Annotated in this window: 204 protein-coding genes, 1 tRNA gene, 12 pseudogenes and 2 riboswitches (2 of these 219 running past the window's edge); of the genes and pseudogenes, 92 read left to right on the forward strand and 125 right to left on the reverse strand. The window is 70.4% G+C overall.

Features of this window, described 5'->3' with window-relative positions; all coding sequences use genetic code 11:
- The 4 genes in view from OHA17_RS01910 to OHA17_RS01925 are tightly spaced (at most 10 nt apart) and all read right to left on the reverse strand, a layout consistent with a single transcriptional unit that may run on beyond the window.
- Positions 1–1392: the 5' portion of an ABC transporter substrate-binding protein gene (locus OHA17_RS01910; RefSeq protein ID WP_406503421.1), read on the reverse strand. It extends 165 nt beyond the left edge of the window; 1392 of the gene's 1557 nt are visible here — the first part of the coding sequence; its start codon is at positions 1390–1392; the stop codon falls past the left edge of the window.
- A 10-nt stretch (positions 1393–1402) separates the two neighbouring features.
- Positions 1403–2431: an ABC transporter ATP-binding protein gene (locus OHA17_RS01915; RefSeq protein WP_406503423.1), complete on the reverse strand. Its 1029-nt coding sequence runs from the start codon at positions 2429–2431 to the stop codon at positions 1403–1405.
- Entirely contained in the window at positions 2428–4368 is a 1941-nt protein-coding gene (locus OHA17_RS01920; protein ID WP_406503425.1) for a dipeptide/oligopeptide/nickel ABC transporter permease/ATP-binding protein, read from the reverse strand. Before OHA17_RS01920 ends, OHA17_RS01915 begins: the two co-directional genes overlap by 4 nt.
- Entirely contained in the window at positions 4365–5312 is a 948-nt protein-coding gene (locus tag OHA17_RS01925) for an ABC transporter permease (protein ID WP_406503427.1), read from the reverse strand. Before OHA17_RS01925 ends, OHA17_RS01920 begins: the two co-directional genes overlap by 4 nt.
- Positions 5313–6143: 831 nt before the next feature.
- On the opposite strand from OHA17_RS01925, the gene OHA17_RS01930 reads away from it, so the two are divergent.
- Complete coding sequence (locus OHA17_RS01930; protein WP_406503429.1) at positions 6144–6764, forward strand: antibiotic biosynthesis monooxygenase; 621 nt, start codon at positions 6144–6146, stop codon at positions 6762–6764.
- A 280-nt stretch (positions 6765–7044) separates the two neighbouring features.
- On the opposite strand, the gene OHA17_RS01935 is transcribed toward OHA17_RS01930, so the two are convergent.
- The gene (locus OHA17_RS01935; RefSeq protein ID WP_406503431.1) at positions 7045–7824 is read right to left on the reverse strand and encodes an SGNH/GDSL hydrolase family protein; all 780 of its coding nucleotides are present in this window, start codon (positions 7822–7824) and stop codon (positions 7045–7047) included.
- A 230-nt stretch (positions 7825–8054) separates the two neighbouring features.
- Here OHA17_RS01935 and OHA17_RS01940 point away from each other — a divergent pair, with 230 nt between their 5' ends.
- From OHA17_RS01940 to OHA17_RS01960, 5 genes are all read left to right on the forward strand, one after another.
- Entirely contained in the window at positions 8055–8696 is a 642-nt protein-coding gene (locus OHA17_RS01940; RefSeq protein WP_406503433.1) for a M23 family metallopeptidase, read from the forward strand.
- A gap of 153 nt (positions 8697–8849) precedes the next feature.
- Positions 8850–9059, forward strand: a complete 210-nt coding sequence (locus OHA17_RS01945) for a hypothetical protein (protein WP_053727965.1) — start codon at positions 8850–8852, stop codon at positions 9057–9059.
- A gap of 203 nt (positions 9060–9262) precedes the next feature.
- The gene (locus OHA17_RS01950; RefSeq protein WP_406503435.1) at positions 9263–10732 is read left to right on the forward strand and encodes an aldehyde dehydrogenase family protein; all 1470 of its coding nucleotides are present in this window, start codon (positions 9263–9265) and stop codon (positions 10730–10732) included.
- A gap of 65 nt (positions 10733–10797) precedes the next feature.
- Entirely contained in the window at positions 10798–12369 is a 1572-nt protein-coding gene (locus tag OHA17_RS01955; protein ID WP_406503437.1) for an APC family permease, read from the forward strand.
- A 66-nt stretch (positions 12370–12435) separates the two neighbouring features.
- Positions 12436–13986: a GMC family oxidoreductase gene (locus OHA17_RS01960; RefSeq protein WP_406503439.1), complete on the forward strand. Its 1551-nt coding sequence runs from the start codon at positions 12436–12438 to the stop codon at positions 13984–13986.
- Between the two features lie 63 nt (positions 13987–14049).
- Here the strand turns inward: OHA17_RS01960 and OHA17_RS01965 are convergent, their stop codons facing one another.
- The gene (locus OHA17_RS01965; protein WP_406503441.1) at positions 14050–15027 is read right to left on the reverse strand and encodes an Lrp/AsnC family transcriptional regulator; all 978 of its coding nucleotides are present in this window, start codon (positions 15025–15027) and stop codon (positions 14050–14052) included.
- A 115-nt stretch (positions 15028–15142) separates the two neighbouring features.
- Between OHA17_RS01965 and OHA17_RS01970 the strand changes: the two genes are divergently transcribed.
- Positions 15143–16579, forward strand: a complete 1437-nt coding sequence (locus OHA17_RS01970) for an FAD-dependent monooxygenase (RefSeq protein WP_406503443.1) — start codon at positions 15143–15145, stop codon at positions 16577–16579.
- 434 nt (positions 16580–17013) lie between these two features.
- Here the strand turns inward: OHA17_RS01970 and OHA17_RS01975 are convergent, their stop codons facing one another.
- A complete protein-coding gene (locus OHA17_RS01975) occupies positions 17014–17433 on the reverse strand; it encodes an RICIN domain-containing protein (protein ID WP_406503445.1) in 420 nt (139 codons plus the stop codon).
- 331 nt (positions 17434–17764) lie between these two features.
- On the opposite strand from OHA17_RS01975, the gene OHA17_RS01980 reads away from it, so the two are divergent.
- On the forward strand, positions 17765–18841 hold the full coding sequence (locus OHA17_RS01980) for a winged helix-turn-helix domain-containing protein (RefSeq protein ID WP_406503446.1): 1077 nt from the start codon (positions 17765–17767) through the stop codon (positions 18839–18841).
- A gap of 52 nt (positions 18842–18893) precedes the next feature.
- Complete coding sequence (locus tag OHA17_RS01985; RefSeq protein ID WP_406503448.1) at positions 18894–19403, forward strand: GNAT family N-acetyltransferase; 510 nt, start codon at positions 18894–18896, stop codon at positions 19401–19403.
- A gap of 221 nt (positions 19404–19624) precedes the next feature.
- Here OHA17_RS01985 and OHA17_RS01990 read toward each other — a convergent pair whose 3' ends face one another.
- Positions 19625–20068 (reverse strand): nuclear transport factor 2 family protein, encoded by a 444-nt coding sequence (locus OHA17_RS01990; RefSeq protein ID WP_406503450.1) that lies wholly within the window; start codon positions 20066–20068, stop codon positions 19625–19627.
- Between the two features lie 498 nt (positions 20069–20566).
- On the opposite strand from OHA17_RS01990, the gene OHA17_RS01995 reads away from it, so the two are divergent.
- From OHA17_RS01995 to OHA17_RS02005, 3 genes are all read left to right on the forward strand, one after another.
- The gene (locus tag OHA17_RS01995) at positions 20567–21304 is read left to right on the forward strand and encodes a dienelactone hydrolase family protein (protein ID WP_406503452.1); all 738 of its coding nucleotides are present in this window, start codon (positions 20567–20569) and stop codon (positions 21302–21304) included.
- A gap of 255 nt (positions 21305–21559) precedes the next feature.
- Complete coding sequence (locus OHA17_RS02000; protein WP_406503454.1) at positions 21560–22030, forward strand: hypothetical protein; 471 nt, start codon at positions 21560–21562, stop codon at positions 22028–22030.
- Positions 21937–22629, forward strand: a complete 693-nt coding sequence (locus OHA17_RS02005) for a tyrosine-type recombinase/integrase (protein ID WP_406503455.1) — start codon at positions 21937–21939, stop codon at positions 22627–22629. The genes OHA17_RS02000 and OHA17_RS02005 overlap by 94 nt, the downstream gene beginning before the upstream one ends.
- A gap of 177 nt (positions 22630–22806) precedes the next feature.
- Here OHA17_RS02005 and OHA17_RS02010 read toward each other — a convergent pair whose 3' ends face one another.
- Both OHA17_RS02010 and OHA17_RS02015 read right to left on the reverse strand, forming a co-directional pair.
- A complete protein-coding gene (locus OHA17_RS02010; RefSeq protein ID WP_406503276.1) occupies positions 22807–24084 on the reverse strand; it encodes an IS701 family transposase in 1278 nt (425 codons plus the stop codon).
- A 52-nt stretch (positions 24085–24136) separates the two neighbouring features.
- A complete protein-coding gene (locus OHA17_RS02015; RefSeq protein WP_406503457.1) occupies positions 24137–24784 on the reverse strand; it encodes a hypothetical protein in 648 nt (215 codons plus the stop codon).
- 269 nt (positions 24785–25053) lie between these two features.
- Between OHA17_RS02015 and OHA17_RS02020 the strand changes: the two genes are divergently transcribed.
- From OHA17_RS02020 to OHA17_RS02030, 3 genes are read left to right on the forward strand one after another with little or no spacing between them, the layout of a single operon-like run.
- Positions 25054–27225, forward strand: coding sequence for an MMPL family transporter (locus tag OHA17_RS02020; protein WP_406503459.1), 2172 nt, complete (start codon positions 25054–25056; stop codon positions 27223–27225).
- Positions 27226–27230: 5 nt separating this feature from the next.
- The gene (locus tag OHA17_RS02025) at positions 27231–28472 is read left to right on the forward strand and encodes a sensor histidine kinase (protein WP_406503461.1); all 1242 of its coding nucleotides are present in this window, start codon (positions 27231–27233) and stop codon (positions 28470–28472) included.
- Positions 28469–29110, forward strand: a complete 642-nt coding sequence (locus tag OHA17_RS02030; protein ID WP_406503463.1) for a response regulator — start codon at positions 28469–28471, stop codon at positions 29108–29110. Before OHA17_RS02025 ends, OHA17_RS02030 begins: the two co-directional genes overlap by 4 nt.
- A 73-nt stretch (positions 29111–29183) precedes the next feature.
- On the opposite strand, the gene OHA17_RS02035 is transcribed toward OHA17_RS02030, so the two are convergent.
- Positions 29184–29552, reverse strand: a complete 369-nt coding sequence (locus OHA17_RS02035; protein WP_406503465.1) for a VOC family protein — start codon at positions 29550–29552, stop codon at positions 29184–29186.
- A gap of 689 nt (positions 29553–30241) precedes the next feature.
- Between OHA17_RS02035 and OHA17_RS02040 the strand changes: the two genes are divergently transcribed.
- Complete coding sequence (locus OHA17_RS02040; protein WP_398880989.1) at positions 30242–30424, forward strand: hypothetical protein; 183 nt, start codon at positions 30242–30244, stop codon at positions 30422–30424.
- Between the two features lie 599 nt (positions 30425–31023).
- Here OHA17_RS02040 and OHA17_RS02045 read toward each other — a convergent pair.
- Both OHA17_RS02045 and OHA17_RS02050 read right to left on the reverse strand, forming a co-directional pair.
- On the reverse strand, positions 31024–31305 hold the full coding sequence (locus OHA17_RS02045) for a hypothetical protein (RefSeq protein WP_398880987.1): 282 nt from the start codon (positions 31303–31305) through the stop codon (positions 31024–31026).
- Between the two features lie 311 nt (positions 31306–31616).
- Complete coding sequence (locus OHA17_RS02050; RefSeq protein ID WP_406503468.1) at positions 31617–32048, reverse strand: hypothetical protein; 432 nt, start codon at positions 32046–32048, stop codon at positions 31617–31619.
- Positions 32049–32524: 476 nt separating this feature from the next.
- Between OHA17_RS02050 and OHA17_RS02055 the strand changes: the two genes are divergently transcribed.
- Both OHA17_RS02055 and OHA17_RS02060 read left to right on the forward strand, forming a co-directional pair.
- Positions 32525–33301: a M15 family metallopeptidase gene (locus OHA17_RS02055; RefSeq protein ID WP_406503469.1), complete on the forward strand. Its 777-nt coding sequence runs from the start codon at positions 32525–32527 to the stop codon at positions 33299–33301.
- Positions 33302–33479: 178 nt separating this feature from the next.
- Complete coding sequence (locus OHA17_RS02060; protein ID WP_398880981.1) at positions 33480–35126, forward strand: APC family permease; 1647 nt, start codon at positions 33480–33482, stop codon at positions 35124–35126.
- Between the two features lie 103 nt (positions 35127–35229).
- On the opposite strand, the gene OHA17_RS02065 is transcribed toward OHA17_RS02060, so the two are convergent.
- Positions 35230–36312: a class I SAM-dependent methyltransferase gene (locus OHA17_RS02065; RefSeq protein WP_406503472.1), complete on the reverse strand. Its 1083-nt coding sequence runs from the start codon at positions 36310–36312 to the stop codon at positions 35230–35232.
- A 588-nt stretch (positions 36313–36900) separates the two neighbouring features.
- Positions 36901–37227: a hypothetical protein gene (locus OHA17_RS02070; protein ID WP_406503474.1), complete on the reverse strand. Its 327-nt coding sequence runs from the start codon at positions 37225–37227 to the stop codon at positions 36901–36903.
- A gap of 466 nt (positions 37228–37693) precedes the next feature.
- Between OHA17_RS02070 and OHA17_RS02075 the strand changes: the two genes are divergently transcribed.
- Positions 37694–40552, forward strand: coding sequence for a BTAD domain-containing putative transcriptional regulator (locus OHA17_RS02075; protein WP_406503476.1), 2859 nt, complete (start codon positions 37694–37696; stop codon positions 40550–40552).
- 230 nt (positions 40553–40782) lie between these two features.
- Here OHA17_RS02075 and OHA17_RS02080 read toward each other — a convergent pair whose 3' ends face one another.
- The 11 genes and pseudogenes from OHA17_RS02080 to OHA17_RS02130 all read right to left on the reverse strand — a co-directional run bounded on the left by OHA17_RS02080 (position 40783) and on the right by OHA17_RS02130 (position 47905).
- Entirely contained in the window at positions 40783–41205 is a 423-nt protein-coding gene (locus OHA17_RS02080; RefSeq protein ID WP_406503477.1) for a hypothetical protein, read from the reverse strand.
- Positions 41206–41378: 173 nt separating this feature from the next.
- Positions 41379–41642 carry an acyltransferase domain-containing protein gene (locus OHA17_RS02085; protein WP_406510614.1) on the reverse strand — a complete coding sequence of 88 codons (264 nt, stop codon included), beginning with the start codon at positions 41640–41642 and terminating at the stop codon, positions 41379–41381.
- A gap of 18 nt (positions 41643–41660) precedes the next feature.
- A pseudogene (locus OHA17_RS02090) lies at positions 41661–42037 on the reverse strand (beta-ketoacyl synthase N-terminal-like domain-containing protein); the annotation flags it as partial.
- A gap of 93 nt (positions 42038–42130) precedes the next feature.
- Positions 42131–42400, reverse strand: a complete 270-nt coding sequence (locus tag OHA17_RS02095) for an acyl carrier protein (protein WP_406503478.1) — start codon at positions 42398–42400, stop codon at positions 42131–42133.
- A 137-nt stretch (positions 42401–42537) separates the two neighbouring features.
- Positions 42538–43104 (reverse strand): annotated as a pseudogene (locus OHA17_RS02100) (4'-phosphopantetheinyl transferase); the annotation flags it as partial.
- Positions 43105–43165: 61 nt separating this feature from the next.
- A pseudogene (locus OHA17_RS02105) lies at positions 43166–43260 on the reverse strand.
- Positions 43261–43458: 198 nt separating this feature from the next.
- A complete protein-coding gene (locus tag OHA17_RS02110; protein ID WP_053727985.1) occupies positions 43459–43800 on the reverse strand; it encodes a hypothetical protein in 342 nt (113 codons plus the stop codon).
- A gap of 273 nt (positions 43801–44073) precedes the next feature.
- Positions 44074–44147, reverse strand: a tRNA-Met gene (locus tag OHA17_RS02115).
- Between the two features lie 153 nt (positions 44148–44300).
- The gene (locus tag OHA17_RS02120; protein ID WP_406503480.1) at positions 44301–45812 is read right to left on the reverse strand and encodes a DUF2207 family protein; all 1512 of its coding nucleotides are present in this window, start codon (positions 45810–45812) and stop codon (positions 44301–44303) included.
- Entirely contained in the window at positions 45809–46405 is a 597-nt protein-coding gene (locus tag OHA17_RS02125) for a LemA family protein (RefSeq protein ID WP_406503482.1), read from the reverse strand. Before OHA17_RS02125 ends, OHA17_RS02120 begins: the two co-directional genes overlap by 4 nt.
- Before the next feature lie 111 nt (positions 46406–46516).
- Positions 46517–47905 carry a M1 family metallopeptidase gene (locus OHA17_RS02130; RefSeq protein ID WP_406503484.1) on the reverse strand — a complete coding sequence of 463 codons (1389 nt, stop codon included), beginning with the start codon at positions 47903–47905 and terminating at the stop codon, positions 46517–46519.
- Between the two features lie 122 nt (positions 47906–48027).
- Between OHA17_RS02130 and OHA17_RS02135 the strand changes: the two genes are divergently transcribed.
- The gene (locus OHA17_RS02135; protein WP_406503486.1) at positions 48028–48552 is read left to right on the forward strand and encodes a hypothetical protein; all 525 of its coding nucleotides are present in this window, start codon (positions 48028–48030) and stop codon (positions 48550–48552) included.
- A gap of 329 nt (positions 48553–48881) precedes the next feature.
- Positions 48882–49385 carry a GNAT family N-acetyltransferase gene (locus OHA17_RS02140; protein ID WP_406503488.1) on the forward strand — a complete coding sequence of 168 codons (504 nt, stop codon included), beginning with the start codon at positions 48882–48884 and terminating at the stop codon, positions 49383–49385.
- A gap of 73 nt (positions 49386–49458) precedes the next feature.
- On the opposite strand, the gene OHA17_RS02145 is transcribed toward OHA17_RS02140, so the two are convergent.
- Positions 49459–49863 carry a hypothetical protein gene (locus tag OHA17_RS02145; protein WP_406503490.1) on the reverse strand — a complete coding sequence of 135 codons (405 nt, stop codon included), beginning with the start codon at positions 49861–49863 and terminating at the stop codon, positions 49459–49461.
- Positions 49835–50065, reverse strand: coding sequence for a helix-turn-helix transcriptional regulator (locus tag OHA17_RS02150; RefSeq protein ID WP_406503492.1), 231 nt, complete (start codon positions 50063–50065; stop codon positions 49835–49837). Before OHA17_RS02150 ends, OHA17_RS02145 begins: the two co-directional genes overlap by 29 nt.
- 446 nt (positions 50066–50511) lie before the next feature.
- Here OHA17_RS02150 and OHA17_RS02155 point away from each other — a divergent pair, with 446 nt between their 5' ends.
- From OHA17_RS02155 to OHA17_RS02195, 9 genes are all read left to right on the forward strand, one after another.
- On the forward strand, positions 50512–50958 hold the full coding sequence (locus OHA17_RS02155; RefSeq protein ID WP_406503494.1) for a hypothetical protein: 447 nt from the start codon (positions 50512–50514) through the stop codon (positions 50956–50958).
- 27 nt (positions 50959–50985) lie between these two features.
- A complete protein-coding gene (locus tag OHA17_RS02160) occupies positions 50986–53013 on the forward strand; it encodes an Hsp70 family protein (protein WP_406503495.1) in 2028 nt (675 codons plus the stop codon).
- Positions 52994–54496 (forward strand): hypothetical protein, encoded by a 1503-nt coding sequence (locus OHA17_RS02165; RefSeq protein WP_406503497.1) that lies wholly within the window; start codon positions 52994–52996, stop codon positions 54494–54496. Before OHA17_RS02160 ends, OHA17_RS02165 begins: the two co-directional genes overlap by 20 nt.
- On the forward strand, positions 54493–56073 hold the full coding sequence (locus tag OHA17_RS02170) for a hypothetical protein (RefSeq protein ID WP_406503498.1): 1581 nt from the start codon (positions 54493–54495) through the stop codon (positions 56071–56073). Before OHA17_RS02165 ends, OHA17_RS02170 begins: the two co-directional genes overlap by 4 nt.
- Before the next feature lie 40 nt (positions 56074–56113).
- Entirely contained in the window at positions 56114–56359 is a 246-nt protein-coding gene (locus OHA17_RS02175) for a hypothetical protein (protein ID WP_406503500.1), read from the forward strand.
- On the forward strand, positions 56356–58242 hold the full coding sequence (locus tag OHA17_RS02180) for a hypothetical protein (protein WP_406503502.1): 1887 nt from the start codon (positions 56356–56358) through the stop codon (positions 58240–58242). Before OHA17_RS02175 ends, OHA17_RS02180 begins: the two co-directional genes overlap by 4 nt.
- The gene (locus OHA17_RS02185; RefSeq protein ID WP_406503504.1) at positions 58239–60020 is read left to right on the forward strand and encodes a TIR domain-containing protein; all 1782 of its coding nucleotides are present in this window, start codon (positions 58239–58241) and stop codon (positions 60018–60020) included. The genes OHA17_RS02180 and OHA17_RS02185 overlap by 4 nt, the downstream gene beginning before the upstream one ends.
- Entirely contained in the window at positions 60017–63676 is a 3660-nt protein-coding gene (locus OHA17_RS02190) for a hypothetical protein (RefSeq protein WP_406503506.1), read from the forward strand. The genes OHA17_RS02185 and OHA17_RS02190 overlap by 4 nt, the downstream gene beginning before the upstream one ends.
- A gap of 162 nt (positions 63677–63838) precedes the next feature.
- Positions 63839–64222, forward strand: a complete 384-nt coding sequence (locus OHA17_RS02195; protein WP_406503508.1) for a VOC family protein — start codon at positions 63839–63841, stop codon at positions 64220–64222.
- A 125-nt stretch (positions 64223–64347) separates the two neighbouring features.
- On the opposite strand, the pseudogene OHA17_RS02200 reads toward OHA17_RS02195, so the two are convergent.
- Positions 64348–64641: pseudogene (locus OHA17_RS02200) on the reverse strand (hypothetical protein); the annotation flags it as partial.
- Between the two features lie 420 nt (positions 64642–65061).
- On the opposite strand from OHA17_RS02200, the gene OHA17_RS02205 reads away from it, so the two are divergent.
- On the forward strand, positions 65062–65454 hold the full coding sequence (locus OHA17_RS02205; protein ID WP_406503510.1) for a hypothetical protein: 393 nt from the start codon (positions 65062–65064) through the stop codon (positions 65452–65454).
- Between the two features lie 239 nt (positions 65455–65693).
- On the opposite strand, the gene OHA17_RS02210 is transcribed toward OHA17_RS02205, so the two are convergent.
- Together OHA17_RS02210 and OHA17_RS02215 are read right to left on the reverse strand one after the other, a co-directional pair.
- The gene (locus OHA17_RS02210) at positions 65694–65909 is read right to left on the reverse strand and encodes a superinfection immunity protein (protein ID WP_406503512.1); all 216 of its coding nucleotides are present in this window, start codon (positions 65907–65909) and stop codon (positions 65694–65696) included.
- 362 nt (positions 65910–66271) lie between these two features.
- Positions 66272–67381, reverse strand: coding sequence for an aminotransferase class V-fold PLP-dependent enzyme (locus tag OHA17_RS02215; protein WP_406503514.1), 1110 nt, complete (start codon positions 67379–67381; stop codon positions 66272–66274).
- A 375-nt stretch (positions 67382–67756) separates the two neighbouring features.
- On the opposite strand from OHA17_RS02215, the gene OHA17_RS02220 reads away from it, so the two are divergent.
- Positions 67757–68224, forward strand: coding sequence for a hypothetical protein (locus tag OHA17_RS02220; RefSeq protein WP_406503516.1), 468 nt, complete (start codon positions 67757–67759; stop codon positions 68222–68224).
- 93 nt (positions 68225–68317) lie between these two features.
- On the opposite strand, the gene OHA17_RS02225 is transcribed toward OHA17_RS02220, so the two are convergent.
- From OHA17_RS02225 to OHA17_RS02235, 3 genes are read right to left on the reverse strand one after another with little or no spacing between them, the layout of a single operon-like run.
- Positions 68318–69700, reverse strand: coding sequence for an MFS transporter (locus tag OHA17_RS02225; RefSeq protein WP_406503518.1), 1383 nt, complete (start codon positions 69698–69700; stop codon positions 68318–68320).
- Positions 69697–71706: a PEP/pyruvate-binding domain-containing protein gene (locus tag OHA17_RS02230; RefSeq protein WP_406503520.1), complete on the reverse strand. Its 2010-nt coding sequence runs from the start codon at positions 71704–71706 to the stop codon at positions 69697–69699. Before OHA17_RS02230 ends, OHA17_RS02225 begins: the two co-directional genes overlap by 4 nt.
- Entirely contained in the window at positions 71703–73076 is a 1374-nt protein-coding gene (locus OHA17_RS02235) for an acetyl-CoA carboxylase biotin carboxylase subunit family protein (protein WP_406503522.1), read from the reverse strand. Before OHA17_RS02235 ends, OHA17_RS02230 begins: the two co-directional genes overlap by 4 nt.
- A 389-nt stretch (positions 73077–73465) precedes the next feature.
- Here OHA17_RS02235 and OHA17_RS02240 point away from each other — a divergent pair, with 389 nt between their 5' ends.
- Positions 73466–74761, forward strand: a complete 1296-nt coding sequence (locus OHA17_RS02240) for a PAS domain S-box protein (RefSeq protein ID WP_406503524.1) — start codon at positions 73466–73468, stop codon at positions 74759–74761.
- Between the two features lie 67 nt (positions 74762–74828).
- Here OHA17_RS02240 and OHA17_RS02245 read toward each other — a convergent pair whose 3' ends face one another.
- Entirely contained in the window at positions 74829–76055 is a 1227-nt protein-coding gene (locus OHA17_RS02245; RefSeq protein ID WP_406503526.1) for an FAD-dependent monooxygenase, read from the reverse strand.
- Between the two features lie 227 nt (positions 76056–76282).
- Here OHA17_RS02245 and OHA17_RS02250 point away from each other — a divergent pair, with 227 nt between their 5' ends.
- Positions 76283–77128 carry a hypothetical protein gene (locus OHA17_RS02250; protein ID WP_406503528.1) on the forward strand — a complete coding sequence of 282 codons (846 nt, stop codon included), beginning with the start codon at positions 76283–76285 and terminating at the stop codon, positions 77126–77128.
- Between the two features lie 46 nt (positions 77129–77174).
- On the opposite strand, the gene OHA17_RS02255 is transcribed toward OHA17_RS02250, so the two are convergent.
- Complete coding sequence (locus tag OHA17_RS02255; RefSeq protein ID WP_406503530.1) at positions 77175–78161, reverse strand: phospholipase D-like domain-containing protein; 987 nt, start codon at positions 78159–78161, stop codon at positions 77175–77177.
- Positions 78162–78455: 294 nt separating this feature from the next.
- A complete protein-coding gene (locus tag OHA17_RS02260) occupies positions 78456–78965 on the reverse strand; it encodes a DinB family protein (protein ID WP_406503532.1) in 510 nt (169 codons plus the stop codon).
- 160 nt (positions 78966–79125) lie between these two features.
- On the opposite strand from OHA17_RS02260, the gene OHA17_RS02265 reads away from it, so the two are divergent.
- The 4 genes from OHA17_RS02265 (at position 79126) to OHA17_RS02280 (ending at position 81844) form a co-directional block, all read left to right on the forward strand.
- Positions 79126–79812 carry a DUF1524 domain-containing protein gene (locus OHA17_RS02265; RefSeq protein ID WP_406503534.1) on the forward strand — a complete coding sequence of 229 codons (687 nt, stop codon included), beginning with the start codon at positions 79126–79128 and terminating at the stop codon, positions 79810–79812.
- Entirely contained in the window at positions 79812–80090 is a 279-nt protein-coding gene (locus OHA17_RS02270; RefSeq protein ID WP_406503536.1) for a hypothetical protein, read from the forward strand. Before OHA17_RS02265 ends, OHA17_RS02270 begins: the two co-directional genes overlap by 1 nt.
- Positions 80091–80306: 216 nt before the next feature.
- On the forward strand, positions 80307–80729 hold the full coding sequence (locus tag OHA17_RS02275; RefSeq protein WP_398880909.1) for an acyl-CoA thioesterase: 423 nt from the start codon (positions 80307–80309) through the stop codon (positions 80727–80729).
- Between the two features lie 410 nt (positions 80730–81139).
- Complete coding sequence (locus OHA17_RS02280; protein WP_406503538.1) at positions 81140–81844, forward strand: DUF2470 domain-containing protein; 705 nt, start codon at positions 81140–81142, stop codon at positions 81842–81844.
- A 331-nt stretch (positions 81845–82175) separates the two neighbouring features.
- On the opposite strand, the gene OHA17_RS02285 is transcribed toward OHA17_RS02280, so the two are convergent.
- A complete protein-coding gene (locus OHA17_RS02285; RefSeq protein ID WP_406503540.1) occupies positions 82176–82586 on the reverse strand; it encodes a hypothetical protein in 411 nt (136 codons plus the stop codon).
- A gap of 665 nt (positions 82587–83251) precedes the next feature.
- Here OHA17_RS02285 and OHA17_RS02290 point away from each other — a divergent pair.
- The gene (locus OHA17_RS02290; protein ID WP_406503541.1) at positions 83252–83641 is read left to right on the forward strand and encodes a hypothetical protein; all 390 of its coding nucleotides are present in this window, start codon (positions 83252–83254) and stop codon (positions 83639–83641) included.
- Between the two features lie 285 nt (positions 83642–83926).
- On the opposite strand, the gene OHA17_RS02295 is transcribed toward OHA17_RS02290, so the two are convergent.
- The 5 genes from OHA17_RS02295 to OHA17_RS02315 form a co-directional block, all read right to left on the reverse strand.
- A complete protein-coding gene (locus tag OHA17_RS02295; protein WP_406503543.1) occupies positions 83927–85087 on the reverse strand; it encodes a hypothetical protein in 1161 nt (386 codons plus the stop codon).
- 21 nt (positions 85088–85108) lie between these two features.
- Complete coding sequence (locus OHA17_RS02300) at positions 85109–86293, reverse strand: gluconolaconase (RefSeq protein ID WP_406510615.1); 1185 nt, start codon at positions 86291–86293, stop codon at positions 85109–85111.
- Between the two features lie 311 nt (positions 86294–86604).
- Positions 86605–87585 (reverse strand): alpha/beta fold hydrolase, encoded by a 981-nt coding sequence (locus OHA17_RS02305; protein ID WP_406503545.1) that lies wholly within the window; start codon positions 87583–87585, stop codon positions 86605–86607.
- Between the two features lie 339 nt (positions 87586–87924).
- Positions 87925–90819, reverse strand: coding sequence for a type 2 lanthipeptide synthetase LanM family protein (locus tag OHA17_RS02310; protein WP_406503547.1), 2895 nt, complete (start codon positions 90817–90819; stop codon positions 87925–87927).
- A 61-nt stretch (positions 90820–90880) separates the two neighbouring features.
- Positions 90881–91081: a DUF6229 family protein gene (locus tag OHA17_RS02315; RefSeq protein ID WP_053728018.1), complete on the reverse strand. Its 201-nt coding sequence runs from the start codon at positions 91079–91081 to the stop codon at positions 90881–90883.
- A 341-nt stretch (positions 91082–91422) separates the two neighbouring features.
- Here OHA17_RS02315 and OHA17_RS02320 point away from each other — a divergent pair, with 341 nt between their 5' ends.
- Complete coding sequence (locus OHA17_RS02320; RefSeq protein WP_406503549.1) at positions 91423–92754, forward strand: phosphatase PAP2 family protein; 1332 nt, start codon at positions 91423–91425, stop codon at positions 92752–92754.
- Between the two features lie 261 nt (positions 92755–93015).
- On the forward strand, positions 93016–93780 hold the full coding sequence (locus OHA17_RS02325) for a polysaccharide deacetylase family protein (protein WP_406503551.1): 765 nt from the start codon (positions 93016–93018) through the stop codon (positions 93778–93780).
- Positions 93781–93808: 28 nt separating this feature from the next.
- Here OHA17_RS02325 and OHA17_RS02330 read toward each other — a convergent pair whose 3' ends face one another.
- The 7 genes and pseudogenes from OHA17_RS02330 to OHA17_RS02360 form a co-directional block, all read right to left on the reverse strand.
- Positions 93809–94987 (reverse strand): DSD1 family PLP-dependent enzyme, encoded by a 1179-nt coding sequence (locus tag OHA17_RS02330; protein ID WP_406503553.1) that lies wholly within the window; start codon positions 94985–94987, stop codon positions 93809–93811.
- Complete coding sequence (locus tag OHA17_RS02335) at positions 94984–95136, reverse strand: hypothetical protein (protein ID WP_406503555.1); 153 nt, start codon at positions 95134–95136, stop codon at positions 94984–94986. The genes OHA17_RS02330 and OHA17_RS02335 overlap by 4 nt, the downstream gene beginning before the upstream one ends.
- An 11-nt stretch (positions 95137–95147) precedes the next feature.
- Positions 95148–95300, reverse strand: a pseudogene (locus OHA17_RS02340) (helix-turn-helix domain-containing protein); the annotation flags it as partial.
- A 96-nt stretch (positions 95301–95396) separates the two neighbouring features.
- On the reverse strand, positions 95397–95834 hold the full coding sequence (locus OHA17_RS02345; protein ID WP_053728031.1) for a VOC family protein: 438 nt from the start codon (positions 95832–95834) through the stop codon (positions 95397–95399).
- A gap of 86 nt (positions 95835–95920) precedes the next feature.
- Positions 95921–96907: a methylmalonyl Co-A mutase-associated GTPase MeaB gene (gene meaB / locus OHA17_RS02350; protein ID WP_406503557.1), complete on the reverse strand. Its 987-nt coding sequence runs from the start codon at positions 96905–96907 to the stop codon at positions 95921–95923.
- Between the two features lie 5 nt (positions 96908–96912).
- The gene (gene scpA, locus OHA17_RS02355; RefSeq protein ID WP_406503559.1) at positions 96913–99087 is read right to left on the reverse strand and encodes a methylmalonyl-CoA mutase; all 2175 of its coding nucleotides are present in this window, start codon (positions 99085–99087) and stop codon (positions 96913–96915) included.
- Positions 99087–100901 (reverse strand): methylmalonyl-CoA mutase family protein, encoded by a 1815-nt coding sequence (locus OHA17_RS02360; RefSeq protein WP_406503561.1) that lies wholly within the window; start codon positions 100899–100901, stop codon positions 99087–99089. The genes scpA and OHA17_RS02360 overlap by 1 nt, the downstream gene beginning before the upstream one ends.
- A gap of 308 nt (positions 100902–101209) precedes the next feature.
- Between OHA17_RS02360 and OHA17_RS02365 the strand changes: the two genes are divergently transcribed.
- Complete coding sequence (locus tag OHA17_RS02365) at positions 101210–101746, forward strand: hypothetical protein (RefSeq protein WP_406503563.1); 537 nt, start codon at positions 101210–101212, stop codon at positions 101744–101746.
- A 54-nt stretch (positions 101747–101800) separates the two neighbouring features.
- Here the strand turns inward: OHA17_RS02365 and OHA17_RS02370 are convergent, their stop codons facing one another.
- The 7 genes and pseudogenes from OHA17_RS02370 to OHA17_RS02400 form a co-directional block, all read right to left on the reverse strand.
- Entirely contained in the window at positions 101801–103411 is a 1611-nt protein-coding gene (locus tag OHA17_RS02370) for a class I adenylate-forming enzyme family protein (protein ID WP_406510616.1), read from the reverse strand.
- A gap of 189 nt (positions 103412–103600) precedes the next feature.
- On the reverse strand, positions 103601–104035 hold the full coding sequence (locus tag OHA17_RS02375) for a VOC family protein (protein ID WP_406503565.1): 435 nt from the start codon (positions 104033–104035) through the stop codon (positions 103601–103603).
- A 107-nt stretch (positions 104036–104142) separates the two neighbouring features.
- Positions 104143–104474 (reverse strand): annotated as a pseudogene (locus tag OHA17_RS02380) (response regulator); the annotation flags it as partial.
- An 18-nt stretch (positions 104475–104492) separates the two neighbouring features.
- Positions 104493–104753 (reverse strand): annotated as a pseudogene (locus OHA17_RS02385) (VanZ family protein); the annotation flags it as partial.
- A 75-nt stretch (positions 104754–104828) separates the two neighbouring features.
- A complete protein-coding gene (locus tag OHA17_RS02390; RefSeq protein ID WP_406503567.1) occupies positions 104829–105992 on the reverse strand; it encodes an oxygenase MpaB family protein in 1164 nt (387 codons plus the stop codon).
- 105 nt (positions 105993–106097) lie between these two features.
- Positions 106098–107153, reverse strand: coding sequence for a polyprenyl synthetase family protein (locus OHA17_RS02395; RefSeq protein WP_406503569.1), 1056 nt, complete (start codon positions 107151–107153; stop codon positions 106098–106100).
- A complete protein-coding gene (locus OHA17_RS02400; protein WP_406503571.1) occupies positions 107143–107418 on the reverse strand; it encodes a polyprenyl synthetase in 276 nt (91 codons plus the stop codon). The genes OHA17_RS02395 and OHA17_RS02400 overlap by 11 nt, the downstream gene beginning before the upstream one ends.
- Positions 107419–107663: 245 nt before the next feature.
- Here OHA17_RS02400 and OHA17_RS02405 point away from each other — a divergent pair, with 245 nt between their 5' ends.
- On the forward strand, positions 107664–108434 hold the full coding sequence (locus OHA17_RS02405; RefSeq protein WP_406503573.1) for a maleylpyruvate isomerase N-terminal domain-containing protein: 771 nt from the start codon (positions 107664–107666) through the stop codon (positions 108432–108434).
- An 84-nt stretch (positions 108435–108518) separates the two neighbouring features.
- Here the strand turns inward: OHA17_RS02405 and OHA17_RS02410 are convergent, their stop codons facing one another.
- The 4 genes from OHA17_RS02410 to OHA17_RS02425 all read right to left on the reverse strand — a co-directional run bounded on the left by OHA17_RS02410 (position 108519) and on the right by OHA17_RS02425 (position 113221).
- Complete coding sequence (locus OHA17_RS02410) at positions 108519–109718, reverse strand: low temperature requirement protein A (RefSeq protein WP_406503574.1); 1200 nt, start codon at positions 109716–109718, stop codon at positions 108519–108521.
- A 120-nt stretch (positions 109719–109838) separates the two neighbouring features.
- Positions 109839–110501, reverse strand: a complete 663-nt coding sequence (locus OHA17_RS02415; protein WP_406503576.1) for an SGNH/GDSL hydrolase family protein — start codon at positions 110499–110501, stop codon at positions 109839–109841.
- Positions 110502–110569: 68 nt separating this feature from the next.
- Complete coding sequence (locus tag OHA17_RS02420; RefSeq protein ID WP_406503577.1) at positions 110570–112090, reverse strand: FAD-dependent monooxygenase; 1521 nt, start codon at positions 112088–112090, stop codon at positions 110570–110572.
- A gap of 243 nt (positions 112091–112333) precedes the next feature.
- Positions 112334–113221 (reverse strand): endonuclease/exonuclease/phosphatase family protein, encoded by an 888-nt coding sequence (locus OHA17_RS02425; protein ID WP_406503578.1) that lies wholly within the window; start codon positions 113219–113221, stop codon positions 112334–112336.
- Between OHA17_RS02425 and OHA17_RS02430 the strand changes: the two genes are divergently transcribed.
- Positions 113214–114734 (forward strand): ArnT family glycosyltransferase, encoded by a 1521-nt coding sequence (locus tag OHA17_RS02430; RefSeq protein WP_406503579.1) that lies wholly within the window; start codon positions 113214–113216, stop codon positions 114732–114734. The genes OHA17_RS02425 and OHA17_RS02430 overlap by 8 nt on opposite strands.
- A gap of 287 nt (positions 114735–115021) precedes the next feature.
- Positions 115022–115753 (forward strand): hypothetical protein, encoded by a 732-nt coding sequence (locus OHA17_RS02435; protein ID WP_406503581.1) that lies wholly within the window; start codon positions 115022–115024, stop codon positions 115751–115753.
- Between the two features lie 130 nt (positions 115754–115883).
- Here the strand turns inward: OHA17_RS02435 and OHA17_RS02440 are convergent, their stop codons facing one another.
- Entirely contained in the window at positions 115884–116621 is a 738-nt protein-coding gene (locus OHA17_RS02440; protein ID WP_406503583.1) for an SDR family oxidoreductase, read from the reverse strand.
- A 147-nt stretch (positions 116622–116768) separates the two neighbouring features.
- On the opposite strand from OHA17_RS02440, the gene OHA17_RS02445 reads away from it, so the two are divergent.
- Positions 116769–117341, forward strand: a complete 573-nt coding sequence (locus OHA17_RS02445) for a TetR/AcrR family transcriptional regulator (protein WP_406503585.1) — start codon at positions 116769–116771, stop codon at positions 117339–117341.
- Between the two features lie 323 nt (positions 117342–117664).
- Here OHA17_RS02445 and OHA17_RS02450 read toward each other — a convergent pair whose 3' ends face one another.
- From OHA17_RS02450 to OHA17_RS02465, 4 genes are all read right to left on the reverse strand, one after another.
- Positions 117665–117931 (reverse strand): TM2 domain-containing protein, encoded by a 267-nt coding sequence (locus OHA17_RS02450; RefSeq protein WP_398873845.1) that lies wholly within the window; start codon positions 117929–117931, stop codon positions 117665–117667.
- 248 nt (positions 117932–118179) lie between these two features.
- The gene (locus OHA17_RS02455) at positions 118180–118596 is read right to left on the reverse strand and encodes a DUF2752 domain-containing protein (protein WP_406503588.1); all 417 of its coding nucleotides are present in this window, start codon (positions 118594–118596) and stop codon (positions 118180–118182) included.
- A complete protein-coding gene (locus OHA17_RS02460; protein WP_406503590.1) occupies positions 118589–118996 on the reverse strand; it encodes a TM2 domain-containing protein in 408 nt (135 codons plus the stop codon). Before OHA17_RS02460 ends, OHA17_RS02455 begins: the two co-directional genes overlap by 8 nt.
- Positions 118997–119242: 246 nt before the next feature.
- Complete coding sequence (locus OHA17_RS02465; RefSeq protein ID WP_406503591.1) at positions 119243–120193, reverse strand: phosphodiester glycosidase family protein; 951 nt, start codon at positions 120191–120193, stop codon at positions 119243–119245.
- A gap of 695 nt (positions 120194–120888) precedes the next feature.
- Between OHA17_RS02465 and OHA17_RS02470 the strand changes: the two genes are divergently transcribed.
- The gene (locus OHA17_RS02470; RefSeq protein WP_406510617.1) at positions 120889–121659 is read left to right on the forward strand and encodes a GNAT family N-acetyltransferase; all 771 of its coding nucleotides are present in this window, start codon (positions 120889–120891) and stop codon (positions 121657–121659) included.
- 89 nt (positions 121660–121748) lie between these two features.
- Here OHA17_RS02470 and OHA17_RS02475 read toward each other — a convergent pair whose 3' ends face one another.
- Entirely contained in the window at positions 121749–123422 is a 1674-nt protein-coding gene (locus OHA17_RS02475) for an MFS transporter (RefSeq protein WP_406510618.1), read from the reverse strand.
- 77 nt (positions 123423–123499) lie between these two features.
- The gene (locus OHA17_RS02480; RefSeq protein WP_406503593.1) at positions 123500–123943 is read right to left on the reverse strand and encodes a MarR family winged helix-turn-helix transcriptional regulator; all 444 of its coding nucleotides are present in this window, start codon (positions 123941–123943) and stop codon (positions 123500–123502) included.
- Positions 123944–124214: 271 nt separating this feature from the next.
- Here OHA17_RS02480 and OHA17_RS02485 point away from each other — a divergent pair, with 271 nt between their 5' ends.
- Together OHA17_RS02485 and OHA17_RS02490 are read left to right on the forward strand one after the other, a co-directional pair.
- On the forward strand, positions 124215–125855 hold the full coding sequence (locus OHA17_RS02485; protein ID WP_406503595.1) for a hypothetical protein: 1641 nt from the start codon (positions 124215–124217) through the stop codon (positions 125853–125855).
- Between the two features lie 568 nt (positions 125856–126423).
- Positions 126424–127134 (forward strand): transglycosylase SLT domain-containing protein, encoded by a 711-nt coding sequence (locus tag OHA17_RS02490; RefSeq protein ID WP_053728044.1) that lies wholly within the window; start codon positions 126424–126426, stop codon positions 127132–127134.
- Between the two features lie 125 nt (positions 127135–127259).
- Here OHA17_RS02490 and OHA17_RS02495 read toward each other — a convergent pair whose 3' ends face one another.
- Positions 127260–128198 carry a GDSL-type esterase/lipase family protein gene (locus OHA17_RS02495; RefSeq protein WP_406503597.1) on the reverse strand — a complete coding sequence of 313 codons (939 nt, stop codon included), beginning with the start codon at positions 128196–128198 and terminating at the stop codon, positions 127260–127262.
- A 99-nt stretch (positions 128199–128297) separates the two neighbouring features.
- On the opposite strand from OHA17_RS02495, the pseudogene OHA17_RS02500 reads away from it, so the two are divergent.
- Positions 128298–128612 (forward strand): annotated as a pseudogene (locus tag OHA17_RS02500) (hypothetical protein); the annotation flags it as partial.
- Positions 128613–128945: 333 nt separating this feature from the next.
- Here the strand turns inward: OHA17_RS02500 and OHA17_RS02505 are convergent.
- Both OHA17_RS02505 and OHA17_RS02510 read right to left on the reverse strand, forming a co-directional pair.
- Positions 128946–129182 (reverse strand): DUF5133 domain-containing protein, encoded by a 237-nt coding sequence (locus OHA17_RS02505; RefSeq protein ID WP_406503599.1) that lies wholly within the window; start codon positions 129180–129182, stop codon positions 128946–128948.
- A 257-nt stretch (positions 129183–129439) separates the two neighbouring features.
- Positions 129440–130075: a MerR family transcriptional regulator gene (locus OHA17_RS02510; protein WP_406503601.1), complete on the reverse strand. Its 636-nt coding sequence runs from the start codon at positions 130073–130075 to the stop codon at positions 129440–129442.
- 79 nt (positions 130076–130154) lie between these two features.
- On the opposite strand from OHA17_RS02510, the gene OHA17_RS02515 reads away from it, so the two are divergent.
- Positions 130155–130652 carry a DUF4188 domain-containing protein gene (locus OHA17_RS02515; protein WP_406503603.1) on the forward strand — a complete coding sequence of 166 codons (498 nt, stop codon included), beginning with the start codon at positions 130155–130157 and terminating at the stop codon, positions 130650–130652.
- On the opposite strand, the gene OHA17_RS02520 is transcribed toward OHA17_RS02515, so the two are convergent.
- On the reverse strand, positions 130649–131092 hold the full coding sequence (locus OHA17_RS02520; RefSeq protein WP_406503605.1) for a hypothetical protein: 444 nt from the start codon (positions 131090–131092) through the stop codon (positions 130649–130651). The two genes, OHA17_RS02515 and OHA17_RS02520, sit on opposite strands and share 4 nt — an antisense overlap.
- Before the next feature lie 63 nt (positions 131093–131155).
- Positions 131156–132178 (reverse strand): sterol carrier protein domain-containing protein, encoded by a 1023-nt coding sequence (locus OHA17_RS02525; protein ID WP_406503606.1) that lies wholly within the window; start codon positions 132176–132178, stop codon positions 131156–131158.
- 45 nt (positions 132179–132223) lie between these two features.
- Between OHA17_RS02525 and OHA17_RS02530 the strand changes: the two genes are divergently transcribed.
- The 3 genes from OHA17_RS02530 (at position 132224) to OHA17_RS02540 (ending at position 138675) form a co-directional block, all read left to right on the forward strand.
- Positions 132224–133273 carry a response regulator transcription factor gene (locus OHA17_RS02530; protein ID WP_406503608.1) on the forward strand — a complete coding sequence of 350 codons (1050 nt, stop codon included), beginning with the start codon at positions 132224–132226 and terminating at the stop codon, positions 133271–133273.
- A 187-nt stretch (positions 133274–133460) separates the two neighbouring features.
- Positions 133461–135626, forward strand: a complete 2166-nt coding sequence (locus tag OHA17_RS02535; protein WP_406503610.1) for a M4 family metallopeptidase — start codon at positions 133461–133463, stop codon at positions 135624–135626.
- A gap of 217 nt (positions 135627–135843) precedes the next feature.
- On the forward strand, positions 135844–138675 hold the full coding sequence (locus OHA17_RS02540) for an AAA family ATPase (protein ID WP_406503612.1): 2832 nt from the start codon (positions 135844–135846) through the stop codon (positions 138673–138675).
- A gap of 54 nt (positions 138676–138729) precedes the next feature.
- On the opposite strand, the gene OHA17_RS02545 is transcribed toward OHA17_RS02540, so the two are convergent.
- A complete protein-coding gene (locus tag OHA17_RS02545; protein WP_406503614.1) occupies positions 138730–139920 on the reverse strand; it encodes an enoyl-[acyl-carrier-protein] reductase FabV in 1191 nt (396 codons plus the stop codon).
- A gap of 358 nt (positions 139921–140278) precedes the next feature.
- Here OHA17_RS02545 and OHA17_RS02550 point away from each other — a divergent pair, with 358 nt between their 5' ends.
- Positions 140279–141361 carry a DUF5954 family protein gene (locus OHA17_RS02550; protein ID WP_406503616.1) on the forward strand — a complete coding sequence of 361 codons (1083 nt, stop codon included), beginning with the start codon at positions 140279–140281 and terminating at the stop codon, positions 141359–141361.
- A gap of 77 nt (positions 141362–141438) precedes the next feature.
- Here OHA17_RS02550 and OHA17_RS02555 read toward each other — a convergent pair whose 3' ends face one another.
- Complete coding sequence (locus OHA17_RS02555) at positions 141439–142404, reverse strand: LLM class F420-dependent oxidoreductase (protein WP_406503618.1); 966 nt, start codon at positions 142402–142404, stop codon at positions 141439–141441.
- 148 nt (positions 142405–142552) lie between these two features.
- On the opposite strand from OHA17_RS02555, the gene OHA17_RS02560 reads away from it, so the two are divergent.
- The gene (locus OHA17_RS02560; RefSeq protein WP_398873806.1) at positions 142553–142762 is read left to right on the forward strand and encodes a hypothetical protein; all 210 of its coding nucleotides are present in this window, start codon (positions 142553–142555) and stop codon (positions 142760–142762) included.
- 135 nt (positions 142763–142897) lie between these two features.
- Here the strand turns inward: OHA17_RS02560 and OHA17_RS02565 are convergent, their stop codons facing one another.
- Positions 142898–143224: a plasmid stabilization protein gene (locus OHA17_RS02565; protein WP_406503620.1), complete on the reverse strand. Its 327-nt coding sequence runs from the start codon at positions 143222–143224 to the stop codon at positions 142898–142900.
- 194 nt (positions 143225–143418) lie between these two features.
- Positions 143419–143562, forward strand: a riboswitch (cobalamin riboswitch).
- A gap of 40 nt (positions 143563–143602) precedes the next feature.
- On the opposite strand from OHA17_RS02565, the gene OHA17_RS02570 reads away from it, so the two are divergent.
- Genes OHA17_RS02570 through OHA17_RS02580 form a run of 3 tightly spaced genes read left to right on the forward strand, consistent with a single transcriptional unit; the run spans position 143603 to position 145446 of the window.
- A complete protein-coding gene (locus OHA17_RS02570) occupies positions 143603–143818 on the forward strand; it encodes a CbtB domain-containing protein (RefSeq protein ID WP_406503622.1) in 216 nt (71 codons plus the stop codon).
- Positions 143819–143845: 27 nt separating this feature from the next.
- Entirely contained in the window at positions 143846–144712 is an 867-nt protein-coding gene (locus OHA17_RS02575) for a CbtA family protein (protein ID WP_406503624.1), read from the forward strand.
- Positions 144709–145446: a (2Fe-2S)-binding protein gene (locus OHA17_RS02580; RefSeq protein ID WP_406503626.1), complete on the forward strand. Its 738-nt coding sequence runs from the start codon at positions 144709–144711 to the stop codon at positions 145444–145446. The genes OHA17_RS02575 and OHA17_RS02580 overlap by 4 nt, the downstream gene beginning before the upstream one ends.
- Before the next feature lie 111 nt (positions 145447–145557).
- On the opposite strand, the gene OHA17_RS02585 is transcribed toward OHA17_RS02580, so the two are convergent.
- The 6 genes and pseudogenes from OHA17_RS02585 to OHA17_RS02610 all read right to left on the reverse strand — a co-directional run.
- On the reverse strand, positions 145558–146340 hold the full coding sequence (locus OHA17_RS02585) for an enoyl-CoA hydratase (RefSeq protein ID WP_406503628.1): 783 nt from the start codon (positions 146338–146340) through the stop codon (positions 145558–145560).
- Complete coding sequence (gene mmsB, locus OHA17_RS02590; protein ID WP_406503630.1) at positions 146337–147257, reverse strand: 3-hydroxyisobutyrate dehydrogenase; 921 nt, start codon at positions 147255–147257, stop codon at positions 146337–146339. The genes OHA17_RS02585 and mmsB overlap by 4 nt, the downstream gene beginning before the upstream one ends.
- Entirely contained in the window at positions 147254–148321 is a 1068-nt protein-coding gene (locus OHA17_RS02595; RefSeq protein ID WP_406503632.1) for an enoyl-CoA hydratase/isomerase family protein, read from the reverse strand. Before OHA17_RS02595 ends, mmsB begins: the two co-directional genes overlap by 4 nt.
- Complete coding sequence (locus OHA17_RS02600) at positions 148318–149466, reverse strand: acyl-CoA dehydrogenase family protein (RefSeq protein WP_406503634.1); 1149 nt, start codon at positions 149464–149466, stop codon at positions 148318–148320. Before OHA17_RS02600 ends, OHA17_RS02595 begins: the two co-directional genes overlap by 4 nt.
- Before the next feature lie 4 nt (positions 149467–149470).
- Positions 149471–150970: a CoA-acylating methylmalonate-semialdehyde dehydrogenase gene (locus OHA17_RS02605; protein WP_406503635.1), complete on the reverse strand. Its 1500-nt coding sequence runs from the start codon at positions 150968–150970 to the stop codon at positions 149471–149473.
- A gap of 223 nt (positions 150971–151193) precedes the next feature.
- Positions 151194–151380, reverse strand: a riboswitch (cobalamin riboswitch).
- A 29-nt stretch (positions 151381–151409) separates the two neighbouring features.
- A pseudogene (locus OHA17_RS02610) lies at positions 151410–151625 on the reverse strand (citrate/2-methylcitrate synthase); the annotation flags it as partial.
- A gap of 76 nt (positions 151626–151701) precedes the next feature.
- On the opposite strand from OHA17_RS02610, the pseudogene OHA17_RS02615 reads away from it, so the two are divergent.
- Positions 151702–152213: pseudogene (locus OHA17_RS02615) on the forward strand (short-chain fatty acyl-CoA regulator family protein); the annotation flags it as partial.
- Between the two features lie 7 nt (positions 152214–152220).
- Here the strand turns inward: OHA17_RS02615 and OHA17_RS02620 are convergent.
- A complete protein-coding gene (locus tag OHA17_RS02620) occupies positions 152221–153639 on the reverse strand; it encodes a short-chain fatty acyl-CoA regulator family protein (RefSeq protein WP_406503637.1) in 1419 nt (472 codons plus the stop codon).
- 361 nt (positions 153640–154000) lie between these two features.
- On the opposite strand from OHA17_RS02620, the gene aceA reads away from it, so the two are divergent.
- The 5 genes and pseudogenes from aceA to OHA17_RS02645 all read left to right on the forward strand — a co-directional run bounded on the left by aceA (position 154001) and on the right by OHA17_RS02645 (position 159667).
- Complete coding sequence (aceA, locus tag OHA17_RS02625; RefSeq protein ID WP_406503639.1) at positions 154001–155290, forward strand: isocitrate lyase; 1290 nt, start codon at positions 154001–154003, stop codon at positions 155288–155290.
- A gap of 134 nt (positions 155291–155424) precedes the next feature.
- Positions 155425–157017, forward strand: a complete 1593-nt coding sequence (aceB, locus tag OHA17_RS02630) for a malate synthase A (RefSeq protein ID WP_406503641.1) — start codon at positions 155425–155427, stop codon at positions 157015–157017.
- Positions 157014–157883: a 3-hydroxybutyryl-CoA dehydrogenase gene (locus OHA17_RS02635; RefSeq protein ID WP_406503643.1), complete on the forward strand. Its 870-nt coding sequence runs from the start codon at positions 157014–157016 to the stop codon at positions 157881–157883. The genes aceB and OHA17_RS02635 overlap by 4 nt, the downstream gene beginning before the upstream one ends.
- Before the next feature lie 428 nt (positions 157884–158311).
- Positions 158312–158944: pseudogene (locus tag OHA17_RS02640) on the forward strand (family 1 glycosylhydrolase); the annotation flags it as partial.
- 87 nt (positions 158945–159031) lie between these two features.
- The gene (locus OHA17_RS02645) at positions 159032–159667 is read left to right on the forward strand and encodes an MFS transporter (RefSeq protein WP_406503645.1); all 636 of its coding nucleotides are present in this window, start codon (positions 159032–159034) and stop codon (positions 159665–159667) included.
- On the opposite strand, the gene OHA17_RS02650 is transcribed toward OHA17_RS02645, so the two are convergent.
- From OHA17_RS02650 to OHA17_RS02690, 9 genes are all read right to left on the reverse strand, one after another.
- Positions 159631–160821 carry an MFS transporter gene (locus OHA17_RS02650; RefSeq protein WP_406503647.1) on the reverse strand — a complete coding sequence of 397 codons (1191 nt, stop codon included), beginning with the start codon at positions 160819–160821 and terminating at the stop codon, positions 159631–159633. The two genes, OHA17_RS02645 and OHA17_RS02650, sit on opposite strands and share 37 nt — an antisense overlap.
- Positions 160822–160907: 86 nt before the next feature.
- Positions 160908–162467 (reverse strand): glycine betaine/L-proline transporter ProP, encoded by a 1560-nt coding sequence (gene proP, locus OHA17_RS02655; RefSeq protein ID WP_406503649.1) that lies wholly within the window; start codon positions 162465–162467, stop codon positions 160908–160910.
- Positions 162468–162648: 181 nt separating this feature from the next.
- Positions 162649–163200: a DUF4142 domain-containing protein gene (locus OHA17_RS02660; protein ID WP_406503651.1), complete on the reverse strand. Its 552-nt coding sequence runs from the start codon at positions 163198–163200 to the stop codon at positions 162649–162651.
- A gap of 340 nt (positions 163201–163540) precedes the next feature.
- Entirely contained in the window at positions 163541–163894 is a 354-nt protein-coding gene (locus OHA17_RS02665) for a PRC-barrel domain-containing protein (RefSeq protein WP_406503653.1), read from the reverse strand.
- Positions 163895–164108: 214 nt separating this feature from the next.
- The gene (locus OHA17_RS02670; protein WP_398873766.1) at positions 164109–165017 is read right to left on the reverse strand and encodes a SigB/SigF/SigG family RNA polymerase sigma factor; all 909 of its coding nucleotides are present in this window, start codon (positions 165015–165017) and stop codon (positions 164109–164111) included.
- Between the two features lie 130 nt (positions 165018–165147).
- Positions 165148–165558 carry an ATP-binding protein gene (locus OHA17_RS02675; protein ID WP_398873764.1) on the reverse strand — a complete coding sequence of 137 codons (411 nt, stop codon included), beginning with the start codon at positions 165556–165558 and terminating at the stop codon, positions 165148–165150.
- A gap of 129 nt (positions 165559–165687) precedes the next feature.
- On the reverse strand, positions 165688–167538 hold the full coding sequence (locus OHA17_RS02680; protein WP_406503655.1) for a transketolase: 1851 nt from the start codon (positions 167536–167538) through the stop codon (positions 165688–165690).
- A 293-nt stretch (positions 167539–167831) separates the two neighbouring features.
- Positions 167832–168236, reverse strand: coding sequence for a hypothetical protein (locus tag OHA17_RS02685; RefSeq protein ID WP_406503657.1), 405 nt, complete (start codon positions 168234–168236; stop codon positions 167832–167834).
- Positions 168237–168687: 451 nt separating this feature from the next.
- The gene (locus OHA17_RS02690; protein WP_406503659.1) at positions 168688–169098 is read right to left on the reverse strand and encodes an HTH domain-containing protein; all 411 of its coding nucleotides are present in this window, start codon (positions 169096–169098) and stop codon (positions 168688–168690) included.
- Here OHA17_RS02690 and OHA17_RS02695 point away from each other — a divergent pair.
- From OHA17_RS02695 to OHA17_RS02715, 5 genes and pseudogenes are all read left to right on the forward strand, one after another.
- Positions 169097–169978, forward strand: a complete 882-nt coding sequence (locus OHA17_RS02695) for an NAD(P)H-binding protein (RefSeq protein ID WP_406503661.1) — start codon at positions 169097–169099, stop codon at positions 169976–169978. The two genes, OHA17_RS02690 and OHA17_RS02695, sit on opposite strands and share 2 nt — an antisense overlap.
- Before the next feature lie 143 nt (positions 169979–170121).
- Positions 170122–170871: an SDR family oxidoreductase gene (locus OHA17_RS02700; RefSeq protein ID WP_406503663.1), complete on the forward strand. Its 750-nt coding sequence runs from the start codon at positions 170122–170124 to the stop codon at positions 170869–170871.
- A gap of 442 nt (positions 170872–171313) precedes the next feature.
- A protein-coding gene (locus OHA17_RS02705; protein ID WP_406503664.1) for an IS5 family transposase occupies positions 171314–172256 on the forward strand; the annotation gives its coding sequence in 2 pieces (ribosomal slippage) (positions 171314–171697 and positions 171699–172256; 942 coding nt in all).
- An 8-nt stretch (positions 172257–172264) separates the two neighbouring features.
- On the forward strand, positions 172265–172714 hold the full coding sequence (locus tag OHA17_RS02710) for a lamin tail domain-containing protein (protein ID WP_406503666.1): 450 nt from the start codon (positions 172265–172267) through the stop codon (positions 172712–172714).
- Between the two features lie 12 nt (positions 172715–172726).
- Positions 172727–173221: pseudogene (locus OHA17_RS02715) on the forward strand (LysR family substrate-binding domain-containing protein); the annotation flags it as partial.
- Positions 173222–173296: 75 nt separating this feature from the next.
- Here the strand turns inward: OHA17_RS02715 and OHA17_RS02720 are convergent.
- Entirely contained in the window at positions 173297–173515 is a 219-nt protein-coding gene (locus OHA17_RS02720; RefSeq protein WP_406503668.1) for an RICIN domain-containing protein, read from the reverse strand.
- A gap of 6 nt (positions 173516–173521) precedes the next feature.
- The gene (locus tag OHA17_RS02725) at positions 173522–173944 is read right to left on the reverse strand and encodes an RICIN domain-containing protein (RefSeq protein ID WP_406503670.1); all 423 of its coding nucleotides are present in this window, start codon (positions 173942–173944) and stop codon (positions 173522–173524) included.
- A gap of 228 nt (positions 173945–174172) precedes the next feature.
- Here OHA17_RS02725 and OHA17_RS02730 point away from each other — a divergent pair, with 228 nt between their 5' ends.
- On the forward strand, positions 174173–175000 hold the full coding sequence (locus OHA17_RS02730; protein ID WP_406503672.1) for a winged helix-turn-helix domain-containing protein: 828 nt from the start codon (positions 174173–174175) through the stop codon (positions 174998–175000).
- A gap of 92 nt (positions 175001–175092) precedes the next feature.
- Here OHA17_RS02730 and OHA17_RS02735 read toward each other — a convergent pair whose 3' ends face one another.
- Positions 175093–176076 (reverse strand): VOC family protein, encoded by a 984-nt coding sequence (locus tag OHA17_RS02735; protein WP_406503674.1) that lies wholly within the window; start codon positions 176074–176076, stop codon positions 175093–175095.
- On the reverse strand, positions 176076–176969 hold the full coding sequence (locus OHA17_RS02740) for a ketopantoate reductase family protein (RefSeq protein ID WP_406503676.1): 894 nt from the start codon (positions 176967–176969) through the stop codon (positions 176076–176078). Before OHA17_RS02740 ends, OHA17_RS02735 begins: the two co-directional genes overlap by 1 nt.
- Positions 176970–177191: 222 nt before the next feature.
- On the opposite strand from OHA17_RS02740, the gene OHA17_RS02745 reads away from it, so the two are divergent.
- On the forward strand, positions 177192–178091 hold the full coding sequence (locus OHA17_RS02745; protein ID WP_406503677.1) for a LysR family transcriptional regulator: 900 nt from the start codon (positions 177192–177194) through the stop codon (positions 178089–178091).
- A gap of 28 nt (positions 178092–178119) precedes the next feature.
- Here OHA17_RS02745 and OHA17_RS02750 read toward each other — a convergent pair whose 3' ends face one another.
- Positions 178120–178719, reverse strand: a complete 600-nt coding sequence (locus tag OHA17_RS02750) for a maleylpyruvate isomerase N-terminal domain-containing protein (protein ID WP_406503679.1) — start codon at positions 178717–178719, stop codon at positions 178120–178122.
- A gap of 333 nt (positions 178720–179052) precedes the next feature.
- Here OHA17_RS02750 and OHA17_RS02755 point away from each other — a divergent pair, with 333 nt between their 5' ends.
- Positions 179053–179568 carry a hypothetical protein gene (locus OHA17_RS02755; protein WP_406503681.1) on the forward strand — a complete coding sequence of 172 codons (516 nt, stop codon included), beginning with the start codon at positions 179053–179055 and terminating at the stop codon, positions 179566–179568.
- A 115-nt stretch (positions 179569–179683) separates the two neighbouring features.
- Here the strand turns inward: OHA17_RS02755 and OHA17_RS02760 are convergent, their stop codons facing one another.
- From OHA17_RS02760 to OHA17_RS02785, 6 genes are all read right to left on the reverse strand, one after another.
- Positions 179684–180232 (reverse strand): hypothetical protein, encoded by a 549-nt coding sequence (locus OHA17_RS02760; RefSeq protein ID WP_406503683.1) that lies wholly within the window; start codon positions 180230–180232, stop codon positions 179684–179686.
- Entirely contained in the window at positions 180233–181672 is a 1440-nt protein-coding gene (locus tag OHA17_RS02765; RefSeq protein ID WP_406503685.1) for an ATP-binding protein, read from the reverse strand.
- Positions 181669–182367, reverse strand: a complete 699-nt coding sequence (locus OHA17_RS02770) for a response regulator (protein ID WP_406503687.1) — start codon at positions 182365–182367, stop codon at positions 181669–181671. The genes OHA17_RS02765 and OHA17_RS02770 overlap by 4 nt, the downstream gene beginning before the upstream one ends.
- A gap of 141 nt (positions 182368–182508) precedes the next feature.
- Positions 182509–183744 (reverse strand): acyltransferase family protein, encoded by a 1236-nt coding sequence (locus OHA17_RS02775; protein ID WP_406503689.1) that lies wholly within the window; start codon positions 183742–183744, stop codon positions 182509–182511.
- A 9-nt stretch (positions 183745–183753) separates the two neighbouring features.
- On the reverse strand, positions 183754–184497 hold the full coding sequence (locus OHA17_RS02780) for an SGNH hydrolase domain-containing protein (RefSeq protein ID WP_406503691.1): 744 nt from the start codon (positions 184495–184497) through the stop codon (positions 183754–183756).
- A gap of 256 nt (positions 184498–184753) precedes the next feature.
- Entirely contained in the window at positions 184754–186022 is a 1269-nt protein-coding gene (locus tag OHA17_RS02785; protein ID WP_406503693.1) for an MFS transporter, read from the reverse strand.
- Between the two features lie 96 nt (positions 186023–186118).
- Between OHA17_RS02785 and OHA17_RS02790 the strand changes: the two genes are divergently transcribed.
- Entirely contained in the window at positions 186119–186496 is a 378-nt protein-coding gene (locus OHA17_RS02790; protein WP_406503695.1) for an ArsR/SmtB family transcription factor, read from the forward strand.
- 8 nt (positions 186497–186504) lie between these two features.
- Here OHA17_RS02790 and OHA17_RS02795 read toward each other — a convergent pair whose 3' ends face one another.
- Positions 186505–187587, reverse strand: a complete 1083-nt coding sequence (locus OHA17_RS02795) for a hypothetical protein (RefSeq protein ID WP_406503697.1) — start codon at positions 187585–187587, stop codon at positions 186505–186507.
- 195 nt (positions 187588–187782) lie between these two features.
- Here OHA17_RS02795 and OHA17_RS02800 point away from each other — a divergent pair, with 195 nt between their 5' ends.
- Positions 187783–188145 carry a hypothetical protein gene (locus tag OHA17_RS02800; protein WP_406503699.1) on the forward strand — a complete coding sequence of 121 codons (363 nt, stop codon included), beginning with the start codon at positions 187783–187785 and terminating at the stop codon, positions 188143–188145.
- Between the two features lie 136 nt (positions 188146–188281).
- Here the strand turns inward: OHA17_RS02800 and OHA17_RS02805 are convergent, their stop codons facing one another.
- From OHA17_RS02805 to OHA17_RS02860, 12 genes are all read right to left on the reverse strand, one after another.
- A complete protein-coding gene (locus OHA17_RS02805; RefSeq protein WP_406503701.1) occupies positions 188282–189310 on the reverse strand; it encodes a RimK family alpha-L-glutamate ligase in 1029 nt (342 codons plus the stop codon).
- Positions 189311–189331: 21 nt separating this feature from the next.
- Positions 189332–190531, reverse strand: a complete 1200-nt coding sequence (locus OHA17_RS02810) for an acetyl-CoA carboxylase biotin carboxylase subunit family protein (protein WP_406503703.1) — start codon at positions 190529–190531, stop codon at positions 189332–189334.
- 40 nt (positions 190532–190571) lie between these two features.
- On the reverse strand, positions 190572–191591 hold the full coding sequence (locus OHA17_RS02815) for a TauD/TfdA family dioxygenase (protein WP_406503705.1): 1020 nt from the start codon (positions 191589–191591) through the stop codon (positions 190572–190574).
- 68 nt (positions 191592–191659) lie between these two features.
- On the reverse strand, positions 191660–192742 hold the full coding sequence (locus tag OHA17_RS02820) for an aspartate kinase (RefSeq protein WP_406503707.1): 1083 nt from the start codon (positions 192740–192742) through the stop codon (positions 191660–191662).
- On the reverse strand, positions 192742–193779 hold the full coding sequence (locus OHA17_RS02825) for an aspartate-semialdehyde dehydrogenase (RefSeq protein ID WP_406503709.1): 1038 nt from the start codon (positions 193777–193779) through the stop codon (positions 192742–192744). The genes OHA17_RS02820 and OHA17_RS02825 overlap by 1 nt, the downstream gene beginning before the upstream one ends.
- Before the next feature lie 67 nt (positions 193780–193846).
- Positions 193847–194542, reverse strand: a complete 696-nt coding sequence (locus OHA17_RS02830; RefSeq protein ID WP_406503710.1) for an HAD family hydrolase — start codon at positions 194540–194542, stop codon at positions 193847–193849.
- Between the two features lie 32 nt (positions 194543–194574).
- On the reverse strand, positions 194575–195789 hold the full coding sequence (locus OHA17_RS02835; protein WP_406503712.1) for an MFS transporter: 1215 nt from the start codon (positions 195787–195789) through the stop codon (positions 194575–194577).
- 17 nt (positions 195790–195806) lie between these two features.
- Entirely contained in the window at positions 195807–197231 is a 1425-nt protein-coding gene (locus OHA17_RS02840; RefSeq protein WP_406503714.1) for a diaminobutyrate--2-oxoglutarate transaminase family protein, read from the reverse strand.
- Positions 197228–198472: an MFS transporter gene (locus OHA17_RS02845; RefSeq protein ID WP_406503716.1), complete on the reverse strand. Its 1245-nt coding sequence runs from the start codon at positions 198470–198472 to the stop codon at positions 197228–197230. Before OHA17_RS02845 ends, OHA17_RS02840 begins: the two co-directional genes overlap by 4 nt.
- Complete coding sequence (locus tag OHA17_RS02850; protein ID WP_406503718.1) at positions 198450–199700, reverse strand: ATP-grasp domain-containing protein; 1251 nt, start codon at positions 199698–199700, stop codon at positions 198450–198452. Before OHA17_RS02850 ends, OHA17_RS02845 begins: the two co-directional genes overlap by 23 nt.
- Positions 199693–200949: an ATP-grasp domain-containing protein gene (locus OHA17_RS02855; protein WP_406503720.1), complete on the reverse strand. Its 1257-nt coding sequence runs from the start codon at positions 200947–200949 to the stop codon at positions 199693–199695. The genes OHA17_RS02850 and OHA17_RS02855 overlap by 8 nt, the downstream gene beginning before the upstream one ends.
- 94 nt (positions 200950–201043) lie before the next feature.
- The gene (locus tag OHA17_RS02860; protein ID WP_406503722.1) at positions 201044–202183 is read right to left on the reverse strand and encodes a hypothetical protein; all 1140 of its coding nucleotides are present in this window, start codon (positions 202181–202183) and stop codon (positions 201044–201046) included.
- A 224-nt stretch (positions 202184–202407) separates the two neighbouring features.
- Between OHA17_RS02860 and OHA17_RS02865 the strand changes: the two genes are divergently transcribed.
- Positions 202408–202860: a cobalamin B12-binding domain-containing protein gene (locus OHA17_RS02865; protein ID WP_406503724.1), complete on the forward strand. Its 453-nt coding sequence runs from the start codon at positions 202408–202410 to the stop codon at positions 202858–202860.
- Between the two features lie 52 nt (positions 202861–202912).
- On the opposite strand, the gene OHA17_RS02870 is transcribed toward OHA17_RS02865, so the two are convergent.
- Positions 202913–203860, reverse strand: a complete 948-nt coding sequence (locus OHA17_RS02870; RefSeq protein WP_406503726.1) for a DMT family transporter — start codon at positions 203858–203860, stop codon at positions 202913–202915.
- Positions 203861–204157: 297 nt separating this feature from the next.
- Between OHA17_RS02870 and OHA17_RS02875 the strand changes: the two genes are divergently transcribed.
- Positions 204158–205213, forward strand: a complete 1056-nt coding sequence (locus OHA17_RS02875; protein WP_406503728.1) for a LuxR C-terminal-related transcriptional regulator — start codon at positions 204158–204160, stop codon at positions 205211–205213.
- Between the two features lie 20 nt (positions 205214–205233).
- A complete protein-coding gene (locus OHA17_RS02880; RefSeq protein WP_053730176.1) occupies positions 205234–205836 on the forward strand; it encodes a helix-turn-helix domain-containing protein in 603 nt (200 codons plus the stop codon).
- Between the two features lie 87 nt (positions 205837–205923).
- Here OHA17_RS02880 and OHA17_RS02885 read toward each other — a convergent pair whose 3' ends face one another.
- The 4 genes from OHA17_RS02885 to OHA17_RS02900 are packed head-to-tail and all read right to left on the reverse strand — an operon-like array spanning position 205924 to position 211207.
- On the reverse strand, positions 205924–206130 hold the full coding sequence (locus OHA17_RS02885) for a (2Fe-2S)-binding protein (protein WP_406503731.1): 207 nt from the start codon (positions 206128–206130) through the stop codon (positions 205924–205926).
- Positions 206114–207838 (reverse strand): AMP-binding protein, encoded by a 1725-nt coding sequence (locus OHA17_RS02890; RefSeq protein ID WP_406503733.1) that lies wholly within the window; start codon positions 207836–207838, stop codon positions 206114–206116. The genes OHA17_RS02885 and OHA17_RS02890 overlap by 17 nt, the downstream gene beginning before the upstream one ends.
- 45 nt (positions 207839–207883) lie before the next feature.
- Entirely contained in the window at positions 207884–209890 is a 2007-nt protein-coding gene (locus tag OHA17_RS02895) for an FAD/NAD(P)-binding protein (protein WP_406503734.1), read from the reverse strand.
- Positions 209891–209920: 30 nt separating this feature from the next.
- Positions 209921–211207, reverse strand: coding sequence for a methylaspartate mutase (locus OHA17_RS02900; protein WP_406503736.1), 1287 nt, complete (start codon positions 211205–211207; stop codon positions 209921–209923).
- 423 nt (positions 211208–211630) lie between these two features.
- Between OHA17_RS02900 and OHA17_RS02905 the strand changes: the two genes are divergently transcribed.
- From OHA17_RS02905 to OHA17_RS02930, 6 genes are all read left to right on the forward strand, one after another.
- On the forward strand, positions 211631–212653 hold the full coding sequence (locus OHA17_RS02905; RefSeq protein ID WP_406503738.1) for an MFS transporter: 1023 nt from the start codon (positions 211631–211633) through the stop codon (positions 212651–212653).
- 50 nt (positions 212654–212703) lie between these two features.
- Positions 212704–213903: a glycosyltransferase gene (locus tag OHA17_RS02910; protein WP_406503740.1), complete on the forward strand. Its 1200-nt coding sequence runs from the start codon at positions 212704–212706 to the stop codon at positions 213901–213903.
- Between the two features lie 48 nt (positions 213904–213951).
- Positions 213952–214905 (forward strand): hypothetical protein, encoded by a 954-nt coding sequence (locus OHA17_RS02915; protein ID WP_406503742.1) that lies wholly within the window; start codon positions 213952–213954, stop codon positions 214903–214905.
- A complete protein-coding gene (locus OHA17_RS02920; RefSeq protein WP_406503744.1) occupies positions 214898–215920 on the forward strand; it encodes a pyridoxal-phosphate dependent enzyme in 1023 nt (340 codons plus the stop codon). The genes OHA17_RS02915 and OHA17_RS02920 overlap by 8 nt, the downstream gene beginning before the upstream one ends.
- Before the next feature lie 11 nt (positions 215921–215931).
- Positions 215932–217197: an ATP-grasp domain-containing protein gene (locus OHA17_RS02925; protein ID WP_406503746.1), complete on the forward strand. Its 1266-nt coding sequence runs from the start codon at positions 215932–215934 to the stop codon at positions 217195–217197.
- 116 nt (positions 217198–217313) lie between these two features.
- The gene (locus tag OHA17_RS02930; RefSeq protein WP_406503748.1) at positions 217314–218345 is read left to right on the forward strand and encodes a TauD/TfdA family dioxygenase; all 1032 of its coding nucleotides are present in this window, start codon (positions 217314–217316) and stop codon (positions 218343–218345) included.
- Between the two features lie 83 nt (positions 218346–218428).
- Here OHA17_RS02930 and OHA17_RS02935 read toward each other — a convergent pair whose 3' ends face one another.
- Positions 218429–219742: an alpha/beta fold hydrolase gene (locus tag OHA17_RS02935; protein WP_406503750.1), complete on the reverse strand. Its 1314-nt coding sequence runs from the start codon at positions 219740–219742 to the stop codon at positions 218429–218431.
- A gap of 209 nt (positions 219743–219951) precedes the next feature.
- Here OHA17_RS02935 and thpR point away from each other — a divergent pair, with 209 nt between their 5' ends.
- Entirely contained in the window at positions 219952–220536 is a 585-nt protein-coding gene (thpR, locus tag OHA17_RS02940; RefSeq protein WP_406503752.1) for an RNA 2',3'-cyclic phosphodiesterase, read from the forward strand.
- 68 nt (positions 220537–220604) lie between these two features.
- Here thpR and OHA17_RS02945 read toward each other — a convergent pair whose 3' ends face one another.
- Positions 220605–221579 (reverse strand): serine hydrolase domain-containing protein, encoded by a 975-nt coding sequence (locus OHA17_RS02945; protein WP_406503754.1) that lies wholly within the window; start codon positions 221577–221579, stop codon positions 220605–220607.
- A 136-nt stretch (positions 221580–221715) separates the two neighbouring features.
- Here OHA17_RS02945 and OHA17_RS02950 point away from each other — a divergent pair, with 136 nt between their 5' ends.
- Together OHA17_RS02950 and OHA17_RS02955 are read left to right on the forward strand one after the other, a co-directional pair.
- Positions 221716–222342, forward strand: coding sequence for an ATP-binding protein (locus OHA17_RS02950; RefSeq protein WP_406503756.1), 627 nt, complete (start codon positions 221716–221718; stop codon positions 222340–222342).
- A 112-nt stretch (positions 222343–222454) separates the two neighbouring features.
- Positions 222455–222967: a GNAT family N-acetyltransferase gene (locus OHA17_RS02955; protein ID WP_406503758.1), complete on the forward strand. Its 513-nt coding sequence runs from the start codon at positions 222455–222457 to the stop codon at positions 222965–222967.
- A 30-nt stretch (positions 222968–222997) separates the two neighbouring features.
- Here OHA17_RS02955 and OHA17_RS02960 read toward each other — a convergent pair whose 3' ends face one another.
- Entirely contained in the window at positions 222998–223936 is a 939-nt protein-coding gene (locus OHA17_RS02960; RefSeq protein WP_398873965.1) for a helix-turn-helix domain-containing protein, read from the reverse strand.
- Positions 223937–224227: 291 nt separating this feature from the next.
- Between OHA17_RS02960 and OHA17_RS02965 the strand changes: the two genes are divergently transcribed.
- Complete coding sequence (locus tag OHA17_RS02965) at positions 224228–224995, forward strand: G1 family glutamic endopeptidase (RefSeq protein ID WP_406503759.1); 768 nt, start codon at positions 224228–224230, stop codon at positions 224993–224995.
- Positions 224996–225047: 52 nt separating this feature from the next.
- On the opposite strand, the gene xylA is transcribed toward OHA17_RS02965, so the two are convergent.
- Positions 225048–226217, reverse strand: a complete 1170-nt coding sequence (xylA, locus tag OHA17_RS02970; protein ID WP_406503761.1) for a xylose isomerase — start codon at positions 226215–226217, stop codon at positions 225048–225050.
- A gap of 188 nt (positions 226218–226405) precedes the next feature.
- On the opposite strand from xylA, the gene xylB reads away from it, so the two are divergent.
- The 4 genes from xylB to araD form a co-directional block, all read left to right on the forward strand.
- A complete protein-coding gene (gene xylB, locus OHA17_RS02975; RefSeq protein ID WP_406503763.1) occupies positions 226406–227887 on the forward strand; it encodes a xylulokinase in 1482 nt (493 codons plus the stop codon).
- 140 nt (positions 227888–228027) lie between these two features.
- Positions 228028–228693, forward strand: a complete 666-nt coding sequence (locus OHA17_RS02980) for a GntR family transcriptional regulator (protein WP_406503765.1) — start codon at positions 228028–228030, stop codon at positions 228691–228693.
- Entirely contained in the window at positions 228690–229601 is a 912-nt protein-coding gene (locus tag OHA17_RS02985; protein WP_406503767.1) for a dihydrodipicolinate synthase family protein, read from the forward strand. The genes OHA17_RS02980 and OHA17_RS02985 overlap by 4 nt, the downstream gene beginning before the upstream one ends.
- On the forward strand, positions 229598–230686 hold the 5' portion of the coding sequence (gene araD, locus OHA17_RS02990; protein ID WP_406503769.1) for an L-arabinonate dehydratase. It continues 633 nt past the right edge of the window; the window shows 1089 of its 1722 coding nt (coding positions 1–1089); the start codon lies at positions 229598–229600; the stop codon falls past the right edge of the window. Before OHA17_RS02985 ends, araD begins: the two co-directional genes overlap by 4 nt.

A 230686-nucleotide genomic window follows, 5' to 3' on the forward strand; every position in this document is an offset into this window, starting at 1 on the left:
CTGCTGGTCGGCGGGGGCTGCTGCGGCCTTCGCCAGCATCGCGGTCAGCTTCGGGTCGGAGGTCGCGAAGGGGTTGAAGGCGGTTGCGTGCGGCAGCATCCAGTCCAGGGACAGGGCGTAACTGGAGGCACCGCCGTAGCCGAAGCCCAGCACGGGGTACTTCTTGGACGTCGCGTTCGCGAGCCACTGGCCGATGCTGGTGTCCGTGGTGACCTCGGTGGTCACGCCGACCTTCTTCCACTGCTCGGTGACGGCCTGGGTGACGAGGTCGATGGCGAGGAAGCCCTGCGTTTCCGCCTTCAGCGAGAAGCCGTTCGGATAGCCCGCCTCGGCGAGGAGCTTCTTGGCCTTGGCGGGGTCGTAGGGGTAGTGGTTGTCGTAGTCGGCGGCGAAACCGTCGAGCCCGGGCAGCGTGATCTGGCTGGTGGAGTGCCCGTGCTTCGGCACGAGGGCCTGGGTGATCGCGTCGCGGTCCACGGCGTAGTTGAGCGCTTGGCGCACCCGGACGTCCTTCAGCGGCTCGGCCACGACGCCCTGCCGGTCGGCGAGGTTGACGCCCATGAAGACGCTCGGGGAACCCACGACTTCGAGTCCGCCGGACTTCGCGGTGTCGGCCTGGGAAGGGGTGATGGCCACGGCGTCGGCCTGGCCCGTCCGGACGGCCTGGAGCGCGGAGTTCGGGTTGGCGACGATCTTGATGACCACCTTCTTCCAGTGGACCTTCGTCTTGTCCCAGTAGTTGGGGTTGGGCGTGTAGGTGTAGTGGTCGCCGGAGGCGGTGTGCGCGCTGTCGAGCACGTAGGGGCCCGCGCCGTAGGACCGCGTTCCCATGGTGGCCGGGGCGGCAAGGCCCTTGGGGCTGATCATCGAGCCGATCATCAGGATCTGGGACAACAGCTGCGGAAGGCTGGGGTGCGGGCTCGAACAGTGGATGTGCACGGTGAGCGGGCCGGTCGCGGTGACCGACTCGATGGCCGAGGCCCAGGCGACGTTGAGCCCGTTCTTGCGCGTGTAGTTGAGCGAGGCTGCCGCCGCCTGGGCGTTCAGCGGTGTGCCGTCGGCGAATTTGAGGCCGTCGCGCAGGGTGAACTCGAAGTCGGTGTTGCCCGTGCCCAGGTAGCCCCATTTGGTGGCCAGGCCCGCCTCCAGCCGGCCGTTGGCTCCCTGTCTCAGGGCGGTGTCGTAGGCGAGGTTCACGAACCAGTTGTCGCTGCCGACATTGGCTTTGGCCGGGTCGAGACTGGCGGGTGCCCCGGCGGCGACAACGGTCAGGGTGCCTCCCTGTCCGCCGCCCCCCGCAGTACCGGAAGAGCCCGATCCGCTGCAGGCGGTGGCGGCGAGGGCGAGCACCGCCGCTGTCGCGAGCCCCTGGGTCATGTGCTTCTTGAACATGGCGATTCCTCTACGACTGGGGCTGAGGGACGGCGGGGAGCAGACGGCGCAGCTCCGGAGTGCGATGGCACGCGGCCAGACGGCCGCTGGGCGCACCGGTCTTCCCGGGTGTCTCCAAGGGCAGCAATACGGGCCGCTCGCTGCGGCACAGGTCGACCGCGTGCGGGCAGCGGTGGGCGAAGGCGCAGCCCGTGGCGGAGGGCGCGGCGGCCGGTGGGGCCGCCGCACGGTGTGCCGGGCGGGCGCGCTGGACGCGGGGATCCGGCTCGGGTACGGCGGCGAGCAGCGCCTGGGTGTAGGGGTGTGCCGGTTCGGCGTAGAGCGGGCCGGCCGGACCGGACTCCATGACCCGGCCCCGGTACAGGACGACGATGCGGTGCGAAAGGTGACGCACCACGGGCAGGTCGTGGGCGATGAACAGGTAGCTGAGGGAGAGTTCGCTCTGTAGCTCCGCGAGCAGGTTCATCACCTGGGCCTGAATGGACAGGTCGAGGGCGCTGACCGGTTCGTCGCAGATGACCAGACGGGGACCGGTCATGAGCGCCCGCGCGATGGCGATGCGCTGACGCTGCCCGCCGGAGAACTGGCCGGGGTAGCGGTCCGCCGTGTCGGCGGGCAGGCCGACCCGCTCCAGCATGGCCGCGATGCTCGCCTCCGCCGTCCGCCGCCCGCGGCTCCTGCCCTGGGCGAGCAGCGGCTCGGCGAGGGTCTGCCCGATGGTGCGGGCCGGGTTGAGGGAGGAGTACGGGTCCTGGAAGACGACCTGGAGCCGGGCGCCGAGTGCGCGCCGAGTGCGGGGCGAGGCACGGGTGATGTCGTGTCCCTCGAAGTGGATCTGGCCGAAGTGGACGGGGTTCAGGCCGAGTACGGCGCGGCCGATGGTGGACTTGCCGGAGCCCGACTCGCCGACGAGTCCGAGTGTCTCCCCCGGTGCGATGTCCAGGCTGACGCCGTCCACGGCACGGAGCGGCGGGGTGCGGCGGCCCTGGCGGAACTCGACGGTCAAGTCCCTGATGCTGAGCAGGGGTTGGCTGGTCATGAGCGGGTGCCTCCCTCGGTGAGACGCTGGGAGTGGACGCACCGGGTGAGCCGGTCCGGCGCCGGTTCGGTGAGGGGCACGGGGCGCTTCGTACAGCTCGCGTCGGCCAGCTCGCAGCGGGCGGCGAAGCGGCAGCCGAGCGGCCAGTCATGGGGAGCGGGCACGCTTCCGGGGATGGTCGGCAGGGGCTCGCCGTCGCCCGCCAGGTGTGGGTTGGCGGCCAGGAGGCCCGCCGTGTAGGGGTGGAAGGGCCGGGTGAACATGTCCTCCACGGCCGCCTGTTCCACGATTTGGCCGGCGTACATCACCACGGACCGGTGGCACAGGTCGGCGATCACGCCCCAGTCGTGGGTGACGAGGAGCACCGCCATCCCCGTCGAGGCCTGGAGGCTGCGCAACAGCGCGAGGATCTCGGCCTGGACGGTCACATCGAGCGCGGTCGTCGGCTCGTCCGCGATCAGGAGTCTGGGCCGGCCCGCGAGCGCCAGGGCGATCGCCACGCGCTGGGCCATGCCGCCGGAGAGCTGGTGCGGATAGCGTTTGGCGACCGCCTCGGGGTCGGGAAGGTTGACCATGTCGAGGAGTTCGGTCACCCGGGCGCGTGCGGTGCGGCGGTCGCACCGCTGGTGGCGCCGGACCGCTTCGGCCAGTTGGTGCCCCACGGCGAAGGTGGGGTCGAGGGCGACCATGGGTTCCTGGGAGACGTACGCGATGCCGGTTCCCCGTACCTGGGCGAGTGCGTCGGCCGAGCCGACGAGTTCGGTTCCGTCGAAGAGCACCCGGCCGTCGGCGATCCTCCCGCCGCCCGGCACGAGTCCCAGGATCCCCAGCGAGGTCACCGACTTCCCGCAGCCGGACTCGCCGACCATTCCGACGGTCTCCCCCGCCCTGATGCCGAAGCTCACTCCCTGCACGACGGGGATGCCGCCGATCTCGATCGACAGGTTGCGCACCGACAGCAGGGCCGTGTCGTCCGGTACGTCCGTCGGCGACGCGGGCGAGACGTCCGGCTCGGGGGCGGGAGAGGACGCGAACGGCGCGATCTTGGACACCGCCCAGCCCTCGACGGCCGCGTCGCGGACCGCGTCGCCGAGCAGGGCGAGTGCCATCACGGTGAGGACCAGGGGGACACCCGTGGGGACGAGCATCCACGGTGCGCGGTCGATGGCCTGGGAGGCGTCGGCCACCAGACCGCCCCAGGACGGCTCGGGCGGCTGGGCGCCGAGGCCCAGGAAGCCGAGGCCCGCCTGAATGGCGACGACGATCGCGGCGAAGAGGGCGGCCTGCACGATGACGGTGCTGATCACCCGGGGCAGGAGGTGGCGCCGCAGGATCTGACTCTGGGTCAGACCGGCGACCTTGGCGGCGGCGACGTACAACTCCTCGCGGATGCCGAGGGTTTGGGCGCGCAGTACGCGGATCATCCCGGGGCTCCCCAGCACGCCGAAGGTGATCATCGCGGCGTGCAGGTTGCCGGGGAACACGGACAGGACCACCAGGACGATGACGATGCCGGGCAGAGCGAACAGCAGGTCGGCGGTTCGCACCGTCAGCCAGTCCACCCAGCCGCCGAGGAACCCGGAGGCCAGTCCCGCCGTGACACCGATGACGAGGAACACCAACAGGGCCTCGCCGACCGCCAGGAGGGTGGAGCGGCCGCCGAAGAGCACCCTGCTGAGCAGGTCGCGGCCCAGATTGTCAGTGCCCAGCGGATGGCCCGCGGCGGGGCCGGCCAGTACATGACCCAGGTCCTGGTCGAGCGGCCCGTGGGGAACGAGCAGGGAGGCCGCCAGGGTGGCGACGGTCAGCAGCACCAGCCAGCCGAGGGCGGCCGCGCCGGGCGGGCGACGCAGCACCCGGCGGATCAGCGGGGGTCGGCGCGGGGCCTTCCCGCCCGCTGTCGTGCGGTCCCGCCGCGTCGTCGTGGAACGTTTCATCGGGCACGCACCCTGGGGTCGAGGCGGTTGTAGGCCACGTCCACCAGCAGGTTGACGAGCACGACGAGGACGGTGATGTACAGAACGGCGCCCTGGATGACGGGGATGTCGTGCTGGACGGTCGCCTGCTGGGTGAGGCTGCCGAGCCCCGGCAGGGCGAAGACCGTCTCCACGAACACGGCGGCGGCGAGCAGGCTCACGAGCACGACACCCAGGACGGTCACCACCGGAACGGCGGCGTTGCGCAGGACGTGCCGGTAGAGGATCGACCGGCGGGAGAAGCCGTTGGCCTGCATGACACGGATGAAGTCCCGGCCGAAGCAGTCCAGTACGCAGTCGCGGGTCTGCTTGGCGATGACGGCGACCGCGCCGAGCGACAGGGAGAGGACCGGAAGGACCAGCGAGCGTCCCCACTCGGCCGGATCGTCGGCGAAGGGCACGTAGCCGGTCACCGGGAACCAGCGCAGCTTCACGGCCCCGACGGCGATCAGGACGAGGGCGAACCAGAACGCCGGAACCGCCAGGCCGAACAGGGAGAGGAGGTCGACCGCCCGGATCAGGAAGCCGCCGCGCCGGGCGCTGAGCAGGCCCAGTGCCACGCCCAGGATGCCGGAGACGGCGGTCCCGGCGACAACCAGGGACAGGGAGACGGGGAGCCGGTTGTTCAGCATCGACGTGACCTCCTCCCCGCTGAACAGCGAGGCCCCGAGGTCGCCGTGGAACACCCGCACGAGCCAGTCCCAGTACTGGACGGGTAAGGGGTCGTCCAGGCCCAACTGGGCGCGCACGGACCGGTATTGATCGACCGTGGCGTGCTGGCCGACGATCGTGCGGGCGGGGTCTCCGGGGACCAGGGACACCAGAACGAAGGTCAGGGCGGAGACCAGGAACAGGAGTGGTGCCGACGACAGCAGACGTCTGACCACCAGTCGGAACATTGCCATGCTCACCTCGTCGAAATCGTGCAGTCGAAATCGTGCATGGGTGAACTCGCTCGCGGGTGCGCGGACGGCGCCGGATGCCCCGGGAAGCGGACTGCGCCGGGGCGGAGCTTGATGAGCGGAGTGCGCGAACACTGCGGCCGGGCCGCGCGACGGGTTCGCGCAACGGCCGGGCGCCGGGCCGCACTCCACGGATGGGAGGCGGCGAGTGGACGGCTTCTCCACCTACGACGGAGGCTATAGCGGATTTTCGGCCGCCGCCATAATGAGTCGATAAACGTTGTGTAACTGGCGATCGCCGATCGGCACCACGCGACGCTGTCCGGCGACTCGCTCGTTACACGTGTTGAGATGAACAGTCCAGAGATACGTCAAGTGCCCTTCAATGGCGGCCTGTTGAGGCCGTTACACGTTATGGGGATCAGTTGCCGGAGGCACGCCGTCCATCGCCGACAGCCGGCCGAGGCTGGTCACGGACCGTGTACGCCGCAGCCTCGACCCGGCGCACGGGTCCGGCACCGTACGGAGTGATCCGGAGACCGGTCATGGGCGAGGCCCGACGATCCCCCTTCACCGCGGGCGCGACGGGCATGCAGGGCCTCCGACAGCCAGAGCGTCCGGTTCAACTCGCTGGCAACTCTTGGCAGTTGTGACATCGGCGGAGCTCGGGGCAACATCCCCGGCCCCTGGGTCAGGTCATCGGGCCGGGTGTGGCGGCGGGCGCCGGTAGGCCGAATGGGCCACTCACATCGCGGACCAGTGCGGTTCGCCTTCGCATGGAAGACAGCCGCGCGCCACCGCCGCGGGACCTTCCCCCCTCTGACAGGACGACCCATGCAAACCTGGTACGTGCGCACCATCTACGCCACCGGCGACCCGGCCAACCTCGACGGTGTGCTCGACGCCTTTCGTAGCGAGGCTCCCGGGCTGCTCACCCAGAACCCCGGATACCACCGTTTCGGACTGTTTGCGGACCGTGAGCTCGGCAAGATCCTCATGGGTTCGTGGTGGGAGAGCGAGAGTGCCCGGACGGAGAGCGACGCGCGGCTGCGCGAGCGCCGCCTGGGGCTGCTCGCGCCCTTCGCGGACACCGTGACCGCCGACGACTGGGAGGCCGTGTCGTACACGCCCGCGCCCAAGATCGCGCCGGGCATGTGGATGCGGTCCGGGTACGTGGAGTTCGACCCGTCCGACGCGCCCGCGTACCAGCAGACGTTCGAGGAGCTGGGCCGTCCCCAGCTGGAGGCGCTCGACGGTGCGGTCAGTGCGACGCTCTTCCTGAACACCGCGACGGGGCGCGCGCACGTCGGCGCGATGTTCCGCGACAAGGCCACGCTGGCCGCGACGCGGGGGCCGCAGTCGGCGATCCGCGGCGCGTCCCTCAAGAGGCTGAACGCCAGGCTGCGGTGCCTGGAGGAGTTCGAGCTGATCATGACGCACCGGCCGCAGTCCTAGGCGCTCCGCGGGAAGTGGAGTGCTTCATCTGCGGGCCGGTGGGGGCTGGTCGCGCAGTTCCCCGCGCCCCTTTGGGGCGCTGTGCCGCTTGGGGCGCTGTGCCGCATCGGACTTCCACAAGCCCGCTTAGCACCCAACCTTGATTCCCGTGCGACGTCGTCACCGGGCGCGGCAGATGGCCCGCGGCTCTGCAACTCCTGCAGAACGCGGGCCATTCTGCCCAGCTCACTGGACGGCACCCTCACCGAACGCTTTCCTCCCCCGTCGCCGTGCCCGTCAGTCAGGGACTGAGCGCTGCCGTCAAGGCGGGGAGGTAGCCCTCGCGCTGGCCTTCCGCGGTGGGGTGGTAGGCCACGTCCGCGGTGAAGAGTGACGGAGCATGGATCCACGGGTCCGCGGAGCAGATCTCGTGGCCGGCGAAGGCGGCCGTGACGTCGGCGAAGACGTACCCGTGCGCGCGGGCACGGTCCTTGGTGACGCGGTTGAGGTGGTCGGCCGCGGTGTTGAGCGCGGACTGTTCCCGCCCGCTCACCGGCCCCATCAGGCAGGCGCCTCGGGTGAACAGGTGCGGGTAGCCGAGCACCACCACCCGGGCGTGTGCCGCCTTGACCTTGACGGCACGGTAGGCGGCATCGAGCCTTCCGGGCAGGTCATGGTCCATGGCGTGTTCGGATCGGGCAACACTCTCCAGGCAGGCGCTCTCGCTGTTCAGGGTGCACGTCTTCATGACGTCGGCGAAACCGACGTCGTTGCCGCCGACGGTCATGCTGACCAGCGTCGTGCCGCGGTCGAGCCCGGACAGCTGCGTCGCGGTGACATCGGCGCTGCTCGCCCCTGAGCAGGCCGCGAAGTCGAACCGCCCGGGATGGTGCCCGGCGGCCCACAACGCGGGGTGGGCGAGGGAGCTGCGACGGCAGTCCCCATCGGCTTGTCCGGAACCGACGCCCGAGGCGTACGAATCACCCAGGGCCGCATAGCCGCCAACAGGGCTGATCTTCTCGGATGGTTCACCGGTGGCGTGCGCGGCCGTGGTGGACGCGCATGCCAGAAGGAGGGACAACGGGCCTGCGAGCGTCACCGCAAGGCGACGGCTCAGTCTGGTAGCTCTCGACATACCTCGCCAACGACGAGGACATGGAACAGGACACTTCTGCCCAGACCTGACGTGCCGACATCCGGGGAACGACAACCCGTCCGTCGTCACGCCGAGCCCCCGGCCCGCGGTGCCGTCGCACTCGTACGGCCCAACCAGCGTTGCGAGTCGGGCCCGCTGGCGATGTCCTGACGGGCATGGGCTACCACATAGACCGCCCGCTTGAGGCGGGCACCACACGACGTGACGCTCTGGGTATGGCCATGGCGCTCCTTGGCGGCACCCTCGCCGTGGGGACGGCGGCGCCGGAGGCCACCGCGCTCCCCGATGACGACTGCTTGATCGAGTACGACGCCGAGTTCGAGGAGGCGCTCGCCCTTGGGGACTCCCAGCTGCCGGACGACTCGGACCGGTTCGCGCCGCCCAGCAAGGGCGTGCTGCCGTTGCGGCGGGCCTACCGGGTCACCGAGCGCTACGGAGCCCGAGGCAACTGGCAAGGCGGGCACCACACGGGCATCGACCTCGCGGTGCCGCGAGGGACGCCGGTGTACGCGGTGGGCGGCGGCACCGTGGTCCTCGCAGCCCGGTCGGGCTCGTACGGCAACGCGGTGACCGTCCGCATGCCCGACGGGCACTACGCGGTCTACGCCCATCTGAACCGCATCCGCACGCGCAAGGGCGCCGGCATCCCGACGGGGGCCCGCATCGGGGACAGCGGCAGCACGGGGCGCACCACCGGCCCGCATCTGCACCTGGAGATCCGGGCCCGGCGCGGATACGGCTCGGACATCAACCCCGTGAACTATCTGGCCCGGCGCGGCGTCTCGCTCCACGGGTGACTGTGACTGCCGTGTTCGTATGTGCTCGTCACGTCGTTGGGATGGCCTGGTCGGGTGCAGTTCTTCCAGAACCTGCGTAACACCTTGCCCTTCCGCGCATGCCTTCAGTTGGGCGTCGACGCACGGCGTCCCCGACCAACCAGGAGAGAAGACATGCGCATCCGATCCATCCTCACGGCAGCCGCCCTGACCGCCACCGTCGTCCTCGGCGGCGCCGGCATGGCCACCGCTGACGACACTTCCCCCTCGGCTCTTGACGGCAACATGCAGTTCAGCCTCGATGGCGCAGGCCAATCCGCCGCCAACGGTCCCAGCGGATTCGGCAACGGCCCCGCCGCATCCACCATGGTTGACCAGGACTGACCCTCACCGGGGCAGGCCGGTCCCCACACTGTCCGGGCGACCGCTGCGGGCCACCCCACGGCCACCCCTCCGGGCGAGGCTGAGCCGACTGGCGGCGCGCATGTCGCAGCTGTGATCCAGGCCACTTAGGCTGAGCTCGGAGCTCGTCACAGGCCGTATTCGCCGGCCACCCTGCTTCCTCATGCGAGCCCGGGAGGGATGCCATGCCGGAGCTGTTCATCGGTGGCCAGTGGACGTCCGCCGTCGACGGCGGGGTGCGCGAGATCCGCTGTCCGGCGGACGGCACTCTCGTCGCCGCCGTCGACGAGGCCGGGCCCAAGGACGCGGCCGCAGCCGTGGCGGCCGCCCGCGAGGCGTTCGACCGGGGGCCGTGGCCGCACACTCCGGCCGCCGAACGCGGCCGGCTGCTGCTGCGCGTCGGCGACCTGCTGGAGCGGGACAAGGAGGCGTACGCCCGGGCCGAATCCCTGGATACGGGAAAGCGCCTGGTGGAGAGCCAGTACGACATGGACGACATCGCGGCCTGCTTCCGCTATTTCGGCAACCTGGTCGCCTCCGGTGGTATTGACCGTGTCGTCGACACCGGCAACCCGGCCGCGGACAGCAGGATCGTGCACGAGCCGGTCGGCGTCTGCTCGCTGATCACCCCGTGGAACTATCCGCTGCTGCAGACCGCCTGGAAGGTGGCCCCGGCTCTCGGCGCGGGCAACACGTTCGTCCTCAAGCCAAGCGAACTGACCCCGCACACAGCGATCCTGCTGATGCGGACGCTCACCGAGGCAGGGCTGCCGGCCGGCGCCGCCAATCTGGTGCTGGGGGCCGGCGCCACCGCGGGCGCGCCGCTCAGCTCCGACGAGCGGGTGGACCTGGTGTCGTTCACCGGCGGCCTGGTCACCGGCCGGCGGATCATGGCGGCGGCCGCCCCCACGGTGAAGAAGATCGCCTTGGAGCTGGGTGGCAAGAACCCCAACATCGTCTTCGCCGACGCCGAATTCGACACCGCGGTGGACTACGCCCTCATGGCGGTCTTCCTGCACTCCGGGCAGGTCTGCTCGGCGGGCGCGCGGCTGCTGGTCCAGGACGAGCTGCACGACGCGTTCGTGGACGAGGTGGTGCGCCGGGCACGGCAGATCCGGCTCGGCGGCCCGTTCGACGAGGACGCCCGTACCGGACCGCTGATCTCGGCCGCCCACCGCGAAAAGGTCGAGGCGTACGTGGCCGCCGGAGTGGCCGAGGGTGCCGTCCTGCGCTGCGGTGGCGCACGCCCCGACGACCCGGCGCTGCGCGACGGCTTCTACTATCCGCCCACCGTGCTCGACGAATGCGCCCCCGGCATGTCGGTGGTGCGCGACGAGTCCTTCGGTCCGGTACTGACCGTCGAGCGCTTCCGCGACGAGGCCGAGGCGGTCGCGCTCGCCAACGACACCGTCTACGGCCTGGCCGGAGCGGTGTGGACACAGGACGCCGAGCGCGCCCATCGTGTGGCGTCCCGGCTGCGCGCCGGGACGGTGTGGATCAACGACTTCCATCCGTACGTGCCGCAGGCCGAGTGGGGTGGCATGAAGCAGTCCGGCGTCGGCCGGGAGCTGGGACCGGCGGGACTCGCGGAATACCAGGAGGCCAAGCACATCTGGCGCAACACGGCACCCCGGCCGCAACGGTGGTTCGAGTGACCCGGCCGTCCGAGGAGTGACCACGCCGCCGTGCACCCCGTCCGTACGGAACCAGGAGAACCGCTATGCCGGACGTCCCGCCCGATCGACCGGAACCAGCCGCGAGCGGCGGCCTGGACCACGACGCGGCACTCACCGAGCTGGGCTACAAGCCCGGACTCAAGCGTACGCTCGGCAACTTCCACACCTTCGCCGCCGGAATCAGCTACATCTCGATCCTGACCGGCACCTTCCAGCTGTTCTACTTCGGCGTCAGCTTCGCCGGGCCCGGCTACTGGTGGTCCTGGCCGATGGTCTTCCTCGGCCAGCTGATGGTGGCTCTGTGCTTCTGCGAGCTCGCCGCCCGCTTCCCCGTCGCGGGGTCGGTCTACAACTGGTCCAAGTACACCGGGGGTCCGCACGTCGGCTGGCTGGCGGGCTGGATGATGACGATCGCGACCATGGTGTCACTGGCCGCCGTGGCCCTCGCCTACCAGCTGACGCTGCCTCAGATCTCCAGTGTCTTCCAGGTCGTCGGGGACGGCACGGGCAAGTACGACGCGGCTGCCAACGCCGTGCTGCTCGGCACGATCCTGATCGTCTTCACCACCCTGGTCAACGCCTTCGGGGTGAAGCTGATGGCCACCATCAACTCCGCCGGAGTCTTCATCGAGCTGATCGCCGCCGTGGTGCTGGTGGTACTGCTCGCCGCACACATCACGCGCGGACCGAGCGCCATCGTGCACACCGAGGGCTACGGCCAGGGGCAGACGCTCGGATACCTCGGCGCGTTTCTGACCGCCTCGCTCGCCTCGGCGTATGTGATGTACGGCTTCGACACTGCCTCCTCGCTCGGGGAGGAGTCCATCGACCCGGCACGCAACGCTCCGCGCGCCATCCTGCGCGCGCTCATCGCCTCCTTCGTCCTCGGCGGCCTGATCCTGCTCTTCGCGCTGCTGGCCACCCCTGATCTGCACGCCAAGCAGCTGTCCGTGGAGGGTCTGCAGTACGTGGTGAAGGCCGCGCTCGGCCAGACGGTCGGCCAGGCCGTGCTGTGGTGCGTCGTCATCGCCATCACCGTGTGCGCGCTGTCCGTGCAGACCGCCGGTCTGCGGCTGGCCTTCGCCATGGCCCGGGACAACAACCTGCCGGCCGGCTCGAAGCTGGCCAGACTCAGCCCGAGGTTCCGGACTCCGGTCCTCGCCACCTGTCTGATCGGGTTCGTGGCGATCGCCATCCTGGTCGTCAACATCAACCAGCCGCAGATCTTCTCCGTCGTCACCAGCATCGCCATCGTCATGATCTACGTCGCCTATCTGCTGGTCACCCTGCCCATGCTGGTACAGCGGCTGCGCGGCGGCTGGACGTCGGCGGCCGACCACTTCTCGCTGGGCCGCCTCGGCCTGCCGGTCAACATCCTGGCCGTGCTCTGGGGCGCCGCGATGACGGTCAACCTGCTGTGGCCGCGCGCCGAGGTCTACAACGCCACCGGGCCCCAGCACTGGTACCTGCGCTGGGGCGGAGTCCTGTTCGTCGGCGTCGTCGCGGTCGGGGGCTTCACCTACTACTGGTTCGTCCAGCGCGGGAAGACCGGCGTTCTCGCCGAACACGCCATCGAGGAACTGCCGGAGCCCCCGTCGGCCCACGGCGGAGCGTGAGACCGGGCGCGAGAGGGCGTGTGAGACCGCGCATGACAGCGCATCGTGCGACGAGAAGGAGCTGACGTGGAGGAGTTCGACTACGTGGTGGTCGGCGGCGGCACCGCCGGGGCGGTGGTGGCCGCACGGCTGACCGAGGACCCGTCCGTCACGGTCTGCGTCCTGGAGGCCGGGCCCTCCGATGTCGGCGACGACGCCATCCTGCGCCTCGACCGGTGGATGGGTCTGCTGGAATCCGGCTACGACTGGGACTACCCGGTGGAACCGCAGGAGAACGGCAACAGCTTCATGCGGCACGCCCGCGCCAAGGTGCTCGGCGGCTGCTCCTCGCACAACTCCTGCATCGCCTTCTGGGCCCCGGCCGAGGACCTCGACGAGTGGGGCGCCCTGGGCTGCACGGGATGGAGCGCCGCGGACTGCTTCCCCCTCTACCAGCGCCTGGAGACCAACGACGCGCCCGGTGACCACCACGGCCGCACCGGCCCGGTGACCATCCGCACCGTCCCGCCGAACGACCCATGCGGATCGGCCCTGCTGGCGGCCTGCGCCGAGGCCGGCATCCCCGTCACGCCGTTCAACACCGGCACGACGGTCAAGCGCGGCGCGCACTGGTTCCAGATCAACTGCCGCCCGGACGGCACCCGTTCCTCCGCCTCGGTCTCCTACCTCCACCCTGTTCTGGGCAAGCGGCCGAACCTGGAGGTGCGCACCGGCCTGCACGCCAAACGCCTGGTGCTCGACGGAGACATGCGCTGCACGGGGGTCGAGTACCAGGCGCCGGACCTGATCCACACCGGGAGCGTCGGCGCCCGGCGCGAGGTGATCGTGTCCTGCGGCGCGATCGACTCCCCCAAGCTGCTGATGCTGTCGGGCATCGGCCCGGCCGGGCATCTGCGCGAAACCGGTGTGGACGTGGCCGTCGACCTCCCCGCCGTAGGCTCGCATCTGCAGGACCACCCGGAGGGCGTGATCATGTGGGAGGCGAAACGCCCGATGGTCACCACGTCCACGCAGTGGTGGGAGATCGGCATCTTCGCCGACACCGAGCCGGGCCTTGACCGCCCGGACCTCATGTTCCACTACGGCTCGGTGCCGTTCGACATGAACACCTACCGGCGCGGCTACCCCACCACCGACAACGCCTTCTGTCTGACCCCGAACGTCACCCGCGCCCGCTCGACGGGCACCATCCGGCTGCGCACCCGCGACTTCCGCGACAAGCCGCGCGTCGACCCGCGCTACTTCACGGACGAGCACGACGTACGCGTGATGACGACGGGCCTGCGGCTCGCCCGGGAGATCGTCTCCCGTCCCGCGATGGCCGATTGGGCCGGCAGGGAGCTGGCCCCGGGCACGGACACGCGGTCCGACGACGAGCTCCTTGACTACATCCGCAAGACCCACAACACCGTCTACCACCCGGCGGGCACCGTACGCATGGGTGCGCCGCACGACGCGGACGCGGCTCTCGACCCGCAGCTGCGGGTCAAGGGCGTGCGCGGACTGCGGGTGGCGGACGCGTCGGTGATGCCGTTCCTGCCGGCGGTCAATCCGTGCATCACGACGATGATGATCGGGGAGAAGTGCGCGGACCTGCTGAAGGCCGACGGAGGCTGACGGACCGGACCGGCCGGCATCGCAAAGTGCCGGGCCGGGGTGTTGGTGGGTGCTGGTCGGTCGTTACGTCCGGTTCGCCGCCTGCTTGACGGTCTTGATCACTGGTGCCGTTTCGAGGTGTGTGATGGCCGGGAGGGCGGCGATCCGGGTGGTCAGGTACCGGTACAGCTCCCGTTGGTTCGCGCACACCACGCTCGCGTACAGGTTGGTCGGCCCGGTCGTGGCGGCGGCGAACGCGATCTCCGGATGCCCGGCCAGCGCCTGACCGGCCTCCTCCAGGTGCGCGGGGGCGACCGAGAGCCAGAGCAGGGTTCGGGCGTTCACGCCGAACATGCGCAGGTCGACGTCGACGTCGAGATAGAGCAGGCCGTGTTCGCGCAGCTCCGTCATCCGGCGCCGGACCGTCGTCGGTGACCAGCCGGTCGCCGCGGCCAACTGCTCGAACCCGGCCCGGCCGTCGGTGGCGAGCAGGGCGAGGAGCTTGCGGTCACCGTCGTCGAGCCGCGCCGGTCCCCGTCGGTGCGGCACCGGAGGCGGGCGCAGTCGCTCGACCGCCTCCGCGTCCAGCGACCCGAACTTTCCGACCATGTTGTCCGGGCCGCCGTAGAAGGCGTGCAGCACAGAGTGCGCGGTCACGCCCTCCACCCGCGGGGTGCGGGGCAGTTTGGCCAGCAGCAGTGCCTCGCTGTCCGCCTCGCTCTCCGTACGGACCACGCAGGTGATCTCGGTGCCGCCGGAGTGGAGGCTCACCCAGGACGTGTCGGGGCGTCTGGCCAGCGCCTCGGCGACCGGGAGCGACGCGGCGGGCGCACATCGCACCCGCAGGAACCACAGCACGGCGCCCAGCGCGGTCGAATCGACCCCGCCCAGGACCCGTACCGCCCCGGCCGACCGCAACCGGGCGTACCGGCGGGCGATGGTGCGATCCGACACGCCGAGAACCTCGGCGATGGTGCTGAAGGGAGCACGGCCGTCGATCTGCAGGGCATGCACGAGCCGACGATCCAGGTCGTCGTAGTCGGATGCGTAGTCGGATTCCACCGAACCGAGGTTAGACGGTGTCAAGTACCAACGGAATCACGGCTGTTACTGGCCCGGTCGACTCGGCCGACGCAGCGTTGCTCCTGTCCCGATCGACACAGTCAAAGGAGAGTCCGTGGACACCGATGTGCTCATCGCCGGCGCCGGCCCGACCGGAATGACGCTGGCCAACGAGCTGCTGACGGCGGGGGTGTCGACCGTGCTCGTCGACAAGCTGTCGCAGCGCAGCGACCTGTCGAAGGCAGGCGGCGTGCAGTCCCGCACTCTGGAGGCGCTCGACCAACGGGGCCTGCTTGAGCCCCTGTTGGCCACCGGAGATCACCCCGTCACCACTGGCCACTTCGCCGGTATCCCCCTCCCGATCCACTCCAACCGGCACCGTCTGCCCTGGCGGTCCGTGCCGCAGGTGGTCATCGAGGGGTTCTTCGAACAGCACCTCGCCGCACACGGCCTGCGCGCCCGGAGGGACCACGAACTGGTCGGCCTCGCCCAGGACCACGACGGAGTCACCGCGACCTTCGCCAACGGCGCCGCCCTCCACTCCCGTTACCTCGTCGCCGCCGACGGAGCGCACAGCACCGTACGGTCGCTGCTGCGGGCCGAATTCCCCGGTCAGGCCGGTACGTTGACGATCATCGCCGCCGACGTCCGGCTGGGCGGCGTCGACCCGGCCACGTCGCACACCTGGGGCGAGGACGGGCACTGGGCGGCGCTGTTCCCGCTCGGCACCGATCCGCAGGGCAGGCAGCTGCGCCGACTGGTCATCGGCGGGCCGGGCCGGTCGCTGCCGAGGGAGACCCCGGTCACCGAGGACGAAATCCGGCACGGCCTGAGCACCGTGTTCGGAACGCGGGTGCACCTGCTCGAACTGCGCTACGCCCGCCGTATCACCAATGCGTCGCGGCAGGTCGAGCAGTACCGGCACGGGCGGGTGTTCCTGGCGGGCGATGCCGCTCATGTCCACCTTCCGCTGGGCGCGCAGGGCATGAACACCGGGATGCAGGACGCGCTCAACCTCGGTTGGAAGCTGGCCGCCGCCGTGCACGGCTGGGCACCGAAGAACCTGCTCGACACATATCACGCGGAACGGCATCCGGCCGGGGCCGCCGTGTTGCGCAACGTCCGGGCACAGAGCCTCCTGATGGACTGGGCAGGTACCCGCGATCCGGACGTGCTGGCCGCCCGGGAGCTCTTCACGGCGATGGCTCAACTCCCGGACGTCCAGCGCCATCTCGCCGACCTGATGTCCGGGATGGCCCTCCGCTACCCGATGCCGGGCGACGAAACCCATCCGCTCGTCGGCCGGCCGGCACCGGACCTGGACCTCGGTACGGCCCGGGTGCACGAACTGCTGCGGTCCGGGCGCGGCATCCTGCTCGACCCGGCCGACGCGTTCGCCACGATCGCCGGCCCCTGGTCGGACCGGGTGGACCGGGTGGGCCAGGGCGCCGACACCGAGCCGATGCTCATCCGGCCGGACGGGTACGTGTGCTGGGCCGACGCAGGGGACCTGGAGCCGGCGCTCGACCGCTGGTTCGGCGAGCCCCGCTGAGCCGACGGCATGTCGCACGGAGCGGGCCCGGGCGGGCCGGGAACAACGCGGCACGGCCCGGGCGGGGTTGAGACGTCCCTCTCGCAAACTGCGGGCTTGCGGCGCCATGCCCGTGAGACCGTGCGAGCCAAGCCTGGGCGACAAGGACCCCAGCATCGCCGACGTATGCCTGGTGTCACCACAGGCCCTGCGTGGCTGGAGAGGTGAACAGGCGTGCCCCGCCCCTCGTTCGCGCGGCCCTCTGTGGCCCTTGCGTCGCAGCACATCCGGCGGGAGCTGCACACGTTCGTCCCCCGCACCCAGCTCGCAGAGCTCGGGACGGACCGGCCGACACGGTGACGCGGCGTGGCAGCGGTGCGGATGAGTCTCGCGGCTCCGTGAGACGAAGCCGCGAGACGTGGGTCATCAGGCCCTGACGGCCCGGCGTTCGGCGGTCACGCGGAGGTCGTCCACCGCTGCTCGGAGCCGCCGGTGCAGTTCCACTGGACGATCGGGGCGCCGGGCGTCGTACTCGAACCACCGACCGCGGCGCACATGCCGCTCACCCGGTTGCTGATCTGCGTGAAACCCGTGTCCGGGTTCGTCTGGAAGTACCAGGTCTGCTCCGGCCCGTTGTCGCAGCCGTACTGGATCAGCTGGACACCGGCGTTGCGCGAACTCGCCGGATCGGCCAGGCACTTGCCGCTGTTCTTGTTCCTGATCTGGTAGCCGCCGCCAGTGTTCGAGACGGGGTAGAGACCCCAGTACTGCTCCGCGCCGCCGTAGCAGGACCACTGGATGATCCCGGCCCCGCCGGCCGTGCTCCCGCCCCCCACCGACATGCAGTGCTGGCTGTTCAGATTCCAGAGCTCCACGATCTCCCCGTCTCTGACCGCTGGCGACGCGGTCCCACCGCTCTGGTGCGTCGCGGTCGGTGCCGCAGCCGACGCCGGCATCACCCCCGCCGCGAACGCGATCGCTGCGAGCGCTACGATCCCCGCGCCGACCTTGGTCCGGGTGCGTGCCGTTGCGCTGTGGCTGGCCTGCCTCACGATGCGTCCCCTCCCATAGTTGGCTGCCGAACCCTTCACCGGCCGGGCAGCGACTACACAATCGACTCCCGAAACCGCGGCGGCTAGGCTTTTGCACCGCAATGCAAAGGCTCCACGACCAGTACCGTCAGGGATCCCACCGGGAGACGACGCGTTGATACGGATCCGCCTGAGCCGCGACGACCTTGAACGCACAACAGTCGCCGACACACCCGCCTTCGGCTACGAACTCGCGCTGGGCGGCGCCCATCTGGCCGGCCGAACCTCCGTGAGCCGACTGTCGGCATGGCGGTGCGAGGTCGCCCGCACCTGGAACCCCCAACACAGCAGACTCTTCGACCTGTATACGGACATCTACATTCCGGGCTTCTTCGCCCCGGTCACCCATCCAGCGCCGGAACCGGTCGATCTGGAGTCCCCGCCCGCGGTCGCTCAGCTGCGAGACCTCGCCCTGTCCAGGGCCCTGACCCCCTTCACGCGAGCACTGGCCGACGGACACGAAGGCGCCACCACCATCTTGAACCGGATGCTCGTCAGCCTTCGCGCCACCGCCCTCGACCCCTACAGGCGGCGCATCACCTCAGCGGTGGCGACCGCGGCCGCCAAGGCCCAGGCCCATGGCGCGGTCGCCGGCCCCGGCGCCCTGCTGAACTCCCTTCATCCATCAGTCAGTTGGGACGGCCGGCATCTGCGCCTGAACACCATCTTCGACGGCGAAGAATCCCTCCAGGGCCGTCCCGTGATCCTCCAGCCTTCGGTCCTGACCACCAGGATCACCTTCAACCCCTTGACGGACTCGGTGACCGTGAGTTACCCCGCAACAGGAGCCACCCTCGCCCGCGACCCTGAACTCCACGCCCCGCCCCAGGCCCTCGTGACGCTCCTGGGCACGACCAGGGCCGCAGCACTGATCACTGTGATCAGGACGCCCGCCCTCACCACCGGGCGACTCGCCGCGGTCCTCGGCGTATCCCCCGCAGCGGCGTCACGACATGCCTCGGCCCTACGCGAAGCCGGACTCATCGCCACCATCCGCAACGGCCAAACAGTCCACCACCACCCGACCCGGCTTGGCCACGACCTCGCCCACGGATCCAGCACCGAGGCTCCCGGCCGCGCGACTCAGGCACTCACCTCGTCACCTCAGCACATGGCTGGAGACGACCGCGCTCCGGAACGAGCGTCTCGCACCGATCACCCAGCACGAGGTGGACCCGTCGGCTCTGACTGACCGGTTCCAAAATTCCGTGGTGGTGTCGCTGCCGCACTGCTGGGATGAGGGCATGAACTTTCAGCACACGTCGGGGACCGAAGTGGTCGTACCGATCGCGGTCCGCGACTTGACGCCCGCCGATCTTCCGGCCTGCTCCTGGTCCGGGTCCCCCACCCATCTCCAGCAGGTGGCCAAGGAGTTGGAGCGTGCGGAGACCGGCGAGGTGGATTACCTGGCGGCCTGCACGGCAACCGGTCTGCCCGTGGCGATCGGCGGCATCGACTACCGTGCCACTCCCGGTGCGGGCTATCTGTGGCAGCTCGCGGTGATGCCCGCGTTACAGTCGCACGGCGTCGGCACGCTGCTCATCCGGGCCGCGGAAGGCCGTATCCGGTCACGTGGAGTGCGGCGGGCCGAGCTGCGAGTCGAGGAGAACAACCCGCGTGCGCGCGCCCTGTACGAGCGACTCGGTTACGTGGCCTACGACCGGCAACCGGACGCCTGGGACGCGGAGGCCCCCGATGGCTCGATCCTCCGGTACGAAACCATGTGCACGCTGATGCGCAAGGGCCTGCCGTAAGTGACCTGGGTCTCCGCCCCTCGGACGACCTTCGGGGCGCGCCTGCGAAGCAGGTCGTCGAAAAGCGCCGCGCGGTGGAGTGCGGAATCAACCGCCTCAAGCGGCACCGCGCGGTCCCACGAGATCCGACAAGCCGGCCGTCCTCTACGAAGCGACCGTACTGGTCGCAGCCATCAACGAGTGGCTGCAACCAGCGTCCTCATGCTCATCCTGGTGGCTTTTCACTGTTCTTCGGTGTCGAATGCCTGAGCAACGGCGAGGCTGTCCTCGTAGATATGGTGCCGGGTGACCAGGCCGTCTTCGAAGGTGAGGTGCATAGCGAACCGCGCGCGATACGCATGTCCGGTGGACCGAGCAGTCTGGCGGATCTCGCCGATCACGACCGCGTCGTTGCTGTCGATGAGGATGCGCTCGACCTCAGTCGCCACCTGATCCGGCACATGGTGCTCAGCAAGTTCGCGATAGTGGGCTGCCGCGTCGGCCCGGGTGGACCGATGACGGATCCAGGGCGTGACAGTACGACCGTGCTCGGCCTCCGGCCAGTTCAGCTTCCAATCGCTCTGCTCGGCGTACAGCTCAGCGATGCGCTCGGGGTCGCCCTCACCGATTCTGCGCAGTAACTCCTCAACGGCGGTCCGTGTGTTCGTAGATGTCTCTATGGACATGATTGACCCCTCCATATGGTCCGCGTCCTGCTCACGCGGCGAGAACCCCAACCTAGCCCGCGCAGTCCGGCCGAGACGATTACCTCCGAAGTAAGGCGGCGAGCGCATCATCAGAATCCACTTCGAAGCGCCTCTATTGCTGATCATTTCGGAATGAGCGTGTGAGTGGCTTGACGAGTCGGCGCGGGGGCGGCAGCAGGCGCTTATCGAGCGTGGTGTCGCCGACTTCCATTCGGAGGCGGGCTGACGGAGCGCTCGCCGCCGGTGGCATCGGACGGGCGATCGCCGAGGCGTTGGGCGCGCGAATCGCGCTGACCGGTCGCGACGCCGAGCGCGGCCCAACACCGTGGCCTGGGCAGGTGATCCGATAGCGCTGCCGTGGGGACGGGGTTTGTGACGGTTCTTGTGAGCCATCGCCGTATTTGGGCTACCCGGGCTGTTCTGCCAGCGGCAGAACACCGGCCGGACCGGGCCCGACGATCACTACAGTCCAGTCTCATGACGACGATTACGACGCGTACGGTCGAGTATCCGGCCGACGGTTTGACGATGATCGGGCACCTCGCGCTCCCGGCCGGTGTCGACCGCCGGCCCGCGGTGCTGCTCGGGCCAGAGGGCACGGGGCTCAGCGACGTCGAGCGCCGCAGGGCCGACGCTCTCGCCGAACTGGGATATGTAGCGCTGGCCTTCGACCTTCACGGCGGGCGCTATTTGGGCGACCCCGAGGAGATGCTGGCCCGTTGCATGCCGCTGCTCGCCGACCCCGACCGGATGCGAGGCATCGGCCACGCGGCGCTCGACGTGTTGCGCACCGAACCGCGGACCGACCCCGACCGGATAGCCGCCGTCGGCTACGGCACCGGGGGCGCCATCGCGCTGGAACTCGGGCGCGACGGCGTCAACCTGCGCGCGATCGGGACAGTCAACGCAACTATCACGGGCCGACCGGGCGAGGCGGCGCGCATTCGCTGCCCGGTGTGGGCCGGGGTCGGGTCGGAAGACCCGATCATGTCGCCCGCGCAACGGAACGCGTTCACCTCTGAGATGCAGGCCGCGGGCGTCGACTGGCGCCTCGCGGTTTACGGCGGCGCCTTGCACGCCTTCCACCACCCGACGGTCGACCACACCGTGCGTCCCGGCGTCGGCTACCACCCACAGCACGCACAGCGAGCCTGGCGCGACGTCGTCGACCTGCTCGCCGAGTGCCTTCCCGTGACGGAGGACCTGGGGGTATGACCCAGGCAAACACGCTGGCGCCTGGCCTGGTCGGCGTCGGGCACTGACAGTCCCCTCCCCTCAAGTCCGCACAGCGGAACCGCATTGGGGCAGATGCTCGATTGTGGAGACGTAGGCACAACTGCCGCAGTAAATGCCGGATTTACTGCGGCGGAGCCCCTGCCGTGATCACCGCGACCTGCGGCGGGGCAATCCGTCGTCCTCGGGGCGAGGTGTACGCATTTACTGGGGCAGTGCCGGGAGGACGGGGCGGGCGTGACGATCGAACCAGTGACCGAACTCGGAGGCGGGGGCGCGTTGCGGTTGCCGCGCGCCCGCGTCGTGCCCATGTCCGCTCCTCCTGCCACGTACATCGCGGCGGTCGAGCGGTGCCTCACCGGCGCGGGCATCGCGAAGTCCTCCGCGCGGATCTACAGGATCTTGCTGACGACGTGGGGATGGATGCTCACCGGCGAACCCGCGCCGACGAGTCCGGCCCGCCGGAGCGCGAAGCCGCCCCTCTTACCCGTCGCCGCGATCGACGATCCGGCGCTGCCGGAGGTGCTGGCCGAGCTGGCGGCGGCGCGGGCGGACGAGATGGGCGCCGACACCGTCAACCGCGAACTGTCCATCGCTCACAAGGCAATCGGCTGGTGGGGCAGGGCCAGGGCTGGATCGGAGCCGATCCCACGATCGGCATCGAGCGGCGGCCGGCACCGCCCGACCGCACCAAGGCCCTGGCACTGAACCAGATCGCCGCGCTGTGGCGCCTGGACGTCGCCCTGCGAGAGAAAACGCAGTGGAAGATGCTCTACGAGTCCGCCGCACGGGCCGACGAGGTGTTGTGCCTGAATGTGGAAGACCTGTACCCACAGGACAAGCGCGGCAGGATCACCGCCAAGGGCGGGGCGACCGAGTGGATTCACTGGCAGTCCGGCACCGCCCAGTCGCTGCCCCGCCTCATCGGCCGCCGCACCCGCGGCCCGCTGTTCCTCACCGACCGCAAGGCTCCAGCCGGAACACCCACGCTCGACGTCTGCCCGGAGACGAGCCGGGCCCGGCTCTCCTACCGCCGCGCTGAGGAGATCTTCGAGGAGAAGACGCGGCTACTGGCCAACCCGCTCGCCTCACCCGAGGACATCGAGGACCTGGACGGGTGGACGCTCCACCGCCTACGTCACAGTGCCCTGACGCACGACGCGGAGGACGGCACCTCAACCCCGATGCTGCTGGCCCGCTCCCGACACGCCTCCGTCCGCTCCCTGGAGCGGTACGCCCGTCCCGGCGTCGACTCGGTCGCCCGGCACGTCGCCGAACGCGACCCCGCTGCCCGCCGCCGCAGGTGAGTCCAAGCGCATCAGAACTTCAAGATCATCCCGTTCCCCCTTTGGCGCGTATCTCGGTCACTCCCCCTTTGCCGCTAGTAGTACTCCGTTAGGTCGTTCTGGCTCTTGGGTTCTGGCTGGTGGTGGGTGTTCCGGGCAGGGGGCGGTGGCAGGTGGTGCAGGTGCCGGTCCAGCAGTTCAGCAGGTCCTGGATGATGTCGAGAATCTGGTAGAGGGTGAGTCCGGTGTATCGGCTTTTGGGGCCAGGCGCTGTTCGGTGAGGAAGGCGTGGGCGGCGGTGGCCAGGGTGACGTGGTGGTGCCAGCCGGTCCAGGAACGTCCCTCGAAGTGGTCGAGCCCGAGGCCGTGTTTGAGTTCCCGGTAGTCGTGCTCGATGCGCCAGCGGATCTTGGCCAGGCGGACCAGTTCAGCCGACACGGTGTCGGCGGGCAGACTGGACAGCCAGTAGTCGGTGGGCGCTTCGGCGCCTTCGGGCCACTCGACCAGCAGAGTGGCCTCGGGCAGGACCCCGTCCCAGACTCCCTCCTGGGCGGTGGCGGCGGCCTGGACCAGGCGGCGGGCCCGGACCCCGGCCGGCCGCACCCGCAGCGCCAGGAAGTGTGAGCGCATCGGTCCGCGGGAGCCTTCCCGCCAGGTCATCTCGGTGAAGGCCTGCCGTCCCCGGCCGGCCGCCAGCGCGGCCACCGGGGACGGCTTGTCCCGGTAGCGGGGCTGCGGCTTGCGGCCGTTGCCCGACCAGGGCGGCGTGACCGGCCTGGCGTCGTGCGGGTGGACGGCCATATCCGAGCGGACGGCCACGACATAGCCGATGCCCCGCGTGTCCAGACTGTCGCGGAAGTCGGCGTTCTGGCCGTAACCGGCGTCGGCCACCAGGACCGGCGGGCACAACCCCCATCCGGCCAGCTCGTCCAGCATGTCCAGGGCCAGGCGCCACTTCTCCCGGTGCCCGAGCTCCTCGGGTATCCCGGTCCTGCGCCGCCGTTCGGGATCGTCCACCCACTCCTGAGGCACGAACAACCGCCACTGCAGCGGACAGGACGCGGTGTCGGAGACCGCATGCACGCTCACCGCGACCTGGCAGTTGGCCTGCTTGCCCAAAGCCCCGCAGTACTGATGCGCGACCGCCACCGACATCTTCCCGTCCTTGGGAAACGACACATCATCGACCGCCCACGCATCCGGGACGACCTGCGGCACCATCCGCTCAGCAATGCGCCGTCGTACCGGCACCGGGTCCCAGGTCGACTGGTTCACGAACTGCTGCAGGTTCTGCTCGTTACCGTCCGGCAGGCGGCCGGCCATCGCCTGGATCGACTTGCGGCGACCATCCGTCATCAGTCCCCGCAGATAGCAGTCGCTCTTGGCCCGCTGGTCCTTGCGCGGCACCGAGGCGAACACATCCGCCACGAACAACGCCAACTTCGCCCGAACACGCATCACTTCATGTGCGTCCACCCACCCACCATGCTCCCGAACAGGCCCGCCAGGAAGACCTAACGGAGTACTACTAGCCCACCGCCGCGCTGGCCAGGACCGCGTCGACCTCGCGGTTGTCGGCCGGTTCGGGTGACTCGGTGACTCCGAGGAGGAAGGCCGACCGGTCGCCGGTCTGCGCGACGATGGTGAGACGCATCCGGCCTGCCCTCCCGCTGTCGTCGCGCGTGCTCAGCACCACCGTGTACGCGGAACGGCCGCTCACTGTCGTGGGCCGGGACTCCTCCACCGTCGACTTGCCGTCCGGGTAGAAGAACTCCGCGTTGGAACGCGCCGCCGTCTCCGTCCGCTGCTGCAGCGCGGACTCGTCGACGGGCCCGCCCCGCCCGGCGAGCACGGCGGATCCGCCATGGCCGTCGGGCCCCTTCGTGGTGATCGAGGAAGTGAAGGCCTGGATCAGGCTCTTGCCGTCGTTGCGCTTCCAGCCCTCCGGCACGGCGTACGAGAGGCCGGCCGCGGTATCCGTCACGCGCGGTCGCCCGGCCAGCGGGGAGTTGTCGTCGTCCCGCGTCAGCCACCACACCACGCCGCCAGCGAGAAGCACCAGAACCAGCGCGCCGACGGTGACGACCGTCCAGGCACGCCGAGTTCGCCGCTGCCCATGTGGCAGCGGAGGTGTCGGCGGCAGGGGCGGCGGGCAGATGGAAGGCGGTGTTGTCATGGCCCCAGCTTCCAGCTCCCGGCCAGGCACGGACCTGAGCTGTCGTACTCAGTTCAGTACTCAGGTACTTCACTGGTCTCACGAAGGAGGAGGCAAGTGGCGGGACGTTGGCCTGCGTGACTGCCAGACCGTCACCAGTACGCCAGCAGCCAACCCTTGAGATTGGTTCCGGGGGGGCAGCCCCACCAGAAGGGTCCACCGACCGGTGGACGGAAGGTACAACCGGGCGGTGCTGTCGCGCGCATGGCATGACCGGCAACGCTTTCCCCATGAAAGAACTACCTGTGCGCACCGCTCGTTGGAGCGCCCTGCACCCCTGGCGCGCGATCACTGGATGGCTGGTGTTCGTGGTGCTGTGTCTGGGCCTAGGCATCGCGGTCGGCACCCACAACGCCACCACTGAGGACTACCGGGTCGGTGAGGCCGGTCGCGCGGAGGCGATGGCGTCCGAAGGACATCTGCAGCGCAAGCCCGTCGAGCAGGTGCTGGTCTCGGCCAGATCCGACACTCTGGACCAGCGGGCTTCCGAGGCCGCCGCGCGGGACATCGCTGCCCGGATGACGAAGCTGCCCGAAGTCGAGGGCGTGGCCGGGCCGCGCATCTCGGGAAGCGGGAAGGTCCTCTTGGTGCAAGTGACCATGAAGGGGCCGGAGTTGGACGCACGCAAGCACGTCGGTCCGTTGCGCGCGCAGACTGCCGCGGTGCAGAAGAGTCATCCGGATCTGCTGGTGGAGGAGACCGGGAGCCCCTCCACCAGCCAGGGTGTGGAGGCTCAGCGCGGCAGCGACCTGGCGCTCTCCGAGGCGATCACCCTGCCGGTCACCCTGATCACCCTGCTGCTCGTGTTCGGCTCCCTCCTCATGGCCACCGTGCCGCTGCTGCTGGCACTCTCGTCGATCGCCGCGGCCATGGGCCTGTCGATGGTGGCCTCGCACGTCTCGCCCGACGCCGGGGTCGGCACGAACGTCATCATCCTGATCGGCCTCGCGGTCGGCGTCGACTACACGCTCTTCTACCTCAAGCGGGAACGGGAGGAGCGGGCGCGCTCCGGCGGCAGGCTCGGATCCGAGGCACTCGTAGAGCTGGCCGCGGCGACCTCGGGGCGGGCGGTCGTGGTCTCCGGACTCGCGGTCGTCGTCTCCACGGCCACGCTGTACCTGGCCTCCGACGTCATCTTCTCCTCGCTGGCCACCGGCACCATCGTCGTCGTCCTGGTCGCCGTGGCCAGTTCGCTGACGGTACTGCCCGCGCTCCTTGTCAAGACCGGGCAGCGGGCCGAGCGCCGGGCGGCCCGCAGGACGCGTACGCCACGGAGGGTGCGGAAGGCCGGAACCAGCCGGGTGTGGGCGGCGCTGATGCGGCCCGCGAGCACGCATCCCGCGGCCACCCTGTGCATCTCGGTGCTCGTTCTGCTGGGCCTGGCCGCCCCGTTGACGGGGCTGAAGCTGGTGGAGATGGGCCGGGACACCCACTCGCGCGCCATCCCCGCGATGCAGACGTACGACCGGCTGAACGAGGCCTTCCCGGAGCTGCGGGTCACACATCAGGTCGTCGTACGCGCCCGGCCGGACCGCGCCGATGAGGTGGCCGCAGCGTTGGAGGAGCTCGGGCGGCGCACGCAGGCCGACCCGCTGTTCACCGGCCGGCCTCGGCTGCGGACTTCGGACGACCACCGCGTCAGTGTGCTGGAGCTGTCCGTGCCCTACCTCGCGAACTCCGCCGAGGCGGGGAAGTCCCTCGCCCGCCTGCGGGGCGACTACCTGCCCGCCACAGCCGGGCGGATACCGGGGGCCGAGACCGGGGTGACCGGCGATGTCGCCCGGGCCGCCGACTATCCCGCCCACCAGAACGGCAAACTGCCCCTGGTCATCGGGGCGCTGCTGCTCGTCACCTTCGGAATGACGGTGCTGGCGTTCCGCTCCGTGGTGCTCGCGTTGATCGGCGTCGCACTCAACCTGCTGTCCGCGGCGGGCGCGCTGGGACTGCTGGTCCTGGTGTTCCAGGCCAAGTGGGCCGAGGGCCTGCTGGACTTCCACTCCACCGGTTCGATCGGCTCCCGCGTACCGCTGTTCCTGTTCGTGATCCTCTTCGGTCTTTCGATGGACTACCAGGTGTTCGTGGTCAGCCGGATCAGGGAGGCCGTCCTCGCCGGCGTACCGACCCGCAAGGCGGTGCTCGACGGGATCGGCAGCTCGGCGGCCGTGGTGACCAGCGCCGCGGTGGTGATGGTGACGGTCTTCGCCAGTTTCGTCTTCCTTCACATCATCGAGATGAAGCAGATCGGTTTCGTGCTGGCGGCCGCCGTGCTGCTCGACGCCTTCATCATCCGGATCATGATCCTGCCGTCGGTCATGCTGCTGCTCGGCGAGAGGAGCTGGTGGCCCTCGCGCGGCATGCGGCGGGCGACCCAGCCGGCGGCCGTGGCGGTCGAAGTAGGTTGATCCACATGATTCCACGGTCGAGGGCCGACAACCGTCCCAACTCCTTCAGCGGCACGGCCTTCGGCCACCCCGCCGACCCGTTCTGGGCCAGGACGCTGCGCCGGTGGAACGCGGTCTGCTGGGTGCTGTTCGGCGGTCTTGCCGCCGGTCTTGCCACGATGGAGTACCTGGGCGGCGGCACGTACTGGCCGTTGTTGCTGCTAGGCGCTCTGGTGCTCTGCTACACGGTCCTCGACCGGTTCCCCGGCAACCCCGTGCTCCGCCCGTACACCTATCTGTGGGTGCTGGTCCTGGGGCTCGGCGGGATCGCGTATCTCTGGAGCGGCTATGCGGCGCTGTTCATCGTGACACTGCCGCACTTCTGGCTGTTCGCCAGGACCGTGCGGTCCTGTCTGGTCTTCACCGGGCTCGCCACCGTGTCGACACTGACCGGGAGCTGGCTGCGGAAGGGCTGGAGCCTGGAGTACCTGGGGTCCACGGTCGTCTCCACCCTCATCGTGGTCGCCGCCAGCGTGCTGATCGGGCTGTGGGTCCACTCGGTCGTGGCCCAGAGCGGCGAACGCGCCAGGCTCATAGAGGAGTTGGAGCAGGCCCAGCTCCGGCTGTCCGAGGCCCACCAGCGGCAGGGTGCCGCCGACGAACGGGAGCGCATGGCGCGCGATATCCACGACACGCTCGCGCAGGGATTCGCGTCCATCGTCGTCCTCGCCGAAGCCGCGCGCGCGGGGCTCGACAGCGATACGGACAGGAGCGCCCAGCAGTTGCGTTCGATCGAGAGCACCGCGCGCGAAAACCTCGCCGAGGCGCGCGAACTGGTGGGCTCCGCAGAGCAGAGCCGGGTGGCCGCCGGCTCGGTGGCCGAGACGCTGCGCCGGACCCTGGACCGGTTCACGGAGGACACCGGTCTCACTGTCGTCGCGGAACTGGCGGACCCCGTGTGCGACCAGCGGACGAGGGTCGCGCTGCTGCGCTGTACGCAGGAATCGCTGGCCAATGTACGCAAGCACGCGGCGGCCTCCACCGTGAGCGTCGTGCTCACGCCGCAGCCGTACGGCGTCGAGCTGGAAATCACCGATGACGGGCGCGGCTTCGTGATCGGGCAGTCACGCGGGTTCGGGCTCGACGGGATGCGCAAACGCCTCGCCGAGCTGGGCGGCCGGCTCACCGTCACCAGCTCGGTCGGCGACGGTACGCGTGTTCTCGCGATGGTTCCCATGACTCCCACGGAGCACGAGGTGACGGCATGACCAGTGGGAAACTCCGCGTCATCGTGGTCGACGACCACACGGTGATGCGCGCCGGGGTCATCGCCCTGCTCGCCTCCGAACCCGGCATCGAGATCGTCGGCGAAGCCTCCGACGGGCGCGCGGCGCTCGAACTCGTCGACCGGCACGAACCCGATGTCGCACTGATCGACCTGCGGATGCCGGTACTCGACGGGGTCGCGACCACAACCGAGATTGTCGCCCGGCATCCGCGGACCCGGGTACTGATCCTGACCACGTACGACACCGACGCGGACATCGAGCGCGGGGTCGAGGCCGGCGCCATCGGCTATCTGCTCAAGGACACCACCCGCGACCAGTTGGCCGACGCCATTCGCGCGGCGGCGCGCGGGGAGACCGTACTCGCCCCGCGGGTGGCCCAGAAACTCGTCGCCAAGATGCGGCAGCCCGTACAGGCTCCTCTCACGACCCGAGAGGCCGAAGTGCTGAACGCGGTCGCCGACGGGCTCACCAATGCGGACATCGGCAAGCGGCTCGTCATCGCGGAAGCCACCGTGAAGACCCATCTACTGCGGCTCTTCGCCAAACTCGATGTGAACGACAGGACCCGCGCCGTGGTCGTCGCCCTCGAACGTGGCCTGCTGCACCGGCCTTCGTAGACACGGTCGATCGCCTGGTCAGGTCCGGATCGTGCAGGAGCTCCATGAGGGGTATTCGTCGAATCAGTGCCAATTATCCTTTGACCAAGCAAAAAGGATGCCCAGCAGGATCAGTAAGGACCCGCCACCGGTCCTCATTCGGCTGATAATCCGGCTTGCTGGCTCCCAGCTCAAGCAGCCGGGCCTCGGCCTCGTCCAGGTCGTCGACCGCGAAGTCGAAATGGAACTGCTGGGGAACGGTCTGGTCGGGCCAGGACGGAGCCCGGTAGTCGTCGACCCGCTGGAAGCCGATGAAGAGTTCGTCCTCGCAGTTGAGTCCGGCGAAGTCGGCATCGGATTTCGGGTGGGGTTCAAGGCCGGTGGCTTGCTCGTAGAACGCCGCCAGAGCCAGCGGATCAGCGCAGTCGAGCGTTATCGCGCGCAACCTCATCTGCGGGGACATGGCACCTCCGAGCCGATCACCAAACCTCTGCGATGCACACCATAGAGGTTGAACGATCCGGTCCAATCCCCAGGAGGGCGGGCCGGGTTCCGCTGATGCGGAAGGCGGGGGTTGGTCGATCTCAGCTCCGGGCGGGCTCTGACGCCGGCCGGGGTGGCTATCGGAAAGGGTGGCCGCTGTTCGGGTAACCGGCAGCGTGTCCATCCACCGGCTTGAGCAGTCGTGCGGCAGCTTGGACCAGTTACCGAGCCAAGCTCAACTACCACCACATCAAGGGGAAATCCCTCATGCGCCGGACCGCCGCAATCCTCCTCGGAACCGCCAGCATCCTCCCCATCATCATCAAAACCGTCACCGCACTCGGAAGCCTCAGGTGACCTCGGCGAAGCTCTCCGACAACCCCACGCCCACCACGTCAAGACCGGCCTCCCAAGGGTCCGTGAGGAACGCCTGAGACGGGCGCCAGGACAAGCCTCGCTGCGCGCCCGCCTTGAACCCCCGTACTACGTATCCCGTACTACGTATGAGGTGTTCTCGCGTGTCCCTTGCACAGCAGTCATGCGGCATGTCTCCCCGGTCCTCCATTGGGGTGGGTGACGTGCCCGATCACCAACTCAGGCGGTTAGAGCAGCGACTCCATCGACTGCCGAGCCGAACACCACGCCCCCCGCCCCGAAAGGCACAACACCATGCGTCGAATCACCGCCGTACTTCTGGGAACCGCCGCACTCCTCGGTGCCCTCACCACCCCTGCCACAGCCGCGTCCGGAGTCGGCAACACCTCCGCCACCGTCCAAACGCTCCTCGCCACAGCCCAAAACACCATCACGGGAGCCCAGGTGACGGTCCGCGACATGACCGGCGGCCTGTAGCCACCCGGGCCGGACAACACCACCCGCCCTCGCGCAGCCTCAGCCACGAGGGCGGGCGTCTCCGCCTCTTGGACCACTCCCAGCAGACCTCACAAGCACGTGGTTACAGTTCCCTGGAGGACCGCATCACCAGCGCAGACCTGCGGATTCGCAAGCGGTACGTGATCCTTCCGCTGCTTCTGCGCCCTCCGGCGGCGACCACCCGGCCGATGTGGATCGGCGGGTGGAGCCACCTGCGGCATTCGACCGGCGAGCAGCCGTACCTCTCGCGATCGTTTCGCCGAGCCTCAGCTCGGCCAGTCCCTCCCAAGGAGTCGCACCCCTTCGAGAGTCGGGCACACCCGCACCGCCACAGCTCCGGCTCGGTGTGCGGCAGGCGCTGCGTACGGGCAGGCCGACCGGCAGGGTTGTTGCAAAGTCGGCGACGTGGTCGCTTCGGCCCCTTGAGGGCGCAGGTTCGACCGTGGCGTCTGTGCTGGTCATGGTCTCGACGCCCATCATGCACCGATGAGCCGTCGTAGGCACTCGCCCGAGGCCAGAGACTCAACTACCTGGCCAGGTGCGATGCGGCAGCCACAGGACTTTGCAACAACCTCTGGTTAAAAGGCGCTGTTGTTGCAGCCCATGCTCGAACCAAGGTGGGTGTTCTGCGCACCCGGGTTGCCCTCGCCGTTGAGCGCGTTGCCCAGCACGCCGTTGAGGATGCCGACCTGGCCGAGAACGTCGACGTTCAGGTCGTGCGACCGGCAGTTGCTGCTCTGCCCGATACCGAACTGGTCGCCGCCCTTCCCGCCGTCGTGCGCCTGCGCCGTGCCCGCGGCCAGCATTCCGAAGCTGCCCAGGGCAGCGACCAGGACGGCCGCCTTGCGAAGCTCGTTCATGTGATCTCCAATGGAGTGACGTGGATACGATCCGTGGCAGATCGATTCCTTACGGTCACGGAAATTAGTATTAAAGACCCCTAAACCGCCCGATGGCGCGCCGGAATCCGCCGACCTTGTTGCGGAACCACCCTGAAGTCGTAATGCATACAAGCGGGCCTTCGACGTCATTCCCCCCAGTCCCGAGCCATCGGCCGCATCGACTTCTGCCTCCAGCAGCAGGCCCCACGGATACAAGACGCCTTTGGGCGCAGCTCCTTGGGCGGGACTGGCCGAGCCGGACCGCGGCGTGGGTGAGGGAGGGCTCGGAGTCAGGCTTGTTGCCGCTTGCCTGGTGGGGCCCACGGCTTCGCGAGGGCCGGCGGGCCTTCCAGGGCTCCGCGGAACTTTTCCTTCAGGCTTTTCGTCGGCGCTTCCTTCTCTGCCTGCGAGTGCATGAGCCGGGCTGTGGTCACCCTGATGTGGCACTCGCGGTGACGCTGCCTCACCAGCACGACCCAGGTACCGTCCTGAGCGAGGAACGCATGCCGGGCCGGCTCGTCTCCCGGCCGCGCATGCCGGGCCAGTACGCGTGGCGTGTAGTGCAGCGCCGCATCCTCGGCCGCCGCAACCGCCTCCGCCTCATCCTGACCGATGGGGTGAGCGCCCACCAGCGTCCATCGATGCAGCTTCAGTTCCACACCGTCGGGGTGCTCGGTTGTCCGGGTGTCCTCCTCGATGAGGACGTACCACTCGTTGGTCATGGTCGGCGTCTACCTCTCTTTCCGGGGCTTCGGGGCGTCAAAGCTGGGCTGTGCCCAGCCGGTCCAGACCGCTGTACGGCCCGGAGACAGGGCTGCTTCGCTCCACTCCACAGCAATAAGCAAGGGGCGGCTTCGCACGTAGTCGCCCCACGCTTTTCCCCAAAGGACCAAGCCGAGCGCCGAAAAGGCCAACCCCCCTTCTGAGGTTATACAAACGCCCCCTCACCCACCGAGGTCGGTGTCACGCCGAACGGCGACGACCGCCGTCTTCCGGATCAGGATCCATTCCGCAGGCCACCGACGTGGCAGGGGGGGATGCCAATGACCGCGCAGGTAACGTCCCTCGCCTCCGGGCCATGCTTTCCTGCACAGTCTTCGGCCGACCGGTACCGGCCGGTTGGGCGTATTGGGCGAAATCCGGCTGGCCGGACGCCGTCAGCAGCATCCGCGCGGCTGGGGCACGCTATTCCTGTCCGGTGACCAAGCCCGCACCTCGTACAGCCGAGACCCCGCCCCCTTCGACCAGGACCTCCGCGCGTACGGCCAGGATCCGGCGTACGCCCTTCGCCCTCGCGATGTCCGGCGCCGCCCTGCTCGCCTGCTGCCTGGGGCCCCCGGCGGCCGCCGTGCCGCCGCGGGCAGACGTGCCCGCGCTGGACGCGAGCGTTTCGGACGTCCCGGCCTCCAAGCTCGGCCGCAGCTGGCATCCGGGATGCCCGGTCCCGCCGTCCGGACTCCGGTTGATCCAGATGAACCACTGGGGCTTCGACGGCCGGGTCCACCCAGGCGAACTCGTGGTCGGCGAGCAGGCGGTGGCCCCGCTCCTGTACGTCTTCGAGCGGGCCTTCGAGGCGCACTTCCCGATCCGGCAGATGCGGGTGATGGCCGAGTTCGACGGCAACGACGTGGCGGCGATGGCCGCCGACAACACCTCTGCCTTCAACTGCCGCTCCGTCACCGGGGATCCCACCCAGGTCTCCCAGCACTCCTACGGCGACGCCGTGGACATCAACACGCTGGAGAACCCGTACGTCGATGTGAACGACGTGGTGTATCCATCGGCCGGTGCCGTCTTCCTCGACCGGAACCGGCACGACAAGGGCATGATCCACCGGGGCGATGCGGTCAGCACGGCAATGCGCGAGGTCGGCTGGCTATGGGGCGGACGCTGGTCCCCACCCGACTACCAGCACTTCTCGGCCAACGGCCGCGCAGCCGCACCCGCGGCCCGGCAGGGCAGGCACGAGCACTGAACCGAGCCGGCCCCGATGACCTGCAGGTTTCGAAGCCGGTGGATGTTCTGGGCGCCGCGCTTGGCGCGGGGCCACTCGGAGCGGAACAGCGCCGAAAACGGGCGCTTCCCACATCCGGCGCGGCGCACGACCCAGCGATACGATTGTGATGCATATCACCTTGAATGAGGGTGCGGCCATGAGCGTATCCGAGGCGACATCTGTCACGCGCGACGGACGGCCAGGCTTGAGGCGGGAGATCGGCTTCGTGGGGCTGATCTGGGCATCGGAGGGGTCGATCATCGGATCCGGCTGGCTGTTCGGCGCCCAGAAGGCGCTGGGGGTGGCCGGACCCGCCGCGATCATTTCCTGGGGAATCGGCAGTGTCGCGATCTTGATTCTGGCCTTGGTGCACGCCGAGCTCGGCGGGATGTACCCGGTCTCCGGCGGCACGGCCCGCTTCCCGCACTACGCGTTCGGCGGAGCCGCAGGAGCGTCGTTCGGATGGTTCTCCTGGCTCCAGGCGGCCACGGTCGCACCCATCGAGGTGCTGGCGATGATCACGTACGGCCAGCACTACTCCTGGGCGAAAGGCTGGCTGACGATCAAGGGCGGCCAGGACCTGCTGACCGGTTCCGGGATCGCCGTCGCGATCGTGCTGATGGCGGTCATCACCGCCGTCAACTTCCTCAGCATCCGGCTGCTGGCACGCACCAACAGCGCGGCGACCTGGTGGAAGGTCGGCATCCCACTGCTGACGATCTTCGTGTTCGCCATCATCTCGTTCCACGGCAGCAACTTCACCGCCGCCGACGGGTTCAACCCCTACGGCGCGAAGGGCATCCTGGGCGCGGTTTCCACGAGTGGCATCATCTTCGCGCTGCTGGGCTTCGAGCAGGCCGACCAGCTCGCCGGCGAGAGCGCGAACCCGAAACGCGACATTCCGCGTGCGGTCATCGGCTCCATCGTGATCGGCGCGATCATCTACATCCTGCTGCAGGTCGTCTTCCTCGCCGCGCTGCCCGCCTCGCAGGTCCAGGGCACCTGGACCACCGCCGCGTTCAACACCCTGACCGGTCCGTTCGCCCAGGTCGCCACGCTCATCAGCCTGGGCTGGCTGGCCACCGTCCTCTATCTGGACGCGGTGGTCTCCCCCGCCGGTACGGGCCTGATCTACATCACCGGGTCCTCGCGGGTGTCCTACGGCCTCAGCCGCAACGGCTACGTTCCGCAGGTCTTCGAGAAGACCACCCGGCGCGGTGTGCCCTGGCCCGGCCTCATCGCCGCGTTCGTGACCGGCTGCATCTGCTTCCTGCCGTTCCCGAGCTGGCAGTCGCTGGTAGGACTGATCACCAGCGCCAGCGTGCTGATGTACGCCGGTGCGCCGCTGTCGTTCGGCGTATTCCGCAACCGCCTGCCGAACGCGGACCGTCCGTACCGTCTGCCCGGCGGATCCTGGATGTCGCCACTGGCCTTCGTCGTCGCCAACCTGCTGATCCTGTGGTCGGGATGGCAGACCGACTGGAAGCTGGGCGTGGCGATCCTCATCGGCTACGTCATCCTCATCGCCAACCGGGTGTTCAAGATGAACCCGATCACGCCACAACTCGATCTGCGGGCGGCACAGTGGTTGCCCGCCTATCTGATCGGCATGGGGCTCATCGTCTACGCCAGCGACTTCGGCCCGCTGAAGCACCCGTGGTTCCCGCTGTGGTGGGACATGGTCGTGGTGGCGGTGTTCAGCCTCGCCATCTACTACTGGGCGCTCGCGGTGGCCCTGCCGACCGAGAAGATCCAGCGGATGATCGACCAGGTCGTGGTCCCGGAGGAAGCGGACATCCACTGATCCCGCGATCTGATCCCGCGATCCCGCTGATCCCGCTCCTCCCGCTCCGCGTATGACGGAGGGATCCGCCGGGCGATTGACGGGCCCCGTCCGGTCGTGGTCGTCAGCGCTTGGTCGCGACGTAGTAGACGTTGATCGGGTCTCCCTCGACGGACTTGATGTCGATGTTCGCGAACCCCGCCTCTTCGAGCATGCGCAGCGCCGTCTCCCGGCCCCATACCGTGCCCAGCCCGGCTCCACCGGTGCCGAGCGAGGTCGTCATGCAGTAGAAGACCGAGAATCCGTAGAGCGCGGGCCCGAAGGGGTGCTCGATGTTCTCCTCCAGTCTGCTGGAGGCGGCGATGTCGCCCATGAGGAACGTGCCGTCCTCTCGCAAGGCCCGGGCAATCGCCGTGAGTGTCTCGGCCGGCCGGGCGAGGTCGTGGATCACGTCGAAGGCGGTGATGAGGTCGTACTCGCCGCTGATCTCCGTCGAATCGGCAAGGGTGTAGTGAAGGTTTCGCAGGCCGGCACGGGCCGCCGCGGCACGTGCGGCGTCGATCCCAACCTCCGACTGGTCCAGACCGTGGAAGCGGCTGGCGGGGAAAGCCGTCGCCAGCACCAGAGGCGCGTGGCCCTGTCCCGTGCCCACATCGAGGACGTCCATGCCGTCGCCGAGGCGTTCGGCCAGTCCTGGCACCAGCGGCACGATGGTGTTCACCAGCGCCAGGTCGTAGACCCGCGCGGTTTCCTCCGCCTGTAGCGCCTGGAAGCGCGGATAGGCCGAGTACGGCAGACCGCCACCGTCGCGGAAGCAGCGTACGACCTGCTGCTCGACCTCGCCCATGAGCGCGAGGTAGGGCATCATGCCCGCCATGTTGTCCGGGCCCGCCGCAGTGGTCAGCGATGCCGCGTGCTCCGGCGGCAGGAAGTAGGTCCCCGGTTCGGGGTTGTACTTGACGAATCCGCCGACGACCATGCCGCCCAGCCACTCACGCACATACCGCTCGTCGAGGTCCGCCGCCTTGGCGATCTCCGCGCTGGACGACGGTGGAAGGCCGGCCAGGGCATCGAAGAGGCCGCACTGGGGGCCGACGCTGGCGAGCAGCCCCAGCACCGCTTTGTTGAGCACGTCAACCACTTCGGCGGCAAATGCCTCCTGGGTAGCGGGATCCAGTGGCGTCTGCCGCGCTTCAGGAACCGACATGATCCCTCCTCCGCAGGGCCACACACGCCGAGGCACATGTCCAGAAGTGCGCTCATTACCAGGCTATGCCCGAATGGAAGTCCTGGGTTTCTACGGACGAGTACAGCGGGCCCCGGGTCCACTGCGCGTGTTACGCGAGAGTGAGCCGCCAGAGCGGGAGTCCACGACACCTCAGCCCAGAGAAATCAAGCTGAGCTGGAGCCTGTCAGTCGCGCGGCCGCGCGTAGTTGGTCGCCAAGGCGCCGTTTGAACTCGGTAAGTTGAGCCGGGTGCATCTCAATGTATTGACGGTCGTAGGCGATCTCAACGGCTACGGCGACGCCGACCAGGTTGGTGGACAGCTTGCACTCCACATCGGCTGTGGCAGTGGCGATTCCTCTGTTGTGTGAGGGGTCTGTCGAGGGGACCTTGGGGCCTCCATCCGGAAGCGCTTCGACAGCAGGTACCGGCGGTGGTCCTCCGATGGCGTCGATGCCTTGCTGATGGCGTCCGCCGGCAGGGACCTTCTTGTCCTTGAACGTGGCGACGGTGGTTCCGGAGGTGCTCTGTCCGCGGAGCACACCCATTCTCCGGCGTGGTGTAAGGCACTTAGGTGGGAGTGTCGGCAGGTCCGTCGAACTGCGTGTCGTATCCCTTGCTGCGGGCCGTGGAAAAGTCGAAGAATCCGTACAGGGCAGTGCGTGCCTTGTTCTGCCGGGCGATATCAGCGAGCCCCTCCGTGGTCGGCGGGTGATACGGCAGTCCGTAGCTCCGCATACAACGCTCCGACACGATGTCGGTGGACTTCTGCAACGCAAGGATCTGAGTCGAGGTGGGTATGTAGGCGTCGATCGGCAGACTGATGGCGTCGCCGACGTCACCTCCGGGATCGACCCCCAGGGCGGGCGCAGGGGCCGGGTTGCCTGGTTCGAGCACCCAGCAGTCAGCAGCAGCGCTACCAGCCCGACGGCTGCTCATAGTTGATGCCCTGTCCCACAGGCAAATAGGTGTAGTGGTCCGTCCCATGCACGTTACTCATGCAGGGTGTTGGCGTTGCAACCAACATTGGCGATCGCGCTCGCCCGAGTGAGTGGCTGCCGCGACGCCTGCGAGTACTGCGGTTCCAGCGAAGGCACCGGCGGGAAACTTCCTACGCAGGTTCAAGACATTTTTCCTTCTGGGCCCTGCGGGAACGTCCCGCACTTCGGTGAGCCCCGCTACGGGTGACGCTATGGACACGGTCCGCCGGTCGTCCTAGATTTCGTGCCAGTGCGAGGTCGGACGGGGGATTCGGCGCCGATCGTCGAGTGCCAGGGGGAATATGAGATACGGCGTGCTGGGGCCGTTACACGCCCAGATCAGCGGACGCGAGGTCCGGTTAGACGGACCGCGGCAAGCCAAGATGCTGGCCGCGCTTCTGATCGACGTGAACAACATCGTCGCCATGGAACGGCTCGTCGCCGTGATGTGGGACGGGAAAGCACCCGCCACTGCCGTCCGCCAGGTCCAGGACGCCGTCTCCGGGCTGCGCCGCAACCTCGCCGCGTGTGGAGCACCCGGCTCCCTGATCAGCACCCGGCGCGGCGGCTACCAGATCCACCTGGCCCCGGACCAGCTCGACCTGCTGGAGTTCGACCACGCGCGCAGCCTCGCCGAACGGCACAATGCCCCGTCCGATACGGCTGTCGCGCTGCGGCGGGCGCTGGCGTGCTGGCGCGGCACCGCTCTGGTCGACATCTCCAGCCGGGTCCTGGAGCTCGATGCGGCACGGCTGAACGAGAAGCGCGCGGACACGCACAAACAGTGCCTGGGCATCGAACTCGACCTGGGGCGTCATCGTGAGGTCATCGAGGAGCTGACCGCCCTGCTCCGCGACTCCCCCTACGACGAGCAAGTCGCCGAACACTTGATGGTCGCCCTCTACCGGTGCCGGCGCCAAGGCGAGGCACTGCAGGTGTACGAGCGGCTGCGCCGGACACTGGCCGACGAACTCGGCGTCGATCCCACCCCGCCGATCCAGGCACTGCATCAGCGCATCCTGACCGCCGATCCCTCTTTGGCGGCTCCGGTCCCGGCGAGCGGTTCCTCGGACAACCCACCGGAAAGTCCCGACGCGCCAGCCACCGGACCGGCCACATCGATGGCGATGCCGGTGCGTCAACTACCGCTCGACGTCCCCGACTTCGTGGGCCGGGCGGAGGCGCTGGCCGAGGTCGCCGCGCTGCTCGACGGGCCGGCGCCGAACCGGGCCCGGGTGGCCGTCATCGTGGGCGGTCCCGGTGTCGGCAAGTCCTGCCTGGTGACCCACGCCGCGCGGCTGGCGAGCGCCACCTTCCCCGACGGCCAGCTCTACCTCAACCTCGCCGCCACATCGGACGAGCCCCGGGACCCGGGGCTGATGCTGGCCGAGGCGCTGCGCGCACTCTCGATCGCCGGCAGCGCGATCCCGAGCGGCCTGTCCGAGCGGGCCGCGCTCTACCGCTCGTTGCTGGCGGACCGCCGCATGCTGGTGGTGCTGGACGACGCCGGTCACGCCGACCAGGTGGTTCCGTTGCTGCCCGGAGCCGACGGATGCGCCGTATTGATCACCAGCCGCACCCTGCTGACGCAACTTCCCGGTGCTCGGCACATCGACCTGGACGTGCTGAGCCCGGCCGAGGCACGGGAGTTGTTCACCGGAATTGTCGGGCGGCCGCGGGTCGAGCGGGAATCCGCGGAAGCCGACGCGATCCTCGACTGCTGCGGCAACCTGCCGCTGGCCATCCGGATCGCCAGCGCCAAGCTCACCGGCCGCCCGGCCTGGTCGCTGCGGGTGCTGCGGGAACGGATCGAGGACGAGTCCCGGCGGCTGGCCGAGCTGAGGATCGGGGACCTCAGCGTGCGAGCCAGCGTCGAACTGAGCCTGCGGCTGCTGCCGGCCGACGCGGTGCGCGCGCTGAGCCTGCTGGGCCTGCTCGGCGCCTACACCCTGCCCGGCTGGGTGGTCGGCCCGCTGCTGGACCGCGCGGACGCCGAGGAGGTCCTTGACACCCTCGTCGATGCCAGCCTCGTGCGCCTGACCTCCACCGACGCCACCGGTCAGCCGCGCTACCGCCTGCACGACCTGATCAGGACCTGTGCTGTGGAAATCGCCGCCCCGCTGCCGGCGACGGAAAAGCGGGACGCGATCATCCGTGTGCTGTCCACCTGGCTCGATCTGGCCGGGCGCGGGACCGAGCGGCTGCCGGCCGGGCTGCTGACTGCCGCGCCCGGTTCGGCGCCACGCCGGTCGCTGCCCGACGCGGTCGTGGACCGGATGATGGCCGACCCGGTCAGCTGGTTCGACGCGGAACGCGACAACCTGCTCGGCGCGGTGAAACTGGCCGTGGACTGGGGACTGGACGAGTTGGCCTGGGAGCTGGCGGCCGGCCCGGTCACCTACTACGACCACCTGTGCCTGTATCAGGACTGGGAGCACGGGCACCGGCTCGCGTTGGACGCGGCCGAGGCCACCGGCAACGTACGCGGCGCATCGGTGCTGCTGCGCGGTCTTGGCCAGCTGCACATCTACCGGGACGAGTTCGACGGCGCGACCCATGCCCTGGAGTCCTCCGTCGGGCGGTGCCAGGACGGCGGGGACAAACGCGGCGAGGCGTTGTCGGTGGCGATGCTGGGCACGGTCAGCCGGGTGCAGGGCCATTACGACGAAGCCGTCGAGCGTGTCGAGCAGGCGCTGGCCATCGCGGTCGCTGAGGGCGATCGGCACCTCGAAGCGCAACTGTCCTGTGCGATGGCCGTGATGCGGCTCATGCAGGACGAACTGGACGAGGCGGAGTCCTGGTTCGACGGAGCCCTGCGCCAGGCCAGGGCGCTCGACGACGGACATCGAGTGGCGGTCGTGCTGCGGCGGTTCAGCCGGCTGCACGATCGGCGTGGTGATCCGGACGAGGCGCTGCGCTGCCTGTGGCAGGCGTTGGCCACCTTCGAGGAGTTGGCCGACGAGCGGTGTGCCGCGTACACCCTGCTGGAAGTTGGCCGCGTGTACGCCGGTCAGCACGACCGGGCCCGGGCGACCCCGGCGTTGGAGCGCGCGGCGGACCTGTTCCACCGGCACGGCGACCGCCAGGATGAGGCCGCGTGCTGGCAGCTGATCGGCGACCTGGACGCCGCCGCCGGCCTCCACGACCTGGCGCGCCGACACCGCGATCGGGCGCTGCGGCTGTGGCAGACGATCGGCGACACGCACCTGACAAAGGCTCCAACACCACCATCGTCGCCGTGACCCTGCTGACGAGGTGGGTGCCGAAAAACAACGTCCATATGAGGTCGAGCGGCGCGATCCTGGCGAGCCGACGGTCCGGTCCCGCTTCCGGCACGGGGTCGAAGGTGCACGCCGCCCACGACGCACGTCGCCGAGTCGCCCGGTGACACACCCGTGAGACCGCCACACAGGTGGCGGTCTCACTCATGCCGATCCGGTTCAGACCTACGTCTCCCTGGCTCTCGGCGCGCTTAGTGGACGTGCACCGTCACCACGTCAGAGGCGTGCAGGCGCACGGGCTTCTGGTCGTGCGTGCTGGTCAAGCCATACAGCACCGCCCGGAATTGCAGGTTGCCGCGCCGCGCGGACGTGCCCTGTGCGGTAACCCGCGCATCGCCCTTGACCGCAGCGCTGCACGTCTCCTGATGCCACCCCTCGCCGAACCCGTTCTCCTCCAGGCACAGCTGGTGCAGGTAGCCGGCGCTGTCGTCGCCTCCGTGCGCCTTGACCGTGATGGTCTTGCCGATCTGAGCGGTGTGCGGCGCTGCGATGTCCACAGCACCTTTAGCGAACGCCGGCGCCGTGGCCAGAGCCACCGAGGCAAGACCCAGCACACCCATCACAGCCACCCGGCTGCCCCTCGACTTCCGCCCGGTCTTCTTCGTCCTGGTCATGGACTTCCTTTCCATTGATCTCCCCCACATGGTGAGACCCCACCCCTTCGCGAAAGCGCCCTGCGCGCCTTGCCGACTACCCAGATGAACCGGCCGCTCCGTCCGTTGCACCCCACCCGCTCCGTTACAGAGCCACGACAAATCCCGCCCGGAGTAACGCTTCTGACTAATAGTCAGCAAATGGCCCACCTGGAACCGGCCTGCGGGTACACGGGCTGGGAAGCTCCGCGAGGCCCTGCGCCGCTCCGAGGGCCTTTCCGGGGCTCACTCTCCAGACCGGGCGCTCCTCCCCACAGGACGTCGGGCAGCGACCAGTCGACGTATCCCTCCAGCGCGGCCGCACACTCGTCGATCACCGCAGTGAACTCAGCGCTTTCGCAAATGAGTTGGCGTCCCATGCCGGCCCACTGCGCGCCCTGTCCGGGAAAGACGAACACCGGACGGCGTCCCGCCTGGCCCGGCGAACACCCGGTAAGTGATCCGCGCAGGGCCGCCGGTTTGATGCCGGCGCGCTCCAGGGCGTCCCAGGAGATCTCAAGGAGCAAGGCGCTGCTGGGGGGCCATGGCCAGGGCTTCGCGGGGGGATATCCCGAAGAACGCCGGGTCGAGGTCCCCCGCCCCATGCAGAAAGCCGCCGCGCGTGGTGTAGGTCTTCCCCCGCCTGCCGGGGCGCCGCGTCGTAGAGCGCGTCCAGGTCCCAGCCGCGGTCGGCCGGCATGTCGGTGGTGGCGTCCCTGCCCTCGGTGAGCAGCTTCCACAGCGCTTCGGGGGAATCGGCGCCGCCGGGGAACCGGCTGCCCATCGACACGATGGCGATCGCCTCGCCTGCTGCGCCGGGCGAGTCCTTCGGCGGTTCTGAGTCGCTGATTTCTGTGCGGGGCGTTACGTCTCTCTTCGCGCGACGGCGCTGTCGTCTTCCGGTCGCTCAGCCGCAGGCGTTGATGGCGGCGACCCGCTGCGCCACCGGCTCCCGGTCGGTGAATTCCCGGGCCAACTCAGCCAGTTCGCGCAGCGTTGTGGCCGACTTGAGGGCGTCGTCGTCCACCGGAATTCCGCTTTCCTGTTCCAGGATGAGCGCGAGTTCCACCAGGGCCGGGAAGTCGATGCCGATATCGGTGAGGAGGGCGTCCGGGGTGAACTGATCGCCGGGCACGGTGAATTGAGTGGCGGAGAATTCCTTGATGGTTTCGTACACGGGATGTCCTTTGTGGTAAGCGGATCCCTGGCCGAGGAAATGCGGTCAGGTGGCGGGCCGGGGATCGGCGACTTTGCAGTCCGGCCAGGTGAGCGTCGCGGATCCCCAGGTGAGGCCCTGCCGAACGCGGAGCCGGCCGCGCCGAAGGCGAGGTGAACGTCCTCGAACTCGGGCCGCTGCCCGATAACGGGACACCAGGCCTTGTAAACGGCCTCCTTCATGCTGAAGAGCAGCCGGTCCCAGGCGACTTGGGGGACGGTGTCGATCAGCCTCTCCACCAGCCGCAGCTCGTCGGGCAGCGCGATCGAGTCCAGTACGCCTTCAGGGAGCGGGGTGTTGGGCTCCGCGTCGATGCCCAGCATCTCGACGCGGGAGGTGCGGGCTACGGCCGCGGCGCGGTAGCCGGCACAGTGGGTGATGCTGCCGAGCACTCCGTCCGGCCAGCGGGGTGCGCCGTGCCGACCAGGAAGGATTGGCGCGGGCGGATGCCCCAGCCCCGCCTGCGCGCGCCGGGCGCACCAGCGTGCGGTGGTGAACTCGCGCCGTCTGGCCTCGGTCGTGTTCTCGACGGGCTCGGCCTCCGCGGGGAACACGCTGACGTCCGGCGGGTCGCCGAGCGACTCCACTCCGGTACGACGACGCCCGGCAGAATTCAGTTCGAGCGCGCTCAACTCCACGAGATGGAAGCCGAGTTGGAGATTCACGTCCCGGCGCGCGCGGCGGGAGGCGGCTTCGCGCGGGAGTGCTCGCTGTCAGGCTGAGCCATGGCGGAGAGGGCAGGATTCGAACCTGCGTGGACCCCAAAGGATCCGACCTCGGCGATGCTCCGGTCCCCGATCAACCACTCCGGGCACCTCTCCTTGTTCCCGGCTCCGGTCTCCCGCGCCGTTCACAACACCTACGATGCCAGACCTGCCTGACTCATCCCTGACATCTGGCTGATCCCGCCGCCCGGCCCTCGGTCGCAAGCTCAACTACCCCGCGCTCGACGGAGCATGGACCGGGTGCTCGGTGAGTCCCGGTGCCCAGCCAGTGGCTCGGCACCGGGACCGCCCGTCTTACTTCTGGAAGGCGGCGTTGTTGCAACCCATGCTGGAGCCGAGGTGGCTCTGCTGCGCACCCGCGTTGCCCTCGCCGTTGAGCGCGCCCCCGAGCACACCGTTGAGGAGGCCGACGGAACCGAGGACGTCGATGTTCAGGTCGTGCGAGCGGCACTGGGTGGCCTGGGAGACGCTGAACATGTCACCCTTCCCGCCTGCCTTTCCGCCGTCCTCCCCGTTGCCGAAGAAGGAGTTCGTCCCGCCCCGGCTCCCACCATGGGCGTTTGCGGTGCCTACGCCGAGGAGGCCGACGCTGCCCAGTACGGCGATTACCACGGCGGCCTTGCGAAGCTTGCGCAATTTCATCTCCGATAGGTCGAACGGAAGCGATCAGAAGTTGATCGACTTCGTACGACCATGGAAGTTAGTGCGAAATATGTCCCAACTCATCCGTGACACGCCGAATTTCACGACTGCCGCGACCTAATGGCTGGTTGTCCGGCAAATGGCCTCCGAGGCGGCTCGGGCGTCCGGCTGCCGCCAGAAGGGATCGTCGGTACCGGAGGACCTCGCCCTCGGGCAGCTCCGATGCAAAAAGGCCCGGATCCAAACGGATCCGGGCCTCTTCGGCAGTAGCGGGGACAGGATTTGAACCTGCGACCTCTGGGTTATGAGCCCAGCGAGCTACCGAGCTGCTCCACCCCGCGTCGGTGAACACCACCCTACGCCACCTGCGGCGAAGCCCTGACCACTCGGGCCCGCTCCACCCTCTCTGACGCGACAGCGCCCCGGCCCAGGGCGGGTTGGACCGGGGGCCACGGCTCGCCCCGCTACCGTCGGCGAGGCGTCAGCGTCTTTGATCAGCTGGTGACGACGGCCGACGAGCGCACCGAGCGCGTAGCCGGTGACACCGCGAGGCGTACCACGCTGCCCGGGGCGAGAGCCGGTGCCCCGGGCGGCAGGGCCCAGGCGGTGGTTCGGTCCCCGTCGCCCGTGTCCAGCGCGAGGAAGCGCGGCGCCTGTTCACGCCGGCGCGGCTCCATGCGCAGCACCTCTCCGGTCACGGCCCGCGGGGCGCGGCGCTCCAGTACGGCGAGGGTCAGGTAGTACACGGTCAGCGCGCCGAAGCAGGCCACCGCCACGGTCTCGGCCACCAGCGGCTCCCCCATGGCTTGGTCGAGCCAGTCGTGGGAGTCGGCGAAGTTGCCGGGCATCATCGCGAGGAACGCGACGAGCAGCGTCCAGCGGCTGAAGCGCCCCGCGACGGCAACACCCAGCAGAGCAACGCCCACCCATCCGGCACTCAGGACCAGCCCGGGGCGCCGCAGGGAATGGGTCGTGTCCACACCACCGGTGACGGCCCAGTCCGGCTGCCGCAGCAGCGCGAACAGACACAGGCCCACGGCCACCACGCCTGCGGCGCAGGCCAGTTGCAGCAGCCGGGGCGCGGTGGCCCCGAAACCGGGGCGCAGCCGAGGGTAACGGATCCGCACCGGCCGCCAGGTCCCGCCGTACGCGGACCAGACCCGGCGCTTGTCACCCGCGTCGAAGCCCAACAGGCGACCAGCCCGGCTGGTGACGCCGAGCGCGGTCCCGAAGCCGAGGTAGCGGTCCCACACCGTGACGGCCGCGGGCGGCAACTGGGCGAACTCCTCGTGCGCGTGCAGCCAGGCGGTGACTCCCGCCCAGTGCCCCGCCCGTTCGAGGCCGCGCGGGGTGGCCCGCTCACCGAGCACCCGGGCCAGCAGCCACATCAGGGCGACCGCTGGTGCGGCCCCGATCAGTACGGCGCCGCGGATCCCGTGTCCACCGGAGACGACGGCCACCGCGAACAGCACTCCGGGGGCGAAGGCGGTCACGTACAACGCGCTGGCGAGCAGCGGTGCGAACCGGGCGCGGGACAGCTCGCGCTGCCGCGCCTCCGCGACGATCTCCTGGCGCAGCGCGCTGTTCCAGGATTTCGCGCGCTCTTCGGCGCGGAAGGCGATGGCCCCGATCGGGGCGCCCGCGTCCCCGGCCCGCTCGACGACCCGGTCCAGGACGCGCCGCTCGTACGGCATGAGAGGTCCGGCGTCCTTGCCGGTGACGTGCACGGTGCTGCGTGCCGGGTCGTCGTCGGGCTGCCGCACCTCGATGAGGCCGCGGGCCGCGAGGTCCAGGAGGGTGGCCGCGGCAGCACGGTCGACGGACCGCCACCGGTTCGCCAGCAGCGCCACGACGGCCGGGGGCTCCGGGTCCGGCCCGAACTCCTGCGTGGCAGGGCCGGTTTCCACGGTGCCGTTGCGCGTGGCCGCCAGGGCCAGCCCGAACACCGCGAGCCACACACCGATCAGGGCGGCGCCGCCCCAGTACATCTGCGCTTCGAACGTCACGCGAATCTCACCTGCACCGCGTCCTGCGGCGCCGCGCCTGCCTCGAAGTAGTCCCTGCGCGCGTGCGCGCCGCCCAGGCCGGCCAGGATGTTGCCCGGGAAGCTCTCCAGAGCGCTGTGGTAGCTCTGTACTGCGCTGTTGTAGAACTGCCGCGCGTAGGCGATCTTGTCTTCGGCGGTGGTCAGTTCGTCCTGCAGCGTGGCGAAGTGCCGGTCGGCCTTCAGCTGCGGGTAGCTCTCGCCCAGCGCGATCAGCCTGCCGAGGGACGCGGTCAGCGCGTCCTCCGCGGCCGCCTTGTCCATGACCCCGAGGCCGCCGTCGACCGCGGCCCCGCGTGCGGCGACGACGGCTTCGAGCGTGGCCCGCTCGTGCGCGGCATAGCCGCGCGCGCCCTCGACCAGATTCGGGATCAGCTCATGCCGCCGCTTCAGCTGGACGTCGATCTGCGCCCAGGACGCCTGCGTCTGGTTGCGCAACCGGACCAGCCGGTTGTAGGTACGCACCAGCCACCAGGCCAGCCCGACGATCAATACGGCGATGATTGCGCCCACGATGACACCCACGGTGTCGCCCCCAAAAAAGAAAGAATCCATGAATCGGTCCCCCGGCCGAACTCGGAGATCCTAATCCCCCGCGAGCGACTGCGTCGCCGGGAACAAGGCGAGGTCACGGGGCGTGGGACGGCCTGCGCATGGCGGGCCGGGTCAGCTGTCCTGCGCCCGGATCCGGTGCTCCGCCCAGAACTGCGTCAGGTCACGGCCGGACGCCGCCTGCGCGGCTCGCATGAAGGCGGCGTTGGTCGAGACGCCGTACCAGTGGTCGCAGGCGTACCGCCGCAGCGTCCGCTCCATCGCCGGGCTGCCGAGTTCGCGCTCCAGGTCGTGCAGCGCGCACGAGCCCGCCCGGTAGACGACGGCGGTCCAGCCGTTGTTGCCCGGTGGACGGGCCCAAAAGCCCATCGTGGAGGTGATCGCGGCGTCGGGGCGCGGCCAGTACACATCGGCCCAGCAGCCTTCCCCGTTCTCGCCGTAGAAGAGGTCCTGCGCGTACGTGGCGAACGCCTCGTCCAGCCAGGGCGAGGTGTATTCGTCGTTGCCGACGATCCCGTACCACCACTGGTGGGCGATCTCGTGGACCACGGCACTGTCGTCCGGCCCCGCCCACACCAGCATGAAGCCCGGGTACTCCATGCTCCCGAACGTGAAGTCCGGGCTCAGGACGATGTCCAGCTCACCGTACGGGTAACGGCCGAAGCGCTCCCCGAACGTGTCCACGGCTCGGGCGCCCTCGTTCCGGGCGAGTGTGACCCCGCCCGCGTCGGTGTCCGCGGTCCAGTACGCCCGTAGGGTCACGCCGCCCGGGCTGGTGGCGGTGGCCGTGTGGAACGGGCCGGCCGCCCAGGCGAAGTCCCGTACGTGGTGCGCGGTGGAGACCGTGACGGAGCGCCCCGCGGCACCCGGGCGGGTCGTCGTCGTGCCGGTCGCCGGTACGGAGAGTTCCGACGGGTGGTCCAGGACGACCCGGAAGTCCGCGGCGAGGGTGAAGTAGCTCTCCCCGAAGCCCACATCGGGAGCCAGCTGCCAGCCGGCCTCGTCGCGTACGGACAGGACGGGAAGCGCGTTGCCGAGATAGCGGTACGCGCCGCCGCGGCCGAACCGTGCCATGCGGTCCGGCACGGTGAGTGACACGTCGAAGGACACGGACGTCCGGGCGCCCGGAGCGAGCGGGTGCGTCAGGCCGATGCGCAGCGCGGTGCAGTTCACGGAGGGGGCGTCGGCGGTCCCGCCCTCGAACCGGGAGACGCGGACCGGCGACGGCGAGCCGGGACCGCCGCAACCGTCGGCGCCGTTGCCCCACAGTCGTACGTACACCTCGCGCAATGCCGGGCCCGTGCCGGTGTGCGTGAACGAAATCCGCTCCCGCCCGGTCCAGTTCGTGCCCGTGGCGTCGGAGCGCAACGCCACGTCGTAGCCGATTCGGTCGGGGGTGCGCGAGGTCCCCTCGGCGCCATGAGCGGTCGGGACGCCGAGGAGGGTGGTGGCGATGAGAGCGAGGAGTTCAACCAACCACAGACGCCGACGAGTTGAAGTCATGAGCGCGAGGCTAGAGAGGGGCGTGGGCGGACGCGACCCCTCCGACGAAGGCCGCCGCCCATGCGAGCCGGAGCGCTCCACGGAAGCGCTCCACGGGCTGGTGGATCCGCACGTCGGCAGTCGTGTCGAGCCCGATCGGCGCCCTCCGGTTCGGGCTGACACCTCGGATGGAAGCAGCCGACGCGGCCGATGCCTCGTCAGTGGGTGTGACGCGGCAGACGCTCGATGAACTCCGCAGGAGCGATCGGACAGCCCGACCAGGGTTGGTTTCCTCAGCGGAATTTGATCGTTGTCAGGCCATGAAGAAGAGAATGCTGTTCACGGCCCCACTCATCCTCGCGCCCATGCTGGTAACCCCAGCCGCCCACGCCACGGGCGAGGGCGTCCTCACCATCAGTCCGCGAACGCAAAACGTGTGCGTCAACCTCACGCGGGACATCAAGACCATCGATCTTCCCCGTGGCTACCGAGCCAGCATCCATCGGCAGAAGAACTGCAGGGGACACGTCCTCCTCGAATCCACCGATCGCCGGATCACCGGTCTCCCCAGCGGTGCCGCGAGCGTCCACGTCTTCAAGGAATCCTCTGGCATCCGTCTCCCTCTGGTACACAACCTCGTTGGGGATTCGGCCGCAGGCTCGGTCTGAGTACTCACTCGGAAGCCGTCTCGGCCGCATCGCACCCCGGAGACGTGGCGCGCATGAGGACGGCGGCCGATTGAGTTCGGTCAATCCCAGAGAACGTGGGCCAGAACAAGGCCCAGGCCGAGCGCCTTCAGGCGCTGGTACCGGACCAGGCGGGTTGCGATCCGCTCCCCGGGAGGGTGGCCACACCCTTGCCGCCACCGCCACGGCAGCTACCAGCGCCTACGGGCAATCGCGTAGAACCGCCCCGGCCGCGGGTGGCGATACCGAAAAAACCCGCCGATTTGTTTCCCCCTGGCCTCGGCCAGGCCCCGGGGCGGCAGAGTGGTGGTATGACTACGTACGAGACGATGCCGTTCCACCTTGAGACCGAGCGGCTGATCCTGCGGCCCTGGGCCGAGTCGGACGCCGCCGAGTTCTGCGCCCTCCTCGCGGAACGTGGCAAGGGGACCCCCACGGTCGAGCACATCCGGACGTCCATCGCGGAGTTGCTCACCGCGACGGCGACTACGGGGATCGCCCTGTTGCCCATCCAGCGCCGCGACGAAGGCGATTTCATCGGCTACTGCGGGCTGATCATCGGCCGCTCCACCCTGGAGGAGCCGGAGATCGCGTATGAGCTGTTCCAGCGCGCGCATGGACGTGGCTACGCCACTGAGGCGGCCGGCGCGGTGCTCGATGCCGCCATTGCGACCGGGCGGAAGCGGCTCTGGTCGACCGTCGGCACGTGGAACACACCGTCGCTCCGCGTCCTTGAGAAGCTCGGGTTCGAGCGGGATCACGTCTCCACAGAAGAGAACGGTGAAGTGGTCTGGCTCACCCGTTCGTTGCCGTGACGAGAGAGCCCGCCCCCGGGGCTCCTTGCTCATGGGGCATGCTGAGATCGTCCACCACGCCAGTGGCAGTTCCTCAGGTGAGGCGGCGGAAGACGCCGACGAATGCGATGTAGGCGATGGCGGCCGTCCCCACCAGCCAGTAGTACGGATCGCCGCTCCGTCCGGACGCCAGGTCGCCGATGAAGGCGCAGAGGTTCCCCAGGGTCAGCACCACTCCGGTACCCGCCCAGGCCCGCTGGCCGATCAAGGCGAACCGCTCGTCGGGCTCCTCCGTCAAGCCCCGATAGGTCTCGCTTCGGCGCCCCAGCAGGATCAGGGCGAGGCTGCACGCCGCCATGATCCCGAACATCACCAGACCGAGACCCAGGCGCCCCCCGACGGTCGCGGCCACCAGGCAGACGACTCCGATCCCGAGGAAGAACGCGGGAACCGACCGCCTCACTGACTTCCTACTCATCGGCTGGGCTGTCTTCGACATGGAACATCTCCTCAATGCTGACCTCGAAGAACCTGGCCAGGGAAAAGGCGAGCGGCAGGGAAGGCGTGTACCGCTCCGTCTCGATGGCGTTGATCGTCTGCCGCGAGACCCCGAGGGCCGCGCCCAGCTGCCCCTGGGAGAGCCCCTTCGACGCCCGCAGTTTCCTGACCGTGTTTCGCACGCTGTAAAGCGTGCTTGTCATGGCTCGTGATTGTCAAGCCTGCTTTACATGCGCCGGCCAACACACGGTGCGGGTCTGGCTGAATGTGCCCGGCCGCTCGCCACCCTCGCCGGGCTGCACCTCGACCCCTCGCGCGCGACCGCCGCCCCCGCGATCGGTTTCGGCCACATCCGTCTCACGCGCCCCAACTGGCTTGGATCTGAGGCAAGTTGTGTCTCACGCCTCTACAATCGACGGCAACATCACGGCCGTGCGAGGTCATGGCGCGTCAAACGATGTCGGCGAACGACAACTAACAACAAATAGGGGCAGCGCAGAACGCGTCGAGGGCAGCATTGCTGAACTCGGTTCGGGGGTGGGCCGGAGTAAGGGCCGGCCCACGGCGCGCGCTTCGCGTGGCTCGGCGGAGGGCGGGTCGCGGGTACGAGTGCGGGGCGCGTACAGGTACGGGGAACGGGGGCGCAAGGATGTCGGTTGCCGATGCCGGCGGCTGGGAATTGTTCGGGCTGCCCATGGTCGTGCCGCGGGCGACCGAATACGCGCGGCTCGGAGTCGCGCCCGAGGCCACCGCCGAGGAGATCCGCGCGGCCGCCGCCCGCTACGACGCCCAGCTCCAAGCGCGCGGCGCGAGTCAGGACGAGATCGTCGCCGCTCACGCCGTCAGCCTGGAGAGCGCCGAGGCCCGTGCCGCGCACGACGCGCGCTTTCCGCCGCTGCCGCTGCTGCGCCTCGAACCGACCTGGGAGCCCGTCCTCGACGACCGGGACGCCGGGCTCACCGTGCTGCGCCGGGACATCGAGACCTTTCTGACGGCTGCCGGCGAGAGCGTCCACCACCCCATGGACACCACCCGCACCGACTTCACCAGTGACTTCACCCGTACCCACGTGCTCGATGGCTTCGCCGACGAGTGAACAACGAGTGACCCCGGAGGGCCCCGCATGGAAGACCAGCTGCACCGGGTCGTCGGCATCGACCTCGGCACGACCTACTCCGCCGTCTCCGCCTACGACCCCGACGACCTCGCACCCAAGATCCTCGCCGACCCGGAACACGAGGGAGCGGCCGCCGTCGCCACGCCCTCGGTCGTACGGATCGACCCCGCCACCGGTGCGCTGGTCGTCGGCCATGACGCCAAGGACGCCATCAGCCAGGAGGCGGGCGCCGGCGACGCGTTGGTGGAGATCAAACGCGAGATGGGCGCGGTGTTCACCCCCGAGCTGCTCCAGCACTTCGGTGCGAGCGGCAGCTACGCGGTCGGCGACCCGGTACGGGCCAGGCTCGGCACCGAGTGGCTGCGGCCGCAGGAGATCAGCGCCCTGGTGCTGATGCGGATGAAGCGGATCGCCGAACAGGCGCTGGGCACCGACATCCACGACGCGGTCGTCACCGTGCCCGCGTACTTCATGGAGCGGCAGAAGAAGGCCACCGAGGAAGCCGCCCTGCTCGCCGGGCTCTACCCCCGCCAGCTCATCCCCGAGCCCACCGCCGCCGCCATCGCCTACGGGGTCGACCGGGCCGAGTCCGAGCGGCAGATCTACCTGGTCTTCGACCTGGGCGGCGGCACGTTCGACGTGTCGATCATCGAGACCCGGGACGACGAGATCGAGGTCATCGCGACCGCCGGTGACCAGCGTCTCGGCGGTGGCGACTTCGACGACGCGGTCGCCGCGTGGATCGTCGAGAACCTCGGCGAGGCGCTGCCGAAGGACATGGACCGGCTGCGGATCAAGGCCGCCGCCGAGGTCGCCAAGCGCGAACTGTCCCTGCGTTCCACCACCACCCTCGACCTCGGCGGCGCCACCGCTCCCCTGGAGCTCGACCGGGGCGGCTTCGAGGCGCTGATCCAGCCCATCCTCGACCGCTCCCTGCACCAGGTCGACGAGGCGCTGCGCTTCGCCCGGACCGCCAAGGGCGTGGAGCGGGAGCACATCAACGCGGTGCTTCTCGTGGGTGGTTCCACCCGCATCCCCCGGGTCAAGCAGATGCTGCTCGACTACTTCGACCAGGACGAGGGGTTCGTACGCGGCGACGCCAACCCCGACACCCTGGTCGCCCGGGGCGCCGCCATCGTGGCCAACCGGTTCGAGCCGTCGCCCGCGTTCGACCTCGCCACCCGGCCGAACGCCGAGCGGTCCGCGGACGAACAGGACTACACCGTCACCCTGATCACCGAACACACCCTGGGCGTCGGGGTCCAGCAGGGCCGCTTCAACGCGCTGATCCCGCGCGGCACCAAGATCCCGGCCCGCCAGGTGAAGACGTACACCAATCCCGAGCAGGCCCACCGCATCGAGGCGGCGATCTATCAGGGCGAGGGCGAGTACGTCTACGACAACGCTCTGATCGGCACGATCCACCTCGACGAGATCGAGCCGCGCCCCGAGGGCTACCACCAGTTCGAGGTCGAGTTCTCGCTCGACGTGAACGGGCTGCTCGGGGTGCAGGTCACCCACACCAACACTGGGCGCGAGTACCAGGCGACCTTCGACCAGAGCACGACCATCGGCGAGGTCGACGAACTGGCCGAGCGGCGCGCGGTGTTGGCGGGTCTGTACGCCACCGTCCGACCCCGCGGTGCGGCGCCCCAGCGAGGACGGACCGGGGCGGATGCCGCGTCCGGTGCCGGCCCCGGGGCGTTCACCGTCCCCGCGCCCATCGCCCCGCCCACCGCCGCCGCGCCGCTCCCGAGCCCCGTCGCCTCCGTACCGGAGCCCGTACGGAGTCCCGTCCCGGTGCCGGCCCCCGCTCCGGTGCCCGTCGCCGAGACCGACCCCGGCGACGTGCCGGCCGAGTACCGGCGTGTCGTCAAGAAGGCGCTGCGGGCCGCCAAGGACGGGCAGGCGCCGGGCGCGCTCACCGATTCGCTGGGCGCGTTCCTGGAGGGCGTGCGCGCGGGAGCGGACGAGGACACCCTGGACGATCTCGCCGACCGGCTAGAGGACGCATATGACGACAGCCGTCGGTGACCGGACGCGGGTCATCGAGGAGGAGCTGGGCGCCGAGTACGCGGGGGCCGGCTGGTGGGGCTCGCTCTACCGCGCGCCCCGGCGCCGGCGCTGGTACCGGCTGATCCCGGTCGAGGAGGTCAGCGGGGAGCAGCGGGCCGAGCTGCTCGCCTGGCAGACCCGGCCCCGCCGGCCCGACCTGGTGCCCGTGGTGCCTGAAGAGCGCGGAGAACAGCGGCAGTTCGCCAACCGCTGGTTCCAGATCGTCAGCTACGAGACCGACGCCGGGCGCAGTCTGTCCGACGCCCTCGCCGAGCACGAGCCCGCCTACCGGATCGCCTCGGTGGCCGCCGCGCTGCGGGCGTTCCCCGGCTGGCGCGAGGCGATCGGCGCCGGCCTGGTCGCGCTGCCCGCCGACATCGTCCTTGCCGGGCAGCGGCCGCTGCTGCTGCCGCTGCCGGCCTGGGGCGCGCCGTCACTCACAGAGGTGTTCGCCGAGCCGGAGCGGATCGCGCATCTGACGCCCGAAGGGGCTCGCGGCCTGCCGGCCGGGGCCCGCGACCCCGGCCTGCACAGCCTGGGTGTCACGGCGCTGCGCTGCTTCGAGGCCCTGCCGGACGACGGCCCCGAGCGGCTGCTCCAACGGGCCGCCTGCGCCGCCGTGTTCGCCCCGCCGCGGCGCGAGGGCCGGCTGGCGTCCTGGATGCGGCGCGTGGAGCCCGTACGCACGGTCCGTGAGGAGCTGGGCGAGCTCACCGGGCCGCGGGCCGCCGCGCTCGACGACGCGGCGGTGCGTCAGCTGACCGACTCCCTCGACCGGGCGCGCCGCGCGATGGACCCGCTGACGGCGGTGCGGTCGCTGCGCGACGCGGGCGAGGCACGCCGGGCGGTCGGGCTCGCCCACGCGGCCCTCGTCGACCGGCCCGGCTACGCGCTTCTGCTGCTCGCGGCCGAGATCGCCCACCAGGACCTTGGCGAACCCCTGGAGGCGCTGTCGCTCCTTGAGCGCGCGGTGCAGGCGGACCCGGAGCGCACCGAGGCGTACGCGGCGCAGCTGTCCATCATCGGCGGCTGGTCGGCGGTCCAGGTCCGCCTCGCCGGGGCCACCGACGACTCCTATGCCCAGCGGCTCCAGGCGACGGCCCGGGCGGCGTTCGGCCGGCTGCCGCACGAGCTGCGCCGCGAGCACGCGCACGAGATGGCCTCCTGCCTGCTGGGCCAGGGCGAGCTGGCCGAGGCCAACGCCTTCGTGCACCAGTGGCTGCACGACGGGGGCACGCTGATGTGGTGGCGGTTCGACCTGATGCTCGACTACGGCGAGACCTTCCTCGGACTCGGCCGCCTCGACGCCGCGGCCCACATCTCGGAGCAGGTCAGGGCCGGACTGCGGCGCGTGCGGGAGAACGGCCAGATGGACCGGGGCGAGATCCACGAACACGGCATGAGACTCGCGGACTTCGACCTCCGGCTGCACGAGGCACGGGGCGGGAAGGGACTCGCATGACCACGATTCTGCTCTTCGTCGTCCTGCCGGTGCTGTTCCTGACGAGCGTGGCCAGCGCCGGTTACTTCCTCCTCGTCGTGCCGAGCCGCTGGCGGCTGCCGTACGAGGAGTCCCTCGCGCTGCTCGCCAGCGACGACCGCGACGCCCTCGAACGCGCCGACCGGCTGCTCGGGCAGGCCGTCAACGAGGGTCCGCGGGGCCGGGCGCTGAACCGGATCCGCTTCGCGCAGGCCTATGTGCGGGCCATGCTGGGCACCTACGAACCGGCCCGCTACGGCGCCGCCGCGACCGTGCTCGACGAGCTGATCGCCGCCGAAGGACCCACGCCCGACGGCGCCTACCTGGAGCTGTGGGTCCAGGCCCGGCTCGGCAACCACGACCGCGTCACCGATCTGTACGCCGAGCACCACGCCGTCCTCGACGCCCGGCCGCAGAGCCGCCGCATCGCCGCCATCTCGCACCTCCAGCTGGCCACCGCGCACTGGCGGCGCCGTGAGACGGACGGCGCCCTGCACCACTTCGACCGGGTCCGGGAGCTGGGCGAGCTCACCGAGAACATCCCTGCCGAGGTGAACGACCTCCAGCTCGTCAAGGGCGTACAGGCGGTGTTCGACGGGCGCACCGACGACGCACGTGAGGCGTTCGCCGACGCCCGCGCGAGGGCGGTCGAGCGTGAAGTGCCCATGGTTCAGGCCGAGTTGGGGCTCCTCGTCTGCGACTGGGCGGACGGTGACCCCGCGCGGCTCGGCGATCGGCTGGGGCGGCTCGCGGAGCAGGTGGAGCACGGGGACGAGGAGGGCGACCTCGCGAAGGAGGACCGCGCCACGGCGGGGCGGCTGCGTACCGGCATCGCCATCCTGCGGCTCGTCGCGCTCCTGCGGGAGTGGCTGGCCGAGCCCGCGCTGTCCGGGGCGCCGGCGGCGGACGGCTTCGAGGAGTTGCGGCGGCGGGTGGACGCCGTGCGCGAGGCGGACCCCGAGCTCGGTGACGCCGCCCTCGTGGAGGGGCTCGTGCGCTACTACTTCGCGTTGAGTCAGCCCGAGCGCGAACAGGCCCTCGCGACCCTGGACGCCGGCACCGAGCTCGCCAAGGGCATCATGCTGCCCGAGGTGCTCGACCTCATGGAACGCGAGCGCGCGCTCGGCGGGGAGGGGGACGCCCTCTCGCGCTATCTCACCCTGGTCGCGGAGCTCCTCGACGATCCCGACCGCTCCGAGGAGGACCGGGCCCAATTCCGGCGCCTGAAAGCGAAGTTCACCCCGTTCGGCGACCCGGGCGACCTGGAGGAAGGTGCGGCCGTGCACCAGCGGGCCGCGTCCGACGACCACCGGCGCCGCTCCCAGGCGCTCCGCCGGCGGATCGAGCTGATCGTCTACCCGCGCATCCGCGACCTCCCCGACGACGCCCCGGCCAAGCTGGCGCTGCGTGAGCTGCTCGCCGACCTCGACCGCGCCTCCGGGGTGTACGCCGAGGGCGCCGAGATCCTGCACGGCGCCGAGCAGAAGCTCATCACCAGTACCGGAGAGATCCTGCTGCCCGAGGAGCCCGAGGAGATCTATGACCAGGAATCTGCCTAGCCGGCGGTCCGGGGCAACTCCCGGACGCCTCAAGGGACTTGTGCCCCGCAAGCATCCCCAGGCCGATCGCGCCGGGCTGCTCGACCGGCTGCCGCCCGTGGAGCACAAGCCCGCGGCGGACGAGGACCAGCTCTTCGAGCAGAGCTCGCTCGCGCGGGTGCTGCTCCTGCTGGTGAAGGTGGACCAGGAAGCCGAGTACCTGCTGTGCCGGGAGCTGGCCGAGCACGCGCTCGGCACGGTCCCCGACCCCGGCGAGACACCGCAGGAGGGAGAGCACCACGCATGACCGGCACCAGCCGTGACCACACGTTCCAGGAGATCCGCCCCGTGCAGTCGCTCCACGCGCCTGCCTTCGAGTTCACCGAGGTCACCGGGCACGGGGACTTCGCCGAGCACGACAGGCGGCTTGAGGAGCTGGCCCGCGAGGCGGCCGCCGCGGTCGCTTCGGAGACCGCCCTGGTCCTCGCACCGCCCGTGGCCTCGCTCCTGGAGATGTCCCTCGACCTCGGCAGCGACGACGAGGACCTCCTGGAGGACGCCCGGGCGAACGCCGCCGCGCGGGAGTACGAACTCGCCCTTGAGCTGCTCGACGAGTACCTGGGCGCGCATCCCGAGCACCAGGAGGGGCGCTATCTGCGCGCGTACTGCCTCTACCACCTGAACGGGCAGGGCCAGTTGGAGGCCCTGCGCATCCTGCGCCCGCTGCGCGAGACGCCCCCGGCCGACGACGGCCTGCGCGACCGGATCGGGGACCTGCGCCGTGAACTGCGCCGCCGGCTCACCCCGGCCGAAGTCACCGCCTACACCCAGTCCGTGCGCACCGACCCCCGGGGCGCGCTGGCCCGCGTCGAGGCGTTCCTTGAGCTGGCTCCCGAGGAGGGCACCCTGTCCTACCTCCTCGCCCTCGGCCAGGCGCGCGGCGGTGATCTGGAGCGGGCGCTCGACACCGCGGAGCGGGGCGCGGCGCAGGCGGACGTGGACGGCGAGCAGGTGGCCGCGCTCGCGCGCAGACTGCGGCTCGCGCTGCTCGCGCCCCATGCCGCGCCGGCCGTCTCCGCGTTCAAGACGGGTGATCTGGACCGTGCCCGGCGCGAGCTGGCGCGGATGGATCCCCGGTGGCGCCGCAGCGTCGTCGTCGACGACTTCGACGCCTATCTGGCCCTCCTGCTCGGCCGGACGGACCGGCGCGCCGCTCCCCCGGCGCCGCGGCTGCCCGCCGACCGCACCGAGGACCTGTACTCGCTCATCGCCGACGCCGACGGGCAGCGCGCCGCCGACCTGATGCGCGCCGGCCAGGCCGAACAGGCCGAGCGGCTGCTCGCCCATGTGCTCGCGCTGGTGCCCCGCTTCCCGTGGCTCAACTTCCTCTACGCCGCCTGCCTCTACCGGCTGCTGCGGGACCCGGACCGGGCGGCCGCCTGCGCCGAGATCGCGCTGCGCGACCCGACCCTCGCTCAGGCCCGCGAGCTCCTGGAGACGATCAAGAGCTGGCAGGAGGCCTCGCTCGTCAACCCCGTGGTGGACGCGTACGTCGCCGCGATGGAATCCGTGCGCGGTGGAGTGAGCGTCGAACGGCTCGCGGCTCTGCGGCTACGGCTGGTCGACCTGGAGCGGACCATCCCCGCCCTGTCCGCGGCGGTCCACAGCGAGACGGGCGCGCAGATCGTCCGCGAGCTCGGGCAGGCCATCGGACAGCGGCTCGTGGAGATCGCCGACGCCATGGCCGTGGGAGGCCTCTACGAGAAGTATGACCGCCTCATGTCCGGCGTCAAGGGCGGCATCTCAAGCGCGCCCGACGCGGACCGGCTCGGGCACGCGCTGGACGGGATCGCCGCGGAGATCAAGAGCGCGCGCAAGGCGGCCGGGAAGGGCGCGGGCGACCAGCTCGACGAACTGGCCGCCCTGGTGGTCTCCCGCCGTGCGGAGGTCGAGAAGGTCAAGACGGGCATCGAAGTCTCCGCTCTCGTACGGCGGTTCAACCAGCTGGCCGAGGAGCAGTCCGATCCCCTGGCACGGCTGCGCGCCGATCCGTACGCGGTGCGCAGCCGGCTCAACGGCATCCTTGAGGACGCGCGCCGGCTGCGCCGCGGCGCCAAGCGCACCCTGGACGCCCGCGACCAGACGCTGCTCGACGAACTGATCGGGACGATCTCCAGGACGCTGCGATGACGCCGGCCGGGCAGGACGCCGCGCCGGCAGCGGGTGGCGTCGGGGCCGCGCCGCCGTCCGCCGCCGGGCAGTGGGACGTGTTCATCAGCTACGCCCGCGAGGACTACATCCAGGCCAAGGACCTGCACGACGCCCTCAGCGCCTGCGTGACCGCGCACGGCGGGGCGCCCAGGATCTACCTCGACGTGTCCCGCACCAGCGGCACCCCGCTGGGCGCGGACTGGCAGAGCTTCCTCGAAGAGGCCCTGCCCCGCAGCCGCCATGTGGTCGCGCTCTACTCGCAGACGTACTTCGACAAGCCCGTCTGCCAGTGGGAGCTGCACGAGGCGTACAAGCTGAACCCTCCCGAGGGCGGGCGGCTCGTTCCGCTGCTCATCGACCCGGGCGCCGCCGCGAAGGTTCCCTACATCGTGAACCGGATCAACTGGATCCCCACCTCGCGGCCGCACTGGATCGACGAGGTGCGCGGGGCCGTGGGGCTGCTCCCCGCCGGGACGCGCACCACCCTGCGGTTCGACACCTCGGTCGCCGAGGCGGTCGTCGGCCACACGCTGGCGCCCGTGAGCGTCACCGGCTCCGTACCGGAGGGCACCCCGCCGTGGCCGGTCGACGGCACGGTCACCGTCAGCGCCGAGCCGGCCGGGGCCGAGCTGACCGGCACGCTCACCGCGCCGGTCGTGCGGAACGCGGCCGTCTTCACCGACCTCGCGTTCCGGACCGCCACGGCGGAGGTTCGGCTCGTCGCGACGGCCCCCGGCTGCGAGCCCGCCTCCACCGCGCCCTTCCCGGTGCGGGCGCCCGAGGAGCCGCCCTCCTGGGACGCGGCCGACCGGCCCGCCCTCGCCGCGCGCGGACGCCCGGTGTTCTTCCCCGACGGCCGGGCGCTCGCCGTCCTGGACGGCCGGGGCCTGACCGTCCACACGGCGGGGCACGAGGCCGCCAGCACCGCTCAGTTGCGGGACCGGCCCCGGCTGTGGGCGCGCGGGCGGCGCTGTCTCGCCGTCGCCGACTGGTCGGGCCGAGTGGTGCTTGCCGACCCGGACGGCCAGCTCCGCGCCGTGGACCTGCCGGCCCGGCACGGCGGGCGCTTCAACGTGCCAGGGGCGCTGGCCTTCGGCCCGGACGACACCTTGTACATCGGCCTGTGGGGAGGGACGGTCTGGCGCCTCCCGCTCGACGGCGGCACACCGGAGCGGGTGCTCGAACACCGCGCGGGCGTCCAGGTGTTGGCGGCCGAGAGCGACGGCCTGCTGGTGGGCGGCCTGGACGGCGGACTCACCCGCTACACGGGCGGCCGGGCCGGGGCGGAGCACACCTTGGAGCCCCTGCTGCTCGCCATGGCCCGGGTGCGGGACTTCGTGCTGGTCGTCGGCGAGCAGCGGATCCACCGCCTCGACCCGGCCGGGGGGCGGCTGCTCCAGGTCTCCCAGCCCGTCGGCGCGGTCACCGCGACGCTGCCGGGCGGGGAGCTGACCGCGATCGTCGACGCGGCGGGCCACGGCGTGTGCTTCGATGCCGAACTGGCGGTACGCGTCGGCTTCCACACGGTGCCGGGTGCCCGGCCGGTGGCCGCTGCCCGGGACGGATGGCTGCTGGTCCTCGAATACCCCGACGGCTCGCACGCGCTGGTGCGCGAGGGCCGTACGACGTATGTGTCGAGGCATCCGATGACGCTGTCCCCGGACGGGCTGCGGGCCGCGGTGTCGGACGGGGAACGACTCCTCGTCGTGCCGCCCGAGGAGCTGGGCGGCGGCCCGGCGGAGGGGAAGCGGGCATGAGGTCCCCGAGGGCGCTGGAGGGCCGGCCCGACGTGCTGTGGCGCATGACCGGGCAGCTGTGGGCCGACTTCGAGCAGCAACTCCCGCTCACCCAGGGGCAGTTGGACGCCGTCGTCGAGGCCTGCTTCCGGATCGGCGTGTATCCCGCGACCGAGCCCGCACAAGCCCTGACCCTGCTGGCCCGCGCCCACCGCCTCGACAACGCCAACCCCAAGCACCCCTACCACGTAGGGCTGCTCTATCTGCGTCACGGACGCCTTGAGGCCGCCGCCCGCTGGCTGACGGCGGCCGCCGAGCTGTCTCCCGCCAACCACCGCATCTGGGCCCATCTGAGCCTCGCGCACCGGCAGCTCGACGAGGCCCGCGCCGGATCCGACGGCTACGGCGGCGACGACCGCAGCCGTGCGGAGGCGATCGCCGACACGATCCGCGCGGGCCGCGACGACTTCGACCCGGAGGGCGCGACACCGCTGCCGCTGCTGCGGCCCGGCGAGTGCCGCTGGTCCGGCGTCCGCGACATGGCGGCCGACGGACGGCTGCGCGGCCGGACCGCCGAGCGGAGCCGGGACGTACTCGCCGTCGAGCTGGCGGACATCGCCGAACTCGCGGGCCGACGCCGGGGCGGGACGGCCGCGTTCACCGTGCTCGCCGTGCAGTGGATGGTGTACGGCTATCCGACCGCGACGGTACGCCGCCTGGCGGGAGGGCTGCCGCAGGAGGACGGGCCTGCGATCCGCCTGCTGCACCTGGTCTGCGACCTGTTCGAGACCGACCGCACCGAACTCCCCGAGCGGCTCGCGGCCTGCCTCGCGGACGGGTCGCTGCCCGACACGCTCACCGCGCTCATCCATCGGCAACGGCTGTTCTGGCGGCCGCTGCGCTTCCCGGACCTCGGCGCCCACGCGGCGGCCAGGGCCTTCACGGACGGCGATCCCGCCCGGCACGAGAAGGCCCTGCGTTCCGCGGAGCGGGCGCTCGGCGCGGGGCCGCCCGAGCCGATGCGCGATGTGGTGGCGCCGACCGCTTCCGCAAAGGCGCCGGCAGGGCCCGATGAGCGGCTCGCGGCGTTCGAGGAGGCGGCCGCCCGGCTCGGCGCCCTCAGCGACGACGCGGTCGGCCACGCCAAAGCGTTGGCGAAGGGCGCGCTCGGGGACGCCGCGGACTTCGCCCGGGTCTCGGGCGACAAGGAAATCCTGACAGTGCTGGTCGGCCGTCTGGAGGGAGTGCGACAGGCGTGGCTGGAGGCGCTCCAGCGGTTCAAGGACGCCGAACCGGCCGGTCTGATCATGGAGTTCGAGGAGTTCCGCCGGCGGGTGGAGGAGTGCGAGGCGCTGTTCCAGCAGCCACTGGGCAGTCTGCGCAGCATCCTGACCAAGAAGGTCGAGCGCAACCTGACCGCCAAGTCAGCGCAGTTCGCGGGGGTCGAGCCCGCTCCCTCCACCCACGCCCTGGATCTCGGGGAGCGCCTGTCGGTACTGGAGACGGAGCAGCCTCCTGGGACCGCGACCGGAGCCGGCGCGCCGCCCGCCGACCGGATCCCCGCCCCCGCGCCACCGCCCGCCCACGCCGGCCCGCGTGAGCGGGTCGCCCACGCCCTGGAAGCCGCCGAGGCCCGCCTCGACGCCAACTTCGACGACGCCTGGCGGACGCTGGACGCCTATCCGCCCGAACTGCGGCACCGCGAGGCGGTCACCTTGCTGCGCACCTACCTCGGCGGGCAGCAGGCCGAGTCCGATCTGCGCCTGGGACGCACCACGGCCGCCCGGCGGCGCTGGGGCGCCATGCTGAAGGACGACCCGCTCCACCCCGGCGTGCTGCGCAACCTCGCGGTGGCGCACACCTCCGCGGGCGACCTCGCCCCGGCCGCGCAGGCGTGGCGCCGCCATCTCGAAGCGCTGTACCTCAAGGACCTGGCCCACGGCGACATCCGGCGCGGGGCCGCCGAGCGCGCGGAGGTGCACCGCATCCTGGCCGGATCCTTCGGCACGGCCCCGCTCTGCGCGGGTTCGGCGCCCGACAGCGAACTCGACGGTGACCTGCGCGAGGTGCCGCCGGTCCTGGCCGGCACCGGCAAGGTCGCGATCGCCACCGCCCATCTGCGCCTCGAAGAGCTCAACCACACGCTCTCCCACCGCAGCCCGACCCTGCTGCTCGGGGTCGGCCGCTCGGTGGGAGAGGCAGAGCTGGCCACCGCCCGTGACCGCGGCACGGACGCCGTCGAGGCGGCCGTACGAGAGCTGCCGGCCCGGGTGCGTGAGCCGTTCGCGAAGCTGTGCCGACAGCGGATCGAGGAGGCGTACCGAGACGCGTCACAGACGCACGGGCGCACCCGCAGGCCCGGCGACGAGGCCGAGGAGCAGGCGCACGAGAAGTGGGTGCGCGGCCGCATCCTGTGGCGGCTGCGGCTCGTGCGGGCGCTGACCGGAGCGGAGGCGGAGTGGCCGCTCACCGAGTACTCCGGCGATGTGATCGCGAACCTGCGCCTCGTGGACGCGATGCCGCTGGACCCGGCGAACGAGGTGGTGCAGCGCGCCGCGAGGCTCCTCGGCATCCCGGGTGACCCGGCCGAAACCATCGGTCGCCACAACCAACTCGCCCAGCTGGCCTGCCAGTTCGCGCTGAGGCACATCTTCGACGCGGCCGAGGAGACCTCCGCGGGTGCGGCCACGCAGGACTTCCCCGAGCGGTTCCGGCGTACCGCCCGCTCCTGGGGGCGCAACGGCGACGCCATTCCGGAACGGTACGTGGACCTCCTCGACGACCCGGTGCAGCTCTACCGTCCCTCCGCGCGCTCCGCGTTCGCCATCCTGGAGACGTCGGCGGTGCCCGGCGACGAGGCCGAGCGCCGCGTGGTCGCGGCCGCCGTGACCGGTCTCGAACGGTGGGTGGCGCGGCTGCCCGGCGCCACCGGACCCGCCCGCGCCCTGGCCAGGCTGCTCGCCAGCCTCGATCGGCACAACGAGGTCCTGGAGGTGCTGTCGACGGCCCGCCGCGAGGCGTTCGGCGAGTTCGGGCGCCGCAGACTCGCGGTGTCGTTCGTCCGCCACGACATCGCCCGCGGTGAGTACGCCGAGGCCGTCACGCAGCTGCGGGCGCTCCTGGACGGCGGCTTTGACGACGAGCGGGTGCGCAATCTGCTGATCGAGGCGTACAACCACTGGATCAGCTCGGGCCGGCAGGTGCCCCCGGCCCGGCGCATCGCCGAGGACCTCGCGCGGTGGAACGACCCCGAGACGGTCGACAGCCGCCGCGTCCTGGTCGTCGCGGCGACCATGGCCGCGCACCGGGACCGCCCCGACGGGGCCGGGGTCGGCCCGCTCGTGGACGAACTGCGCGAGCTGTGGGAGACGGATCCGGGCAATACGGAGGCCCGTTACCAGCTGGTCCACGCTCTGTACGGGCACGCCTGGCAGGTCCGCGAACAGATCCGGTCCGCTGCGGGCGGCCGCCGCCGCACCCTGCGGGACCAGCTCGACGTGATCCGCGCGGAGTGCGAACAGCACGCCACCGGCCTCCTCGGTACCGGGGAGGCCAGATTCGCCGGGGGCGAGGCCGGTTCGCAGGAACTCGTCACCGACTCCGGCGCCCTCAAGGACGAGACCCGGCGCGCGAAGTTGCAGGAAATCCTCCGCGCGGTACGCCCCGACCGCGCCTGACCGAGCGACGGGACCTCGATGCTCCAAGGCCACCGTATGGTCCGAGGCCACCCAACATCGCGGCGCACAGATCTGGCGCCGCATCAGGCAACGTTCGCCCGGTCGTGTCGTGCGGGAGGGGCTGCGGCATCGTTGTGTGCGGGGCCGGGGATAGGCTCAAGCATGCGATCTCGAACAGGCGGCATGTGGTGGGGCACCACGATCGAAGCGCCAGATCCCAGCGGCTTGGCGAGGTTCTACGCCGATCTCCTCGACTGGCACATCGGGCACGAGGAGCCGGGAACAGCCATCGTCGCTGCCTCCCCGCAGGGACCGTTCTTCGTGTTCCAGCAGGCGGATGGCTATCGGGCTCCGGTGTGGCCACCGGCCGACGGCGACCAGCGCCCGATGATGCACTTCGACTTCCAGGTCGGAGACCTGGACTCGGCGGTCGCCGAGGCAGTCGCCCTGGGCGCCACCGTTGCGGAGTTCCAGCCGCAGGAAAACGTCCGGGTGCTCTTCGACCCGGCCGGCCACCCCTTCTGCCTGTGCCGCGACGACGAATGAATCAGGCAACGTTTGCCCTGCTGACGACTCGTGCGGGCGCTCCTCGGCGGCATGGCTGTTCCGCCAGACGATGATGTAGCGGCGGATCATGCTGCCTGAACCTTGTGGCCGGCGTGGGCGGCGCCGTGACCGTAGAGCTGGTCCTTACCCAGGCCGTAGGCGGCGAACAGGTCTCGCACTCCGTGCGGGCGGGTGTAGGTCGCCCGTCGGCGGGGTCTCGGTTGGCGGTCGGGATTCTTATGTCTCCCGCCGCATTCGGCCCACTGCCGGCCGGGCACGTCCCACACCCGGTCATCACTGCTGAACGTCCCCTCGGCGATCCGTGACACGGGCGTGGACTGCGCGGACGACAACACCATCTGAGCACGGCGCCAGGTCACCACCGACCCGGTGCCCCTGCGGGCGACGACCCGCAGCAGCCGTCCCTTTCATCGTCAATCGCCCGCAACGCCCTGGTGACGGCTGCCCGTTCAGACCGGCAGGTCGCTCAGCCAACCCCGCCCTTCCCCCGGCGACCCAACAGCCGGGCACAGTACGCCAGTTGAGACGTGGACAGCTCAAGAATCCGCCGCCGGGAAGCGCATGCGAACGACTTTCGCCCATTGCGAGGGGCAACTTCTCAGTGGTGGCGCGGATTGTTGCCAGCATGGTCCGGACATCACGCCAGCCTTCAAGGACGGGCACGAGAGTGCCGCGCTTCTTGGAGGGATGGCACCACCACACGAAGGGGTCCACTGATGAATCGAACCCTCGGAACGGTTCTCACCACAGCCGTGTTGGTCGCGACCGCCCAAGCCGGGATAGCCGCATCACCGGCTGCTGCCAGTTCCGTCCAGAACATGATCAAGAACGCGGCCACCGGCAAGTGTCTGCAGGGGACGGACAACGGCACCCCATACGCTCACGAAGTGAAGATGGTGCCCTGTACGCGCAGCAATCCGGCCATCTGGTGGGGGCTCACCGCCGGCGAGATCATGATGGTGCGCGCCGGCGGAAGTGCCAGCCAGGTCTGTCTGAGCATCCCGAAGTCACCCAAGGGGGACTTCGCCCATGACGTGGTGACGGCGCGCTGCGGAGATCTGGACTACAACCAGAGCTTCACCACGATCCGTGGCACGAGCACGATCGGGTCCCCCGAACCCTGCTACGTCGGCCACTACTCCTCCAGTGACACCTGGGCTTCCTGCTACGTCAGCAGCGGGAACAACACCAAGTGGACGTGGCTCTCCTAGCTGGTACTTGAGCGAGGCCCACTCTCTGTGCAGGCCGACAGATGTGCTCTTCGAGAACGAAGAGGTCCCGGGGAGTCTCGCGCGCGAAAGCGGCACGCAGGCCCAGTCCTTCTCTCGCCGCAGTGATGGCCGTGCATGCGGGCCGCGCCCGCATGCACGGCTGGACGATCCCCCCTCACGCGAAGAGAGGCAGGATCGCCGGTACGAGGTCTGTAAGGTCACACCAGACCGCCCCGGGATCAGACGGGCAACTGTCGCGGCCGAACCGGCCGCGTCGCCAGGAACAGAGCCACCAGCCACCCGAGGAAAGTCGCCCCCAGGACGACGTTGACGGTGAGAACCACCCAACGGCTTTGCACGCCTCGGCGGAACGCGATGTACGTCGGCAGCAGGTAAAGCACGAAAGCCAGCGCGGCGAGCAGAACAACCTCCACCGGCCCTATGTCCCCGAACACTGCGAACTGCCTCCTTGGCTGCCACTCAAACCCACCGGTCCAGCGTACTCATGCGGCGTGCCCGCGAGCAGGTGTATCCGTTTGGCACGCCAGTTGGCGTCCGGCTCGAACAACGCCGCCGGCCCGTCACCGATGGCATCGGCAGAGGGGGCGCATCTGGCCGTCCGGAACACCGTTCGTATCGGCGAGGGGCGAATGAGCGTGGCTGCCGTCCTTGTTGAAGCTGTAGCTGACCCTGGGTGTGGCCGTCGCGGTGGGTGCCGTGGCGGCGAGCAGGGCGGTCGATGCCATGGCGACTCCGAGCGCGGTAGCGAGTCACGGCCCCTCCGCCCGCTCGCGCAGCCACCCACCGGCCACCGCTGTCAGTCCGGAAGGAGCTCGCCCAGCCTGGCGAGGATGGCTTCGATTTCGGCGGGTGCCAGAGGTACGAGTTCAGGTAGCAGCTCTTCCCTGCCCTCCCGGCCGGACATGACCCAGATCGACGGTGAACCGGCCCGCAGCGCGGTGCCCAGAGCGGCGGCGTCCATTCCCGATACGGCGGGGTCCACCTCCAGCCCGGCGCGTTCAAAGGGCAGCCCGGTCGGATCAGGGACGGACTCGGCGGTGATTCCGCGAAGGGCGCCGGCCCGCGCGACGAAGTCCGCCACCTTGTCCGCCTGTTGCTGCCGCCACGCCGCCATGTCCAGTTCCTGTCGCGCCTCTAGCGCGGCGAGGACGCCGATGACGGCTTCCTTGCTCGCCTTCATCGCACGGCCGATGCCCCGCTCCTGCGCCCGGACCGCCGCCACCAGGCGGGCTCGGCCCACCACAAGCCCCGCAGTCGGAGACCCCAGGTACTTCTGCCCGCTGACGGTCACCAAGTCCGCCCCCGTACCGAGGAGTTCCTCGATCCGGAAGTCCTGGGCGGCACCGTCGATGACGACGGGGACCCCGCGACGATGCGCGACTGCCACTGCTTCGGAACACTCGACACCGGCCCCGCGCACGAGGCGGGACGACACCAGCAGCAGGCACGCGACATCGGGACGTGAGAGGCCCGCCTCCAGGTCTGCCGACGTGTACGCCGCATCGGTCCCTACGCGAACGGGGACCGCACCCGCCAGTCGGACGGCCTGCTCGATGGGGTGTCCGTAGTTGACGGCGTGTCCCGCCGGGAGGACGACAGCCCGGGGCATACCGGTCGCGTCCGGCAACGCCGCGATGCGCTCCGGGGACTCCCCCGTCATCGCGGCTGCGACCGCGAGGGTGATCGCCGATGCCGTGCAGTGGACCACGGTCCCCGCCTCCGCCCCGGCGAACCGGGCGAGGGCCCGATCGGCCGCGTCCTGCAGTTCCTCCATCACGAAGAACTCCGACAACGCTGCGGCCACGGCGGTGGCAACGCCCTCCCCACTGCGCGAAACGCCCACCGGGGTGTACGGGCCCCGCGCGTTGATGATGCGAGTCAGGCCGTATGCGGCGTGCAGTCCCATGGACGACATCCTGCCCTTCACCAGAGTGATCGGTCGGTCCTCGCCCCGGCCGGAGCCTGAGCGGGCGAGCCGCCGACCGTACCGACTCTTCCGCCCCCGCTCCCCCAGTTTTCGGCCACCGCGTGAGAGACTCCTCCGGTATGGAATTGTCATGGACCGGACAGCCACACAGTCTCGGTGCGCACGATGATGGGGGACGACGCCATGAACAGATCCGCCTCCCGGCGCTTGGGCCGGGCCGGGGTCGCGCTGGGCGCAGCCCTGGCGTCGGTCGCACTCTGCGCCACGGTGAGTGCCGCGGCGCCCGATGGCACGGATGGCCTTACGGGTTCGGGCTCCGTTGCGCGAACAAGTACCCAACGCGCCTGCCCCGTCGTGTACTTCGACCTGGGCGAGACCCTCGTGCACACGGCCGACGACGGCAGCACCGGCTATCAGCCCGGCGCGGCCGCCTATCTGCGTGCCTTGCGCGAGCACCACATCAGGATCGGCCTGATCACCAACGTTCCGCCCTCCTGGGGCGCGACCGACGCCGAGCGTGCCGCCAGGCTGAAGAAGGAGGTCGACGCGACGTGGCGAGGCTCCGCGCCCTTCGCCTGGCAGGACTTCGGCGACCGGATCCTCACCCCGCGAACCGAGGCCGAACGCAAACCGGCACCGGTCCTCTGGCAGCGCGCGAAGGCCGACTCGGGGCGCTGCCGACTCGTCTACGAGGCGGAGACGACCGAGGAGGTCGACGTCGCCGGCTCGCTGGGCTACGTGCCCTACCAGGTGGGACAGCCGCACCGGCCCGCGTTCCTTCCCGTCGCGCTGATCGAACTCCTCGGCCGCCTGCCCCACTGACCCACGTCTGCGCCCGTACACCCGCTGCGGCGCTCATCCTTCCCGGGTGCGTACCTCAGCGGGTATCCGTCCGCGCTTCGGCCAGGTGTCCGACTACGGCCCGCGGCGTGCGTCTCCGGTCCGTCCGACCGGGTCACCGGTGCGATGCCCGACAGCCGCCGCATCCCTTGCCTCGACGTCAGGCGCCGGGGCCCCGGCCGCAGCGCGACCCCGTTTCACCACGTCGCCGCGCAGGAGCAGTTGAACGGCTCCGAGCAGCACCGCCGTCGCGAGCGCGCTGTGCCACAGCAGGGCGTCCAGGTGACCGGCGGAGACGTAGGCGCCCACGGCGATCGCGGCCAGGGCGCACACCGCGCGGTCCACGATGCTCTCGACCGAGAGGAGCGTGGCGCGCGGGGCGTTCACGGGCATGGCGTCGTTGACCAGCTTGCGCTGCACCGGGTACACGAAGCCGGTCGCCGCGGCGAACAGGCAGAGCAGAGCGACGACGGCCCAGGGTCCGACGAGAGTCATCGCCGCGAGGGTGCCCGCCAGCGCGAGGCTGAGGATCGACACCCAGGCGACCGGTGTCAGGCGACGGCTCAGCCACTGGGGACGGGCCGAGCCCACTGCCTCCGCCACCGTCATCGCGGCCAGCACTCCGCCGTGGGAAGCCTCCCCTATGCCGTGGTCCAACAGGATCGGCTGGAAGAGGTTGACCTGGCAGATGCGGGACAGCGTGAAGACCGCCACGCCCTGCACCATCACCAGGCCCAGCCATCGCGACGAGGCGACGCAGCGCAAAGCGGCGCCCGCGTCCCGCAGAAACGCCCGGCCCCTGCGCCCGCCGTCCTTCCGGGCGGCTGCCGCTTCCCGCGTCCCGCGGTCCGTCCCGGCGAGCCGGGGCAGCGCGACGGCGCAGGCGAGGGAGCCCGCGGCGCTGGCAGCGCTGAGCACGTACGGCGCCGTGTGGGCGACCGCCATCAGGGGCCCGACCAGCGGCCAGCACACGACCTTCGCCGCGAGCCCCCACGCCCGCGCGGTTCCCTCCGCCTTCAGATAGTGCTCCTCGCACTTCTCGGCCCGCAGCCCGTCGTACAGGTAGGCGCTCGCCGCCCCCGAGGTGAGCGAGCGGCCCATGGCGATGGCGAGGAAGTGGAGGAGGAAGCCGCCGTACGAGGCGCTGACCACGGGAGCCAGGTTGGCCGCCGTCATCACCACCGCGCCGGCCCGCAGGCAGTTGCGGGCGCCGATCCGGTCGGCGATCAGCCCGGTCGGGATCTCGAACAGGCAGAACGCCACGTAGTAGATGCTCTGGATGCCGAAGATCTGGCCGTCGGACAGTCCGGCCTGCTTCTGGTAGGCGTAGAACACCGGCATCCACCACAGCAGGTTGAACAGCAGCTGGAAGCCGTAGTTGAGCCGGATGATCCGGTGGGCGGTGTCCGTGAGGGCGCCCTCTCCCGTGCCGGGACGCGGCGCGAGGCGCGGGCTCACAGCGCGTACGGGCGGATCTGGACCAGCCGGAAGTCGCCCCGCTCGGTCATGAGCCACTCGATGTCCAGCGGCCTGTCCACGTCGGCCTCGCTGAAGTGGGACTGCAGGAGCCGCCCGGTCAGGGACAGGTCGGCGAGCCGGGCGCGGGTGGCGGCGGGCAGCCCGTCGCCCCAGGAGCCGAGGGCGACGGTGCGCCCGCCGCCCTCCACCGTGTTGTACAGGTACTGCTGGGGCAGGACCGAGCCCTCGACCACCCGCTCCGGGGAGCCGGGGGAACAGTTGAGGTAGACGTTGCGGAAGTCCGCGCGGCGGGTCGGGTCACAGGTCACCAGGACGCCGCCGAGAGAGGCGGGCACGTACTCCTGGATGATCACGCCCATGTACGTGTCGTCGAGGGAGATCCCCACCTGGTGGCGCAGTCGCACACTGCGGGGTGACACCAGGGAGGCCCACACCTGGCGTACCGCGTCCAGGAGTTCACCGGTGCCGTGGACGGTGGTGACGGAGTCGTAGACGCCGGCCGCGGAGAATCCGGGCAGGTCCTCGGCGTTGGACGAGGAGCGCACCACCAGGCGCCCGTGTGCGGCGGGCGGCGCGGGGAAGGCCTGGCTGATCTGCCGGATGACGGACTCGGGGACGGGCGTGTGCCGGATCAGCTGCTGGAGTTGCAGGCAGATCGGGTCCAGGACGTCGGTGGCGTCGAGTTCGAGTGCCATCTTCAGTTTGCCGATGCCCTGCTGGATGGCGGGCGAGGAGGCGAGGAAGTGCTGCTGGAGCGCGAAGGGGAGCGCCACGCCCTCCGGTGCGCCGACCGTCGCCGATACGAAGTCGGCCGCCCGGGCGCGGAGTTCGGGCAGGGAGGGCGCGTCGAGGCCGAGCCGGGTGGCGAGGTGGCCGTAGAGGTCGTCGCGCGGCGGGCGAGGCCGCCCGTAGAAGGCGATGAGGTCGGCGGTACGGCTGTCGAGCACGTGGTGCAGCTCGCCGAGGTTGGCCGCCTTCGTGCCGTAGCGGTCGCGGTCGGCGGCGCGCAGCCGGTGCAGGGCAAGCACGGGGGCGTCTTCGAGCAGGGGCGGTTCGAGGCGGATGCGCTGCTGGTGCCAGGCCGGCGCCCGCAGGACCGGTTCCTGGTCGAGCCGCTCCAGGGAGATCTCGTCCTCGCGCACCTGGTAGCGGACCCACGCGCCGTCCAGGTCGTCCTTCTCGACGAGCTGCTCCAGATCGCGCACGATCGCGTTGGGTATCCCCCAGCCGGAGGCCAGGACGTTGGTGTGGGAAAGGGGGGTGATCGGCGCGGTGTTGACGAATCCGGCCGCCCGGGGAACATCGTCGGGCAGGCACGGCATGGCCACGATGTCCACCCAGCCGAGACTTCCCGCCGCGGCCGCGTACTCCTCGTCCGTCCGGAAGAACCGCAGCCGCCCGATGGCCTCGCCGGGGTTCAGCGGTGTCCGGACCCTGGAGCCGAAGAGTTCGTGGCTCAGGATGCGCGGCAGGCGCTGTTCGCTGATCGCCGCCAGTTCCTCCTCCTGCGCGTGGTTGGCGGGCTTGAGCAGCACCGGGAGCCGGCCGTCGACCCGTTCCCGGACGAACTCGTAGAAGAATTCCAGTAGTTGGCCGTGCATGGTGTCGGCCTCGGTCGTCTCCAGGACGAGGAAGGTGCGTTCGCGGCCCTCGGCGTCCTCGTCGGTGTGCAGGGACAGCACACCGAGCAGAAACCGGCGTCCGGGGTCCGTGTAGACGGAGGCGTTGAACGCGTCCAGGGTCGCGTCCAGTTCGGCGAGTTCCATGCCCAGGACGCGGGTGGCGATGTAGTTGACGTGGAAGGGGTGTGTCGACGTGTCCAGCAGGTGCCAGGTGTTCTCGGCACGGTCGACGACGACCTTGAGGTAGGGGTGGCCGGCCAGCACCCCGGAAAGGGTGCGGAAGAGTGGCAGGGAGAGGTTCTCACCGACGACGGTACGGTCCGTGGCCGGCTCGCAGGCGCCGGTGAGCAGGTGGGCGGTCACGCGGAGACCTCCTCGGGCCGCACGGCGGGCAGGACCTGGGGCAGGGCGTCCACCAGCGTCTCGAAGTCACGGATCACCGTGCGCGCGTCGGTTGCGGAGAGCAGGCACAGGGCCGCCATGGTGTTGGCGCCCGCGGCCGGGTCGTAGACCGGTACGACGCTGCCGTCGGCGAGCGAACTCTCCGCGACCACCGACAGCTCGCTGCCCCGGCTGAGCGGCACGCCCTTGGCGACGACCGGGAAGTCCCAGACCTTGCGGTCGCCCCAGGCCTCGCCCCGGCCGTCGACCGCGAGGACGACGAGGGAGCCCGCCGCGCCGCGCGCCTGCGCCGGGGTGAGGGCCTGCCCGGGCCACTGGACCGGGCGTCCGACGAGGTGGTCGACGAGCATGCCGACGAGGTCGAGCCCGAAGACGTCCTCGATCTGCGGCACCGTCATCGCACCGCCGAACCGGGCGGCCGTCTCGATCAGCCACATGCTGCCGTCCGCGCCGAGCTTGATCTCGGTGTGCGTTCCGCAGTCCCGCAGGCCGAGGGCATCGACCGCCTGCCGCGCGAGCGCCACCACGCGGTCCTGGGCATCTGGGGACAGCAGGGCGGGGGTGATGCCGGCGCGCTCGGTGAACGGCTCGACCGTGGGCATCCGGCCGCTGACGCAGACCGGGTGGAAGGTGCCGTCCGCCACCACGCCCTCGACGCTGACGTAGTCGCCCCAGCCAGGCTCGTCGAACCAGTCCGACGCGGTGCCGGTGACGATCCGCTCCACCACGAAGTGGCCCTGCGCCTCGGCGACGTGGAGTTCGGCGTACCCCAACTGGGCCGATTCGGCCATGACTTGGCGCGAGCGGTGCCAGGCGGCGGACAGTTCGTGCGGGGCGCGGATGATCTGATGCGCGGTGGAGCCGGCGCTCCAGGCCGCCTTGAGGAGCAGCGGGAAGGGCAGCACAGCGGCCGCCTCGTGCAGGTCCGCCTCGGTGTCCACAGCACGGAACTCGGGCTGCGGAAGCCGGTGTTCCCGCCAGGTGCGGCGCATCAGCCGCTTGTCGCGAGCGAGCGCGGCGGCGCCGCCGGCCCCTTTGAGCCCGAGCACCTCGCACGCCTCGGCGACGGCCACGACCGCGTATTCGGAGAAGGTGAGCACCGCGTCCGCGTCCATGCCCTCGGCCCGCGAGACGATCAGGGACACCAGGTCGGAGCGCTCCGCGTCGGCGGGGGTCACGATCGAGGCGCACAGTTCTCGGGCGGAGCGTGCCACGCCGGGAGGAAGAGCGCTGAGCGCCAGCAGGTGCACTTCCGCCCTCGCGGCCGTCCGGGACAGGACGTGACCGAGCGGCGGACCACCCTTGGCATGCACTAACAGCACCTTGCTCACTGAAGTTCGTCTCCATTCGTCCGTGTCGGTACGTGCCGGATGCGCCGCGGGCGCCACAGGTGCCGTCCACACGATGTGTCGTCGTACTGATCGGCGATGCGCGCCGGGCGCAGGGAATCCCCCGTGTTCGTGTCGGGGCGTGTTCACCCGCACACTCAAGGGGACCACGGCAACCGGCGCCCACATCGCCCCGGGGGACGCCCGCCGTTCAGGCAAATGCCTGATTCACCGGACGTGTTGGGGCACCGCCAGGTGTCGCGAGGGCTCACAGAACGGCCTCCACTTCGGCCGAGAACCGAGCATGCACGGGAGGGGGACGGGATACCCATGGCGATGTGACAGTGCGTCAGCCGGTTGCGTACGGACCGTATACGGACGGAGAGACCGCTGTGGATGATTACGGCCTCAAGGCACTGCTCGACCACCTTCCGGTGTTCTGGTGGGAGGTCGACGAGCCGTGGCAGGTGCGCGAGCGGGGAGGCGGCGCCTTCGCCGACACCGAAACGGCACAGCGCTTCCTCGACCGGATGCGTCAGGAGCTCGCGGCCCCGGGCCACCTGTCGCAGGAGGGCCGCTGGCAGGCCCGGTTCGACGGCCGCACCTTCGATGTGAGCTGGCCCCTGGACGAGCGCCGCGCCCACCACCGTACGCACGGCTTCGCCGTGGAGGTCGGCTCCCGCCCCGAAACCTCGCGGCAGTACGCGGCCTTCGCGGGCCTGGTGAACCTCGCCCCGGCCGCCGCCTTCATCCGGGACAGCGACGGCCGCTATCTGTGGGCCAATCACGCCTACGCGCACCTCTACGGCACCGTTCCGGAGGAACTCGTCGGGAAGTACATCGAGGAATGCGACGCCCCGGCCGAGGCCGCGCAGTTCCGCGCCCTGGACCAGGAGATCCTCACGCGGGGGACTCCCGTGCGGCACACCCTGGACTACCGGCGTCCGGACGGCAGCGCGGGCCAGGCGGTGGGCCACCGGTTCCCTGTGCGGGAGAACGCGCGGACCTGCGTCGCCGGGATCTACGTGGACATCACCGATCACCTGCGCGCCATGGTCCAGCGGCAGGAGGCCGAGGACGACTTACGAGCGCTGCGCGACCACAGCGGCCTGCCCTGCGCGCTGCTGTCGGCGAACGGACGCGTGGTCACCGCGAGTTCGGCCGCCGCCGAGCTGTTCGACCTCAGCCTGCCCGACCTGGTCGGCCGTCGCGCGCACACCCTGCTCGCCCCCGAAACCGGTCTCGACCGGCTGCACCGCAGGTGGAGCGGTCTGATAGCACGCCGCACCAGACGGGTGGAGACGTCCGCGGTGCTGGTGGACGTCCAGGGGCGGCAACGCCGCGCGCAACTCCATCTGACCACGGTCGGCCATTCCGCCGCCCGCGCCCGCCACGTCTGGGCCGTCGTCACCCACCTGAGCCTCGCCCACGACCCCCATCCGTCACTCACCCCGGCCCAGATCCGCATCCTCTCCCTCCTGGCGGCGGGCAGCAGCAACGGCGACATCGCCGCCTCGCTCAAGCTGTCCCGGCAGACGGTCGACTACCACATCAGCCGCCTGCGGGAACTCCTGGACGCCGACACCCGGCCCGCCCTCGTCGCCCGCGCCTACGTACTCGGCATCCTCGCGCCCCGCGCCTGGCCGCCGCGCTCCGCCACAGCGGCCCATCCGCTCAGTACCGTCTGACGGGCGGCGGCAGGGCTGCTGCACCGCCCTGCCGCCGCGCGGCCCGCCCGCGCACCTCGAAGGCCCCTCAGTAGTCCGGCAGGTCGAAGGCGACAGCCGCACGAAATTCCGCCGAGTCCTCCCGGCCGAGCCCATCCGGACCCGCCGACTCCGCGTCTCCCTCCGGACCGCCCGCTCCCGTCTCGGCGACCAGCATCTCCTGGCCCAGCCTGAGCAGCGCCTGATTGGCCGTCACATGAGCGCGCAGGCGGTCCTCGTAGGCACGGTAGGCGGCCACGTGGTCGCCGTCGGCCAGGTGCAGCTCACCCGCGAGGACGTAGGCCGCGGTCAGCGCCACGCTGGTGCCCTGCCCGGTGAGCGGGGAACAGCAGAATCCGGCGTCGCCCAGGAGCGCGACGCGCCCCCGGGACCAATGGTCCATCCGGATCTGCGCCACCACGTCGTAATGGAAGGCGTCGGTCTCCCACATGGCCTTCAGGAAGCGCGGCACCTCCCAGCGCAGGGACTCACAACGCTCGGCCACCAGCCGCTTCTGCGCCATGAGGTCACGCGGCAGCAGCCCTTCGTACGGCTCCTCGGAAGTGAAGCCCACGAAGACCCGCAGTTCGGTGTTGTCCCGCACCGTCATGGCCATGCAGCCCCACACGTCGTCGACACCTGGCTGGTGGAACACCTCCCAGCGGTCGAGGCCGAGGTGGTTGGGGGCGCTCCACGACGCGACGTAGACGCCGATCGGATGCAGATAGTCGGTCTCAGGGCCGAAGACCAGCCGGCGGGTCGCCGAGTGGAGGCCATCGGCTCCCACCACGAGGTCGAACCGCCGCTCCACGCCGCTCGCGAAGTGCACCCGGACGCCGCCGTCGTTCTGCACCAGCGTTCCGATGGAGTCTCCGAACAGGTACTCCACGCCGCTCCCCGCGGCCCGAGCGAGCAACGCGGCCAGATCGTCGCGGAGGATCTCCACGTCGGGCCCGTCCGAGGGTCCGCCACTGGTGGTCCACCCCACGGTCCGCCGCACTTCACGGCCATCCGCGTCGACGTGTGACATCCCGCGCAGCCCCGTCTTCCCGGCCCGCACATCCTCCAACAGGCCCATCCGCTCGACGACTTCGATCGCGCTGCCGCGCACGTCCACCGCCTGTCCGCCGCCGCGGAGGTCCGCAGCACGCTCGACGACGGTGACACGGAAGCCGTAGCGCGCCAGCCAGTAGGCCAGGGCCGTTCCGGCGATGCCCGCGCCGGATACGAGGATCGAGGTGGGGCGTGAGTGGTGCGGCCGGCTGCTGTTCGCCATGGTGACCTCCCGAATCGGTTCGATGTGCCCATCCTCGGCAGCCGCACCGACAGAACGCCGACAACCACGTGTCGGCACCGACAGAACGCCGACAGACCGCAAGAGGCCGGAACCTCAATCCCCTTGCCCCGATAGCGCTCCCCCCTCATTTCCTGATTCTTCCTGATGCACCGGGTCTGTATATGCTCCCCCTGGTTTGGTTAAGGAATGGGTAAAGGGTGGGGAACGTGCAGGCCGTCCGTAAGATCGCGAAGTTCGCTGTGCCGGTTGTCGGCTCGCTCGTGCTCGCCGTGGGGCTGACCGCCTGCGGCGGTGGTGGCACGAGCGGCGGCGACGGAAAGAAGAGTGGGGCGAGCGCGTCGCAGCGCAAGGACGCGGGAGCCGTCCTGGCGGCCGCCGCCAAGAAGACCGGCGAGCAGAACTCGTACAGGACCCGCCAGTCCGGCGGCTCCTCCGAGGACGGGGTCACGGACATGGCCTGGCAGCGGACGCCCTTCTTCTCCTCCATGCGGGTCCACGGGAAGAAGACCAAGGACAACCCGAGCGGTGAGACATACCTCGTCGACACGGCCGACGGCTCATACACGAAGACCGACAAGATTCCCGGCAAGGACTGGTTCAAGATGGACCCGTCCAGTGACAAGAAGTCCGACCGGTCGCGATCTCGGGGGCTGCTGACGGAGTTCCTCGGCGCCCTCAACGCCACGGGCAGCGCCAAGTGGATCGGCACCGAGCAGGTCGGCGGGCGCCCCACCGACCATTTCCAGGGCACGGTGACCATCGCCGAGCTCGCCAAGTACCGGGGTCCCGCGATGGACAAGGAAAGCCACGACTGGTACGTGGACGTCATGCAGAAGGGCGCCAAGGAGCAGGCCGTCATCGACCTGTGGGTCGGCAAGGACGACCTGGTGGCCAAGTCCCGGGAGGTCAGCTCCGGCAAGAAGGGACAGGAACAGATCGTCGAGGAGTACTCGGACTACGGCACCGGCCTCAAGGCAGAGGTTCCGCCCGCGGACAGAGTCGCCACGTTCGACGAGTACATCCAGGCCCTCGCGAACGGCCCGTCCGCCTGATCCCAGGCGCAACAGGCCGTTCATTCGGGGTGGGTGTTGTGGAACGTCAGACTGTGCCTGAGCCCTTGAGGAAGTCGGCGTTGAACGCCTTCTCGATGCCGCTGACAACTGCCGAGTCGCTGACGATGAGGCCGAGTTCGCGGTTGTGGTTGAGCGAGTTGTCGGAGAAGTTCTCCGAGCCGGCGAACACCTTCGCAAAGGAGGTGCCGTAGTCGGCGACGATCGCCTTGGCGTGAATGTAGTAGCCGGTGGAGCTTGAGAAGGTGGCCACCTTGCCGCCCGCGGCGATGACCTGCTTCAGCTGCTTGCTGTATTGGGAGGACTGGTTCTCCGCGACGACGCGAACGGTGACGCCACGCTTCGCGTCCGCGACGACCGCGTTCACCAGCGCGGCGTCGCCGAACTCCTCCTCCTGGACATCGAGGCTGTGCTGCGCCCCGTTGACCAGGGCCAGCAGGCGGCTTTGCGAGTCGGTGGGCGACCAGACCAGGTCGGTGCCGTCGGAGGGGGTGACGGCGGTCTTCGCGTAGTCGGCGTCGAAGACCTTCTCGATCGCGGCGACATCGGCCGCGTCGGAGTCGAAGACGCCGTAGTCACGCGACGTCGCGTAGTACGTGGTGTCGAAGTTGCCGGTGCTGATGTACGACGTGGCGCCGTCGACGGTAATGGTCTTCTGGTGGGTGTAGACGTATGCGGAGGACGAGTACGTCACCCCGGCGCCGGCCGCCGACAGCGCCTTGTAGGCGGCGCCGTCGATGGACGCGTGCTGGGAGTCGAAGACCACGCGGACCTTGACGCCCGCCTTCTGCTTGTTGACCAGGTCGTTGACGAGAGTGGTGTCGCGCAGCTCGTAGATCGTCACGTCGACCGACTTCTTCGCGGAGTTGACGAAGTCGTAGATCGCGCCCTCCTTCTGGTCCGGCAGAACGACCAGAGAGTAGGTGCCTGCGGCGTGGGCGGCGGGCGCGAGGACGCCCATCGCAGCCAGGGCGCCTGTGGCGAGGGGAGCTATGAGACGGCGGGTGGGGCTCACCGGAACTCTCCAGACATAGTTGGGGGAAGCACGCAACGCGCGTAGCGCACCCCAGTAAGGCACAGCGCCGAAGGCTCGGTGAAGTCCAGTTGAGTGAACAGCGGGGCAGCATTGCGCAAAGTGACGAAGCACTCGTTCCCGCATCAACTACCGCTTGTTTAGGGGCTGTTGGCGTGGCGGCGCAGCCAGATACCGCGTACCGCGCGCTGCTCACTCCCCTTCCGTCGCCCATGCCCGCGCCCACGCCCCGGCCCATGCCAGGGCGTGCCCCAAGACCAGCCCAGCGGGGCGGAGTCAGACGCCGGTGGTGCCATCGATACATTCGCGCAGCAGATCGGCGTGTCCGCAGTGGCGGGCGTATTCGGCGATCATGTGGGTGTAGATCCACCGCAAGGTCACGGCGCCGCCCATGAACGGGCTGGTCTGCTCCAGCGCGCGAGCAGCGCAGTTGGCCCGGGAAAGCGCGATCTCCGCCTCCCAGGTCTGCCGGGCCGTCGCGATGGAGACGTTCTCGGTGAGGTCGAACCCGCCGTCGTGGCCTTGAGGATCGTCATCCGGGGCATGAATCGGCCCGACCTCTTCGCCGGTCAGGACCCGGCGGAACCAGTTCCGCTCGACTTCGGCCATGTGCTGGACTAGGCCCAGAAGCGTCAGCGGTGAGGGAGTCACGGAGGCGCGCCGCACCTGCTCCTCGCTCAGCCCTTCGCATTTCATGGCCAGAGTTGAACGATAGAAGTCCAGCCAGCTCTCCAATGTGGTGCGCTCGTCGGCATCGAGGGGCGGCATGGGGCGTTCGACAGTCATGACTGCGATCATGGCAGGAGGGTCTGACAGACACCCCTGAGCCGATCTCGATCAGCAACCGCCTCGTGCGGTCTGCTGAGCCTCCGACGGAGAACGCCGCCGCGCCCACACTTGGGTGGATGCGCGCCTCGTGCTCGGGGCAGCCGCTATCTCTGGGCTCATGATCATTTCTCGTGGGTGGCTGCGGGCCGCCATCGCTCTCACCGCCCTGTCCTCCGCCGTCGCCCCGGCCACTGCCCCGGCTTCGGCCGCAACCGCCACCGCCCGGAGTCAGTCCGCTCTGCGCCTGGCCTTGCCGGAGCCGCCCCCGGCCGAGGTCGCCCGGGGCGAGCTCGGCGAACTGAACGTCGAGGCCCCGCACACGATGTCCGGCTACAGCCGGGCGAAGTTCCCGCACTGGGCCAAACAGTACGGCGAATGCGACACCCGCGAGGTCGTCCTGCAGCGCGACGGGCAGAACGTCGCCCAGGACGACAAGTGCCGTGCGGTACAAGGGACTTGGTACGGCGAGTACGACGGCAAAACCCTCACCGCCGCCGGCCAGGTCGACGTCGACCACATGGTTCCGCTCGCCGCCGGCTGGCGGGCCGGAGCGGACCAGTGGGACACCGCCAAACGCAAAGCATTCGCCAACGACCTGGAACACTCCCAGCTGATCGCCGTCTCCGCGGCCTCCAACCGGAGCAAGGGCGACCAGACCCCCGACCTGTGGAAGCCCCCGCTCCGCTCCTACTGGTGCACCTACTCCCGGGCCTGGACCGACGTGAAGCACGTGTACGGCCTCAACGTCACCCAGGCGGAGAAGACCGCACTCGGAGAGATGCTCGACACCTGCACGGACCACTGATGCCCACCCCGGAACCAGCCGTGTGCGACGACCAGGTCACCGCGGGGCCGGGCGGCGCGATGACCGACCAGGTCGGCGTCATCACCGGCGACCTCACCATCCAAACCACCCGCCGGGCCAACAACCTCGTCCACGTCGCGATCCAGTACACCGGCGCGGACGAGTGGTACACCCTCACCGGCAGCCCGACGACCGTCCCCGACGGCGAGCTTGAGCAGTACCACGAGCGCGTCCGGGCCGCCGTCGAACACGGCGAGGGCGCCGTGGCCCCGGCCTGACAGGACCCATGCCGCAATCCGCTGAAACCACGTCGCTCAGGGCCGGTGGCAAGCACGCCGGCCGGCCCGGTTCCGCTACGTTTGCCTCTGCCGCTCCAGCGGACGTGTGCGGCTCGTTCACCTGGCGGACGGCCTGGGTAAATCGATCGCGAACTGGGCCTGTCCATGCTGGAGTTGCCGGTTGCGAGGCCGAACCGGACACATGAGGAGAGCACCATGGAGCCGATCACCGTACGGATCTCCGTGCGCGGGTACGAGACCGATGCACAGGGGCACCTGAACCAGAGCGTGTACCTCCAGTACGCGGAGCACGCCCGCTGGTCCGCGCTGGAGCAGGGCGGGATCCGGCAGAGCGCCCTGCTCGACAAGGGGGTCGGGCCGGTCACCATGGAGACCACCATCCGCTACCGGCGGGAGCTGCGCGCGGGCGACGAGGTCGACGTGAGCTGCGTGTTCGTCTGGGGCGAGGGAAAGTCGTTCCGGATCGAGCAGACCATCCGACGGGCCGACGACGGGACGGTGGCCGCCGAGATCACCGCCATCTGCGGCATCCTCGACCTCACCGAGCGCAGGCTCGTAGCCGACCCGCGCGACATCTTCCGCGCCCTGGCCTCCGACGAGACGGTCTTCGGCCTCTAGCCGCTCCATCGGCCAGCCACTCGGGCTGGGACGTATGCCGACGTGCTGCCCGGGCGGGCTGCCCCCAGGAAGCACACGTCCTGGTTGTGCGGCGCCGAGCTGCGCACACTCGGTTCGGCGGACACCGATCCGTCCTGCGGGAGCCTTGCCACCTCCCTCAGCGCACCAAGCACCCGCACCGAACGAATGAGGAAGGACGCTCGGCCTCACGTCGCGCCCCATCACGCCTGGACCGACGTGTCGCGCCCCCGTGATCCCAGTCCTCACGCCGCGTACGCGCCGCGCTTACCAGCGGGTCGCGGCCCGACGACGGAACGGATGGGGCGACTTTCCCACCGCCGATGCGTAGGTTAGGTTAGGTATACCTAACCACGCATTGTGTGTCTGTGACGTCCCTCTGGAGAACCCGCATGCGCTCCCACAGTTCCCGCACCAAGCAGCCGACCCCCGCCGAGCGGATGCGGTCGATCATCACGGCGGCCCAGTCCATGACCGTGGTGACCGACGGCCACCACCACGAGGTCTACAACCTCGACGGAACGGGCTTGTTGGGCCGCATCCACCTCCACGACCAGGGCGACCCGCTGGAGCCCGACCCTCCGGCTCCTCGCATCCCCATCCGTCTGGAGCTCACCGACATCGCCCCCACTCCCGTGCGCGATCGTCTGCGCGCCCGCGTCACATTGTCCGGGCTCGTAGCCGCCTCCTACAGCGGGGATTCCGTGGACAGCACCTGCATGGACTTCGGCCAGGCGGCGATCGAGGACGCCGAGGGGCGCGCGTACGTCACGCTGGAGCAACTGCAGGAGGCGGAGACCGACCCGATGGCCACCGGCGAGGCCGGCATGCTCACCCACCTCGTCGACGACCACCCCGATCTCGTCCCCCTCCTCCTCCGACTCGTCGAGCCGCGGCTCAAGAACGGCGTGGTGCGCGCCCTGCCGCTGGCCATGGACCGCTACGGCATCACCCTGCGACTCGAACACCCCGCCACACACCGGGACGTACGGCTTCCGTTTCCCACGCCCATGACGGACATCGATCAGGCCGGCCTTCAGTTCCACGCCCTCCTGACCGCCGCACGCCGTTCCTCCCACCACCGCCTGCCGGCCTGAAGATGAACGCACAACACGGTTCTCTTCCGAGTCCGACGACCTGAGTGGCCGTCACATCGCCCAGGGCGAGTGCCGTGACGATCCCGGCAATCTTTCGGCAGTTACACCTCATGACGATCCATGCCTTGCCCGATCGCCCCGCGAACGTTCACCCGCGAGAGCCGCGGGCACCACGACGCCTCCCCGCCTGCTCCTGCGGAGAACGTCCCAGGACCGCCACGGCCGAGTCGTCGCCAGCACTGCCCAACCAGTCGCCCTCAGCTGAGTCCGGGGAGGGGAAGTCCCCGCCCCGGACAGTGCAATTGAGCTGCCGTACCGTTTCCCGGCTCCGTTAGCGGACGGTGACGTTGAAGACCGGGGAAACCGTGGTGCCGCTGATGATGCGCAGGTCGTTCTTGCCCTTCAGGCCGAGCTTGACGCCGAGCGAGTAGGAGCCGTTGCGGGAGATCGGCGCGGAGGCGGGGAGAGTGACCCACTTGCCGTTCTGCTTCTGCTGCAGCGTCACCTTGCTGCCCGCCTTGAGGCCAGTGGTGTTACCAGTGACGCGGAACAGCTGCCAGGCGCCGACCGAGGACACCGACGGCTTGACGGTGATGCCTGCCTTCACAGCCACCGCCTGGTGGGCGGCCGGAGCGGACGCGGCGGGAGCGGCGGCCATCGCGGTGCCGGCCAGGGCGACGCAGGCGGCGCTCAGGGCGCCGACGGTGGCGATGCGCAGGGAGTGACGCTTGATGACGGTCATGGTTTTATCCCTCTCGACATGGAATATCCGGCTATGCGCTGTAAGCGAGGTAAGTGCCCTTGGCGCAGTCTCACCTGGAATGACGGTCCCTCGCCCAGATGCGTTGTCGGTGCTCTGTCACCGTCTCGTAACAGCCGGATCGGCCGGGGCGCAGCGGATCCCCAACTCGCCAGGGCTCGTTGACTTTCAACCCCATCGGGTCGGGTACTCAGCTTGCTCGGCTCGGACGAAGGCGACCTGGTCGCCCGCGTTCTGGCAGAGGTGTTCGTGGCTTGCAAGAAACCGCTCGGGGTGGGCGGCGGCAGCGGCCGTGGCTGTCTTCGAGGGGGCGGACTGGTCTGGGTGGGGGACGGTGGGTGACCGGGGTGTTGGCGAGTCGTTGAGCCCGGCGCATATGGAGAGTGCACACGGGTCCCGGCGCCTGACCAGCCCCGGGACCCGGCACCCTCACCCCCCACGCCCGCAACCGGCCGGACGCGGACACCAGCCGTCGGGGACCGGGGGCGGCGAGGCCCGGCCGATCTCGGGCCGGCATGGCAGGGGCTGGTCCGAATGGGCGCACTTTGTGACGCCTTCTGCCCGTTCCTCGTTTCCAGAGACGGCAGGCTCCCCCTCCGGGCAGACCCGCCACCACCCCCGCCAACCCACCGAATGGGAGCACCACCGTGATCAAGCAGGTTCTCGCCGGGGCGGTCTTCGCCACCGCCGCAACGATGGCCGTCGCCGCACCCGCCTCGGCACACACCACGGGAACCGAGGCCAGGAGCATCCCCACCAGCGCGCACGAGAGCATCCGCACCGCCCACGCCCCCTCGGGCAACTCCACGAGCGGCGGCGCCAAGGACTTCGCAACCCGCAACGGCGACACCGCCATCACCGGCGACGCAGGCGGCATCCTCAACACCTACGGCGCCCCCCTCATCAACGTCGACGGACGCTGCGTCGCCCCCCTGCCCGAAGGCGAAGGCATCGGCGGACACCTCCTCGGCAGCCCCAAGGCAGCCTGCAACATCGCACCCGTCGACCAGTACCAAGCCCCCCAGAAGCTCCTCTAACCCCACCCCGCACCACCAGCCCCACCCCACAGCCCCCCTACCACCCAGGGGGCTGTCCCACATCCGGCACCCGGAGGCTGCAGACAACAATCCAGGTCACCGGCGAATCGCCCGCGCGAATCCGGCCGCAGTCGCCGAGCTCTGCAAATCCCGCACCCGGCCTCCGTCAACGCCTGTCCCACCACATCGAGGCCAGCCTCGCCTCATGGCCGCCGGGCGAAGCCGCCACCTTCGCCCGCCACCTCCACCGCTTCGTCACCGACGGCCCCTTCACCTGATGCTCTGTCAGGGTGCGACCTTGCCGACGCCTCCCAGCGCCTGGGTGGCACGCTGGTTGATCTGCCACAGCTGGCCTTCACGGTTGCTGACGTAGATCCAGCCGTTGACGGTGTCCAGCGCGAGCCCCTCGCATGTCCCCAGGCCGGAGGCCACCACGCGCTGCGCGCCGTCGGCGAGGGCGATCTCGTACAGGCGCCCGCCAAGGTGGTCGATGGTGTACGCCCGGCCGGCGCCGTCGAGTTCTACGCGGATGGTGCTCGCCCCAGCGGGAAGGCTGGTCACGACCCGCTTGGCGCCGTCGGCCAGGCTGACCTCGTACAGCTTGCCGCCGTTGTCCTTCTGGCCGACGTACGCCTTGCCCTTCCCGTCCAGCGCCACTCCGCCGATGCCCCCTCCCAGGCTGGCGATCGTGCGCTTCTGCCGGCCCGGGAGGTCGACCTCTACAAGGAGCCCGTCGGTCCAACTGGCCACGTACGCCTTGCCGGCTCCGTCCAGCGCCACGCCGTAGGCGCCCGTGACAGCGACGACCAGGCTGGAGGAGCCGCTGGACAGGTCCACCGCGAGCAGGCGCCCACCGGACCAGTCGGTGGTGTAGGCCGTGCCCCGCCGGTCCAGCTTCACATCGCCGATGTCGCCCAGGGTGGCGGCGGCCACGCGCTGGGCGCCGTTGTCGACCCTCACCGTGCACAGCCTCGCGCCGCCCCGGTCGGCGACGTACACCGTGTTCCCCGCAGACGGGTCGACCGCCAGGCCTTCGGACGTCCCCAGACCCGTCGCGATCAGGGCGTAACCCTTCTTGTTGCCGAGGAGCTTCTGCAGATCTTCGAGCTTCGGAGCGTCGTCGTCGCTGATGCTCACCTTCGGAGGCCCGAACGACTTCGTGGTCGACGAGGCCATGGTGGACGTCGAGGCGGGGTCCTCGGACACCTGACGCTGAGCGGCGGCCGCTCCCTGGGCGTTCTGAAAGAGCGGGCCGAGGAAAGCCATGACGTCGAACGCCCCGTGCGCGGTCTGGCGCATGACCCAGGGGTCGCGCTCACTCTCCAGCTTTCGTACGGCTTCCGAGACGTCCCCGGCTCCCGGAGTGTCTTTGTTGAGCGCCTGAGCGGACTTGTCGGCGGAACCGGCCTGGTCCCCGCCGTTGTCGAAGATGTTCTTGAAGGACATCGACTTCCCTCTCTGACCCTCTTAGAGGGACTGCTTCTGGTTCTCGTAATCGAGTACTTCCGGCTGGAAAACCCGGTGTTCTCCGGTACGGACAGCGACGATTTCGGCTGTCCCCTTCTGCATGAAACGCTTTCCTTCGTCAGCCAGGTCGAAGCGGCTGGAGTCGACGTCGCGCTCGCCGAGTTTCCACACAATGACCTTGGAGTACTTCGGTTCGGCGGCCTGCGGGGGAGTCTCCTTGACCGCCACCGGCTCGGGATAATAAAGGGCGACCCAGCCGCCGAAAGTGACGGGGAATTCGTAGTCGAACTGGCGGATCTGACGCCGCGTCGTGGCCATGACGTCCACCCGGCTGCTGAGTTCCAGACTCATCGAGGACTGGTGCTTCCACTCGGTGGTCAGCGAACCGCTGACGGAGCCGGTGATCCCGAGCAGCAGCTCCCCCCACAGCTCCCCGGTGCCGGTGACGGAACTCGTGGAGGTGGTGTTGCTCGTCGCCTCCGTCTGGGACTCCGTGTTGACGCCCTGGTTGTCCTTGCTGTTGAGCAGGGTGGTCTTCTGGTACTGCTTCATCTCCATGCTCTTCTGGAGCTGCTGCTGGAGCGATGCGGTGGTCTTCGCCCCGAAGGTGAGCTTCACCTCCCCCTGGAGCGACCAGCTGATCGTGTTCGAAATCGTGAACTCGACCGTGTCCGTCACGGTGATTTTGATCGGGTCGGTTCCATTGACGTACGTCTGCTTGGAGATCATGTCGGGAGGGGGCTGCTGGATGTCGCCTCGCTCCTCGACGACCGGTGCGCCGACATTCATGTAGGCGCGCCAGCCGCGCTCGTGCGCGGTCGCCTCATCTTCAGGAAAGCCGCCGTAGCGCACCTTGTTCAGGGAGAACCCAATGGGGTTGATCTGCTCTCCCCCATTCTCAGGGGTTCGCTTGAGCACGTTCCTGAGTTGGTTGCGCTGCAGGATGGCAGCGGCCTTTGCCGCGATTTCGAGCTCTTCCTGGTTCCGCGTGGTGAGCGGGTGGCGCATAAACACATCGTTGATGTAGGCGGTGCCCACATCGTTCCTCGCGCTGCCTTGTCCCATGCTCTTCAGACCCTCCCCTGCGTGGCGGACTCGTGACGGTACGCAATCAAAGGCGGCAGGACACCCGTCCGAACCGGCCACACGGCAGTAACCGGACAGAAAGCCGCTGACCAGGGGCATGATCACGATCGGGCGGGCGTACCCCCGGGGTCGCCCGACCGCCCTCGGCGCGCCAGGGCTTGATCCTTTGGGGCCAAGATCCACTAATGCGGCGCCGGGGCCGTCGTCCCGGCCGGGCGCGCGATGTGTCCGGATCTACGGTTCCGGGGCCCACCCGGCCCGGACCGCCCGCCGCATCGACTCGATTTGATCTAGGTCGAATGTTCGACCCCGTCCCGCAGTGGCATCCTGACCAGCCCGGATGCTGCCCGCCGGAACACGGCCGAAGCGCCTGCGGATGTACGCCTGTCCAGCCGCAGCCGGGGCGTGCCTCAACCGGTCGCGAAGGCAAGCCAGTTGATCAGCAACTGGTTCACCTCGTCACGGCGCTCCTGCTGGATCCAGTGGCCGCAGCCGTCGAGAACGTGGGAGGACACCAGGCCCGGCAGGGTGGTGGGGTACGCCTTGATCGCGTCCGCCAGCCAAGTGGTGGAGGCGTCGAGGGCGCCGCCGATGAACAGGGACGGCTGGGTGATGGAGGCGCCGTCGAAGTCGGCGAGGTCTTCCCAGTCCCGGTCCATGTTCCGGTAGAGGCTCAGGGCCCCGGTCATGCCGGTGCGTTCGAACTCCGCGGCGTAGACGTCGAGGTCGTCGTCGCTGAGCCAGCCGGGCAGCCGTCCGGCGGGGAACCGCTCGCGCAGCCTGCCGCCGCGCGTCACGAAGTGCGGGTCCGCCTCCTTCGGTGCGGGCATGGTGTCGGCGGAGAAAGCGGCGTAGAACCCGGCGAGCCAGCCGCGCACGTCGGGTTCGATCTCGGCCTCGGCGCGGCCCGGCTCCTGGAAGTAGGACACGTAGAACTCCTCGTTCCCGCCCATCCGCGCGAATACGTCGCTGGGCCTCAGCCCGCCGCGCGGCGCGTAGGGCACGCTCAGCAGCCCCACCGCGCGGAAGACGTCCGGCTTGATCAGCACGGAGTTGGCGGCGATGGCCGCCCCCCAGTCATGGCCGACGACCACTGCGGACTCCTCGCCCAGGGCGTGCACCACCGCGGCGTTGTCCGCCACCAGCTCCCGCATCCGGTACGCGGCCGCGTCGCCGGGCCTGGACGAACGGCCATAGCCCCGGACGTCGATGGCGACCGCTCGGTACCCGGCCGCGGCCAGGGCGGGAAGCTGGTGGCGCCAGGAGAACCAGGACTCCGGGAAGCCGTGCACGAGCAGGACCAACGGCCCGGTGCCCTGCTCCACCAAGTGGATCCGGCCCGCCGGCGAGGGGACCAGGCGGTGCGTGGCGTCTGTGCTCGTGCGCGTCATCAACTCTCCAGGGTTCGTGGTCTGCCCGTACGAAGATCGGCGCCACCATCATGTGACGGGCGACGCGGGCGCGGCGAGCTTTGTTGCCGGTTCGGCAAAGGAATTCTCACGGGCTCGGCCTGGAACAGGTCGTCACTCCCTGCGGCACTGTCCGGGCCACGTCTGCCAGGTCCCCGGCCGGGCCGCCGGACCGCATTCCTCGTTCCTCGCCTCGTGGTGGCGGCATTCGCCGTCACGTACTCATGGCCGCCCGGACGCCCGCCTCCAGCACCCGAGGAGCACTCACCAGGACGCCGGAGAACCCGCTGTGACGCCACCCGCCCAGCCCCTGTGCGGAGTTCAGTCGAGGAGGAGTGGGTTGGGGAGGTCGGCGGCGGGGTGCATGCGCAGAAGGGTGTGGAGGACTCCCGCCAGGCCGGACATGAGGCTCGGCGAGAACGCTTCCCGGGCGAGGCCGCCGACCGGGCCGCGCTGTTCGAGGCCGGTGAGGATCTCGCCGTCGAGGTCGGCGGAGGCGCCGGAGCCCATCGACGTCAAAAACTCCCACAGGCCCAGATCCCCGTGACACAGGGTGTGGCTCCAGCCGAACCCCTCCGCCGCGCAGGCCCCAGCGGCCCGATGGGCCATGTCGAGGTGTACGGGGTCGCCGGTGCGGCGGTGGAGGTCGAGCATGCCGATGCCGATGCCCGCACTGCCGTGGCACCAGCTGGTGAAGAAGTCCTCCTCCGCGCCGATGCGGACGTCGAGCCAGTTGCCGTCCTCAGGGCGGTAGAGGGACTCCTGGAAGGCGAAGGCGCGCTCGGCGAGGCGGCTCCAGTCGCGGCGTTCGGCCGCGGAGCCGGCGTCGCTGAGGGCGAGTCGGGTCAGCGCCCAGCCGATTCCGGTGGCGCCGTGCGCGAAGCCGCCGATGCCCTCCGGGTTGAGGCGTGTCGGCCACCGGGCGCCCACGGCGTCGGTCACGGCAAGCCCGGCCAGCCTGCGGCCGACGCGCGCTGCAGCATCCAGCCAGTGGGCCTGCCCGGTCGCGTCGGCCAGATTGAGCAGGGGGACGACCGCGCCGGCCGCGCCGTTGAGGAGATCCACCTCCACGTCGTCCTCGACCAGCGGCCCGTCCGTGAGCAGCAGGGCCCGCTCGGCGGCACGCTTCAGGTGCCGGTCCTCGCCAACGACCCGGTGCAGCGCCAGCCATGTCCACACCTGTGACGCGGCGCCGCTGAAGGCACCGGCCGACGGCGTGGGCGTCCGGTCCTCGGTGCTGACCAGCACGCGCAGTGCTCCCTCGAACGTCTCGCGCACGCCCGGCACGTCGTCCGCCCGCCCGGCCGCCACCTCGGACACGTACTCGGCCAGCGTGAGCGCCACGCCGCCCTGGCCGGTGTAGAGGTCGGCGGGCAGCACCCTGATCGACCACCCGGCGGGGGTGAAGACGGGGCTGATCCAGGTGGCCGTACCGTCCTCGCCGCGCACCGCCCCGTCGCACAGCCTCCGCACCATCTGCGCGGCCAGCTCACGGCGGCGGCGCTCCCGGTCGCGGGCGTGCGGATCGCGGGCGGCGGCCTGCACCCGCGCGGGCAGCGACCGCTCGTTCAGGTACGCGCCCACCAGCGCGTCCTGGATCACCGACTCCTCCAGCGCCAGGTCGGCGCTGCGCCAGTCTTCGACGGTGCGGCGCACGGCCGAGGCGTCCACGGTGAAGCCGTACATTGGTACGTCGCCCACCAGCAGGTCCGCGATCTCACCGTCGATGGCCGGAAGGTCGGTCGGCGCACCGGGCAGCGCGTCGGCGTTGCGCCGCAGGATGTCCCGGGCCCGCTCGACCGCCGCCGCCTCGTCGTGCAGTGAGGCCGGATGCCACAGCATGCGGCCGATGTCGACGTACGCCTGCGTCGGCCGCAGGATCCGCCGGGCCCTGACACTCTCGAAGCGGCGCAGCAGCCGGTACGGGTCGGTCCCGGGGCGGCGCAGCTGGGCGGTCATCTCGCGGAACCCGGCCAGGACCCGGTCCCAGTACGTACTCAGGACCGGAGCGGCGGCGGGGTGGTTGCCCGCGACGGGCATCGCTATCAGGTCCACCTCGAAGTGGGCCGTGGCGGTGCCGCCGTCGGTGATCACCGGGTGCGGGATCAGCGGCTGCTGGCCGGGCAGGGCACCGATCCCGGAGATGTCGACGCCGCCGAGCGCGAAGCCGGTGCCGCGCACGGGCAGCAGTCCGGTGCGCAGCACGGTGCGGCGGATGGCTGCCGCCGCCACGTCCACCGCGTCGCCCCGGCCGCTGGGCGGGAAGGGCGCCGGGGCGTCGAAGAGCGTCTCGGCGTCCACGATCACCGGCACGGGCCCTGCGGCGATCATGTTCTCGGCATGCATGTCGGTGCCGCCGGTGAATCGGAGGACGGCCAGCCAGTGTCCGATGTTGCGGTAGAACTCGGTGAGTTCGGTCTCGTCCGTGCAGTAGCGGTGGCGGATGAACTCGGCCCAGCCGTAGCCGTCGCGCGCCAGCGTTCTGGGCACGCGGATGCGTCGGTCCGGTGCCGGGGCGCCGGGGAGGTCCGTGAAAAGGTCGTCCAGGAGCTCGCCCAGCGCCACGTCGGCTTCCGAGGGCCGGGGTTTGTACATCACGGTCCCGCCGGCGAAGTCGACCTGACTGACCGTCAGCCCGCCCCGGTGGGAGTCGCCCACCCCGAACTCGACGGCCCTCACCTCACCCGCGGGTCCGCCGAGAAGCGGGCCCAGCAGCGCGCGGTCCGCCGCCAGTCGCTCGGCGAAGTCCGCCGCTGCCGCCACCGAGAGCCGTGCCACCGCCGCGACCCGGGGGCCCACGCTCGGATACCGGCCGCCCAGCCGGGCCAGGTACCCCTCCTCGCAGGCCTGCTCGATGAACGCGTCCCATGTCTCTTTGCCGAACCCGGCATCCGCGCCCGTCCCGGCCAGGCGCATCGCGTGCAGTTCGATCAGGAACAGGCGGGACAGTTTCGCGTGCAGCGACCGGAGCAGGGCCGTGTGGCCGGCCTCCAGCAGTACCTCCCGTTCCTCTCGGCCCAGGGGTCGCGTCTCGGCCAGGCGCCGGGCCAGTTCGTCCCGCCAGGGGCGGGCGATGCCGCATACGGGCTGGGCGAAGTGCTCCGTCTCATCCTGCGTTCCCGGCAGCGATCCGCTCACCATCAACCGTCCCCGTCCCATCGCGAGTTCGCGCCGGTCAGGCGCCTGAAGGAGCCCGCGAGGCGGGCGGTCGGTCATGCGGCGGGCCCTTCGTGAGAAGTCGTTCCCCCACGAAGGGCCCTGTGATTCGCTGCGACGATCAGCAACACCAGCTGCCGTGCGACCCGCTCGGGCTGGAGCAGAAGCCGTAGAGGGAGTCGCTCGAATCGGTGAGCGCGGCCTCGGCGGCGGCGCCGCCGACGTAGAGCGGACCGGCCGGGTTGAGCTGGCCGTACGCGCTTTCCGCGCCCGACAGCCAGGCGTTGAGCACGGCGCTTGCAGGAACACTGGTCTGCGGCATCTGCGGCCTCCGGACAGAGGGATCGGGACGGATCGCCCAGCCCCGAGTATGGCCATATCCGAACACCCGTCAGACGAACAATCCAGCCAAAGTCGTTCGGTCGGAGATGCGCACGACACCTATCGGCGGGAGCCACACCGCAGGCCGGACGAGGCCCGCGCGGCCACCCGAATCACGCCGATGGCATGATCGAGCTCTCGACATGCGCCCGCATCACTCTTCCCCCACCGCACGACGACGCTGTGTCACAAGAAGGGTGATCCGCGCAACCAGCATCCAACACATCGGCAAAACAATTGATACCTACAGATTCACAGAGATTTCCGCGAATAAGCCGCAGGATGAAGTCCGCCCCGTGGTCTCGGCCACGCGTGATTCTGTGGGCGACGGCGGGCGTGGTGGCCCTCGGATTCCTCATCGCTCTGGAGATCGCCGCCCGCCGCTACGGCGGCGTGCCGGGGCCGATGGCCACCCAGGTGCGCGAATTGATATTCCCGCCCAAGCCGGGGCCGCTGTACGGCGGTCTGGCATTGATGATGGTGGTGCTCACCTGGCGGCAACGGTTCATCGCGGCCGGCGTGGCGATCGGCGTCGACGTCCTCTTCGTACTCGCGCGGTGGGCCCTGGACGCCGAAGTGCCCGAGGACCACTTCTTCGGCAACGGCGCGTTGTGGGCGATGCTGGGCTGCGCGGTCTTTGCCATCACGCGCCGCACCGGCCGTGAGCGCGCCCTGCTCCTGAAGGGCGTCAGCCTGGGCCTGCTCCTCGTGGCCGGCCGCAAGACCGGTGACACCTGGCTGCTCATCACGTCGAAGACCCGCCCGACCGTCCTCGACCCGTATGTGGCGACCGCCGATCACGCACTGGGAAACCCGTCATGGCTGGCAGGCCGCATACTCAACGCCAGCGGCCCGATCGGCACCCAGACCCTCGGCCTGATCTACGCCCAGCTCGCGGTCGCAGCGATCGTCGTCGCCCTGTACCAGCTGCGCAACGTGGCCGCCGAGCGCCGCTTCCCGCGCCACCACCTGGTGCGCACCTTCCTGGTGATCGGCCTTCTCGGGCCGGCCGTCTACATGATCTTCCCGGTGGTCGGACCGGTCTTCGCCTACGGCCCGGGCGCCTCCGGCACCGGCGGCGTGCAGTGGGCCGTGGCCAACCTCTGGCCGCACACACCGCCACCGGTCACCGTCCCGCACCCGGTGCCGTACGACGGGATCACCCCGCGCAACTGCATGCCGAGCCTGCATACGGCGTGGGCCACCGCGATCTTCATCCACTCCCGCAAGGGCCCCCGGCTTCTGCGCTACGCCGGGACCTTCTGGCTGATCGCCACGCTCAGCGCCACACTGGGCTTCGGCTACCACTACGGCGTGGACCTGGTCGCCGGCGTGGTGTTCGCGCTCACCGTCGAGGCGGCGCTGCGCACATTCGATCGCGGCTGGGACCGCTCGGGAATCCGGCTGGTCGCCTACGGCACGGCGGTCTTCGGCACGCTCCTGGTGTCGTACCGCTGGCTGCCGGTGCAGATGGCCACACATCGGTGGGTGTTCGGACCACTTGTCATCCTGTCGATGGCCTCGGTCATCTACGGCTACCTACGAACGACCCATGCATGGAACCCCAAGGCCGCATCGGCGCTCCGACCGGAACCGCAACCCGAACTGGTCTGAGCCCCGGCCCAGCAGGTCGCGGGCGCCCCACGCAGTACGTCACGCCGCGTACAGCGGGACGGGCGCCCGCGGCGACTATGCACGAATGCCAGGCGGCACGATCAGGCCAACCGGCATGGATCCGGCCGCCGTTCGCGGCAGGTTGTCCGCGAACTCTCTCAGAATTGTCCGTGATCGGTAACGGAGGCATCCCCTGGCCGCCGCGCCTCGTCCTGCCAGGTGACCAGGGACCGGCGGGGGACTGCGCGAGATGAGGCGAACATGGCACGGCACAACGGCGGGCGGGGTTGGTACGGCAAAGTGGTCGGGGCCGCGCTCGGCGTGACGATCCTCGCCACCGGCGCCTCGGTGTGGACCGCGCAGGCGGGCACCACGGACGACTCGAAGCCCAAGGCGAACGCGCCGGCCACTGACATCAAGCCGGTCGCGGACACCATCGCGCACTCCTCGGACGCGGGAGCGCACGGCGTCAACATCACCATCGACGACGGCCCCGACCCGGTGTGGACCCCGAAAGTCCTTGACCTGCTGCGGGAGTACGGGGTGAAGGCCACGTTCTGCATGGTGGGGACGCAGGCGAAGGCCCACCCGGACCTCGTGAAGAAGGTGGTCGCGGCCGGGCACCGGCTGTGCGACCACTCGGTGTCGCACGACACCGCCATGGACAAGAAGCCCCAGAGCTACCAGTCGCATCAGATACTCGACGCCGAACGCATGATCACCGAGGCGTCGGGAGGCGTCCGGCCGATGTACTACCGGGCGCCGGGCGGGGCCTTCACCCCGTACAGCCGCGAGCTCGCCGCGTCCCGGGGCATGCGCCCGCTGGGCTGGAACGTGGACACCAAGGACTTCGAGCGTCCGGGTACGGACGTCATCGTCGCCACCGCCGAACGGGAGCTGCCCAACGGGCCGACGCTCCTCTTCCACGACGCGGGCGGTGACCGTACCCAGACCATCGAGGCCCTGCGCAAGCTCCTGCCCCGACTCAAGTCACAGGGCTACACCTTCGGCTTCCCGGTGCACTGACCTCCGGCTGGTCCACGGCGCTCGCTGGTCACCAGCCGGTCACGCGCTTCCAGAAGCCCTGGATCTCGGGTGCGGTGTTCGCCGTTCGGGCGCTGTCGATGACGTGGTAGCCGTGGTGCTGGGCGGCGGTGGCGCAGGCGTGGTTGGGCAGGATGCGCAGGCGGGTGCCGATGGGCAGGTCGGGCAGGCGGGCACGGTCGCGGGGGCTGAGGGTGCCGTGTTCCTGGCTGGCGGCCGTCATGACCAGCTCCGGGAGCAGGTTGCCGGCCAGGTCGGTGACCAGGCCGAAGCCCTGGTCCTGCGCCTGTACGGAGGTGCCGCGGTCACGGGACATGGCCATCCAGCCGCCGTCGGTGATGACCCATCCGTACTCGGGGCGGTGTCCGATGACGGTGACGACGACCGACAGGGCCAGGTCCTCGATGCGGCAGACGCCGATGCCGGCCATCACCAGGTCGAAGAAGACGTAGTTCCCGGCGCGCAGTTCGGTGACGCCGGTGAGATCGTCGGCCGCGTGGGCCGTGGGGGTGGAGCCGATGCTCACGCTGGCCACGGGCAGTCCGGCAGCACGCAGCCGCTCCGCCGCGTCGACGGCGGTGTCGCGTTCGTTCTTCGCCGCCCGTCGCAGTTCCTCTGCGGTGTAGGCGAAGTACGACTCCCCCGCGTGGGTCAGCACTCCGTCCAGACAGCTCGCGGCATGCAGGATGCGGGCGATCTCGACGAGTTCGGGTGCGTCGGGCTTGAGGCCGCCGCGGTGGCCGTCGCAGTCGATCTCGATCTGGGTGGGGATGGGAAGGCCCGCCCGGCGGGAGGCCTGGGCGACGAACTCCGCCTGCTCCGCGCTGTCCAGCAGGGTGCGCAGGGTGACTCCGCGGCGCAACAGCGCGACAACGCGCGGGAGTTTGTGGGGGTCGATGCCGACGGCGTAGGTGATGTCGGTGTAGCCACCGTCGGCGAACGCCTCGGCCTCGGCAAGAGTGGAGACGGTGATGGGGCAGGGAGCGCCGTGCCGCAGGAGGGCGGCCACGTCCAGGCTCTTGGCCGTCTTCACGTGGGGGCGCAGGCCAACTGCCAGCCGATCGGCCCGAGTTGACAGCCGCTCGATGTTGCGCCGCACCTTGTGTACGTCGACGACGGCGAACGGGGTGTCGGGATCGGTCAGGGTCCGGGCGGTGTCGGGGCCGGCGGTGTCCGAGGGGGTGTTCACAGGGAGATCTCCATCTTCTTCAGGAGGGCGAGGCCCAGGCACAGGTCCTGCGGGCCGATTCCGTAGGGGCCGAAGACCGTTCCGGATTCGGAGCCGAATCCGGAGCCGGACGCGGGCGCGGGGTCGACGGCCGAGCCTGCGGTGGTCACGAAGTGCCCTCTCACCTGGCGTAGTTGTCGACGGTCGCCCGGGACACGCCGAGCAGGTCCGCGATGGCCTGGGTCGCATCGCGCGTGTCGAAGTGCCCGTCCTCGTGCAGTTTCCGCACCAGTGCCTTCTTGTCCTCCCGCCCCAGCGACCGGGGCGTCGCACCGCGCTCCGCGGCCGGCCGTCGGGGAACCGGTTGGGGTGGTTCTGGATCACGCTGCCGTAGCCGGGGTCATCGACCCGATCCGCCGTCAGTTCTCCTTCAGCTCTTCTTCAGCTCCTCGGCGAGCATCACGAGGATGCCGCTGGGGCCGCGGACGTACGTGAGCTTGTACACGTCCTCGTAGGTCGCCACACCGCGAAGCGGACGGCATCCGTGCTTTGCGGCTGCCTCAAGGGCTTTGTCGATGTCGTCGACCGAGAAGGCGACGCGATGCATGCCGATCTCGTTGGGACGAGTGGGCTCCGACTCGATCGCTTCGGGATGGATGTACTCGAAGAGCTCCAGACGACCGTGACCGTCCGGCGTCTGGAGCATCGCGATTTTGGCGTGATTGCCATCAAGGCCGACGGCGGTGTCGGTCCACTCACCACTGACCGTGTCACGGCCGACGACCGTGAGGCCGAGGTCGGTGAAAAAGGCGATCGTTGCTTCGAGGTCGCGAACAGCGATGCCGACGTTCTCAAGTTTGATGGCCATGCGCCGCATGCTACCGAGCCGGGCCGATCAAGTACTGGCGGCAAGGACGCAGCCGTCTCCCAGGACGCCGGTCCGGCGCCGGCGACTCAGTGGCCCTTGCCGCCGAACACCCCGAGGATGCGCTCGGCGGCGAGGGTGGCCGTCAACTCGCCGTCGCGGACCTGCTGTTCGAGGGCGGGGGCCAGCGACCGTACCCCGGAATCCGCGTGCAACCGGCCGAGCAGTTCGTCGCGGACCATCGTCCAGGTCCAGTCGACCTGCTGCTCGCGGCGCTTCGCGGCGAGCCGGCCGGTCGAGTCGAGCAGGGTGCGGTGCTGCTCGACGCGTTCCCAGACGGTGTCGAGGCCGGTCGACTCGCGGGCGCTGCAGCTCAGTACGGGTGGCGTCCAGGCCGCGTCCGCCGGGTGCATCAGGCGCAGGGCGCCCGCCAGTTCGCGGCCCGCGGCCTTGGCGTCGCGCTCGTGGGGGCCGTCCGCCTTGTTCACGGCGATCACGTCGGCCAGTTCCAGGACGCCCTTCTTGATGCCCTGCAACTGGTCGCCGGTACGGGCGAGGGTGAGCAGCAGAAAGGTGTCGACCATGTTCGCGACCGCGGTCTCCGACTGGCCGACGCCGACCGTCTCCACCAGGATCACGTCGTAGCCCGCCGCCTCCATCACCACGATGGACTCCCGCGTCGCCTTGGCGACCCCACCCAGCGTGCCGGCGGTGGGCGAGGGGCGTACGAAGGCGGCCGGGTCCACGGCGAGGCGTTCCATGCGCGTCTTGTCGCCCAGGATGGAGCCGCCGGTACGGGTCGACGACGGGTCGACGGCCAGCACCGCGACCCGGTGCCCGAGCGAGGTCAGCATGGTGCCGAGCGCGTCGATGAACGTCGACTTGCCGACGCCGGGGACCCCGCTGATGCCCACCCGCCGGGCCTTCCCGCTGTGCGGGAGCAGTTGGGTGAGCAGGGACTGCGCCAGGGTCCGGTGGTCGGGCCGGGTGGACTCGACGAGGGTGATGGCGCGGGCGATGTGCGCCCGCTTCCCGTCGAGTACGCCCTTCGCGTAGGTGTCGAGGTCGATGGCCATGGGGCTCAGAGGTCGTGGCCGAGGTCGGCGGCGAGCTTGTCGACCAGGTCGAACGCCGCGTCCGGGATGACCGTGCCGGGCGGGAAGACCGCCGTCGCGCCCATCTCCAGAAGGGTCGGCACGTCCTGCGGAGGGATCACCCCGCCCACCACGATCATGATGTCCTCACGGCCCTCCTCGGCCAGTTGCTCGCGCAGCGCCGGTACGAGGGTGAGGTGGCCGGCCGCCAGCGAGGACACGCCGACTATGTGCACGTCGGCCTCGACGGCCTGCCGCGCGACCTCCGCCGGGGTCTGGAACAGCGGGCCGACGTCCACGTCGAAGCCGAGGTCGGCGAAGGCGGTGGCGATGACCTTCTGGCCGCGGTCGTGGCCGTCCTGGCCCATCTTGGCGACCAGGATGCGCGGGCGCCGCCCCTCGGCCTCCTCGAAGGCGTCCACCCGGGTCCGGGTGCGCTCCACGGACGGCGACTCGCCTGCTTCGTTGCGGTACACACCGGAGATCGTACGGATCTGGCTGGAGTGCCGCCCGTACACCTTCTCCAGGGCGTCGGAGATCTCCCCGACGGTGGCCTTGGCGCGCGCCGCGTGCACGGCCAGTTCGAGGAGGTTGCCCTCGCCGCCCGCCGCCCGGGTGAGGGCGTCGAGGGCGTCCTGGCACGCGGTCTCGTCGCGCTCGGCGCGCAGCCGGCGCAGCTTCTCGATCTGCTGGACGCGGACCGAGGAGTTGTCGACCTTGAGGACGTCGATCTGCTCGTCGCTGTCGACGCGGTACTTGTTCACGCCGATGACCGGCTGGCGGCCGGAGTCGATCCGGGCCTGGGTGCGGGCCGCGGCCTCCTCCACGCGCAGCTTCGGGATGCCCGCGTCGATGGCCTGCGCCATGCCGCCGGCCGCCTCGACCTCCTCGATGTGCTGCCAGGCCCGTCGTGCCAGGTCGTACGTCAGCTTCTCCACGTACGCGCTGCCGCCCCACGGGTCGATGACCCGGGTGGTTCCCGACTCCTGCTGGATCAACAGCTGGGTGTTGCGGGCGATGCGCGCCGAGAAGTCGGTGGGCAGCGCGAGCGCCTCGTCGAGGGCGTTGGTGTGCAGCGACTGGGTGTGGCCCTGGGTGGCGGCCATCGCCTCCACACACGTACGGGTCACGTTGTTGAAGACGTCCTGCGCGGTCAGCGACCACCCGGAGGTCTGCGAATGGGTGCGCAGCGAAAGGGACTTGGTGTTCTTCGGGTCGAACTGCTTGACCAGCCTCGCCCACAGCAGGCGCGCGGCCCGCATCTTGGCGATCTCCATGAAGAAGTTCATGCCGATCGCCCAGAAGAAGCTCAGCCGCGGCGCGAACGCGTCGACGTCGAGGCCGGCCTCCTGTCCGGCCCGCAGGTACTCCACGCCGTCGGCCAGCGTGTAGGCCAGCTCCAGGTCGGCCGTCGCCCCGGCCTCCTGGATGTGGTAGCCGGAGATGGAGATGGAGTTGTAGCGCGGCATCCGCTGCGAGGTGAAGGCGAAGATGTCGGAGATGATCCGCATCGACGGCTTCGGCGGGTAGATGTAGGTGTTGCGGACCATGAACTCCTTGAGGATGTCGTTCTGAATGGTCCCGGCCAGCTTCTCCGGCGGTACGCCCTGCTCCTCGGCCGCGACGATGTAGAGGGCGAGGACGGGCAGCACCGCGCCGTTCATCGTCATCGACACGGTCATCTTGTCGAGCGGGATGCCGTCGAAGAGCTGCCGCATGTCATAGATCGAGTCGATGGCCACGCCCGCCATGCCGACGTCACCGGTCACCCTCGGGTGGTCGCTGTCGTAGCCGCGGTGGGTGGGCAGGTCGAAGGCGACGGACAAGCCCTTCTGGCCGGCCGCGAGGTTGCGCCGGTAGAAGGCGTTGGACTCCTCGGCCGTGGAGAAGCCGGCGTACTGCCGGATCGTCCAGGGCTGGTTGACGTACATCGTCGGGTAGGGCCCGCGCAGGTACGGCGCGATGCCCGGGTAGGTGCCCAGGAAGTCGAGGCCTTCCAGGTCGTGCCCGGTGTAGAGCGGCTCGACGGTGATGCCTTCGGGCGTCTCCCAGAGCGGCTCGTCGCCGCCGGCCGCCTTCTTGAGGGCGGTGCGCCACTCGGCGGCGGAGCCGTCGGTGCGCGGTACGCCCAGGTCGACCCCGGAGAAGTCGGGGATTCCCATCAGGACACTCCCATGCGGTCGAGGGTGGCGGAGAGCAGGGCGACGGCGTCGCAGCCCGCGAACACATGGGCGCCGACACCGCTGTACCGCGTGGGCCGCCCGGCGAGGAAGACGTGCGCGGCACCGGCCGACGCGAGGGTCTCGGCAGCGGCTTCGGCCCGTTCCTCGTACAGCGCGTCGCTGGAGCAGAGGCAGGCCTCGGTGGCGCCGGAGGCCCGGAACGCTTCGGCGGTGGCGTCCCCGGTGACCGGCTCGATGCCGCCCGCCTGGAACAGGTTGGAGGCGAAGGTCGCCCGCGCGGTGTGGGCGGCGGCCGGTCCCAGGGTGGCCAGGAAGATCCGCGGCCGCGACCCGGTGGCCGCGAGGTGCGCGTCGGAGCGGGCGCGCAGCGCCTCGAACGCCTCGTCGCGCCGCACCCGGGGCAGTCCTCCGGACGGCGCCGGCGGTGCGGGAGCTCGTTCGACCGGGGGCTCGGCGAGGTTGGGGAACTCGCTGACGCCGGTGATGGGTTCGCGCCGCTTGGCGAGCTTCGCGGAGCGTACGGCCCAGGTGTTCGCCAGGTCGACGCCGATGCGGCCCGAGCGCAGCGCGGCGGCTTGGCCACCCGCCCGCTCGATCCCCTGGAAGAACTCCCAGCCCGCATGGGCGAGCTCATCGGTGAGCCGCTCCACGTACCAGGAGCCGCCGGCCGGGTCGATCACCCGGGCCAGATGCGACTCCTCGACCAGGATCGACGAGGTGTTGCGGGCGATGCGCCGCGCGAACGCGTCCGGCAGCCCCAGCGCGTGGTCGAAGGGCAGCACGGTGACGGCGTCGGCGCCGCCCACTCCGGCGGCCAGGGTGGCGACCGTCGTCCGCAGCATGTTCACCCACGGGTCGCGCCGCGACATCATCACGGGCGAGGTGACGGCGTGCTGGAGCTGCGGCGCCGGTGCGCCGCAGACCTCGGTGACGCGCGCCCAGAGCCTGCGGGCGGCCCGCAGCTTGGCGATGGTCAGGAACTGGTCGGCGGTGGCGGCGTACCGGAACTCCAGCTGGGCGCAGGCCTGTTCGGCGGAGAGACCCGCCTCGGTCAGCTCCCGCAGGTAGGCGACGCCGGTCGCCAGCGAGCAGCCCAGCTCCTGCGCGGCGGAGCCGCCGGCCTCGTGGTACGGCAGGGCGTCCACGGTCAGCGCGCGCAGCCCCGGGTACTCGTCGGCGCACTTCCGCGCTAGCCCGGCCACGGGTGCGAAGCCGAACGCCTCTCCGGTACGTGCCTCGTGGCCCAGCGGATCGGCCCCGAGGTTGCCGCGCGCCGCCTCCTTGGCGACCCCGCGCTCCTCATACAGGCGGAGCAACTCCCTTGCGGCAGGCTCGACTTGACGCCCCGCGTCCAGGACGACGGCCGCGAGGTCGAGGTACACGCCGTCCAGGACCTGGGGCAGGCGCTCCACCGGGAACCCGCCGTCACCGGCGACGAGCCACAGCGAGGCGACCCCGTTCTCCAGGTCGGCGAGCACCGCACCGTCCGCGACCGCGGTGTGCCGCTGTCGCACGTCCCAGCCACCGGTGGTGCTCCCCTCGGCACGGCCACCCCGCACGAAGGGGGCAAAACCGGGGAAACCGGGATCGGGTACGGCATCGTCCGCCGTGTACAGGGGACGCGTACCGAGCCCGTCCTCCAACGTGGTGGACAGAGCGTCTTCGGCTGCCGCACCCGAGAGCTCCTTGCCCGACTTGCGCAGTACGCCTTCTACAAGGCGCTGCCACTGCTCATGTGTCGCATCAGGAAACTCGGCTGCCAGCGATAGCCCGTCATCAGGCAGGACCGTCATGCTCGAATGCTAGGCCAGTCCCGCAAAGGAGCAGCAGAGCCCAGGGCTGTGACCTTGCACTCTTTGGATGCCCCTTGATCGTTCGACCACTTCCCCGCTACAGCGGAGCGCCGGGGCGGGCTTCGCCATGTGATGGCCCGTGCGGAATCAGGCCCCCCGATCAGCAGAAACCAGCCCGCGCCGGAAGCCTTTACGGCAGGCTCACCCTCAAGAGCGAGCATTGTGGGGAGTCACTCGGGTCGAGGTGAAAGTCCGTTTACTGTACGGACGCGCCGCACGCCCGTCGCGGGCGCCTGAGGAGGGATCCCGTGTCATCGCCCTACGACCCGCAGTTCGCCCCCGCCGGTGATGTGGGCACCGCTCTCATGATGATCGACTCTCGGCTCAGAGGCGTCCACAGCGGCAGGACCGGGACCGACTCCGAACAGCAGGCGCTGACCGACCACTTCGCGGCGTCGCTGGACGCCGAGGGAATCGATGACGTGCTGGACGGGGTGTGCACGCTCATCTTCATGTTCATGACGTGGCTCCGCAGGACCCACGAGGAGCACGGCAAGGACGTCATCGAGTACGTGGTGCCCACCCTCGTGGCCACGATGCGCCAGATGCCCAAGAGCGTGCGCCCCGAGGCCATCCCCACCATGGCGGGCCTGGTCATCGCCGCCGGCACCGACCTGAGCCCCAACCTGTGGCGCAAGCAGTACGGGTACTGGACGGATGAGGAAATGAACTCCCTGGAAGTGACTGCCTTCCTGCTCGCGGAGCACATCAACCGCATCGCCGCCGACCCGGACTTCGCCACCCGCCTGATCTCCCGGGCACTGTCCGGCGCGGACGAGGACTGAGCCGCGATACGGAGAGACGGTCCGGCCGGGATGGTCCCGGCCGGATCCGTTGCCTCAGGCCCCGTTCACCCACGCGGCGCGCAGCGCCTTTTTGTCGACCTTGCCGACCTTGGTCGTCGGCAGTTGGGACAGCAGCACGGTCTTCCGGGGCCTGTAGAGCTCTCCCAGTTCGGCGGTCACCGCCGCGCCGACCTCGTCCGGGTCGATGTCGGCGCCTTCGGCCGTGGCCAGGAAGATCTGTACGGCCTCCCCGTACTCCTCGTCCGGAACGCCCAGCGCCGCCGCGTTGCGGACGCCGGGCAGGGTGAGCAGGAAGTCCTCCAGGACGCGGGAGTAGACGTTGTCGCTGGTGCTGCCGGTGACGATGATGTCCTTGGCACGGTCGACGAGATAGAGGTATCCCTCGGCGTCGAGATAACCCATGTCACCAGTGCGCAGCCAGCCGCCCTGCAATGCCTCCGCGGTGCGCTGCGGGTCCTCGTAGTAGCCCAGCATCACCGTCTCACCCCGGACACACACCTCCCCGACCTGCCCCACGGGCAGCGCCACCGCGCTGTCTTCACCACGGACCTCGATCTCGGTGTCGAATATCCCGCGCCCGCAGCTGCGCCAGAGTTCGGGCCGCTGGGCTCCCTCCGAGGCAAGGTTCTCGGCGGCGATCGCGGTGATGCCGAGCGCCTCGGACTGCCCGTACCCCTGGCTGACCACCGGGCCGAAGACCTCGACGGCCTGCTGCAGCCGGCTGGGCGACGAGGCCGCTCCCGCCACGACGATCCGCCGCAGCGCAGGGAGGGTACCCACCGTGCACTCCAGGTGGTCGAGGAGCGCGTACAGCATCGGCGGTACGAACATGGTGGTGGTGATCCGCTCCTCGCGCAGCACCTTCAGCGCGGCACCCGCCTCGAACTCGGGCAGCACGACAAGGGCGGACCCTGTCACCAGCGCCTGGATCGAGGTGAGGTGGCCACTGCCGTGCGTGAGCAGCGTGGAGGCGAGCACCCGGTCCGTGCCCGGGTTCATGGCCGGGAAGAACGCGGAGCCGGATCCCTGTGGGCCGTCTTCCACCGAGGCCACCAGCATGTTGTAGAGCTGGTGGCTGTGTGCGGCGAGCTTGGGGCGGCCCAGGGTGCCGCCGGTGTAGAGCACGGTGACCGGCTCGTCCGCGCCCGGGGCCCGCACGTCCTCGGGGCGCACCGCCGGGCACTCGGCCGCCAGGGCCAGCAGGTCCTGGCACTCCAGCTCGCACGGACCAAGGCTGACCAGCACGGGGGCATGGACACTGCGGCCGGCCGCATCGGCAGCCCGCGCCGCGAACAGCGGATCCGTGACCACCACACGCGCACCCGACTGCTCAACCAGCGCGGCAAGCTCACCCGGCCCCGGCTCCGGCGGCAGGAACACCACACGACAACCGATCAAATGCACCGCAAGCTGCACCAGAACAGAGTCCACACGATTGGCCAGGAACAACCCCACCCCGTCACCAGGCGCAAGCCCCTGCCGACGCAACGCCTGCCCCAACCTGAACAGCCGCCGCCGAGCCTCCCCCCGACTCAACCGCTGCACACCCTGGACGAGCGCCTCGGCATCCTCATCCTTGTACCAGTGCTCCAAGATGCGGTCCACATACGTCCGGGGCGATGTTTCCTGCGGGTTAACGGTCATCGATCCATCCAAGCATGCGGCGCAGAAGCCATCGAATCCCAGGGTATATCTCCGGCCACCCAAGGATGTGATCGCCGCTGGGTCGCAGGACATGGATTTCTTCACGACCGCGGACATGCCGTCCGCCATGTTCCCGGCCCGGTCAGCGACCTGACGGATCGGCACTGACCGGGCGTCACGCGACTACGCTCAGTCGAGACAGAACTCGTTGCCCTCGATGTCCTGCATGGAGATGCACGACTCGTTTTCCTCATCGGCGCGCAGTACTTGCACGCATACCGCGCCGAGCGCGATCAGTCGTGCGCATTCGGCCTCAAGCACGGCCAGGCGCTCTTCGCCCACGAGCCCGGTGCCGACCCGCACGTCGAGATGCACCCGGTTCTTGGCGACCTTCCCTTCGGGAACGCGCTGGAAGTACATACGCGGACCCTGACCCGAAGGATCCATACAGGCAAACCAAGAACCCTGATTCTCAGGTGGCAGCGAGCGGTTGTAGTCGCCCCACGTGTCAAACCCGTCCGGCGGCGACGGTACGACGTACCCCAGCACCTCGCACCAGAAACGAGCGACGCGCTCAGGATCCGCGCAGTCGAAGGTGACTTGAAACTTCTTGATCGATGACATCGGCGCACCATAACAGGGGGCTCCGTGGCTCACCTCCCGGTAGGCGTCGACCAGTTGACCGGGGACGGTCTACAGCGTGCGTGGAGCCGGACCGTGACGAGGAGACCGCCGGCGGGGCAGGGGACGAGAGCTCCGAGGACGGCGAACTGTTTGCGGGTGAGCACGACCTAGCGTCCGCCGCGGAAGACCTCCCGGCGGGAGGGGTCGACCCGCAGGCCCGCGAGTTCGCGGACGGAGGCCGGGCGTGCGCGCGTCTGCGGTCGAGCGCCCGCAGCCGCAGGACGAGCTCCCGCAGCTCGAACGGTTTGGTGAGGTAGTCGTCGGCGCCGAGCCCGAACCCGGAAGCCTTGTCGTCGATGCGGTCGGCAGCGGTGCGCATGAGGATCGGGATGCCGCTGCCGGAGGCGACGATCCGCCGGGCGACCTTGCCGGAGGGGCCGACCGGACACACGAGTCGGCCTGCCGGTGTTGGCACGGGGCTAGGCCGGTCCGACGGCGCTTGCGCCGCAGTACGCCACCAGCGGCGCGACGCCAGTCCGGCCAGCACCGCGCCGGCGGCGTTGACCAGTACGTCGTCCACGGAGGACACCCGGTCGAGCCGCAGCACGTACTGTGCGGTCTTGACCAGGACCGAGCAGCCCGCCCCGAGCGCCAGGATCCGAGGCACGGACGCCGGCACCGCGAACCACATCGGGGCGAAGAACCCCAGTGCCGCGAAGCGCTTTTCGCTACGCCCGCGATACGCGAAATCACCGGCCTCCGGGCACTTCCTGACAAGCGGCGTTGCCTCCGGTCACTCGGAGACCGTGGCGGCCGGCGGGGTCCACCGGTGGGTGCGGGGCAGCGTGCCGGTGATGCCGTAGTCCTTCTTGAGCTGTTCGGGGATGGCGTAGTGCATGACGCGGCCGCGGGTGAGGGAGGACAGTTCGAGGACGGCGGTGAGGTGGCCGAGGCGGTCCAGCGCCCAGGCCCCCAACGGGGAACGGTCTTCGATGGTCTCCAGTACGCCGAGGAGGTGGGGCACGGCTTTGACCAGGGTGTCCCACCGGGTGCGCGGCACCTGGAGCCAGTCGGCGCACGTGTCACCGACGAGGTGGCGGATGAGCGCGGAGACGATCGGGTCGAAGAAGGTGCCGGGCACGATCTCCTCGTAGAGGTCGATGAGTTGCCGGGTGAGGTGAGCGCCTTCGTCGGACGGCCCCATGTGCCGGATCATGTACAGGTCCAGGAACTGGCGTGCTTCCTCAAGGGACTTGGGGCAGACCTCCTGGTCGACGCCGAGCATGGCACCGACCACGCGCCAGGCGTAGTAGTACGCTTCCGCGCCTTCCGTCGACATGTGGATGCCGAGGCGGTGCAGGCTGTCCAGGACCAGCAGGGAGAAGAACATCTGCCCGCCGATCATGTCCTCCTGACAGATCGGTGTTCCGTACACCGCGGTGTCCCAGCGGTTTTCGCGCCGCAGATGGTGACGGATGGAAGCGTGCAGGAGGCGGACCTTCTGGGCGGCGGGGATGAAGCGGCTGCCGGCCTCGAAGGCGTCGGGCCGCATCAGGTAGACCGTGAACTGACCGGTCTCCGCCATCCGTTTGGAGGGGTACTTCAGCCCGTGGGTGGCCGAAAGCAGTTTCGCCACGTGCGGGACGACGTAGCACGCGGGCATGGAGGCGAAGGACAGGGCAGTGGAGATGTGCACGTCGTTGTCGATGAAGAACAGCCGGGCCTTCTCCATCTCACCCCAGTCCACCCAGGACGGCGGCGCACTCGTGGCCTGGAGGTATTCCCGGGCCACATCGGGCAGCCCGTCCGGCAAGGGGGCGCCGGCGGTGGAGACGTACCGCATCAGGGTGTTGAACTTGCCCACCTCCCCCCGTTCGAAGAGGGCGGCGACCGTGGCGTCGGCGAGTTCGTCACCAGCCCCCCGCAGGGCGTCCATTGATGCCTCGGTGTAGGTCACGACAGGGCTCCTTGTCATCCACGGGTCATCCACGGGTCATCCACGGGTCATCCGGCGACGGGCGGGGACGGCGGCCGGTGGCACGCCTGACCCCGCCGTACCGGGTCAGGACAGGCGGACCGCGGCCGAACGCGCCAGCTCGGTCAGGGCAGCGGCGGCGGGCGCGGGTGCGTTCAGGTCGTGCAGAACACCGAGGGCCTCCTCGACCCGCGCGGTGATCATGGCTTCGATGCGGTCGGGAGCCTTCAGCCGGCACATCAGCTCGCGGATCTCGTCCAACCCGTCCGTCCCCGGGTCGCGGCGGCCGAGGAGAGTGCCCAATCGCTTCCGCTCGTCGTCCGCCGCGAGCCGCCAGGTCTCGGCGAGCAGGGCCGTGGGCCGGTGACCGCGTACGTCGTCGGCGTTGGCCTTGCCGGTGCGGCCCGGGTCCCCGAACAGGCCGAGCAGATCGTCCCGGAGCTGGAACGCCTCGCCGAGCGGAAGCCCGTACGCCGAGTAGCCGACGCGCAGTCGCTCGCCTGCCCCCGCCAGAGCTCCGCCGATCAACAGGGGCTGCTCGACCGTGTACTTGGCGGTCTTGTACCTGATCACCTTCAGCGACGCCGTGGTGTCCGGATCGGCCCCGGTACGCAGGATCTCCAGGCACTCCCCCGCGATCAGCTCCCGGGCGAGCACCGACCACAACGGGCGGGCCCGCGCCAGGTACGCGGCGGGCAGACCACTGGTGGCGAACAGCTGCCCGGCCAGTGACATCAGCAGGTCTCCCACCAGCATCGCGAGCGACCTGGCGGCGGCGACGGCACGCGGCCGACGGCGTACGACACCTCGTAACTCGATGTGCGCCGTGGGCCGGCCGTGCCGCAGCGGACTGTCGTCGATGAGGTCGTCGTGCACCACTGCGGCGGCATGCACCAACTCCATCGAGGCGGCCGCCCGCACCAGCGCGTCGCTGTCCGGCTGCCCCACCGCGCGCCAGCCCCAGTAGCAGAACGCCGCGCGCAGCCTTTTCCCGTCGGCGACCGCGGCCTCCAACTGGCCGGCCACCGGGCCCAACAGGGCATCGATCGCCGACAGTTGCTCGGCCTCCTGGGCGACGAAGCGGTGCACCACCTCGTCGACGCGGGCCTTGAACGCGGCCGGCTCCCACCGGTCAGACGTCATCGGCGCCCCGGGCCAGGGCGTGCCGGGCGAGGATTTCCAGATGGGCCGGGGGGACAGCCGCGTACCGGTCCACCACCAGGCGCCCACGCGCCATCAGATCGTGCTCGGCCTGCGCCGCCAGCTCCGCGGCGTCCGAGCGGCGCAGCAACCCCCGCACCGCCCCCAGCGCCGAACCCAGTGTGCTCACCGCCAGATCGGCCAGCCCGGCCGCCAGCAACACCGCCTGCTCGTCCAGGCCCCCGCGTCGTCCCGCTTCGCGCGCCATCCGTCCCCCCACCCACATCACGCCCGGGCGGCGCCGTCATGCGCCGTCCTCCCCAGGATCGCGTCGCACCCGATCCATGACCGGAAGAACTCACGATCGAGTGATCACATCGCTTGTCCGTACGGGGGTTGGTCCGTCGCGGGCCGATGGTGGTGGGGCCGGGGCTTCGTGAAGGCGGTCGCCCGACCGGGCACCGTTCGGCCTCAAGGGTTTGACGGTCCGGCCGATCGGGATACCCGTGGCACGTGATTCCCTCTCAGGTCGACGACACGCTGCCGGAGCTGGCGCCCTTCCTGCACGCGGTGCGAGCCCGCAGGCCCGACGCCGGTACGTGGTGCGAGGCCTGGACCGTGCGGGACGTACTCGTTCACCAGGCGGGCAACGCCGAGGAACTCGCACGGGTGCTGGAGGCGTTCCTCGCGGGCTCGCCGGTGGAGACCCGGGGCTTCGACCGGGAGGAACCGTACCGGCGGCTGTCGGACGCGGAGCTGTGGTCGGCGTTCATGAGCCGCTGCCAACGTCTTGCCGAGATCGCCGCGGCCGCCGCACAGGATCTGTCACCGGACACGGAGGTGACGTGGACCGGCCGCACCGTGAAAGTGCCCTTCTTCGCGGAGCACATGCGCGAGGAACTGATCCTGCACCGCTGGGACTTGAGCGGTGACGACCGGACCGCGGTGCAGGCGCTCACCGAGCCGTGGATGACAGAGCACAGCGTGGTGTCCGTCGGCCGGCCGTTGCTGGTCAAGGGCCGCGCCGGCCTTGATCTTGGGCCCGAGGGGAGAATCGAGGGCCGGCTGCGCACGCCGGGGACGGACGACGTCGTGGTGACCGCCGACGCCGACGGCAACAGCATCCGCCTCGCCACCCCCGAAGGCCCCGCCACCATCGAGAGCGACGCGGCCACCCGCGTCCTGCTGCTCTGGGGACGACGCCCCGCCGACCCGTCGCGCTGGCACAGCTCGGCCGGCCCGGAAACCCTGCGCAGGGTACGGACCCTCCTGGGCGGTTACTAGGCGTCGGCGTTCGACAAGGCGGCCGGCCGGATGGCCGTCCTCACTGACGAACCATCAGTTCTCGCTCTTCGCGGCGGAGCCCCACTACGCGCTGGTGCGACGGGCGACGGCCACGCCCCAGGGGATGCCCAGCAGAACGAGCAGCCCCAGTCCGAGGGGCAGAGGGGCCGGGCGGGCCGCACCGAGGACGAGGCTCACAGCGGCGGCCGCGGCACTGGTGAGGGCGAGCGGGCGGTACAGCGCCCGGTCCTCGTGCCAGGCGCGCAGAGTGGTGGCCACCACCATGGTGATGGCCAGGACGGTCGCGCAGGTGGCGCTCAACAGCCATGCGGTGGCGGCCGGGGTGCGTGTGTCGTGGGCATGCTCGACGAGACTGACCATCGCGGCGCCCATCGCCGCGATCGCCGCGGTCAGCGGGAGATGGGCGAACAGCCAGCGGACGGCGGCGGCACGGGTGGCCACGGGCGGGCGGTGGCCCGCGTAGTCGAAATACGTCCACCACGCCCCGAACCCGACGAGGACCGCGACGAGACCCACGGTCAGGGTCCGGGCGTCGACCCCGTACTCCTCGGTCAGCCCGTCGACGACTCCGGTCACCGTCTCTCCGAGGACGATGATGATCAGCAGTCCGAACCGCTCGATGACGGCATCCGTGATGGCGAGAGCTGCCCGTTGGGCGGAGGGAGACGTCGCGGTGTGCATCATGACGGCGAGACCGGCGAGGTAGAGGACGTCGAGCGCACCCCAAGCCGGCAGGCGGGCCCGCTGCGGCAGCGACGTGCTCGCCACGAGGAGGACGGCGCAAGCGGCGGTTCCCGCAACGTACGGGCGCGACAGCCTGCGGTACTCGGGGCGGTCGCCGCGGGAGGCCAGGGCCCACAGGACCGCCAGAAACGCGAAGAGCACCCCGGCCGTCACGGCGAACGCGGCCCCGAGCGAGCCGCCCACCCCCGGGATGAACGCGCCGAGCGGCACGAGGACGAGGATCTGGAGGAGGAACGTCGTGCGGCCTCGGACGTCATCGCGGCCGTGCAGCTCGTGATGAAGCGTGCCGTTGAGCCACGCGATCCAGATCAGCGTGAATACGACGGCGTACTCGCCGAGGCCGCGCCACGTCAGCCGACCCGCCAGGTGGTGGGCGGCCTGCGCGACGAGGACGACCATGACCAGGTCGTAGAAGAGCTCCAGGGGACCGACGACCCGTTCGCGGGGCTGCTCCCCGTGAGGGCGGGGCGGGTGCCACAGCTGCTGGCGGATGCGGATCCATCGGGATTCGGGTGGCATCGGTGACCTAAGCGCCGGGTGGGTCAGGGCGGGTGGGGCGTCTTGGTGGAGAGGGGATCACCGAGTGGCGGGCGCCGCAACTCGGACTCGCGCCGCGCCCGCACCGTCCGCGAGGTCCTCTCACGCGACCAGGCGAAGCCAGGCCTGCGCGAGGGCGGCGTGACCCGCCGGCGTCGGGTGTACGCCGTCCGCGGCCCAGTACTCCGGCTCGTTCATCGCGGCGAGTTCGGCGAACATGCCGTCGGCGGCGAGGAGATGCGCGCCGTACTCGCGGGCGAGCCTGCGCACGACCTGGATTTTCGGGTCCAGGTCGGTGCGCCATTCCTTTCGCTCTTTCTCTCCGATGAGCGTGGTACCGGCCTCGACGACCCCGCTTATCGGCAGGAGGAACGGCTCGATGAGGATCAGTTCCGTGCCCGACTCCGCGAGGGGCGCTAGCAGGCGGTCGTATCCCGCTTCGAATTCCTCCGCCGGGATCACGTATCCCTCCGGGTCCAGCGTGTGCCAGCCCATGTCGTTGACCCCGGCGAGTATCGACACCACGTCCGGGCGCGCATCGAGTACGTCTGTCTGCCAGCGGGCTTCGAGGTCCAGCACCTTGTGGCCCGCGATCCCGGTGTTCAGCCAGTTCACGGGCCGGTCGGGGTGCCGGAGCCCCCACTCGCCCGCGACGCGCAGCGGGTAGCCGAACCCGAGACCGTCTTCGCTCTCCAGCCGCTGGCAGTCGGTGATCGAATCCCCGGTGAACATCACGGTGCTTCCGGGTCGGAGTGTGATCGTCATGTGTGCTCCTTGACATCGGATGAGGAGGGGAAAGGCGGCAGCAGATCAGCCGGAGAGGAATTGCTGCTTTAGATTTCCGGGCTGCCGAGCCAATTGCTGGCTGCCCGCTCAAAGGATTCGGGATCAGGGGTGCGATCACCTGTCCAGGCGACCACCCCGTCGGGTCGGACGAGCACGGCGCCCAATCCGAGGTCGTTCCCGGCCGGCCCGGCCGCGTACCGTATCCGGCTCTCCCAACCCATCGCCGGACGGTGCAGGCGGCGGTCGGCGCTGAAATCGAGCGCGACGCCTCGTCCGTCCTGCATCAGGTCGCCGAGGCGGGTGCCGTTGTCGAGGCAGAGGTCCGGGGCGTTGCGGCCGACCAGTGGATGCTCGCCGCCGAGGTCGTAGCGGATCGACGATCCCGACAGCCTCTCGAACGCGTAGGTCGTTCCGTCACGGGTTCCGAGCAGGTCGCGAACCACTCCTTGGATCGCCCGGGCATGCGGGTCGGGGCTCATGACCGCCACCTGGGCGCGCGACCAGTCGAGCACCCGGGCACCGATCGGATGGCGTTCGCGGGTGTAGGTGTCGAGCAGCCCGTCCGGCGCGTACCCGTGCACGGTCGCCGCGAGCTTCCAACCCAGGTTCATGGCGTCGCCGATGCCGGCGTTGAGTCCCTGGCCGCCGAGGGGCGAGTGGATGTGGGCGGCGTCGCCCGCGAGCAGGACACGTCCGCGCCGGTAGGTCGTCGTCTGCATCGCCCGATCGGTGAAGCTGGAGGCGAGTTGGACGTCGCTCAGCGTCACGTCGGTGCCGGATACGCGGCGCAGTACGGCCTGGAGATGGTCACGGGTCGGCTGCCGCGAGCGGTCGAACGTGCCGCCGTCGTAGTCCATCATGCCGATGTGTCCTTCGGCGGCCATCCTGATGTACGTGCCCGTCGGCGTCAGGTTGATCCCGGGGCTCAGCTTGTCGGGATCGGCGATGGTGCCGAGCATGAGGTAGCCGGTGAACTGCGGCTCGGTGCCGACGAATTCGAAGCCCGCGAGCCCGCGCACCACACTGCGTCCGCCGTCGCAGCCGACGACCCAGCGCGCCGCGTACTCGTGCCCGCCGGCTCGCGCGACCGCGCACTCGTCGTTCTGGGAGATGGCCGAGACCGTGACGCCGCGCCTGATGTCCACGCCCAGCTTCGCCGCACGCTCGGACAGCAGCGACTCGACCGCATCGAGGTAGGTGAGCATGCCGTCCATCGCCGGGCTGGGAAGCCGGTAGGGCAGGGCGGCGACATCGACTTGGGCCGGATCGAGCACCATGCCGGCGAAATGGCCCACGCCCCGAAGGGATGTCGGCTCGTGCCCGTCGTGGCCCGCGCCGAAATCGTCTCCGGCGCCCGATGCCGTCCGCAGCCGATGCAACATCCCGCGGCGGTAGAACGACTCGACCGACGCGACGGACAGGCCCCTCATCCCGAACGGCTTCGCCTTGACCGGGGAGCAGGGCTCCGGTTCCCGTTCGAGTACCAGGACGGAGCAGCCCGCGAGGCCGAGCTCGCAGGCGAGGAACAGACCGACCGGGCCTGCGCCCACGATCACTACGTCGTGCATGAGAGATCCCCTTTCCAAACCGTCGCCGGGTGGGCACCCGGCTGGACCTCTCGAAAGGTGCCAGGCCTCACCTACATCGGACCGACAGCCCCCGACATGCGACCGACGCCGGACCGACAGCGCCGAAGAATCACCAACTCCGGTCGCCTGTAGGGACATTGGGGCACGGGGGTGGACGGCCGGCCGGATGACTCGGCGGGCGAGGAAAGCGATCGCCTCGAAGCCGCGGTTGCTCCCCGCTCCTCAGCCTTCGGTTGGCGCTGTCGTGTCCGGCGACGGGTGCGGGCCGGACGCAAGGTCGCAGACCACGCCGAAATGGTCGGAGGGCCACCGTGGGCCGCGTGCGGTGAGGTGCGGGGTGGTGAACGCCAACTCGGCGTGGGCTGCCCGGAGTCCGGCCGTGAGGATGTAGTCGATACGTCGCGCCGGTTCGCGGGCTTTGCGCGCATGCACGTTGACGGGTGTGTACGTGTGGCCCGGGCCGCGGCCGCCGCGCGCCCACGCGTCCTCCATGCGGCTGGTCAGCCATCGGATCTCGGCCGTGTCCGGGGCCGCGTTGAGGTCGGCCAGGAGGACGACGTCGCGTCCCCCGTGCCTCGCCACGAGTTCCGCGAGGAACCGCACCTGCTGTTGCCTGATGTGCGCGTGCTCCCATTCCCAGGTCAAATGCGTGACGAGCACGGTGGTCGAACCCACCTCGGCGCACAGCACCGACCGGGGCTCGACACCCGGAGTCGGCAGCGGGACTACCTCGTACTGTGTGACGGGCGCCCGGCTGAGCAGCGCATTGCCCTGGGTGGCACGGGTGCGCGTCGAGCAGGCCGGCGCGTAGGTCACGTGATGGCCCAGGGCATCGGCGATCCGCTCCGCCTGGCACCGCGAGCCCCTGCGCCACACCTCCTGCAGACCGACCAGGTCGGGAGCGAGCCGTACGAACTCGGCCCTGACCAGGGGCAGCCGCCGGCGCCAAGCCGAGCCCCGGCCCCAGATGTTGAGAGTGACGGCACGCTCCATGTCCACCACCACACCGTACGCGTGCCTGCACAGCGCGGCGTGGCTGCGCCCGGCGGCCCGGCTCTTGTCCCCCCTGGCCACGCCGGTCGTGGGCTGCCAGACTGCGGCGGTGAACATTCGGGGGGATGGTCGGCTTGGCCTGCAGCCGTTCGCGGCACGGCCGGTCGCGTTGGTGGCGGCTGTTCTCTTCGCCGTGCTCGTCGCACTGTCCGGGCGATACGGCTTCCACCGCGACGAGCTCTACTTCCTGCTCGCCGGCCGGCATCCGGCCTGGGGCTACGTCGACCAGCCGCCGCTGACCCCGTTGCTCGCCCGGGCCGGCACCGCCGTCTTCGGCGCGAGCCCAACAGGTCTGCGGGTCGTACCCGCACTGCTCTGCGCATGCTCCGTGGTGCTGACCGCCCTGCTGGCCCGGGAGCTGGGAGCCGGCCGCGGCGGGCAGGTTTTCGCCGCCGGGTGCTGTGCCTGCTCGGGATACGTCCTGGCCATTGGCCACTTGCTGTCCACCAGCACCTTCGATCTGACCGCCGAACTGGGCGTCCTGCTCCTGACGCTCAGGCTGCTGCGGACCCGCGACAGCCGCTGGTGGCCGGCCCTGGGTGCGGCGATCGGGACGACGCTGCTGAACAAGCAGCTCGTCCTCTCGCTGCTCCTCGCACTGTTGGTGGGCCTGCTGGCAGCCCGCCCCTGGCGCGAGGCCACGCGGCGCCCCGGCCCCGGGGACGCACGGCTGCTGCTCGGACCCCTGCTGGCGCTGCTCCTCGCGCTCCTCATCAGCACACCCACGCTCTGGTGGCAGGCCACGCACGGCTGGCCCGAGCTGAAGGTGGCCCGCGTCCTCAGCCACGTCGACGGCCTGTCGGGACGGCTGCTGTTCGTGCCGCTCCAACTGCTCCAGTTCTCCCCGATCCTCGTTCCGGTCGCGATAGTGGGCCTGCGCCGGCTGCTCCGCGACGACGAGCTGCGCTGGGCCCGGCCGGTCGCCCTCGCCTACCCGGTGCTCTGCGTCCTGGTGCTCGTCGGCGGCGGGAAACCCTACTACCCGCTCCCGCTGCTGCTCGCCGTGACGGCGGCCGGCTGCGAGCCCGTCGTGCGCCGAGCCCGCCGGTCCTGGCGCACCCTCGCGCCCTTCCTTCTCGTGGCGGCGGCCACCAGCGCCCTGGCCGCCCTGCCAGTACTGCCGGTCTCGGCGGTCGCGGTGACCAACGCCGTCGACATCGACCAGGGCGAGCAGGTGGGCTGGCCCCGGTTCACGCGTGCCGTCGCAGCCGCCTGGACGTCGATCCCCACCGCGCAGCGCGCCCACGCCACCCTGCTCACCTCGAACTACGGCGAGGCGGGCGCGCTCGCCCGTTACGGCCCCGCCTACGGGCTGCCCACCGCGTACTCCGGCCACATGAGCCTGTACGAGTGGGGCCCGCCCCCCGACAGTGCCGACGGCCCCGTCCTCCTCGTCGAACAGGCCGACGGACAACACCGCCTGGAACAGCCCTTCAGCGACTGCCACACCGTCACACGGATCGACAACGGCCTCGGCATCAACAACCAGGAACAGCACGCGGAGGTGGTGCTGTGCACCGGCGCGCACCGACCGTGGTTCGTGCTGTGGCCGTCACTGCGCCAGTACTGACGCACCGTCAGTTGCTCGGGCTGGGCCGGTCGACCGCAAGGCCTCGTATGCGCCCTGTGCAGGCCGCACCAGGGCGTGGCGTTCGGACACCACGCGCCTCCGCCATCCGGAGTGTCCGCTTCAAGTCACCGGCTCGTCCTGGCAGTTGTGACATCGGCCGGGCAACCCCGCCTCCTCGTGACCCGTGTACAGAGGTGTGCAGCAAATAGCTGCGCACCGCACGGAGTCCGGCCGGGGCGTGCCGATGTCCCGTGGAGTCCCACGCAGACTGAAACGGAGAATCCAGCATGACTGTTCGTCGTCGTACGATCTCGCTCGCTCTCGTCACCACCGGCGCGGCGCTGGCCCTGACCGCCTGCGGAGGCGGCTCGGACCACGCGGCCGCAAGCCCTTCCAGCGGCGGCGCGAGCCCGGGCACCGCCACTGCGACGGCCACGCCCGGATCCGGTGGCGCCAAGGCCGGCGGTGGAAGCGGATCCGCCTCCGCAACCAACGCATCCGGAACCGGCGGCACGAAGACGGGCGGAAAGGACGCCACCAGCGACTCCTACGCCTACAAGCACCTGTGCACAGCCGGGCAGCTCTCGATCAGCACGAAGGAGCTCGACTCGAACCCGGACCAGTACGTCATCGCCGTGACCAATCACGGCAAGGCCGCCTGCGGTCTCTCCTCGTACTACCCCAGGGTCGACCTCGGCTCGAAGAACGGCGCGGACCGCTCCCACAACATCCACCCGCTCGTGCCCAGCGGTCTGGGTGGCGCCCCCGCCGTGCCGGTCTACGCGGGTCGCACCGTCTACGCGGTACTCGATGTCGACCCCAACGGCGCCAAGGGCAGCAACGGCGGCATCGACGAGATCAACGTCCTCGCGGACCAGCGCTTCCCGAACGCCGAGACGCACAACTTCCCGATGAACGAGGGAGCCACCGTCGTCCAGCACCCCAAGCTGGGGCTGTACCGCGACAGCGTCGGTGACGCGGTCAGCAGCATGCGCACGGCGGACATCAACGGCAGCTGAACCGGCCGCCCGCCCCCTGGCCCTCGTACGGCGTGCGAGGACGATGGCGACGAGCCCGCGGGGCGGAGAAATTCGGGCACGCGGCATCGGTCTCTGGAGGCAACCGCTCCGTGGCGGACGTTTCCGGATGTCAGGCTTGCACAGTGGGCCGGACGACGATCTCACTGATGTCGATGCCGGCGGGCTGCTCGATCGCGTAGCCGATCGCGGATGCGATGGCGGAGGGCGGGATGGCGATCTCGTCGCGCTGTTGGGCGATCGCCGCCGCCGCTTCGGGGCTCCCTCCCTTGCCCACGCCTTCGGTGTTGGTGAACCCCGGTGAGACGAGGGTGACACGCAGGTGAGGTCCCGACTCCTGCCGCAGCCCCTCGGTCAGCACCTTCACCGCCGTCTTGGTGGCCGCGTAGACGCCCTGCGGGGATTTCACGACGTAGGCCGCGGTGGAGGCAACGTTGACGAACTGGCCGGAGCGCTGCCGCCGAAAGATGGGAAGTGCCGCCGCGATGCCGTTCAGCAAGCCGGTGACATGGGTGGCGACCATGGCGTCCCAGTCGTCCTGACGCAGCTCGTCGAACGGTGACACCGCCATCGTGCCGGCGTTGGAGACCAGGACATCGAGCCGGCCGAACCGGTCGACCGCCGTGTCCGTCAGGCGCTTGAGATCCTCTCGGCGCGTCACGTCGATGACGGCGCCGACGGCTGAGCCGCCCCGCGCCGTGATCTGGTCCACCACCGCGTTCAGCCGATCCTCCCGTCGGGCCCCGAGTACGAGCCGGGCACCTTTCTCCGCGAGGTAGGCCGCCGTCGCCGCTCCGATGCCACTGCTGGCACCTGTGATCGCTACGACCTTGCCCTCAACACCCGACATGATCAATGTCCCTCCAAAGTGGATGAACGCAGGTCAGGTCATGACCTACGATAGAAGTGGGGGCGCCACCACTTACGCCAAGGCTAAGTGGATGCTCCCCCACTTAGCAAGGTGAGAGGGAACGAGAGAGGAGAGTGGCGACCGCTGATGGCCGACAGTGCACAACGCCCGCTGCGAGCCGACGCACGGCGCAACAGAGACAAGATCCTCGCGGCCGCGGTGCGCGTGTTGGCCGAGGAGGGGCTGGACGCGCACCTGGAGCGCATCGCCAAGGAGGCGGGCGTGGGCAGCGCGACCCTGTACCGCAACTTCCCCACCCGGGAGGCCCTGATCGAGGCGGTCTACCGCAACGAGGTGGCCCAGCTGTGCGACGCGGCCCCCGGCCTGCTCGCGCAAAAGCCGCCCTACGAAGCCCTGCACGACTGGACACGCCTCTTCCTGGACTACGTCACGACCAAGGCCGGCATGATCGATGCCTTGCGCGCCATCGCTGCCAAGGGAAACAGCCCCTACGGCCACAGCCGGGACATGGTCCAGGCCGCCATCACCACCCTCATGGACGCGTGTGCGGCCGCCGGGGCGATCCGCACCGACATCAGCCCCGCCGACATGAGCGCCGCCCTCGAAGGCATCGCCCTCACCTCGGCCAAACCCGAACAACGCGAACGGGCCGAGCGTCTGCTCGACCTCATCCTGGACGGCCTCAAGACCCGATCGTGAGGGCAGTTCTGGGGGCAGGTGACGCGGCGCTCAAGTGACGTGGAAAGTCAGGCTGGTTGGTTGCCGAGTGGCGGAAAAACGGATACCCCCGGTCAGCCCCGCTTCCGCTCCGGTCCCCCGGATTCCTCACCGGCGGCACCACCATCCGAAACCACTGGTCACACCCACAGTCGAAGACTCGGGCCCGGCACCGCGCCCGGACGCGTACCTCGCTCAGCACAGCGATCCGCCCCGCTGGATGAGATCCAGCGGGGCGGATTCCGACAGGGCCCCGTGTCGTCGGGGCTCTCGGGCGCAGGGGCCGACGGGCGGCCCACACTGCGTCAGCCGCGCAGCACGCGGCCCTCCTTGTCGGTGCGGTCGTTGCTGACGAGGTAGATGATCCCGTCGATCAGCGCCCAGAACCCGAGCCCGCCACAGGTGAGCAGCTGAGCGATACCCACACCGACGGAACCGACATAGAACCGGCCTATGCCGAACGTGCCGAGGAAGAGCTGGAGGATTCCGGCGACGATCTTCGACTTGTCCGAGTACGGGCGGCCCTGGGGGTCGTAGCCGAAGGGAGCGGCGGGGCCGGCGGGGACAGTCATGGTGGTGCTCCTGGGAAGAGGTGTGACAGGCCGGGCGGACTGCCGAGACGGCCCAGGGGGGAACCTCGCTCATCGCGCACTGACTCGACTACGGCGGCCACGAGCAGCCGTGAGCCGTCCCCCCTACGCATAACGATCATAACCCGCACATACGGGGCATAAGGACACGGGCATGGCAGCGGAAGCGGAAAGGGAAGAGGGGCGGAGCGACGGCCCCTCTTTCGTGATCGATTCCCGACCGCGGCATCTCAAGTGACGTTGCGCAGTACCGCCCAGGCCACCGCCGCGAGCAGGATCAGCACTTGGAGAGCCGGACCGATCTCCGGTCTCCACGACCGGCCCCTCAGCCCCTCCAACGTCCAGCGGCCCCACAGGGCCAGCGCGAACGGGGCGACGAGCAGCAGGGCCCGGTTGTCAAGCCAGGCCTCGGCGAGGTGACCGTGCATCAGGTCGTATGTCATGCGGGTGCCGCCGCAGGCCGGGCAGAGCAGTCCGGTGACGAGCCGGAACGGGCAGGCGGGCAGCAGGTGTCCGCCTTCGTGCGGGTCAGTGCCCCACAAGTACCAGGCCCCTGCGGCGCCGACGACGAGCACCGTCAGGGGTGCCACCGCGGGATGCCGGGCGAGGCGGCCCCGCGCCGACGCCGACCGGACCGAGTCAGCCACGCAGGATCCGGCCCCGGTCGTCCGTGCGGTCGTCGCCGACGAGGTACATGATCCCGTCGATCAGCGCCCAGACCCCGAGCCCGCCGCAGGTGAGCAGTTGAGCGATGCCCACACCGACGGAACCGACATAGAAACGGCCGATACCCAGCGAGCCCAGGGTGAGCTGAAGGACTCCCGCGATGATCTTCGACTTGTCCGAGTACGGGCGGCCGTAAGGGTCGTAGCCGTAGGGCGCATTGGGGTCGCCCGTATAGAAGCCGGGCGGCGGCGGATACCCCGGCGCCTGCTGGTATCCACCCTGCGGGTGGCCGTAGGGACCTGCCTGGCCGGTCGCGCCGGGATCCTGGTTCGGGTGGCCATGACCGGGCGGCTGGATGGGCGGCTGCGGCTGCTCGCTCACAGTGGCTTCACTCCTGAAATTTACGGAAAGATGCCGATCCTAACGCAGGGCTTGGTTGACAAGTCCAACCGGCGCCGATCACTGACTTCTCCGCGAAATCAGCACGTTACGGCCGGGACCAGGCCGATGCCAAGGCGGACGGTCGGCGCCGCAGCCGGCCACGACAGAGGGGGCGTTTGGAGCCGCCCTGCTGTCGCCCCCGCCGCCGAGTTGCCCCCTGGGGTTGCCCTCAACACCCCGGATGTCTCAACGGGAGTACACGGCAACGCCGTTGGAGACGGCGCGTTCCTCGCCATGGTCAAGGGCGTTGCGCACCACGAGGCGGCCGGTGTGGTCCCGGGTCGCCAAGGTGGCGGATCCGCCGCCGTCCAGGTAGGCGCCCGCATCGCACCCCAAGGTGGCCAGAAGACGGGCGAGCTCGCTCACGGTCAGCCCGCTGGACGTTCCTTCCCTGCCGTCCGTCGACAGGAGGCGCATCACGTGGCCGCCCCGAGTGATCCCGATGGCCGAACGCGGTTCGGCAACCACCGTGTCCAGACCGGGGAACGGCCGGCCTCGCACGACGATCGGGTGGGCGCCGAGAGCGAAGGCGAACGGTGCGCGGCCGCTGGAGGCAAGGCGGTAGTCCACCTTCACGGCCGTCCCCGGTTTCAGTGCGCGCAGGGCTTTCGCTCCGGCCTCGCGGCCCAGCAGAACGACGCTGCCCTCCGGGATCGGCCCGGACCCGGGTGCCGACGAGACGGAACGGACCACTCCGCGCCGGACCGTGACCTCGTAGGCGTCCCGGGTGCAGGGCGCAGCCCGGACGTCGTCGGTACCGCAGACGGCGCGGGCGCGGGACGTTGCACCCCAGCGCGGGGTGAAGACCCCGATGGAACCGACGGGGAGGGCATATTGGTTGAGGCCCCGCAGGGGCAGGGTCCCGTGGGCGGCGGTGCGGATGTGCCCCTGCAGCGTCAGCCGGCCGGTTCGGGCGCTGCCGTCGACGCCGATCCCGAAGACGTCTTCGGTGGAGCCGCCCCGAGGCAAGGGCCAGCCGAAGCGCTGCCCGTCGGGGACCGCGGCCTTCAGCGGCCGGCCGTCCCGCACCGCCGGCCCGGAGGTCGCGCCGGTCGCCTGCACGCCGGGATGCTGCGACTCCTCGATGTCGAAGAAATCGCCGTTGACAGCGGCCACCGCCCTCTGTCGCGCAGCCATCACGGACACCTTCTCGCGCGCGGCCACACCCCCTGCGTACAGCAGGCCGGCCCGTACTCCCCGACGGCCCAGATCCACCGTCAGCACATGCACCCGGGCACTGCCGTGCGACGTGCGCACAGTGAACGCCCGGTATCCGACTCCAGGCGCGACCACCTCCGATACCGCGGCTGCGTCTGCCGGTACGGCTGCGGCCCGCACCGAGACCTGGGCGGAAGCGGAGGCTGACGTCCAGGAGGACGCGGCACCCACAACAGCGAACACGAGCACTGCTACAGAGCTCTTGAGCCTCTTCACCCCATCACCATGCCCGAAACCGCACTCCGCGCACCGCTCACCTTCCGGCCATCCCCACCAACAGCCCCAAAGAGAAACCGGTCTGACACTCACTCGGCCGCCCACCGCCCGGGGCGCCGGTCCACCCGCCGGCCCCTTGACCGCTTCAAGCCGGGGCAACTCGTCGGAGCCTGTCGGTATGGGTGACGCGGGACGGGGTGGGCCGGGATGCTCTATCCATGGACGAGTTGCTGCTCGGCCGACTGGGCGGGATGCTCGGCGTCCGGTCTGCTGCGCGTGCTGGCCGGGCAGCACCCGTCGGGCAATCGATGGCAAGCGCGTGGAACACGACGTACCTGGGTCGGACTCGACAAGCCAAGGAGCTTTCGGTGCAGGATTCCTCGGAGGCGATCGAATCGATGGAGCAGCTGGCCGTGGCCTGGCGCGCCATGGTGCGCGACCGTGACGCGGGCGCGGACGTAAGGGACTTGAGTGGGATCGCCGTGCGTTGGGCCGACTGCCGCTTCGCGTTCTGGAACTGCCTCACTTTGACCGACGTCGACGCGGATGCGGGGCTCGCCGAGCGACGCCTGGGTGAGGCGGTGGACATCATGCGCTCGAAGAAGCATCCGGGCTACCTCTGGATCTTTGAGGACCTCCTCGGTGAGGGGGCGCGTGCCGCGCTGGCGGGAGCAGCCGAGCGGGCCGGGCTTGAGTACGCCTTCCCCGGCACCGGCATGGCCGGAGACCTGCTCCCGCTCCCCGAGCCCGCCCATCCCGAACTGACCTTCGCGCGCGTGAGCACCGACGAACAGCTCCAGGCGTACGCGGACCTCAACTCGCGTGCGTACGGCTTTCCGTTGGAGGACGGCCGCGACGGACTCGTCGGCTCCCCGCTGTGGAAGAGCGATGTGCACGCCTATCTGGCCATGCGGGGCGACGTTCCGGTGGCGTGCGCCGCAACAGTGGGGACCGCGGGACGCCTCTTCGTCGTACTCGTCGCCACAGCCCCACAGTGGCAGCGCAGGGGCTACGGCGAGGCGGTGACGAGGAAGGCCCTCCACGAGGGAGCCCGGGCCACCGGCCTGACCCGCGCGACCCTGCACGCCACCGCCGCCGGAGCGCCCGTGTACCCCCGCATCGGCTTCAAGCCGAATACACCCATCCACTTCTATACGCTGAAGAGCTGATCCCCCCACCTCTCAAGTCCTGTGCCTGAGCTGCCGGTTCACCCTGTTCGCAGAGCGGGTTGCGGGTGGCCGCCCGGTACGGACGGCGCTCACGAGGAGGGCGCTTTCCGCCAGGGTTGGCGGCCTTTCACCGAGTCGGTCGGCCGGTCCGATCCCGCCTTGTCGTGACGGCCGCGCAGTGCCGAGGCGCCCGCGCCGACCAGGGCCATCACCGCGGCGACGGTGAAGACCGTGACGAGCCCGTGGTGGAAGGGCCCGGAGACGAGCTGGGGGAAGAAGCGCGTCCCGGTCAGGGTCTGCACGTTGTGGGCGGGCAGTGTGTGCAGTACGCCACTGGGGCCCAGCAGGTGGCTGATGGGGTTGTTGCCGAGGAACGTGGCGAACAGCGTGCTCACCGGCGGCAGTCCCGCCACCTGCGCGGCGGTGCTCGCGGGCACGCCCTGGGCCTGCAAGCCGCTGTTCAGCGCGTGCGGAAGCGACCCGGCGAGACCGGAGATCATCAGCGAGAAGAACAGCCCGATCGACAGTGCCGTACCAGAGTTCTGGAACGTCGAGCGCATGCCGGAGGCAGCTCCGCGCTGCTCGGGCGGCACACTGCCCATGATCGCCGAGGTGTTCGGGGCGGAGAACATCCCCTGGCCGAGCCCACTGAGCAACAACAGGGCCGCGAAGGCCGGGTAGGGGAAGTCGACCGGCAGGGCGAGCAGTCCGACGAACGCGGCGGCCACAAGGAGCAGCCCGGTGGTGGAGAACAGCCGTGCGCCGAAGCGGTCCGACAGATAGCCGGAGGTCGGTCCCCCGATGAGGAAGCCGACGGTCAGCGGCAGCATGAAGATGCCGGCCCACAGCGGCGTGCGTTCGAAGTCGTAGCCGTGCAGCGGCAGCCAGATGCCCTGCAACCAGATGATCAGCATGAACTGCATGCCGCCACGGGCGATCGCGGTCAGGAGCGAGGCCAGGTTTCCGGCGGCGAACGCACGGATACGGAACAGACCGAGTTGGAACATCGGCTCGGCGATGCGCGTCTCCGCGATGCAGAACGCGGCGAGCAGCGCGACCCCGACGCCCAGCCCGCCGAGCACCCAGGGGTTGGTCCAGCCGGTCGACCGGCCGCCGTAGGGCTGGATGCCGTAGGTGATCGCGGCAAGGAGCGCACCGGCGCCCGCGCTGAAGGTGAGATTGCCGATCCAGTCGATGCGGCCGGGCTTGCGGGAGCCGATCTCGCGCAGGCTGCGGTACGACCAGAAGGTGCCGACCACCCCGATCGGCACGCTGACCCAGAACACCGCGCGCCAGTCGATGGTGGCGAGCAGACCACCGGCGAGCAGCCCGAGGAACTGCCCGGCCAGCGCGGTGATCTGGTTGATGCCCAGCGCCATACCGCGCTGTTCGGCCGGGAACGCATCGGTGAGGATCGCCGCCGAGTTCGCGGTCAACATGGCCCCGCCCACGGCCTGTACGACCCGGAAGCCGATCAGCCAGAGGGCACCGGCGCCGCCTTTCAGCGGATCGAGCGACAGGGCGAGTGAGGCGCACGAGAAGATCGCGAAGCCCACGTTGTACATCCGGACGCGGCCGAACATGTCGCCAAGGCGGCCGAGCGCGACCACGAGCACCGCGGAGACCAGGATGTAGCCCAGCATCATCCAGAGCAGGTAACCGATGTTCCCGGGGGCGAGCGGGTCCAGGCCGATGCCGCGGAAGATGGCGGGCAGGGAGATGATCACGATCGAGCTGTCTATGGTGGCGATCAACACGCCCATCGTGGTGTTGGACAGCGCGACCCACTTGTAGCGCCCGCCCGGGACGGGCTCGGCGGCCCCGGGCGGGCGCCGGGCGTTCACAGCCGCTCCCCGAGCCGGTCGAGCAGCTCAAGGAGCGCGAGGAGTTCGCGTCGCTCGGCGGGGGTGAACTCCTCATCGATGGCGGCGGCCATCCGCTGCACGGATACGGACCGCCGGTCGGCCGTCATCTTGCGGCCCGCGTCCGTAACCGTGATGACCGCGCGGCGACGGTCGTTGGCGTGCCGCCCGCGGCTCACAAGACCGCGCTCCTCCAACGCGGCCAGCGTGGTCGCCATGGCCTGCGGACGCACCCCCTCCAGTTCGGCGAGTGCCCCCGGAGAGTCAGGCCCGTACGAGTCAAGGCGGGCCAGCACGGACGCCTCCGAGAGAGCCAGGTCCCCCACCACACTCTTGGCCGCCCGCACCTTCCGGGCGATACGGCCCACGCTCAGCCGGAGCGCCGCCGCAAGCTCGGCCGCGTCCTCCGCGGGCGGTGTCATCCCATCCATAAACACTAACAATACATTAATTAACTTACCGTAACTACCCTTGCGGCCGTCGGGTGCCCGGCCCGCCGACGCATGACCCCGCTTGTTGTGGAACTCAGCCGAAGCGGGCGGCCAATAACACAGTTCGTCATGTGATGCCGGATATCCCCGGGTGGGGGACACGCTGGGGCCGAAGTTCCGTTTCGCCCGGAGATGCTCGGCTCCATCCCCGATGATGGGGACCGCCCGGGGCAACCCATCAAGTAACGCTGGGAGTACGCACATGACGGTGGAGGCCGGCGCACGGCAGGAGGAGCGCGTCGCGGGGCGGGTGTGGACGGTGCGTCTGGACCCCTACGGGCGCCCTTCCGCCGGCACGGTAAGACTTTCCTGCTCCCGCCCCGCCTGCGCCGATCAGCGCTTCCCCGACGGCGCCGCTGCCGGGCGCAAGGCCGCGGTCGGCCACGTCAACACGCACCTGGCCCGCATCCGCGCGGGCGGCGGTCCGCGCGGTGAGGCGTGGTGTGCCTGCCGCGCCGCCGACTGCGCCTGGCACACGCCCGACCCCGACGCCGGACGGCGGGGCGGGGCACGGCCGGTGACGGGGGCGGTGCGGTGCGGGGGCCCGGTGGTCCTGACGGTGTACGCGGACCGTACGGGGCGGCTGTGGCGGATCGCGGAGATGTGCGCGCGCTGCGCGGCCGCCATTCCCGACTGCCGCGCCCTGGACACCGCCCTGCCTCCTGCTCGGCAGGGCCAGGCCGCCAGTGGGGCGGCCGCGGAGCCGGAGCCGACGGACAGCACGGCGAGAGCCGTTGACAGTGTGGCCGCGCTGTTCTCCGACCATCACCCCTCCCCCGTCGGCGGCACGTCGTCCTCCCCGGCCACCGGGCCGACGCCGGTCCCACGTGCCCGCGCCGCCACGCTGGGCGAGGCGTCCGGGCGGGGGAAGCAGTGGGGGAAGATCGCGCAGCGGACCGTGCCGCACGACCTCCAGCCCGACGCCCTGCGGGTCGAACTCATCGAGCTGGGTGACGCCTTCCGCGCCTATCAGCAGCGCACCGAACCCGACCCCGCCCTCCTCGCCGAGCTCCACGAGCGCAAGGCCCGAGCGTTCGCCCTCTGGGCCGACGTCAGTGGCGACGGCTCCCTGCGCGACGAAGCGAGGCGCGCCGAGAAGGCCGCGGAGACCACCCGGGAAATGCAGAACAACCGCGTCGGCCGGATCATCGGCAACACGGGGAACGGCGACGAGCCGGTAGTGCAGCGGTTGCTGACCCAGAAGCAGTCCGTGCACGCCCGCAGCGTGCTGGAGTACGTCGAAGCCCACGCCCCGCACCCCGAGGCCGAGGTCCGCCTCGCGGTGCTCATGCTCACCCTGCGGGCCGCGCGCGCCGGCACCGGGAACGTCACCGGCCAGGACCTCACCGGCTGGCTGCAAGGCGATGCCGAGCACGTGCTGGACCAACTGGTCGCGGCCGACTGGCTGCGCCTGCCCGGCACGGTCGCCGACGCGCTGGCCTCCCAGCCCGAAAGCCCCACCGCCATCACCGTCCCCGCCTTGCTGCCCGAGCGGCCCCGACCGTTCGCCTTCGGCAAGACCACCCGCTCGAAGCTCTCAGGCTGGGCCCAGAAAGCGGTGGGCGACCGGAAGCTCCGCAAGAAGAAGCTCGGCGCCACCACCCGGCTCCTCGCCGTGTACACGGCCGCCCACACCAGCCCCGACGGACGGCTCGGACGCCCCGAGGACGACGGATTGCCCCTGAACGAACCCGCCACGTTCTGCACCCTGCTCCCCCACCAGGTCGCCGAGCACGTCGAGCTGCTGGTCGCCGCCGACTGGCTCGCCGAAGCCGACACCACCGGCGGAAGACTCCGCGGCCACCTCGCCGAACGCGTCCTGCCACTCGGGGGGTTGCTGTAACGCGCCGCCAGGGAAACCATGACGCCGTCAGCCCCGCCGGAGGCTCCACGTCCGGTGACATGCCCCCAGTCGGTGCCGTATGTGACCCACCGGCGTCTGTGACGCCGTGCCGACCCTCTCACCAGCCGCCAACGTGTCGCTAACGCCCCGACTCCGCGCCGTTAGCGACGCGCGCGGCCAAAATCCCGGAGCGCTTTCAGTCCTCAACCAGCACGCGGCAGTTGGCGCCGTCCGGCAGGCGCGGGATCCTAGCCGGACGATTCCGCCTTGGGTAGGTGCTGGGAGAAACTGGTGGGGTGAATGAGGTGTGAGGTTTCACACGCCGCGGGGAATTGCCTCGCGGCGACTTCCAGCAGACTCTTGCATCCGTCAGGCCCCGCATACGGCACCCCGAGATCTGCGCAACTCAATCGGTGAGCCACATGCCGCCCGAGCGTCACGCGGCGTCTCCCGCAAGGGAGTTGCCCGTCGGGCCAGTTCTTCCCGTGACCAGCAGTTGGGAGGAGAAAGCCAGGGGCACGATCGCGTCCGCGAGGTCACCGTGCGCACACAGCTGGAAGGAAACCGTGTGAGCCGGATATCGGTCCGGGGATTCGCGGTGGCGTCTGCCACTGCGGTCACCACCGTTGGCGCCGTGGTCGGCGTCGCCGCGGCGGGCCCCGCTGCCACTTCGAACGACAACTTCGAGGCCGCCGCGGCCGATGGCACTCTCCTCGCGGACATACCCGCCGGCCAGCAGGCCCAGGTGCAGACCGCATCCCTGACGCAACAGGCGGACGCCCAGTCCGCGCAGGCCAGTGCCTCGGCGAAGAAGTCCGCCGAAGAGGCGGCGCGCCTACGGGCCGCCCAGGACGCCAAGGCCAAGAAGAGCGCCGCCGACAAAACCAAGGCCGACAAGGACAAGGCTGACAAGGACGCCAAGGCCCGCGATCTGGAAACCCAGACCGCCAGCCGCTCGGCGAGCCGGAGCACCTTCCAGGTCCAGAGCTCGTACTCGATCTCCGACGTGCAGGCGATCGCCCGGCAGATCATCCCCGCCGACCAGTTCCAGTGCTTCAGCAACATCGTGAACAACGAGTCGAGCTGGAACTACCAGGCCACCAACGGCACTGCCTACGGGCTCGTCCAAGCGCTGCCCGGCTCCAAGATGAGCTCCGTGGGCTCGGATTGGCAGACCAACCCGGCCACCCAGATCAAGTGGGGCCTGAACTACATGAACGAGCGGTACGGCAGCCCCTGCGGCGCCTGGTCGTTCTGGCAGAGCCACGACTCGTACTAGGCCGATGGCCGATGATCACCGGTACGAGCTAGGTGCGGATCCCGCCCCCGCTGCTCAACGAAGAGGCCCGGATCCTTGATGGATCCGAGCCTCTTCGACGTGCGCTCAATCGCCCCTTGTCGGGCTCAGCGGCTGAGGGCGTCGAGATGCCGAGACAGCACCTGATGTCCTTCGGGGGTGGGGTGCAGGCCGTCCAGGAGCAGTTCGGTGTTGCCGTGCAGGGGCTCCCACATGTCGAGGTGGTCGACGTGGTTCTGAGCACACCAAGTCCGTATGGACTCGCGCAGGGCCTGCGCTCGGGCCTCGGTGAACCGCAGGCCCTCGTAGTCATGGGTACGCGTCTCGTCGACCCACGTCGGTCCCATGACAACGAGGCGTGCGTTGTGGCTCTGGGCCGTGCCGACCAGCGAAACGAGGCTGTCCGCGATGTGCGCAAGGCCATCGGGGCGGGCCTGTGACGGGTCGAGCGGCAGGGCGCTGTCATTGATGCCGGCGGCGACAAGGATGGTGTCGGGTCGGCGAGCGGCAAGGAGCCCGGGCGTCTGCTCGCATACGTCGATCAAGGTGCTGCCGGGGATGGCCAGGTTGAAGACCCGGTGATCGGCCTCGTTTTCGGCGATGTGGCTGGCCGCGAGGCGGGCGGCCCAGCCACCCTGTGGGTCGCAGCGTCCGTAGGCGATGCTGTCGCCCACGATGACGACGCGCGCTGCCGGGCGGAGCGGTTTCGCGTCCAGGTACGCCCAGGCGCTCTCCCCGGAGGAAAGCAGCACTCGTCTGCGGACGTAGTCGTCCACCTCGTAGGCATCGGCGGCGGCGAGGTCTCGCTCGGTGAGGTGCAGGACGGCGCCCTCGACCGTGGCGCCGAGCTTTCGCTCCAGGGTCAGGTGTACGTCGATGCCGCTGGTGGCGATCACCGACGGATCGGTGATCGGCAGGGGCCTGGTCGTGTGGCCGGCCAGCGATGCCGCGGAGCTGGGCACGGGTTGGCCGAAGAGAGCGGTCTGGACCCGCTCGTCCAACAGCGTGCCGAAGGAAAACAGGGTGTGGGGGCGGAACTCGGTCACCGTGAAGCCGTGGCCCTTCTTCTGGAATGATCAGTTCAGCCTACCGGCCGAGCCGCACGGGAAGACGGGCTGAGCTGGCACAACGCACGACTTGAGCGAGTGCATCGACCTTTGAGCGGTTCGGCCCACTCCTGCTCTGGTGTCCTGTCGGGCCTGCTCTGGTGTCCTGTCGGCCTGGGGCGCACGCTACGCGTTGAGGGAACGGCCGCAGTCAGCCTGCGCGCCGAGGGCCGCTCCTGGCGCCTGTGGCTCTCCGCGGACGGCGCACGAACCGTCCCGCTCCCCGAACCCGGCACCGCTGCCGATGAGGGCCCGAACGCAGCCGACGCCTCCGCCCGGGGCACGGCCGACGAGCTGGTCCTGGCCATGTACGGCCGTATACCGGTGGACTCCCTGAAGCTCGACGGCGACCGACGTCTCTTCGACCTGCTCCTGGCCTGGGACCCGGAGGACTTGAACCTGACGGTGCGTCACGCGGTGCGCCCCGAGGCCACACCTCCCGCCAACGGCCACCACGGCCACGGCCTGGTGGCCCCGGGGCCTCTGCTCTCGGCCTCCGCCAAGTCCCGCCGGACGCCTCGGCCGACCGGAGCTCGCGAAGGGAGCGGCGGCGTATCCGGCGGCTGGGCGTTCGCCGCGCTCGATACGGCAGGCTCCAACCGACCCAGCGACTGCGGCATCTCAGCAACTGCCCCTACTTCCGGGGGTTTTGACGCTGCCGATGCTGGCGCCGGGCACGCTCAGGCCTCAGGTGCCGACGGTGTCCAGCACGGAGTCGTCCAAGGTGCGCGCCCCCGGCAGCCGGTGCCGGGCGGCGATCACGGCGGCGTCGATGTCCCGCGTCCCCGTCGACACGCACAGGGTGTACGCCACGTCGCCCAGGCGCCGCCGAGTCGCCTCGCTTCCCTCACTCGCCTCCAAGGCGCGGAGCGCGGTGTATTCGTCGAGGAGTTCACGGAGCACTGCGGGGTGGGCCATCAGCATGGGCGGGAAACCTCCGGTCGGCGCGGTGTGGACCCCTCTCGGATGCCCCCGGTTCCCGGTCCTACACCCCCCACCCGTACCGGACGGGGGCGCCCTTGGACGATGGCGGAGTGCGTGCGGCTGCGCAGGTCGGCGAGCGCGCGCACATGGCAGCGCAGCGCCCAGGGGCCGACGGGCTTGACCAGGAACCCGGCGGCGCCCGGTTCTTGCAAGCGGGGACGAGGGCGCCGATCTCGTCGGGTACGGCGCGGAGGGCCTCAGAAGCGCCGGGCCGACTCCTGTGCGTGGGCCATGCGCCGCAGGCTCAGCAGCACCGGTTCGTACAGCACCGTAAGCGCGACGGCCGCCTCGATCTGGCCGGTCGGGGTCGGCTGCTCCTCGACCATGTCCAGGTCGGTGATGGCCAGTTGTGCTGCGAGTCGCCCGTACGGGAGCAGTTGCTCGATGCCGCAGGGGTAGCCGAGCCGGACGAGGGCGGCGACCGAATCGACGAGCCGCCGGTGGGCGGGGTTGTGCGGGTCCAGGCCGGGGCCGCAGGACCAGCCCAGCCGTTCCAGCAGGGCCTCCACCGAGCGGCGGGCGGTCTCGACCGCCGGGTCGTCCTCGGCCGGCTCCTCGGCGCTGGGTAGCGCCTGGGTCGCCGCGCCCAGCCGCAGGTGATGGTCCAGCGACTCGTCCTCCGCGGCCGCGATCACTTCGCGCGCCGCGGCCACCGGGACCCCGCCGATCTGGATCAGCGCCCGCACGAGGCGCAGCCGCCGCAGGTGGTCTTCGCCGTACTCGGCCTGGGTGGCGGAGATCCGGCGCCCGGGCTGGAGCAGCCCTTCGCGCAGGTAGTACTTGATCGTGGCGGTCGACACACCGCTGCGCTCGCTCAGTTCCGCCAGCCGCACGCTCTTGCACCCCCTCTTGGACAGTGGCACTATCCAAGCATGGATAGCGTCGCTATCCAACAGGGGACGGGAGAATCTCATGGGTAGTGCACCCATAACCGGGGGACGGGTCACAGCCGCAGCGGAGGGCGACGTGGTCGTCTTCCTCATCGGGATGCGGATCAACCGCTGGCGGGCCGTACGTCACTGGCTACCCGTCATCGCCGCGATGCCGCGCATGCTCAAGGAGCTCTCGCGGGACGGCGAGAGCGGGCTGCTGGGCCTGCGGGCGCTGGGCGGCGGCGGCCCCCGCGTGCACGGTGTCGTGCAGTACTGGGAGTCGCGCGAGAAGCTGCTCGCCTACGCGTCCGCCCAGGGCCGGGAGCATCACCCCGCGTGGGCGGCGTTCAACCGCCGCGCGCGGGGCGCCAAGGGTGCCGTGGGGATCTGGCACGAGACGTACATCGTCCCGGCCGGTTCGTACGAGTCGGTCTACGTCGACATGCCGACGGCCGGTCTGGGTGCGGCGTGGGGAGTCGAGCCCATCGGCCGCCGGGGGGACCGGGCGGCCCAACGGCTCGCGAGCGGAGCCGCTTAGAGGTTTCGGCGGCTGCTCCCGCTCGCCTCCGGCCCCTCAGTCCCGCAGGCTCCGGCCTGGCCGGCGGTCGCGGCCTGCAGCAGGGGCCAGCCGTCGAGCTCCACAGCCCGCCGCTCCGCCGGCTGCCACCCGCGGGCCAGCGCCGCGTCGAGCAGGGCCCGGACGGCGCCCGGTTCGTGCAGGTTCAGGGAGCCGCCCCGGATGTACCCCACGTCCCCGGAGCCCAGGGGCGCCCCGCCCGGAACGTATCGGTCGGGGCCCGCGGCGAAGACGATGCGCAGCGGGCCACCGGTGCCGGACGGCTGCGGGGACAGCGTGAGGGTCTGGCGGCAGTCCGCGGACCGGCCGTTGTCCAGCACGGTGTGGCGGTGCCGGAGCGTCCACATGTACACGCGCCCGTCGGCGACCAGACGGCGGGGCTTCTTGAGATGACGGGGCACGGAGCCGAGGCTACCCGCCGGTGGAGTGCGGGCGGTGCGGGTCAGCCATGCCGAAAAGGCGCATCAGAACGCCGGGAAGGCCGCCCCCGAGACGTGGAACGGCTCCCGCTCGCCGCGGAAAGCGCGTGACGCGGAGGTCACCGCGCCGGGACGCAGTTCTTCGATCCGTCCTGCGGCCGCCAGGGCCGACAGTGTGGGGCCGCCCAGGTAGGACGCGGCGAGTTCGGTGGCGGACAGCCTCATGTCCGGGCGGGACCGGGTGCGTTCGCACTTGACGGTGTCACCGGCGGACTGGAGGCGGTAGCGGCCGGTGTTCCAGAGGCAGAACGCGTCCTCGACCTCCAGGACCACGTCCAGCGGGGCCGCGTAACGGCGGACGGCGAGGGCTCGCTCGACGTCGGCCAGGCGGACCCAGAGGTTGTCCACCAGCGTGGTGCGTGCGGCCCGGGGGTTGTGCAGCAGGTGGGGCAGCACCTCATCGGGTGCGCCTTCGTAGGTGAGGTCGTCACGGGCGTCGAGGTTGATGAAGTAGTACCTCAGGGACGCGTACGCCCGGAGGTCGGTGGCGGCCAACTCGACGATGTGCGCGGTGTTCCCCCGGGAGCGGTACAGGGCGCATCCGGTGACCTGGCCGTCCGGCTCCGTGTGGAGCGCGAAGCGCAGCGCGGTGGCACCGTCGCGGACGTGTTCGGCGTCGTAGCGCCGGGCGTTCCAGTACTTCTCCGCCCGGTCGACCCAGCCCACCGCCTGCTGACGGGCTGCGTCGTGGACCTTTTCGAGGAAGGGGCGGGCCTGGTCGGCGGGGCGCAGACGGATGGTGCCCGAGCCGCGGACCACGTACAGCGCGGCCGGGTCCTCGGCATGATGGCCATGGGCATGCTCCCGAAGTCCACGGGGACACGCCCGGCGTTCGAGGAAGCCCTGCGCATCGGCCGGCGCACCGGCGACGCGACGGTGAGCATCCGAGGGCTCCTCGGTGCCGGGGCACTGACTTGCGGGCGTGGAGGCGCTGGCCGAGGCCCGGAGTCTCGCCGAGCAACTGGACGGCCACGATCTGCTGCTGACCGTGCCGATGTACGAATCCATCGTGCACACCAAGGCGGGCGACCACGAGCTGAGCGTCGAGGGGCCATGGACGGCGTGCTGCGGGCCCGCCGGTTCGGCCTCGGCCGCAGCCGGGGCGCCGACCTCGTGCGCTATGCCGCCCGCGGTCTGATCCTGACCGGGCGGTGGGAGCAGGCGGCCACGCTCCTCAAGGATCCGCCCCCGGTTCCGCGACGGGCCCTCCTCTCGTTCGTCGGCCAACTCGCCCTATTGCAAGGGGACTTGACGAAGGCTGAGGCCGCTGCGGCCGAACCGGTCGGCACACGGCTCAACGTGGGGCTCTTCCACCAGGACCAGTGGCTGTGCCTGCTCGCCGTGACCCAGGGCGATCCGGAGCGGGCCGACCGGCTGCTGGGCCGAGCGCTCGCCGACCCGGCCCTCACCGAGATCAACAGCAGCGACGCGCGCCCGGTCCTGGTCGCCGGAGCACTCGTTCAGCGCGCCCGCCTCGCCTGCGGCGCCGACGACGCGCTGTCCGACCGCGTCGCCGCACGGCGCGGCCAACTCGCGGCGGCCGACCCGGCATACGGCGAGGACGGCCGGTTCGACCGGGCACAACGCGTCTTCCTGCGCGCACTGCTCGACGACGGGGGATGGGACCTGGCGGTGACGGCCTGGCGGGAACTGCGCCAGCCCTACGAACTCGCACAGTCGCTGATGTACGGCGGCCGGGCGGCGCTGGCCGCGGGAGACCGGACGCGTGGCCGGACCCTGCTCAGGGAAGCCGCCGAACTGGCAGCCGGCCTCGGCGCGGCACCGCTCTCCCGCTCCCGCGAGATCGCCCTGACCGGCCGTCCCCCATCGACGCAGGATGCCCTCACCGCGCGCGAACGTGACGTACTCGCCCTCATCGCCGATGGCCTGAGCAACCGTCAGATAGCCGAACGCCTCCACATCTCCCCCAGCACGGCGGGCGTCCACGTCTCCCACATCCTGGCCAAACTCGGCGCCGCCAGCCGCACCGAGGCCGCGGCGATCGCCCACCGGCAGAGCCTGACAGCCCATCCGGACGGAAATGCTCCGGATGCCGCCGGCCCGACCAGTGCCGCCCCGGCCGGATCCCGTCCCCCCGGATAGGGAAACCCCTCACACTCACCGCACTGCCTGGCCGCCACCACCCCCGTTGCGGACACTCGTGCGTCGGCGCGGCTCCCGCCACGAGCGGCGTCGTCAGCACACCCGCACCCGTCCGCTGCCTCCCCAACAGCCTTCCCCACCAGCGGCGGACGCCCCCGTGTCCGTAGCGAAAGGAACCCCCACCCCCATGGAGATACGAAGAGCCGCGAGGCTCTTGACAGCCGCGCTCGCCTGCGTGTCCGCGTCCGCCATCGCCCTGCCCGCCGCCACGGCGGCGCCGACGCCGCAGCCCGTACCGGCCGGCCCCGGCGCCTTCGCGGCGGCGCCCTACACGGCCGATCCGGCACCAGCCGTGCGCAGCCGCGTCGTGGCCGCCGCGCAGAAGGCGCTGGCGGCTCACGCGGGTGCCGCGCACAAGGCCGACGGCGACGCCTTCTCGGTCCGGAACCTGGTGGTCGACCGGGACGGCTCCGCCGCCGTCCGCTTCGACCGCACGTACAAGGGTCTTCCCGCCTACGGCGGCGACGTCATCGTGCACCTGAAGAAGGACGGTACGTACCAGTCGCTCGCCACCGGTTCGGGGACCTCAGGGGCGGTCTCCACCGAGCCCCGACTGGCCGCCTCCAGCGCCGCGAAGGTGTCGACGGCCGCGTTCAAGGGTCACGTCGACTCGGTCTCCGCCGCACACCTCGCGGTGCAGCTGGAGGGCGCTGGCGCGACGCTGGTCTGGGAGACCGTCGTCAGCGGCACCCGCCCCGACCAGACACCGAGCCGCCTGCACGTCCTGGTGGACGGCCGTACCGGCAAGGTCGTACGGACCAATGACGAGGTGAGCACGTTCGCGGCCGAGGGGGCCGCGCACGCCGCCGCCTCGAAGGTCGGTGCGGCGGCGCGGGCCGCCGCACCGACGGTCGCCGGGACGGGCCAGTCGATCTACAGCGGCAGGGTCTCCCTTGACGTCACCCAGTCCGGCAGCGGCTACTCGATGACGGACCCCTCGCACGGCAACGGCTACACGACCAACCTCAACCACGCCACCAGCGGCACGGGTTCGGTCTTCACCAGCTCCAGCGGCACCTTCGGCAACGGCTCGACCAGCGACCCGGCGTCCGCCGGGGCCGACGCGCACTACGGCGCGGCGGAGACGTTCGACTACTACAAGAACGTCCAGGGCCGCAACGGCATCTTCGGCGACGGCCGGGGCGTACCGTCGCGGACGCACTACGGCAACGCGTACGTGAACGCGTTCTGGGACGGCACCCAGATGACGTACGGCGACGGCCCGTCCAACGCGCGCCCGCTGGTCGAACTCGACGTCGCGGGGCACGAGATGAGCCACGGCGTCAGCGGGGCGCTCACCGGCTGGGACGAGACCGGTGAGACCGGCGGCATGAACGAGGGCACCAGCGACATCTTCGGCACCATGGTCGAGTTCTACGCCAACAACCCGGTCGACACACCCGACTACACCATGGGTGAACTCATCAACATCAACGGCGACGGCAAGCCGCTGCGCTACATGTACAACCCCTCCCTCGACGGCTCGTCGCCCAACTGCTGGAACAGCGGCAACGGCAGCCTCGACCCGCACTATTCGATGGGCCCGCTGAACCACTGGTTCTTCCTGGCGGCCGTCGGCAGCGGCGACCACGGCTACGGCAACAGCCCGACCTGCAACAACTCCACGGTCACCGGACTCGGCAACGACAAGGCCGCCAAGATCTGGTACAAGGCGCTCGCCTCGTACGCCAACAGCAGCGAGGACTACCACCAGGCGCGCATCGACTCGCTGAAGGCCGCCGCCGACCTCTACGGCACGCACTGCACCGAGTACAACACCGTCGACGCGGCCTGGGCAGCGGTCAGCGTCACCGGCGCCGACCCCGTACCCGGCAGTTGCAACAGTCAGCCGGGCTCGCCCTCGGTGACCAACCCGGGCAACCAGAACGGCGTCGTCGGCACCGCCGTGTCCCTGCAGATCCAGGCGAGCGACCCCGGCGGCAAGACGCTCAGCTACAGCGCGACCGGGCTGCCCGCGGGCCTTTCGGTCAACTCCTCCACCGGTCTCATCTCCGGTACTCCGACGACCGCGGGCACCGCGTCCGTCACCGTCACGGCGAAGAACACCGACAACGCCACCGGCACGGCCTCCTTCACCTGGACCATCACCGGCGGCGGCAACCCGCCGGGAGGCTGCGGCAACCTCCCGGCCTGGAGCTCGACCGCCAGCTACGTGCCGGGCGACCAGGTCTCGTACAACGGCCACAAGTGGTCCTCGCAGTGGTACTCGACCGGAGCCGAGCCCGGCGCGCCCGGCTCCTGGGCCGTCTGGAAGGACGCGGGCGCCTGCTGAGTCCCGCCTACTGAGTTACGTCAACTCCCGCACTGTGCCGGGCCGTTGGTCTTCCGACCGGCGGCCCGGTCCGCACGTCGACAGCCTGCCCGTCCAGATCTTCAATTGGTCTTGACCTTTCACCGAGGGCAGTCCTACATTCGGCGCGGCACGATGAAGGACAGGTTCATGATCGATGACTGAGGCATGAACGAAGCGGTGTCCGGGAGGGCTTGCGATGACCGAGCCGACCAGCCTGTCACCCGGCGTCGAACGCACCGCCCTCCGCGACACCGTACGGACTCACCTGTCGCGCGGAGGCGGCGTCCTCCTCACCGGCCCTGCGGGCATCGGCCGGACCACGGTGGTGTCTCAGCTGGCCGCGGAACTGGGCGCCCACGGTCACCGGGTCCTGCGCTCTTCACCCTCCCCCGCCGAACAGGACAGCCCCTTCCTCGGACTCATCGACCTGCTGACCGGCGTCGCCGACGACACCCTCGCCGCACTGGCCGCCCACGAACGAGCCGTACTCGGAGCAGCCCTGCTGCGCAGCGAGGAGACCGGTCAGGCCGCCGGGCGCGACGCGCTCGTCCTGCGGATCGCCGTCCGCAAGGTCCTCGCCCTGCTCTGCGACACCGGTCCGCTCCTGCTGATCGTCGACGACGGGCAGTGGCTCGACCGACCGACGGCGGACGTCCTCAAGTACCTTGCCCGGCGGGCCGATCCAGGCCTGTCGGTGCTCGCCACGCTGCGGACGGGGGACGAGTCCGGCTCCTCGGCCGAGCGCTCCGTACTGGAGCTGTGCGCGCAGCCGGTCCGCCGGATGTGCGTCCCTCCCCTGACCGCCCACGAGGTCGGCGAGCTCCTGGAGCGGCACGACCACCCCCGCTGGCCCCGGCCGCTCGTCGCGCGCCTGCATCACGCGAGCGGCGGCAACCCCCGTACGGCACTGGAACTCAGCTCCGCTCTCGACGAGCGCGTCCGCCTTGAGGGCGCGGCCCTGCCCGACTCGACCGAACCGCTTCCCGTCCCGGACTCCCTGCGCCGGCCGATCCTCGACCGGATCGGCGCCCTTCCCGCCGGCGCCCGGCAGACGCTGGTCATCGCGGGCACGGCCTTGCGCCCCACGGTGGAGTTGCTGCGGCGCGCGGGCCGCCACCACGTCGCGGCCGACCTGGACGCCTGCGTGCGGGGTGGCATCGTCCGCATCCTGTCGGCGTCCGACCACGGGACCATCAGGTTCCTGGATCCGCTGACGCCGATGGTGCTCCGGACCGAGACACCGTACGAACGTCTGGTGGAGGCGCACCGCGCGCTGGCCGACGCGTCCGACGACGCGGTCGAGCGCGCGCACCACATGGCGCGGCTGACGGCGGGCCCCGATCCGGTCGTGGCCGCCCGGCTCTCCGCCGCCGCCTCGGCGGCCCGCCGCCGAGGCGCTCCCAAAACCGCGGCGAGACTCGGCCGCCTGGCCGCCGAGTACACACCCGCCGGGCAGACCCACGTCGACATCGACCGCAGGCTCACCGCCGCCGAGGACGGCATCGAGGCCGGAGACCTCGATTTCGCCAGGCAGCTCGCGCACGACGTACTGGGCGACGCCGATCGGCCTGCCGACCGGGTACGCGCCTGGAACGTGGTCATCGACTCCTGCGGCCAGGCGATGGCGGAGATCGCGGACGTCTTCCCGGAGGCGGTACGCGACGCCGGTGGCGACCCCGAACTGCTGGCCCAGCTGCACTACCGGATGAGCTGGCGGGAGTGGATGGTGGGCGGCTCCGCGCCGCGCGCCCACGGCCATGCCGTCCGCGCGGCCGGGCTCGCGGCCCGGACCGGCGACCGGCGGACCGAGCTCTTGGCGCTGACCCAGCAGGCGGCCCTGGAGCTCTTCCTGGGACTCCCCGAGGCGGAGACGACCCTGGCGGCGGCCCTCGCCGCACCACACGACGCGCACGTGATGACGCACCACAACGGCCCCGTTCACCTCAAGTACCGGTTCCACCTGGTGCGCGACGAGCTGGACGAGGCACGGGCCGAGCTGCGCACCCTCGTGTACCGGCTGCGCCAGCGCGGCTCGGCCGACAGTCTGAGCCAGTGCCTCATCGGGCTCGCGCAGGTCGAGATCCAGCGCGGACGCTGTCGGCCGGCCCTGACCATCGCCCACCAGAGCCTGCGCATCGTCGAGGAGGCGGGGCTGAGTCAGGGGCCCGCCTGGTACGCGGTCTCGCTCGCCGAGGCGGCCGGCGGCAGCCTGAGCCGGGCACTCACCGCGGCGGAGACGGCCAAACGGCACAGCGAGGATGACGACGACCGGCTCTTCCTGCCCAGGGCCCTGCATGCCGAGGGAAGGATCAGACTCTTCAGCGGCCAGAGCGGACAGGCGGCTGAACTCCTCAGACGCGTAGGCGAGTTGGAGACGGCGCAGGGTCAGCGGGACCCGGCGACCCGACGCTGGCACGCCGACCTCGCGGAGGCCCTGGCCGCCGACGGCGCACCGGACGAGGCGGAGGCGGTCATCTCCCTGGCCCGCCGCCAGGCCGAGCGGCTCGGCCGGCCCGGCGTCCTGGCCACGCTGGACAGGGCGGCAGCGGCGGTCGACGCGGCCCGCGGTGAACTCCCGCAGGCGGCAAGGGAGTTGGAGAGGGCCGCGGCACGGCTGCGGGCCACCGGATACCCCCTGGAGGAAGCCCGCACCAGAGCGGTCCTGGGTCGCGTCCGGCGCCAACTCGGAGACGAGGCCGCCGCCCGTGCCGCCTTCTCCGCCGCCCTGCGGATCTTCACCAAGGCCGACGCCCGCCCCTGGGCCGCGCTGACCCGCGCCGAACGCGATCACGCGCAGGACAGCTCGGCGTGCTGGCCCGAGGCAGGCTCCTGGTCGGACCACCTCACGTCGACCGAACGCAGCGTGGTCGCCCGCGTCGCGCAGGGCGCCACCAACCGCGAGATCGCGGCGGGCCTGGTACTCAGCGTGAAGACGGTGGAGGCGGCCCTCACCCGCGCCTACCGCAAGCTGGGCGCCAAGTCACGAGTGGACATCACGCGCATGGTGATGACACGGCCAACGGCGTGAGCGCGGGGTGCTGGCAGGGCAGGGCAGGTGCCCGCCTGATCCGGCCGGTGGGTGTTACGGCGTCGGCCATACGACGGTGGTCTCGGCGGGCCGGTCGTAGTCGATGCCGGCGACGCCCCAGCCGTAGAGCTCGCGGATCTGGCCGATGAACCAGTCGGCTCCGGCCGCCGATCGGTCGAGTCCTGATTCCGGGTCGGCCCACAGTTCGCGGACCTGGTCCTGGACCCGCGGGTCGAGCTCCCAGCCGTCAAGACGGACGCGGCCCTCGTCGTCCGTCACGAGGGGGGTGGTGCCGGTGAGTTGGTCCCACAGGTCCGCTGCCTGCTGGGCGGTGGTGCGGAAGCCGTCGCCGAGGACCGTCCGCAGGAACGTGGTGTACAGGGCGATGGAGGGGATGGCGCTGGAGGCCTGGGTGACGGCGGCTCCGGCGACGACGGTCATCGCCCGGCCCCGGCCCGCGAGGACGCCCGCGTTCAGACGTCCCGCGGTCCGCTCCAGGTGCTCCTTGGCCGCGCCGATGGTGCCCTGGCGGTAGATCGGGGCGGTCAGGTCGGAGCCGATGTAGGTCAGTGCGGCGGTGGTGAAGTGGTCGGCGAGCAGGGACCGTTCGGCCAGGGCCCGCACCCACAGCTCCCAGTCGGCGCCACCCATGACCTGCTCGGTCCCGTACTTCTCCTCCTCGGTGGCGGCCTCCAGGCGGATGCTGGTGACCTTGGGGGTGTTGTCCGAGAAGTCCAGCGCCGGCGCCTCGTAGGGCTCGCCGAGCGGCTTGATCACCGAGTGGTGGACGGTGCCGGTCTCCGGGTCGGTACGGCGCGGGGCGGCGAGACTGTAGATCAGGTGGTCCACCTTCCCGAACCGCTGCTCCACCAGGTCCAGCACCTCACGCTTGCCCTTTTCGGAGAAGGCATCGGTGTTGACGAAGACGAAGTCACGGCCGGCTTCGGCGGCGAGGCGGGCCGCGGCCGCGGTGCGGTACCAGCCGGCACTGGCGGTGCGCCGCTCGGTCTCCGCACCCTCGTACGCGACGCCGACACCACGGATGCCGTGCTGACGGAGCCCGGTCAGCAGCGTGGCGAGGCCGTAACCCGCGCTGTGGCCGAGCAGCAGGACCACGGGACTGCTGCCGTCGGATCGCGGCGGAATCTGTTCCCACATGCGGGTGACCGTCGCCGCGGACCCGGTCGGGTGGGAGTTGACGATCAGGAAGCCGCGCTGCTTCGGATCGATCTGCCGGAGGGTCACGTCGGGGTCCGTTCCGCTAGGGGGTGCAAGGAGGGCGGGGCAAGGCCACGGCCTGCTCGCCCGGGGTCGTGACGGTCAGGGACCGCGCCGGATGGTGACCAGCTCGGCCGGGGCCGGGCCGTCGGTCCCGGATCGCACTCCAGATGTCCGTCATCGAAGATCGTATCGACGCCCGTGGGCACGGAACTCTCCGAGCGCACCACGGAATATCCGCTCGGTGGTTGTCGAATCCGGCCTTGACGGCATTCCTTGTCCGACCTCGACGGCTGTCCTTGAGCGATAACACCTTTCCGTGGCGAGTGCGGGAGGATCCGAAGATTCAAGGACGCCGGCGTCCTGCCATCGGCAGGATGAGGGCATGGACCATGGGGATGCGGGACCAGGCCGAGCGCGACCGATCACGGTGCGGGTGCCGGTGGAGCCGGTGGAAGCCGCCGTGGAAGCCGACGCTGTTGACGCCGTCGCGCGCATAGGGAATTTGGTCGTGCGGGGCCCGCTGTTCGGGGTGGCGGCACAGGATGACGGGGACGGACCGGCGTGGCGGGTGATCGTCGCGGTCACGCTCGGCTGCCCTCAGCAGGCCCGGGACAGCCTGAACTCGCGGCTGTGGTTCCGCGCGAAGGACGACGCGGACGGCCCGGAGGAACGGCGCGCTCTCCTGGCGGCGGTGACCCGCCTTGAGACCGAGCGGGTGGACGAAGTCGCCGTGGCCGGGACCCGGTTCCGCATCGTGCGTGCCGAGGAGTACGCGGCCGTAGGGGCCCGGGGCGCCATGGAAGGGCCGCGCCCGACCGATCCCGAGCCCCTTGTCCCCGACTGGTCCCGCGCGTCCAGGGGCCCGGAGGTCGACGACGGTCTGGTCCTCGACCCGACGGCGCCGGTCACCCCGACTCAGGTCGCGGAGCAGCTGGCACTGCGGGACCTCTGCTACGCCGGCGACCGGTTCCCCGAAGACGTACGCGCCGACTCGCGCCGGGCCCTGGACCTGCATCCGGACATTCTGCTGTTGCCGCCGTCGTTCACGGTCGTGGAGCGGTCGACGAACAGCTGGGCGCCGGTCAGCGGTCCGCATGCGAGCGCGCACTCCGCCCGCAGGTCCCTGGATTTCGCCCTGACCTGGACGTGGCCGCGCATGCGTGGCCTCATCCCGATCGACGCCGCCGTGGACGTCGACGCCCGCGCCGAGACCGAGGGCGACGGAGCCGCGCGACCACGCGAGGACCTGGCCGAGTACGCCAAGGCCGCCACCGCACTCCGGGCCGGTCGCGTCAACCGCCTGAAGTTCCAAGGCACCGTCTACCAGATCGCCCGCACCCGTCGCCTGCTGCGCTGGGGGTCCGACGGCCCCGAGGGCCCGCGCCCGTCCGACGTCAACAGCCAGGACCCCATGCGCCTCCACCCGGTGCTCGACGAGGAGGGCCGGATCGTCTCCGACGACTGACGGCGGTCGGCTCCGTCGGGGGTGCCGGGGCCGCGCCGGATCATCGCCCCGTTCGCGAGTGCGTACGGCTCAGCCCGTCACAGCTCGCGCAGCGCGGGCAGCAGCTTCTTCTCGGCCCAGTCGATGAACGGGAGTTGCTGTGGGCCGCCGATCTGAATGAGGGCGATTTCGGTGAACCCGGCTTCGGCGTAAGGGCGTACGGCGTCGACGAAGGCGTCCACGTCGTCGCCGCACGGAATGGACCGCGCCACGTCCTCGGGGGTCACGAACCGTGTCGCCGCCTCGAAGCCCGACGGGCTCGGCAGCTCCGAGTTCACCGGCCAGCCCCCGGCGAACCAGCGGAACTGGTCGTGGGCGCGGGCGACCGCCGCGTCCCGGTCGCGGTCGAAGCAGACGGGCAGCTGGCCCACCCGCGGCTTGCCGGCGCCGCCGTGCCGGTCGAAGGAGGCGAGGAGTTCCGGCTTGGCCTCGGTGGCGATGACCAGGTCGGCGGCCCGGCCGGCCAGGGCGCAGGACCGCTCGCCGGAGACGGCGACGCCGATCGGCGGCAACTCGTCGGGGAGGTCCCACAGTCGGGCGTTCGCGACCCCGAAGTGGGCGCTCTGCTGGTTGACGTAGCCGCCCTCGAAAAGCTCGCGGATGATCTCGACGGCCTCTTCGAGCATGTCGAGGCGCACCTCCGGAGCGGGCCAACCGGCGCCCACCACATGCTCGTTGAGGTTCTCTCCGGAGCCGAGTCCGAGCCGGAATCGGCCTTCGGACAGGATCTGCATCGTGGCCGCCTTCTGCGCCACGACGGTGGGGTGGTAGCGCAGTGTCGGGCAGGTCACGAACGTCATCAGCGGGATCCGTGTGGTGGCCTCGGCGGCCGCGCCGAGCACGCTCCACGCGTACGGCGCGTGCCCCTGGCTCTCCAGCCACGGAAAGTAGTGGTCGGAGGTGACGGAGAAGTCGAACCCGGCACGCTCCGCGGCGACCAGATCCGCCACGAGCTCGCGCGGACCCGTCTGCTCAGTCATCATTGTGTAGCCGATTTGCACCATATTTCACGACTAACCGTGCTGCGCCGATGGAAAACATCGGCCCGCTGTCCGTTTGCGGGTTCCCGACCGCATCGGTTGCGCCGAATCGCTTCCGGTGCGTGACAGGGGGCTACGCGGTCCGCAGACCGTCCGCCGTCGAGGAGTCGTCATGGTCATAGTGGCCGTTCTCATCCCGCCGCTGCTCCTTGGCGTGCTGCTGGCCCTCGGCCGGTACGAGGAGCGCCTCCTCGGCGCCCCCACACCGATCGAGGACCGGCTGCGCGAGCGGCGCGGGTACGCGGTGCCGGACCGCCCGTCCGAACAGCCGCGGCGGCCCGCCCGGCCTGCACCGTCGCGCAAGGTGGGGCCGCCCCGGTGACGGTGCGCGGCCGTCCGGATCGCGCGTCCGGGCCGGTCCTGGCACGATGGACGGGCGGGCCCCACGGCCCGGCCGGTCCGTGCCCCCCGTTCAGTCCCTCGCCGCACGGAGCCGGCCGAACCGCCCGCCTCGGCCTCAACTCCCGCCGAGGGCCCGCTTGAGCTCGGCCTTGTCCATGCTGGACCGGCCATGGATGTTGCGGCGCTGCGCCTCCGCGTAGAGCTGGTCGTACGTTGGGCCCTGTGAGCCGCTGTGCGAGCGCCGGCCGCCCCGTTGGGACGAGGACATGTCCTGGATGGAGCTCTTGCTCGCGGTCCTGGACTCGCCGGCGCGGGCCCGTTCCTTGTTGACGGTCCTGGCCGCGATCTCTTCGGCGCGCTTGGCGCTCTCGCCGCGCTCCTCGGCGCTCTCCTTGATGTGCTCGTACTGGCGCTCCCGCTTGGGGCTCGATCCGCGAGGCATGCTGTCTCCTTGGCCACTCGGGGTGATCGGGGGTCACTTCACACCTTGAAACGCCGCGAGAGGCTCCGCAATCCACCGACGGTCGGGCGGGGGTTGCGTACGGCCTACGGAGGGGTCGCTGGACGCCGGTCCGGGGTCGGCGCAAGAGCAGGGCGCGGGAGAGGGGCCAGGACTTGGCAACGGCTTGATTGACCCGTTCGAGAACGGCGCCCTATGCTCCACGTGTAGTGATGAGATAAGGAAGCTGGTGAGATTCCAGCACGGTCGCGCCACTGTGAACCGACCGCCCGCGAGGGTGGCCGGTGAGTCAGACACTTGTCCGTCACTTCGCCCCGTTTGATCCAAGGGACGCAAGATCCCGAGAAGGAGGGCCCCGCCTTGAGCAGCATTTCCACATCCCGCCCGGCGTCCACGCCTGTCGTCCTGCCGGTTTCGAAGTCGGTGCTGTGGCTGGTCGGCACCGCGATCCTCGCGCTGGCCGTCTACTACTTCATCGGCGTCGACCAGGGGGCCGTCTCGGTCTTCGGCAACGACATGCACATCCACGAGTTCGTCCACGACGGGCGTCACTTCCTCGGCTTCCCCTGCCACTGACCCACACGGAAGTACGGACAACTCGACATGGAAAAGAAGCTGATACTGCGCGGCGTTCTCGTCGGCGCAGTGGCAGGGCTGCTCGCATTCGTCTTCGCACGGATCTTCGCCGAGCCGCAGATCACGAAAGCCATCGACTACGAGAGCGGGCGTGACGCCGCCCAGGCCGCACTGGACAAGGCCGCCGGCCTGCCGGTGGAGGCAGCGGACCCCGACCTGTTCAGCCGCACCATTCAGGCCAACGTCGGTATCGGTGTCGGCATGATCTTCTTCGGCATGGCCATGGGCGCGCTCTTCGCCGTCGCCTACACGGTCTGCCTGGGCCGGACCGGCGCCCTGCGCGCCCGCACGCTGGCACTGCTGGTGGCCGGTGGCGGTTTCCTCGCGATGTACCTGGTGCCGTTCCTCAAGTACCCGGCCAACCCTCCGGCGATCGGCCACGAGGACACCATCAAGCAGCGCAGCGGCCTCTACCTCATCATGGTGGTGTGCTCGATCGCCTTCCTGGTGGCGGCGGTCTGGCTCGGCAAACGGCTCCAGGCTCGTTACGGCAACTGGAACGCCACGCTGATCGGCGGCGCCGTGTTCGTCGTCGCGATCGGCATCGTGATGCTGGTCCTGCCCTCGCTCGGGCACCTGGCCTACAACAAGGAGAACTTCGGCAACCAGGCCACCGAGACACCGCTGCCCCTCAAGGACGCCAAGGGCACGATCGTCTACCCGGGTTTCCCCGCCGACGTTCTGTTCTCCTTCCGCTTCTTCTCCGTCGCCGCACAACTCCTGCTCTGGGCCGCCATCGGGCTGTTCTTCGGCCCCTTGGCCGAACGCCTTCTTGAGCCCCGCCGGGAATCCGCCGACGCCCCCGCGCAGGGCCCTGCGCCCGTCCCCGCATGACGTTCGCTCCGACGTCGGGCGCGGTGATCACCGAGATCACCGCGCTCGGGCCGTTCTTCGCCCTGCACACCCACGCCGTGGACGCGCGGCCGGTGGAGCCGTGGGTCCCGATGTCCCGGCAACTCATCGAGGCTCGCGTGTCGGCCGTACGGGGCTGGCTGGCCACGGCCGGAGAGCAGCCGCTCGATGCCGTTGAGGTACGGGTGGCCGCGTCCGTGACCCACCTCGGCCTGACCGCGAGACTGCTGTCGCCGGCCCTTGCCGCGTTCGTGCTGCACGAACGCCTTCTCACCTTCGGCCTCTCGGACGCCCACTGGCAGCCGGTCCTGGGCGGCCCCATCCCCCTGTCCGTCCCGAGCACCGCGGTGAGCGCCGGACCGGTTCCGCCCGAAGCACTCGCCACCTTCCTCGACGGCCCCATCGGTGAACTCGCCACCGCCATGCGGCCGTTCTCGCTCTCCCCCCACATCCTCCGAGGCAACATCGCGTCGGCGCTCAACGGTGCCGCGACCATGATCGCCACCGCTGCACCGGAGCTCGCGGAGCGAACCCGTACGACGCTCACGCTCCTCCTGGACAGCCCGGCCCTGCGGGATTCCGCCACCACAACCGCCAACGGCGCGTTCCGGCGCAGGAGTTGCTGCCTGATCTACCGCGCCGCCCCGGGCCACAAGGGTTCCCTGTGCGGCGACTGCGTGCTCAATCGCGACGCGGGCCGCGCCAGGAACCGTTGACGGCCCCGCAGTTCTACGAACCGTCACCGTGCGAAAGCTCGGCCCAATGCCTGCCGGCCGGGCCACCCGCCCCTGCGCGAGCGGCCCGGCGGTTCTCCTTGGACTCGGCTCCTACCGGTGGGTGAACTCCGGGAGCCGCTTCTCGGTGAAGGCCGTCATGCCCTCCTTCTGGTCCTGCGTGGCGAACACCGCGTGGAACAGGCGGCGCTCAAAGCGCACCCCTTCGGCAAGGGTCGTCTCAAAGGCGCGGTTCACGGACTCCTTGGCCATCATCGCGACGGGCGCCGACATACCGGCCACCGTCTCCGCGACCGCGAGCGCCTCTCCGAGCAGGTCGGCGACCGGCACGATCCGCGAGACCAGCCCGGCGCGCTCGGCCTCGGCCGCGTCCATGGTCCTGCCCGTCAGGCACAGTTCCATCGCCTTGGCCTTGCCCACCGCGCGGGTCAGCCGCTGGGAGCCGCCGATACCCGGGATCACCCCGAGTTTGATCTCCGGCTGGCCGAAGACGGCCGTGTCGGCGGCGAGCAGGATGTCGCAGAGCATGGCCAGTTCGCAGCCACCGCCCAGGGCGTAACCCGCCACCGCGGCAACGGTCGGCGTACGCAGTTGTCCGACCCGGTCCCATGCGGTGAACCAGTCGCTGAGATACATGTCCAGGTAGCTCCGCGGCCGCATCTCCTTGATGTCGGCGCCGGCCGCGAACGCCTTCTCCGACCCGGTGAGGACGATGCAGCCCACGTCCGGGTCACGGTCAAGTGCCTCGGTGGCGGCCACGACCTCGGCCATGACCTGGAGGTTGAGCGCGTTGAGCGCCTTCGGCCTGTTGAGGGTGACCAGCGCGGTGCGGCCCCTGCGTTCGACGAGGATGGTCTCGTACGCGGTGTCGGTCATCGGGTTCCGTTCTGTGGTTCCGCCGCCTGGGCCGCGTCGCGCAGCGCGTGGACGATGCCGGAGAAGTCCTGCCCGGCTCCACGTCCCTCGGCGAACGCGGCGTACAACTCGGCGGCGCGCAGCCCAAGTCCGGTGTCGATGCCGCCCGCGTGCAGGGCGTTGGCTGCGAGGCCCAGGTCCTTGGCCATCAGGGGCGCGGCGAACCCGGGTTCGTAGCCGTGGTTGGCGGGGCTGGCCGGGACCGGGCCGGGGACGGGGCAGTTGGTGGTGAGCGCCCAGCACTGGCCGGACGCGGTGGAGGCCACGTCGTACAGCGCCTGGTGGGACAGGCCGAGGCTCTCCCCCAGGACGAATGCCTCGCTGACGGCGATCATCGAGATGCCGAGGATCATGTTGTTGCAGATCTTCGCCGCCTGCCCCGCGCCCGGCCCACCGCAGTGCACGGCTTTCTTGCCCAGCACGGACAGGAGGGGCGCGGCCTGGGCGTACTCCGCCTCTCCTCCGCCGGCCATGAAGGTGAGCGTGCCCGCCTCGGCGCCCATCACGCCGCCCGAGACCGGTGCGTCCAGGGCCCGGTGGCCGGCGGCGACGGCGGCCTCGTGGGCCGCGCGGGCGTCGGCCACGTCGATCGTGGAGCAGTCGACGAACAGCGTGCCGGGCTTGGCGGCCGCGAGCAGCCCCTCGTCCTGGTAGAGGGCGAGGACGTGGCGGCCGGCGGGCAGCATCGTGATCACCACGTCCGCCTCCGCCGCGGCGGAGAGGGCGGATTCCGCCACCTCGACACCGGCCTCCGCGGCCGCCGACAGGGACGCGGGAACGAGGTCGTAGCCGAGCACGCGGTGACCGGCGGCGGCGAGGTTGGCGGCCATCGGGCCACCCATGCGCCCGAGCCCGATGAACGCGACGACGTTGGTCACCAGGGCACCTCCTGAGGCGATGCGGAGTCGGCCAGGCGCAGTTCGCGCTCGCCGAGCGGGGCGAAGAAGCGGGCCACTTGGTCATCGGTGACCTCGCCGAGGGAGGCGGGCGACCAGTGGGGGGTGCGGTCCTTGTCGATGACCTGGGCGCGGATCCCCTCGACCAGGTCCGGCGTGCCGAGCGCCGCACAGGACACCCGGTATTCCTGCTCCAACACCCTTTCCAGCGGCCCGAGTTGGCGGACCCGGCGCATGGCGGCCAGTGTGACCTTGAGGGCGGTGGGCGACTTGGCGTTGAGCGTGGCGGCCGCCTCCTTGGCCTCGGTCACCCCGCTCACCAGGAGCCGGTCGATGATCTCCTCGACGGTGTCGGCCGCGTAGCAGTGGTCGATCCACTCGCGCCGGTCGGCCGGCTCACCGGGCGGCGGCTCGGCCACGTGCCGGGTGAGCGCCCCGTGCACGGTCGCCCCTGCGAGATCGGCCGTCAGCGCATCGAGCCGCTCGGCCGGGACGAAGTGGTCGGCGAGCCCGCACAGCATCGCGTCGGCGGCGCCGACGGGCGCGCCCGTCAGGGCCAGATGGGTGCCGAGCTCTCCTGGGGCGAGCGCGAGGAGGTAGGTGCCGCCGACGTCGGGAACGAAGCCGATGCCGGTCTCGGGCATGGCCACGCGGGAGCGTTCGGTGACGATCCGGACGGTGCCGTGGGCCGAGATCCCGACGCCGCCGCCCATGACGATGCCGTCCATCAGGGCCACGTACGGCTTCGGGTAGCGGGCGATGCGCGCGTTGAGCCGGTACTCGTCGCGCCAGAAGTCCGCCGAGGCCGTGCCGCCGGTGCGCGCGTCCTCGTAGATGGAGCGGATGTCGCCGCCCGCGCACAGGCCGCGCTCACCGGCGCCGCCGATCACGACGGTGTGCACGGCGGGGTCGTGTTCCCAGCCCGTCAGGGCTTCGTCGATGCGGCGCACCATCGCATGGCTGAGTGCGTTGAGTGCCTTGGGCCGGTTCAGGGTCACGTACCCGGCGTGGCCTTCCGTGCGCAGGAGGACCTCGTCGGTGCTCATCGCAGGGTCTCCGTGAGCCCGCGGGCGACGATGACGCGCATGATCTCGTTGGTTCCTTCCAGGATCTGGTGCACCCGGAGATCGCGGACGATCTTCTCGATGCCGTACTCGCTCAAGTAGCCGTATCCGCCGTGCAGTTGGAGGGCGCGGTCGGCGACGGTGTAGCCGGTGTCGGTGGCGAAGCGCTTGGCCATGGCGCAGAGTTGGGCCGCCTGCGGGTCGCCGCGGTCCAGCGCTTCGGCGGCCGTACGGACCAGGGCGCGGGCGGCGGTGAGTTCGGTCGCCATGTCGGCGAGCCGGAACTGGAGCGCCTGCGCGTCGAGCAGCCGGGCCCCGAACGCCTCGCGGTCGGCGAGGTGGGCGAGGCTGCGGTCCAGGGCGCTCTGGGCGCCGCCCAGGGAGCAGGCCGCGATGCCCAGGCGGCCGCCGTTGAGGCCGTTCATGGCGATGCGGAAGCCCTCGCCCTCGGCGCCCAGCCGGCGGTCGGCGGGGATGCGGACCCCGTCGAGGACCACCTGGCGGGTGGGCTGCGCGTTCCAGCCCATCTTCCGTTCGTCGGGACCGAAGGAGAGCCCCGGGTCGCCGCGTTCGACGACGAAGGCGGAGACGCCGCCGGGGCCGTCGCCGCCGGTGCGGGCCATGACGATGTACACGCCGGAGGATCCGGCGCCGGAGATGAACTGCTTCACTCCGGTCAGCACGTAGTGGTCGCCGTCGCGTTCGGCGCGGGTGCGCAGGGCCGCCGCGTCCGATCCGGCGCCGGGTTCGGTGAGGCAGTAGCTGCCGAGGGTCTCGGCGGCGCAGAGGCCGGGCAGCCAGCGGTCGCGCTGGCCCTGGTCGCCGTACTGGTCGATCATCCAGGCGACCATGTTGTGGATGGAGAGGTAGCCGGCGATGGAGGGGCAGCCGGTGGCGAGGACCTCAAGGACGAGTACTCCGTCGGCGCGGCTGAGCCCGGAACCGCCGGATTCCTCGCGTACGTAGATCCCGGCGAGGCCGAGGCCGGCTGCGCGGCGCAGCACGTCGACGGGGAAGTGTTTGTCCTGGTCCCAGGTGATGGCGTGCGGGGCGAGCTGATCCTGGGCGAAGTCGAGGGTGACCTCGGCCAGGGCGAGCTGGTCCTTGGTGAGCAGGGTCGTGGTCACGCGGTCACCCCATCGTCGGGATGGTGAAGCTCGCGCCTTCCTTGACCCCGGAGGGCCAGCGCGAGGTGACGGTCTTGGTGCGGGTGTAGAAGCGGACGGCGTCCGGGCCGTGCTGGTTCAGGTCGCCGAAGCCGGAGCGCTTCCAGCCGCCGAAGGTGTGGTAAGCCACCGGGACCGGGATGGGCACGTTGACGCCGACCATGCCGGTGTTGACCCGGCGGGTGAAGTCGCGGGCGGTGTCGCCGTCGCGGGTGAAGAGGGCGACGCCGTTGCCGTACGGGTGCTCACTGGGCAGCCGCAGGGCCTCCTCGTAGTCGGCGGCGCGGACCACGCACAGCACCGGGCCGAAGATCTCCTCGCGGTAGATCCGCATGTTCGGCGAGACCCGGTCGAAGAGCGAGGCTCCGGCGAAGAAGCCGGACTCGCTCCCGGGCAGGGTGAACCCGCGTCCGTCCACGACGAGTTGGGCGCCTTCGGTGACGCCGATGTCGACATAGCGGTTGACCCGGTCAAGGGCGTCGCGGCTCACCAGCGGGCCGAAGTCGGCGTCCGGGTCGTCGGAGCGGCCGATGCGCAGGGTGGCGATGCAGTCCTTGAGCCGCTCGACCAGGGCGTCGGCGGTCTCCTCGCCGACCGGTACGGCGACCGAGATCGCCATGCAGCGCTCCCCCGCCGAGCCGTAGCCCGCGCCGATGAGCGCGTCCACGGCCTGGTCGAGGTCGGCGTCCGGCATCACGATCATGTGGTTCTTGGCGCCGCCGAAGCACTGGGCGCGCTTGCCGTGGGCGGCGGCGGTCGCGTAGATGTGCGCGGCGATCGGGGTGGACCCGACGAAGCCGAGGGCTTGGACCCGCGGGTCTTCGAGGAGGGTGTCGACGGCTTCCTTGCCGCCGTTGACGACGTTCAGGACGCCCGGCGGCAGACCGGCCTCAAGGAAGAGCTCGGCCAGGCGCAGCGGTACGGACGGGTCGCGCTCGGACGGCTTGAGGATGAAGGCGTTGCCGCAGGCCAGGGCGGGTGCGGCCTTCCACAGCGGGATCATCGCCGGGAAGTTGAACGGGGTGATGCCGGCGACGACGCCGAGCGGGCTGCGCAGCGAGTGCACGTCGATGCCGGTGCCCGCGTTGTCGGTGAACTCTCCCTTGAGCAGATGCGGGATCCCGGCCGCGAACTCGACGACTTCCAGGCCGCGTTGGATGTCGCCGTGCGCGTCGGCGACGGTCTTTCCGTGCTCGGACGAGAGCAGCCGGGCCAGTGACTCCCGTTCACCTTCGACGAGTTGGAGGAATCGCAGCATGACGCGGGCGCGTCGCTGCGGGTTCCACTGGCCCCATGCGACCTGCGCCTCCGCGGCGTCGGCGATCGCCGCCTCGGTGTCGGCGCGTCCCGCGAGGGGGACCCTGGCCTGCACCGCGCCGGTGTTGGGGTCGTACACGTCGGCGTAGCCGCCGGAGGTTCCGGAGGTGTGCTTTCCGCCGATGAAGTGGGTGAGTTCACGGACCATGGAAACCTGCTCTCGTCAGGTGGGCTCCGAGGAGGCGCGGCTTGGCGGCGGCGCGGCACCGATCGGGGTGCGCACCGCTGGACAAGGCGCGGGACAGCGAAGGACGAATGCCTTCGGCGAGTTACGAACGCGCGGCCACAGCCGCGCACTTCGGGTACTCCGCCGGATCACCAGGGCCGTGGTCACGTACCGGTGCCATGCGTGTCTTCTCCATCCTCGTGGACAACACGGAACACCCCACGGCCGGTATCCTGACTCCCGGATCAGCGCGCGTCGCCCGCCTTCCCGACGTGCTGGCACGTCAGTGGCGTACTGCTCGGCGACACACTCCCCGGTCACAGTGGCGGGACCGCGCCGGATTCACACCGGCTTCCCTGCACCGCGGGCTTACCCACGAACATATAGTTGGACGTCCTAGTAAGTCCACCCCGTCCCTCACTCATTGCGCAGTGGACACGGTCCGCCGGCCGGGTCCGGTGTAGGAGCCCAGCGGGCGGATGAGTGCGTTGTGGGCCGGTTGCTCGGTGATGCGGGCGGCTCATCCGGTGATGCGGCTCATCACGAAGATCGGGGTGAACGTCGGGATGCCGGAACCCATGAGGTGGTACGCGAGTCCGGCCGGGTAATCGATGTTGGGGCGGATGCCCTTGCGGCAGAAACGCGACCTCCTCGAACGAGCACCGGGCGGCGAGGTCCTGGACCGGGTAGCTGCGGTACGTAAGGGAGTTGGTCACGAGCCCCGCCTGCTGTTCCTGTCGCCGTGGCTGACGGAGGGTCAGCGAGCCTTCCAACTCGCCGCACAAATCGCCCTGTTGGAGCATGGGCCGCTCCTGGACCGCCTTGTCGACGCGGCTGGACTGACACCTGCCCGCTGTGGATGGCGTACGCGGCGTTCTCCTCCCCGGCCGCATCCTCACCCAGGTCGCCGAAATGCCCGACGGGAAGCGCTACTTCCGGGTCGCGCGGACCGTCACCCGGAGCGGGGCCGGGCATCGTCGCCGCGCGCCGAGTTCGCCATCGCCCTGGGCTGCGAACTGCGCCACGCGCACCGCTTGGTCTACGAGCGGAGGGCGTCGCCCTGGACTACCCCCGGGCGGCGACCCCGATCGGGCTCGGCTGCCTCATCTGCGGACGCCGCGACTGCGCCCAGCGGGCCCGGCCCCCGGCCGGCGGGCGGCTGGCCGTCGAACCTGACCGGCGTACGTACGTGCCGTATCCGGTGGAGACTTCGGGCTACTCCTGACGGGCCATCAGCCGATGGCGGACTGCTCCCCGGCCACCGGGTAGGGGACGAAAGTGCTGCTGTTCTCGTCGACGGCCAACCGGCGGTCCAACGGCGGTACGGCCCGCTGAGGGCAGTCCGTGCGTTCGCAGAGGCGGCAGCCCATGCCGATGGGGACGGCGGCGGAGGTGTTGTCGAGGTCGAGGCCGTCGGAGTAGACCAGCCGTGCGGCGTGCCGGATCTCGCAGCCGAGGCCGATGGCGAAGGTCTTGCCCGGCTCGCCCCAGCCGCCCCGGTGCCGGGAGATCGCGCGGGCGGTCCACAGATAGCGCTGGCCGTCCGGCATGGCGGCGACCTGGACGTGGATGCGGCCGGGCGCGGCGAACGCCTCGTACACGTTCCACAGCGGGCAGGTGCCGCCGGCCCGCGAGAAGTGGAAGGCGGTGGCGGACTGACGCTTGGACATGTTGCCCGCCCGGTCGACGCGCACGAACGAGAAGGGCACCCCGCGCAGCCGGGTGCGCTGGAGCGTGCTGAGGCGGTGGCAGATCGTCTCGTAGCCGAGTCCGAAGTGGTCGGTCAGCCGCTCGATGTCGTAGCGGGACTCCTCGGCGGCCGCGTGGAAGCGGCGGTAGGGCAGGATCAGCGCGGCGGCGAAGTAGTTGGCGATGCCGATCCGGGCCAGCGGCCAGGCCGCGGAATCCTGGTCGAAGTCCTCCGAAGCGAGGGCGGACATCCCCTCCGCGTGTTCGAGGAGCGCGAGCTGGGTGGCCATCCGGAACGCCTGCTGGCCCGGGCGCAGCCGGCTGGACAGGTGCAGGACCCGGGCGCCGGGATCGTAGTGGTGCAGGAGCCGGTCGGAGTCCGTGGCCAGGCGCACCCCGTGGCGTTCGGCGAGGCGCGCGGACAGCGCGCGCACCACCTCGCCGGGGCGTACGCCGATCTCGGCGGCGAGGTCTTCCGCGGCGAGGTCCAGGTCGTGCAGGTAGTTCTGGCGCCGGTAGAAGAACTCGCGGATCTCCTCGTGCGGGGAACGCGGCTGTGCCACCGCGCCCGGCCCCCGGCCCTCCGCGACTTCGGCGAGCTGCTCGGTCAGGTGTTGGTTGCGTCGGCCGAGGTCCACCAGGACGGTCGCCACGGCGGGCATGCGGGAGGCCAGGTCCGAGAGGTCGGAGGCGGACACCCGGCCGGCGGAGACCTCACCGGTGAGGGCGTCGCGCAGGTCGGCGACGAGACGGCTGGTGTCGCGCTCGGAGAAGAAGCCCGGGTCGACGCCGAACGCCTCGGTAAGGCGGAGTAGTACGGGCACGGTCAGGGGCCTTGAGTCGTGTTCCATCTGGTTCAGATAGCTCGGCGAGATGGCGAGGGTGCGGGCCAGTTCGGCCTGGCTCATGCGGCGTTCCTCGCGCAGCCGGCGCAGCCGCGCTCCCGCGTACGTCTTGCTCACCCGTGGCTCCCGTGTGGTCACGATCGTCGGCACTGCTCGCGATCGTAGCCGCGCGGGCGAGCTTCGCGGACTTAACAGAGTTGGCAAATCACGGGACGAAGATTCGCAGAAGTTGGCATCTTTCCCTGGTTGCTGGCACTGAGTGCCGATGCCAGAGTCGTACCGCGGCCCGCCGGACTCCGTCGGGCAGAGCGGAACCGGGGTGCGATTCATGCCCTGATGTCGGAGATCCCGGCCCTTCCGTCCGGCTCTGCACCATTGCTCGGATTGCCGACCCAGAGGACCGGCGGGCCGCACCCTCAAAGCTCCACGGCACCCGGTGCCATGCATTCGCACAGTTCACGATTCTCGGGAGACGGTCATGGCACAGGCAGAGAAGACGACGGCAGCGGCGGCGGAGCTGGCTCAGCGGTGGGCGACCGATCCGCGGTGGAAGGGCATCGAGCGCACCTACAGCGCCGAGGACGTGGTCCGGCTCTCCGGCAGCGTCCGCGAGGAGGCCACGCTCGCCCGGCGCGGCGCCGAGCGGCTGTGGCGCCAGCTCCACGAGCTGGACTACATCCACGCCCTTGGCGCGCTGACCGGCGGGCAGGCCGTCCAGCAGGTGAAGGCCGGTCTCCAGGCGATCTACCTCTCCGGCTGGCAGGTCGCCGCCGATGCCAACCAGGCCGGGCACACCTACCCCGACCAGAGCCTGTACCCGGCCAACTCGGTTCCCCAGGTGGTGCGCCGGATCAACAACGCGCTGCTGCGCGCCGATCAGATCGCCACGGCCGAGGGCGGCACCGACACGACCGACTGGCTGGCCCCGATCGTCGCCGACGCCGAGGCCGGCTTCGGCGGCCCGCTCAACGCGTTCGAGCTCACCAAGGCGATGATCGCGGCCGGTGCGGCGGGCATCCACTACGAGGACCAGCTCGCCTCCGAGAAGAAGTGCGGCCACCTCGGCGGCAAGGTGCTCGTCCCCACCTCCCAGCACATCCGCACCCTGAACGCGGCTCGCCTGGCCGCCGACATCGCCGACGTCCCCACCCTCATCGTGGCCCGCACCGACGCCCTCGCCGCCAACCTCCTCACCAGCGACGTGGACGAGCGCGACGCCCGGTTCGTCACCGGCGAGCGCACGGCGGAAGGCTTCTACCGGGTGCGGAACGGCATGGCTCCGGTCATCGCACGCGGCCTGGCGTACGCCCCGTACGCGGACCTGATCTGGGTCGAGACCGGCACCCCGGACCTGGCCCAGGCCCGCGAGTTCGCCGAGGCCATCCACGCCGAGCACCCGGACCAGATGCTGGCCTACAACTGCTCGCCGTCGTTCAACTGGAAGGCGTCCCTGGACGACGACCAGATCGCCAAGTTCCAGCGCGAGCTGGCCTCCATGGGCTACCGCTTCCAGTTCATCACCCTGGCCGGCTTCCACTCCCTCAACCACGGCATGTTCGACCTGGCCCGCGGTTACGCCGAGCACGGCATGACCGCGTATGTCGACCTCCAGGAGCGGGAGTTCGCGGCGCAGGAGCACGGATTCACCGCGGTGAAGCACCAGCGCGAGGTCGGCACCGGCTACTTCGACCAGGTCTCGACCGCCATCAACCCGGCATCCTCGACCACGGCACTGACCGGCTCCACCGAGGAAGAGCAGTTCCACTAGAACGCCGTCGGGCCCGGCCCCAGGGCCGCGCTCCTCGTGCCTCACGTTCCAACGCGATCAGCCGTCCCCGTGTCCAGGCGGGGGCCGACAACCGTCTCCGTCCGGCCCCCGCCCCTCCCGCTGAGGAGACCCGCATGTCCATCTCCGCCCCGACCAGCCGTGCCCGGGTCCTCGGCGCCCCGGGACACCGGCACGACGAGATCCTCACCCCTGAGGCCCTGGAGTTCGTCGGCCGCCTCGTCGACGAGTTCGGCGACCGCCGTCTGCATATCCTGCGGGAACGCAAGCGGGTGGCGTCCCGGCTGGCCTCCGGCTCCCCGTTCGACTTCTCCATCGCGACCGCGGGCATCCGCTCGGACGCGTCGTGGCAGGTGGCTCCCCCGGCGCCCGGTCTGACCGACCGCCGTGTGGAGATCACCGGTCCGCCGGAGCGCGGCATGGCGGTCAACGCCCTCAACTCCGGTGCGCGGGTGTGGATGGCGGACTTCGAGGACGCCACCTCACCCACCTGGGACAACGTCATCGGCGGCCAGCTCAACCTCCTTGACGCGATCGAGCGCCGGATCGACTTCACGAACCCGCAAGGCAAGCAGTACCGCCTCGGCGAGCAGACCGCGACGATCGTGGTGCGCCCCCGCGGCTGGCACCTGCCCGAGGAGCACCTGGAGTTCGGCGGCCGCCCCGCACCCGCCTCGCTCGTCGACTTCGGGCTCTACTTCTTCCACTGCGCCCAGCGGCAGATCGACGCCGGACACGGCCCGTACTTCTATCTGCCGAAGCTGGAGAGCCGTGACGAGGCGCGGCTGTGGAACGACATCTTCGTCTTCGCCCAGGACCTGCTCGGCATTCCCCGGGGCACGGTCCGGGCCACCGTCCTGATCGAGACCATCACGGCGGCCGTCGCCATGGAGGAGATCCTCTACGAGCTGCGCGAGCACAGCTCCGGCCTGAACGCCGGGCGCTGGAACTACCTGTTCAGCCTCCTCAAGACCTTCGGCCACCGCACCGACTTCCTGCTGCCCGACCGGGCGAAGGTCACCATGACGGCCCCCTTCATGCGGGCCTACACCGAACTCCTGGTGCGCACCTGCCACAAGCGGGGTGCCCACGCCATTGGCGGCATGGCCGCCCAAGTGCCCAGCAAGGACGCGGCCGCCCATCAGGCGGCCCTGGCCAAGGTGCGGCTCGACAAGGAACGTGAGGCCGAGGACGGCTTCGACGGCTCCTGGGTCGCCCACCCCGCCCTCGTCCCGGTCTGTCGCGAGGTCTTCGACGGGGTGCTCGGCACCCGTCCGCACCAGCTCGAACGCACCCGTGACGACGTCGAGGTGACGGCGGCTCAGCTCGTGTCGGTGCGCCGCACCAGCGCGCCGCCCTCGCCGGAGGGCATCCGGACCAACATCGCCGTCGCTCTGCGCTACTTCGACGCCTGGCTGCGCGGTCAGGGTGCCGTCGCCATCGACGGCCTGATGGAGGACGCCGCCACGGCCGAGATCGCCCGGGGCCAGATCTGGCAGTGGCTGCGGCACCGGGCGGTCGAACGCTCGACGGTGCTCGACCTCCTGGAGGACGAACTCGCCGCGCTGGGCGCAGAGTACCCCTGGGCCGCCGTCGATCAGGTCCGCGCGCTCTTCGAACGGACCACCCTGGCGAAGGAGTTGCCGGACTTCTTCACCACCGACGCCTACGCCCGCCACCTCGTGCAGCGCACGGAAGGACAGTCATGACCTCAGCCATCAGCCGGATCGGAGTGGTGGGCGGCGGCCGGATGGGCGCCGGAATCGCCGAAGTGTGTGCCCGCGCCGGTCTGGACACGGTGGTGTGCGAGGCCGACTCGACCGCCGCCCGCGCCGCCCGCGAACGGATCGCCGTCTCGCTCGAACGGGCCGTCCAGCGAGGCAAGTTGGACCGCACCTCCGCCGAGGACGCACTGGCCCGCATGGTCTTCACCGGCAGCCTCGACGACCTGGCCGACCGCCAGCTCGTCATCGAAGCCGTCGTCGAGAACACCGAAGCCAAGACCGAGATCTTCGCCGGCCTGGACAAGATCGTCGAGGACCGTGAGGCGATCCTCGCCACCAACACGTCCTCGATCCCGGTCATGCGTCTGGGCATGGCCACCCGGCGTGCCGACCGCGTCCTCGGGCTGCACTTCTTCAACCCCGTCCCCGTGCTGCCGCTGGTCGAGATCGTCTCCTCGCTGCACACGACGCCGGGGACCGTGGCGGCCGTGGAGGACTTCGCCACGCGCACCCTGGGCAAGACGGTCGTCCGCTCGCAGGACCGGGCCGGCTTCGTCGTCAACGCACTCCTCGTCCCATACCTCCTGTCGGCGATCAGGATGACGGAGTCCGGCTTCGCCACCCCCGCGGACGTGGACGCGGGCATGGAGCTGGGCTGCGCCCACCCGATGGGACCGCTCAAGCTGGCCGACCTGATCGGCCTGGACACCGTCGCCGCCATCGCGGAGTCCCTCTACGAAGAGTTCAAGGAACCCCTGTACGCCCCGCCGCCGCTGCTTCAGCGCATGGTGGAGGCAGGGCTGCTCGGCCGTAAGAGCGGGCGCGGGTTCCACACGTACGACCGGGGCTGAGGGGCCCGGGTTCGCCGCCGGGCAGAGGGCCGGCGGCTGCTGTGGAGAGGGGCGTGGAACAGGTTGGGAGACCTTGGCCACGCCCCTTCACGTACGCGTCGGCGACCGGGCGGCGCGCGACCGTCTCCCGCCGGGGGCGACTTCATCGGTTGCGCGACGATCACAACTCGCTTGCCAGCCAACCCAGTTGCACAGTGGCTCAACCGCCCGCCGAAATGCAACCGTTGCACAACACAGGTCCCGCACTCCCGCGCAGGTCACGCCCCATTCGCCCAGCGCGCACCAGCACTTGACCCGTCGGCCCGGCGCGGTCGTTGAGCGGGACACCATTGCTCCACCTCTTGACGCCCCACTTCCGGCGTCGCTTAACTCACGTCTTAAATTAAGCCATGTGCACCTTCAGGAGTCGAACGCGGTGTCGGCGTCTCCGAAGGCGACCTCACGGTTTTCGCTGGTGGCTTGACCCCGTCCACGGCCGCGGCTTCCCCACCGACATGCGCGAGGTGTACGGCATCGAACTGCCCGAGCGCCCGGGCGACTTGGAGACCATCGCCGCCCCGCTGGACTGGCTCGGCCTCAACTACTACTTCCCGGCGTACGTCGTGGACGACCCCAACGGACCGGTGCCCTACGGCAGTTCAGTGCGCCGCGAGGACGTGCCGCGCACCGGCATGGACTGGGAGATCGAAGCGGACGGCATCGAGTCCCTGCTGCTCCGCCTCACCGACGACTACGGCGCCCGGAAGATCTACGTCACGGAGAACGGCTCGTCCTTCCCGGACGCGGTCCGCCCGGACGGCAGTGTCGACGATCCGGAACGCACCGACTACCTGGAGCGCCACCTGGCCGCCTGCGCATCGGCCGCCCGCAAGGGCGCCCCGCTCGCCGGCTACTTCGCGTGGTCCCTCCTGGACAACTTCGAGTGGGCATACGGCTACGACAAGCGCTTCGGCCTCGTCCACGTCGACTACCGCACCCAGGCCCGCACCATCAAGTCCAGCGGCCACCGCTACGCGGACATCGTCCGCACCCACCGCGAGCAGGCCGGCCGGGCAGCCTGAGCCTCTGTTCCGGAGAACACCCGCACCGCGGTGGGCATGTGCACGCACGTGCCTACCGCTGGGAATTGCGGGGCCCGTTGGCGCGACATGCTTAACGTCCAGTTTCCGGTTCTCGCACAGTGGACGCGGTGCGACCTTTCGGCCGTCCACCGGCTTGACTGCCGGCCCGGGCTGTTCTTCGCGGGCAGGGCCCTGACCGGCCTCGCTACGGGTGCCTTCGTGCCAACCGCCTATGCGTTCGTGGGCGATCAGATTCCGTACCGGCACCGCGCGAAGGCCATGGGCATCGTCGTGTCGAGCTGGTCGATCTCCCTCGTCCTCGGCGTGCCGATGAGGTCCTTCCTCGGTCAATGGGTCAGCTGGCGTTGGACGTTCGGCCTGCTTTCGAATGTGCTGACCACCTTTTTGAACATGCTCGGCTTCTACGGGATGTACACCTACCTCGGCAGCGCTCTGCAGTTCCGGTTCGGCAGCGGAAGCTCCACTCAGCACGCTGCTCAGCGAGAGTTCACCGGCCCATCGGGGAACCAACCTTGCCGTGGCCCTGGGTGCGGCCCTGCTCGGCCCGTTGTTCGCGGCGCACGGATTCTCGGCCGTCGGCTGGGTCTGCGCGGCCGTCGCTCTTGTCGCCTTCGCCCTGAGCCTTTGGGCACGCAGGCGGGGAGGGCTGACATGCGCCGCGGGCCTCACGCCATCGCCCGCACCGGCCTACGCAGCAAGTAGACCGCCGCAGTCGAGGCCAGGACCGCCATGCAGCCGATGAACACAAGGCCCGCTCCTTCCAGGCCGAGCGGATTCACCAGTACGCCCACCCCGATCACCGGCACCGAGATGCCCGCGTACGCCACCACGAACAGGGTGGAGATCACCGCCGCACGGTGGCCCGCGGGGGACGCCTCGGCCACCGCGGACAGTGCACCTCGAAACGCCAGCCCCTGGCCGCAGCCGCCGATCAGCGCGCTCAGCACCATCAGTGGCAGCAGGTCCCAGCGAAGCGCGCCCGCGAGCAGCGCGAGTCCGGCCAGGAGGGCAGCGCAGCCCACGGGCAGTGAACGTCGCAGCCCGACCCGGCCGACGGCCAACTGTCCGGCGGTCGAGGCGAAGAAGGCCAGGGCGACGATCAATCCGATCTCCGCGTGATTGCGGACGCCCAGGGACTGCGTCAGGAAGGCGGGGCTGACCGATGTGAACACCCCGAACAGCGCGAACCCCACGAACGACCCGATCGCCGCGGGCACGAACACCGGTCGCACCTGCGCGGGCAGACCCGGCCGCTGCGTTCGCGCGCTGCTCAGCGGCTGCGGCTCCCGTACGGTCTCCGGGAGCCGCAGCACGACGACGGCCGAGCCGACCACCAGAGCCAGGTGCACGGCGAACGGCAGGTAGAGCGGCCACGGTGCGTACTGCGCGAGCACTCCGGCGAGCAGGGGGCCGCAGCCCAGGCCGCCCATGTTGGCGGCCGTCGCCACGAAGGTGGCCCGAGAGGTGCCACCGCGCGGCGCCAGTTCCATCACGTACGCCGTGGCGGCCCCGGTGAACAGGCCGACGCACAGCCCCGACAGCATCCGGCCCGCGAAGAGCCAGCCAAGACCGGTCGCGCACAGGAAGCTGACCGCGCTCGCCGCCGCGAATCCCAGGCCCCACAGCAGCACCGGTCGGCGGCCCACCGCGTCCGACGCGTTGCCCGCGAGCAGCAGCACGCCGATGACGCCGAACGCGTACACCGCGTACACGACCGTGACCGTCAACTCGGAGAACCCGAACTTGTCCTGGTAGAGGCCGTAGAGAGGGGTCGGCAGCGTCGTGCCGGTCATGCACACGACGAACACCGCCCCGCTGAGCAGACACTGACGCCATCCTGAGAGATCATCGGCCATGCCACCGACGGTAACTCCGCGGGCCGCTCCGTCCCGGCCCGGCGTGACGGGCGCGCCGGTGGGAAGTGTCCGGGACGTGGGTCGCGTCAGTCGTGCCGGTCCGGTCGACCGCCCTTGTCGGAGCGGTGCGGCAGGTGCGGCAGGTGCCCGCGGCGCAGTTGGAGCCAGATGTCGCGTGCCCGGCGGCCCGCGTGGGTGCGGCTGCGTGCCACCATCTCGCGCGCCTCCGCCTCGGACTCGACCATGGCCGACGAGCCGCGCAGCGGCTTGCCCGCGGTCTCGCGCAGGAACAGGGCCGAGACGACACCGATCGCGCCCGCGGCCATGAGGTAGTAGGCGGGTACGAGTTCATCGCCGGTCGTATTGACCAGGGCGGAGGCCACCAGCGGGGTCGTACCGCCGAACAGCGACACGGAGAAGTTGAACGCGAGCGACAGTCCGCCGTAGCGCAGGTGGGTCGGGAAGAGGGCGGGCAGCGTCGCGGCACTCGTCCCCGCGAAGCACACCAGGAACAGGCCGAGGACGGCGCAGCCGATGGCGGGGAGGATGATGCCGCCCTGGCGGATGAGCTGGAAGACGGGCACCGAGAAGACGACCATCGCGGCCCCGCCCCACAGGAACAGCGGCCGTCGGCCGTAGCGGTCCGAGGAACGGCCGACGGCGGTGATGGTGAGGACGACGAGCACCATCGTGCCGAGGACCAGGAGTTGGGCGGTGAGCTCGGGTTCACCGAGGGTGGCGCTCATGTAGGTCGGCAGGTAGGACGTCACCATGTAGTTGGTGACGTTGTAGAGCAGGACGAGACCGATGCACACGAGCATGGCCTGCCAGTGCTGGGTGACGACCTCCTTGAGGCGGCCCTTGCCGGACATGCGGGCCTGTTCCAGGCGCTCTTCCTCCTCGGGCGTGGCGCCGCCGCGCGCCACCGCCTGGCGTCCCCGTTCCTCGGCCTCCTGGAACGCGGGTGTCTCGTCGAGCCTGAGCCGCATGTAGAGGCCGATGAGCCCGAGTGGCCCGGCAACATAGAACGGGATCCGCCAGCCCCAGTCGACCATCTGGTCCTCGGTCAGGACGCCGGTCAGGACGGTGACCATGCTGGAGCCGAGGGAGTATCCGACGAAGGTGCCGAAGTCGAGCCAGCTGCCGAGGAAGCCGCGGATCCGGTCGGGCGAGTACTCGGCGATGTAGGTGGTGGCCCCGGCGTACTCGCCGCCGGTGGAGAAGCCCTGCACGAGTCGGCACAGGAGGAGCAGGATCGGGGCGGCGAGGCCGATCGACTTGTATCCGGGCAGGAATCCCACCGCGAAGGTGCTGATCGCCATCATGATCATGGTGACGGCGAGGACCTTCTGGCGTCCCACCCGGTCGCCGAGCGGTCCGAACACGAGCCCGCCGAGCGGCCGCACGAGGAAGGCCGCCGCGAACGTGGCGAACGTCGAAATGACCTGGGCGCCCGGCGAACTCGACGGGAAGAAGACCTTGCCGAGGGTGGCGGCGACATAGGCGTAGACACCGAAGTCGAACCACTCCATGGTGTTGCCGAGCGCGGCCGCGGACACGGCGCGGCGCACGGCGGGTTTGTCGGCCACCTTCACGTCGTCCGGGCTCAGGCTCTTCTTGCGGCGGCGCAGCAGCGTCCGCACCATCCGTTCGGTCCGCGGGCTTCCCGAGCCGAATCCGCGACCTCGATCGGCCGGGGGTGCGGGCCCCCGCCTGGTTGGTTTCATGGGCACCTGCGCGTCGTCGTCGGTGGGGTCTGACTCAGGTACCTGCGGCTTGTGCCCCCTCGCCGGTACGGGCGAGGGGGCACACGTGCCGTCGGCAGGGTCACCGCTGCGGCGAACCGCTCTCCGTGGGCGCGTGGCACACGCCGCCCTCCACCATCTTCAGGTGCGCGGCCACGATGGGCCGTGCCTCCTTGGCGGCCGCCTGGATCTGGCTGTCCTTGCCGGAGCTCAGCTCCTTGTCGATCAGCGCGAGCGCCTGCTGGTGACCTGCGCTCTGGTCCTTCAACCAGGCGGTGTCGTACGCCGCGGTGCCGTTCTTCGGCTTCAGCGCCTTCAGCTGTTGCTGCTGGGCGGCGCTGGGCTCCTTCGCCATGGCGATGCCCTTGGTCTTGGCGAGGGCCGCTCCCTTGGCGTCCAGCGCGGTGTGGTCGCGCACGATGATCGCCGCGACCTGTTTCACGCAGGCGCTGTTCGCGTGCGTACCGGCGTCCTTGCCCGCGGCGATCTCCGCCAGGTTGGCCTGGTGGATCGTCTGCAGGAACACCGCGTCCGCGGATGCTGCCGGGCTGGCCGCGCCGAACGCGGTCGCGGTTCCCGTGAGGGCGAGCACCACGGCAGCCGCCGCCGTCGCGCAGGTGTGGGTGAAACGCATGAGACCTCCACGTATCCGTGGACCGGGTGAGGGCCACTTCGGCATCCGGACGGCACATGAGTGCCTGTCCGGGCATATGGCTCAACCCGACACATCCTAGGGCCGCTTCCCCACGCCCGCCCGTTCAGATCACTCCCTGTCACGATCGAGGCGGAAAGCCCTGGTCAGGTGAGGACGGCTCTGGGGCTGTCGCTGAATCTGGTCGGGAGGCTCATGGGCGGCTGAGTGGTGCGTCCGAGGGCAGGGCGATGTCCTCACGTACGTGGGTCGGTCGTCGAATACCAGGAGTGGCCCGCCGGGGTTCCGGCGAGCCACCAACTGGGCGGTGATTCAAGGGAGTTCAGGGCAGTGGGGCACCGTAGTAGCGGCCGATCATGTCGCGGTAGGTGGGATCGTCGAGGTGGGTGGCTGGTTGGAACTCCGGAGAGTCCTTGACCTGGTCCCGGGTGAGGGCGACGTGGATCCTCTTCTCGTCCGGGTCGAGCCTGGTGACGGTGCCGGCCGGCAGCCGGACGCGCTTGCCGAAGATCCACGGCCCGGTGTCGACCACAAGGTGCGCGGAGCCGACATCGTCGGAGTGGTGGTCGACCTTGCCGATGTCCCCGTCGGCCGCCTCGACCTTCCAGCCGCGCAGATCCGCGCCGGCGAGATGGCCGCTGGTGTCCTGGTAACCCCAGAGATCCTTGTTCGTCACGGGGATGGCTCCTTTCCGTTCGTGTCGCGTTCCCGTTCGTGTCGCGGCGGGCCCCAGTCACGTGGCCCGCCGGTTCGATGCGTGTCTCACGCCCTCCCGCGGCCACCTGGGGGGGCGACCCGCATGTCTCCGTCGCCGACCTCTTGTCCGAACCCCCGGACCGGCAGGTCCCGCTCGATCGCCCAGGTGGCTTCCCGCAATCGATCAGCGGCGGTCAGGCGCGTACGGCCCGGTCCTCGACCATCCCGGCGCGGAGCTTGGTCAGAATGCGGGAGAGCAGGCGCGAGACCTGCATCTGCGAGACCCCGAGCTCCCGGCCGATCTCGGCCTGCGTGAGCTCGCGCCCGAACCGCATGCTCACGATGCACCGCTCGCGCTCGCTCAGCGCGCCCATCAGCGGCGCCAGGGTCTGGAGGTTCTCCACCTTCTCCATGCCGGGGTCGTCCTCGCCGATGAAGTCGACGAACGTACGGCTTCTGCCGCCGGCCGTGCCGCCCGCCTCTTCCGTGTCGGCGGACATGTCGAGGGAGCCCGCGGTGTAGCCGTTGGCCGCGACGAGGCCCTCGACGACCTCCTCCTCGTCCCGGTCCAGGTGTGCCGCGAGCTCCCGCACCGTCGGGTCGCGGTCCAGATCGAGGGCGAGGCGCTCCTTGGCCTTCGCGATCTCCACGCGCAGCTCCTGGAGGCGGCGCGGCACGTGCACCGCCCACGTCGTGTCGCGGAAGAACCGCTTGATCTCACCCACGATGTACGGCACCGCGAAGGAGGTGAACTCCACCTCGCGCGACAGCTCGAACCGGTCGATCGCCTTGATCAGGCCGATGGTGCCGACCTGGATCACGTCCTCCATCTCGCCGGTCCCGCGGTTGCGGAACCGGCCCGCCGCGAAGCGCACCAGCGAAAGGTTCATCTCGATGAGCGTGTTCCGTGCGTACTGATACTCCCGGGTGCCCTCCTCCAGGACCTGAAGCCGCTCGAAGAACACCTTGGACAGTTCGCGGGCGTCCTTCGGCGCGACCTTTCCCGCATCCTCCACCCAGGGCAATTCCCCCGCCCCGGGCTCCATGGTCGTGGCCGCCGTCCGGTCCGTCCGCTCGCGTCCCGTCACCTGCGCCGCTGCCATGAGGACAACCTCCCTTGAGTCACCTGACCGCATCCGTCGAAGCCATCGGGTGCCCGTCGTGAATCGGATCATGCATGCGAGTTCCCTACGTGGCCGAAGTACGCGGTGCGAGGCGGGCTTCCGGCCCCCGCTAGCGCGGCAGGGCGACGCAGACGCTCTTCCCGCCGTCACCACAGGGCATGACGGCCACGCTGCGCGAGAGGTGGCGGACCAGGTGCCAGCCGAATCCGCCCTCGTATCCGCGCAGGTCCGGCGGGCGCTCGCGCGGCGGGTCGGGGCTGGGGTCCCGCACGCTGATGTGCAGCAGGCCGCGGTCGGCCGCGAAGTCCAGGGCGGTGGCGCCGCCCGCGTGCCGGAGCGCGTTCGTGACGAGCTCGGAAACGACGAGAACCACGTTCTCGGCGGTCTCTCTCGTGGGCCGGGGCGCCAGCGTGGAGAGGAACGCGCGAGCCGCGTCACGTGCCTGGGCCGGCGTGGCCGGACCCGTGCTCCGTAGGGCGGAGCCCGGCAGTGGACCGGTATCAGCAGACGGGCGAGCCATGTTCGAGACCCCCAGAGGATTTGCCCGTGGTTATGGATGTGGTGGGGCTTCTGCCCAGATTCGGCGCGGTCGAACGTGTGCGCGTCAGGGGATCGCACGGCACACCGGCACCGCGCGGCCCACCCCGGCTCAACGCACGACCGCGCGCTCCACAAGCAGCCGTACCGCCGCCGCGATCGACTCGGCGTCGATGCCCGCAAGGTGCAGCTGCTCCTCGGGGCTCGCCGAGGCCGGCATGTGCTGGACGCCCAGGCGGACCAGGCGCGGCACCGGGCGGCCGTCGGTGAAGACCTCGGCCACCGCGTCGCCGATCCCGCCCTGCACCCGGTGGTCCTCGACGGTGACGAGGCATCCCGTCGCCTGGGCCGCCTCCCGGAGGGTCTCCGCGTCGGCCGGCTTCACCGAGTACAGGTCGATGATCCGTACGTCGACCTCCCGGTCCAGGAGCTCGCCCGCGCGCAGCGCCTCGTGGACGGTGATGCCTGCCGCCACGACCGTCACCCGGTCCCGGTCGCCGCGGCGGAGCACCTTGGAGCCGCCCGGCCGGAACTCCTCGTCGGGGCCGTAGATGACGGGAGTGCCGCCCCGGCTGGTGCGCAGGTAGCGCACCCCGGTCAACTCGGCCATCGTGGCGACCAGTTGGGCCGTCTGGTGGGCGTCGCACGGGTAGAGGACGGTGCTGCCGTGCACGGCCCGGAACATCGCGAGGTCCTCCAGGCCCATCTGCGACGGGCCGTCCTGGCCGATGGCGACCCCGGCGTGCGAGCCGACGAGGTTGATGCCGACCCGGCTCACAGCTGCCATCCGTACGAAGTCGTGCGCGCGGGTCAGGAAGGCTGCGAACGACGCGGCGAAGGGGACGTAGCCCCTGGCCTGGAGGCCCACCGCGGCCGCGACGAGCTGCTGCTCGGCGATGTAGCACTCGAAGAACCGCTCGGGGTGGGCCTTGGCGAAGAACTCCGTACGCGTGGAGTCGCCCACCTCGCCGTCGAGCGCCACCACGTCCTCGCGCGCCGAGCCGAGCGCGGCCAGTGCCTGTCCATAGGCGTCGCGGGTCGCCACCGAGTCACCTGCCTCGAAGCGCGGCAGGTCCAGCTGTCGGCCGGCCGGGTGCCGCCGGGCCGGGGCCGCGGGCGGCGGGGAGACCTCGACGCGGACGAACCGGGGGCCGCCGAGTTCCTCGATGGCGGCGTCCGCGTCCGGCAGCGGCTTGCCGTGCTGCCCTTCCCGGTCCTCGACCTGCGCGACGCCCCGGCCCTTGCGGGTGCGGGCGATGACGGCGCTGGGCTGCGAGCGCGTGGCCGACGCCTCGGCGAACGCCGCCTCCACCGCCTCGACGTCGTGCCCGTCGACCTCGATCGTGTGCCAGCCGAAGGCTTTGAGGCGGCGGGCGTACGCGTCGAGGTCCCAGCCGTGCCGGGTCGGCCCGCGCTGGCCGAGCCGGTTCACGTCGATGATCAGCGTCAGGTTGTCCAGGTGCTCGTACCCCGCGTGCTCGGCGGCCTCCCAGACCGACCCCTCGGCCATCTCGCTGTCGCCGGACAGCACCCACACCCGGTACGGCGCGTGTTCGAGCCGCTTGCCCGCCAGCGCCATGCCGACTCCGACCGGCAGCCCCTGACCGAGCGAGCCCGTCGCCACGTCCACCCAGGGCAGCCGGGGCGTGGGATGTCCCTCCAGGCGGCTGTCGCGGCGGCGGAACGTCAGGAGTTCCTCGTCGTCGACGACGCCCGCCGCCCGGTACATCGCGTACAGCAGCGGTGAGGCGTGGCCCTTGGAGAGGATCAGCCGGTCGTTCCCCGGGTGGTCGGGTTGGTCGAAGTCGTAGTGCAGATGGCGGGCGAGCAGGACCGCCGCCAGGTCCGCGGCGGACATCGAGGACGTCGGATGGCCCGAGTTCGCCGCGGCGGCGGCGCGCACCGTGTCCACCCTCAACTGCTGTCCCAGATCGGCGAGTTCGCGCACGGCTTCGCGTTGCATGTCACTCCTTGCGCTCGACGGCCCGTCGGGCGGACCTGCTGGCGCGTGCTGTCGGGCGTGGCCGGGAGCGGGGGCGGCGGCGCGCCTCCGGCGGCCACGCGGGCCGGAGACCGCTCACCGCGTCGGGTATCCCCGAGGGCCGAGCCCAAACGGTCACGCGCTGCCGCCAACCGGATCGGCGCGCCGGCGACCGGACCGGCCTTTCGTCACGCCCGCACCGGATCACCGCCGCGGGTTCGACGCCCCGAGCCTGCGGGGACGTGGCCAACAACCGGCTCAACTGGCATACGGCCTCACCAGCGGTCGATGCCCATCGTCTTCGCCGCACTGTGGATGGCGTCGTAGTGCGGGATCGACATGTCGGACTTCTTCTGCTTCGCCGGCAGGTTCCGGTCCGTGTGCCGGAACTCGTCGCGCGCGGCCGCGAGCAGGCTCGTGCCGTAGCTGACGGGCACGTCGTCCTTTCCGTGCACGGGATGCGACTTGGCCGCCGTCTGGCTCCCGGCCTTGGCCAGGATGCTCCGCGCCTGGTTGTACGCCGCGGGCTTGATCGTCTTCGGGTTGGCCGCCACGGCGTGGGCGCCGCTCACCGCGTGCGCACCGTCGGTGACGACGGCGGCGGAGGCGGGCGCGACGACCGAGGCCAGAGCGCCGACCGCCAACGCGGCGGCTATACCCGTACGGACGATGAACTGCATACGATTCCTCGCTCACTGGATGAAAAGCGTGCTGAACCTTGCAACAGGAAGCCTGCCGCATCCGGGCAAAAAGGGACGAGTGCCGCTGGCCGGATCCCGGTGGCCACTCCCCCGGCACGAGACGGCGAGAGCCGCACCCGCGCCTGCTCGGACGCGCCCGGCGTCAAAGCGCCGCAAGGTGACGCATCTGTCCGGATTCGGCGTCCCGCGCGGCGCGGCGGACTCGGCTTCCGCGTTCAGCGAGCCGTCGCCATGTACCCGCGCTGGCAAGGAAGTTGGGTACGTCACATGCATGGGTCGGCGAGTCGGGGGCACTCGGATCCCAAGCCCCCTCAGGGCCAGGTTCCCCCGGCGTGGCCCGGGCTCGCGGTCCCGCACATCCACACCTCTCCCGGATGTGCGGGACCGCTGTATGTCCCGCAACCTGAAGGCGGTCCCGGCTCGCGGAGCGCTACGGGGCAACCCACGTAGGCGGGGGCGTCCACCAGCTCAGCGGCGGCGAGTGCGGGGTGTGGCGGCGGGGTCGCGGGCGGTGGCGTGCAGGTGCTCCAGGGCGTCCAGCACGATGGTCCGCTCGTGCCAGGACAGCCACGCGCCGGCCTGCCGGCCGGTCTGTTCCAGGGCTGCGAGCTGGGCCGGTTGCAGGCCGACGCAGCCGCTGGGCGTCACGCCGTACGGTGCGCACGCTCGTGCCGAGCCGCTCGGCCAGGTCGGCGGCCGTCCACTCACCCCCCGACCGCAACAGGGTCAGGGCTCTGAGCACGGGGTCGAGGTCCATGCCGTCAGCCTTCCCTAAAAGGAGGACAGCTTCGGGCCCTTCTGCCTCTAGCGTGAACCGAGTCACCGAAGGAGAGGAAGCCATGCAGATCGCCGTCACAACGCCGACCGGCAACGTCGGCCGCCACGTCGTCGCCACACTGATCCGCGCAGGGATCCGCCCACGCGTCTTGTCGCGCCACCCCGACCGGCTGGCTCCCGAGGTCCGGGACCAGGTGGACGCCGTGCCGGTCGACCAGTACGACACCGACGCGGTGGCGGCCGCCACCGAAGGTATCGACGCCCTGTACTGGGTGAACCCGACCAGCGGCAGCGACGACCCCCTCGCCGACTGCGCCCGCGCCACCGGCAGCGTGGTCCACGCCGTCACCGCCAACGGGATCGGCCGCGTTGTTTTCCAGAGCAGCGTCGGAGCCGAGAAGCGTCACGGTGCTGGGGAGATCGACGGCCTGGCACACACCGAGACGGCGCTGGACGGCCTGGGCATCGATGTCACCCACCTCCGCTGCGGCTATTTCTTCACCAATCTCGAACCCCAACTCGCCGCCCTACGAGCCGGAGTTCTCCAGGTGATCCTTCCGCTCGACCACCCCATGGCCTGGGTCGCGCCCCGCGACATCGCCGAGGTGGCCGCCACCCGTCTCCTGTCCCCCGCCTGGTCCGGACGCCGCGTCCAAGCGGTGCACGGACCCGCCGACCTGACATGGCATCAGGTCGCTGCCGTCCTCACCGCCGCCACCGGCCGAAAGATCAGCGTCGAGCAGATCACGGACGATGCCATGCGCACGCAGCTCCGACAGGCCGGGATGTCGGAGGCGACGGTCGAAGCCGTGCTCGGAATGTCGACCGGCCTGCGCGAGGACTTCGTCCCCGAACAGCTCCGCACGATCCGGACGACCACCCCGACCACGCTCGCGGCGTGGGCCTACGACCATCTCCGGCCGCAGCTGATCAACGCGTCGTAGACGACCAACGCCCATCAGGCGCCGTTCGCGACGGCACCGACCACCCATGCCCCACAACAACCGCGGGACAGGCCCTAGACTTCCTGCCGGTCTGCCCGGCGATGGGTGACATCCCGGGGGGCTGCGGAGCGTGAGGAATCTCTGTGTCTTTGCTCGTCGACAAGGTCTGCGTCGTCAACGGTGCCGCCAGTACGATCGGCCGGGCGGTGGCCGACCGGTTCGCCCGGGAGGGCGCCTTCGTCATCGGCGTCGACAAGGACGACCACACGGTCGGCAACCACACGGTGCGGGCCGACCTGACCGACGAGTCCCAGGTCCAGGCGATGTACGACGATGTCGTGGACAGGTACGGCCGCCTCGACGTCATCTACAACAACATGGGGCTGATGGACCGCGGCGACCAGTCTGTGCTGGACACCAGCCTCCAGACCTGGCGCACAGTCCACGACGCGAACCTGACCAGCATCTTCCTGTCCTGCAAGCACGGGATCCCGCACCTCCTGAACACCGAACCGTCGGGCGGGTCCGTCATCAACTCCGCGTCGTTCCTGGCCGCCGTCGGGTCGGCCACGGCCCCCATGGCGTACGCCGCCGCGAAAGCCGGCGTCGTTCAGCTGACCAGAGATCTTGGCGTCCATCTCGCGCGCAGCAAAGTGCGTGTCAACGCGGTGCTGTTCGGGCCCATCGAAACACCGGACCAGCGGGCGGTCTTCGATCGAAACCCTGGCGCTCTGGAGAAACGCCTGGTGCACTGGCCCATGGGGCGATTCGGCACGCTGGAGGAAGCCTCCGGAACGATCGCCTTTCTCGCCAGTGACGATTCCGGCTTCATTACCGCCACCGCGGTGCCGCTCGACGGCGGCATCACCGAAGCGTTCACCGTCCCGGAATGACCGCGCCCCGCACCCGGATCCCCTCCCGGAACACAAGCGGAAAAGCATCCGGAGCGAGGTGTCGGCGGGCTCACTGGGATCGCTCCCGATGCGAGATCAGGGTCAAGTGCCCGCGCCAGCACGCTCGTTGACCTTCGCGACACGGCCGCACCCGTCCCGCCCTGTGCGCCAAACGGTGGGCGCGCACCTGACACATGCACGCTGGGGCGTACACGCCACGGCCTCTGATGGTGTGTCACATTCTGTATTTGGTCACGCCGTGGGATGTCTCCGGGCGGACCGGCCCATCACGGGCCAGAGTGTGCGTGTCCGGTCGAACCAGTGCCGGGCCTCAGCACGATTCGGCACCTTCACGTCCAACGTAGGTGCCGTGAACTAGGCCGTTTCTGATGGCTCTTGGTTGGTTGGGTGGATCTCGTGGTTGGTCGGGCAGGACGCCCGTATGGTGCGGCGACACGAGCTCACGGACGCGCAGTGGCGGAAGATCGAACCCCTCATGCCCGGCAACGGCAAGCCGGGCGGGCAGTGGGCGGATCACCGCAGGGTGATCAACGGGGTGCTGTTCCGGGCCCGGACCGGGGTGCCCTGGCCTGACCTGCCGGAACGGTACGGTCCCTGGCAGACCGTCTACGAGCGTCATCGCCGCTGGTCGGCCGACGGCACCTGGAAGGCCGTCCTTCAGGAGTTACAGATCGAGGCGGATGCCGGCGACCCGGACGGGGCGCTTGCCCGCCAGGCGGACCGGCAGGAGTGGGCCGTGAACATCGACTCCACCTCCTGCCGGGCACATCAACACGCGGCCGGGGCGCCCCGCAAGCCTCCGGCCGACTACCCGAAAAAGGGGCGGGGTGCGTGAGGAGGGCGATGGACGCGAGGCGTTGGGGCGCTCACGGGGCGGGCTGACCAGCAAGGTCCATCTGCTCTCCGACGACCGGGCTCGCCCGCTGCACTGGCTGACCTCGCCCGGTCAGCGGGGTGACAGCCCGATGTTCGCCCCGGTGCTGGACGGCTTACGCATCCGGCGCCGCGGCGCGGGTCGTCCGCGCAGCCGACCGGATCGGGTGCGCGGCGATAAGGCGTACTCCAGCCGTGACAACCGCGCCTACCTGCGGCGGCGCGGGATCAAGGCCACCATCGCGCAGCCCGATGACCAGCGGGCCCACCGCAAGCGCCGGGGACGAGCCGGTGGCCGGCCCCCGGCCTTCGACAAGGCCCAGTACCGCCGTCGCAACGCAGTCGAGCGGTGCGTGAACAAGTGGAAGCAGTTCCGCGCAGTGGCCACCCGGTATGACAAACGCGACTACATCTTCAACGGCACCCTGACCGTCACCGCGATCGTCATCTGGCTTCGCGACATCGTCCAAGAGCCATCAGAAACGGCCTAGGGGTTCACATGTCTCCTCGCATCACCCGTACCGTGGCGCTCACCCTGGCCGCCGCCGGCCTCGCCGCGGCGGCCGCCGCCCCCGCCGGCGCCACCGTCCGGCCCACCCCGCGCCACCAGATCATGCTCGGGGCGATCCAGTACGACAGCCCGGGCAAGGACGACCACTCCCAGCGGAGCCTCAACGCCGAGTGGGTCACTGTCACCAACACCGGCCGCACCCCCGTGGACCTCAAGGGCTGGACGCTCACCGACCGCGCCCACATCACGTACACCTTCCGCAGCCTGCGCCTGGCCGGACACCAGTCGGTCAAGGTCCACACCGGCAAGGGCCGCGACACCAACCGTGACGTCTACCAGGACCGCCGCGACTACGCCTGGGACAACCACGCGGGCACCGCGACCCTGCGCGACCACCACCACCGCACCATTGACGCCAAGTCCTGGCGGCACCGCTAACCACCGCCGCGCGAGGGGACCATCGACATCGGCCTGCTGCGCGAGCCACCCGCCGACGACGCGGAACTCGGTTTCGCCACCGTGCTGACCGAGCGCTTCGTGGCCGTGCTGCCGTCCGCGCACCCCCTTGCGGCCCAACGGGCCGTCCGCGTCGAGCAGTTGGCGGGCTCAGCCTTCGTACTGCTGCCCCGTTCCGTCGGTCCGCCCCTGTACGACCGGATCACCGACTTGTGCACCGCGGCGGGCTTTACTCCGCACGTGGTTCAGCACGCCGTGGAATGGCAGACCGTCTGCGCCCTGGTGGAAACCGGCCTGGGTGTGTCACTCGCCCCGGAGAGCATCCGGCGCATCCGCCTCAAAGGCGTCGCCTTCCGCAAGATCGAGCCCGGCACCGCCCGCACACGAGTCGCCGTCGTCTGGCGCAGGAACGACCCGAACCCGCTGGTCGCGCGCCTCCTCGCCATGCTCGACGAAGGCCTGCTGGGCAGATCCGCGCCGCGCTACTAACCGGAGGGGAGCCAGGGCACGCGGATGGCCGTGGTGCGGCGGAGTAAGCGCCGCACCACGGCCGGATGCGTCCGCTTACGGGATCGTCCAGTGGTGGTCGTCGTTGTCGCTGCAGTAGTACAGCGTGAGCCGGGCGTTGTCGCCCCCGGTGCGTACCCCGTCGACGTCGAGGCACAGGCCGCTGGCGACGTTGACGAGCCAGAAGCCTCCGGAGCGATTGACGAGGGCATAGAGCTGGTTGTCGCCGGTCGTCTGGTTGCAGTAGTACTCGCTGACTTTGGTGCCGGCGTTCACGCTGCCTTAGTTCGGCACGTCGAGGCACAGGTTGTCCTTGACGTTGCGGAGGTTGTAGAGCGGGTAGCCGTTGGAACTGTCCCCCACGTAGTCCCAGTAGAACAGCTGGTTGTCGCCGGATGATCCGTTGCACGTGTATTCGTTGACGGGCCCGTTGACCGTGCCGGCACCGTAGCCGGGAATGTCGATGCACTTGCCGGTGACGACGTTCTTGACGAGGTAGAGCCCGTAGGTGGTGGCGGCAGGCGTGACATGCTGCGCGGCGCGGGGCAGGGCGGTCGTCTTGGTCGGGGACGCGATCCGTACCGGGGTGGAGGTGAGGGCCGCCGGACCGGCGGAGTCCGCCCGAGCGGGGGCGGCGGTGAAGGCGAGCGCAAGCAGCGTGACGCCGGCGCAGAGCGTGCCGATGAGCCGTCTGGTGGGTTTCATGGTTCGTCCTTGTCTCTGTTGGTGGATCTGCCTTCCCGTGTCTCGGCGGTGAGTAAGTCGTGAGCCGTGCCACGTTCTCCCTGCAGCGCCGCACCGTGGCGAGTACGCATCTTTTCGGTTGCGTGCGCCCCCCCAGTAGCTTTCATCGTGTACGCGCAAAAGCCCTGATGAAGGCGTCAAGTGCACAGGGGGCCAACCTTGATACGGATTCATCTCGGGGCCGAGGGCTTGGGCAACGTCAGTGTCCGCGCCCTCCCGGACTTCGACGCCGAGCTGGCGGCGGCCGGCAGGGCTCACGCGCGCGGCGGGCACCCCCGGGACGCCGTGGCGCAGCTCTACTCGCGGAGCACCTCTCCAGATCTCGCCGAAGGCGTCAGCCGCCTGTACCTCTCCCACCTGTTCGCCCGCCGCAGCCCCACGCCCTTCACGAAAGCCCTCGCCGAGGGCGACGAGCGGGCCGGCAGCGTCCTGGCCCACGCCATTGACCAGCTGCGCAGCACCGTCATCGAGCCGCATCAGTCGAGCATCCGATCCGCGGTCGCCGCCCGAGCCGTCGGTCTGTCCCAGATCTACGTCGGCAGCGGAGCCTCGGCGATGCTCCAGCATGTCGGACACGGAATCAGGCTCCGCCGCGGCGTCCTTGAACTACCGACGGCCTTCGATACGGACCTTGAACTCGGCCGGGCATCCCTTCAGATCCAGGCAGTGGCCCTCAGCCGACAAGTCACCCTGGCCGAGCCCGCCGGCGATCTCCTGACCATCCGGATCCCCGCCGGAACCGCCCCGCGAACCGAACCGGGACACATGGCAGCCCTGCAATCCCTGCTCGGCACAGGCAGGGCGGAAGCACTCGCGAGCATCGTCATCTCCGGAGGACTCACCGGCCGACAACTGGCCTCCCTGCTCGGCGTATCGAACGCCGCGGCGAGTCGGCACGCCGCGGTCTTACGGCGTGGCGGCTTGATCCAGACCATGCGGAGAGGGCAGTGCGTCGCGCACGTCGCCACACCCCTCGGCTACCGCCTGGCACAGCCAGAAACCGCCACCGGGCCGTGATCGCCTCCCTGGTGTGATGCGCCGGAGACGAGAGGCGAAGGGGATACCGATCCTGTTGCGGGCCGTTGCATCCGGTGCCCCGCGTTCTGTGCCTACGGGCGCGGGTGGTCTTCCTCGTCGTACGTGCTGATCTCGATCAGGTTGCCGTCCGGGTCGCGCAGATATGTGCTGGTGATCGGCCCCCGGGCTCCGGTGCGCGGTACTGGGCCTTCTTCCACGGGCACTCCGTTGGCGGCGAGGGCGGCCAGTATCTGGTCGTGCGGTGTGCCGGTGAGCAGGCACAAGTCGGCGCTGCCCGGGGTGGGGCGGGTGGCGTGCGGGAGGAGTTCGTGGTCGGCCCGATGGAGGTTGATCTTGCTGGTGCCGAACGACAGGGCGTGGCGGCCGTCGCCGAAGGTGACCGGGCGCATGCCCAGGACGCGTTTGTAGAAGTCGATCGTTCGGTCGAGGTCGGCGACGGTCAGGACCAGGTGGTCCAGGGCGGTGATCCGGATCGCCGGCCCCGCGTCGGGGGCGTACCGGCCGAGCGTTCGCACACAGGCGTCCCATGCCGCGGTGGAGAGCAAGTCGCGCGAGGCGGTGAACAGCCGGTGTAGGGCGGGTCCATGGCGGTCCGCGAGCTCGGCGTTGTGCGTCAGGACGTCGAGTTCGTTGGCGGCCGTCACTTCGAGGAAGGCGCGTGCGTCCGGCCCGGGCAGGAGGTGGTCACGGCCGGTGAAGCGGTCGCGGAAGAGCACCGGGCGCCCGCTCCCCAGTCTGGGATGGACGACGCCGCGGTCACAGCTCGCGTACAGATGGACCCATGCCTCGGCCCGTTCGCCGATCAGCTCGACGAGGAGGGCGCGCTCGGAGGTGTCCGCCAGAGCTTGGGCGAATCCGTCGGTTCCGTACACCGCGTGGCACAGCCCCGCGGCCCGCAGGTCCGGATCCGCACCCCACTCGCCCAGGAGGCGGGCGACGCGGATCAAGTGGTCCAGGAGCGTTCCGCCGGGGTGGTGCGTCTCGGCGGCGCCTCGGGCGCGCAGGAACTCCTCGACGGCGGGCCAGTTCTCGGCCGAGGAATCGACCGGCGGCATCATGCCTCCCGGTTCGACTGGCGAGCCACCTCTGCGACCAGCCGGGCCGTGGCCGGGGTCTCGATCCCGTGGGCGGCTCCGGCGCGCAGGACCGCCCCACCGATGGCATCGAGTTCGAGCGGGCGGCCTGCCTCGGCGTCGCGCTGCATCGAGGACTTCATCGCGTGCGGGGCCCGGTCGAAGAACGAGAGCACGGTGTCAGTCGTCACCGGTGTGCCCGCGGCCCGCGCCACGGCGGTGATTTCGTCGACCACGGCGAGGAGTTCCGGGCGCCTGTCGGTGCGGACGGTTCCGACATCGGTCCGGTACCGGGTGGTCAGCAGGGCGAACGGGGCGAGGAAGGCAAGCTTGTCCCAGAGCATCGCGGTCTCATCGGTGCGCAGCGTCACACCGAGGCCGGCGTGCCGCAACCGGGCCGCGAACTCGTCGAGCGGCGCTGCCAGTTCGAGGTGGGCGAAGGGACTCGTGTGGCTGATGCGCCCCGGTGCGGTGCGGGTGGCCTCGACCTTGATCGTGCCTGCCACGACCTTCGCGGCCGGGTAGCGTTCGCGCAGCACGGCCAGGTGGTCGAGGCCGTTGAGCAGCGGGATCACGAGCGCGTCGCCGAGGACAGCGGCCGGTACACGGTCGAGCGCCTGGTCCAGCGCGGTCTGCTTGACCGTCACGACGACGGCGTCCACCGGCTCCCGCAACTGGGTGTCGGCCTTCACTCCCGCGGTGAAGTTCCCGTACTGCGTGCTCTCGACGCGCAGCCCGTCCCGGTTCAGCGCGGCGGCGGTCTCCTCCCCGGCGACGCAGATGACGCGGTGTCCGGCACGGGCGAGCAGCGCGCCGATCAGGCCTCCGACGCCGCCCGGTCCGAGGATGGCCACCGTCAGATTGGTTGTGGTCACGTGCGCTCCTGTCGTCCTTGAGAGACCTGTGCGGCGGGACCGAGGTGCTCAGCCCGTCGGCGGGAGGCGGGTCGGCACCCGCCCGGCGTTCCACCGTTCCGGATCGGCGGAGACGACGGGCGGGTTGCCGCCCTGGGCCCTGCATCGATGATCAAGCATCCCGGAAACCCAAGTCAATCCACGGGTTTGCTGCCAAATACCCAAGCGATAGCTTGGGTCACCGTGACTCTTGACGATCTTCGTGTCTTCACCGCGGTCTGCCGGGCCGGCTCCCTGAGCGCGGCCGCCCGCGACTTGTCCTGTACGCAGTCCGCGGTCAGCCAGCATGTGAAGCGGCTTGAGCGGGAGCTGGGCCTGAGCCTGCTCGAACGGCACACGCGTGGCGTGGTGCCGACGCCGGCCGGGCGCATGCTGAACGCGGCGGTCACCGAGGGCCTGGGCTGCATCGACCACGCGCTGCGCCGAATAGAGGAGGCGGCACGCGCGGAGGGCGGTTCGGTCCGGGTCACGACGGGAGCCACGACCGTACGGCACTTCATGTCGGCGGCCGTCGTCGACTTCCGGCGGCGTTTTCCCCGGGCCAGCCTCGAATTCCAGACCGAGACCTCCAGTCGCGGCTGCTTCGACGCGCTCGCCGCGGGCGGCGTCGACCTCGCGTGGATCACCCTGCGGCCCGCGACGCGCGCCATCGAGCAGCATCCCGTCGTCGAGCTTCCCTGGTCGCTCGCCGTCTCGGCCACCGATCCGCTGGCAGCCAAGGCCTCCCTGGAACCGGCCGATCTCCAGGACGCCCGGCTCATCGGGCTCCCGGAGAACTCGACCTCGCGCCTCCAACTCAGTGCCTGGCTCGCGGAATCCGGGGTCCGGCCGGTGTTCGACACCAGCGTCACCGACTGGGACACCGCGATCCTGCTGGCCGAACTGGGCCTGGGCCACGCCGTCGTCCCGGCCCTGCCCGCCTGGAGCGGCCCCGGCCACCCCGATCTGCGGCTGATCCCGATCCCCGCGCTCCCGGCGCTCACGGCGGGCTGGGCGGTGCGCCGCTGGGACGACCTCTCCCCGCTGGCCCACGCGTTCGCCGAGCTGGTCGCGCACCATTGCGGCGCGCAGTCCGTCCTTTGATGGACGCCGATGGGGGCGGCTGCGTCGTTCAGCCCCAGCCGGGTACCGGTGGGAGCGGCCACCTCGGCGGGACCGGCAACGGAAGGTCCGAGCGGAGCCACGATGCTCCGCCGCGTCCCGCGAGCCAGGCGAGCAGGGCGTGGCCGCTGCCACTGACGCGGGGGCCGGTCGCGGACAGCGTCCAGGTCCGGGCGAGGTCCTCGGCGTCGGCGCGGGCGAGGGTCAGCAGCCGGTGGTAGGCGTCGGCGCTGCGGGCGAGGTGGGTGACGACATGGCCACGACTCCAGCCCGTCAACAATGAGGGCCGGCCGGCCTGTTGGTCGGTCAGCGAGGCGAGCGTGGCACCGAGACGGGCGGAACCGCGGACGCCGTCCAGGACGCGAGCCACGTCGGGCGCGGCGGTGGCGATGTCGTCGGACACGGGTTCGTACTCGTCCCGGCTCAGGTCCGCCCCGACGGCCGCGATCGTGTCGCCCTCGACGAGCGGATCGGCGCGGTTCAGGACACCGAGTTCAGGATCCGAGGTGACGATGGTCGCGCCGGTGAAGAGGATGCGTCGGCGTGGATCGCTATCCTGCCGCCGGATCTCTTCGAGGACGGCGGCGCTGGTGGTGTCGGCGGTGGTCATGGGGAGGTCCTGTTCCTCGGGCGGGGGAGCCGCGTGTGCAGGCTCGGCTGGCCCCAAGCTTCGTACCGCCCTCGGCCAGCAACCAGGATCCGGTCCGCCTGGGTGCGGCACACCCGGGCTCGCCCCACGTCCGATGCGCTGGCCCGTCGGGTGAAGTACGCGCACCACCCCCGGATGTGGGCCGCACGCTCTACGGCCACGTACTGGCGGGAAATGCCCCTCACGGAGTGGGCGTGCTGCTGGTGTTCGACGGCTCCCGCAGCGCTCGGAGATGGCCTGCCTGGCTCGTGGCCGCACGGCTGCGCGGATCACGGACCGCGATAAAGTCCCCGCATGTCAGACGCGTTGGCAACAGCGATAACCGCGGCGGCGGGCCTCGGCGGGGCGCTCCTCGGCGCGGTGCTTCCGCAGCGTTTCAATGCCCGCGAACGGGCCGCGGAGGCCGAACTCGCCGATCGCAGGCGGTCGTTCGAGGAGCGCCGAGCGGCGTACACAGCCATGAACCGCGCCTCAGAGCAGTTCCACACCCTCCTCAAGGACGCCCTGCACCGCATGCGCGACAGCGTGTACACCGAGGAGGACCGTACCCGTCTCGAAGAGTCCCGCAGGGAGTACCGCGACCGCTATGCGGCAGCCCAGATGATCGTCCCGCTGCGGATCATGGAGGCGTCGCGGGAACTCAACAAGGTGCTCGCGGAGGTCGACGCGGCGGCCAAGCGGATCGATCGTGGCCTCGCGCGTGACGGGGAGACCGCCGAGCACCTGCTCGTCGAGGCGAGACGGGCAGAGCCCCGGCTCGTGACGATGCGGACACTGATGCGAGAGGACCTCGGGATCCGGGACGAATGACGCCGGTCGTCAGCGACGGGTGTTCTGTGAGTCGGGCAGGAGTGCCAGCAATAGGCGGGGTATTTCGGCGGCAACCCCTCAGAGCCCGGCGGGCGCGCGCTCGGGACGTCCGTGGTCAGGGACCCGTCTCAGACGGGTTCGGCACCGGAAGGACGTTGCCCGCCGCGTTGCACCGTACGGTCCAGATGCCCGGCGTGCCCGCCTCGTGGACCCGTACGTCCACGGCGGGTGGCTGCTTGCCGCCGGGTACTTCGGCGTTGGCGGCGGTGCAGACGAGCTGGGTGACTCCCAGGCCGCCGCCGTTCATCTTCGCCACCGGGACCGGAAGGTAGAGGTCCACCGCCCCGGACTCGGCCGTCGCGGTCGGGCGGCCCGGCATCGGGGGGACCTCGGTGATCAGGCCGCGGGCCCGTTCGGCCGCGTCCGGGCCCGCGAGCAGGAGATCAAGGGCCTGCTGTGGGCCGGCCGGGGAACTGACGCGGCGGGCCACGGCCTGGACGCCGAAGGGGCTGACGAAGTACAGCTGCGCGTAGGCGGCCACGCTGCCCGGTTCGCGCAGGCCCGACGCGGGCGGACCGGCCGCTGCCGGGCCGGTGGTTCCGATGCCGCAGCCCGTGAGGGCGGCCATCAGCACGGCCGATGCACAGACGAGGTGGCGTTTCATTTACGGCTCCTCACCCAGTGTCGCGATCGGCAGGATCACGGTGAACACCGCACCTGCGCCTGGGTAGTTGGCGGCAGTGAGGGTGCCGCGGTGCAGGCGTACGTTCTCCGCGGCGATGGCGAGGCCGAGGCCGCTGCCCTCGGAGCGGGTCCGCGCGGCGTCGCCCTTGTAGAAGCGGTCGAAGACGTGTGGGAGGACGTCCTCGGGCATGCCGGGGCCCCGGTCGACGATCTCGATCACCAAGCTCTCGTCCGTGACGCGTGCCCGGACCGTGACGGGTGGTGCGCCGTGCCGCAGGGCGTTGGCGATCAGGTTGGCCAGCACGACGTCGATGCGGCGGGCATCGACCCGTACGCGCTCGTCGTGTTCCGGAAGGTCGGTGACGACCTCCTCCGGCTCGCGCCAGCCGCGTAGATCGAGCGTCTTGTGGACGAGGGTGCGCGGGCTGACGTCGTCGAGGTGGAGGGCGGCGGCGCCCGCGTCGAAGCGGGAGATCTCCATCAGGTCCTCGACCATGCGGGCGAGTTTGCGGGTCTCATCGCTGATGAGGAGCACCGCGTCGGCGGTGTCCGGGGGCAGTTGGCCGGAGTGGGCGTCCTCGTCGAGCGCGTCGGTGACGGCGGCCATCGCGGCGAGCGGGGTGCGCAGTTCGTGGGAGACGTCGGCGGCGAACCGGCGGGCGTTCGCCTCCATGCGGCGCAGTTCCGCGTCGTCCCGCTCCAGCGCCGTGGCCATGGTGTTGAAGGTGCCGGTCAGTTCGGCGAGTTCGTCCTTGCCCGTGACGTCGAGCCGCGTGTCGAGCGCGCCGGAGGTGATCTTCTCCGCGGCCGTACGCAGTTGGCGTACGGGGCGCAGCACGCGGCGGGCGGCGAACAGGGCCGGGACGGTGGCGAGGGCGAGCGCCGGGATGGCGCCGGCCCAGGCCGCGGTGATCAGGGCGGAGATGTCGGCCTGCTCGGCGCGCAGGGTGAGCGCGGCGTAGACGACGAGGCCCGACGGTTTCCCGGCCGCCGCGCCCCGGGTGTCGTAATTGACGGGCATGGCGATGAGCAGGCGCGGGCCCGCGGTGCGCTCGCACACCGTGGTGTTGTCCCGGCGGGCCGCGGTGCGCAGGGAGGTGCTGATGGGGCTTGCGGTGCCGATGGGCGGCCCGTCGTTCCGGGACACCGCGGTGTTCCAGCCGCGTGAGCCGCCTACCCGGTCCAGCTGTTGCGTGAGGCCCCGCAGGTCGGTGTCCGTGGGCTCGGCCGGCAGGTTCGGGGCGAGCGAGTCGACCTGGAGCCGCAGGTCGTGCACGGCCGCGCTCTGGGTGCGCTGGAGGATTCCGCTGCGGGCCTGGCGGAAGGTGAGGGCCGCGGTGATCAGTGCGCTCAGCGCGGCGACCAGCAGGAACGCGACGACCAGGCGCGTGCGCAGACCCCGTGCCGGCGCGAGTTTCACGCGGGCACCGGGCCGAAGCGGTAACCGAAGCCCCGCACGGTCTGGACGTACACCGGGTGGCGCGGATCATCCTCGATCTTGGACCGCAGCCGCATCACACAGGCGTCGACCAGGCGGGCGTCGCCGTAGTAGCTGTGTTCCCAGACGTCTTCGAGGAGTTGGCGGCGACTGAAGGTCTGCTCCGGCGCGCCGCTGAGGAAGAGCAGCAACTTCAGCTCGGACGGGGCCAGTTGGAGAACTCCGTCGCCCTTGCGGACGCTCAGCGCGCTGCGGTCGATCTCCAGGTCTCCGACCACCGTCGGTCCCGCCTGTACGTCTGTGTCGGCCTGCGAGGGGGCGATCCGGCGCAGCACCGCCCGCATCCGCGCCTCGATGAGCGCACCGCTGGCGGGCTTCACCACATAGTCGTCGGCGCCCGCTTCGAGCCCGACCACGACGTCCATGTCGTCGCCGCGCGCGGAGAGGATCACGATGGGGAGCTGGCTGGTCTCGCGGATGCGGCGGCACACCTCCAGGCCGTTCATGCCCGGCAGCATGAGGTCGAGGAGCACGAGGTCCGGTTTGAAGGCGGCCAGGGCCTCCATGCCGTCCTCACCGGTGCCGACCGCCTCCGTGTCGTGCCCGTAGCGGCGCAGCCCCAGGACGACACCGCGGCGTACGGCCGGATCGTCCTCGATCAACAGCACGCGCGTCATGAACCGGGTCCTTTCCACGGGGCCAATGCGCATTCAAGGGAATAAAGGGAATAGCGGTACTAATACTGCCGCATCGCACCCACGGTGCCTGTCACTGCTGTCCCGGCGAAGCCCGACACCGTGACGGCTTGAGAGGTGTCCTCACCGCAGTTGCTGGATGTCGACGGTGCCCGCGCCCGGGGCCGGAACGGGGATCGACACCCACAGGGCGACCCCGATCACCGCCAGGGCGGCCACCGCGGCCGGGCCCCGGCGCCCTCGCGCCCAGCCCGAGCGGAACCGGACCGGGTCCTCGACGAGCCGTTTGGTCACCGCCGCGGCAGCGAGCGACACCGCGACGGCCGCCGCTGTGGCGCCCCACTTCCCCAGCCCCGACAACCGCGGCAGGAGCAGCAGATAGACGGGCCAGTGCCACAAGTACAGGCTGTAGGAGAGCTCTCCCAGTCGGCGTGGCAGGAGGCTCCCCGCGATCCGGGCCGCGCGGGTGCCGGGCACCTGCGCGATGACGGTGATCAGTACGGCGGCGGCCAGGGAGTGGAGGAAAAGGCCGCCTTTGAAGAGCAGCGGGGCCTTCTCGCCGTCGGTCACCGTCCAGGCCGTCGCGAGCCCGGCCACCAGAACCAGGCAGAGCGCGTCGGCCGCGCGGCTCGGCATCCTGGCGGCGAGATCCCGTACCGGTGCGGTCGCGGCCAGCGCGCCGAGCAGCAGGGCGACGGCCCGCGTGTCGGTTCCCTCGTACGCCCGGGTCGTGTCCACGGCGGCTCCGAGCGTGACCATCAGGGCGAGCGAGGCAAGGACGCCGAGGGCCGCCAGGGCCGCCACCGTGCGCCGGGCGTGTCTGCCCCAGGCGGCGATCACCAGCACCAGTGGCCAGAGCAGATAGAACTGCCACTCGACGGCGATGCTCCACAGGTGGGCGAAGACGCGGGTGTCGGAGGCGTTCCAGTAGCCGATCCGGTCGGTGATGTAGTGCCAGTTGACCGCCTGGGCCGCCACCCACGGCAGGTCGCCGAGTGCGAAACGGAGCTGCTCCGTGGTGCCGAGGACCCAGACCGCCGGCACGGTGACCACCACGACGACGACCAGTGCGGGCAGCAGACGCCGGGCCCGGCGTGCCCAGAAACCGGGGAGCGCCACCAGCCCACCGCCCTGAGCGGCAGCGAGCAGCAGCCCGGTGATCAGGAACCCCGACAGGACGAAGAAGAGGTCGACGCCGAGGAACCCGCCGCTCAGGTGCCCGGCGTGGAACAGCAGCACGGCCGCCACCGCGAAGCCGCGCAGCCCGTCGAGAGCGGCGATGTGCGCGTGGCCGCTGCCGCCGGGACGCGGGGAGCGGTGGCGGGCCGGCGCGGTGGACGCGAGAGGGAGAGCGGACATGGGAGCTCTTCAGCCGCCGCACTTGAGGTTGGCGTACCGGGCGTCGCCGGTCCACGAGCCCTTCGCCCACGCGTCCACGGGCGCGGCCTTGAACCCCGCCTGTGAGCCGAGCCGTTCGCTCAGCCACTTGGCGAAGGCGGCCGCCCCCTGCTGGCAGTTGTGGATACCGTCCGAGGAACGCTGGGCCTTGGCTGCGGCGGCATCGGTACCCCACAGGTGCGCGGAGTCGAGGAAGACGGCCGCCCCGCCGCTGTTCTTGGCGGCTTCCTCCGCCGCCTCGGGGGCGGTACGCATCTGGGGCTCGTGCTTCTTGTAGAAGTCGTCGATCTTGACGGGCGGAGCCGGTACGAGGACGAGCTTGGCTCCCGCGTCCTTGGCGGTCCTGGCGAGCTTCTCGTAGGCGGCGCGCTGCTTGTCCTGCGGGCCCCAGTCGTAGGTGGTGATCTGGTAGGCGATGACGGTGGGCTTGAACGACCCGATGTTGGCGGCCAGTTCCTTCCAGGTGTCCTCGGATATCTTGCCGGTGATCTCGTCGCCGCCGTCGACGACCGTGCCGCCGCCGTCGGACGAGGCGTCCTTGAAGTCCACGCCGCTGGCCTTCAGAGCCGCCCCCAGGGCCGGTGCCTCCGCGCCGGCGATGGAGTCACCCACCCACAGCACCTTCGCACCGCTGCCGGCCGCCCCCGCCGTCGTCGGTCCCACGGCGTCGGCGGTGCCCTGGCTGCCGCAGCCGACCAGAGCGACGCCGAGCACGGCAGCGGCGACGGCTGTTGTGCATACGGCGCGGAGAAGGTGTCGACGGGAAAGAAAGCGCCCGGTTGAACCGGAATGGTTGCTGTTCATGCCCCCAGCAAAACAGCGCCCCGGGGGCCACGGGCCGGTCGTCATCGTTCGCTCACACAACGCAAAAAGAGCTGTCAAAGAGCTGCCGGGCCTGCTGCGGCCCTGAGGCTTGACGACCGCCTGCACGCGGCACCGGCATGCCGTGCCTCCGCTTGCGGTGCGGAGCTCAGGCGGACTCGCGCACCCGGCGGCGGTTGGCGGCGACGACGAGTCCGCCGGCGACCGCCAGGGCCATCAGGACGGCGGCGAAAAGGGTGGCTCCCCTCGTCAGCCCCACCGCATCACTGAGATAGCCCGCCGACACCGGCAGCACACCGGCGAATACGTAACCACCGACATTGAGAGCCGCGTTGGCCTCCGCGAGGCGCTGGGACGGGACGGTGGAGTTGAGCAGGGACAGGCCGCCCAATTGACCCATGCCCTGGCCCGCACCGGCCAGCAGCGCGGAGGCGATGAGCACCGGGACGGACGAGGTGTGCACCGCGACGACGAGGGTGACCATGCTGAGGGTGGTGCTCGCGGCTCCGGCGGCCAGGATCGTGCGCCGGGAAAGTTTCTGGACCGCGAACTGCACACCGGTCGCGGTGAGGAACATGGCGAAGGCCATGGCTCCGGCCACCACCCGGCTGGTGGTTCCGAGCAGTCCGGACAGCAGGGACGGCCCGAGGGACAGCACGAAGGAGGTCGCCGTGATCCCGGGCGCGAACACGGCGATTCCCAGGGCGAGTTGAATGCCGGCGCCCTGCGGCACACCGGGAATACGCACCCAGCCGCCCCCAGAAGGCGCCTCGGGCCGACGTACGGGCATCCGTACGACTGCTGTGAGGGCGGTGATCAGCAGCGCCGCCTCGACGACGAAGACGGTGACGGTGGGGGCGGGCAGCGTCTCGGACAGGATTCCGGCCAGGAGCGGGCCGAGGCCGGCACCGAAGACCATGGCGCAGGAGGCCGGCAGGGCGGCACGGTGCTTGCGCTCCTGACCCGCCACATCGGTGACGGCCGCCATGCCGGCCGAGACGACGACCCCGACGGCGATACCGGTGAAGAGCCGGGCCACCACAAGGGCGACCACCGACGAGGCGGTCGCGAAGATCGCGCACGCCGCCAGCGCGAGAGCCAGGGCCGGCAGGAGGACGGGCTTACGGCCGAGCCGGTCGGACACCACGCCCGAGACCAGCAGGGAGCCGAGCAGGCCGACGATGTAGAACGCGAAGATCACGGTCAGGGTGCCTTTGGAGAACCCGATGTCGCGCTGCCACAGCACGTACAGCGGGGTCGCCGCGTTGGACAGGATGAACACGGCGGTCACGGGCCAGGCCGCCAGCCAGATCCACCGGGCGGGAGCCTGCGAAGCCGCCGCGAGCCGCCCTTGCGGCGCCTTGGCGCGCCGGTCCTCAACCACCGCGCTTGCAGGCATTGTCCGACTCTCCGACATGGTCGTCCCCTCCACCGAGTCCAGTACGAGATAAGTCGAACTTAGCATGCAGTACGATGAAAGTCGTACATAGGATTCGGATGCGAGGAGGAGCCCATGACATCGACGACGCGCCGGGCGGCCGCCATCAAGACCCCCGCGGAACCCGAGAGCCTCCCCCAGCCACTCGTCGAACCATCCGTCGACGACCTGCGCCTGGAAACCGTGCTCGGAGCGCTGAGCGACCCCCTGCGCCTGACCATCGTGCGCAAACTCCTCCTGGAGTCGGATCAGTTCGACCACCCCTGCGGCTGGTTCGGCATCGACCGCCCCAAGTCCTCCCTCACCCACCACTTCAAGGCACTGCGCGAGGCGGGCGTCACCAGACAGCGGCAGTACGGCCTCGAACGCCGCAGCCAGGTACGCGTCGACGACCTCAACGGGCGGTTCCCGGGGCTTCTCGATCTGGTCGCGGCGTGGCTGCCCCAGGGGTGATAGGGCCGTCAGCCGGTGCCGCTCTGAGGCATTCCGTGGCCGGCCGGCGCGCGCTGCACCTGGCGGCGTCCCATCTGGGCCGAGAGCACGTAGAGCAGTGCCAGGCTGATCAGCCAGCCGACCACCGCGGAGAACTGGTTGATCGTGAACTTGAACACCTGGCCCAGGAGCAGGTCCACGAGGAGCGCGGCACGCAGAGGGCGCAGCGCGGCGTTCCCGTCGCGGCGCAGCAGGGCCGTGCCACGTACGGCGAGTACGAGGGATGCCAGTGAGCAGGCGAGTGCTCCGGCGATCGCGGTCCACTGGGTCTCATCGGCGAGGTTGCCCGTGAGGCCGTCGGCGGCGACGGCGATCAGCAGGAGTGCCGCCTGAAGTGTCGCGCCCCACGCGGCGATGCGGACGAACCGCAGGTCTCCGGACACCCGGGCCACCAGCCACGCGCGTACGCGATGCGCCGCGTGGTGGTGCGGGCGAAGGTCCCGGGCCGGGCGCTCGGGGACCGCTTCGAGCAGGGCCGCCAGGGCCGTGTCGAGTTCGGTGGCCGGCACACCGGTGCCGCGCAGGCGGCGCAGCGCCTCGTCCCGTTCCTGCGGGGTGAGGCCGCGGAGAATGCCATTGAGTGCGGTTTCGGCGGCGACAGCCGAGCGGGTCGCGACGGGAGCCGCCTCCCGGTCCGTACGTTCGCGCCGCGTGGCCCACCAGGCGAGGCCGGTCAGCGCGACGAACGTCAGATAGATGATTCCCGCGGCGGGCCGGTAGAAGTAGCCGTCGACGGAGACCAGTTTGCCGACCTCGTCGATGAACAGGCCGAAACCGATGCCGCCGACCACTGCCCCGCTCTGCCGGGAGGCGACTCCGGTGAAGACGAGCATGACCAGCAGCCCCGCCAGCATCAGCAGCCCGCCCCACAACATGTGGGCGATGTGCAGCCCTCCCTTCCCGGCACCTCCCCCGAGCTTCGGGTAGTCGGCCAGCGAGAGGAACGCGCGGGTCACCAGGACGGTGAGGACGCCGACGAGAACGAAGAGCCGAAGGTGCGCCGCGGCGCTCGCGGTACGCAGGAATCCGTGGGTCACAGGCGTACGGGACATACTCCGAGCCTCGCCCATGCGCCCCGCCCGCTCCATGGGGCCAACACCCGTCTCTCCCACGGGCTGGCCCCCCTCGGCAGGGGTGTTGCCAAATGCGCAGGGGGGATGCACGTGCCACTGGTGTCTAGCCCTCTGCTGCGTTCCGCTGCCTCTGAAGGAGCGGAACCAGGACCGGTTGGGGAGCGTCCCAGGGGCATGCATAGAGGACTGCGGCACGCATCGGCAGGGCTGCTGGCTCTGGGCGTGGGCCTCACACTGTCCTGCTGCGACGGCCTCGCGGGCTCGGGGACGGCACGGCCCATCGACCGGACCGTCACCGTCCAGGGCCGAACGATCACCACGACCACAGAAGTCGGCGGATGCCAGTCGGCCCGGCTCACGGCGCACGAGAGCGGGAAGAGCGTCTCTCTCACGCTGAAGGTGAAGTCGACGAGGAAGAGTGGCGAGGCCTGTCCGGATTACATCGGCCTGAGGCCCGTGAGCACCACCTTGCGGCAGCCCGTCGGCTCACGTTCCCTGGTCGACGCCACGACGGGCAGCGCCCTGAACGCACGTTGACATCGGCCGTCGCGACAAGCGGGCGTGGTGTGGCGTGTTCGGCCGCCTCGCGCGGGCCGATGCGGACCTGACCCAGGTTTCGGCCGGCCCCAGAACCCGCGTCGCACCGCTTTCCCTTTCGTCCTGCCCATGAGGCCTACTGGTGTCCAGGCACCGGCCGCCCGACGAGCTTCCCCCCGGCCCGCAACGCCGCCAGCACCGTGTTCACCGCGTGTGAGGACTGGTCCTCGCCCGTCGCGCGGCGGTGGTAGTTCAAGCCTCCCGGGTTCTCCATGTTGATCTCGATCACGTAGGGGAAGGCGAGGTCGATTCCGCAGTAGTAGATTCCGTGGGCCATCATTCGCTTTCCGAGGAGGCGGACGAAATCCTCTTCCTCGGGGGTGAGTTGGAGTGCTTCGAAGCGAGCTCCTACCGAGGCGTTGGCGCGGTTGTCGTTGTCGCGGTGGAAGCGCAGGAATCCGGAGACCGGAGTGTCGCCGGCGATGATCACGCGCTTCTCGTTCGTCCGCACATTGGGGATGTATTCCTGTACCGCGGTGTGGCGTTTGGCCATGCCGATGATGTCCCGGCCGTAACTGATGTACCGCGACCCGGCGTTGCCCGTGGCGGAGCTCAGCAGTGCCGAGCGGTTGCGGTCCTTCTCGTTGACGACGTAGACGTCCGCGCCGCAGCCCTCGTTGGTCGGCTTGATGACCCACGAGCGGTCACTGTCGGAGCTGACGAGCCCGTTCAGGAAATCGAAGTCGTTCGACACGTAGGACACCGGGAGGTGCTCGGGCGGCACTACGGCGCCCAGGTTTATCTTCGAGTTCAAGTAGAACAGCGCCGTCGCGTCGTTCACGAACGGCACCCTCTGGTTGAGGAGCCAGATCAGCTGGAAGTAGTCCTTGCTCGACTCGGGGTGCGTGCCCGCGAGCACCCACACCAGATCGAAGTCCTCCGCCGACGCATAGGACTCACTCAGCGTCGGAAAGTCACCGCCCGCCGCGAATTCCCGCGACAGCTTGACCTGGTCGCACACGACCACGGAGTCATGGACGCACAGTGAATCTATGTCCCCGATGGACACCTCGTGCCCCTCGCGGTACAAGGCGCTCGGGATGATCGAGTGGTTGTCGAGTTTGAATTTGTACGCCTCTGACACCAGGACCAGGATCTTGTACACGGGGCTCGCCTCTCTCGAATGTCAATGGGACTGCTGCGCTTCAGTGGGACCGTCCGCGTCGAGCCGCGACATCAGCCATGCCTCGGCCTCGAAGAGGCGCCGCTCGACCTCCGCGGCGTCGGCGCCCCGCACGATCACGAAGCACAGATGGGACGCGCTGTAGAACGTCACCGCGTCCGGTGCGATCTGCTCGTTCACCTCGTAGTGGGTCACCCACGGGAACGGCGGCCTGCCGGGCAGCGACACGGGGCGGCCCTGCGGCAGGATCGAGACGGATCCGTGCACCTCGGCGGGCGGCGCGGTCGCCGGCGGGTCCACGGGCAGATCGCAGGACAGCCGCAGTGAGGCGGTGTGCAGATCCACCCCGTACGTGGCCCGGGTCAGCGCGGGAATGCGGTCGCCGCCGACGCGTGAGGCGATCTCGCACAGCACCAGCTCGTCGTGCGGCGTGTGGAACACCTCCAGGTGGTACGCGCTCGCGGGCGGGACGTCGAACGCGTCCAGCGTCCGGTCGAAGAACTCCTCCAGCCTCTTCGCGAAGGCGTCCTCCGGTCGCAGCTGCAACGATCCGTTGTTCTCTCCGGAGAACACGCCGAGACAACTGCGCAGATAGCGCGAGGAGGCCACGAAGCGGTAGCCGTCGCCCAACACCGCGTCGACGTGGTACATCTGCCCCTCGACGAAGTCCTCCACCATGAGGTCCTCGCGCCAGAGGGTCCTGCTGAACGCCACCAGGTCGTCCTCGCCGCGCAGCACCGAAATGTCGCGCGAGCCACCCTGTTTGACCGGCTTGACCACCACCGGATAGTCGAACTCCTCGATGAATTCGGTGAGCTCGACGAACGAATCCAGGCGGGCGAAGCGAGCCGTGGGTACGGTGCGGCTCGCGACCTCCTTCATCACCACCTTGTCGCGGAACGACAGGGCACTCTTCGCCGACTGCCCGGGAATTCCCAGGCTTTCGCGCATCCGCGCGGCCCGTTCCAGGTCGTATTCGTTGTCCGTGACGATGTGCGTGAACGGCTCTTCCCGGGCCAGCCGCCGGATCATGAGTTCCGGGTACGGAACGGCCTCGCAGTTCTCGACGTGTTCGTACCGCGCGAAGGACTCCGTGTTCTTCAGCTCGTGGTGGCTGAACACCTGGAGCCGGTCGACCAGTTCGGGGAGCATGGCCGCGTAGTCGAGTTTCGGACCGTAGTTGATGACTGCGACATTGCTCATGGGCTGTCGTCCTCCCGTGTGGGGCATGGGGCGTGATGCGTCAGTGGAGGCGGCGCACGCCGGGGGTGGTCCGGTGGCGGATGTCCCACTGGGTGCGGCGTACGTAGGCGCGCTGCAGCCAGCGGTCCCGGCCGTCGTAGCGCGCGGTGAACCGCGAACGGGCGTGCAGGCCCTTGCGGTTGTTGATGAGCAGCACTTCTCCCGGGCGCAGGAACACCTCGTGGGCGACCTCGCGGCAGACGCCCTGGAGCCGGTCGAGGGCCGAGCGCGCGGCGTCGTCCAGCGGGTGGACACCATTGGCGGCCGCCGACACCTCGGGACTGTGCTCGGGCCCGGCGATCATCGGCACCGGATCGGACAGCACGTCGACGCCGCCCGCGACATCGCGTACGTAACTGCCGGGCGCGTTCATACGGAACCGGGGGCTGCGCAGCGTCTCCAAGGTCGCCGGGTCGAGGGCGCGGGAGATGTCGCGTGCGTCCGCGTAGTAGGTGGCGGCCACGCCTTCGTGGTCGGCGCGCAGGCAGCTGAGGACGAGGAAGTCGGGGCTGGCGAGGTCGTAGCGGCCGCTCGCGTCGTGGACGATGTCGTTGTGGAAGTTGAGGAAGACGGACGACCCCTGGTTGGTCTGGGTCGTGGCGCCGCCCTTGACGGGGACGACGTCGTGCACCAACTGGCCGTTCTTCTCGGTGGCGAACCCGACCGGCTCGCCGATCAGTCCGCTCAGGCCGAGCAGCACCCCTTCCGCGACGAACGTGGCCTTGTCGAGGCTCGGCCCGCCGTCGGCCGGCGTGCCGGGCAGGACCGCGTCGACGGGTGCGTTGCGGACGTATCCGACGCCCGGGGTGTCGGGGTGCCGGCCGAAGTCCTGGATCTGCTGGAGCGTCCTGGTGGGCAGCTGGGCGAAGATCTGGAGGTAGCGGGCCATCGAATAGTCGATGTCGGCCACCGGGTCGTGGACGACGGCCAGTTGGGCGCCGAGCCGGTCGCGCACACTGTCCGGCAGGTCGATCTCGGCGAGCGTGGCGTCCTGGGCGACGGCGAGGTCGAGGGCGTTCATCTTCGTACTCCTTCCTGGAGCGGTTCAGGTCCGCGGCTGCTCGTCGGAGCCGCCGGGGGACGGTGTGGTCAGACCATCAAGGTCCGCCGGGCGGGGAGGTGGTCGTGCAGTTCCTGGGCCAGGCGCACGGCTTCGGCCTCGTCGGCCGCGACGTGCACCGTGGTGTGGCCGCCGCCGAGTTCGGTCACCGGGATGCCCGCGGGGCGTCCGGGCGCCAGCCCGTGTCGCCGTTCGCACGCCTCGTGGTCCACGTATCCGCCGATCACCGCGACACCCGGGCTGTCCTCGATGCGCAGCGCGGCCACGCCGTCCGAGCGGAACGCTGTGTGCGCCCGCTCCGCCGAGGGCTGGTCCGGATAACGGAGCACCACGGAACGGGAGTTGAGGATCACCGCGTCGGTCGGGGCGGCGTCGGCTTCGATGACCGTGCCGGAGGGGAAGGGGGCCGTGTTGCGGCGGCAGACGATCTTGACGCCGTGCTCGCGCGCCAAGCGTACGGAGCGGTCGTGCAGCACCTTGGCGCCGTGCCCAGACATCATGGTGGCGTCGTCGTAGGACACGTGCTCCAGGAGCCGGGTGCCGGTGATCAGGTTCGGGTCGCAGCTGTGGATGCCTGCGACGTCGGAGTGGATCTCGCAGGTGTCGGCGCCCAGGGCGACGGCCGCGGCGACGGCCGACAGGTCGGAGCTGTTCTTGCCGAGCCAGGTGGGCCGGCCGAGGTCGTCCACGGCCTGGCCGCCCGGGACGACGACCAGGTCGTGCTCGGCGAACGCGGCCCGCAGCGGTGCCGGGTCGATGCGGTCCAGGCGGGCCCACATGAAGGACTCGGCGGTCGTGAAGCCCGTCTGGTGCCCGGCCAGTACGGTGGCGCGCCGGCCCAGGTGGCGCAGCGCGGCCGTCAGGAGGTGGGCGCTGACCGTGTCGGCGAGGGTGAGCAGAGCGGAGGCGCACTCGTCCGCGGGGTGCGGGGCCACGGTGAGCAGTCGCTCGCGCAGGGCTTCGGTCTCGCCCGGCATGGCGCTCACCACGACGGCCAGCGGGCGTCCCTGGGTGTCGAGTCTTGCGGTGAGTTCCTCGGCCAACTCCCCGTAGGCTGAGGGGGATTGGAAGGTTGATCCGCCGAACTTGAGTACCGCGGGGGCGAGCGACATCACAGCACACCCCTGTCCTTGAGCGCCTCGGCGATCTGGATGGCGTTCAGGGCGGCGCCGATCCGCAGGTTGTCGGCGACCACCCACAGCCAGAGGCCGCGCGGGTCGTGCGGGGTGACGCGGATCCGTCCCACATGGACGTGGTCGGCGGCTCCGGCCGTGCGCGGCGTCGGGAAGGCTCCGACGACCTCCCGGTCGTGGACGACGACCTCGGGCAACTCGACGAGAGCGGCGACGAGTTCGGCCCGGTCCACGTCGTTGTCGCACTCGATCCACACGGCCTCGGAATGGCCGTTGACGACGGGGACGCGGACACAGGTGGTGGTCACGTCGAGGTGGGGAATGTCCAGGATCTTGCGGGACTCCCGCAGCATCTTCTGCTCCTCCATCGTGAACCCGGTGTCGAGGAGTTCGTCGATGAAGGGGATGACGTTGAAGGCGAGCCCCGGGGTGAACTCCTCGGCCGGGACCGGTGCTTCGGGGTCCGCGAGGACGATGCGGCTGCCCTCGGCGAGCTCGGCGATCCCGGAGTGTCCCCGCCCCGAGGCGGCCTGGTAGGTGCTCACCACGACGCGCCGGATGCCCCAGCGGTCCGCGATCGGACGCAGCAGTCTGACCAGGGGGATGGTGGAGCAGTTGGGGTTGGCGACGATGCCGCTGCCCGGCCGCTCGGCGAGCCGGTCGGCGTTCACCTGCGGGACCACCAGGGGTGTGTCGGGGTCCATTCGGAAGGCGTTGGTGTTGTCGATGACGAGGGCGCCCTGCGCCACGGCCGACGGCACCCATTTGGTGCTGACCGATCCGCCCGCGGAGAAGAAGGCGAGGTCGACGCCGGAGAAGTCGAAGGTGTCCAGGGACTGGACGCCGTACGGGCGTCCGTCGACGGTGAGCTCGCGGCCGGCGGAGCGCGCGGAGGCGACGAGGTGGATCTCCCGGTAGGCGAAGTTCCGCTCCTCGATGAGCCGGATCAAGGTGGTGCCCACGGCGCCGGTGGCGCCGACCAGAGCGATCCGGGGAGCGTTGGGGGTGAGGGGCATGGTCGGTCGTTCCTTTCCCGTACTTGGGGGGCCGCGCTCGCCCGGTCGGCGGGCGGCGCCGGGCGCGTCACAGCAGGTGTGCGAGTACGTCGCGGAGGCCTTCGGGCCGGTCGGCGACGGGCAGGGGCGCGACGAAGTGGACGGGCGAGCCGAGCGCCGCCGCCCCCGCGTCGGCCACCTTGTCGTCGCCGACCATGGCGACGTCGGCGCCCGCGAGCCCGAGTTGTTCGTGGGCGGCCTGGAAGAGGCGCGGATCGGGTTTGTCGAAGCCGTGCTCGAAGGAGAGCACGTACGCGTCGACGTACTGGTCCATGCCGTGGTGGCGCAGCACCGGCCGCAGGTCCCAGCCGATGTTGCTCACCACCGCGATGGCCACGCCGTGCCGGTGCAGGGTGTCGAGCACCTCCAGGGCGTCCGGGTAGGGCTGCCAGGCGGGGGCGGTCATGTGGCGTTCGTAGAGGGGGGTGATCAGCTCGGGCCAGGGCAGGCCCGCGGCACGCAGCAGCCCGGTGTACGCGGCGCGGTGCCGGACGACGTCGAGGTCCCGCTCGTGCCACAGGCGCAGCAGGGCCGGGTCCACGTCGCGCGGTGCGGGTCCGCCGGGCACCGCCCCGAAGTCCGTCAACTTTCCTGCCCAGTACCGCACTTCGGCCCCGCCGATGTCCCGGCCGGAGTCCGCCACGACGGCGCCGAGCCAGCTCTCGGCGTCTTCGAGGTGGAAGAGGGTGCAGTTGAAGTCGAACATGCAGCCCTTGACGGCCATGTGGTCTCCTTGGGTCCTGGCGCCGCGGTTGATCACGCGGGCGAGTGGTGTGCGGTCTTGCGGGCCCGGCGGGTCAGCTCCCCGAGCAGGGCCGCCGCCGCGGCGAGTGCGGCGATCGTGGTCATGGCCCGGGGCAGCCCGAACGCCTCGGCGAGGAACCCGATGGCGGGCGGGCCCAGGAGGATGCCGGAGTGTCCCAGCGTGGAGGCCACGACGACGCCGTGGGGGCCGCCGAGCGCGCCCGCGCGGCCGACGGCGGTCGGGAAGACGTTGGCCAGGCCCACGCCGGTCAGGGCGTACCCGAGGAACACCAGCCACAGCTCGGGCGTCAGGGCGGCCACCAGCATGCCGGTGGCGGCGAGCAGCCCGCCCGCTATCAGGACGGGTGACTCCCCGAGGCGTTCGAGCAGCCAGGTTCCCGACATCCGGGAGACCGTCATGAGCAGGGCGAACAGCGCGTATCCGGCGGCCGCCGTGCCCGGCCCGGTGCCGAGGTCGGTGGAGAGGTGCAGCGAGCCCCAGTCGGCCATCGCGCCCTCACCGAACGCGGTGCACAGGGTGATGAGTCCACACACCGCGATCAGCCGACGGGTCCGGGGCGACAGCGGTGCGCGCGGTGTCGGGTCGGTCGTGCCGGGGCGCGTCCCGGCGCCCGTGGGCAGCCCGGACGTGACCAGGACCCGGCCCGCTCCCAGGGTGACGGCGAGTCCGATCAGACTGAGGAGCAGCATGTGCGGGGACGGGCCGAGGTGGGGGGCGAGCAGTCCGCCGATGCCCGCGCCGGCCAGGGCGCCCGCGCTGTACGCGGCGTGGAAGGAGGGCAGGATCGGGCGCCGGATCGTCTCCGCGAGGTCCACCGCCGCCGCGTTGAAGGCGACGTTGAGGCCTCCGTAGCCGGCCCCGAACACCAGCAGGAACAGGCCGAGTTCGAGGGGCGAGCGGGCCAGCGGCGGCAGGATGATGGAGAGGGACAGGACCGTCGCCGTCACGATCGTGACCCGGGTGACCCCGAAACGGCGGCACAGCCGGCCCGTCATCAGCATGGTGGCGACGGTGCCCGCCGAAAGACCGAGCAGGGCGAGGCCGAGGGCTCCGGCGGAGGCGTCGATCTGCTGCTTGATGGCGGGGATGCGCACCACCCAGCCCGCGAACACGAAGCCGTCCAGGGCGAAGAAGAGGCTGATCGCCCAGCGCAGCCTGGTCACCGGCAGGTCGGCGACGGGCCGCTGGGCCGGCCCTGTCCGCATCACTTGCTCCATCGACATCACCTGTTTCCGTGCGGCGGCTCGTCGGCGAGTGCCGCCGCGAGGGCGTCGCGCAGGATGCGTCCGGCGATGTCGATCTCCTCGGCGGTGCAGTTCAGGGGCGGAAGCAGCCGCACCACGCCGTCGTCGCGGCCGCCCAGTTCGACGATCAGGCCGCGCAGCAGCGCCTCGCGCTGGACGCGCAGGGCGAGGGCCGAGGCGGGGCGGCCCGTGTCGGGGTCGGCGAGTTCCACGCCGACCATGAGCCCGAGGCCCCGGATGTCGGAGACCTGGGCGGTGAGGTCGCGCAGGCCTTCCAGGTGGGGTGCGAGCTGATCCGCGCGGGCTCGGACGTTGGCGAGCACGCCGTCGCGCCGCACGGCCTTCATGGTCGCGACACCGGCGGCGAACGCGGCCTGGTTGCCCCGGAAGGTGCCGCTGTGCGCGCCGGGCCGCCACACGTCGAGCTTCTCGTCGTAGAGGATGATCGCGGCCGGCAGGCCGACGCCGCTGAGGGCCTTGGAGGCGACGACGACGTCGGGAGTGATGCCGTACTGCTCGAACGCGAACCAGGTCCCGGTGCGCCCGCAGCCGCTCTGGACCTCGTCCACGATCAGGGGGATGTCCAGTCTCCGGGTCAACTCCCTTAGCCGCCGCACGAATTCACGGTCGGCGGGGATGACGCCGCCCTCGCCCTGTACGAGCTCCAGGACGACCGCCGCCGGCAGGGGGATGCCCCCGTTGGGGTCGGTGAGGGAACGCTCCAGGTATCCGGCGCAGTTGACCTCGCAGGAGTCCCGTCGCATGCCGAGCGGGCAGCGGTGGCAGTGCGCGTACGGGAAGAAGTGGACGCCCGGCATGCGGCCGGCGATGGGCGCCTTCTGCTCGACGAGTCCGGTCACGGACAGCGTGGCCAGGGTGCTGCCGTGGAAGCCGCCCTGGAAGGACACGATCTCCTCGCGTCCGGTGGCCGTCTTGCACAGCTTGAGGGCGGCCTCGACCGCGTTGGCGCCGGTCGGACCACAGAAGTGGATCTTCGTGCGGTCGCGCATCGCCTCGGGCAGCATGCCGAGCGTCAGGTCGGTGAACTCGTCCTTGACGGGCGTCGGGAAGTCCAGCCCATGGACCAGTTCGTCGAGTTGGCGATGCGCGGCGGCCAGCGGCTCGGGCGGGTTGTGGCCGAGCGGGAGCACCCCGGCGCCGCTCAGGAAGTCGAGGAAGACGTTGCCGTCGAGGTCCTCGACGTAGCTGCCCGCCGCCCTGCGGATCGCGATGGGCAGCCGACGGGGGTAGGTGCGGGCGTTGGACTCGCGTCGGCTCTGCCGTTCGAGCAGCTCCGCGCTGCGCGGTCCCGGCAGTTCGCCGGTCACCCGGGGGCGGGGCGGAAGGGGGGCCGCGTCGGCGCGCGGTTCGGGCTCGGCGAGGCCGACGGTCTGGCTGGTCATGATCCACTCCACTCGGACGGGGAGGCGGGAAGCGTCTTGAGGTCCCCGGGACGGGGGGCTGTCCGGGCCCGGGTCACCAGGGCGACGACAGCTGTGGCGATGAGGCCCTGAAGGGCGGCGTAGAGCCAGAAGTTCCCGGCCGCGCCGTCGGACTGGGCGTGTGCGAAGAGCTGGCCGCCGGCTATGCCGCTGGCGAAGGATCCGAAGCCGACGGCCATGCGCTGGCTCCCCACCGCGAGGGTGGGCCGGCCCGGGACGGCCTTGAGCGCCTCCAGGTCGTTCTTGAGGAAGATGACGGCCTCGCCCACACTGACCAGGACCGTGCCCACGAGGATGGCCACCAGGCCGTTCTGCGAGAAGGCGAGCAGTCCCACGGTGAGCGCCGGGAGGCCCACCACGACGGCCCGCTGATAGCTCACCCGGCCGATCCACCGGGCGGCCAGCGGCTGGCCGACGATGACGAGCACGCTGTTGATCACCAGGGCGAGGCTGTAGACGATCGCCGAATGCCCCGCGGTGATGAAGACCCCCAGGTAGTTCTGGAAGTACCAGTAGACGTAGGCGCTCACGAGGGCCACGAGGGCGGGCGGGGTGAGGAACGCCTTCGCCCACTCCCCTCGCCCGCCGTCCCCGGCCCGGCTGCCGGCCGTGAGACCCGGGAGCAGGGTCGCGTGCAGCACCGTCATGATCGCGAACAGCACGGTGACGACGGCGAAGACCAGGAACGGCAGCCGTACGACAAGGACACCGGCGATCATGGTGCCGAGCGCCATCCCGGTGTTCAGGGCGGAGTTGTTCACCGAGAGCAGCACCGGCCGGTGCTCGTCGGAGACCTCCCCGACGAGGTACGCCTTGTTGGCCGGGGAGTAGAGCGCGTCGCCGCAGGCGGCGAGGATCACGGCGACGACCGCGAGCCGTGCCGTGCTCAGGCCCGCCATGAAGAGCCCGAACCCGCAGGTGCGGATGGCCAGCCCGACCACCATGGCCGTCTTGAGGCCGATCCGCTCGGCGATCAGCCCGCCGGCCAGGCAGCCGGAGAAACTGAGGAACGACGTCGCTCCGAGCAGCAGGCCGACCGTGCCCATGGCCATGCCGAGCCGGTCGTGCAGCAGGATCGCCAGGTAGGGCAGCACCATGAAGCTGGCCAGCGGCATGAAGAACGACGTGGCGAGCAGGAACCGGAGGTTCGCGGGCAGCGCGGCAAGGCCCGCCCACAGCTCAGAACGACGGATGCCAGACATCGCCGTCCTCGAATTCGATCCAGTACGTCCGGGCGATCTCTTCCTTCGTGCGCTCGGCGGCCGCGCTGTCCGGCACGCACAGCCAGATCAGGCCCGGCCGCTTGGCGTTGTCGGCGACGGGCAGCGGCACTTCGCCGGGCCGCACGTTGATCTCGAAGTCGTCAACTCCCTTGATGTCTCGCAGGAGTTCGGGGTCGGCAGCGCGCAGGATCGGTTTGCGGGGCGGGATCAGCGAGAGCACCATCCCGATCGCGTGGGTCGGGGGCAGATGCGGCGAGGTCACCTGCTCGCCACCGGGCAGGAGGCTGCGCAGCACGGTGGCGATCTCGTCGACGCCGGTCGCGTGCTCGACCATGCGGAAGATGCGGTGCCCGCCGATGCGGGTCTGCGACTCGATGATCACCGGCCGGCCGTCGGAAGCGATCTTCACCTCGGTGTGGGTGAGCCCCCAGGTGTGCCCGATGGCGTCGAGGAAGGAGACGACGGTGTCGCTGATGTTCTGGATGTGCCGGTCGTAGGGGGCGGGCGGCGGCACGGAGATCTCGGTGATCGCGAGGTTCGGGTGCCCGGCCAGTCGGCACAGCGAGATCCCGGCGACGGCGTGCCGGCCGCCCAGCGTCACCGTCTCGACGCTGTAGAGCTCGTCACCGGCGATCAACTCCTCGGCCAGATAGCCGCCTTGCTGCCACATGTCCGCGTCGTTCAGTACGTCCTGCAGCTCGGCCTGGCTGAGGATCTGCCGTACGCCGACGCTGCCCGCGCCGGCGACGGGCTTGACGATCAGCGGAAGGCCGTGGCGGGCGTGGAACTTCGCGAGGCCTTCCGCGTTCTCCACCCGGGCCCAGCCGAGCGCCAGCCGGGGGTGGTCGGCGAGGATCTCGCGCATCCGGTCCTTGTAGCGAGTGGCGGCCACGGAGGCGAGCGACAGGCCCTTGATGCCGAGCGCGTCCGCGATCACGGCGGCGCTCTCCAGGCCGAACTCTCCGAAGGAGACCGCCGCGTGGAACGGCTGCTCGGCGTGCATGAGGCGGGCGGCCTGCAGACAGGCGACCGTCTGCTCGGCGGGTATCGCCCGGACATGACGGCACCGTGCGAGGACGTCGAGGTCGCGCGGGCCGAAGTCGGCGGTGTTCCCGATGAAGCTGACGTCGAACCCGAGCTCCAGGGCGCTCTCCACGACTCCGGCCCAGCCGCTGAGGACGAGCAGGTGAGGTGCGCGATCAGGCACGGCCTTCTCCTTCCGCTGTCCTCCGGTCCATCCGTACGCGCAGTTCGCCGGAGGCCGACAGCACGTTCTGCAGAGCGAGTTCGGCGGTCGCGCCGGTGGCGAGCAGCACGGCGACGCAGCCGTCCTGGTGCGCGGTGGTGCGGACGTCGGCTCCCACGGGCAGCGCCGGGTACAGAGCGGGACCGCCCGGGTGACCGGCCAGCGTCTCCTCGCCCTCGCACCCCTGGAAAGTCCCCGTGTGCGGGGCGTAGATCCGGGCGTGTGCCGCTCCCTGACGTACCGTCAGCGGAAGGTCCATGAGGGCCGGGCGGCGGCGCCGTACGAGATCGACGAAGGCGGCGTACACGTTGATGTCGAGCGCCCGGGAGATCTCCTCGCCGATCAGTGCGCCGCCGAGCCTGGGGTTGATCTCCACGAGCTCGAACCCGGTGTCCGTCATGATGAATTCGGTGTGGGCGAAGCCTTCCGTGTAGCCCACGGCCTTGAGGACCTGCTCGATCCAGTGGTCGACGTCCCGGGCCACGGCCGGCGGCAGCGCGACGGGGAAGGCGAGCGCCTCCTCGCGGAAGACCGGGGGCGCGGACAGGATGCGGCTGCTGACCCCGATGACGCGGGTGCGGCCCTGCCAGGTGAGCGTCTCGACGCTGAACAGCGGCCCGCGGAAGTAGGGTTCGGCGATCGCCCGGCCGCGCAGGTCGCTGCGCCGCACCTCGTCGAGTACGGCGGCGAGTTCGGCTTCGGTGCGGGCGAGCCACACGTGCTCGCTGCCGGTGCCCGCACTGTCCTTGACCACCAGGGGCAGTCCGAGGTCTGCGGCCAGGGTGGCGGCGTCGTCCGCCGGGGACAGCGGAGATCCGTCGGCGCGGGAAAGGCCGTGTTCGTACAGCCGCCTGCGCAACTGGGCCTTGTCGCGGACCAGCCGTACACTCGCGGGGTCCTGGCCCGGCAGGCCCAGGCGCTCGCGGACGGCGAGGGCGATCAGGCTCCAGGTGTCGGTGGTGCTGAGCAGGCCCGCCACATCACCGATGGCACGGACCTCGGCCTCGACGGCGGCGGTGTCGTGCGTGTCGACGTCGTGGACGACGAGATTCTCCGGGTGGCCCGCGGCGAATTCATGGGTGTATTCCGACCGGTCACCGCACAGGAGATGGACGGTCATGCCTTCTTCGGCCGCCGCGGCGGCGAGCCGGTTCAGGCCGAATTGCAGCCATTCCAGGGCAATGATGTTCCGGCCTGGTGGTGTTTTCACTGGGTTCTCCTTGACGGATTCCGGCGCCGCGGGCCAGGGGTGGGTGCGGCCGGTGAGGGTCGGCCGCACCGCACCGTTGTCGAGCCGATGGGTGTCAGACGGCGGCGACCGCGTGTTCCACCGCGGGAATTCCGAATGTGCGGTGTGCGGTGCGGGCCACGAGGAAGGAAATGTCGTCGTCGCTCAGGCCGTTGGCCTTGGCATTCTCGATGTGCGCGACCAGCGGGTGCGAACCGGCGGCGACCACGCCGTTCTCCTCGTACCACAGCCGGTTGTCGCCGGTGTGGTGCAGTGCCCGCCCGCCGAGCCGTGCGGAGTCGCACCGGTCCGTCATGATCATGGCGTTCCGCGGGCCCATCAGCTGGACAGCCCGGGTGGCCAGGGCCAGGTCCACGTGTTCGCCGTCGAAGTTGATGCAGGCGGCGATCCGGCCGTTGACGGCCTGCTTGATGATGGCGCCGGGTACCGGGCCCGCGACCTCGCTGATGTTGTCGAGCGTCCAGTTGGGCACGTCGTACGACGCGATGACCTCGTCGCGCTGGGCCCGGGCGCGCTCGGTGCGGAAGGCGTGCCGGATGTTGAGCGGCATGTCGTTGAAGAGGTGGTCGGTGGTGACCCGTACGCCGTTGCCCTTCCACTCCGAGGCGTAGGCGGTCTCCACGATGGCGTCCACCGTGGCGGCGCTGCGAGCCGGGTCGTCGCGGGTGAAGTGGCCGAGTGCCGGCCTGACCCCGTGGGCAAGGAGGGTCGGCACGATCCAGTCGAACCCGCTGTCCTTCAGGTGCGGTTCGTCCTGGAGCACCGACTCCGGCGAGAAGGCGTCCGGCGATACGACGGTGTAGACGAGGCCGTGGTCGCCGAGCGCGGCGAGCCGCTCCCACTCCGCGCGGCTGGGCGCCCACACCGTGGACTGGGGCGTTCCGCCGCGGTGCGAGAGCAGCGGGCCTTCGAGCGCCACGCCGGGTATGTGCGGGAGCAGCCCGTCGGCGCGCTTGGCGGCGTAGCGGCGCATGAACGCCTCGAACTCGGTGAGCCGGTCCCGGTGCAGATACATCGTCGGCAGGGCGAGGACGCCCTCGCCGGCGCACCACATGTCCAGGCGGTCGAGGTCGACGCGGGTGAAGTCGGAGAAGTCCACGTCCCCGAAGCCGTGGCAGTGGACCTCCACCGGACGCATGCCCCGCTCGTCGAGGGAAAAGGGCTGCGGGCCGGAAGGAATTTCTGTAGAGCTCATCTCGATATCGCTCCCTACGATTTCGGGAAGGCCGCCGGACCAAGTCTCCGGAAGCGCTTGCTGATTGAGATCCCATTGCGTTCCTGCCCATCGATTCTGTCGGGTCGCAGCCCGCCGGACCAAGGGCACTTACCTGCACTGCAACAAGCTGAGGTCGCAGTGGGTCATGGGCAGTCCCCTATGCTCGTGCCGCCCGGAAGACAAAATCTGAGGGAGTCGCTCCGATGCCCCAACTGGCAAACGGTTCTGAATGCCGCGTACTCGTATCCAGTATTTCTTCGGACTCGCACACCTGGAACCTGGTCTACCTTCAGCTCCTGCTGGAGGAGATCGGGCACGAGGTGCGGAACATAGGCGCTTGCACGCCCGACGAGCTGATAGTCGAGGAATGCCGTCGCTTCCTGCCCCATCTCGTCGTCATCAGCAGCGTGAACGGCCACGGCGCCCTCGACGGGCACCGCCTCATCACGCGCATCCGAGCCGAACCCGGCCTGGAGTCGCTGCCCGTGGTGATCGGCGGCAAGCTCGGCACCGAGGGCGGCGCCGCCGGTACGTACGGGCCCGGGCTGCTCGCGGCGGGCTTCACCGCGGTCTTCGAGGACGGTTGCTCGATCGAGGACTTCCGCGAGTACGCGCGGTCCCTCGCGCCGTCCGCGCTGACGGTCGCGCACAGCTGACACATCCGCGTTCCGAGCCGGTGGCGCCCCCGTTCGCCGGGGGACCACCGGCTCATCCGCGTACCCGGTTGGCGAGCAGTGTGCCGGCGGTGGCGAGCACGAGGCCGCCGAGCGTGAGCGGGCCGAGGTGCTGCCCGAGCATGAGCGCGGCCAGGCCGGCGGTGACCATCGGCACCAGATAGAAGAGGCTGCTCACCTGGCTCGTCCCGTGGCGCTGGAGCAGGCCGTAGAGCAGCCCCACGCCGACGATGGAGTTCACGAGGGCCGCCCACAGCAGGGCCGGCCAGTACCCGGCGGTGAAGGTGACGTCGAACCCTTCCACGAGGAACGCCGGCACCAGCGCTGCCAGGGCCGCGGCGAGCAGTTGGACCGCGTTGCCCATCACGGGCTCCATGCCCGCGCAGAAGCGCCGCTGGTAGACGGTCCCGAGCGAGATGCCGAGCAGACCGAGGACGAGGAAGGCGATGCCGACCAGGTGATCGCCGCCGAGGGTGAGGCTCTCGGAGACGGCGAGGACGACCCCGCCGAGACCGAGGCACAGCCCGAAGTACTGCCCACGGGTGACCCGTTCATGGAGCACGGGTACGGCGATGAGCGAGGCGACCAGCGGGTACAGCGCGATGACCAGCGCGGCGAGACCGGAGGGCACCCCGCGGTCCATGCCGACGTAGATGCTGGAGAACTGCACTCCCTGGACGAGCATGCCGGCCACCACCAGATGGCCCAACTGCCTTCCCCTGGGCCATTTCTGACGGAAAATCAGCCCGAGTGCGAGGAGCACACCGCCCGCCAGCGCGAAGCGCAGCCCGGCGAAGGTGTAGGGGGACGAGTGGCGCAGGCCGAACTTTCCGGAGATGAAGCCGGAGCTCCACACCACCACCAGGGCCACCCGGGCGACCAGATCGCGGCCGCCCCGTGCGCCCTTTTCGGCTGGGGCGGCGCTCGCGGCTTGGGGCAGTAATCGGGTCCCGTCCGACGTCGCGGTCAGGTTCACGCGCATGGCATCTCCCGGCGCTCTGTGACGCTCCGCGGCCCGCCGTCGGTTCGGTTCGCCGGGGCGGAGCGTCTGTGCTTTAAAAAGCACGCTAATGCAAGATACTGTCCGTCGCACGCCGTCGGGGCCCTTCCTGCATCAAGCTGCACGCCGACGGGCAAAGCATAGAGAGCTCTATTTTTTTCGTTGCATCCAGCACGTTCGTACGGTATTTTGCACATGGGTCGACGACGTGCCTTGTGCGCTCCGCGCCAGGCCGCCGCCCCGAGCACCTCACTGCCGGGAACACGACATGGGGGACCGATGAACGCAGACCTTGATCCACAGCCAGCGCACCAGTTAGCCGAAGCGCAAGATCAGGAAGAGCTCTACCAGCTCGCGGTCAGCGTGCAGGCGCTGAGCGTGGCCCAGGCCGCCGAGACACTCGGCTGGGACACCGCCCGCGCCTCCCGCGCCCTCCATCTGCTGGTCAACGCACGGCTGTTGCAGCCGTCGTCCGGCACTTCCGACATCTTCCTGCCCGTCGCGCCGAAGGCCGCGGCCCTGCGCCGGCTCGCTCCGCTGCAACAGCAGATCGAGCGCATGGAGCGCCGCTCGGAGCAGATCCGCGACGAACTCGCGGGCTTCCACCGGGTCCACGAACGGGCCGTGCGCAGCGCGGACGCCTCCGACGGCTGCCAACCCGTGACAGGCGTGAACGCCATCCGCGACTGGCTCATGACGTCCGCCATGAGGTGCCGCCACGAGATCCTCCTCGCCCAACCCGGTGACGGCTGGCGGGCCGACAGCACCCTCCTCGAAATGACGGAGCCCCTCGCCTCGCTCCTTGAACGCGGCGTCAAGGTACGGACGATCCATCAGCACACCGCCCGCTACGACACGGCGACCCGCAGAGGCGTGGCGCGCGCCGTGGACGGAGGTGGCGAGGCGCGCACGTCGAGCGGTCCCCTCTCCCAGATGGTGGTCTTCGACCGGGAAACCGCGCTGATTCCCGGCGACGACGGGCAGAGCGCCGTGGCCGTCTCCCAGCCCGGCATCGTGCACTTCACGACGGAGGTGTTCGAGCAGACGTGGATGGCGGCGATGCCCTTCGACGGCCAGATCCGCGCGGCCCAGGCCGGCGAGCTGCTCACCGGCATGCGCCGGACCATCATCGTGCTCCTCGCGGAGGGACAGACCGACGCGATGATCGCGCGGCGCATCGGGGTCAGCGTGCGCACCTGCCGCAACCACATCGCCAAGATCTACCAGGAGCTCGGCGCACAGAGCCGTTTTCAACTCGGCGTCCTCGTCACCCGGTCCGGCCTGCTCGGCCCGGCCGAGGACGCTGCCCCCTGCTCCACGCTGGTCAGAGCCTGACGCTTCTCTAGGATGCACCCATGAGCAATCCCCCGCCGTCGGAACCCGCCCCCGACCAGGCAGCCCGCGACCCCGAGCTGGGCTTCCCGCGCCCGGGCGAGGTGCTCCGCCGCCTCCGTACCCACAAGGACATGTCCTTGCGTCAGGTCGCGGCCGAGTGCGGCCTTTCGGTGTCGTTCCTCGCCGCGCTGGAGCGTGGCGAGACCGACATCGCCCTGGAGCGGCTCGGCCGCCTGGCCAAGGTCTTCGGGCACGACGTGGGATCGTTCCTGGGGTTCTCACGGGGACGCTCCATCCCCTCCGTCTTTCCCGCGAAGGACCAGGAGTCGTTCGACCGGGCCCCGGGTGTGCGTTATCGCGTGCTGCGCGTGCCCGAGCTCGGGTACCAGGTCCTCACCGCCGACTTCGAGCCGCACTCGGGTCTCCTGGAGGAGCTGCAGCACGAGGGTTCCGATCTCATCGTGATGACGGAGGGCACCGTGATCGCCCGGTACAACGGCAGCGACCACGAACTGCGGGCGGGCGACTGTGCGCAGTGGTCGGCCGGCTATCCGCACAGCTTCCGCAACGACACCGACGAGCCGGCCCGGTTCGTGGCCGTGCTCTTCTCCAGCCTCTACTGACCCGGCCCGGTGGGACGGGCAGCGCGCACGCCGAAGGGGTGCCCAGGCGGAAACCGCCCGGCACCCCCAAGGAGACGTTCACGCGCGTCAGGCGCCGTGGTCACCGCCGGTCCGCTCGGCTATCAGGTCCTCTATGTCGACGGTGCAGTCACCGCATCCGCTGCTCGCCTCCGTCATGTCACGTACGGACGAGACGTCGTGCGCACCGCCGTCGACCGCGGTGAGCACCTCGCCCTCGGTGATGTGCGCGCACAGGCACAGCAGGGCGTCCGTCGGCTCAGCCCGGGTTCCCATGAAGGGCTCCTTCCGCCTCGACCGGCGCCAGCCGGTGGACCATCTCCTCGGCCTGCGGGCGCTCGCGCAGCGCCGCTCGGCGGATCTTGCCGGAGGCGGTCACGGGCAGCCGGTCGATGAACTCCACGACCTTCACCCACTTCTCGCGCGGCAGCTCACCGGCCTGGAAACGGTGGATCCCGGCCGCCGTCGAAGCGTCCGGCGCCTGCCCCCGGGCGGGGACGACGAAGGCCTTGGGCTCCCACAGCCCGACCGGGTGCGGGACCGCGATCACCGCCGCCTCGGCCACCAACTCGCTTCCAAGGAGGGAGCGTTCGAGCTCCAGCGGTGAGATGCGGTGGTCGAAGGACTTGAACATGTCGTCGGCGCGGCTCACATAGCCGTACGAGCCGCCCTCGTGACGCACCATCAGATCGCCCGTGTGGTAGACGCCGCCCGCGAACGCCTTGGCAGTACGGTCGTCGTCGCCCGCGTAGCCCGTCATCATTCCGGCGGGGCGCGGGGCGAGGCTGACGCACAGTTCGCCGGGGACGCCGTCGGGCACCTCTTTGCCCGTCTGCTGGTCGATGAGCACCAGGTCGTAGCCCGGCAGCGCCCAGCCCACCCGGCCTGGCGCCGGGGTCCGGCCCGGCGGGCTGCCGATCTGGGCGGTGGTCTCCGTCTGCCCGAAGCCGTCCCGCACCGGCATGTCCCACGCCTCGCGAACGGCCTCGCCGAGCGCCGGCTCCAGCGGCTCGCCGACGGCGGCGGCCTCTCTGAGCTGCGGGGGCCGCTCCCCCAGGCCGTCGCGCACCATGCCCCGCCACACGGTGGGCGGCGCGCACAGGGTCGTCACGCCCCGGGTGCGCAGCATGTCGAACACCGCGCCGGGTCCGGGCCGTGGGTCCGACGAGGCGACGACGGTGGCCTCCGCGTTCCACGGGACGAAGAACGAACTCCAGGCGTGCTTGGCCCAGCCGGGCGCCGACACGTTCAGGTGGACGTCACCGGGCCGCACCCCGTTCCAGTACATCCCGGACAGGTGGCCGACCGGGTAGCTGAGGTGGGTGTGCGCCACCATCTTGGGTCGTGAGGTGGTACCCGAGGTGAAGTAGCAGAACAGCGGGTCGTCCGCCATGGACCAGCCGTCCTGGCTGAACTCCCGTGCGCCGCCCAGGGATTCGTCGTAGCCGATCCAGCCGGGGCTCCGCTCCCCCACCGCGATCCGGGTCCACTCCCCCGGCACCGACGCGAAGCGGTCGGTGAGCGCGGAGTCGGCCACGACGTGCCGGATGCCGGCGCGCCGGACGCGGTCGGTCAGGTCGGCGGGCGTGGCGGTCGTGTAGGTCGGCACGACGACCGCGCCGAGTTTGATGGCCGCGAGCAGGACCTCCCACAGCTCCACCCGGTTGTCGAGCAGCAGCAGGATCGGATCCTTGCGGCGCACCCCCAACACCCGTAGCCAGGACGCCACTTGGTCGGACCGGCGGGCCATGGCGTCGAAGGAGTACGTGGTGTCGTGCGCGGCGCCGGAGGCCTCCGCGATGAGCAGGGCCGGGCGGTGGTTGTCGCGGGCTATGACGTCGAACCAGTCGAGTGCCCAGTTGAACCGCTCGGGGCGAGGCCATCGAAAGGCCCGGCGCGCGGCGTCCAGGTCGTCGTGGTGGTGCAGCAGGACGTCACGGGCCTCCCTGAACGCCTTGGTGGCTGCTGATTCCTTTTCGGTCATGAGGGGTCAAAACCTTTCGGGTCGTCGGTCGTGGGGCGGCGGGCACTAGCCGAGCGAGGGGACCTTGCGGCCGGCCAGGACGGCCTCGTGCCGGCTCTCCGCGCGGGCGGCCGTCGTCGCCTCGGCCTGCGCCATCACCTCGGCGCGCTGGGCCATGACGTCGCGCGCGACGGCCTCACCGACCTTGGTGAAGTCGGTGGCCAGGCCCGGGCGGCTGTTGCCGATCTGGGTGAACCAGCGCACGTGCTCGGTGGGGACGCCGAGGGCGTAGAGCCCGGGGTGGACCCGGCCCTCGCCGTCCAGGGCCCGGAAGGTGCCCTCGGCGATGTCCAGGCCGCCGGTGGGGAAGGAAGTGCCGGACGCCGGGTCGACGTTGACGAACTCGCGGATCAGCCCGTCCGCGAGCAGTTGCCGCGTCAGCGGGGAGACGTCGCTGTGCAGGCTCGGCCGCGGGATGCGCGCGTCGATCAGCACCTCGGCGTGGACGGCCGACCCGGCCACCTGGGGCGAGCGCACCACGAAGCATCCCGCCTCCGCATCGGTGGTGAACTCCGTCGCGGGACCGGCGACTTCGACGGTGCCCGCCGCCATGAGGGCCATGAGCTGTTGCGCGCGGGCCATGGGCGGGCCCGCCGACAGCAGGGCGTTGACGGGCACGTAGTCGTTCAGGAAGTCGTCCCGGTGGGAGTGCGGCCGCAGCCCTCCGTAGTCGATCGCCCAGCGGAGCACCCCGCGCAGGTCACGCAGGGTGTCGAGGGCTGCCTTCAACGGGCCGTCCAGCGTGCCCAGTTCGGCCTCGTCGAGGTCGGCGCGCATGACCTCCAGGAGCCGCTCGCGCCAGGCGTCCCGCGTGTCGAAGTGCTCCTTGGCGAACGGCCTCGCCAGCGCCCACAGGTCGAGCGGCAAAAGGTCGTCGAGCCCGGCGATCGACAGCAGGGCGGCCTCGCCGTGGCCGGTGCGCAGAGCCGTCGTGTAGCGGCGCCCGAAGTCCAGGGCCGCGGCTTCGCCGGAGGTCGCCCGCACCCGGGTGGTGTAGTACACGTGCCTGATCTCGTCGAGGACGAGCGGCAGGATGTCCTCGTTGAAGTCGAGGAGGCCGCTGCCCGACTCGGCCTCCCGGCGCGCCCGGATCGCGGTGAGCCGTTCCTTGGTCAGGAAGAGCGACTCGTGCACATGGTTCGGGGCCTTCTGGTTGCGGCCGCGCGGCGGGATCGGCAGTCCGCTGCGTGACCCGGCGACGATGCGCGGTTCGCGCCCGCTGGGCAGATAGCGCAGCCGCCCGTCGCCATCGCCACAGAAGCTGCCGCCCCGGCCGACGGTCAGGGACAGGAGCACGTCGTAGAAGGAGAGCCCGAGCCCCCGGACCGCCACCGTCGATCCGGGCCGCACCACATCGAGGTCCAGGTCGGCCGCCGAGTCGCCGCGCAGATAGCTGACCTCGGGGTGCGCGTCGGCGAAGTCGAGCATCTCCTGGTCGAAGGGTTCCGGGTCGTTCCTGGGATGCCCGGTGGCCAGCACGACCTTGTGCACGGGCAGTTCCCGGTCCCCGTCCAGGGTGAGGACGTAGTCCCCAGCGCGGCCGGGACGGATCGAGGTGACACCGGCGACCAACGGAATCATCCGTACATGGGAAGGCAGTTCGTCGGTGATGGTGCGGTAGACGTAACGGAGGTAGCGCCCGTAGTCGCGCCGGGAGGCGAAGTCGTCCTCGTCCACGGTCACTTGGCCGTCCGGTGCGGGGTGCTGGTCGGCGAGCCACTGGCCCAGGGAGGGGCCGGCGCCGGGGCGCGCGACGCCGCCGTCGGGGTCGCCGGAGAACATGGTGACCTGTCCGATCACCGTGTTCATCGTGAACCAGTCGTCCTGGTCGGTCCGCCAGATGCGGCCCGCTCCCACCTCGACGGCGTCGATGGCGTAGATCCGGACCGGTCGGCGGTCGGCGGTGTCCCGCATGAGGTGGACGGCGAGACGTTCGAGTACGGAGATGCCACGTGGGCCGGTGCCCACGACGGCGATGGTGTAGGGGGTGGCTGTGGATACAGCTGTGTTCAAGGGACTCTCCTTGGTGTTCAGGACGGGTCGCTATTGGGGGTGCAGCTGGTCGGCGCGGTCGAAGGTGTACTGGACGTGCGAGAGCATTCGCAGGAAGCCGTCCGCGTCGAGGGCGCCGCGCCCGGCCTTCGCCGGCCGCAGGGGCATGGCGCCGGTGGAGGACCACTGCAGGCGGCCGTCCCCGTCGATGAAGCTGCGGGCCCGCTGCGCGTTGTCGGCGTGCAGGCAGTACGGCACGTCCAGGTAGCCGCGGGCGAAGGCCGTGACGAGGGCCCGGCCGATGTCGCCGTCCAGTTCGAGGACCGCGTCGATCAGGGTGCGGGCCTCGTCGTACACCCCGTCGTCGGCGGCTGCGACGTGGGGTGCCGGACGCCGGTTCTCGTCGGCGGCCGCTTCGGCCGCCGTCACCAGGGCCCGCAGGTTGTCGTCCACGGTGGGGATCCGGTGACCCTCGGCCTCGGTCTTGACGATGAGGCGCTCGACGCCGCTTCGGGCGGCCAACGTCGCGCTGTGACGCAGGAGTTCGCGGGCGCCGTGCGGGGTGCGGGGGTAGACGCCCATGTACGTGTAGAGGACGAGGTGCCAGTCGGTGCCGCCCAGGTACTCCCCGGCGAGCCGGCGCAGCGCCGCGAGCGCGGCCGCGTCCTGCTGGAAGTCGGTCTGCTGGGTGTAGCTCAGTGAGAGGTCTCGGATTCCGTGCTGGGCGAAGAAGGCACCTTCCAGGACGGACAGGGCCACGAGCAGGGCCGGCGGGCACAGTTGGCCGAGCATGCAGCCGCCGAAGCTCTCCAGGTGGGCGCTCGGCGACCGCTCGGCGAGCAGCTCGCAGCAGCGCGCCCACTCCTGCACGGAGCGGGCCAGCGGGGTGCGGCCGTAGGGCAGGCAGTACGAGACGGGGCCGCCCTCGGTCGCGTCCAGGCCGGAGTCGAGCAGGGCCCGGAAGATGTCGAGCGGCAGCGCCGAGCCGTGCCGCACCTGCACGGCGAAGTCGCCGCCCAGGCCCTCGACCAGGGCGCGGGTGATCTGCGCGCCGTGCGCGACGATCGGATATCCGTTGAGGTTCTCCTCTTCGTCGAGGGCCTGGCGGGCCGCTCGGTGGTCGCCGACCCGGGTGTAACTGTCCAGGGTGATGGTGCCGACGGCACGAATCGGAAGGTCGCGCACCTTGTCCAGGAATTGGCGCATCGTCCTGGGGTTCGCGGTTCCCATGCGTGGCTGAACGATCAATTCGCCTTTCGCTCTCGCCCGCGCCACGACGGTGCGAAAGGGAGCCGTTCCCGCCGGCTCGAACGTTGCGATGGACTGAGACGTATCCATGGATGATTCGACTCCCGCGAGAATACGATGCACTCCGGCAGAGTTTTCGAATGGCTCACCGTTGGCAGCATAGGCCCCCTCTGCACCTCGCTCTCCTTCAGCTTGCTGCAGTGCAGGAACCATCCCGCCGTGGAACTGGCTTCCGTGATGTGGCGCGCGTAAGAATCGTCGAGGAAATCAACCCGGCGCGCTGGCAGACCCGTTGGAGAGCATGCCATGCCACCTCGTTCCACCCATTCCGTGGCCGCTCAGCAGATCCGGTCGGCCCGCGCCGGATTGACCGGCGTCTTCTTCATCAATGGCGCATTGTTCGGCAGTTGGGCATCTCGAATCCCCGCGGTCAAAGAACAGGTAGGCAGCGGAACGGGCGCACTCGGGCTTTCTCTGCTGGGCATAGCGTTGGGCGCGCTGCTTTCGAAACCGGTGTCCGGTCAGCTCGTGGCCCGTACGGGCAGCGGCCCGGTGACCCGATGGGGAATTACGCTCAGTTGTCTTGCGCTGCTGCCTCCCGCTTTCGCCCGCGAGCCGCTCGAACTCGGGCTCGCACTGGTCGGATTCGGGGTGGCCCTCGGCATGGTCGACGTCGCGATGAATGCGCACGGAGTGGCCATCGAGAGGCAGCTCGGACGCCCCGTCCTGTCGTCGCTGCACGCGTCCTTCAGCGCCGGTGCGCTCGCCGGTGCGCTGTCCGGCGGGCTTTTCGCCGCGCACCACACGCGCCCCTGGCATCATTTCGCCCTGGTCTCCGTGGTGTTGGGGGCCGCCGCGCTGTGGGCGGCCCGCCGACTCCTGCCCGCTTCTCTCGACGTCGCGGCGGATCGGGAGCGCGACCGGTTCTGGATCAGGATTCCCGAGGGCCGGCGCCTCTCGCTGTCCCTGCTGGCCCTCGCCGGGTTCTGCGGCATGGCGGCCGAAGGAGCGACCGCCGACTGGGGCGCGCTCTACCTGCACGACGACCTGGGCCGGAGCGCCGGATTCGCCTCGCTGGCCTACGCGTTGTTCTCCGTCACCATGGCGGCGGGGCGGCTGGCCGGCGATCGCGTGGTGGCCCGCTGGGGCGGAGCGCGGGTGGTGATCCAGTCGGCGGCCTGGGCCGGCGCCGTGTTCGGCCTAGCCCTGATGACCGGCAGTCCGGTGCTCGTACTGCTCGGATTCACCGGCCTGGGCATCGGCCTGGCCGTCGTCATGCCGGTGACGTTCTCCCTGGCGGGCACGGTGGGCGGCCGCCGGGCCGGGCCCGCCATCACGTACGTCTCCAGCATCAGCGGGACGGGGCTCCTGGCGGGCCCGCCGCTCATCGGCTTCCTGGCCGAAGCGGTCGGGCTGCGGGCGGCGCTCAGCACGGTGACGCTGCTGTCGTTCGCCGCGGCCGGCCTGATGTACGCGATCACCGCGCGCCCGGCGCGACCCCTCCTCGCCGTGCCCCGGCCGACCCAGCCCCGATGACCACACGCTTCTTCGCCGAGCGACACCGAGACCGAGAGGAACCCCTCAGCATGTCCGGCCTTCAGCCTTCCGATCAGAACGTGCTGGCAACCGCCGTCTGCGACAGCCTGGTTGTCGCCATGGATCCCGAATCGCGCAGGTCCTGCATCTTCTTCTGGGAGAATTCGCGCGATCTCCTGCTCGCCGTCGTCGATGCCGTGAAGGAACACGACGACCCCGAGATCCACGTCGCGGGAACGGGCCTTCTCGAATCCCCCGCCGACCCCGGGCGCCATCGCGCGTTCCAGAAAGCGCTCGCCGCGGCTGACCGCGATCATCCCGCTACGGCGAAACTCTTCGCGGCGGCCTGGGCCGCCGAGTGCGACAACCGCCTCGGCCACCATCTCGGAGCCCTTTACCGGGACGGCACGGACGATATTTCCGTGGCCGACCTGCGCGCCCTGAAGCCCCTGGCCGAACCGGTGGGCAACGAGAGCGCCGAGATCCTCGTCGTCATCCCGTTCCGCGACCGCGACACCGGCGGAACGCGCCTGCGCAACCTGCTGGCCTGTCTCCTCTCGCTGGGCGACCAGTCGTTCCCGCGCGCCCGGTTCCGGGTCACCGTGGTGGAGTCCGACGACACACCCCGGTGGCGCGAGGTCATCACGCCCTACGTCGACCATTACGTCTTCGCCCCCAAGTCCGGGGAGTTCAACAAGTCGTGGGCGGTCAACGTCGGCGTGGTGAACACGCCGGGCAGCCCGGAGGCGATCTGCGTCCTGGACGCGGACATCCTCACCGACCGCGACTTCATCGCCCGCAACGCGGCACGCTTCCAACAGCCGGGCACCGGCGGCCACTTGACGTACCGCAACATGCTGAGTCTGACGGCGCCCGCCACCTCGCACGCCATCCGCCAGCGCGTACAGCACCAAGAAGAGACGGCCGACATCCACGCCATGCGCGGATTCGTCCTGCGCCGGCCGCCGGGCGCCTGCGTATGGGCCCGGTCGTCGGCCTTCCACCGCATCGGGGGGTTCGACGAGCGCTACGAGGGCTGGGGAGGCGAGGACAACGACTTCGTCTACCGCATGGACTTCTCCGCCGCCTTCGACAAGTACGACGACCTCCTCTTCCACATGAACCATCCACCGGCGGCCGTGCTCAAGGAGAACGGGGAGCTCGTCAACGCCCATATTCCCGGGCTCAGTTGGAAACCGACGGAACCCATCGGCCGTATCGACCGGTTCGCCACCTACGCACCGGCATAGCAGCAGAACGCCCCCGCCCATGCGACAGCCGGAGAGAACGGACAGGAGATGCCCCTTTCCCACACGATCGTAGATACGCCACGGACGCCCGATTCCCTGGCGCCCGAAACCACCTCGCACCGTTCGGCCCTCACCCATTCCGGAGTCGGCCGCGGAACCGTCGGCGAACTCTTCCAGGGGCCCTACTGGCTGGACGGGCGGCCGCAGATATCCCTCATCTCCCTGCCCGTCGACCGGTTCTCCTGGTGCCACTTCATCGAGGACCCGGATGCGCCGCCCCTAGCGGACAACCCGATGCCCGGCCGCGAGAAGTCGTGGAAGGCGGTCGAGGAATTCCTCGGAATCCATCGACGCACCCTTCCCCGCGGCCATTTCGAGTTCGTCAGCGAATTGACGGTCGGGACCGGGATGGCCAGCTCGACAGCCGACATCGTCGCCACCCTGCGTTGCCTGTACCACCTGTTCCGCATTCCCTACGACGAGTGGACCGTGCGCAGGATCCTCAGCCGGATCGAGCGTTCGGACAGCGTCTTCCTCGACGAATTCGCCCTCTATCTCAGCGGCCGCCACCAGCTCGTGCGGCGGCTCGGCGACACGACCGGTCTGTACGCCTGCTACCACGTGGAGCAGGGCACGGTGGAGACCGACGACCTGGGCGAGGAGCTGCTCGCCCACTACCACCGGCGCCGCACCGCGTACGACGTCTGCCGGGACGACATCATCGCGGCATTCGACCGCGGCGACGGCCGGGAGATCGCGGCCTGCGCCTCCCGCAGCGCGGCGCTCTCACAGGAGGTGGTCGCCAAGTCGTCGTACGACAGCCTCGCGCGCAATGCCTCCTCGTTCGGCGCCGACGGAGTGTTCGTGGCCCACACGGGGACGGTCATCGGTTATCTCTTCACTCGCAGACCGAGCCAGCACCGTCTGGACGGCCTTGCCTCTTTCTTCCGTGAACTCGGCAGCCAGTGCTACTTCGACCGAACGGGATGGGGACATGTTTGATCACGCCGCGGACGCGATGAAACAGCCGGACGTCATACGCCTCAGTGAGGACATCTACGTCCTGCGTTTCGAGATGATGAAGCTCTATTCGGCTCTGACGGCGGTGAAGACCCTGCTCGACCGGGGTGAGATCACGCCCGATACGACTCTCATGGACAGTTCCAGCGGAACGTACGGCTACTCCCTCGCGATGGCCTGCCACAAATACGGACTGCGCTGCCGGATCGTCTGCTCGACGAAGGTCGACGCCGACATCCGCCGCCAGCTGGAGATGCTCGGCGCCACCGTGGACCAGATCGAGATCCCGCCGGGGCCGCTGGTCGACAAGATGGACCTGGGCGTGCGCCTCAAACGCATCGCCCATCTCCTGGAGACCGAGGAGAATGTGTACTGGATGCAGCAGTACCACAATCCGGTCCACTACCTCGGATATCGGGACTGCGCCGAGATGCTGCAGAAGGAATTCGGCGGCGCCCCGTTCACGCTCGTCGGCGGCGTCGGCTCCGGCGCCTCGACCGGTGGCCTCACCACCTATCTGCGCGAGCTCAACGACGACGTCGAGCTGGTGGGGGTGCAGCCGTTCGAGAGCGTGACGTTCGGCAGCGACCCCGTGGAGGATCCGGTCGCGAGCATCTCCGGCATCGGCAGCCCCGTACCCATGAAGAACGTCGCGTACGAGCTGTACGACCGGGTGCACTGGATCGGATACCACAGCGCCATCGCGGCGACGGGCGACCTGTTCCGGCGGCACGGCCTGTACGCCGGCATGTCGACGGGCTGCAACCATCTCGCGGCGCGCTGGGAGGCCGCGCGCAACCCCGGCCGGCCGTGCGTCTTCATCGCGGCCGACACCGGGCACCGCTACGCCCAGACCGTCTACGCCCACCCCCGCGTCAACGACCCCATCGACGCGCTCGTCCCGAACACCGTCGACGACCTCGGCCAACTGGCCTTCCCCTGGTCGGTCATGGACTGGGGCCGTCGCACCTTCGAACCCAAGAACCCCGAGAGCTGAGAGCCGACGCAGTGAACACCTCCGGCAAGAAGCACGTCATCGCCCTCGAATGGCTCCAGTTCGGCCTGGGCCGCCTCACCGAGGCCGCCGCCCGACAGGGCCTCACCGTCCACCTGCTGACCTGTGACCGGGCCGACTACCTGCATGAACTGAGCACGGTCGACAGCCCCCACCTGGTCGTGCACGACACCGACACCAACGACGTGGACGCCGTGGTCCGCACCATCCGCGCCATCGGCGACGTCGGAGAATCCGGCGACGTCGCCGGGCTCATCAGCACCACCGACGCCTGGAGCCTGGTCTCCCTCGAAGTCCGCGCCCGGCTCGGCCTGGAGGGGCAGGACCCCGCGTGCGTCCGCCTCGCACGCGACAAGACGGCCCTGCGGCAGCGCCTGTTCGACCACGGCCTCTCCTCGGCTCCGGGTTGCCGGGTCGACCCGGGCACCGACGACGCGGCGTCCCTCGCCGCCACCATCGGGCTGCCGCTCATCGTCAAGGACGGCTCGGGAACGGGCAGCAAGAACGTGTGGCTCGCCCGGAACCCGGCCGAGCTGGATCACGTACTGGAAGGGGCGCGCAAGGCCCAGCTGCGCGGGACGCTGACCGCCGAACCGTACTTCCCCGGGCCGCTGTTCAGCATCGAGACGCTCACCTGGCAGGGCGAGACGAGGGTCCTCGGCATCAACAGCCGGGTCCTGTCACCACCCCCCTTCTTCCGCGAGGAGGCCACCGGCTTCCCCGTGGCGCTCCCCGCCGGCCTGGCCACGGCGGCCGAGCGGTGGATCGAGCGGGTCCTCACCTGCGTCGGCTACACGGAGGGCTTCGCGCACACCGAATTCGTCCTGGGCGCCGACGGGTTCGACCTCATCGAGATCAACCCCCGGCTCGGCGGCGGCCTGGTCGGCGAGGAACTCGCCCACACCTTCGGCATCGTGCCGGAGGCCGCGTTCCTCGATCTCGTGCTGCGCAGGCGCCCGCGCCTCATGGACCAGCCGCTCGTCCCCCGCTCCGGCACCGGCCAGGCGCTGGTCTACGCTCCCCGCAACGGCGTCTTCCAAGGGTGCGACGGCCAGGACGTCCTCGCCCGGCACCCCGGCTCCCCCGTGTTCTTCCCCGTCCTGGCGCCGGGCACCGAGGTCACCGCCACCTCCCACCAGGAGGGCGTGGTGGGCATCGTGTTCACCACGGGTGCCACCGCCGAACTCGCCCTGCACAACGCGCTGTCGGCCGCCGGAGAGATCCGCGTACGCATGAAGGACGACGACGCGGACGACTGAACCCCCTGCCTCATCCCCACCTGGAAAGCCGTCCCCCACTCCCTGGACCCGCTCCCCGCGGGTCCCCCCTTCCTGCCCGCCCCTCAGGTCACTGCTGACCCAAGGAAGGAACGCGCATGCCCGGTGCCCACGCGACACCCGTCAGCGAATGCGAGAACACCTCCGTCGTCGGACACATCCTGCTGCCCGACGACGTGCGCGACACACTCGCCGACGGACTGGCCGAACTCGCCGGCCCACCAGGGGACATCGACCTGGCCATGACCCACTACCACCAGGTCTTCGCCCGGCTCCCCCTGGCGACGCTCCAGCAGATCCTGGACTTCGGCCGGCACAACGACACACCCGGCGCCCTGTACATCCGCAACCTCCCCCAGGACGCCCAGCTTCCCCCGACTCCCTGGGACGGCCTGCCCAGCCGCCACAAATCGACGTTCGTCTCCGAGGGCACCCTGCTCGGACTGAGCGGACTCCTCGGTGAACCGGTGGGCTTCCTCACGGAGAAGAACGGCCAGGTCGTGCACGACATCGTCCCCGTCAAGGAAGGAGCGACCACTCAGACGAACCAGGGCTCGGCCGTCTTCCTCAACTTCCACAACGACATCGTCCACGACCGCACCGGCTACTACGACATCGCCAACCCCGACTTCCTGGTGCTCAACTGCCTGCGCGCGGACCGCGCGCAGGCCGCCACCACGTTCTACGCCGACGCCCGCGACATCTGCCGGATGGTCGGCCCCGACGCCATCCGCGTCCTGCGCAGCCCGCTGTTCAGGATGAACGCGCCCGGCAGTTACGTACGTGAGGTGGCCGGCGACGCGGACGTGCTCTCCGACCCGGTCCCGATGATCAAGGGTCCGGCCGGCTTCCCCGAGATCTCCAGCGCGGCCAACGGAGTTCACACCCTGAGCCCGGTCGCCGAGACGGCCCTCGCCCTGTTGCAGACGGCGTGCCGCGCGGTGGCCCACGAGTTCAAACTGCGGCCCGGCCATGCCCTGCTCATCAACAACCGCAAGGGCCTGCACGCACGTTCACGCTTCGTCGGCCACTACGACGGCCAGGACAGGTGGCTCCAGCGCACCTACGTCCGCCGAAGCCAGTGGCAGATCCGCTACCGCGCCGTACCGGGCACCCGCCGGATCCACTGAGGCTGGCCTTGACCGGGGGCCGGCTCCGCCCGGCCACGAACTACGCGACCCCGCCTCCCTGTTGGACCCGGGGCGTGGTTCCCCTACGACCGTCCCCGGGCCATGCCGATCAGGCGGTCCAGCACCTTCCCGTCGCTGACCCGCAGGCCGTCGTGCTCCCACTCGTTGGTCACCCAGGTCCGCAGGCCGCGTACCGCGTCGGCCGTCGCCAGTGAGTCGGCGGTGTCGACGTACATGTCGTCGTGGTACACGGCTGCGAACACCGGGACCTGATTGGCCGCCAGGACGTCAGGGGCGTACAGGTCGGGCCAGTTTGTGCGGTTGGCCAGCAGGTCCGCGGTTTCTCGCAGGGGGCGCAGCGCCGGGTCGGTCTCGAACATCCAGGGGTAGATCATCTCCCCGGTGAACAGCATGGGGTCGCCGTCCGTCAGGGCCTGCGCGGCGTCGAACTCGGGGAACTCCGAGCGCACCCGCTCGGCGGCCCAGCCGGTCGGCCCGGGGTCCACCGACCGCTGGCCGTAGATGGATTCGTGCAGTACGGCGTAGAGCGGGCCGTCGGCGAAGGACAGCTTCGACTGGACGCCCGCCAGGAACGTGTCGGACAGCTCGGGCCCGGAGGTTCCCTGGACCCAGGCGTCCTCAAGCAGGTAGTGCAGGAGGTGGGAGCCGTTGCCGCTGCCGAGCAGCAGGCCGAGCGCCTGGAAGGCCCGTACGGTCAGCCGCCCGCCGTCGGGCAGCTCGGCGGGTGCGGCGAGGAGGTGCTCGGCGACCCGGCGTACGGCCTCGACGTCCTCGGGGTAGCGCGCGTAGTGGTCGGCGTTCTTGCGGGCGACGCGCGGGTAGGCCGCCCGGTACACATCCGCCGCGCTGCTGCGCAGGCCCGCCAGACCTCCGGTGACCAGCGCCTCGCGCAGCCCCTCGGGGGCCAGCGACAGGTAGGTGAGGGTGCAGAAGCCGCCGAAGCTCTGGCCGAGCAGGCTCCACCGGCCCTGGTCCCCGAGCAGCTGACGGCGAATCAGTTCCGCGTCGCGGACGATCGAGTCGGCGCGGAAGTGGGAGAGGTACTCGGCCTGCGCCGCGGCGTTGCCGCGCAGGGGCAGGGTCTGTCGGGTGGCGGGGGTCGAGCGTCCCGTGCCGCGCTGGTCCAGGAGCAGGACCCGGTAGTCCTCCAGGGCCCGGTCCAGCCAGCTGTCCCGGCCCACCGGCCGGGCCGCCCGCCCGCCCGGACCGCCCTGGAGGTAGAGCAGCCACGGGAGTTCGGCACGTTCCTTGGCGGCCGCGACCACCTCACGGGCGTACACCTCGATCTGCTCGCCCTGCGGCGCTTCGTGGTCCAGCGGCACCTGGAAGAGACGGTCGGTCAGGACGACGCCCGGCTGTCGGATCACGACGGACATGGGACTCCTCTGTGGGTGACGGGTGCGGCGGGGGTGTGCGCCTCGGAAGGGCAGGTGTGCACGGGGGGCTGTGCTGTCCCGGGCATGGCCGCCACCTTGCCACATGGTCCGGCTCGGCCCACCGGTGGACGAAGGCGGGCGGGTTTCCTGACGCGTGCGGGGCAGGGGCCTGCGAACGTTCCGGCAGCCCGTGGTGTACGAAGTGCTACGTGAACGAACCGATTCAGCCCGCGACCGTCCGCGTGTTCATAGCGCTCGCCCCGCCCGACGACGCGAAGGAAGAGCTGGCGCGAGCGCTGCGACCCGCCTACGACGCGTACCCGCGGCTGCGGTGGAACCGCATCGAGGACTGGCACATCACCCTGGCCTTCCTCGGCGAGCTCCCGGCCGAAACCGCCCCGCTCCTGCGGGAGCCGCTCGCGGATCTCGCGGCAGCGCGCCGGCCGCTGCGACTGGCGCTGCGCGGCGGCGGGCACTTCGACGCGCGGGTGCTGTGGAGCGGGATCGAGGGGGACCTCGACGGGCTGCACCAGCTCACGGCCGATGTCCGCGGCGTGGTCAAGGAGTGCGGCATCGTCTTCGAGGACCGGCCGCTGCGGCCCCATCTGACGCTGGCCCGGGCCCGCCGCGACGACCCCTCCAGCGTCGTGACCGTAGCCTCCGGCCTCGCCGCCTTCACCGGCCGGGAGTGGGAGGCCGAACGCCTGCACCTGGTGGCGAGCAACATCGGACGCGGCCCGGGTCCCCTCCACTACCGCGACATCGAGGCGTGGCGCTTCAGCGACGGCCGGTGAGCGGCGCAGGGCGTGTGCCCCTGGACTGAGACGGCGGCGCACGGTGGACTGTTCCTCACCACCAAGTCTCATGCCGCGAAGGCGTCGACCGCCTCGGCGATGTCGTCTCCGGTCAGGGGGCGCTGCATGTCACTGAGCAGGCGCGCCAAGGCGGGCAGGGCAGTCTCCTGGCCGGCGAGGGCCACGCTCACGTAGTCCCGGTGTGGGATCAGGACCATGGCAGCCCGGTAGCCCGGGAGCCGGCCGTTGAGATACATCTGGCCCGACGGGCCCAGCGCCCATCCGAGCCCGTAGGACATGGGGTCGTCGGGCCGGGTGCGCGGACGGCTGATCTCCGCCAGGAGGGCCCGGTCGGCGAGCAGGCCCTCGCCGACGGCCAGGAGCTCCGACACCGAGGACCACAGGCCACCACTGGGCCGACGGGTGCGGGGATAGCCGAGCGGCGGGAGTTCGGTGGTGCCGCTCCACCCGGTGACGGAGGCAGCCGGGGTCTCGAAACCCGTCCGTGCGAAGCCCCAGGGGGCGAGGAGGCTCGCCTGCAACGCGCTTTCGTACGTCGTGCCGTTCAGCGTGGCGAGGACCGAGCCGGCCAGGAAGTAATTGCCGTTGTAGTACGACCACCGCCGCCCGGGCTGCCGCTCGTTCCCGGCGCGGACCACGAGCCGGGCGGCCTCCAGGAGCGCGCCGTCCCCGTCGCCCAGCGCCGCCACCGTCGCCCCGTCCACCGATTCACGCAGGCCGGAGACCTGGCCCAGGATCTGCTCCACGGTGATGCTCCTGTCGGCCCGCCAGTCCGGCGCGAGGCCGGGGAGCAGTTCGACGACAGGGGTGCCCAGTGGCACGCCCTTGTCCCGCAGTGTGCGGAGCAGCGCCGCGGAGGTGAAGACCTTCGTCAGGGATGCGATACGGAAACAGGATTCCGCGGTCACGGTGTCCGGCCCGAGGGCGGCCGTCGTCCGTGCGCCTTCCGTCGACGAACCCGCCGCCACGGCCGGGACGACGCGAAGCCCTGTCTGTTCTGCCATCAGCTTCTGAAGATTCACGGAGCTCATGGTAATGACGGGGCTCGGGACCGGGGGAGGTGGTGGCACGGGCTGGGGAGAGCGCGCATGGGGCGGGAACCACGGCGGTCCTTCCGGTCGACGCGTCGCCCTCCTCCGCGCTTGGCATACTTCACCGATGGACAGACCGACGCCGTCCTGGCGCAACACGACGCACGACTGGGCCCGCACCGTGGACGCCGACCACCTCTCGTACGTCCGGGACGACTCGGCCACGTTCACTCCCGGCGGTTTGCGGCACCTCATCCTTGAAGTCGTCGCTTACGCGGCCGACGAGGCGGAGTCCAGGGGTGCGGGGCGGTGCGTGGTCACCCTCCATGCCGATGGTTCCGTGTCGGTCGCGGACAACGGGCGAGGCACCGACACCCGCTACGACGCGGACGGCCGGCCCATCAAGAAGCCGGTCATGGCGACGAAGGACCTGCGCTTCTTCGATCACCCCGAAGCGCAGTCGCTTCCCGACGGTCACCCGCGCCGGGGCATGTCCGTCGTCGCGGCGCTCAGCGAATGGCTCGTGCACACCAACCGTCGGGCGGGTGGAGCGTGGGTCCAGCGCTACGCGCACGGGGTCCCCACCACTGGTCTGACACCGACCGAGGACGACGGCACGACCGGTACGACGGTCCATTTCCATGCCCCCCAACTCCTTTGCGGTACAGGTGAGTTGACGGAGAGCGAGCTGGCGTCGTTCGTCGCGGCGTGGCCGCACCTGACCGTCGAGGTGGGCGACCACCGGACCAGCTGACCCGGCAGCCCCACCGCCCACGCGCTCACCCTGCCCGGATCGATGCACGCCACTCGCAAACCCGTGGAAAGTGGTTTGCCGGCCCGGTGCCCGATGCGTACCGTCGCCGTCCATGACCCCGACTCTGCGTACTGAGCGACTGCTCCTGGAGCCCTATGTCCCTGAGGACGAAGAGGGGTTCGTCGCCCTGTTCCAGGATGCGAGGGTGTCACAGTGGATGGGCGACGGACGGGCCACCGAGGCAGCGGACCGGGCCCTGTTCGGGCGGATCTTCACGAAGGTCTATGCCCAGAAGCTCTTCGATGTCTGGGCCGTTCGCAGGGACGGTCTGCTGATCGGGCACGCCGAGATCAAGCCGACCGATGTGGTCGGGGGCCACGAGATCATCTACGCGCTGGCCCCGAGGGCGTGGGGCTCGGGCCTCGGAACGGAACTGGCCGAGGCCCTCGTCGCCTACGGGTTCGGCCCGCTCGGCCTGGCCGAGGTACACGCCACCGTGGCCGCGCCGAACACCGCATCTCTGAAGTTGCTGGCCAGGATCGGCTTCGAGCACGTCCGGGACGTGATCGAGGACGACGGCAGCACTACTCGCGTACTGACCCGCGCCCTGCCCGTCCCCCACTGAGCCTCTCCGGCCCCGCACATTCCGCGCGGCTCACAGCAACCCCGCCCGAGCCGCCTGGATGCCCGCCTGGAAGCGGGTGCGGGCGCCCAGCATGTCCATCAGTTCGTGCACCCAGCGTTGCACCGTTCGGGGCGAGACTCCCAGGTGGCGGGCGATGCTGTCGTCGGTCAGGCCGGCCGAGAGGAGGGTCAGGAGTTCGCTTCGGCGGTCGCCGGCCGCGCGGCCGGGGTCGTCGGCGTCCGGGACGCGTGGGGCCCGGTGCCAGTACACCTCGAACATGGCCACCAGCGCGTCGAGGAGCGATGACGGCCGCACGAACAGCGCGCCTCTCAGTTCCGCGCCGTTCGACACCGGCAGCATCGCCCATCGGTCGTCCACCACGGCCAGTTTGCAGGGGAGTTCGGGCAGTACCCGGGCCTCCTCCCCCGCCTCGATGAACTCGCGGAGCTCGGCCAGTCGGCCGGGTGCGCGCACCGCGTTCGCCTCGTAGACGACTCGCATCCGAACTCCCCTGGCCAGCAAGGGCAGTTCGACCCCGGGATCGGCCCGCATGATGTGCGGGGCCTTGTCGAAGAGCAACACGTCGTGGCGGGCGCCCTCCTGCATGCTGCGCCAGCGGTCCGCGATGGCGGCGCGTCCGGTCACCATCTCCACGAGGCCCGCGGCGGACGGCCGTCGCGCCCGGTGATACGTCCGCATGAGCTCGCCGATGCGGCCCCGGGTCCGGCACAACTCCTCCTCGCGGCGCAGCAGAAGAGCCTCCACGGCCACGTCCGGCGCTGCGGCCGACCACTGCGGCCGCGCCCCACGCCGGCACACCAGCCCACGTTCGGCGAGCAACTCCAGTGTTCGTGCCGCCTGTTCGTCGCGCAGGGTCAGGTCGGCGGCGATCCGTTCCGTGGTGCGCCCCGGCCGGGAGAGGACGTGGAGGTAGACGCGCTCTTCCGGTTCCGGTACGCCGAGTGCCACGAGCAAGCCATCGACGGACGGGTCGGTCGCCGGTCTGGTTGAAGTCCCGTATGCATCGGGGGAGTTGGGGTGCATCCTGACCGCCTCTTCCTCGGTCGCGCCCGGTCGCGCGGCGCGAGCGCCTACCGCCCGTGGGCCCGCTCTGTCCACCCCCGGGGCATCATGTCATGTTCCCGCCATGGCGGGTTCCGGATCCCGCCCGCCCCTGGAGAGTTCCGGCCACCCGCCGCCACCATGAGCCCGGCCCACCCGCCGCCTTCCCCCACTCCCTCACCCAGAGGAGACCGGCACATGGGTACCCGCATACGCCCCCCACGGCAGTTCCGCAGAACCAACCGCGCCAGATCGGCCGCCGCCGGTCTGCTCCTGGCCGCAACCGTCGTCGCCCCACTCGGCGTCGGTACGGCGACCGCGTCCGCCGCCACCTTCGGTCCGTACAACGCGCACATCAAGGACAGCGTCTGGGGCGGTTACGTCGCCCAGGGTTCGTTCACCCGCATCACCGGCTCCTGGGTCGAGCCGCACGCCACCTGCAACTCCAGCAACGACCTCTTCGCCCCCTGGGTCGGCATCGACGGCTACGGATCAGAGACGGTGGAGCAGACCGGGGTGCAGACCGACTGCTCCAGCGGCAGCCCGCAGCTCTCCGCCTGGTACGAGATGTACCCGGCCCAGCCCATCTACTGGGACGATCCCGTCTCCGAGGGCGACAGCATGACCGGCACCGTGGTCTCCGACGGCGGCGGCGACTACACCCTCACGCTGACCGACAACACCCGGGGCTGGACCGAGCACACCACCCAGAACCTCGGCGCCCAGAACGTCAGCGCCGAGGCCATCATCGAGTCCCCGACCCAGAGCTACCCGTCCTTCGACCGGCTCGACTTCTCCGGCATCAGCGTCGACGGACAGGTCTTCGACGCCTACAACCCCGAGCCCCTGACCAGCGGCGGGTACAGCCCCGGCCCGCTCCGGAACGGCGCCTTCTCCATGAGTCCGGGCGGCAACTCCCCGCACACCTCGCACCCCGCGACCCGCCCGAGCGCCATCCGTTACTGATCGCGAGCTCCAGCCGGGCCGCCCACGCGGACGAAGCGTGGGGCGGCCCGGTTCAGCGGGCGCCGAGCAGGTGGTCCATCGCCAGCTGGTCGAGGTGCTCGAAGGCCATGCCCCGCTGCCCCGCCTCCTCCACGTCGAAGCCCTCGAAGGCCGTCCGGTCGGCGAGCAGTCCGGCGAGCCCGTCCTCGGCGGTGGGCCGGGCGAGATCGTCCAGGCGTGCCGCGCGCAGCGCCTCGCGCACCTCGGGGTCGGCCCGGAAAGCGGCCGAACGCGCCTTCAGGATCAGGTAGTTGCGCATGTTGCCGGCCGCCGACGCCCACACCCCGGCCATGTCCTCGGTGCGCGGCGGCTTGAAGTCGAAGTGCCTCGGGCCCGGGTAGTCCGCGGATTCGAGCAGGTCCACCAGCCAGAACGCATCGCGCAGGTTGCCGGAGCCGAAGCGCAGGTCCTGGTCGTACTTGATGCCGGACTGGCCGTTCAGGTCGATGTGGAAGAGCTTGTCCGCCCACAGGGCCTGGGCGATGCCGTGCGTGAAGTTGAGCCCGGCCATCTGCTCGTGCCCGGTCTCGGGGTTCACGCCGACCAGTTCCGGGCGTTCCAGTCGCTCGATGAACGCGAGCGCGTGCCCGACCGTGGGCAGCAGGATGTCGCCGCGCGGCTCGTTGGGCTTGGGCTCGACGGCGAAGCGCAGGTCGTAGCCCTGCTCGGTGACGTACTGACCAAGGAGGTCGAAGGCCTCCTTCATCCGGTCCAGGGCGACGCGCACGTCCTTCGCGGCGCCCGATTCCGAGCCCTCGCGCCCGCCCCAGGCGACGTAGGTGTGTGCGCCCAGCTCCACGGCCAGGTCGATGTTGCGCAGGGTCTTGCGCAGGGCGTACCGGCGGATGTCGCGGTCGTTGGCGGTGAACGCGCCGTCCTTGAAGACCGGGTGCGTGAAGAGGTTCGTCGTGGCCATCGGCACGACCATGCCAGTGGCGTCGAGCGCCTGCCGGAACCGCTTGATGTGCGACTCCCGCTCGGTGTCCGGGGCGCCGAAGGGGATCAGGTCGTCGTCGTGGAAGGTCACCCCGTACGCACCGAGGTCGGCGAGGCGCCGGACCGACTCGACCGGGTCGAGGGCAGGGCGGGTCGCGTCGCCGAACGGGTCGCGCCCCTGCCAGCCCACGGTCCAAAGACCGAAGGAGAACTTGTCCTCGGGGGTCGGGGTGAAGCGTTCCGTCATCCTCTTCGCCACCTTCACGCGGGTCCGTCCGGCACCTGCCGAGCTATTTGTTTTGTGACCTGACAAATACTGCCCGATCGCTTCGGCTTCCGTAACCCTGGGGCGTCGCCTAATTTGGTGCACCACATTTGTCATCCCCTCGGCCAAATCACTCCCGCCCCCTCGAACCCCGCAAGAGAGGTGCCCGGATGCCGCACCGCCCGGTCGTCATCGGCGTGGACAGTTCCACCCAGTCCACGAAGGCCCTGTTCGCCGACGCAGCCACCGGAAGGACGCTCGCTGTCGGTCGCGCCCCGCACCACGTCGACGGCTCCGCGGGAGCCCGCGAGAGCGACCCGGAGCAGTGGTGGCAGGCGCTGCGGGAGGCCGTCGCCGCCGGCCTGAAGGAGTCGGGCGCGCCGGCGTCCGCCGTCACCGCCATCGCGGTGGCCGGGCAGCAGCACGGCCTGGTGACCCTGGGCCGGGACCACCGGCCGCTGCGCCCCGCCCTGCTGTGGAACGACACCCGCGCCGCCCCGCAGGCCGCCGCCCTCACCGCGGCGCTCGGCGGCCCGGCCGCCTGGACCGCCCGCACCGGTTCCGTGCCGGTCGCCGCGGTGACCGCCGCCAAGTGGCGCTGGCTGCGCGAGTACGAGCCCTCGACCATCGCTCGCTGCACGGCGGTCCGGCTGCCCCACGACTTCCTCACCGAACGACTCGCCGGGGTCGCCGTCACCGACCCCGGGGACGCTTCCGGCGCCGGCTGGTACTCCACCGCGACCGGGGCCTACGACGCCGAGATCCTCCAACTCATCGCCCTGGACGCGGAGTTGCTGCCCTCCGTGGCCGCGACCGGCGGCGCCCGCGTCGGCACCCTTACCACCTCCGCCGCCGAAGCGCTCGGGCTGCCGTCCGGTGTCGTCGTGGCCGCCGGGACCGGTGACAACATGAGCGCGGCCGTCGGCCTCGGGCTCGGTGGCGCCGGGCTCCTGGACCATCCCGTGCTCAGCCTCGGGACCTCCGGCACGGTCTTCGCCGCGACCCGCACCCGGCCCGCCAACCCCGCGCTCAGTGGGTTCGCCGCCGCCGACGGCGGATACCTCCCACTGGCCTGCACCCTGAACTGCACCCTCGCCGTCGACCGCGTCGCCACCCTGCTCGGTCTCGACCGCGACGACGCGGCACCCGGTGGCGAGGCCGTGCTCCTGCCCTACCTCGACGGCGAACGCACCCCCGATCTCCCGCACGCCGCCGGGCTGCTCACCGGCCTGCGCCACGCCACCACACCGCAGCAACTCCTCGGCGCCGCCTACGAAGGCGCCGTCGTCACGGTGCTGCGCGCGCTGGACGAGGTCCTGCGCGCCTGCGGCCTCGACCCCGACTCCCCCGCCGTCGCGGCCAGGCCATTGCGCCTCATCGGTGGCGGCGCCCAGGGCCGCACCTGGGTCGAGACGGTACGCCGCCTGTCGGGACGGCCCCTCGTCGTCCCGAGCGGCACGGAGCTGGTGGCCGTCGGCGCGGCCGCGCTCGCCGCAGCGGCCGCGTCCGGCGCCGATCCGGTCGCGATCGCCCAGAGCTGGGGAGCCGGTCGCGGCGCTGAACTCCCGCCCGCAGAGCGGGACTTGGAGTCCTGGGAGCGCATCGTCTCCGTACTCGACAGCGCGGCGCCCACCCTGCTCAACGGCGGCTGAGTCGACAGCTCGTGGGAGCACGAACACGCGGGCACACCAAGGGAGTTGTCTGAAGCATTGACGAATCCCGGGCCCGGATCTAGCTTCATCGCGTCGCACTTCGTACGTCATATATGAGACGCGAGATCCGAGGCGCCCCCATGGCCTTCACGCCCACCCCCATCCCCTCCCGCACCCAGTTCGTCCTCGACGCGATCCGGCACGCCATCCTCACCGGCGCGCTCAGGCCCGGCCAGGCCCTGGTCGAGACGGAGTTGGCAGCCCAGTTCGGGGTGTCGAAGACTCCGGTGCGGGAGGCGCTCAAGACGCTGGCCGGGACCGGCCTTGTGGTGATGAGCCAGTACAAGGGGGTCGCCGTCCGCCGGGTCGACGCCGACATGGCCCGCGAGGTGTACGACGTACGGCTGCTGCTCGAACCGGAGGCGGTGCGCCGCACGGTCGCCCGCAAGGTCCCGCTGGCAGCGGCCGAGGAGGCACTGGACCGTGCCGACCGCGCGCAGGACGGGGCCGAACGGGCCCTGGCCAACCGGGAGTTCCACCGCGCGCTGTACCTGCCGTGCGGCAATCCCCTGCTGACCCGGATGCTCGATGAGGTGCGCGACCAGGCCGCCCTGGTGTCGGCCGTGGCATGGGCAGCGCAGCCGTCGTGGGAGCGGGAGGCGGCCGAGCACCGCGCGGTCCTGCGCCACGCGCTGGCCGGGGACGCGGACGGCGCGGCCCGTGCCCTGCACGACCACATCGGGTCGTTCATCCGGCGGGCGTTCCCCGAGGACGCCGGTCGGCCTTCCGACAAGGACAGCGCGTGAACACACCCGACTTCGCCACCCAGCGGGAGGCACTCGCCGATGTCGTGGCGATCCCCGTCACCCCTTTCGCCGCCGACGACACCCTCGACACCGCCGCGCACCGCGCCCTGCTGAACCGGCTGCTCACCGGCGGCATCCGCACGCTCACCCCCAATGGGAACACCGGCGAGTTCTACGCCCTGAGCCCCCAAGAACGTGCCGCTGTCCTGGAGTTGACGTGCGAGGTGGCCGCCGGGCGATCCGCCGTGCTCGCCGGTGTCGGGCTTGACCTGCCGACCGCGATCGCCTCCGCCGAGCAGGCGCGGGCGGCCGGCGCCCAAATGGTGATGGTGCATCAGCCCGTCCACCCCTATGTCTCGCAGGACGGCTGGGTCGACTACCACCGGGCCATCGCCGACGCCGTGCCCGAGCTGGGCGTCGTCCCCTATGTACGGAATCCGCGGCTGGGCGGACAACTCCTTTCCACACTGGGCGTGTTGTGCCCGAACGTCATCGGTGTGAAGTACGCGGTCCCGGACGCGACCCGCTTCGCCGCGTTCGCCCGCGACGCGGGCTTCGAACGGTTCGTCTGGGTCGCCGGTCTCGCCGAGTCGTACGCCCCCTCCTACTTCGCGGTCGGCGCCACCGGCTTCACCTCGGGCCTCGCCAACGTCGCCCCCTCCCTCTCCCTCGAACTGCTCTCCGACCTGCGCGCCGGCGACTACCCGGCGGCGATGAAACTCTGGGAGCGGATCAGGCCCTTCGAGGAGCTGCGCGCCGCCCACCAGTCGGCCGACAACGTGGCGGTGGTGAAGGAGGCCCTCGCGACGCTCGGCCTGTGCCGCCGCGACATCCGCCCTCCGAGCAGCGAACTGCCCGGAGAACAGCGGGCGTTGGTCGCCGACCTGATCTCCGGGTGGCGGACATGACCGTACGGCCCGAGCAACTGCGCAGCCATCAGTGGTACGGGGCCGACGGGCTGCGCGCCTTCTCGCACCGGGCCCGGACCCGTCAGCTCGGCTATCTGCCCGAGGAGCACCTGGGCAAGCCCGTCATCGCGATCCTCAACACCTGGTCCGACATCAACCCCTGCCATGTACACCTGCGCGAGCGGGCGCAGGCCGTGAAGCGCGGGGTGTGGCAGGCGGGCGGCTTTCCCCTCGAATTCCCGGTCGCCACCCTGTCGGAGACCTTCCAGAAGCCGACGCCCATGCTCTACCGCAACCTCCTCGCGATGGAGACGGAGGAGCTGCTGCGCTCCTACCCCGTCGACGGCGCCGTCCTGCTCGGCGGCTGCGACAAGTCCACCCCCGCGCTGCTGATGGGGGCGGCCTCGGCCGACCTGCCGACCGTGTTCGTGCCCGCCGGACCGATGCTGCCCGGCCACTGGCGCGACGAGGTCCTCGGGTCCGGCACCGACATGTGGAAGTACTGGGACGACAAGCGGGCCGGCCTGATCGGCGACTGTGAACTCGCCGAGCTGGAAGGTGGGTTGGCACGCTCGGCCGGGCACTGCATGACGATGGGCACGGCCTCGACACTGACGGCGGCGGCCGAGGTCCTCGGGGTCACTCTGCCGGGTGCGTCCTCGATCCCGGCGGTCGACTCCGGCCACGACCGGATGGCCGCGGCGAGCGGGCTGCGGATCGTCGAACTCGTCCACCAGGACCTGAAACCGTCGCGGATCCTGACGGCCGAGGCGTATGAGGACGCGGTGGCCACCGTGCTCGCCCTGGGCGGCTCCACCAACGCGGTCATCCATCTGATCGCGATGGCCGGGCGGTCCGGGGTGCGGCTCACGCTCGACGACTTCGACCGGATCGCCCGCACGGTGCCGGTCCTCGCCAACCTCCGACCCGGCGGCCGGTACCTGATGGAGGACTTCCACTTCGCCGGCGGGCTGCCCGGGTTCCTGTCCCGGCTCACCGACGTGCTCCACCTCGACCGGCCCACGGTCGCGCACGACACGCTGCGCGAGCAGCTCGCCGGGGCGCTCGTGCACAACGACGACGTG

This window comes from Streptomyces sp. NBC_00212 (genome assembly GCF_045206365.1).
GTDB lineage: Bacteria > Actinomycetota > Actinomycetes > Streptomycetales > Streptomycetaceae > Streptomyces.

Coding starts and splice junctions, on each gene's coding strand:
- OHA17_RS01915 (WP_406503423.1), bottom strand. CDS start 2,431: ATGACCAGCCAACCCCTGCTCAGCATCAGGGACTTGACCGTCGAGTTC.
- OHA17_RS01920 (WP_406503425.1), bottom strand. CDS start 4,368: ATGAAACGTTCCACGACGACGCGGCGGGACCGCACGACAGCGGGCGGG.
- OHA17_RS01925 (WP_406503427.1), bottom strand. CDS start 5,312: ATGGCAATGTTCCGACTGGTGGTCAGACGTCTGCTGTCGTCGGCACCA.
- OHA17_RS01930 (WP_406503429.1), top strand. CDS start 6,144: ATGCAAACCTGGTACGTGCGCACCATCTACGCCACCGGCGACCCGGCC.
- OHA17_RS01940 (WP_406503433.1), top strand. CDS start 8,055: ATGGGCTACCACATAGACCGCCCGCTTGAGGCGGGCACCACACGACGT.
- OHA17_RS01945 (WP_053727965.1), top strand. CDS start 8,850: ATGCGCATCCGATCCATCCTCACGGCAGCCGCCCTGACCGCCACCGTC.
- OHA17_RS01950 (WP_406503435.1), top strand. CDS start 9,263: ATGCCGGAGCTGTTCATCGGTGGCCAGTGGACGTCCGCCGTCGACGGC.
- OHA17_RS01955 (WP_406503437.1), top strand. CDS start 10,798: ATGCCGGACGTCCCGCCCGATCGACCGGAACCAGCCGCGAGCGGCGGC.
- OHA17_RS01985 (WP_406503448.1), top strand. CDS start 18,894: ATGAACTTTCAGCACACGTCGGGGACCGAAGTGGTCGTACCGATCGCG.
- OHA17_RS01990 (WP_406503450.1), bottom strand. CDS start 20,068: ATGTCCATAGAGACATCTACGAACACACGGACCGCCGTTGAGGAGTTA.
- OHA17_RS01995 (WP_406503452.1), top strand. CDS start 20,567: ATGACGACGATTACGACGCGTACGGTCGAGTATCCGGCCGACGGTTTG.
- OHA17_RS02015 (WP_406503457.1), bottom strand. CDS start 24,784: ATGACAACACCGCCTTCCATCTGCCCGCCGCCCCTGCCGCCGACACCT.
- OHA17_RS02020 (WP_406503459.1), top strand. CDS start 25,054: ATGAAAGAACTACCTGTGCGCACCGCTCGTTGGAGCGCCCTGCACCCC.
- OHA17_RS02025 (WP_406503461.1), top strand. CDS start 27,231: ATGATTCCACGGTCGAGGGCCGACAACCGTCCCAACTCCTTCAGCGGC.
- OHA17_RS02030 (WP_406503463.1), top strand. CDS start 28,469: ATGACCAGTGGGAAACTCCGCGTCATCGTGGTCGACGACCACACGGTG.
- OHA17_RS02035 (WP_406503465.1), bottom strand. CDS start 29,552: ATGTCCCCGCAGATGAGGTTGCGCGCGATAACGCTCGACTGCGCTGAT.
- OHA17_RS02040 (WP_398880989.1), top strand. CDS start 30,242: ATGCGTCGAATCACCGCCGTACTTCTGGGAACCGCCGCACTCCTCGGT.
- OHA17_RS02045 (WP_398880987.1), bottom strand. CDS start 31,305: ATGAACGAGCTTCGCAAGGCGGCCGTCCTGGTCGCTGCCCTGGGCAGC.
- OHA17_RS02050 (WP_406503468.1), bottom strand. CDS start 32,048: ATGACCAACGAGTGGTACGTCCTCATCGAGGAGGACACCCGGACAACC.
- OHA17_RS02060 (WP_398880981.1), top strand. CDS start 33,480: ATGAGCGTATCCGAGGCGACATCTGTCACGCGCGACGGACGGCCAGGC.
- OHA17_RS02065 (WP_406503472.1), bottom strand. CDS start 36,312: ATGTCGGTTCCTGAAGCGCGGCAGACGCCACTGGATCCCGCTACCCAG.
- OHA17_RS02075 (WP_406503476.1), top strand. CDS start 37,694: ATGCTGGCCGCGCTTCTGATCGACGTGAACAACATCGTCGCCATGGAA.
- OHA17_RS02080 (WP_406503477.1), bottom strand. CDS start 41,205: ATGACCAGGACGAAGAAGACCGGGCGGAAGTCGAGGGGCAGCCGGGTG.
- OHA17_RS02125 (WP_406503482.1), bottom strand. CDS start 46,405: ATGGATTCTTTCTTTTTTGGGGGCGACACCGTGGGTGTCATCGTGGGC.
- OHA17_RS02130 (WP_406503484.1), bottom strand. CDS start 47,905: ATGACTTCAACTCGTCGGCGTCTGTGGTTGGTTGAACTCCTCGCTCTC.
- OHA17_RS02140 (WP_406503488.1), top strand. CDS start 48,882: ATGACTACGTACGAGACGATGCCGTTCCACCTTGAGACCGAGCGGCTG.
- OHA17_RS02145 (WP_406503490.1), bottom strand. CDS start 49,863: ATGTCGAAGACAGCCCAGCCGATGAGTAGGAAGTCAGTGAGGCGGTCG.
- OHA17_RS02150 (WP_406503492.1), bottom strand. CDS start 50,065: ATGACAAGCACGCTTTACAGCGTGCGAAACACGGTCAGGAAACTGCGG.
- OHA17_RS02155 (WP_406503494.1), top strand. CDS start 50,512: ATGTCGGTTGCCGATGCCGGCGGCTGGGAATTGTTCGGGCTGCCCATG.
- OHA17_RS02160 (WP_406503495.1), top strand. CDS start 50,986: ATGGAAGACCAGCTGCACCGGGTCGTCGGCATCGACCTCGGCACGACC.
- OHA17_RS02165 (WP_406503497.1), top strand. CDS start 52,994: ATGACGACAGCCGTCGGTGACCGGACGCGGGTCATCGAGGAGGAGCTG.
- OHA17_RS02170 (WP_406503498.1), top strand. CDS start 54,493: ATGACCACGATTCTGCTCTTCGTCGTCCTGCCGGTGCTGTTCCTGACG.
- OHA17_RS02180 (WP_406503502.1), top strand. CDS start 56,356: ATGACCGGCACCAGCCGTGACCACACGTTCCAGGAGATCCGCCCCGTG.
- OHA17_RS02185 (WP_406503504.1), top strand. CDS start 58,239: ATGACGCCGGCCGGGCAGGACGCCGCGCCGGCAGCGGGTGGCGTCGGG.
- OHA17_RS02190 (WP_406503506.1), top strand. CDS start 60,017: ATGAGGTCCCCGAGGGCGCTGGAGGGCCGGCCCGACGTGCTGTGGCGC.
- OHA17_RS02195 (WP_406503508.1), top strand. CDS start 63,839: ATGCGATCTCGAACAGGCGGCATGTGGTGGGGCACCACGATCGAAGCG.
- OHA17_RS02205 (WP_406503510.1), top strand. CDS start 65,062: ATGATCAAGAACGCGGCCACCGGCAAGTGTCTGCAGGGGACGGACAAC.
- OHA17_RS02215 (WP_406503514.1), bottom strand. CDS start 67,381: ATGGGACTGCACGCCGCATACGGCCTGACTCGCATCATCAACGCGCGG.
- OHA17_RS02245 (WP_406503526.1), bottom strand. CDS start 76,055: ATGGCGAACAGCAGCCGGCCGCACCACTCACGCCCCACCTCGATCCTC.
- OHA17_RS02260 (WP_406503532.1), bottom strand. CDS start 78,965: ATGACTGTCGAACGCCCCATGCCGCCCCTCGATGCCGACGAGCGCACC.
- OHA17_RS02265 (WP_406503534.1), top strand. CDS start 79,126: ATGATCATTTCTCGTGGGTGGCTGCGGGCCGCCATCGCTCTCACCGCC.
- OHA17_RS02270 (WP_406503536.1), top strand. CDS start 79,812: ATGCCCACCCCGGAACCAGCCGTGTGCGACGACCAGGTCACCGCGGGG.
- OHA17_RS02275 (WP_398880909.1), top strand. CDS start 80,307: ATGGAGCCGATCACCGTACGGATCTCCGTGCGCGGGTACGAGACCGAT.
- OHA17_RS02280 (WP_406503538.1), top strand. CDS start 81,140: ATGCGCTCCCACAGTTCCCGCACCAAGCAGCCGACCCCCGCCGAGCGG.
- OHA17_RS02285 (WP_406503540.1), bottom strand. CDS start 82,586: ATGACCGTCATCAAGCGTCACTCCCTGCGCATCGCCACCGTCGGCGCC.
- OHA17_RS02295 (WP_406503543.1), bottom strand. CDS start 85,087: ATGTCCTTCAAGAACATCTTCGACAACGGCGGGGACCAGGCCGGTTCC.
- OHA17_RS02300 (WP_406510615.1), bottom strand. CDS start 86,293: ATGCCCCTGGTCAGCGGCTTTCTGTCCGGTTACTGCCGTGTGGCCGGT.
- OHA17_RS02305 (WP_406503545.1), bottom strand. CDS start 87,585: ATGACGCGCACGAGCACAGACGCCACGCACCGCCTGGTCCCCTCGCCG.
- OHA17_RS02310 (WP_406503547.1), bottom strand. CDS start 90,819: ATGACCGACCGCCCGCCTCGCGGGCTCCTTCAGGCGCCTGACCGGCGC.
- OHA17_RS02315 (WP_053728018.1), bottom strand. CDS start 91,081: ATGCCGCAGACCAGTGTTCCTGCAAGCGCCGTGCTCAACGCCTGGCTG.
- OHA17_RS02320 (WP_406503549.1), top strand. CDS start 91,423: ATGAAGTCCGCCCCGTGGTCTCGGCCACGCGTGATTCTGTGGGCGACG.
- OHA17_RS02325 (WP_406503551.1), top strand. CDS start 93,016: ATGGCACGGCACAACGGCGGGCGGGGTTGGTACGGCAAAGTGGTCGGG.
- OHA17_RS02345 (WP_053728031.1), bottom strand. CDS start 95,834: ATGGCCATCAAACTTGAGAACGTCGGCATCGCTGTTCGCGACCTCGAA.
- meaB (WP_406503557.1), bottom strand. CDS start 96,907: ATGGCCATCGACCTCGACACCTACGCGAAGGGCGTACTCGACGGGAAG.
- scpA (WP_406503559.1), bottom strand. CDS start 99,087: ATGGGAATCCCCGACTTCTCCGGGGTCGACCTGGGCGTACCGCGCACC.
- OHA17_RS02360 (WP_406503561.1), bottom strand. CDS start 100,901: ATGACGGTCCTGCCTGATGACGGGCTATCGCTGGCAGCCGAGTTTCCT.
- OHA17_RS02370 (WP_406510616.1), bottom strand. CDS start 103,411: ATGACCGTTAACCCGCAGGAAACATCGCCCCGGACGTATGTGGACCGC.
- OHA17_RS02375 (WP_406503565.1), bottom strand. CDS start 104,035: ATGTCATCGATCAAGAAGTTTCAAGTCACCTTCGACTGCGCGGATCCT.
- OHA17_RS02395 (WP_406503569.1), bottom strand. CDS start 107,153: ATGACGTCTGACCGGTGGGAGCCGGCCGCGTTCAAGGCCCGCGTCGAC.
- OHA17_RS02400 (WP_406503571.1), bottom strand. CDS start 107,418: ATGGCGCGCGAAGCGGGACGACGCGGGGGCCTGGACGAGCAGGCGGTG.
- OHA17_RS02410 (WP_406503574.1), bottom strand. CDS start 109,718: ATGCCACCCGAATCCCGATGGATCCGCATCCGCCAGCAGCTGTGGCAC.
- OHA17_RS02415 (WP_406503576.1), bottom strand. CDS start 110,501: ATGACGATCACACTCCGACCCGGAAGCACCGTGATGTTCACCGGGGAT.
- OHA17_RS02420 (WP_406503577.1), bottom strand. CDS start 112,090: ATGCACGACGTAGTGATCGTGGGCGCAGGCCCGGTCGGTCTGTTCCTC.
- OHA17_RS02425 (WP_406503578.1), bottom strand. CDS start 113,221: ATGTTCACCGCCGCAGTCTGGCAGCCCACGACCGGCGTGGCCAGGGGG.
- OHA17_RS02435 (WP_406503581.1), top strand. CDS start 115,022: ATGACTGTTCGTCGTCGTACGATCTCGCTCGCTCTCGTCACCACCGGC.
- OHA17_RS02440 (WP_406503583.1), bottom strand. CDS start 116,621: ATGTCGGGTGTTGAGGGCAAGGTCGTAGCGATCACAGGTGCCAGCAGT.
- OHA17_RS02445 (WP_406503585.1), top strand. CDS start 116,769: ATGGCCGACAGTGCACAACGCCCGCTGCGAGCCGACGCACGGCGCAAC.
- OHA17_RS02450 (WP_398873845.1), bottom strand. CDS start 117,931: ATGACTGTCCCCGCCGGCCCCGCCGCTCCCTTCGGCTACGACCCCCAG.
- OHA17_RS02465 (WP_406503591.1), bottom strand. CDS start 120,193: ATGGCTGCGCGACAGAGGGCGGTGGCCGCTGTCAACGGCGATTTCTTC.
- OHA17_RS02470 (WP_406510617.1), top strand. CDS start 120,889: ATGGAGCAGCTGGCCGTGGCCTGGCGCGCCATGGTGCGCGACCGTGAC.
- OHA17_RS02475 (WP_406510618.1), bottom strand. CDS start 123,422: ATGGGCGTGTTGATCGCCACCATAGACAGCTCGATCGTGATCATCTCC.
- OHA17_RS02480 (WP_406503593.1), bottom strand. CDS start 123,943: ATGACACCGCCCGCGGAGGACGCGGCCGAGCTTGCGGCGGCGCTCCGG.
- OHA17_RS02485 (WP_406503595.1), top strand. CDS start 124,215: ATGACGGTGGAGGCCGGCGCACGGCAGGAGGAGCGCGTCGCGGGGCGG.
- OHA17_RS02505 (WP_406503599.1), bottom strand. CDS start 129,182: ATGCTGATGGCCCACCCCGCAGTGCTCCGTGAACTCCTCGACGAATAC.
- OHA17_RS02515 (WP_406503603.1), top strand. CDS start 130,155: ATGGGTAGTGCACCCATAACCGGGGGACGGGTCACAGCCGCAGCGGAG.
- OHA17_RS02525 (WP_406503606.1), bottom strand. CDS start 132,178: ATGGATTCGTACATCGGCACGGTCAGCAGCAGATCGTGGCCGTCCAGT.
- OHA17_RS02530 (WP_406503608.1), top strand. CDS start 132,224: ATGGACGGCGTGCTGCGGGCCCGCCGGTTCGGCCTCGGCCGCAGCCGG.
- OHA17_RS02535 (WP_406503610.1), top strand. CDS start 133,461: ATGGAGATACGAAGAGCCGCGAGGCTCTTGACAGCCGCGCTCGCCTGC.
- OHA17_RS02540 (WP_406503612.1), top strand. CDS start 135,844: ATGACCGAGCCGACCAGCCTGTCACCCGGCGTCGAACGCACCGCCCTC.
- OHA17_RS02550 (WP_406503616.1), top strand. CDS start 140,279: ATGGACCATGGGGATGCGGGACCAGGCCGAGCGCGACCGATCACGGTG.
- OHA17_RS02555 (WP_406503618.1), bottom strand. CDS start 142,404: ATGGTGCAAATCGGCTACACAATGATGACTGAGCAGACGGGTCCGCGC.
- OHA17_RS02560 (WP_398873806.1), top strand. CDS start 142,553: ATGGTCATAGTGGCCGTTCTCATCCCGCCGCTGCTCCTTGGCGTGCTG.
- OHA17_RS02565 (WP_406503620.1), bottom strand. CDS start 143,224: ATGCCTCGCGGATCGAGCCCCAAGCGGGAGCGCCAGTACGAGCACATC.
- OHA17_RS02575 (WP_406503624.1), top strand. CDS start 143,846: ATGGAAAAGAAGCTGATACTGCGCGGCGTTCTCGTCGGCGCAGTGGCA.
- OHA17_RS02580 (WP_406503626.1), top strand. CDS start 144,709: ATGACGTTCGCTCCGACGTCGGGCGCGGTGATCACCGAGATCACCGCG.
- OHA17_RS02585 (WP_406503628.1), bottom strand. CDS start 146,340: ATGACCGACACCGCGTACGAGACCATCCTCGTCGAACGCAGGGGCCGC.
- OHA17_RS02595 (WP_406503632.1), bottom strand. CDS start 148,321: ATGAGCACCGACGAGGTCCTCCTGCGCACGGAAGGCCACGCCGGGTAC.
- OHA17_RS02605 (WP_406503635.1), bottom strand. CDS start 150,970: ATGGTCCGTGAACTCACCCACTTCATCGGCGGAAAGCACACCTCCGGA.
- aceA (WP_406503639.1), top strand. CDS start 154,001: ATGGCACAGGCAGAGAAGACGACGGCAGCGGCGGCGGAGCTGGCTCAG.
- aceB (WP_406503641.1), top strand. CDS start 155,425: ATGTCCATCTCCGCCCCGACCAGCCGTGCCCGGGTCCTCGGCGCCCCG.
- OHA17_RS02635 (WP_406503643.1), top strand. CDS start 157,014: ATGACCTCAGCCATCAGCCGGATCGGAGTGGTGGGCGGCGGCCGGATG.
- OHA17_RS02645 (WP_406503645.1), top strand. CDS start 159,032: ATGCTTAACGTCCAGTTTCCGGTTCTCGCACAGTGGACGCGGTGCGAC.
- OHA17_RS02650 (WP_406503647.1), bottom strand. CDS start 160,821: ATGGCCGATGATCTCTCAGGATGGCGTCAGTGTCTGCTCAGCGGGGCG.
- proP (WP_406503649.1), bottom strand. CDS start 162,467: ATGGTGCGGACGCTGCTGCGCCGCCGCAAGAAGAGCCTGAGCCCGGAC.
- OHA17_RS02660 (WP_406503651.1), bottom strand. CDS start 163,200: ATGCGTTTCACCCACACCTGCGCGACGGCGGCGGCTGCCGTGGTGCTC.
- OHA17_RS02670 (WP_398873766.1), bottom strand. CDS start 165,017: ATGGCAGCGGCGCAGGTGACGGGACGCGAGCGGACGGACCGGACGGCG.
- OHA17_RS02675 (WP_398873764.1), bottom strand. CDS start 165,558: ATGGCTCGCCCGTCTGCTGATACCGGTCCACTGCCGGGCTCCGCCCTA.
- OHA17_RS02680 (WP_406503655.1), bottom strand. CDS start 167,538: ATGCAACGCGAAGCCGTGCGCGAACTCGCCGATCTGGGACAGCAGTTG.
- OHA17_RS02685 (WP_406503657.1), bottom strand. CDS start 168,236: ATGCAGTTCATCGTCCGTACGGGTATAGCCGCCGCGTTGGCGGTCGGC.
- OHA17_RS02695 (WP_406503661.1), top strand. CDS start 169,097: ATGCAGATCGCCGTCACAACGCCGACCGGCAACGTCGGCCGCCACGTC.
- OHA17_RS02690 (WP_406503659.1), bottom strand. CDS start 169,098: ATGGCTTCCTCTCCTTCGGTGACTCGGTTCACGCTAGAGGCAGAAGGG.
- OHA17_RS02710 (WP_406503666.1), top strand. CDS start 172,265: ATGTCTCCTCGCATCACCCGTACCGTGGCGCTCACCCTGGCCGCCGCC.
- OHA17_RS02725 (WP_406503670.1), bottom strand. CDS start 173,944: ATGAAACCCACCAGACGGCTCATCGGCACGCTCTGCGCCGGCGTCACG.
- OHA17_RS02735 (WP_406503674.1), bottom strand. CDS start 176,076: ATGCCGCCGGTCGATTCCTCGGCCGAGAACTGGCCCGCCGTCGAGGAG.
- OHA17_RS02750 (WP_406503679.1), bottom strand. CDS start 178,719: ATGACCACCGCCGACACCACCAGCGCCGCCGTCCTCGAAGAGATCCGG.
- OHA17_RS02755 (WP_406503681.1), top strand. CDS start 179,053: ATGTCAGACGCGTTGGCAACAGCGATAACCGCGGCGGCGGGCCTCGGC.
- OHA17_RS02760 (WP_406503683.1), bottom strand. CDS start 180,232: ATGAAACGCCACCTCGTCTGTGCATCGGCCGTGCTGATGGCCGCCCTC.
- OHA17_RS02770 (WP_406503687.1), bottom strand. CDS start 182,367: ATGACGCGCGTGCTGTTGATCGAGGACGATCCGGCCGTACGCCGCGGT.
- OHA17_RS02775 (WP_406503689.1), bottom strand. CDS start 183,744: ATGTCCGCTCTCCCTCTCGCGTCCACCGCGCCGGCCCGCCACCGCTCC.
- OHA17_RS02785 (WP_406503693.1), bottom strand. CDS start 186,022: ATGTCGGAGAGTCGGACAATGCCTGCAAGCGCGGTGGTTGAGGACCGG.
- OHA17_RS02790 (WP_406503695.1), top strand. CDS start 186,119: ATGACATCGACGACGCGCCGGGCGGCCGCCATCAAGACCCCCGCGGAA.
- OHA17_RS02795 (WP_406503697.1), bottom strand. CDS start 187,587: ATGTCCCGTACGCCTGTGACCCACGGATTCCTGCGTACCGCGAGCGCC.
- OHA17_RS02800 (WP_406503699.1), top strand. CDS start 187,783: ATGCATAGAGGACTGCGGCACGCATCGGCAGGGCTGCTGGCTCTGGGC.
- OHA17_RS02810 (WP_406503703.1), bottom strand. CDS start 190,531: ATGAGCAATGTCGCAGTCATCAACTACGGTCCGAAACTCGACTACGCG.
- OHA17_RS02815 (WP_406503705.1), bottom strand. CDS start 191,591: ATGAACGCCCTCGACCTCGCCGTCGCCCAGGACGCCACGCTCGCCGAG.
- OHA17_RS02820 (WP_406503707.1), bottom strand. CDS start 192,742: ATGTCGCTCGCCCCCGCGGTACTCAAGTTCGGCGGATCAACCTTCCAA.
- OHA17_RS02825 (WP_406503709.1), bottom strand. CDS start 193,779: ATGCCCCTCACCCCCAACGCTCCCCGGATCGCTCTGGTCGGCGCCACC.
- OHA17_RS02830 (WP_406503710.1), bottom strand. CDS start 194,542: ATGGCCGTCAAGGGCTGCATGTTCGACTTCAACTGCACCCTCTTCCAC.
- OHA17_RS02835 (WP_406503712.1), bottom strand. CDS start 195,789: ATGCGGACAGGGCCGGCCCAGCGGCCCGTCGCCGACCTGCCGGTGACC.
- OHA17_RS02840 (WP_406503714.1), bottom strand. CDS start 197,231: ATGACCAGCCAGACCGTCGGCCTCGCCGAGCCCGAACCGCGCGCCGAC.
- OHA17_RS02845 (WP_406503716.1), bottom strand. CDS start 198,472: ATGTCTGGCATCCGTCGTTCTGAGCTGTGGGCGGGCCTTGCCGCGCTG.
- OHA17_RS02860 (WP_406503722.1), bottom strand. CDS start 202,183: ATGAGCTCTACAGAAATTCCTTCCGGCCCGCAGCCCTTTTCCCTCGAC.
- OHA17_RS02865 (WP_406503724.1), top strand. CDS start 202,408: ATGCCCCAACTGGCAAACGGTTCTGAATGCCGCGTACTCGTATCCAGT.
- OHA17_RS02870 (WP_406503726.1), bottom strand. CDS start 203,860: ATGCGCGTGAACCTGACCGCGACGTCGGACGGGACCCGATTACTGCCC.
- OHA17_RS02875 (WP_406503728.1), top strand. CDS start 204,158: ATGAACGCAGACCTTGATCCACAGCCAGCGCACCAGTTAGCCGAAGCG.
- OHA17_RS02880 (WP_053730176.1), top strand. CDS start 205,234: ATGAGCAATCCCCCGCCGTCGGAACCCGCCCCCGACCAGGCAGCCCGC.
- OHA17_RS02885 (WP_406503731.1), bottom strand. CDS start 206,130: ATGGGAACCCGGGCTGAGCCGACGGACGCCCTGCTGTGCCTGTGCGCG.
- OHA17_RS02890 (WP_406503733.1), bottom strand. CDS start 207,838: ATGACCGAAAAGGAATCAGCAGCCACCAAGGCGTTCAGGGAGGCCCGT.
- OHA17_RS02900 (WP_406503736.1), bottom strand. CDS start 211,207: ATGGATACGTCTCAGTCCATCGCAACGTTCGAGCCGGCGGGAACGGCT.
- OHA17_RS02910 (WP_406503740.1), top strand. CDS start 212,704: ATGTCCGGCCTTCAGCCTTCCGATCAGAACGTGCTGGCAACCGCCGTC.
- OHA17_RS02915 (WP_406503742.1), top strand. CDS start 213,952: ATGCCCCTTTCCCACACGATCGTAGATACGCCACGGACGCCCGATTCC.
- OHA17_RS02920 (WP_406503744.1), top strand. CDS start 214,898: ATGTTTGATCACGCCGCGGACGCGATGAAACAGCCGGACGTCATACGC.
- OHA17_RS02930 (WP_406503748.1), top strand. CDS start 217,314: ATGCCCGGTGCCCACGCGACACCCGTCAGCGAATGCGAGAACACCTCC.
- OHA17_RS02935 (WP_406503750.1), bottom strand. CDS start 219,742: ATGTCCGTCGTGATCCGACAGCCGGGCGTCGTCCTGACCGACCGTCTC.
- OHA17_RS02950 (WP_406503756.1), top strand. CDS start 221,716: ATGGACAGACCGACGCCGTCCTGGCGCAACACGACGCACGACTGGGCC.
- OHA17_RS02955 (WP_406503758.1), top strand. CDS start 222,455: ATGACCCCGACTCTGCGTACTGAGCGACTGCTCCTGGAGCCCTATGTC.
- OHA17_RS02965 (WP_406503759.1), top strand. CDS start 224,228: ATGGGTACCCGCATACGCCCCCCACGGCAGTTCCGCAGAACCAACCGC.
- xylA (WP_406503761.1), bottom strand. CDS start 226,217: ATGACGGAACGCTTCACCCCGACCCCCGAGGACAAGTTCTCCTTCGGT.
- xylB (WP_406503763.1), top strand. CDS start 226,406: ATGCCGCACCGCCCGGTCGTCATCGGCGTGGACAGTTCCACCCAGTCC.
- OHA17_RS02980 (WP_406503765.1), top strand. CDS start 228,028: ATGGCCTTCACGCCCACCCCCATCCCCTCCCGCACCCAGTTCGTCCTC.